193 protein-coding genes and 3 pseudogenes (1 of these 196 cut by a window edge) are annotated in these 230,686 nt (G+C 72.3%); 120 read left to right on the top strand and 76 right to left on the bottom strand.

From position 1 onward, the window contains the following. The first annotated feature begins 320 nt into the window (after positions 1-320). Both PV682_RS04435 and PV682_RS04440 read left to right on the top strand, forming a co-directional pair. A complete protein-coding gene (locus PV682_RS04435; protein ID WP_319724223.1) occupies positions 321-1,589 on the top strand; it encodes a transcriptional regulator in 1,269 nt (422 codons plus the stop codon). A gap of 13 nt (positions 1,590-1,602) precedes the next feature. Next, the gene (locus PV682_RS04440; protein WP_319724225.1) at positions 1,603-2,322 is read left to right on the top strand and encodes a 5-formyltetrahydrofolate cyclo-ligase; all 720 of its coding nucleotides are present in this window, start codon (positions 1,603-1,605) and stop codon (positions 2,320-2,322) included. A 20-nt stretch (positions 2,323-2,342) separates the two neighbouring features. On the opposite strand, the gene PV682_RS04445 is transcribed toward PV682_RS04440, so the two are convergent. Genes PV682_RS04445 through PV682_RS04455 form a run of 3 tightly spaced genes read right to left on the bottom strand, consistent with a single transcriptional unit; the run spans position 2,343 to position 3,935 of the window. Next, complete coding sequence (locus PV682_RS04445; RefSeq protein WP_319724227.1) at positions 2,343-2,897, bottom strand: GNAT family N-acetyltransferase; 555 nt, start codon at positions 2,895-2,897, stop codon at positions 2,343-2,345. Positions 2,898-2,907: 10 nt separating this feature from the next. Continuing rightward, positions 2,908-3,489: a class I SAM-dependent methyltransferase gene (locus PV682_RS04450; protein WP_319724229.1), complete on the bottom strand. Its 582-nt coding sequence runs from the start codon at positions 3,487-3,489 to the stop codon at positions 2,908-2,910. 2 nt (positions 3,490-3,491) lie between these two features. Next, entirely contained in the window at positions 3,492-3,935 is a 444-nt protein-coding gene (locus PV682_RS04455) for an SRPBCC family protein (RefSeq protein ID WP_319724231.1), read from the bottom strand. Positions 3,936-4,050: 115 nt separating this feature from the next. Between PV682_RS04455 and PV682_RS04460 the strand changes: the two genes are divergently transcribed. Beyond that, entirely contained in the window at positions 4,051-5,088 is a 1,038-nt protein-coding gene (locus tag PV682_RS04460) for a DUF2278 family protein (protein ID WP_319724233.1), read from the top strand. 4 nt (positions 5,089-5,092) lie between these two features. Here PV682_RS04460 and PV682_RS04465 read toward each other — a convergent pair whose 3' ends face one another. Further along, positions 5,093-6,541, bottom strand: coding sequence for a family 43 glycosylhydrolase (locus PV682_RS04465; RefSeq protein ID WP_407705595.1), 1,449 nt, complete (start codon positions 6,539-6,541; stop codon positions 5,093-5,095). 18 nt (positions 6,542-6,559) lie between these two features. Beyond that, positions 6,560-8,050 carry a family 43 glycosylhydrolase gene (locus tag PV682_RS04470; protein ID WP_319724235.1) on the bottom strand — a complete coding sequence of 497 codons (1,491 nt, stop codon included), beginning with the start codon at positions 8,048-8,050 and terminating at the stop codon, positions 6,560-6,562. Positions 8,051-8,224: 174 nt separating this feature from the next. Between PV682_RS04470 and PV682_RS04475 the strand changes: the two genes are divergently transcribed. Continuing rightward, entirely contained in the window at positions 8,225-8,926 is a 702-nt protein-coding gene (locus tag PV682_RS04475) for an SDR family oxidoreductase (RefSeq protein WP_319724237.1), read from the top strand. A gap of 134 nt (positions 8,927-9,060) precedes the next feature. Next, positions 9,061-9,624: a TetR/AcrR family transcriptional regulator gene (locus PV682_RS04480; protein ID WP_319724239.1), complete on the top strand. Its 564-nt coding sequence runs from the start codon at positions 9,061-9,063 to the stop codon at positions 9,622-9,624. Here the strand turns inward: PV682_RS04480 and PV682_RS04485 are convergent. Further along, the gene (locus PV682_RS04485) at positions 9,621-10,085 is read right to left on the bottom strand and encodes a winged helix-turn-helix transcriptional regulator (RefSeq protein ID WP_319724241.1); all 465 of its coding nucleotides are present in this window, start codon (positions 10,083-10,085) and stop codon (positions 9,621-9,623) included. The two genes, PV682_RS04480 and PV682_RS04485, sit on opposite strands and share 4 nt — an antisense overlap. A gap of 67 nt (positions 10,086-10,152) precedes the next feature. On the opposite strand from PV682_RS04485, the gene PV682_RS04490 reads away from it, so the two are divergent. Further along, the gene (locus PV682_RS04490; RefSeq protein WP_319724243.1) at positions 10,153-10,647 is read left to right on the top strand and encodes a PaaI family thioesterase; all 495 of its coding nucleotides are present in this window, start codon (positions 10,153-10,155) and stop codon (positions 10,645-10,647) included. A 14-nt stretch (positions 10,648-10,661) separates the two neighbouring features. Here PV682_RS04490 and PV682_RS04495 read toward each other — a convergent pair whose 3' ends face one another. From PV682_RS04495 to PV682_RS04505, 3 genes are all read right to left on the bottom strand, one after another. After that, on the bottom strand, positions 10,662-11,318 hold the full coding sequence (locus PV682_RS04495; protein WP_319724245.1) for a response regulator transcription factor: 657 nt from the start codon (positions 11,316-11,318) through the stop codon (positions 10,662-10,664). After that, a complete protein-coding gene (locus PV682_RS04500) occupies positions 11,315-12,628 on the bottom strand; it encodes a sensor histidine kinase (RefSeq protein ID WP_319724247.1) in 1,314 nt (437 codons plus the stop codon). The genes PV682_RS04495 and PV682_RS04500 overlap by 4 nt, the downstream gene beginning before the upstream one ends. A 104-nt stretch (positions 12,629-12,732) precedes the next feature. Then, positions 12,733-14,943: an MMPL family transporter gene (locus PV682_RS04505; protein ID WP_319724249.1), complete on the bottom strand. Its 2,211-nt coding sequence runs from the start codon at positions 14,941-14,943 to the stop codon at positions 12,733-12,735. A gap of 271 nt (positions 14,944-15,214) precedes the next feature. On the opposite strand from PV682_RS04505, the gene PV682_RS04510 reads away from it, so the two are divergent. The 3 genes and pseudogenes from PV682_RS04510 to PV682_RS04520 form a co-directional block, all read left to right on the top strand. After that, positions 15,215-16,573 (top strand): MBL fold metallo-hydrolase, encoded by a 1,359-nt coding sequence (locus tag PV682_RS04510; RefSeq protein WP_319724251.1) that lies wholly within the window; start codon positions 15,215-15,217, stop codon positions 16,571-16,573. A gap of 123 nt (positions 16,574-16,696) precedes the next feature. Beyond that, positions 16,697-17,116: pseudogene (locus PV682_RS04515) on the top strand (TSUP family transporter); the annotation flags it as partial. Between the two features lie 369 nt (positions 17,117-17,485). Next, a pseudogene (locus tag PV682_RS04520) lies at positions 17,486-17,851 on the top strand (TSUP family transporter); the annotation flags it as partial. A 52-nt stretch (positions 17,852-17,903) separates the two neighbouring features. Here the strand turns inward: PV682_RS04520 and PV682_RS04525 are convergent. Next, on the bottom strand, positions 17,904-18,191 hold the full coding sequence (locus PV682_RS04525) for a metal-sensitive transcriptional regulator (protein WP_010359299.1): 288 nt from the start codon (positions 18,189-18,191) through the stop codon (positions 17,904-17,906). Positions 18,192-18,279: 88 nt separating this feature from the next. Between PV682_RS04525 and PV682_RS04530 the strand changes: the two genes are divergently transcribed. Further along, on the top strand, positions 18,280-18,867 hold the full coding sequence (locus PV682_RS04530) for a rhodanese-like domain-containing protein (RefSeq protein ID WP_319724253.1): 588 nt from the start codon (positions 18,280-18,282) through the stop codon (positions 18,865-18,867). 202 nt (positions 18,868-19,069) lie between these two features. Further along, positions 19,070-20,098, top strand: a complete 1,029-nt coding sequence (locus tag PV682_RS04535) for a Dyp-type peroxidase (RefSeq protein WP_319724255.1) — start codon at positions 19,070-19,072, stop codon at positions 20,096-20,098. 7 nt (positions 20,099-20,105) lie between these two features. Here the strand turns inward: PV682_RS04535 and PV682_RS04540 are convergent, their stop codons facing one another. From PV682_RS04540 to PV682_RS04555, 4 genes are all read right to left on the bottom strand, one after another. Then, positions 20,106-20,984, bottom strand: a complete 879-nt coding sequence (locus PV682_RS04540; protein ID WP_319724258.1) for a class I SAM-dependent methyltransferase — start codon at positions 20,982-20,984, stop codon at positions 20,106-20,108. Further along, the gene (locus PV682_RS04545; protein ID WP_319724260.1) at positions 20,981-22,210 is read right to left on the bottom strand and encodes an XdhC/CoxI family protein; all 1,230 of its coding nucleotides are present in this window, start codon (positions 22,208-22,210) and stop codon (positions 20,981-20,983) included. Before PV682_RS04545 ends, PV682_RS04540 begins: the two co-directional genes overlap by 4 nt. After that, entirely contained in the window at positions 22,203-22,523 is a 321-nt protein-coding gene (locus PV682_RS04550) for a hypothetical protein (protein ID WP_319724262.1), read from the bottom strand. The genes PV682_RS04545 and PV682_RS04550 overlap by 8 nt, the downstream gene beginning before the upstream one ends. Positions 22,524-22,737: 214 nt before the next feature. Further along, positions 22,738-23,610: a helix-turn-helix transcriptional regulator gene (locus PV682_RS04555; RefSeq protein ID WP_319724265.1), complete on the bottom strand. Its 873-nt coding sequence runs from the start codon at positions 23,608-23,610 to the stop codon at positions 22,738-22,740. A gap of 102 nt (positions 23,611-23,712) precedes the next feature. Here PV682_RS04555 and PV682_RS04560 point away from each other — a divergent pair, with 102 nt between their 5' ends. Beyond that, on the top strand, positions 23,713-24,408 hold the full coding sequence (locus PV682_RS04560) for an SDR family NAD(P)-dependent oxidoreductase (protein ID WP_319724267.1): 696 nt from the start codon (positions 23,713-23,715) through the stop codon (positions 24,406-24,408). Between the two features lie 155 nt (positions 24,409-24,563). Here PV682_RS04560 and PV682_RS04565 read toward each other — a convergent pair whose 3' ends face one another. From PV682_RS04565 to PV682_RS04590, 6 genes are read right to left on the bottom strand one after another with little or no spacing between them, the layout of a single operon-like run. Then, the gene (locus PV682_RS04565) at positions 24,564-27,776 is read right to left on the bottom strand and encodes an MFS transporter (protein ID WP_319724268.1); all 3,213 of its coding nucleotides are present in this window, start codon (positions 27,774-27,776) and stop codon (positions 24,564-24,566) included. Beyond that, positions 27,773-28,414, bottom strand: coding sequence for a prolyl hydroxylase family protein (locus tag PV682_RS04570; protein ID WP_319724271.1), 642 nt, complete (start codon positions 28,412-28,414; stop codon positions 27,773-27,775). Before PV682_RS04570 ends, PV682_RS04565 begins: the two co-directional genes overlap by 4 nt. Before the next feature lie 22 nt (positions 28,415-28,436). Continuing rightward, entirely contained in the window at positions 28,437-29,207 is a 771-nt protein-coding gene (locus PV682_RS04575; RefSeq protein WP_319724273.1) for a tyrosine-protein phosphatase, read from the bottom strand. After that, the gene (locus PV682_RS04580; protein WP_319724275.1) at positions 29,204-30,328 is read right to left on the bottom strand and encodes an aminotransferase class I/II-fold pyridoxal phosphate-dependent enzyme; all 1,125 of its coding nucleotides are present in this window, start codon (positions 30,326-30,328) and stop codon (positions 29,204-29,206) included. Before PV682_RS04580 ends, PV682_RS04575 begins: the two co-directional genes overlap by 4 nt. Further along, positions 30,325-31,689 (bottom strand): B12-binding domain-containing radical SAM protein, encoded by a 1,365-nt coding sequence (locus PV682_RS04585; RefSeq protein WP_319724277.1) that lies wholly within the window; start codon positions 31,687-31,689, stop codon positions 30,325-30,327. The genes PV682_RS04580 and PV682_RS04585 overlap by 4 nt, the downstream gene beginning before the upstream one ends. Positions 31,690-31,736: 47 nt before the next feature. Further along, entirely contained in the window at positions 31,737-32,393 is a 657-nt protein-coding gene (locus PV682_RS04590; protein WP_319724279.1) for a 2OG-Fe(II) oxygenase, read from the bottom strand. A 281-nt stretch (positions 32,394-32,674) separates the two neighbouring features. Here PV682_RS04590 and PV682_RS04595 point away from each other — a divergent pair, with 281 nt between their 5' ends. Then, complete coding sequence (locus PV682_RS04595) at positions 32,675-33,301, top strand: 2OG-Fe(II) oxygenase (protein ID WP_319724281.1); 627 nt, start codon at positions 32,675-32,677, stop codon at positions 33,299-33,301. A gap of 91 nt (positions 33,302-33,392) precedes the next feature. Here PV682_RS04595 and PV682_RS04600 read toward each other — a convergent pair whose 3' ends face one another. Genes PV682_RS04600 through PV682_RS04630 form a run of 7 tightly spaced genes read right to left on the bottom strand, consistent with a single transcriptional unit; the run spans position 33,393 to position 40,901 of the window. Further along, a complete protein-coding gene (locus tag PV682_RS04600) occupies positions 33,393-33,587 on the bottom strand; it encodes a ferredoxin (protein ID WP_319724283.1) in 195 nt (64 codons plus the stop codon). Further along, entirely contained in the window at positions 33,587-34,819 is a 1,233-nt protein-coding gene (locus PV682_RS04605; RefSeq protein WP_319724293.1) for a cytochrome P450, read from the bottom strand. The genes PV682_RS04600 and PV682_RS04605 overlap by 1 nt, the downstream gene beginning before the upstream one ends. Next, entirely contained in the window at positions 34,816-36,492 is a 1,677-nt protein-coding gene (locus PV682_RS04610) for an AMP-binding protein (RefSeq protein ID WP_319724295.1), read from the bottom strand. Before PV682_RS04610 ends, PV682_RS04605 begins: the two co-directional genes overlap by 4 nt. After that, positions 36,489-37,685: an FAD-dependent oxidoreductase gene (locus tag PV682_RS04615; RefSeq protein ID WP_319724297.1), complete on the bottom strand. Its 1,197-nt coding sequence runs from the start codon at positions 37,683-37,685 to the stop codon at positions 36,489-36,491. Before PV682_RS04615 ends, PV682_RS04610 begins: the two co-directional genes overlap by 4 nt. After that, a complete protein-coding gene (locus PV682_RS04620) occupies positions 37,682-38,962 on the bottom strand; it encodes a DegT/DnrJ/EryC1/StrS aminotransferase family protein (protein ID WP_319724299.1) in 1,281 nt (426 codons plus the stop codon). The genes PV682_RS04615 and PV682_RS04620 overlap by 4 nt, the downstream gene beginning before the upstream one ends. Then, the gene (gene dmpG, locus PV682_RS04625; RefSeq protein ID WP_319724301.1) at positions 38,956-40,011 is read right to left on the bottom strand and encodes a 4-hydroxy-2-oxovalerate aldolase; all 1,056 of its coding nucleotides are present in this window, start codon (positions 40,009-40,011) and stop codon (positions 38,956-38,958) included. The genes PV682_RS04620 and dmpG overlap by 7 nt, the downstream gene beginning before the upstream one ends. Continuing rightward, positions 40,008-40,901 (bottom strand): acetylating acetaldehyde dehydrogenase, encoded by an 894-nt coding sequence (locus PV682_RS04630; protein ID WP_319724304.1) that lies wholly within the window; start codon positions 40,899-40,901, stop codon positions 40,008-40,010. The genes dmpG and PV682_RS04630 overlap by 4 nt, the downstream gene beginning before the upstream one ends. A 304-nt stretch (positions 40,902-41,205) precedes the next feature. Between PV682_RS04630 and PV682_RS04635 the strand changes: the two genes are divergently transcribed. From PV682_RS04635 to PV682_RS04675, 9 genes are all read left to right on the top strand, one after another. Further along, positions 41,206-43,227, top strand: a complete 2,022-nt coding sequence (locus tag PV682_RS04635; RefSeq protein ID WP_319724306.1) for an amino acid adenylation domain-containing protein — start codon at positions 41,206-41,208, stop codon at positions 43,225-43,227. Between the two features lie 5 nt (positions 43,228-43,232). Continuing rightward, a complete protein-coding gene (locus PV682_RS04640) occupies positions 43,233-44,039 on the top strand; it encodes a thioesterase II family protein (RefSeq protein ID WP_319724308.1) in 807 nt (268 codons plus the stop codon). Beyond that, positions 44,029-45,219 carry a cytochrome P450 gene (locus tag PV682_RS04645; protein WP_319724310.1) on the top strand — a complete coding sequence of 397 codons (1,191 nt, stop codon included), beginning with the start codon at positions 44,029-44,031 and terminating at the stop codon, positions 45,217-45,219. The genes PV682_RS04640 and PV682_RS04645 overlap by 11 nt, the downstream gene beginning before the upstream one ends. Positions 45,220-45,232: 13 nt before the next feature. Further along, positions 45,233-45,925: a uracil phosphoribosyltransferase gene (gene upp / locus PV682_RS04650; protein WP_319724312.1), complete on the top strand. Its 693-nt coding sequence runs from the start codon at positions 45,233-45,235 to the stop codon at positions 45,923-45,925. 9 nt (positions 45,926-45,934) lie between these two features. Further along, complete coding sequence (locus PV682_RS04655; protein ID WP_319724314.1) at positions 45,935-47,230, top strand: ATP-grasp domain-containing protein; 1,296 nt, start codon at positions 45,935-45,937, stop codon at positions 47,228-47,230. A 27-nt stretch (positions 47,231-47,257) separates the two neighbouring features. Continuing rightward, the gene (locus PV682_RS04660; RefSeq protein ID WP_319724316.1) at positions 47,258-48,532 is read left to right on the top strand and encodes a histidinol-phosphate transaminase; all 1,275 of its coding nucleotides are present in this window, start codon (positions 47,258-47,260) and stop codon (positions 48,530-48,532) included. Beyond that, positions 48,529-48,972 carry a cobalamin B12-binding domain-containing protein gene (locus PV682_RS04665; protein ID WP_319724318.1) on the top strand — a complete coding sequence of 148 codons (444 nt, stop codon included), beginning with the start codon at positions 48,529-48,531 and terminating at the stop codon, positions 48,970-48,972. The genes PV682_RS04660 and PV682_RS04665 overlap by 4 nt, the downstream gene beginning before the upstream one ends. Then, positions 48,972-50,243, top strand: coding sequence for a methylaspartate mutase (locus PV682_RS04670; protein ID WP_319724319.1), 1,272 nt, complete (start codon positions 48,972-48,974; stop codon positions 50,241-50,243). The genes PV682_RS04665 and PV682_RS04670 overlap by 1 nt, the downstream gene beginning before the upstream one ends. A 73-nt stretch (positions 50,244-50,316) precedes the next feature. Further along, complete coding sequence (locus PV682_RS04675) at positions 50,317-53,202, top strand: AfsR/SARP family transcriptional regulator (protein ID WP_319724321.1); 2,886 nt, start codon at positions 50,317-50,319, stop codon at positions 53,200-53,202. Between the two features lie 37 nt (positions 53,203-53,239). On the opposite strand, the gene PV682_RS04680 is transcribed toward PV682_RS04675, so the two are convergent. Then, the gene (locus PV682_RS04680) at positions 53,240-56,437 is read right to left on the bottom strand and encodes a BTAD domain-containing putative transcriptional regulator (RefSeq protein ID WP_319724323.1); all 3,198 of its coding nucleotides are present in this window, start codon (positions 56,435-56,437) and stop codon (positions 53,240-53,242) included. A gap of 149 nt (positions 56,438-56,586) precedes the next feature. After that, positions 56,587-57,672 (bottom strand): magnesium and cobalt transport protein CorA, encoded by a 1,086-nt coding sequence (locus PV682_RS04685; protein ID WP_319724325.1) that lies wholly within the window; start codon positions 57,670-57,672, stop codon positions 56,587-56,589. Between the two features lie 152 nt (positions 57,673-57,824). Between PV682_RS04685 and PV682_RS04690 the strand changes: the two genes are divergently transcribed. Beyond that, on the top strand, positions 57,825-58,910 hold the full coding sequence (locus PV682_RS04690) for a winged helix DNA-binding domain-containing protein (RefSeq protein WP_319724327.1): 1,086 nt from the start codon (positions 57,825-57,827) through the stop codon (positions 58,908-58,910). 3 nt (positions 58,911-58,913) lie between these two features. Here the strand turns inward: PV682_RS04690 and PV682_RS04695 are convergent, their stop codons facing one another. The 4 genes from PV682_RS04695 to PV682_RS04710 form a co-directional block, all read right to left on the bottom strand. Then, positions 58,914-59,555 carry a LysE family translocator gene (locus tag PV682_RS04695; protein ID WP_319724842.1) on the bottom strand — a complete coding sequence of 214 codons (642 nt, stop codon included), beginning with the start codon at positions 59,553-59,555 and terminating at the stop codon, positions 58,914-58,916. Positions 59,556-59,658: 103 nt separating this feature from the next. Continuing rightward, the gene (locus PV682_RS04700; RefSeq protein ID WP_319724329.1) at positions 59,659-60,450 is read right to left on the bottom strand and encodes a S1 family peptidase; all 792 of its coding nucleotides are present in this window, start codon (positions 60,448-60,450) and stop codon (positions 59,659-59,661) included. 232 nt (positions 60,451-60,682) lie between these two features. After that, positions 60,683-63,496: a helix-turn-helix transcriptional regulator gene (locus PV682_RS04705; RefSeq protein WP_319724332.1), complete on the bottom strand. Its 2,814-nt coding sequence runs from the start codon at positions 63,494-63,496 to the stop codon at positions 60,683-60,685. A gap of 225 nt (positions 63,497-63,721) precedes the next feature. Next, on the bottom strand, positions 63,722-64,549 hold the full coding sequence (locus tag PV682_RS04710; protein ID WP_206191210.1) for a helix-turn-helix transcriptional regulator: 828 nt from the start codon (positions 64,547-64,549) through the stop codon (positions 63,722-63,724). A gap of 189 nt (positions 64,550-64,738) precedes the next feature. On the opposite strand from PV682_RS04710, the gene PV682_RS04715 reads away from it, so the two are divergent. After that, positions 64,739-66,469, top strand: coding sequence for an AMP-binding protein (locus tag PV682_RS04715; RefSeq protein ID WP_319724336.1), 1,731 nt, complete (start codon positions 64,739-64,741; stop codon positions 66,467-66,469). Positions 66,470-66,495: 26 nt separating this feature from the next. Beyond that, positions 66,496-68,115, top strand: a complete 1,620-nt coding sequence (locus PV682_RS04720; protein WP_319724338.1) for an AMP-binding protein — start codon at positions 66,496-66,498, stop codon at positions 68,113-68,115. Positions 68,116-68,433: 318 nt separating this feature from the next. Here PV682_RS04720 and PV682_RS04725 read toward each other — a convergent pair whose 3' ends face one another. Further along, a complete protein-coding gene (locus tag PV682_RS04725) occupies positions 68,434-69,252 on the bottom strand; it encodes a TIM barrel protein (protein ID WP_319724340.1) in 819 nt (272 codons plus the stop codon). Positions 69,253-69,385: 133 nt separating this feature from the next. Between PV682_RS04725 and PV682_RS04730 the strand changes: the two genes are divergently transcribed. From PV682_RS04730 to PV682_RS04760, 7 genes are all read left to right on the top strand, one after another. Beyond that, on the top strand, positions 69,386-69,709 hold the full coding sequence (locus PV682_RS04730) for a hypothetical protein (RefSeq protein ID WP_319724342.1): 324 nt from the start codon (positions 69,386-69,388) through the stop codon (positions 69,707-69,709). 40 nt (positions 69,710-69,749) lie between these two features. Beyond that, positions 69,750-70,010, top strand: a complete 261-nt coding sequence (locus PV682_RS04735; protein WP_319724344.1) for a hypothetical protein — start codon at positions 69,750-69,752, stop codon at positions 70,008-70,010. After that, positions 70,007-70,381: a helix-turn-helix domain-containing protein gene (locus PV682_RS04740; protein ID WP_407705597.1), complete on the top strand. Its 375-nt coding sequence runs from the start codon at positions 70,007-70,009 to the stop codon at positions 70,379-70,381. The genes PV682_RS04735 and PV682_RS04740 overlap by 4 nt, the downstream gene beginning before the upstream one ends. A 90-nt stretch (positions 70,382-70,471) precedes the next feature. Then, positions 70,472-70,981: a 2-oxo-4-hydroxy-4-carboxy-5-ureidoimidazoline decarboxylase gene (gene uraD, locus PV682_RS04745; RefSeq protein WP_319724346.1), complete on the top strand. Its 510-nt coding sequence runs from the start codon at positions 70,472-70,474 to the stop codon at positions 70,979-70,981. Then, positions 70,978-71,289, top strand: a complete 312-nt coding sequence (gene uraH / locus PV682_RS04750) for a hydroxyisourate hydrolase (RefSeq protein WP_319724348.1) — start codon at positions 70,978-70,980, stop codon at positions 71,287-71,289. Before uraD ends, uraH begins: the two co-directional genes overlap by 4 nt. A 5-nt stretch (positions 71,290-71,294) precedes the next feature. After that, positions 71,295-72,194: a factor-independent urate hydroxylase gene (pucL, locus tag PV682_RS04755; protein WP_319724350.1), complete on the top strand. Its 900-nt coding sequence runs from the start codon at positions 71,295-71,297 to the stop codon at positions 72,192-72,194. 19 nt (positions 72,195-72,213) lie between these two features. Further along, positions 72,214-73,587, top strand: coding sequence for an 8-oxoguanine deaminase (locus PV682_RS04760; RefSeq protein WP_319724352.1), 1,374 nt, complete (start codon positions 72,214-72,216; stop codon positions 73,585-73,587). Between the two features lie 548 nt (positions 73,588-74,135). On the opposite strand, the gene PV682_RS04765 is transcribed toward PV682_RS04760, so the two are convergent. Both PV682_RS04765 and PV682_RS04770 read right to left on the bottom strand, forming a co-directional pair. Beyond that, positions 74,136-74,750, bottom strand: coding sequence for a hypothetical protein (locus PV682_RS04765; RefSeq protein ID WP_319724353.1), 615 nt, complete (start codon positions 74,748-74,750; stop codon positions 74,136-74,138). Positions 74,751-74,860: 110 nt separating this feature from the next. Further along, positions 74,861-76,069 carry a pyridoxal phosphate-dependent aminotransferase gene (locus tag PV682_RS04770; RefSeq protein WP_319724355.1) on the bottom strand — a complete coding sequence of 403 codons (1,209 nt, stop codon included), beginning with the start codon at positions 76,067-76,069 and terminating at the stop codon, positions 74,861-74,863. An 81-nt stretch (positions 76,070-76,150) separates the two neighbouring features. On the opposite strand from PV682_RS04770, the gene PV682_RS04775 reads away from it, so the two are divergent. Continuing rightward, positions 76,151-76,777, top strand: coding sequence for a winged helix-turn-helix transcriptional regulator (locus PV682_RS04775; RefSeq protein ID WP_319724357.1), 627 nt, complete (start codon positions 76,151-76,153; stop codon positions 76,775-76,777). A 60-nt stretch (positions 76,778-76,837) separates the two neighbouring features. On the opposite strand, the gene PV682_RS04780 is transcribed toward PV682_RS04775, so the two are convergent. The 3 genes from PV682_RS04780 to PV682_RS04790 all read right to left on the bottom strand — a co-directional run bounded on the left by PV682_RS04780 (position 76,838) and on the right by PV682_RS04790 (position 80,516). Further along, entirely contained in the window at positions 76,838-77,623 is a 786-nt protein-coding gene (locus PV682_RS04780) for a hypothetical protein (protein WP_319724359.1), read from the bottom strand. Then, on the bottom strand, positions 77,623-78,885 hold the full coding sequence (locus PV682_RS04785; protein WP_319724361.1) for a VWA domain-containing protein: 1,263 nt from the start codon (positions 78,883-78,885) through the stop codon (positions 77,623-77,625). The genes PV682_RS04780 and PV682_RS04785 overlap by 1 nt, the downstream gene beginning before the upstream one ends. Before the next feature lie 110 nt (positions 78,886-78,995). Then, positions 78,996-80,516 (bottom strand): IucA/IucC family siderophore biosynthesis protein, encoded by a 1,521-nt coding sequence (locus tag PV682_RS04790; RefSeq protein WP_319724363.1) that lies wholly within the window; start codon positions 80,514-80,516, stop codon positions 78,996-78,998. A 141-nt stretch (positions 80,517-80,657) separates the two neighbouring features. Between PV682_RS04790 and PV682_RS04795 the strand changes: the two genes are divergently transcribed. The 3 genes from PV682_RS04795 to PV682_RS04805 are packed head-to-tail and all read left to right on the top strand — an operon-like array spanning position 80,658 to position 83,481. Next, positions 80,658-82,274: an IucA/IucC family protein gene (locus PV682_RS04795; RefSeq protein ID WP_407705598.1), complete on the top strand. Its 1,617-nt coding sequence runs from the start codon at positions 80,658-80,660 to the stop codon at positions 82,272-82,274. Positions 82,275-82,294: 20 nt separating this feature from the next. Further along, positions 82,295-83,203: a HipA family kinase gene (locus PV682_RS04800; RefSeq protein ID WP_319724367.1), complete on the top strand. Its 909-nt coding sequence runs from the start codon at positions 82,295-82,297 to the stop codon at positions 83,201-83,203. After that, entirely contained in the window at positions 83,200-83,481 is a 282-nt protein-coding gene (locus PV682_RS04805; RefSeq protein WP_319724369.1) for a SelT/SelW/SelH family protein, read from the top strand. The genes PV682_RS04800 and PV682_RS04805 overlap by 4 nt, the downstream gene beginning before the upstream one ends. A gap of 3 nt (positions 83,482-83,484) precedes the next feature. Here PV682_RS04805 and aceB read toward each other — a convergent pair whose 3' ends face one another. Beyond that, positions 83,485-85,110: a malate synthase A gene (gene aceB / locus PV682_RS04810; protein WP_319724372.1), complete on the bottom strand. Its 1,626-nt coding sequence runs from the start codon at positions 85,108-85,110 to the stop codon at positions 83,485-83,487. 122 nt (positions 85,111-85,232) lie between these two features. Further along, complete coding sequence (locus PV682_RS04815; protein WP_319724374.1) at positions 85,233-85,826, bottom strand: nucleotidyltransferase family protein; 594 nt, start codon at positions 85,824-85,826, stop codon at positions 85,233-85,235. 162 nt (positions 85,827-85,988) lie between these two features. On the opposite strand from PV682_RS04815, the gene PV682_RS04820 reads away from it, so the two are divergent. Then, entirely contained in the window at positions 85,989-86,297 is a 309-nt protein-coding gene (locus PV682_RS04820; protein ID WP_319724377.1) for a DUF5955 family protein, read from the top strand. Between the two features lie 54 nt (positions 86,298-86,351). On the opposite strand, the gene PV682_RS04825 is transcribed toward PV682_RS04820, so the two are convergent. Both PV682_RS04825 and PV682_RS04830 read right to left on the bottom strand, forming a co-directional pair. After that, a complete protein-coding gene (locus tag PV682_RS04825) occupies positions 86,352-87,029 on the bottom strand; it encodes a DUF6304 family protein (protein WP_319724379.1) in 678 nt (225 codons plus the stop codon). 1 nt (position 87,030) lies between these two features. Next, the gene (locus PV682_RS04830; RefSeq protein ID WP_319724381.1) at positions 87,031-87,825 is read right to left on the bottom strand and encodes an IclR family transcriptional regulator; all 795 of its coding nucleotides are present in this window, start codon (positions 87,823-87,825) and stop codon (positions 87,031-87,033) included. 228 nt (positions 87,826-88,053) lie between these two features. On the opposite strand from PV682_RS04830, the gene allB reads away from it, so the two are divergent. The 3 genes from allB to PV682_RS04845 all read left to right on the top strand — a co-directional run bounded on the left by allB (position 88,054) and on the right by PV682_RS04845 (position 91,167). Then, on the top strand, positions 88,054-89,394 hold the full coding sequence (allB, locus tag PV682_RS04835) for an allantoinase AllB (protein ID WP_319724383.1): 1,341 nt from the start codon (positions 88,054-88,056) through the stop codon (positions 89,392-89,394). 33 nt (positions 89,395-89,427) lie between these two features. Continuing rightward, positions 89,428-90,552: an allantoicase gene (gene alc, locus PV682_RS04840; RefSeq protein WP_319724385.1), complete on the top strand. Its 1,125-nt coding sequence runs from the start codon at positions 89,428-89,430 to the stop codon at positions 90,550-90,552. 225 nt (positions 90,553-90,777) lie between these two features. Next, the gene (locus PV682_RS04845) at positions 90,778-91,167 is read left to right on the top strand and encodes a ribonuclease domain-containing protein (RefSeq protein WP_319724387.1); all 390 of its coding nucleotides are present in this window, start codon (positions 90,778-90,780) and stop codon (positions 91,165-91,167) included. 56 nt (positions 91,168-91,223) lie between these two features. On the opposite strand, the gene PV682_RS04850 is transcribed toward PV682_RS04845, so the two are convergent. Continuing rightward, positions 91,224-91,424 (bottom strand): hypothetical protein, encoded by a 201-nt coding sequence (locus tag PV682_RS04850; protein WP_319724389.1) that lies wholly within the window; start codon positions 91,422-91,424, stop codon positions 91,224-91,226. 180 nt (positions 91,425-91,604) lie between these two features. Between PV682_RS04850 and PV682_RS04855 the strand changes: the two genes are divergently transcribed. The 3 genes from PV682_RS04855 (at position 91,605) to PV682_RS04865 (ending at position 94,920) form a co-directional block, all read left to right on the top strand. After that, positions 91,605-92,873 carry a sensor histidine kinase gene (locus PV682_RS04855; RefSeq protein WP_407705599.1) on the top strand — a complete coding sequence of 423 codons (1,269 nt, stop codon included), beginning with the start codon at positions 91,605-91,607 and terminating at the stop codon, positions 92,871-92,873. A 76-nt stretch (positions 92,874-92,949) separates the two neighbouring features. Beyond that, on the top strand, positions 92,950-93,621 hold the full coding sequence (locus tag PV682_RS04860; RefSeq protein WP_319724391.1) for a response regulator transcription factor: 672 nt from the start codon (positions 92,950-92,952) through the stop codon (positions 93,619-93,621). A 72-nt stretch (positions 93,622-93,693) separates the two neighbouring features. Further along, positions 93,694-94,920 carry a cytochrome P450 family protein gene (locus PV682_RS04865; RefSeq protein WP_319724393.1) on the top strand — a complete coding sequence of 409 codons (1,227 nt, stop codon included), beginning with the start codon at positions 93,694-93,696 and terminating at the stop codon, positions 94,918-94,920. Between the two features lie 134 nt (positions 94,921-95,054). Here the strand turns inward: PV682_RS04865 and PV682_RS04870 are convergent, their stop codons facing one another. Beyond that, positions 95,055-96,065: a Gfo/Idh/MocA family protein gene (locus PV682_RS04870; RefSeq protein WP_319724395.1), complete on the bottom strand. Its 1,011-nt coding sequence runs from the start codon at positions 96,063-96,065 to the stop codon at positions 95,055-95,057. 129 nt (positions 96,066-96,194) lie between these two features. On the opposite strand from PV682_RS04870, the gene PV682_RS04875 reads away from it, so the two are divergent. From PV682_RS04875 to PV682_RS04925, 11 genes are all read left to right on the top strand, one after another. Continuing rightward, complete coding sequence (locus PV682_RS04875) at positions 96,195-96,932, top strand: GntR family transcriptional regulator (RefSeq protein ID WP_107104051.1); 738 nt, start codon at positions 96,195-96,197, stop codon at positions 96,930-96,932. A 288-nt stretch (positions 96,933-97,220) separates the two neighbouring features. Beyond that, positions 97,221-98,225, top strand: a complete 1,005-nt coding sequence (locus PV682_RS04880; RefSeq protein WP_319724397.1) for a sugar ABC transporter substrate-binding protein — start codon at positions 97,221-97,223, stop codon at positions 98,223-98,225. Then, positions 98,222-99,250 carry an ABC transporter permease gene (locus PV682_RS04885; RefSeq protein WP_319724399.1) on the top strand — a complete coding sequence of 343 codons (1,029 nt, stop codon included), beginning with the start codon at positions 98,222-98,224 and terminating at the stop codon, positions 99,248-99,250. Before PV682_RS04880 ends, PV682_RS04885 begins: the two co-directional genes overlap by 4 nt. Continuing rightward, entirely contained in the window at positions 99,247-100,017 is a 771-nt protein-coding gene (locus tag PV682_RS04890) for an ATP-binding cassette domain-containing protein (RefSeq protein ID WP_319724401.1), read from the top strand. The genes PV682_RS04885 and PV682_RS04890 overlap by 4 nt, the downstream gene beginning before the upstream one ends. Before the next feature lie 140 nt (positions 100,018-100,157). Then, positions 100,158-101,303, top strand: coding sequence for an ROK family glucokinase (locus tag PV682_RS04895; RefSeq protein ID WP_109362929.1), 1,146 nt, complete (start codon positions 100,158-100,160; stop codon positions 101,301-101,303). Further along, entirely contained in the window at positions 101,300-101,893 is a 594-nt protein-coding gene (locus PV682_RS04900; protein ID WP_319724403.1) for a sugar kinase, read from the top strand. Before PV682_RS04895 ends, PV682_RS04900 begins: the two co-directional genes overlap by 4 nt. A 108-nt stretch (positions 101,894-102,001) precedes the next feature. Beyond that, complete coding sequence (locus PV682_RS04905) at positions 102,002-104,791, top strand: DEAD/DEAH box helicase (protein ID WP_319724405.1); 2,790 nt, start codon at positions 102,002-102,004, stop codon at positions 104,789-104,791. Between the two features lie 1,757 nt (positions 104,792-106,548). Next, complete coding sequence (locus PV682_RS04910) at positions 106,549-108,312, top strand: SWIM zinc finger family protein (protein ID WP_407705600.1); 1,764 nt, start codon at positions 106,549-106,551, stop codon at positions 108,310-108,312. A 354-nt stretch (positions 108,313-108,666) separates the two neighbouring features. Then, on the top strand, positions 108,667-109,938 hold the full coding sequence (pcaDC, locus tag PV682_RS04915) for a bifunctional 3-oxoadipate enol-lactonase/4-carboxymuconolactone decarboxylase PcaDC (RefSeq protein WP_319724848.1): 1,272 nt from the start codon (positions 108,667-108,669) through the stop codon (positions 109,936-109,938). Positions 109,939-110,015: 77 nt separating this feature from the next. Continuing rightward, on the top strand, positions 110,016-110,651 hold the full coding sequence (locus tag PV682_RS04920) for an MBL fold metallo-hydrolase (RefSeq protein WP_055725235.1): 636 nt from the start codon (positions 110,016-110,018) through the stop codon (positions 110,649-110,651). 30 nt (positions 110,652-110,681) lie between these two features. Then, positions 110,682-111,461, top strand: a complete 780-nt coding sequence (locus PV682_RS04925; protein WP_055725234.1) for an exodeoxyribonuclease III — start codon at positions 110,682-110,684, stop codon at positions 111,459-111,461. A 71-nt stretch (positions 111,462-111,532) separates the two neighbouring features. On the opposite strand, the gene PV682_RS04930 is transcribed toward PV682_RS04925, so the two are convergent. Further along, entirely contained in the window at positions 111,533-113,587 is a 2,055-nt protein-coding gene (locus PV682_RS04930) for an SGNH/GDSL hydrolase family protein (protein ID WP_319724408.1), read from the bottom strand. Positions 113,588-113,688: 101 nt separating this feature from the next. Between PV682_RS04930 and PV682_RS04935 the strand changes: the two genes are divergently transcribed. Continuing rightward, complete coding sequence (locus PV682_RS04935; RefSeq protein ID WP_055721396.1) at positions 113,689-114,108, top strand: DUF6278 family protein; 420 nt, start codon at positions 113,689-113,691, stop codon at positions 114,106-114,108. A 646-nt stretch (positions 114,109-114,754) separates the two neighbouring features. On the opposite strand, the gene PV682_RS04940 is transcribed toward PV682_RS04935, so the two are convergent. Continuing rightward, on the bottom strand, positions 114,755-115,510 hold the full coding sequence (locus PV682_RS04940; protein WP_319724411.1) for a hypothetical protein: 756 nt from the start codon (positions 115,508-115,510) through the stop codon (positions 114,755-114,757). A gap of 147 nt (positions 115,511-115,657) precedes the next feature. On the opposite strand from PV682_RS04940, the gene ggt reads away from it, so the two are divergent. Beyond that, positions 115,658-117,478 carry a gamma-glutamyltransferase gene (ggt, locus tag PV682_RS04945; protein WP_319724413.1) on the top strand — a complete coding sequence of 607 codons (1,821 nt, stop codon included), beginning with the start codon at positions 115,658-115,660 and terminating at the stop codon, positions 117,476-117,478. A 92-nt stretch (positions 117,479-117,570) separates the two neighbouring features. On the opposite strand, the gene map is transcribed toward ggt, so the two are convergent. Then, on the bottom strand, positions 117,571-118,344 hold the full coding sequence (gene map, locus PV682_RS04950; RefSeq protein WP_319724416.1) for a type I methionyl aminopeptidase: 774 nt from the start codon (positions 118,342-118,344) through the stop codon (positions 117,571-117,573). Between the two features lie 32 nt (positions 118,345-118,376). Between map and PV682_RS04955 the strand changes: the two genes are divergently transcribed. The 9 genes from PV682_RS04955 to PV682_RS04995 all read left to right on the top strand — a co-directional run bounded on the left by PV682_RS04955 (position 118,377) and on the right by PV682_RS04995 (position 129,917). Continuing rightward, entirely contained in the window at positions 118,377-118,631 is a 255-nt protein-coding gene (locus PV682_RS04955; RefSeq protein ID WP_319724418.1) for a helix-turn-helix domain-containing protein, read from the top strand. A 194-nt stretch (positions 118,632-118,825) separates the two neighbouring features. Continuing rightward, positions 118,826-120,529: a hypothetical protein gene (locus PV682_RS04960; RefSeq protein ID WP_319724420.1), complete on the top strand. Its 1,704-nt coding sequence runs from the start codon at positions 118,826-118,828 to the stop codon at positions 120,527-120,529. Between the two features lie 492 nt (positions 120,530-121,021). Continuing rightward, on the top strand, positions 121,022-121,864 hold the full coding sequence (locus PV682_RS04965; RefSeq protein WP_319724422.1) for a nitrilase-related carbon-nitrogen hydrolase: 843 nt from the start codon (positions 121,022-121,024) through the stop codon (positions 121,862-121,864). Between the two features lie 29 nt (positions 121,865-121,893). Beyond that, positions 121,894-123,144, top strand: a complete 1,251-nt coding sequence (locus PV682_RS04970; RefSeq protein ID WP_407705609.1) for an aspartate aminotransferase family protein — start codon at positions 121,894-121,896, stop codon at positions 123,142-123,144. 15 nt (positions 123,145-123,159) lie between these two features. Continuing rightward, on the top strand, positions 123,160-124,692 hold the full coding sequence (locus PV682_RS04975) for a PucR family transcriptional regulator (protein ID WP_319724425.1): 1,533 nt from the start codon (positions 123,160-123,162) through the stop codon (positions 124,690-124,692). Positions 124,693-124,847: 155 nt separating this feature from the next. Next, positions 124,848-125,690, top strand: a complete 843-nt coding sequence (locus PV682_RS04980) for a nitrilase-related carbon-nitrogen hydrolase (protein ID WP_319724427.1) — start codon at positions 124,848-124,850, stop codon at positions 125,688-125,690. Positions 125,691-125,779: 89 nt separating this feature from the next. Continuing rightward, the gene (gene hydA / locus PV682_RS04985; protein WP_319724429.1) at positions 125,780-127,183 is read left to right on the top strand and encodes a dihydropyrimidinase; all 1,404 of its coding nucleotides are present in this window, start codon (positions 125,780-125,782) and stop codon (positions 127,181-127,183) included. A gap of 12 nt (positions 127,184-127,195) precedes the next feature. Next, positions 127,196-128,218 carry a TIGR03842 family LLM class F420-dependent oxidoreductase gene (locus PV682_RS04990; protein ID WP_319724431.1) on the top strand — a complete coding sequence of 341 codons (1,023 nt, stop codon included), beginning with the start codon at positions 127,196-127,198 and terminating at the stop codon, positions 128,216-128,218. Positions 128,219-128,381: 163 nt separating this feature from the next. After that, positions 128,382-129,917 (top strand): NCS1 family nucleobase:cation symporter-1, encoded by a 1,536-nt coding sequence (locus tag PV682_RS04995; RefSeq protein WP_319724433.1) that lies wholly within the window; start codon positions 128,382-128,384, stop codon positions 129,915-129,917. An 87-nt stretch (positions 129,918-130,004) separates the two neighbouring features. On the opposite strand, the gene PV682_RS05000 is transcribed toward PV682_RS04995, so the two are convergent. Both PV682_RS05000 and PV682_RS05005 read right to left on the bottom strand, forming a co-directional pair. Continuing rightward, a complete protein-coding gene (locus PV682_RS05000) occupies positions 130,005-130,676 on the bottom strand; it encodes a hypothetical protein (RefSeq protein WP_319724435.1) in 672 nt (223 codons plus the stop codon). Positions 130,677-130,829: 153 nt separating this feature from the next. Further along, positions 130,830-131,858 carry a carboxymuconolactone decarboxylase family protein gene (locus PV682_RS05005; RefSeq protein WP_319724437.1) on the bottom strand — a complete coding sequence of 343 codons (1,029 nt, stop codon included), beginning with the start codon at positions 131,856-131,858 and terminating at the stop codon, positions 130,830-130,832. 166 nt (positions 131,859-132,024) lie between these two features. Here PV682_RS05005 and PV682_RS05010 point away from each other — a divergent pair, with 166 nt between their 5' ends. From PV682_RS05010 to lpdA, 18 genes are all read left to right on the top strand, one after another. Beyond that, positions 132,025-133,110 (top strand): sensor histidine kinase, encoded by a 1,086-nt coding sequence (locus PV682_RS05010; protein ID WP_319724439.1) that lies wholly within the window; start codon positions 132,025-132,027, stop codon positions 133,108-133,110. A gap of 82 nt (positions 133,111-133,192) precedes the next feature. Then, positions 133,193-133,513 carry an SCO4225 family membrane protein gene (locus tag PV682_RS05015; protein WP_319724441.1) on the top strand — a complete coding sequence of 107 codons (321 nt, stop codon included), beginning with the start codon at positions 133,193-133,195 and terminating at the stop codon, positions 133,511-133,513. A 101-nt stretch (positions 133,514-133,614) separates the two neighbouring features. Then, the gene (locus PV682_RS05020; protein WP_319724442.1) at positions 133,615-135,390 is read left to right on the top strand and encodes a gamma-glutamyltransferase family protein; all 1,776 of its coding nucleotides are present in this window, start codon (positions 133,615-133,617) and stop codon (positions 135,388-135,390) included. Between the two features lie 87 nt (positions 135,391-135,477). After that, positions 135,478-136,323 (top strand): inositol monophosphatase family protein, encoded by an 846-nt coding sequence (locus PV682_RS05025; RefSeq protein ID WP_319724444.1) that lies wholly within the window; start codon positions 135,478-135,480, stop codon positions 136,321-136,323. A gap of 88 nt (positions 136,324-136,411) precedes the next feature. Then, positions 136,412-137,824, top strand: coding sequence for a phytoene desaturase family protein (locus PV682_RS05030; protein ID WP_319724850.1), 1,413 nt, complete (start codon positions 136,412-136,414; stop codon positions 137,822-137,824). 219 nt (positions 137,825-138,043) lie between these two features. Then, a complete protein-coding gene (locus PV682_RS05035) occupies positions 138,044-139,336 on the top strand; it encodes a UbiA family prenyltransferase (protein ID WP_319724446.1) in 1,293 nt (430 codons plus the stop codon). Between the two features lie 21 nt (positions 139,337-139,357). Then, positions 139,358-140,191, top strand: a complete 834-nt coding sequence (locus PV682_RS05040; protein WP_319724448.1) for a sugar phosphate isomerase/epimerase family protein — start codon at positions 139,358-139,360, stop codon at positions 140,189-140,191. Positions 140,192-140,245: 54 nt separating this feature from the next. Continuing rightward, a complete protein-coding gene (locus tag PV682_RS05045) occupies positions 140,246-141,394 on the top strand; it encodes an EboA domain-containing protein (protein ID WP_319724450.1) in 1,149 nt (382 codons plus the stop codon). A 2-nt stretch (positions 141,395-141,396) separates the two neighbouring features. After that, the gene (locus PV682_RS05050; RefSeq protein ID WP_319724452.1) at positions 141,397-142,251 is read left to right on the top strand and encodes a TatD family hydrolase; all 855 of its coding nucleotides are present in this window, start codon (positions 141,397-141,399) and stop codon (positions 142,249-142,251) included. A gap of 200 nt (positions 142,252-142,451) precedes the next feature. Continuing rightward, positions 142,452-142,706: a hypothetical protein gene (locus PV682_RS05055; protein WP_319724455.1), complete on the top strand. Its 255-nt coding sequence runs from the start codon at positions 142,452-142,454 to the stop codon at positions 142,704-142,706. Next, positions 142,703-144,094: an alkaline phosphatase family protein gene (locus PV682_RS05060; protein WP_319724456.1), complete on the top strand. Its 1,392-nt coding sequence runs from the start codon at positions 142,703-142,705 to the stop codon at positions 144,092-144,094. The genes PV682_RS05055 and PV682_RS05060 overlap by 4 nt, the downstream gene beginning before the upstream one ends. A 30-nt stretch (positions 144,095-144,124) precedes the next feature. Beyond that, a complete protein-coding gene (locus PV682_RS05065) occupies positions 144,125-144,637 on the top strand; it encodes an O-acetyl-ADP-ribose deacetylase (RefSeq protein WP_319724457.1) in 513 nt (170 codons plus the stop codon). A gap of 135 nt (positions 144,638-144,772) precedes the next feature. Continuing rightward, positions 144,773-145,435, top strand: coding sequence for a hypothetical protein (locus PV682_RS05070; protein ID WP_319724458.1), 663 nt, complete (start codon positions 144,773-144,775; stop codon positions 145,433-145,435). Continuing rightward, positions 145,432-146,592 (top strand): FAD-dependent monooxygenase, encoded by a 1,161-nt coding sequence (locus PV682_RS05075; RefSeq protein ID WP_319724459.1) that lies wholly within the window; start codon positions 145,432-145,434, stop codon positions 146,590-146,592. The genes PV682_RS05070 and PV682_RS05075 overlap by 4 nt, the downstream gene beginning before the upstream one ends. Before the next feature lie 645 nt (positions 146,593-147,237). After that, entirely contained in the window at positions 147,238-151,245 is a 4,008-nt protein-coding gene (locus tag PV682_RS05080; protein WP_407705610.1) for a molybdopterin-dependent oxidoreductase, read from the top strand. 124 nt (positions 151,246-151,369) lie between these two features. Then, positions 151,370-152,674 carry an aminotransferase class I/II-fold pyridoxal phosphate-dependent enzyme gene (locus PV682_RS05085; protein ID WP_319724461.1) on the top strand — a complete coding sequence of 435 codons (1,305 nt, stop codon included), beginning with the start codon at positions 151,370-151,372 and terminating at the stop codon, positions 152,672-152,674. A gap of 254 nt (positions 152,675-152,928) precedes the next feature. Beyond that, positions 152,929-156,828, top strand: a complete 3,900-nt coding sequence (locus PV682_RS05090) for a glycoside hydrolase family 2 TIM barrel-domain containing protein (protein WP_319724462.1) — start codon at positions 152,929-152,931, stop codon at positions 156,826-156,828. Positions 156,829-156,902: 74 nt separating this feature from the next. Continuing rightward, the gene (gene lpdA / locus PV682_RS05095; protein ID WP_319724463.1) at positions 156,903-158,306 is read left to right on the top strand and encodes a dihydrolipoyl dehydrogenase; all 1,404 of its coding nucleotides are present in this window, start codon (positions 156,903-156,905) and stop codon (positions 158,304-158,306) included. A gap of 17 nt (positions 158,307-158,323) precedes the next feature. On the opposite strand, the gene PV682_RS05100 is transcribed toward lpdA, so the two are convergent. Beyond that, entirely contained in the window at positions 158,324-158,698 is a 375-nt protein-coding gene (locus PV682_RS05100; protein ID WP_055723821.1) for an ArsR/SmtB family transcription factor, read from the bottom strand. A gap of 57 nt (positions 158,699-158,755) precedes the next feature. Between PV682_RS05100 and PV682_RS05105 the strand changes: the two genes are divergently transcribed. The 3 genes from PV682_RS05105 (at position 158,756) to PV682_RS05115 (ending at position 163,151) form a co-directional block, all read left to right on the top strand. Continuing rightward, positions 158,756-160,843: a heavy metal translocating P-type ATPase gene (locus PV682_RS05105; protein WP_319724852.1), complete on the top strand. Its 2,088-nt coding sequence runs from the start codon at positions 158,756-158,758 to the stop codon at positions 160,841-160,843. Positions 160,844-161,146: 303 nt separating this feature from the next. Beyond that, on the top strand, positions 161,147-162,658 hold the full coding sequence (locus PV682_RS05110) for an AlkA N-terminal domain-containing protein (protein WP_319724464.1): 1,512 nt from the start codon (positions 161,147-161,149) through the stop codon (positions 162,656-162,658). A 10-nt stretch (positions 162,659-162,668) separates the two neighbouring features. Further along, a complete protein-coding gene (locus PV682_RS05115) occupies positions 162,669-163,151 on the top strand; it encodes a methylated-DNA--[protein]-cysteine S-methyltransferase (protein ID WP_319724465.1) in 483 nt (160 codons plus the stop codon). On the opposite strand, the gene PV682_RS05120 is transcribed toward PV682_RS05115, so the two are convergent. Then, entirely contained in the window at positions 163,152-163,874 is a 723-nt protein-coding gene (locus PV682_RS05120) for an SIR2 family NAD-dependent protein deacylase (RefSeq protein WP_319724467.1), read from the bottom strand. Positions 163,875-163,950: 76 nt separating this feature from the next. Between PV682_RS05120 and PV682_RS05125 the strand changes: the two genes are divergently transcribed. Further along, positions 163,951-164,151 (top strand): type II toxin-antitoxin system VapB family antitoxin, encoded by a 201-nt coding sequence (locus PV682_RS05125; protein WP_055725037.1) that lies wholly within the window; start codon positions 163,951-163,953, stop codon positions 164,149-164,151. Between the two features lie 15 nt (positions 164,152-164,166). Here the strand turns inward: PV682_RS05125 and PV682_RS05130 are convergent, their stop codons facing one another. Continuing rightward, positions 164,167-164,658 carry an NUDIX domain-containing protein gene (locus PV682_RS05130; protein ID WP_055725038.1) on the bottom strand — a complete coding sequence of 164 codons (492 nt, stop codon included), beginning with the start codon at positions 164,656-164,658 and terminating at the stop codon, positions 164,167-164,169. Between the two features lie 300 nt (positions 164,659-164,958). Between PV682_RS05130 and PV682_RS05135 the strand changes: the two genes are divergently transcribed. Further along, positions 164,959-166,095, top strand: coding sequence for a glycerate kinase (locus tag PV682_RS05135; protein ID WP_319724472.1), 1,137 nt, complete (start codon positions 164,959-164,961; stop codon positions 166,093-166,095). 115 nt (positions 166,096-166,210) lie between these two features. Here PV682_RS05135 and pssA read toward each other — a convergent pair whose 3' ends face one another. From pssA to PV682_RS05180, 9 genes are all read right to left on the bottom strand, one after another. Continuing rightward, a complete protein-coding gene (gene pssA / locus PV682_RS05140; RefSeq protein ID WP_223786390.1) occupies positions 166,211-167,065 on the bottom strand; it encodes a CDP-diacylglycerol--serine O-phosphatidyltransferase in 855 nt (284 codons plus the stop codon). Continuing rightward, on the bottom strand, positions 167,052-167,708 hold the full coding sequence (locus PV682_RS05145) for a phosphatidylserine decarboxylase (RefSeq protein ID WP_055720800.1): 657 nt from the start codon (positions 167,706-167,708) through the stop codon (positions 167,052-167,054). Before PV682_RS05145 ends, pssA begins: the two co-directional genes overlap by 14 nt. 171 nt (positions 167,709-167,879) lie before the next feature. Then, positions 167,880-169,094, bottom strand: coding sequence for an acyl-CoA dehydrogenase family protein (locus PV682_RS05150; protein ID WP_319724476.1), 1,215 nt, complete (start codon positions 169,092-169,094; stop codon positions 167,880-167,882). An 8-nt stretch (positions 169,095-169,102) separates the two neighbouring features. Beyond that, entirely contained in the window at positions 169,103-169,609 is a 507-nt protein-coding gene (locus PV682_RS05155; RefSeq protein ID WP_319724478.1) for a MaoC family dehydratase, read from the bottom strand. A gap of 5 nt (positions 169,610-169,614) precedes the next feature. After that, positions 169,615-170,574 (bottom strand): HpcH/HpaI aldolase/citrate lyase family protein, encoded by a 960-nt coding sequence (locus tag PV682_RS05160; protein ID WP_055720797.1) that lies wholly within the window; start codon positions 170,572-170,574, stop codon positions 169,615-169,617. Beyond that, a complete protein-coding gene (locus tag PV682_RS05165) occupies positions 170,571-172,634 on the bottom strand; it encodes a protein meaA (RefSeq protein WP_319724480.1) in 2,064 nt (687 codons plus the stop codon). The genes PV682_RS05160 and PV682_RS05165 overlap by 4 nt, the downstream gene beginning before the upstream one ends. Before the next feature lie 9 nt (positions 172,635-172,643). Continuing rightward, positions 172,644-173,981 carry a crotonyl-CoA carboxylase/reductase gene (gene ccrA / locus PV682_RS05170; RefSeq protein ID WP_319724854.1) on the bottom strand — a complete coding sequence of 446 codons (1,338 nt, stop codon included), beginning with the start codon at positions 173,979-173,981 and terminating at the stop codon, positions 172,644-172,646. Positions 173,982-174,360: 379 nt separating this feature from the next. Then, positions 174,361-175,203: a TetR family transcriptional regulator gene (locus tag PV682_RS05175; protein WP_319724482.1), complete on the bottom strand. Its 843-nt coding sequence runs from the start codon at positions 175,201-175,203 to the stop codon at positions 174,361-174,363. An 85-nt stretch (positions 175,204-175,288) separates the two neighbouring features. Next, complete coding sequence (locus PV682_RS05180; RefSeq protein WP_407705601.1) at positions 175,289-177,148, bottom strand: 3-hydroxyacyl-CoA dehydrogenase family protein; 1,860 nt, start codon at positions 177,146-177,148, stop codon at positions 175,289-175,291. Between the two features lie 350 nt (positions 177,149-177,498). Here PV682_RS05180 and PV682_RS05185 point away from each other — a divergent pair, with 350 nt between their 5' ends. Continuing rightward, positions 177,499-178,074 (top strand): adenylosuccinate lyase, encoded by a 576-nt coding sequence (locus tag PV682_RS05185; RefSeq protein ID WP_319724483.1) that lies wholly within the window; start codon positions 177,499-177,501, stop codon positions 178,072-178,074. 1 nt (position 178,075) lies between these two features. Here PV682_RS05185 and PV682_RS05190 read toward each other — a convergent pair whose 3' ends face one another. Beyond that, positions 178,076-178,603, bottom strand: coding sequence for a GNAT family N-acetyltransferase (locus PV682_RS05190; RefSeq protein ID WP_319724485.1), 528 nt, complete (start codon positions 178,601-178,603; stop codon positions 178,076-178,078). Then, complete coding sequence (locus PV682_RS05195; protein ID WP_319724487.1) at positions 178,600-178,998, bottom strand: RidA family protein; 399 nt, start codon at positions 178,996-178,998, stop codon at positions 178,600-178,602. Before PV682_RS05195 ends, PV682_RS05190 begins: the two co-directional genes overlap by 4 nt. 254 nt (positions 178,999-179,252) lie before the next feature. Between PV682_RS05195 and PV682_RS05200 the strand changes: the two are divergent. Then, positions 179,253-180,282, top strand: a pseudogene (locus tag PV682_RS05200) (IS110 family RNA-guided transposase). 17 nt (positions 180,283-180,299) lie between these two features. Here the strand turns inward: PV682_RS05200 and PV682_RS44545 are convergent. From PV682_RS44545 to PV682_RS05210, 3 genes are all read right to left on the bottom strand, one after another. Next, positions 180,300-180,731, bottom strand: a complete 432-nt coding sequence (locus PV682_RS44545) for a hypothetical protein (protein ID WP_456154968.1) — start codon at positions 180,729-180,731, stop codon at positions 180,300-180,302. A 94-nt stretch (positions 180,732-180,825) separates the two neighbouring features. Further along, on the bottom strand, positions 180,826-182,388 hold the full coding sequence (locus PV682_RS05205) for an alpha/beta hydrolase (protein WP_319724491.1): 1,563 nt from the start codon (positions 182,386-182,388) through the stop codon (positions 180,826-180,828). Positions 182,389-182,509: 121 nt separating this feature from the next. Beyond that, the gene (locus PV682_RS05210) at positions 182,510-183,556 is read right to left on the bottom strand and encodes an Rv2578c family radical SAM protein (RefSeq protein WP_319724493.1); all 1,047 of its coding nucleotides are present in this window, start codon (positions 183,554-183,556) and stop codon (positions 182,510-182,512) included. A 156-nt stretch (positions 183,557-183,712) separates the two neighbouring features. Here PV682_RS05210 and PV682_RS05215 point away from each other — a divergent pair, with 156 nt between their 5' ends. The 12 genes from PV682_RS05215 to PV682_RS05270 all read left to right on the top strand — a co-directional run bounded on the left by PV682_RS05215 (position 183,713) and on the right by PV682_RS05270 (position 197,773). Then, a complete protein-coding gene (locus PV682_RS05215; RefSeq protein WP_055720790.1) occupies positions 183,713-184,156 on the top strand; it encodes an SRPBCC family protein in 444 nt (147 codons plus the stop codon). Positions 184,157-184,325: 169 nt separating this feature from the next. Beyond that, on the top strand, positions 184,326-186,704 hold the full coding sequence (locus tag PV682_RS05220; RefSeq protein WP_319724496.1) for an MFS transporter: 2,379 nt from the start codon (positions 184,326-184,328) through the stop codon (positions 186,702-186,704). Positions 186,705-186,917: 213 nt separating this feature from the next. Continuing rightward, positions 186,918-189,350: an ATP-binding SpoIIE family protein phosphatase gene (locus PV682_RS05225; RefSeq protein WP_319724498.1), complete on the top strand. Its 2,433-nt coding sequence runs from the start codon at positions 186,918-186,920 to the stop codon at positions 189,348-189,350. A 181-nt stretch (positions 189,351-189,531) separates the two neighbouring features. Then, complete coding sequence (locus tag PV682_RS05230; protein WP_319724500.1) at positions 189,532-190,257, top strand: class I SAM-dependent methyltransferase; 726 nt, start codon at positions 189,532-189,534, stop codon at positions 190,255-190,257. A gap of 200 nt (positions 190,258-190,457) precedes the next feature. Beyond that, positions 190,458-191,126: a hypothetical protein gene (locus tag PV682_RS05235; RefSeq protein WP_319724502.1), complete on the top strand. Its 669-nt coding sequence runs from the start codon at positions 190,458-190,460 to the stop codon at positions 191,124-191,126. Between the two features lie 127 nt (positions 191,127-191,253). Continuing rightward, on the top strand, positions 191,254-191,832 hold the full coding sequence (locus tag PV682_RS05240; RefSeq protein WP_319724503.1) for a sigma-70 family RNA polymerase sigma factor: 579 nt from the start codon (positions 191,254-191,256) through the stop codon (positions 191,830-191,832). 11 nt (positions 191,833-191,843) lie between these two features. Then, positions 191,844-192,677, top strand: a complete 834-nt coding sequence (locus PV682_RS05245; RefSeq protein WP_319724504.1) for a M55 family metallopeptidase — start codon at positions 191,844-191,846, stop codon at positions 192,675-192,677. Further along, positions 192,670-193,974 carry a M20/M25/M40 family metallo-hydrolase gene (locus tag PV682_RS05250; protein WP_319724505.1) on the top strand — a complete coding sequence of 435 codons (1,305 nt, stop codon included), beginning with the start codon at positions 192,670-192,672 and terminating at the stop codon, positions 193,972-193,974. Before PV682_RS05245 ends, PV682_RS05250 begins: the two co-directional genes overlap by 8 nt. Then, a complete protein-coding gene (locus PV682_RS05255) occupies positions 193,971-195,887 on the top strand; it encodes a prolyl oligopeptidase family serine peptidase (protein WP_319724506.1) in 1,917 nt (638 codons plus the stop codon). Before PV682_RS05250 ends, PV682_RS05255 begins: the two co-directional genes overlap by 4 nt. Continuing rightward, complete coding sequence (locus tag PV682_RS05260) at positions 195,884-196,810, top strand: S66 peptidase family protein (protein ID WP_319724507.1); 927 nt, start codon at positions 195,884-195,886, stop codon at positions 196,808-196,810. The genes PV682_RS05255 and PV682_RS05260 overlap by 4 nt, the downstream gene beginning before the upstream one ends. A 44-nt stretch (positions 196,811-196,854) precedes the next feature. Beyond that, positions 196,855-197,094, top strand: a complete 240-nt coding sequence (locus PV682_RS05265; RefSeq protein WP_319724508.1) for a LapA family protein — start codon at positions 196,855-196,857, stop codon at positions 197,092-197,094. A 136-nt stretch (positions 197,095-197,230) separates the two neighbouring features. Beyond that, positions 197,231-197,773 (top strand): GNAT family N-acetyltransferase, encoded by a 543-nt coding sequence (locus PV682_RS05270; RefSeq protein ID WP_319724509.1) that lies wholly within the window; start codon positions 197,231-197,233, stop codon positions 197,771-197,773. Here the strand turns inward: PV682_RS05270 and PV682_RS05275 are convergent. Both PV682_RS05275 and PV682_RS05280 read right to left on the bottom strand, forming a co-directional pair. Beyond that, positions 197,751-198,098 (bottom strand): DUF6204 family protein, encoded by a 348-nt coding sequence (locus tag PV682_RS05275; protein ID WP_055722971.1) that lies wholly within the window; start codon positions 198,096-198,098, stop codon positions 197,751-197,753. The genes PV682_RS05270 and PV682_RS05275 overlap by 23 nt on opposite strands. Before the next feature lie 145 nt (positions 198,099-198,243). Continuing rightward, positions 198,244-199,059 (bottom strand): class I SAM-dependent methyltransferase, encoded by an 816-nt coding sequence (locus PV682_RS05280; RefSeq protein ID WP_319724512.1) that lies wholly within the window; start codon positions 199,057-199,059, stop codon positions 198,244-198,246. A 161-nt stretch (positions 199,060-199,220) separates the two neighbouring features. Here PV682_RS05280 and PV682_RS05285 point away from each other — a divergent pair, with 161 nt between their 5' ends. From PV682_RS05285 to PV682_RS05305, 5 genes are all read left to right on the top strand, one after another. Beyond that, the gene (locus tag PV682_RS05285; RefSeq protein WP_319724514.1) at positions 199,221-200,840 is read left to right on the top strand and encodes an ABC-F family ATP-binding cassette domain-containing protein; all 1,620 of its coding nucleotides are present in this window, start codon (positions 199,221-199,223) and stop codon (positions 200,838-200,840) included. Between the two features lie 332 nt (positions 200,841-201,172). Continuing rightward, positions 201,173-201,964, top strand: a complete 792-nt coding sequence (locus PV682_RS05290; protein ID WP_319724516.1) for an RNA polymerase sigma factor SigF — start codon at positions 201,173-201,175, stop codon at positions 201,962-201,964. Positions 201,965-202,092: 128 nt separating this feature from the next. Continuing rightward, entirely contained in the window at positions 202,093-202,716 is a 624-nt protein-coding gene (locus tag PV682_RS05295) for a hypothetical protein (RefSeq protein ID WP_319724518.1), read from the top strand. A gap of 133 nt (positions 202,717-202,849) precedes the next feature. Continuing rightward, on the top strand, positions 202,850-204,277 hold the full coding sequence (locus PV682_RS05300) for an aminotransferase class I/II-fold pyridoxal phosphate-dependent enzyme (protein ID WP_319724858.1): 1,428 nt from the start codon (positions 202,850-202,852) through the stop codon (positions 204,275-204,277). After that, positions 204,274-205,329, top strand: a complete 1,056-nt coding sequence (locus PV682_RS05305) for an MBL fold metallo-hydrolase (protein WP_319724520.1) — start codon at positions 204,274-204,276, stop codon at positions 205,327-205,329. Before PV682_RS05300 ends, PV682_RS05305 begins: the two co-directional genes overlap by 4 nt. On the opposite strand, the gene PV682_RS05310 is transcribed toward PV682_RS05305, so the two are convergent. Next, entirely contained in the window at positions 205,326-205,982 is a 657-nt protein-coding gene (locus PV682_RS05310) for a DedA family protein (RefSeq protein ID WP_319724522.1), read from the bottom strand. The genes PV682_RS05305 and PV682_RS05310 overlap by 4 nt on opposite strands. Next, positions 205,979-206,752: an MBL fold metallo-hydrolase gene (locus tag PV682_RS05315; RefSeq protein WP_319724524.1), complete on the bottom strand. Its 774-nt coding sequence runs from the start codon at positions 206,750-206,752 to the stop codon at positions 205,979-205,981. The genes PV682_RS05310 and PV682_RS05315 overlap by 4 nt, the downstream gene beginning before the upstream one ends. A gap of 83 nt (positions 206,753-206,835) precedes the next feature. On the opposite strand from PV682_RS05315, the gene PV682_RS05320 reads away from it, so the two are divergent. The 7 genes from PV682_RS05320 to PV682_RS05350 all read left to right on the top strand — a co-directional run bounded on the left by PV682_RS05320 (position 206,836) and on the right by PV682_RS05350 (position 215,622). Next, positions 206,836-207,237 carry a hypothetical protein gene (locus PV682_RS05320; RefSeq protein ID WP_319724526.1) on the top strand — a complete coding sequence of 134 codons (402 nt, stop codon included), beginning with the start codon at positions 206,836-206,838 and terminating at the stop codon, positions 207,235-207,237. A gap of 109 nt (positions 207,238-207,346) precedes the next feature. Further along, entirely contained in the window at positions 207,347-209,359 is a 2,013-nt protein-coding gene (locus PV682_RS05325; RefSeq protein WP_407705611.1) for an alkaline phosphatase family protein, read from the top strand. 105 nt (positions 209,360-209,464) lie between these two features. Then, on the top strand, positions 209,465-210,526 hold the full coding sequence (locus PV682_RS05330; protein WP_319724530.1) for an ATP-binding protein: 1,062 nt from the start codon (positions 209,465-209,467) through the stop codon (positions 210,524-210,526). After that, complete coding sequence (locus PV682_RS05335; RefSeq protein ID WP_319724532.1) at positions 210,523-212,319, top strand: vWA domain-containing protein; 1,797 nt, start codon at positions 210,523-210,525, stop codon at positions 212,317-212,319. The genes PV682_RS05330 and PV682_RS05335 overlap by 4 nt, the downstream gene beginning before the upstream one ends. 71 nt (positions 212,320-212,390) lie before the next feature. After that, positions 212,391-212,816, top strand: a complete 426-nt coding sequence (locus PV682_RS05340; RefSeq protein WP_010358016.1) for an OsmC family protein — start codon at positions 212,391-212,393, stop codon at positions 212,814-212,816. Positions 212,817-212,968: 152 nt separating this feature from the next. Then, on the top strand, positions 212,969-214,816 hold the full coding sequence (dnaK, locus tag PV682_RS05345) for a molecular chaperone DnaK (protein WP_319724534.1): 1,848 nt from the start codon (positions 212,969-212,971) through the stop codon (positions 214,814-214,816). A gap of 74 nt (positions 214,817-214,890) precedes the next feature. Then, positions 214,891-215,622, top strand: a complete 732-nt coding sequence (locus PV682_RS05350) for a rhomboid family intramembrane serine protease (RefSeq protein ID WP_319724535.1) — start codon at positions 214,891-214,893, stop codon at positions 215,620-215,622. 73 nt (positions 215,623-215,695) lie between these two features. Here the strand turns inward: PV682_RS05350 and PV682_RS05355 are convergent, their stop codons facing one another. Further along, positions 215,696-216,559, bottom strand: a complete 864-nt coding sequence (locus tag PV682_RS05355) for a helix-turn-helix domain-containing protein (RefSeq protein ID WP_109362138.1) — start codon at positions 216,557-216,559, stop codon at positions 215,696-215,698. Between the two features lie 198 nt (positions 216,560-216,757). Beyond that, positions 216,758-217,585: a helix-turn-helix domain-containing protein gene (locus PV682_RS05360; protein WP_319724538.1), complete on the bottom strand. Its 828-nt coding sequence runs from the start codon at positions 217,583-217,585 to the stop codon at positions 216,758-216,760. Positions 217,586-217,713: 128 nt separating this feature from the next. Between PV682_RS05360 and PV682_RS05365 the strand changes: the two genes are divergently transcribed. The 3 genes from PV682_RS05365 (at position 217,714) to PV682_RS05375 (ending at position 220,728) form a co-directional block, all read left to right on the top strand. Then, positions 217,714-218,019: a 4a-hydroxytetrahydrobiopterin dehydratase gene (locus PV682_RS05365; RefSeq protein WP_319724540.1), complete on the top strand. Its 306-nt coding sequence runs from the start codon at positions 217,714-217,716 to the stop codon at positions 218,017-218,019. A gap of 1 nt (position 218,020) precedes the next feature. Continuing rightward, a complete protein-coding gene (locus tag PV682_RS05370) occupies positions 218,021-218,764 on the top strand; it encodes a class I SAM-dependent methyltransferase (RefSeq protein WP_319724542.1) in 744 nt (247 codons plus the stop codon). A gap of 74 nt (positions 218,765-218,838) precedes the next feature. Continuing rightward, complete coding sequence (locus tag PV682_RS05375; RefSeq protein ID WP_319724544.1) at positions 218,839-220,728, top strand: rhamnogalacturonan lyase; 1,890 nt, start codon at positions 218,839-218,841, stop codon at positions 220,726-220,728. A gap of 80 nt (positions 220,729-220,808) precedes the next feature. Here the strand turns inward: PV682_RS05375 and PV682_RS05380 are convergent, their stop codons facing one another. The 3 genes from PV682_RS05380 to PV682_RS05390 form a co-directional block, all read right to left on the bottom strand. Further along, positions 220,809-221,099 carry an SCO0607 family lipoprotein gene (locus PV682_RS05380; protein ID WP_319724545.1) on the bottom strand — a complete coding sequence of 97 codons (291 nt, stop codon included), beginning with the start codon at positions 221,097-221,099 and terminating at the stop codon, positions 220,809-220,811. 88 nt (positions 221,100-221,187) lie between these two features. Then, positions 221,188-223,836, bottom strand: coding sequence for a cellulose binding domain-containing protein (locus PV682_RS05385; RefSeq protein ID WP_319724547.1), 2,649 nt, complete (start codon positions 223,834-223,836; stop codon positions 221,188-221,190). Positions 223,837-223,950: 114 nt separating this feature from the next. Further along, on the bottom strand, positions 223,951-226,866 hold the full coding sequence (locus tag PV682_RS05390; protein WP_319724549.1) for a glycoside hydrolase family 48 protein: 2,916 nt from the start codon (positions 226,864-226,866) through the stop codon (positions 223,951-223,953). 428 nt (positions 226,867-227,294) lie between these two features. Between PV682_RS05390 and PV682_RS05395 the strand changes: the two genes are divergently transcribed. From PV682_RS05395 to PV682_RS05405, 3 genes are all read left to right on the top strand, one after another. Further along, positions 227,295-229,016 (top strand): glycoside hydrolase family 6 protein, encoded by a 1,722-nt coding sequence (locus PV682_RS05395; protein ID WP_319724551.1) that lies wholly within the window; start codon positions 227,295-227,297, stop codon positions 229,014-229,016. A 159-nt stretch (positions 229,017-229,175) separates the two neighbouring features. Continuing rightward, positions 229,176-230,081: a class I SAM-dependent methyltransferase gene (locus PV682_RS05400; protein WP_319724553.1), complete on the top strand. Its 906-nt coding sequence runs from the start codon at positions 229,176-229,178 to the stop codon at positions 230,079-230,081. Between the two features lie 70 nt (positions 230,082-230,151). Beyond that, a protein-coding gene (locus PV682_RS05405) for an SDR family oxidoreductase (RefSeq protein WP_319724555.1) crosses the window boundary here: on the top strand, positions 230,152-230,686 show its 5' portion. It continues 161 nt past the right edge of the window; the window shows 535 of its 696 coding nt (coding positions 1-535); the start codon lies at positions 230,152-230,154; the stop codon falls past the right edge of the window.

Below are 230,686 nucleotides of genomic sequence, written 5' to 3' on the forward strand. Positions count from 1 at the left end.
GTACGGCTTGCAGTCGTCGCAGTCCCCGATGATCTCGGGCGTGATGAACGGCTCCCAGGGGGACGGCTGTTCGGGCTTGTCACTTGTACCGTTGGGCACGTCGTCAACCTCCGGATGGTTGGTGGCCACGCCCCCGGCCGGTCGCACGGCGCGGGGGTCCGTACTGCTCCGCGTGTTTCGTGTCGCACCAGAAGCCTTGAGCGGTCGGGCGCCCAGGAGAACCGCGAACGGGGAACCCCGTTGGTCCTTTTGGGGAACCCCGCCGGGGTGCGGCGGGCTACCCTGAGGACGATCACTTCCGTGCCCTCCAGGCGGTGCCCATGGACGATCGCTCAAACCGACGCAGCGGGTACGCGCTGACGATTCCCGACGCCTTGCTCAACAGCGACGCCATGCGCAGAGCCTGTGCGGCCCGTGACTTCCAAGAGGTCTTCCGTCTTATCAACAGGCGTACCGGCTCCAGTCACGCGGTCATGGCATCCGCCATCGGCAGGATGACCAGTTCTCGCGTGAGCGATGTCATCCGAGGGGTCCGAGGAATTCGCGGCCAAGAGGTGATCGAACGAATCTGTGACGGATTCGGAATCCCTGGAGAGATGCTAGGTGTATCCACAAGAGGATGGGAAAAGACATCTTCGCTGCCAGTTGTCGGTGCGACAGAGGCGTTTCTTGCCGAAGGTGACGATAACCTTGATCTAGTGGAAATTGCTACCCTTAGGCAACAAGTTCAGATCCTGGATTCACGGTACGCGACCGAGCCGTCAGCGGGATTGGTCGCGGAGACTGGAAGAATTCTGGGAAAGTTGACGCAAGGGCACGGCCGCAGCTCTTCCTATCTCGCTACCAGAGACCTGCATGCAGCCCTGGCAGAGACTTCTATGCTTATGGGGCAGTTGGTGTGGGATGCGTCAGGCCGCACCGACCACTCGAACTCTCGCATTTACTTTGATCGAGCAGTCGCGGCAGCACAAGAATTAAGAGATCCTGTACCGGAAGGATTGGCTCTGCTTCGTACTGCTTTCATTTCCCTGTACGGAGACAAGAACCCCTCCGCCGGACTCAAGCTGACCGAGCAAGCCGCGGCAAAGGTGAAGGGTGTGAGTAACGTTCTCAGTGGATTGGCCTATCTGCATTCAGCGGAGGCGCACGCCATGCTGCGACAGCGCAAGGAATGTGAAAGGTCACTCCGTGAAGCTGAGCAATTTTTCGAGAGGGTGGGAGTCGGTGACTCTGGCTCTGCAATGATCTCCCCGGGCCAGTTTGGCCGCCTCGCGGGTTCCTGCTTCCTCTTTCTCGGTGACGCTTCCCGCGCTGAGGCACTACTGGCAGAAACCTCGAAAAAGGTGCGGGAAAAATCCAAATCCCAAGCCATTGTCCTGGGCAATCTGGCCCTGGCGCAGATTCGAAGGGGCGCCGTAGATGAAGCGACGGGCACTCTCCATAAGGCAATCGAAGTCGTTGAGTGCAATCGTGGCGGAGGTGGTTTGAATTTGATCTTCAGGGCGGGGAGGGAGTTGCAGTCCTGGAATGACCTATCAGATGTCCGAAACCTAAATGACCGACTTTTCGGATTGATCGCAGTCGATTGAGATGGGGTTACCGATGAGCGTTGACGGAATTCGGAAGGCGAAACAGCAGATACGAGAAGAGATCTGGGGGGTGCTGGATGCTGAAGGGGCGGTAGCGACCAGCGCGGCCGGACGAATACCCGCATTCCTGGGGTCGGATGCCGCTGCTGTCCTGCTTGCGGAGCATCCGGCATGGAAGTCCTCCCGCATAATAAAGGCGGTCCCGGACAGGGCTCAGATGCCGGTCAGGGAGGTGGCTCTTCGAGAGGGGAAGAGTGTATACATGGCCGCTCCCAAGCTTGCCGCCGAGAAGCCTTTCTATTTCTTGGATCCCCAAGCTTTGGCCATTCCTCCGCACGAGGCGGCGGAAAGGCGTACTGCGGCACAACATGCAACTCTCGTGGATCTTGCGGAAATGCCGCCCATCGATCTGATTGTCTGCGGTAGTGTGGCTGTGAACCGTCAAGGGGCACGGCTCGGCAAGGGCGCCGGATATGCGGACGTCGAAGTCGCTCTTCTGCAAGAGGCCGGATTGATTGGGTCAAGCACCCTCATTGCCACCACGGTGCATGAACTACAGGTGATCGACGCTGTAATCCCGGAGTCTTCTCACGACTTCCGAGTGGATCTCATCATCACACCGCGCAGAATAATCGAATGTCCGCCTCATGAACGCCCTCAGGGAATCTTCTGGGATTCTCTGAGTCCAGAGATGATCGCCGAGATTCCAGCCCTGGCGAAAAGGGAACGCTGAGCAGCCCCGACGCCCCTGTCTCAGTCACCCGCCGGAGCCGCAACCGGAGTCCACACCCCGAACCACTGCTCCGCCCCGAACTCCTCGAACCTCTCCACCTCCGTGAACCCCAGCTTCGCGGCGAGGCGGACCGAGGGTGTGTTGGCCGTCTGGGTGCACAGGACGACCGGCTCGCCGGGGAGTGTCGCGGTGAACCAGGTCAGGGCCGCCCGGCAGGCCTCGGTGGCGTAACCCTGCCCCCAGGCCGACGGCAGGAACATGTACCCGAGTTCGGCCTCGGAGGCGTCGGGGAGGACATGGCCGGGGCGTTCGGGATCGCGGCGGTCCAGGGTGACCATGCCGATCATCGAACCGGCGCGTTCGACGACGAAGAAGCCGGGGCGGCGGCCAGGGATTTCGGGAACTGTGCGTTCGAGTTCGTCGCGGGGGCGGGGGCCGCCGAGGTAGGTGCGGACCTCCGGTGACGAGAAGAGGTCGATGAACGCCGGCCGGTCCCGCGCCTCGGACTCGCGCAGGAGGAGACGTTCCGTACGGACGGGCGGGGGCGGCCAGGCGACGGGACCGAGTTCGGGCATGCGGGGCAAGCTACCGCACGCCGGTACGGCTGTTGCGGAGTACGAAGCACCGGAGCCCGCCCTCAAGGTCGTACCAACTCCCCTCGCCCCACCCCTCCGTGAACTCCGCGACGTCCTGCGCGGTCACCCCGATCTCGCGCCGCGCGTCAGGCAGCCGCCCGGCGAGAGGGGTGGTCACCAGCCACACCCCACCCGGCACCAGCAACTCCCGCACCAGCTCCCCGACTTCAGCCTTGTCCGGCAGAAACGCGAGGGCGAGCCGCATCGTCACCAGCCCGAACCCCCGGCGGGGCAGCGAGCGCCGCACCGCACCGGAGTCGGAGAAGTCGAGGCACTGAACCCGCAACCGGGGTTGAAGACCGGCGTACCGGTCCCGCACGGCGGCGACGGCGGACTCGGCCCAGTCGACGGCGAGGGTGTCCCACCCGAGGGACGCGAGGCGGGCGGCGTACGTGCCGAGCCCGCAGCCGACGTCGAGCGCGCGCCGGGGAGAAACGTCGGCAACCGTTTCCACAAGCCGCCGCACCTCGTCGGCATCGGTGTCACGAAACCCGCGCCCGGAGGCGAACCAGCCCTCCCAGTGGGCGAGCATGGTCACACCCCCCGCAGCAGCCGATTGACCGCCCGCCCGAACACCACCCGGCTCCCCGCCCGCAGCGCCCCGTCGCAGAAACCCGGCAGAAACCGCGTACGCAACTCCTCCCGCCACACCACCCGGGCCCGTCCGCCGGGCCCGGGCCGTACCTCGATCTCGGCCCACCCGAGCACGACGCGCCCCCGTTTCTCCAGGCGGCACAGGCCGGGAGTGCCGTCGGCGGAGGGCGGCTGCCAGACCGTGACCTCCATGCGGTCGTCGAAGGAGAGGGGCCCGAGGCCGGTGCGGGCGACGAAGACCGTGCCCTCTCCGGTGGGCGCGGGCGTGAGGACGGTGACACGAGTGAGGGGGACGACGTCGCCATGGCGGCGCCACTCGGTGAGCCGGCTCCAGGCCTCCTCCGGCGGAAGGGGGACCGTACGTTCGAGCGAGAAGGTGACCACGGGGCGATCGTAGGGGTGAACGGGGGCCCGGTATGCCGGTGATCATGCCCGGCATCCCTCTACCATCACCGCAGAGGCGGGCAATCCGCCCGCCCACGGGGGGAGTTGATCACCCATGCCGTTGAAGACGTACGGAGTCCTGATCGCCCGGGCGGTGGACACCCGCAGGGAGGGCGGCACGGACAGCCCGCATTACCAGATCCACGTCGCGGACGAGTCCGGCACCCACTACCGGATCTCCGTCAACGTCCTGTCCCAGGAACGCCCTTCGGAGCTGCTGTACCTGGTGGACGACGATTTCCAGCACCCGGTGACGGCCCGCCTCGCGGGTCTGGCGGGCGGCTGGACCAAGCTCCCGGCGGGCCCGGGCGGCCCGAACCTGGACTTCATCCGGGGCAACCTGTTCGACCCGGCGAAGATGAGGACGCTGCCGCCGGACGTGAGCGGCCCGGACAACGACCTCGCCGACCTGCTGGACCACTACGTCCGCCGCGCCCTGGAGACCGAGGGCGCCCGCCTGTACGTCTTCGGTGAACGCTGGGGCCCCGAAACCGGCGTCAGGGACAAGGTGTTCGGCTTCCTGCCGGGCAACGGCGTGCACGACATCCACATGAACCAGGGCAACAGCAAACGGTTCCAGAAGGACGACGGCGTCTGGCAGGACGGCGGCCTCCTGATCCGCCTGCCGGGCGAGGCCGGTGAGACGGGCGAGGCCGGCGAGGACCGCTGGGTCGCCGTCTTCCTCGCCTTCCAGAGCCAGGCCTGGCACACGGACGACGTGACGGGCCACGCCCTGAAGGACACGGACGGCACCCGCCCGGAACCCGGCACACAGCCGGTCAGGATCGTCGCCGCCCTCGTCAACCCGCGCGGCCCGGCCCCCGAACCGGAACAGGTCACCCTCCTCAACGCCTCCCCGGACCCCGTGGACCTGACGGGCTGGAGCCTGGTGGACCGCGTCGGCAACACGACTCCCGTACCGCCGGGCACCGTCGAAGCGGGCGCCACCCTCCAGGTCCCCCTGGCCGGTGGCGCCCAACTCCCCAACAACGGCGGCGAGATCACCCTCCTGGACGCCAAGGCCCTGAAGGTGCACGGCGTTTCGTACACCTCGGCGCAGGCGGCCCAGGAAGGCTGGACCGTCGTGTTCTAGCCCGTCACTGGCGGTGGAACGTCGCGTCCGCGCGATCCGTCGCCGTGCTCAACGCCTGCACGTACAGCAGGTAGTCGTAGTGCCGGACGTACCGGCCGGGCGTGCCGTACGACTCGTACGACACCCCGGCCGGGTCCGCGAGCCCGGCGCGGCTGTAGAAGCTCGCGGAGGACGCGAAGGCGGCCGTCCCGTCGTTCTTCTCCACCCGCACCTCGGAGGCGCTGTTGCTCCGCAGGTAGTAGCCGGGGAAGTTGGCGGACTCCAGGGACACGGTCCCGCTGCCCGCGAGCCCGGTCACGATCCTGAACTGCGAGTCGGCGAGGGGCGACACGTTCGCCTCGATGCGCGCCCGGTAGTCGTAGTGGCGGACGAACCGGTCGGGGAAGTTGTACGAGGACAGGCGCTGCGGGGTGACCCCGTCGGCGACCGGGACGCCGAAGTCGGGGGTGCCGTCGGCCTTCCAGTACACCTTCTGCACGCGGGTACGGCGGTTGGGGTCGTTCAGCGGGTCGCCGGTGATGTCCTTGTAGCTGCGGTCGTGGTAGACGAGGATGTCGGACTTGCCGTCCTCGGAGACCGTGAACGAGTTGTGGCCGGGACCGTACTGCGAGGTCGCCGCGTTCGAGCGGAACACCGGCGTCGAACTCTTCGTCCAGGAAGCCGGGTTGGTGAGGTCGGCCGAAGCGGACGCGGTCAGCATCCCCAGGCAGTAGTTCGCGTCGGTCGCGCTCGCCGAGTACGTCATGAACACCTTGCCGCCGTGCTCGATGACGGCCGGGCCCTCGTTCACCTTGAACCCGATGGTCTCCCACGACAGCGTCGGCGCCGACAGCTCGGCCGGAGTCCCCTGGATCGTCCAGGGGTTGGCCATCCTCGCGATGAACAGGCTGGTGTTGTTGTCCTCGGCGGGGTTGCGCTGCGCCCACGCGAGGTAGCGCACGCCGCCGACGACGAACGTGGTCGCGTCCAGCGAGAACGTCTCCCACGTGGTCCTGATCTGGCCCTTCTCGGTCCAGGTCGCGGTCAGCGGGTTCGCGCCGGTGCCCTCCAGGACGTACATCCGGATCGCCCAGATGTCGTTGGTGGCGCCGGCCGCGAAGTACACGTACCACTTGCCGTCGATGAAGTGGATCTCCGGCGCCCAGATGTGGGCGCCCATCACGCCGCTCGCGTGCTTGGTCCAGATGGTGGTCTCCGGGGCCGTCGAGAGGCCCTGGATGGTCGTCGCGCGGCGCAGCACGATCTTGTCGTAGGCGGGCACGGTCGCGGTGAAGTAGTAGTAGCCGTCGGTGTGTTTGAAGATGTGCGGGTCGGCCCGCTGTTCGGCGATCGGGTTCGTGTAGGTCACGGCGGGCGAGTCGGGCACGGCGGCCTGGGACGGGGTCACGGTGGTCGACACCCCTGCGAGGGCGAGGAGTACGGCTGTCAGTAGCCGAAGGGCGTTACGTCTCAAGGTAGTTCTCCGCACAGGTCAGGCAGCGGGCACGAGGCGCCACTGCTGGCAGTTGTTGTTCAGCCACGTCCACTGCCGGACGTCGGTCCCGTCGGCCGCGCCGCAGTCGGCTGCGTCCGCGACCTTGCCGCTGTTCTCGTTGACGAGCCGGACGTAGTCGTTGGAGGCCGTGAACACCAGCCGGAACCGCTGGCACTTGTTGTTCAGCCACGACCACTGGCGCAGGTCGGCGCCGTCCGCCGCCGAGCAGTCGGCGGTGTCGAGGACCTTGCCGGACGCCACGTTCACCAGCCGGCTCGTGTCGTCGCCGAGATCCTCGACCCGCCACTTCTGGCCCGCGCCTCCGGTGCACGTCCACTGCTGGACGTTCGCCCCGTCGGCGGACGAACTCCCGTTCACGTCCAGGCACTTGCCGCTGTTGCGGTTGACGAGCGTGTACGCCGTCGGGGTGGCCGCGCGCTCGCCGGACGGGCCGGGGAGCGTCGTGCCGAGCGCGACGGGCGTGCCGAAGTCCGGGGTGCCGTCGGCGTTCCAGGTGAACTTCTGGGCCCGCGTGGTCCGTCCGTTGCCGCAGCCGCCGGACGGCGAGGAGTTGGCGTGGTAGACGATCCAACTCTCCGTGCCGTCCGGTGAGGTGAAGAAGCCGTTGTGGCCGGGGCCGTACACGCCGTTGGCGTCGCCGCGCTGGAAGACCGGCGTCTGCTTCTTCGTCCACGAGGAGGCGCTCAGCGGGTCGGAGCCGGTCAGCTCCAGTTGGCCGAGCTTGTAGTCGGCGGTGCCGCAGAAGCTCGCCGAGTACGTCAGGAACGTACGCCCGTCGTGGTACAGCGGTTCCGGGCCCTCGTTGACCGCCCCGCCGGACGTCTCCCAGCTCAGCGTGGGACTGGAGATGACGCTGAACGTCCTGCTCGCCAGCGTGTACGGGTTGCTCATCGGCGCGATGACCAGGCTCTGCGTACTCCCGTTGCTGAAACCGCTTCCTACCAGATACAGCTTCCCGCCGGCCTGGAGCACGGTCGCGTCGATCAGCCAGCCGCCCGGCGTGAGGTTCGAGCCGGTGAGCGTGTTCTTGTACGTGTACGGGCCCAGCGGATCGGTCCCGGCGCTCTCCAGGACGTGCGTGCGCTGCGAGTCGCAGCAGGCGACGCCGCTCTGTCCGGCCGAGTAGTACAGGTACCAGCGGCCGTTCAGGAAGTGCAGCTCGGGCGCCCAGATGTTGGTGTTGCGGCTCGCCGTCGTGTCCGACCACACCTGCACGTTCGGCGCGGTCGCGAGGCCCGCGAGGGTCGGGGACTTCCGGATGCCGAGGATGCCGGTGAACGTCGTGGTCACCAGGTAGTAGTTGCCGTCGTGGTACTCCAGCCAGGGGTCGGCGCCCTTGGCCGACTTGAGCGGGTTGGTGTACGGCCGGCCGTCGGCGGCGGCCACCGGCTGCGCGGTGCCGGCCAGCAGGCCGAGCAGCGCGAGCACGCAGAGCAGCAGGCGCCGTCCGCGATACATCCGAGGCATACAGGACCGTCCCTTGTCCGTAATTTCGAACGCAGTTCGTAACTTCGGCCAGAACTTAAAGGCGGGACATGGTCGCGTCAATGATTTGGACTGTGGAAAACGATCGGTTTATGGTGGGGGGATCGATTGAAAACTGATCGGTTTCCTCTCCGTCCCTGCTGCCCTGGAGCCCCCGTGACCACCCTGAAGAACGCCGTCGTCCTCGTCACCGGAGGCAACCGCGGCATCGGAAAAGCCCTGGTCGAAGAGGCGTACGCCCGAGGCGCGCGCAAGGTCTACGCCGCCGCCCGCGACCCGCGCACCGTCACCCACCCCGACGCCGCCCCCCTCGCCCTCGACGTCACCGACCCGGTCTCGGTCGCAGCCGCCGCCGCGGTCGCCACCGACGTCACCGTCCTCGTCAACAACGCGGGCATCTCGGCCGGAGCGGGCGTACTGGACGGCCGGCTGGAGGACATACACCGCGAGTTCGAGGTCAACTTCTACGGCCCGCTGCACATGGCCCGCGCCTTCGTGCCGGTCATCGAGGCCAACGGCGGCGGCCACGTCCTGAACGTCCACTCGGTCCTGTCCTGGCTCGCCGAGGGCACCACCTACAGCGCCTCCAAGGCCGCCGCCTGGTCCCAGACCAACAGCCTCCGCCTCGCCCTGAATCCACGCGGCATCCGCGTCACCGGCCTGCACATGGGGTACGTCGACACCGACATGACCGCCGGACTCGACGCCCCCAAGGCCACCCCGCACGCCATCGCCGCCGCCGCGCTCGACGGTGTCGAGACCGACGCGCACGAGGTCCTCGCCGACGACACCAGCCGCTGGGCCAAGGCCGCGCTCGCCGGTGAGATCGCCGACATGTACGCCCCGTTCGGGCTGTGACCGACCCCGGCGTGAGCCCGGCACCGCGTCCCGCGCCGGCCCCTCATCGCCCAGGGTGACGCGGCGCCGGCCTTCGGCTTCGGCGTGAGCAGCCTCTACGGCACGAAGGGTCCGCACCGGATTAACCTTTCACCATGACCACCCCGGACAAGCCCGATACCCGAGCCCGCCTCGTCACCGCCGCCGCCGACCTCTCCTACCGCGAGGGCGTCGGCATCGGCGTGGAGGCCCTGTGCAAGGCGGCGGGCGTGTCCAAACGCTCCATGTACCAACTCTTCGCGAGCAAGGACGAGTTGCTGGCGGCGAGCCTGGAGTCGAGGGCGGCGCAGTACGCGGCGTACCTCCTCCCGGAGGGGCCGGACGGCACCCCGAGGGACCGCATCCTCCACGTCTTCACCCAGGTGGCGAGCCAGGCGCTCGGCCCGGACTACCGGGGGTGCCCTTTCCTGGCGGTCCAGGTGGAACTGAAATCCCCGGAACACCCGGCGAGCAAGGTGGCGTACCGGGTGAAGGAGAACCTGCGGGAATTCTTCCAGGCGGAGGCGGAAAAGGGCGGGGCCGGTGACCCCGATCTGCTTTCCCGCCAACTGGTCCTGGTTTTCGACGGCGCGAGCGCGAGGGCGGGAATCGGGGTGGACGACCTGAAGGGCCTGCTCCAGCCGCTGGTCGGTGCCCTGCTGGACGCGGGCGGCCTCTAGCGCACCCGGGCACCCGGCCCCGGCTCGGCGACGACATCCCTCGGCGTCAACGCGCCGTGGCCGTCAGCGCACTCCACGACCACCCGGGCCTCCCCGCCGCAGTCCTTGTGCCGCAGGTCCAGCACCGGCCCCTCTTCCACCCCGGCATAGGAATCCCCCCATTGCCGGAGGGCGACCAGGACCGGCCACAGGTCCCACCCTTTCCGGGTCAGCCGGTATTCGAACCGCTCCCGCGTACCCGGTTCCCGGTACGCCTCGGTCCGCAGGATTCCGGCGTCGACCAGTTTCCGCAGCCGCCCGCTCAGCACCGCTTCGGAAACTCCCAGGTGCCGCCGGAATTCCTCGAAGCGGCGTACGCCGTTCATCGCGTCGCGCAGGATGAGGAAGGTCCATTTCTCTCCGACGACGTCCAAAGTCCGCTGTACCGGACACAGGCCGGTGTCCACGTCGAGCCACTCCATACCACCCACCCTACCCACCTGACTTCGTCGTTGACAGCCAGCTAAGCGCTTGGTTACCGTCGAGGTCATGGCACGCAGCAGAACGTACGAGTGGGGAGACCCGGCGGTCACGGCGGCAGCCGTGGGGAAGGCCGGCGGCCTCGACTTCCTCCGGGAGATACAGGCGGGGAACCTCCCCGCGGCCCCGATAGCGGCGACCCTGGACTTCACGCTGGACGAGGTGGAGAAGGGGCGGGTCGTGTTCTCGATCGTCCCGCGCGAGGACCACTACAACCCGATCGGCAGTGTGCACGGCGGCGTGTACGCGACGCTGCTGGACTCGGCGGCGGGCTGCGCCGTGCAGTCGGTGCTGCCGCCGGAGACGGGATACACCTCGCTGGACCTCACGGTGAAGTTCCTGCGCCGGATCACGAAGGACACGGGCCGGGTCCGGGCGGTCGGCACGGTCCTGCACTCCGGCCGCACGACGGCCCTGGCCCAGGCGGTCCTCCTCGACGAAGCGGACCGCGCCCTCGCACACGCGACGAGCAGCTGCCTGATCTTCCCGGTAACCGGGCAGTAACCGCTCTCAGAAACTCACGCCGGCCGCACCAGCCCCGCGTCGTACGCGAAGATCACCGCCTGGACCCGGTCCCGCGCCCCGATCTTCGCCATCACCCGGCTGACATGCGACTTGACGGTCGACTCGGCGAGATGGAACCGCTCCGCGATCTCCCCGTTGGTCCACCCGGAGGCCACCGCGATCAGCACCTCCCGTTCCCGCTCGGTGAGTTCGGCGAGCGGCTGGTCCTGCGCGCCGCCCCGCCCCGGCATCCGTGTGGTGAACGCGTCGATCAACTTCCGTGTCAGACCGGGGGAGATGACGGAGTCCCCGGCGGCGACGGCACGGATCCCGACGACCAGCTCCTCGGGCCGCGCGTCCTTGAGGAAGAAGCCGCTGGCCCCGGCGCGCAGCGCGTCGTACGCGTACTCGTCGAGGTCGAAGGTCGTCAGCACCAACACCCGGGAGCGGCCCCCGGATTCGACGATCCGGCGGGTCGCCTCGATGCCGTCCATGCCGGGCATGCGGACGTCCATCAGGACGACGTCGGGCCGCAGTTCGGCGGTGAGCCGCACGGCCTCGCTGCCGCCGGACGCCTCACCGGCGACGGTGAGATCGGGCTGCGCCTCCAACAGCATGCGGAAACCGAGGCGTTGGAGAGCCTGGTCGTCGACGATGAGCACGGTGGTCATGGGTGACGTTTCTCCGAAGGGTCCGAGTGGGCTGAGCGGCCGGGCGCCGCGGGGCGGTCCGGGTGGGCGGTGGAGGCGAGCCGGGCCGTGACGGTCCAGCCGCCGAGGGAGTTGGGCCCCGACGTGACCTCGCCCTGGTAGAGCGCGGCGCGTTCCCGCATCCCGACGAGCCCCTTGCCCCCGCGCGAAGGCGCCCCGATGAAGGGCCCGGTGTCCTCGACGGAGATCAGGACGTCGTGTTCGTCGGCCGTGACGGCGACCTGGACGGTCGTATCGGGGGCGGCGTGCTTGAGCGTGTTGGTGAGGGCCTCCTGCACGATGCGGTACACGGCGAGCTGCAACCCCGGTGACAGCGCGTCCAGTCGACCCTCGGTACGCAGCCGCGCGGCGGGCCCGGCGGCCCGTACCCGCTCCAGCAGGCCGGAGAGGTCGCCCGCTCCGGGCTGCGGCGCGAGCGGTGCCTCGCCGCGCGGCGCGTCGCCCGCGTCGATGACGGCGAGCAGCCGCCGCAGCTCACCGAGCGCGTCCCGGCCGCTGTCCGCGATGATGCCGAGGGTCTGCGCGCCCCGCTCCGGCTTGGTCGCGGCGAGCGCGGCGGCCCCGTCGGCGAGGCCGACGATCACGGCGAGGGTGTGGCCGAGGATGTCGTGCATCTCCCGTGCCACCCGCGCCCGTTCCTGCGCGGCGGCGAGCAGCGCCTGCTGGTCGCGGTCCTTCTCCAGCGCCCTGATCACCGTGTTCACCAGCCGCCCGGCGAGCCCGAGCCCCGCGAACGCGGCCATGGCCGCCATCGCCAGCACCGTCACCACCTCGGGCCGGGTGGCGTGCTGGAGCTGGCCCGCGTTCCAGAACACGGCGGACCAGCTGACGAGTTGGACCATCGTCACGGCCACCGCGAGGGCCAACTGCCGTGGCGTACCGTGCCGTCCGACGCTGTAGAGGGCGACCGCGCGCGCCGCGTCCGCGCCGTTGAACACCACGAGGAACTGGGCGATCACCGACACCGCGGTCGTCACCGCGAACACCGTCCCCGGCCGCCGCTCCCGCCACAGCAGCGGCACCGCGAACGCCGCCATCAGCAGCAGGTGCAGCCACACCTTCGCGTGGTTCGCCGGGTTCAGCAGCGACGGCACGCCCAGCAGCACGCACAGCACCGGCACCCCGGCCCTGCGCGCCCAGGGGTGCGCCCGGTCCGCGAGCCGCCAGCCGCCGAGCCGGTTGACGATCGAGATGATCACCCTGTCGTCGGGGTCGTCACCGAGCGACTCGGGCAGCCGGGGCTGTTCGCGGAGGCTGGGCCGTACGGTCAAGGGGGCGCCCTTCGGGATCATGGCGGACCGCCCGCCGGGAGGGGGACCGGCGGGCGGGCCTCCGGTGCCGTACGACCATACGGCGCCGAGTGTTCCGTACCTGGTCAGGCCTGCCGTACGGGCACCGGCTCGGTCGGGGAGGCGTCCTTTTCCGCAAGCGTTTTCCGGAGTTTCTCCCCCTCGACGTCCACGTCCGGCATGACCCGGTCGAGCCACGCCGGCAGCGCCCAGGCGCGGCGCCCGACCAGGGCCATGACGGCCGGGACGATCGTCATGCGGACGACGAACGCGTCGAAGAGGACGGCGGAGGCGAGGCCGAGGCCGATCGACTTCACCAGCGCGACATCGTCGAGCAGGAACCCGGCGAAGACGGAGATCATGATGACCGCGGCGGCCGTGACCACCCGCGCCCCGTGCCGGAACCCGGAGACGACCGCCTCCACCGGCTCCGCGCCGTGCACGTACTCCTCCCGCATCCGGGTCACGAGGAACACCTCGTAGTCCATCGCGAGCCCGAACACCACGCCGATCAGCAGGATCGGCAGGACGCTCACGATCGGCGCGGTCTGGTCGATGCCGAACAGGTCCTTCAGCCAGCCCCACTGGAAGACGGCGACCAGCACACCGAGCGTGGCGGCGACGCTGAGCAGGAAGCCCGCGGCGGCCTTCAGCGGGACCAGGATCGAGCGGAACACCAGCAGCAACAGGATCAGCGCGAGGCCGACGACGATCGCGAGGTACGGGATCATCGCGTCGCCCAGCTTCTGCGACACGTCGATGTTCACCGCCGTCGTGCCGGTCACCATGAGCTCCGCGCCGGTCTCCTTCTCCAACTCGGCGCTGTGGTCCCGGATCTCACCCACCAGGTCCTTCGTCCTCTCGCTGGTCGGCGAGGACTTCGGGACCGCGCCGATCAGGGCGACGTCCCCGGCCTGGTTGAAGACGGCGGGCCGTACGGAGGCGAGGTCACCGAGACCCTTGAGCATGTCGTAAGCGTTTACTGCCGCTTTCTTCGGGTCCTCGCTCTCCCGGGCGTCCACGACGACGGTCAGCGGACCGTTGAAACCGGGACCGAACCCCTCGCTGAGCGTGTCGTACGCGATCCGCTGCGTGGAGCCCGGCGAGGCCATGCTGTCGTCGGGCAGCGTGAGGCGCAGATCCGCCGCCGGGAGGGCCAGCACACCGAGCCCGAGCACCGACACGACCAGCATCTTCACCGGGTTGCGGGTCACGAACCGGCCCCAGCGCACGCCCATCGCCTCGCGCTCGCCGCGCTCCTCGGCCCGGTGCCGCTCGCTCGTCAGCTTCCCCCGCATGATCCGCGTCCCGGCGAAGCCCAGCACCGCGGGCAGCAGCGTCAGCGCGATCACCACGGCGACGGCGACCGCGAACGCGGCGGCGAGACCCATGCTGGTCAGCATCTTGATGCCGATCACGCTCAGCCCGGCCAGCGCGATGATCACCGTCAGACCCGCGAAGACGACCGCCGAACCCGCCGTGCCCAGCGCCCGCCCGGCCGCCTCCTGCGGCTCGTGCCCCTCCCGGATCTCGCCGCGGTACCGGGAGACGATGAACAGCGCGTAGTCGATCGCGACCGCCAGGCCCAGCATCAGCGCGAGCGTCGTCGACGCCGACGCCATGTCCACGAACGACGTCGCCAGTGTGATGCACAGGATCGCCACGCCGACCCCGAACAGGGCCGTCAGCAAAGGGAGTCCGGCCGCGAGCAGCGAACCGAACGTGATGACCAGCGCCACGGCCGCCACCGCGAGCCCGATCAACTCGGCCGCGCTGCCACCGGACTTCTCCTGTACGGCGGTCCCGCCGAGGCTCACCGTCAGGCCCGCCTTCTCGCCGGCCGCGGCCACGTCGTGCAGCGCGTCCGAGGCCGCGTCCGTCATGTCGGCCTTCGCGACCCGGTACGTCACCTGCGCGTACGCGATCGTGCCGTCCTTGCCGACCAGGCCCGAGGCGAACGGTTCCGTCACGCTCGCGACCTGCGGGGCCTTCTTCAGCTCGGCGGTGAGGGCGGTGATCTCGGCCCTGTTCGCCGGTTCGGTGAGCTTGTGGCCGGGCGGCGCCTCGAAGACGACCCGCGCGGTCGCGCCCGACGCGGACGCCTGCGGGAACTCCTTGCCGAGCAGGTCGATCGCCGACTGCGACTGGGTGCCCGGGAGCGTGAAGTCGTCCGTCGTCGTGCCGGAGGAGCTCGCCGCGCCTATGCCGACCGCGGCGAGGACGACGATCCACGCCATCAGGAACAGCCGTCGGCGCCGGAACGCCAGCCGGCCCAGACGGTAGAGGAAGGTGGCCACGGGAGTACTCCCAGCAGGAGAGGGACGGTCGGGCCGGGGTTCCGGCCTGGGAGAACACGCTAGGAGCGGGGTGGGGCGGGGGAGCGGCACCGGGGGATGGGATCTGGTGGGGGAGTAGTACCGGGGTACTAGTACCGGTCGCTCTGCGGGGGTGCTCCTCGTGGGGTGCACTTCGCGCTTCAGATACCCCCCGGGGTACGTGTGCTACGGTTTTTCACATACCCCCGGGGGTAATTTCAGAGGGTTTCCCAGCGCAAGGAGCGTGGTCCGCGTGTTCTTCATCGACGCCGTCGAGGTGCCCGGCCTCGGCAATCGCGGCTATCTGGCGGGCGGTGCGCGGACGGCGGTCGTCGTCGATCCGCCGCGCGACGTCGACCGGGTGATCGAGGCGGCGGCCCGGCGCGGGGTGCGGATCGCCCGCGTCGTCGAGACGCACGTGCACAACGACTACGTCTCCGGCGGTCTCGAGCTCGCCCGGCTGACCGGCGCGGAGTACCTCGTGCCGGCCGGGGCACGGGTGGCGTACCCGCGGACCGCCGTACGGGACGGGGACCGCACGGACGTCGACGCCGGGCTCGCGCTGCGGGCGATGGCGACGCCGGGGCACACTCCTCACCACACCTCGTACGTGCTGGAGGAGGACGGGGGCTGCGTCGCCGTGTTCACCGGGGGCTCGCTGCTCATCGGGACCGTCGGGCGGCCCGACCTCGTCGAACCCCGGCTCACCGAGGGGCTGGCGCGGGAGCAGTTCGCGTCCGCTCGGCGTATCGCCGCCGAACTCCCCGACGAGGCCGAGGTGTTGCCCACGCACGGGTTCGGGAGTTTCTGTTCGTCGGGGGCGGGGGGTCAGGGGCGTACGACCGTCGGGGCCGAGAAGGTGTCCAACCTCGCGCTGACCCGTGAAGTCGACGAGTTCGTGCGGGAGTTGCTCGCCGGGCTCGATGACGTGCCCGCGTACTACGTCCACATGGGGCCCGTGAACTCGGCCGGGCCCGCTCCGGTCGACCTCCGGCCGCCGTCGGTCGCGGACCCCGACGAGATCGCCGCGCGGCTCGGGGCGGGGGAGTGGGTGGTCGATCTCCGGCAGCGCGTCGCCTTTGCCGAAGGGCATGTCGCGGGGGCGGTCAACTTCGAGGCGGACGGGCAACTCGCCACGTACCTCGCGTGGTTGGTGCCGTGGGGGAAGCCGGTCACGCTGCTCGCCGAGTCCGTCGGGCAACTGGGGCGGGCTCAGCGGGAGTTGGCCCGGGTGGGGATCGACCGGCCGGCCGCCGCGGCGATCGGGGGGCCCGCGGAGTGGCTGCGGGGCGGGGAGGCGCCGGCGTCCTTCCGCCGTGCGCGGTTCGCCGAACTCGCGGACAGTGAGGGTGAGTTGGTGGTTCTCGACGTCCGCCGCGACTCGGAACGCGCGGCGAACGGTCACCTCGCCGGTTCCCTCCACATTCCCCTGCACACCCTCCCCCGGCGGCTGTCCGAGATACCCGACGGGGAGGTCTGGGTCCACTGCGCGGGCGGGATGCGTGCCGCCATCGCCGCGTCCCTGCTGGACGCGGCCGGCCGCCAAGTCGTCGCCGTGGACGACGGGTTCGCCGCGGCGGAGGCTGCGGGGCTTGTGGCGCGGGGGGTTTGAGGTGCGGCCGAGCTGTCGTGGTTCGGTGGGGGTGGTGCGGCTGGGGGCTCGCGGTTCGCTGCGTGTGGCGTGGTCGAGTCCTCGCCGGGGGCTTCAGGTCGTCACCTCTGCGGGAGCCGCGCAGTGACCGTCACCGTTCTCGCCCTCCTCGCCGGGGCCGTCGTGGGGCTCGCCCTCGGTGCGCTCGGCGGGGGTGGCAGTGTTCTCGCCGTGCCGGCGTTGATCTATCTCCTCGGCTTCACGCCCGCCGCCGCGACCACGGCCAGCCTCGTCATCGTCGCCGTCACCTCGGCCATGGCGCTGAGTGCGCACGCCCGCGATGGGCACGTCCAGTGGCGTGCGGGGGCGCTGTTCGCGGCGGCCGGCGTCGTCCCGGCGATGCTGGGCGGGCTGCTGGCGGCGAGGTTGCCGGGGCGGGTGCTGACCTTGGCGTTCGCGGCGGTGGCTACGGCTGCGGCCGTGCGGATGCTGGGGGTGCGGCGGAGGCGTGCGCGGGGGCTTCCGGGGGAGGCGGGGCGACCGAGTGGGCGTCCGGCGGAAGCCCTGCGCGGACTGGACGGAGGGCCGGCGATGCGGCGGCGACTGGGTGGGCGTGCGGCGGAACTGCGGCAGCGACTGGGCGTGCGCTCAGCGGAGCTGTGGCGATGGCTGGGCAGGACTCCGGTGCTGTGGCGGCGGGGCGGGCGTCCGGCGGTGGTGCCGCGACGCCCCAGCCGGCCTTCGGTGCTACGGCGATTGCGGGACCGGCCGGCGAAATCGCCCCGCGCCTCCACCTCCGTGCGCCCTGCCTGGGCCTCGGCTCCTGTGCGGCCCGCCCGGGCTTCTGGCTCCGTGGACTCCGCTCGCGACTCAGCCCTCGTGCATCCCGCTCACGCCTCCGACTCCGTGCACCCCGCCCGTGCCGCCACCCCCGTACACCCCGCCCGTGCCTCCGCCGCCGGTGCCGGGCTTGGAGTCGTGACCGGGGTTCTCGGTGTCGGTGGTGGGTTTCTCGCGGTTCCCGCGCTGGTCGGTGTCCTCGGTCTGCGGATGCGCGCGGCCGTCGGGACGAGCCTCCTCGTCATCACCGTGAATTCGGTCGCCGCTCTCGCGCTGCGCGCCGGTACGGCGCAGGGGCTCGACTGGTCCCGCATCGCGCCGTTCGCCGGAGCGGCGCTGCTGGGGGCGTGGGACGGGCGGAGGCTGTCGGCGAGGTTCTCGGGGCCGGGGCTTCAGCGGGCGTTCGGGTGGGTGCTGCTGGGGGTGGCGGGGCTGATGCTGCTGGACGGGGTCGTGTAGCAGCCGTTCGTACCGCCCCCCACTCTCAGCCCTCACCTTCCTGCCCCCGCCCTCACGCCAGCGACAGGAACAGCTTCTCCAGGCGTGCCTTCATCGCGTCCGCGTCCTCCCCGCTCCGGCGTCCCGACTCGATGTCGGCCACGCACTGCTGCAACCCCGTCGCGATGATCGCGAACCCGGCGCGGTCCAGGGCGCGGGACGCCGCTGCCAGTTGTGTCACGACCTCCTCGCAGTCGCGGCCCTCCTCGATCATCCGGATCACCCCGGTGATCTGCCCCTGCGCCCGGCGCAGACGGTTCAGGACGGACTTCAGATCGTCACCTTTGAGATCCAGCTCCACTACGACTCCCACACACTCGTCCAATACCCCTAGGGGTACTGTACGTCGCCGAAAGGCGACACCTCGAACCTCAAGGATCACATCCGCCATGAGCAGCACCGAAGCCACGACCGCCGCCCTCACCCCCGCCGAGGCGCACGCCCGCCTCGCGGAGCTGACCGTCGTCGACGTCCGCACCCCCGGCGAACACGCCACCGGCCACATCCCCGGCGCCCTGAACATCCCCCTGGACCACCTCGCCGAGACCCTCCCCGACCTGCGGGAAGCGGCAGCGCACGGCACGCTTCTCGTCGTCTGCGCCTCCGGCAACCGCTCCTCGCGGGCCCGCGACCTCCTCGCGGAGCACGGCATCCCCGCGACGGACCTCACCGGCGGCACGACGGCCTGGGCCGCGCAGGGCCACCCCCTGAGCGAGCCGGCCGGCCGCCGTACGTGGTCGATGGAGCGCCAGGTCCGTTTCACGGCGGGCGCGACGGTCCTCACCGGCCTCGCGCTGGGCGCCCTGACGCACAGGTCGTTCCGCCTGCTGTCCGCCGGGATAGCGTCGGGGCTGGTGTTCTCGGCGGTGACGGACACGTGCGGGATGGCGGCGGTGCTGGCGAAGCTGCCGCACAACCGCCCGGCAGGGCCGGACCTGGACGCGGCACGGGCGGCGCTGAGGACACGTACCCGGTAATGCCCCGGTCGGGGAGGTTCGCACGGGTATGGTCCGACCGATTCCCATGACCCAAGAGACCCTCCCCCCAGCACCGGAACCAGGCCCCGAGGGCCCAGCCCCTGAAGGCCGCGCCCTCCAACACCAAGCCCCCCAACACCCCACCCCCCAAAGCCCGCCCCCCGATCGCCCCTCCCGCCGGACTCTTCTGACCGGCGCGGCAGTGGGCCTCGGCGGGGTCGTGGCGACCGGCTGCACACGGTTCGCGCCCCCGGCGCCCGGCACCGAACACCCCTCCCCCCGCCGCCAGCGGGGCATCGCCACCCCCCAGCAGCGCTCCGCCCTCGTCCTCGCCCTCGATCTCGCCCCGCACCTGACCGGCAGGGCGGCGGCCGAGGCGCTCACCCGCGCCCTCACCCGCTGGACCCCGCTCCTCCAGCGCCCCGAGGACCCGGCGCTCACCGCGACCCTCGGCTTCGGCTCCACCCTGCCCGCGCGGCTGGGCCGTACGCCCCCCGCACTCCTGCGCGACCTGCCCGCGTTCCCCGGCGACAACCTCACCCACAGGACCGCCGACCTGGTGCTCCAACTCTGCGCGCCCACCCCCGGGGCCCTCACCGCGCAGGCCACGACCCTGTTGACCGAGGCCGCCGGTACCTTCCGTACGCGCTGGCGCCAGCCCGCCCACCTCCCCCCGGCACCCCCCGGCCAGACCCCCCGCAACCTCCTCGGCTTCAAGGACGGCACGGAGAACCCGACCCCCGAGGAGTGCGAACGCTGGATCTGGACGGACGACGCGACGTACCTGGTCGTCCGCCGCATCCACCTGAAGGTGAAGGAGTTCACGAGCCTCCCCCTGACCACCCAGGAACGGGCGATCGGCCGCCACCGGGACTCCGGCGCCCCCCTCGGCCGCCGCCACGAACACGACGACGTGGACGTCTTCGCCAAGACCCCCGAAGGCCGCTACACGACCCCCCTGCACGCCCACGTCCGCGCCGCGAGCCCCCGCTACGACGGCGGCGCGCGCATGCTCCGCCGGGGCTACACGTACGACAACGGCCCCGCCGACCAGGGACTCCTCTTCCTCGCCTACATGCGCGACCCCGCCCTCTTCACCCGGGTCCAGGAACGCCTCACGACCAGGGACGACCTGCACCCGTACACGGAACACCGCGCATCGGCGGTGGCCTACGTCCCCCCGGCCCCGGCGCCCGGCGAATACCTGGGGGAACGGTTCCTGGACTCCTGAGCCCCCGTCACGGCACCCGGGCCCACGCCCCGTACTGCAACGCCCCCAGCACCTGACTCCCCTGCGACCACACGGCCTCCTCCAGCCGCCGCGGCAGGGTCTCGTCGGCGACGAGACCCTCCGGCAGGGACAGCCCCGCCCCCGCCAGCGCCGGCGCGACACTGCGCAGCGTGTACGCCAGCCACGGCACGAGCGGCGAGTGCGGGCCCGTCACGACGAGGGCCTCGCACACGACCTCCGGGGCGGGCAGCCCGGCGTCGAGGAACGTGCGGTTCAGGCGGCGGCCGAAGTCGGGAGGCGTACCGGTGGCCAGGTACACCTGCGAGAGCAGCCGGTTGCACTCGTCCCACACGGGGCTCGGCGGCCAGCTGGGGCCGCGCGTGGTGAAGTCGACCTCGTGGAAGGCGAGGATCCCGCCGGGCAGCAGGAACCGGGTGAACCGGCGGAGCAGGTCCGCGGGGTCCTTCTGGTAGAGCAGGACGTAACGCCCGATCACCGCGTCGAAGTGCTCCGCGGTGGTGAAGTCGTCGAGTTCGGTGACCTCGAAGGCGAGGCTCGCGCCGAAGGCCCCGTCCCGTGCCCTGCGGCGGGCCTTCTCCGTGGCCGCCGGGTCGCGGTCGATGCCCAGGACCCGGCCGCCAGGACCCACGATCTCGGCGGCCAGCATCGAGACGTCGCCCATGCCCGAGCCGAGGTCCAGGACGGACATGCCCGGCCGCAGACCGCCCAGGCGCAGGAACCGTTCCGTCGCGGGGCGCAGGATCCGCCCCTGGAGCATCAGCCGCTGGTGCTCCAGGGGCGAACTGCCGAGCAGGTAACCGCCGTCCGCGCCGGGCCCGGATGCGTAGTGCCGGGACTCGGTCGCCTGAGAGGAGTGTTCGTTCATGCCGTTTCCCGCTTTTCCGTGTAGAGGGAGCAGTCGTCCGCGGGAACCCGGTGGATCCGCGTGTCCGTGCCGGTCAGCGGCGCGCCCGTGCCGCCGTGCCGGGCCGCGACGATCTCCGCCGCGATGGAGACGGCCGTCTCCTCCGGGGTACGCGCGCCGAGGTCGAGGCCGATCGGGGAGCGCAGCCGGGACAGCTCCGCCTCGGTCAGGCCCGCTTCCCGCAGCCGCCGGGTGCGGTCCTCATGGGTACGCCGCGAGCCCATCGCGCCGACGTACGCGACCGGCATCCGCAGGGCCGCCGTCAGCAGCGGTACGTCGAACTTGGCGTCGTGGGTGAGCACGCACAGCACCGTGCGCGCGTCGACCGGCGTCCGCCGCAGGTAGTGGTGCGGCCAGCCGACGGCGATGTCGTCCGCGTCGGGGAACCGGGCCCGGGTGGCGAACACGGGGCGGGCGTCGCACACCGTCACGTGGTAACCGAGGAACCTGCCCACGCGGACGAGCGCGGCGGCGTGGTCGATCGCCCCGAACACGATCATGCGGGGCGGCGGCACCTGGGCCTCCACGAGCAACGTGAGCCCTCCCGCACCGGCCGCCACCTCCACCGTCCCACTGCGACCGGCCTCCAGCATCGCCAGCACCTTGGCCACCACGACCCGCTCCAACTCCACGCAGTCGAGCCCGCCTTCGGCCGCCGCCGCCCGGTCAGGCTCCGTGCCGGGTCTGCCCTCGGCGACGGCAGCCCGGCCTGGCTCCATGCCGCCGAGCCCGCCGTCGTAGGAGCCGTCGGGGCGGACGAGCAGGCCGGTGCCGAGGGTGCCCGCCGGGCCGTGTACGACGCGGGCGAGTGCCGCCGGTTCTCCGCGTACGGCGGCCAGTACGGCGGCCCGGAACACCGTTCCGGCGGGTGTGCCGGCGTGGACGGGTGTGACCAGGATGTCGATGACGCCGCCGCAGGTCAGGCCGGCCGCGAAGGCGTCCTCGTCGCTGTAGCCGAAGCGTTCGAGCACCGGCTCACCGTCGACCAGGGCCTGTCGGCACAGCTCGTACACCGCGCCCTCCACACAGCCCCCGGAGACCGAGCCGATCACCTTCCCGTCGGCGTCCACGGCGAGAGCGGCGCCGGGCCCGCGCGGACTGCTGCCGCTCACGGCCACGACGGTGGCGACGGCGAAGGTCCGCGCCTCCTCGACCCACCGGCTCACCTCATCGGCGATGTCAAGCACCCCGAACCTCCGCGTCCGGCACGTCCGCGCCACGCGTCCGCGGGTTCCGGGCTTCCGCGTCCCGCGCTTCCACACCCGGCGCCTGCCGGACCCCGGTCGTGTGCCACGCGCCGCTGAACCGGCCGCGTGCGCGGACGCCGGGCATGGGCCGTACTCCGACCTCCCCGGAGGCGGTGGCGGTGGCGTCGGACCGTGCCGTGACACCTGTGGGCGGGATCGCGGGGCCGCGTCGCGGCCGCTCGTGCGGGGTGTGTCTTTCGCCGTCGACGCGCAGCGTGATCGTGCCGGTCGTGGTGGGGGCCGTCGTGTTCATGCCCCGACGATGATCCCGACGGCGCGCGCGAACCAGGGACGGACTCACCGCAGGACTGCCGGTACCACCTTCGGGCCCGGTACCGGCCGTCCGCCACCCCGTCGGCAGGAGACGCGAGGCGTTCCCATGTCCACCGAGGCGGGCACGGTCACCTTCTCCGCCTCGCTCGCGGCCCAGGCGCACGGCGCGACGCCCGGCCGGTTCCACTACCCGCTCACGGCGTGGAGAACAGCGTGGGCCCCGGGGGCTCGGCGCGTACGCCGTTGGTGACGCGGAGGAACTCCAGTTTCTCCGCGTCGGCGGAGCCGGCGGCCACCGTGTAGACGACGAGGCGGATGTCGCAGCCCGGGACGGTGAGGACGTCGCAGTCGCAGACCACCTCACCCACCTGCGGGTGGACGACGGTCTTGCGGGCCGAGTCGTGCGGGCCGACCGCGCCGGTGTCCCACAGCCGGGCGAACTCCGCGCTCGTGGTGTGCAGTTCGTCGACGAGCGCGGCCAGGCCCCGGTCGCGGGGGTGGTCGACGAGCGCCGTGCGCAGGTCGGCGACGAGGGCGGTCTTGAGGGCGCCGTCGTCGTGCAGGACGGGCCAGGAGGCGAGGCGGCCCGGTCCGGTGGCGAAGACCGAGCGGGCCAGGTTGCGGTCCTGGCGGCTGCGGGCACCGGGGTCGCCCATCAGGACCGCCCAGGCGGGGGTCCAGGACAGCAGGGTCCAGTCCGCGCTGAACACCCCCACGGGGAAGTCCCCCAGGCGGGCCACCATCCGCTGCACGCCCGCCGGGACATGTGTGGAGACCGTCCCTTCCTGGGGCGGCAGGAGCCCGGCGAGCCGGTAGGCGTGGTCCCGCTCCAGGGGCTGGAGCTGCAACGCGCGGGCGAGGCTGGCGACGACCTGGGCGGAAGGGCTGGTGGCGCGGCCCTGTTCGAGGCGGACGACGTAGTCGACGGACAGCCCGGCGAGCTCGGCGAGTTCCTCACGGCGCAGGCCCGCCGCGCGGCGCCCGGGCTGCGCGGCGCGTCCGACGTCGGCGGGGGAGAGGCGGTCGCGCCAGCGGCGCAGTGCCGTGCCCAGGGTCTCGTCCGTCATCCGGCCATTGTCGCCGCCCGCCCGGCGATGTGCCTGGTACTGGCGGTCCTACCGTCACCCGGGGCACTGGCTGACCCCCTGCCCCCGCCGGAGAGTGGAGGCATGACCACCACCTTCATCACCGGGGCCAACAAGTCCCTCGGCTACGAGACCGCCCGCCGCCTCATCGAGGCGGGCCACACCGTCATCGTCGGCGCCCGCGACCCGCGGCGCGGCCAGGCGGCGGCCGACGCGCTCGGCGCGCGGTTCGTGCGGATCGACGTCACCGACGACGAGTCGGTGGCGGAGGCAGCCGCCGACGTCGCCGCCCACGAAGGCGCCATCGACGTCCTCATCAACAACGCGGGCGTCTTCGGCCCGCACGTCCCCGCCGACCAGCTCACCGCCGCCGACGCGAGCGACGTCTTCGGCGTCAACGTCGTCGGCGTCGTCCGCGTCACCCACGCCTTCCTGCCCCTGCTGCGCAAGTCCGCCCACCCCGTCATCGTCAACGTGTCCAGTGGCATGGGCTCCTTCACGCTCACCCACGACACGACGCGCGCCGAGGGCATCAACCACGCGCCCCTGTACACGGCGTCGAAGGCGGCGGTGACGATGCTGACCACGCAGTACGCCAAGTCGTGGCCGGAGGTCAAGGTCAACGCGGCCGACCCGGGCTACACGGCGACCGACTTCAACGGGCACAGCGGCCACCAGACGGTGACCGAGGGCACCGACGCGATCGTCGCCCTGGCCACCATCGGCCCCGACGGCCCCACCGGCACCTTCATCGACCGCGACGGCCCCATGCCCTGGTGACCCACCGCGCCCGCCGTTCCGCACGGCGGGCCTGCCCGGCGGACCGGAACCGGCGACGACCGCGCCTCGGGACCTGCCGCGCGAACGGCCCAGCACGCCGGAGGCGTCGCCCGGAAAGCCGCGGTGAGGGCGCGTCCTCACCGCGGCTCATGGCGTCACGCCGCCGGCAGCTCCGCCCGCGCCCCGGGCGCCGTCGTGTGCCGGATGTCGGCGCCCGCCTTCACCAGGTCCGCGACGAGGTCGCGGTAGCCGCGCGCCAGGTGGTGGTGGTTGCGCAGCGAGGTCCGGCCCGGTACCGCGAGCGCCGCGAGCAGCAGGACCGCGGCGGCGCGCAGGTCGGTGGCGTACAGGTCGGTGCCGGGCAGGTACGGCGGGCAGGGGCCGTCGACGCGCAGGATCGTGCCGTCGACCGCCGTCCGCATACCGAGCGCCGCCAGCTCCGGGGCGAAGCCGAAGCGGTGCTCCCAGACGGCCTCCCTGATGTAGGTGGGGCCTTCGGCGTACGCCGCGAGCAGGGCGAAGAAGGGCTGGCTGTCGCTGAACACGCCCCGCGACATGGCGGTGAACTCCACGGGCCGCAGCGGCTTCTCCATCGGGTGCACGGTCACCTCGTCGGCGGCGACGTCGACGCGTACCCCCATGCGGTCCAGCAGGTCGAACTCGGGCGCGAGCGCGTGGACCGCGCGGTCGATGCCAGGGCCGGTGACCGTCAGCGGCTCGTCCGCCAGCAGGACACCCGCGCAGATCCAGGTGACCACCTCGATCAGGTCCGGGATCAGCGTGACCTCGGCGGGACGGTTCAGCGCCTCCGGCCCCCGCCCGTGGACGACCCACGTCTCGGGCCCGGCGAACTCGATGTCGGCGCCGAGCTCGCGCAGCACGGTGACCAGGTCGGTGACGTCGGGCTTGAGGTACGGGTGGTGCAGGGTGGTCGTGCCGTGCGTGACCGCCCCCATCAGCAGCGCCGTCTTGACCGCCCCGCTGTAGCAGGGCCCGCTCATCAGCGCCTTGTTGCGCGTGTAGTCGAGCAGGTCGATGGTGCACGGCTTCAGCCGCTCGGCGGTGAGGTCCACCGAACCGTCCGCCGTGAGCCGGGTGGTGACGCCGAACCGCTCCATCACGTCCAGGAGATGCTCGACGGGCCTGCCCCGGGGGCCCTCGCCGATCGTGCAGCCGCCGCTCGCGGCCAGCCGGGCCGCGCCGCCCCGGGAGACGAGGGCGGGCAGCAGGTAGAGCGAGCCGTGGATACGGCCGACGAGCTCGGCCGGCAGCTCCGTGCGGTCCCAGGTGGACGCGTCGACGGTGAACGTCTCGGCCGGCCCGTCGTAGTGGGCGTGCGCGCCCGTGGTGCGGAAGATCTCGCCCAGCACCTCGGTCTCGACGATGTCCGGGCAGTTCGCGACGCGTACCGGTGCGCTCGCGGTGGCCGCCGCGGCCACGGTGGTGACCAGGGAGTGCTTGAACCCGGAGGTCCGGACGGACCCGGAGAGCCGGTTCCCGCCGTGGATCTCCAGCAGCGGTTCCCCGGGGGGAGCGGCTTCTCGCCGACGGTCCTGCATGGTGATACCTCCTGCGCTGGGGGGTGAAGGGTCGGGCGGAGCGGTCCGGCGCGGAATCGAGCGCAGCCACCGCCGCGCCTGTCCCGCGCTGGTCAGGTGGACGACGCTCAGGCCGGGGTGCAGAGCGAGGTAGGCGGCCGTCTCGGCGCGCCGGGTGGCGTGCTGGGACCAGGCCCAGCGCAGCGGGTGGTGCGGGTCGCGCAGCATCGACCGCCAGGTCTCCCGGTTGCCGTGCCACAGCTCCCGGCCGGTGGCGGCCCGGACCAGCGAGCGCCGCAGCACCCGGCGCATGACGGTCCGGCGGGGCAGGTCGAGCCACACGAACGTGTCGGCGCGCTCGCCGAGCAGGTCACCGACCACCCAGTGGTACTGGGCGTCGCAGATCCACGCCGGGGTCCGCGTGGCGCGCTCCACGTCGTCCGCGAACTCCGCGCGGCGGGTCCAGCCGGGCCCGTGGTAGAGCGCGTCCATCTCGATGTGCCGCAGGTCCAGCGCCCCGGCGAGGGCCCCGGCCAGCGTCGTCTTGCCCGCACCGGAGATCCCGCCGACGACGACCCGCCGCAGCTCTTCCCGGCCGGGCGGGTGACCCGGGCTCACCGGCCGGGTCGGCCTGGTCAGGAACCCGACCGACAGGGCCGTCCCCGCGCAGACGACGGCCAGGCCGAGCCACAGGGCGGCGTTCCCGCGCGCCAGCAGCGCCGTACCGGCCGCCGGGGCGATGGCGCCCGCGATGCCGAAGGACGTCTGGAAGGTCGCGTTGTAGCGGCCGGCGAGACCGGGCGGGGCGGCGGCGTTCGCCGTCGTCGTGACGACCGGGGCGAACAGGGCGTCGCCGAGCGTGCCGATCAGTGCCGCGCACAGGACGACCGCCGTCGTGGCCGGACCCGCCCAGCCGGACGGCGCCATGACGAGGACCGCCAGGGTGAAGAAGCCGGCCGCCAGGCGCAGCGCGCGCGAGGCGGGGACGCGCCGCGCGTAGGCGACGGCGGGCCGCCGGGCCACGGCCATCGCCACGCAGGCGACGGCGATCACCACCCCCGGCACCCACGACGGCTGCCCCAGCACCACGATGGCGACCACCGGCAGCATCGCCGTCAGGCAGTCGGAGACGAACGCCAGCAGCAGCGTCAGCAGGCACAGCCGCAGGAACCCGGGGTCGTCCCGCAGGTCGCGCCACCGCCACGCGCGCCCGTCGGCCGAGGGCTCGGCCCCGGGGACGGCCCGGACGTGCCGGCGCACCGTGAGCACCAGGCCCATGGCCGCCGCGTACGTCAGGCCGTTGGCGTACGCGACCAGGTGCAGTCCCGTACTGCTGCCGATCAGCAGGCCCCCGGCGGTCGCGCCGATCGCGCCGCCCACCGCCCAGCCGCTGACCTTCAGCACGCTCGCCGTGCTCAGCACGCCGATGAGTTCACCGGCCGGGACCAGCCGGGCCAGCAGCGGCGTGCTGGCCGTCCAGAACAGCCGGTCCGAGGCAGCCGCGACCACGGCGAGCACGCCGACCTGCCACGTCGCGGAGACGAGGGGGAACAGCGCGAACACCCCGGTGCGCACGGCGTAGCTCAGGGCCGCGCCGTTCGCCGGACCCCACCGGTCCACCAGCAGGCCGTTCACCGGCCCCGCGAGCAGGCCGAGGAGCCCGCCGACCGTCAGCGCGGCGCCGACGTGCGCCAGGGGGAGGTGCTGGCCCCGGGTGAAGAAGATCAGCGCGACCGGCGTCCACAGGCCGTTGCCCACGCAGTCGACGGTCAGCGCCACCAGGTAGGTGCGCTTGCCCGGCGTCTCCCGCTCCGCCGTCCACCGGGTCACGGGCGGACGAAGTGCACGAGCAGCGCCCGCCGGTCCACGGGGCAGGTGTCGGCGACCGGCGGGACGCCGTGCCAGGACCGGTCCGAGCGCACCAGGACGACGGACGTCCCGGTGGTCGGCGCCACCCGCTTCGCGCAGTCGGCCATGTCGGCGCTGCGCAGCAGCCGCAGATCACCGCTCCACCGCGCGTCCCACCCGTCGTTGAAGTAGAAGAGGTGGGTCACCGCCTTGTCCGGGCGGTCGGTGTGCGGCTCGATCCAGCAGCCCCGGGCGTAGCGGGTCATCCGGGCCTCGACCAGGCACGCGTCCAGGTCGACGCCGGTCAGCGCGGACAGCGCCGCACGGTAGGGCCGCGACACGACGTCCTCGACGAGCTGCTGCCAGCTCGCGGGAAGCGCGCCCACCTGGTCCCGGTCGACCGCGCCGGCGGTGACGAGGCTCCGGTTGAACATCCGGTACTGCTTGTCCGAGCGGTTCACGTCCGTACGCAGCGACTCCTCGAAGCCGGCGTCGCTGAACTCGCCGCGCAACCGCTCGGCGACGGCGTCCGTGACGAACGAGCGGGGGATCACGGCGTGGCCGAACGGGTCCTGTTCCAGCTCGGCCCGGCTGATGGTCTCGATGTCGACGAGGGACACGTCTTCTTCCTCACAGGTGGACTCACAGGTGAACGGGGTGGGTGAACGCGCCGGCGACCGTGCGCAGCCGGGTCTCCTCCCGGAGGCCGTGCAGCGTGAGCAGCCGGGCGACGCTGCCGTGTTCGGCTTCGATCCCGGCGATCAGCGAGCGCATCGTCGCCGCCGGGGTGGAGGTCCGCAGCCGCAGCTGCGCGAGGGAGTCCTCGCGGGTCCAGCCCGGGCGGGGATCGCCGCCGCGCAGGGCGCGGTAGGCGCGGGCGGTCAGGGCGTAGTCCCGGGCGACGTCCGCCGTCCGCACCCCGAGCGCCCGCAGGACCAGGCCGCTGACGACGCCGGTGCGGTCCTTGCCCATCGCGCAGCAGATGTAGACGGGCACCTCCGCGCCGTCGGCGAGCAGCTCCACGATCTCCGCCGCGACCGGCGCCGCCCTCGTCAGCATGTCGCGGTAGTTCGCGAGGTAGTCGCTGGGCAGGGGCCGCACATTGCCGCGGATACGGCTCATGTCGCCGGCCACGGGACGCGACAGCACGGTCGCCCCGGTGGCCTCGGGCCCCCGGTACTGCCGGCGCTCCTCCTCCAGGCGCAGATCGACGACGGTACGGATGCCCAGGCCGCCGAGGGCAGGCGCCGTCTCCGGCGACGGCGCGGGCCCCCGGACGAGGAGCCCCCGCCGCAGGTACCCCCCGCCGGGACCGCGCAGCCCGCCCAGGTCACGCACGTTCGGCAGGCCCGGGACCGCGATCCTCCGGGTGTCCATGCGGGGGTGCACGCGGGTGTTCGCGCGGGGACTCATGCCGCCTCCCCCCGGTACCAGTCGCCCAGGGCGGCGACGACCCGACGGACGACGGCCTCGTTCGCGACCGCGATACGCACCGCTGCGGGCAGCCCCGGCGCCCCGGACAGGTCCCGCACGACGATGCCCCGCTCCAGGAGGTACCGGCTCGCGGCCCCGGCGGCCGTCGCGTCGGGGACGTCCCAGGTCACGAAGTTCCCGCCGCTCGGCCGGGCCCGCCAGCCGGGCACCGCCCGCTCCACCTCGGCCGCGAACCGCTCCCGCAGCCGCCGCACGTCGGCCCAGATCCCGGTGAAGACGGCCTGCTCCTCCAGCGAACGCCGCAGCAGCGCCACCGCGAGCGCGGAGACCGGGCCCTCCGGGTCGAGGTCGAACAGGTGCCGGGCCGTCGCCGGGTGCGCGAGCGTCACCGCGATCCGGGCGCCCGACAGCCCGTACGACTTCGAGAACGTGTTGACGCGGACCACGTGCCGCAGCCCCGCGAGCCCGCGCACCGACTCCTCGCCGCCCTCGGTGAACGCCAGGTAGGCGGTGTCCACGACCAGCAGACTCCCGTGCTCGGCGACGGCCTCGGCCAGCTCGGCCAGCTCCTCCCTCCCGTGCACCTGCCCGGTGAAGCTGTGCGGGGTGGTGACGACGACGAACGCCGGCGCTCCCGCGCGCAGCCGCCGCGCCAGGTCACGCAGGTCGAACAGACCGGTCACCGGGTCCGGGGCGACCGGGTCGAGGACACAGCCCGAGATCGCCGCGAACTTCGCCCAGCCGTCGAAGTTCGGCTGGTGCAGGACGATCCGCGCCGCCTCGGGGAACGCCCGGGTCAGCAGGTTCAGCCCGGGATCGCTGCCCGCGGTGAGCACGAGGGAGCCGGCGTCCACCCCGAACCGGTCGGCCAGCAGGCCCTGGAGCGGACCCAGGATGGGGTAGGTCAGCACGTCGGCCGGGTCGAACGCGGCCAGCGTGGCCCGGTGCACCGCCGCCGCCCGGTCGTCGAGCAGCCCGCAGTTCTTGAGGTTGATCTCGTCGGGGACCCGGACGCGCCGGTTGCGGAACCGGCCGGCGCTCTCCCGCAGGAAGGGGGAACCCGCCCCGTCCCGCGCCGGCACGAGCGTCTCGTCCCTCATACCGGGCGCAGGGCCGGGCCGGCGGCGCGGGCGGGGATGTTCTCGAACACCTGCGTGACGTCCGGCTGGCTGCCGAAGACGATGTCGTAGCCGCGGCTCAGCTCGTCGTCGGTCAGCGCGTGGGTGCCCGGCACGAACAACTGCCGGTTGAACGCGGCCATCTCGTGGTCCTGGAGGTCGGGGCCCGCGAGCTCCCAGGGGGCGTACACGGTCGGCCGGGCCCGCCCGCCGCGCTCCTGGACCGCCTCGATGGTCCGCTCGGCGCCCTCGATCGTGGTGCCGGGCAGCCCGACGATGACGAAGCAGTTCAGCTCGATGCCCGACTCCGCGCACCAGGCCGAGAGCCGGTCGAGGTCCAGCGCGGACTTCTGCTTCGCCCGGGGCAGCAGCGCGCCCTCCTGCGGGTCGAGCGTCTCCAGACCGACGCTGATCCGCACGCAGCCGGCCTCACCCATCGACCGGATCATGCCCTCGCTGAGGTGGTGGACCGTCGTCGCGCACTTCCACGGATACGGGGACCCCCGGCCGGTCAGCTCCCGGCAGAGCTCCTCCATCCACTTCTTGTCCAGCGTGAACGTCGGCGCGTAGAACGCCACGTACTCGAACGGGGCCGCGGCGAACGACTCCTCGATGTACCGCAGCGTCCGCTCGACCGTGAGCCGCCGCTCCTTGCGCGTGTAGATCAGCGGCACCTCGCAGTAGGAGCAGCCGACCGGGCACCCGCGAGCCGCCGGGACGACCAGTTCGCGGCGGCGCGGGATGCCGCAGAACTTGTTGGCGTCGTCGAAGTAGAGGGCGTCGTAGTGGGCGTAGGGGATCTCGTCCGGCGTGGGCAGGTACCAGTCCTCCGCCGGGAGCAGGTCGCCGCGGCGCTGCGGAGCGGTCCAGGAGCCGTCGCGGCGCAGGTGCACCCCGGGCGCCTCGGTGGCCCGGCCGCGGAAGACCTCGATCGCGGCGCCGACACCGGCCTCGAAGTCGCCGTTCTCCACGATCGCGTCGATGTCGAAGCGCTCGAAGAAGCGGGGGTTGACCCCGGACAGCCGGCCGAACGTGATGACCGGGGCGTGCGGGTTCAGCGCCCGGGCGTAGGAGACGAGCCGGCGCAGACCGTCGATGCCGTCGAACTCGTTCATCACGGCGATCACGTCGTACCGCTCCTGGAAGAGCTTGCTGCCGACGTCCTTCCAGGTCAGCCGCTCGACACTGGCGTCGATCGCGGTCACCCGCGCGCCGGGGTAGACGGCGCGCAGGTGACCGGCGACCTGGTAGAGCGCGAGGTGGTGCCCCGCGTTGAAGTAGCTGAGCACCTGCGGGGGCCAGATCACGAGGATCTTCCGGGGCTCGTCCACGATCTTTCCCATGGGGGGTCCTTTCGGTTCCGGCACGGTGGGCGCAGGGCGCCGGACGGTCAGTTCTGCGGCCGGTACGCGGAGCCCGCGAGTTCGGTGTCCAGCCAGTACTCGATCTGGACCGTGATCCGCTCGGTCCCCTGCGGGTGCGCGATCTTCGAGACCGCGTGCCAGGACCTGTCGGTGGGCGGGAACGCGAGCAGCTGGCCGCCGACCGGGCTGATCTCCTCCGTCGGGCTCTCCTTGGGGGACGCGAAGATCTGGAACTGTCCGCCCGCCTCGATGGGCCAGTCCCGGTTCAGGTAGAGGATCACGGTGATCGCCTTGGTCGGCTTGTCCTTGTGCACCGACAGGTAGTCGCCGTTGCGGTGCGTGTAGAGGCCGATGCTGCGCTGGAGCCCGGCCAGTGCGATCCCGGTCGACTTCTCCAGCCAGGCCGTGAACTCGGGGCCGCGCAGGTCCTCCACGAGGTCGCGCCAGACCTCCGGCAGGCGCGGGAAGACCGGGGCGTCCTGTTCCAGGACGACGAGGTCCACGAGGTTCATCCGGTACTGCTTCTCGTGCTTCGGGTCCTCGACCGCGATCTTCGCGACGTCGGCGGTCGGCATGGTCGCGAGCAACTGCTCCAGTTGCCCGTCGTCGAGCAGGTCACGGCCGCGGAAGAGCTGGAACGGCTGGGTGCGTTCCTCCAGCGCCGAGTCGAGCGTCAGCACCACGGTGCCTCCTTGGAGTTGATCCGCTGGGAGTTGATCCGGGAAACCCGGGACGACCGGTCGGCCGCCGGGCATCGACCTGGCCACAGCCTGGCCGCGGACCCCTGCCGACCCCTTGTCGATCCGCTGCCCGCCCACTGCCGGTGACTTGCCGCCGCCGCCCCGCGGCAGCAAGGTCTCCGCAAACCGGCACGCCATCGCACGGCAAGCGGCCCGGCGACACTGACGGGGCAGCCCCGATACCCGAACCGGCACACCCCGCCGGCCGCCGAGAGGTGCGAGTCTTGATCAACCTGGACGTCCGGCTCGAAACGTGGGACCACCCCTTCCGGCACTTCCGCGGTGCCGGTCTGCTCTCCGCGCGCGACCTGGCCGGCCTCGGCGCCACCGCGCCGGACGCGGGCCTGTTCCGGCGGATCGACACCTCGACCGGTGACGTACGGCGCCGCTACCGCTCGTCCGTCCTGCCGTTCTCCGACAACAAGACCGGGATCACCCCCGACGACATCCCCCTGCCGGCGCCCTGGCGCGAACTGGTCACCGACCTGCTGTCCGACGAGTTCAGCGGCTGGCTCCGCCGCGAGACCGGCGTGGACACCGCCGGGCTCCACCGCCGGGCCGAGATCTACCACCACTACGACGGCGACTTCGAGGACCTCAGCGCCGGCAAACAGCACAAGAGGCTCGCCTTCGCCCTGCACCTCAACGAGCACTGGCCGGCCGACGGCGGCGGAGACCAGGAGTACTGGTCAGGCCCGGACAGGTCGGCCGGCCCCGCCTCGACGATGCCCCCGACGGGAGGCACCGCCTGGTTCTACTCGGCCTCGCCCTCGTCCTGGCACCAGATGACGCCGGTCGCCGAAGGGCGGGGCCTGGTACGGCAGTCGGTCTCCATGGCGTTCTTCGAGTAGCCCGCGAGCCCCGGCCCGAAAGCGACGGAAGCCGCCGCCCGAGCTGTCTCGGGCGGCGGCTTCCGTCGATGGCTCTCCTCGTCCCTCCCGCTCACTCCTCGTCGATCCGGATGGCCGCCGACGGGCACAGCTGGACCGCCTGCCGGACGGCCGGCCCGTCCGCCCCGGCCGGTTCCACCGTCAGCGGCGCGACCAGCCCCTCCTCGTCCTGGTCGAAGACGCCGGGCGCCACCAGGACGCACTGGGCGGCGCCCACGCACCGGCCCCTGTCCGCGATGACGCGCATCAGCAGTTCACCGGCACCTGGTAGATGCCGTAGATCCCGGCGTCGTCCTTGTACGGCAGGTCCCCGGCCGGCCCGGCCAGCGACAGGCCCGGCACCCGCCGCAGCAGCGTCTCGAACACGACCTCCAGCTCCACCCGGGCCAGGTTCTGCCCGAGGCACTGGTGGACGCCGTACCCGAAGGCGACGTGGTGGCGCGCGCCGCGCTCGAAGTCGAGCCGGTCCGGGTGGGCGAAGACCTCCTCGTCCCAGTCGGCGGCCAGGCCCGACACGACGATGCCCTCGTCCTTGCGGATGGTGACGCCGCCGATCTCGATGTCCTCGGTGGCGACCCGGGCGGGCGCGTTCTCCACGACGCTGAAGTAGCGCAGCATCTCCTCGATCGCCGGGGGCAGCAGCGCGGGGTCGGCCGCGATCCGCGCCCGGTGCTCCGGGTGCTCCAGCAGCGCGACCACGCCCAGCGAGATCATGTTCGCGGTGGTCTGGTGCCCGGCGATCAGCAGCATGACGGCGGTGCCGACGATCTCGTCGTGCGTCATCACCGGCGTCCGCCGGTTGCGCGCGATGAGCCGCCCGATCAGGTCGTCGGAGGGCTCGCCGCGCTCCTTCTCGGTCACGAGGTCCTCCAGGAACTCGTTGAGCGCGTCGGAGGCCGCGGCGCGCTCCCGCACGGGGACGGACCGGCTGACCAGCATGCCCGCCCACGTGTGGAACTCGCGGCGCCGCTCATGGGGCACGCCCAGCAGCTCGCAGATCACCAGCGACGGCACCGTCTCCGACACGTGCTCGACGAGGTCGGCGGGCTGCGGCGCGGCCAGCAGCTCGTCGATGCTCCGGTCGACGATCTCCTGGACGCGCGGGCGCAGGGCGGCGATCCGGCGCAGCGAGAACTCGCCGGTCAGGAGCTTGCGGTGGGCCCCGTGCTCGGCGCCGTCCAGGTGGATCATGGAGCGCCGGGTGCTGAGCCGGCGGACCCGCTCGGCCGCCCCGCGCTGCTCGGCGGTCAGCCTCCCAGGGAACGCCGGGTGCAGGCGGTCGGCGCTGACCCGCGGGTCGGCGAGCAGCTTGCGGGCCTGCTCGTGCCCGGTGACCAGCCAGGCGAGCTGGCCGTCGGGCATCCGGACCCGGCTGACCGGCTCCCGCCCGCGCAGCTCCCGGTACTCGGCGGGCGGGTGCATGGGGCACGCGCGGGCCATCGGGAACGACGGGGTGTCGTGGTCGAGGATCTCGGTCATGGGGTCCGTTCCCGTTCCTGTGCCGCCGCGCGAAGGGCGACCCGGTTGATCTTCCCGACGCCGATCATCGGCAGGGCGTCGACGATCCGCAGATCCTCGGGCAGTTTGTACGTGGCGATGCCGTGCTCGGCGAGGAAGCGGCGCAGGCCCAGCAGGGTCGGCTGTTTCCCCGGGTCGGCGGGGTCGGCGGGGACGGCGAAGACGCAGACCGTCTGCCCCCACACCGGGTGCGGCATGGCGACCGCCGCGACCGCCCGCAGCAGGGGGTGTTCCCCGAGGAGCGACTCGATCTCCCCGGCGGAGATCTTCTCCCCGCCCCGGTTGATGACGTCGCCGATCCGGCCCTCCACGACCAGGCCGCCCGAGGGGTGGCGGCGCGCCAGGTCGCCGGTGCGGTAGAAGCCGTCGGCGGTGAAGGCGCGCGCGTCGGCCTCGGGGGCCGCGTAGTACCCGGCGACCGTGTACGGCCCCCTGGTCAGCAGCTCCCCCACCGCGCCGGGAGCCACCTCCGTGCCGTCCTCGGCCACGACGCGGATCTCGTCGCCGGGCGAGGCGGGCCGGCCCTGGGTGTGGGTGATGACGTCGGCGGGGTCGTCCAGGGCGGTGTAGGTCAGCAGGCCCTCGCTCATGCCGTAGCACTGCTGCACCGTGCAGCCGAGCAGCTCCCGGGCGTCGGCTGCCGGGGCGGGCTCGAGACGGGCGCCGCCTGCCTGCATCACGCGCAGCGTCGTCGGCCCGCGGCCCCGCCGGCGGACCTCGTCCAGCCACTGGGCGACCAGCGCGGGCACCAGCGTCGTGTGCGTCACCCCCTCCCGGTCGACGAGGTCGAGGGCCGCCCCGGGATCTCCCGGCGAGCCCAGCACGATCCGCCCGCCGAAGGCCAGGACGCCCAGCATGCCGGGGCAGTTGAGGACGAAGCCGTGCGCCCCCGACATGACGGCGAGGTACACCGTGTCCGCCGAGAGACCGGCCCACCGGGCGGCCGTGCGGATCATGTAGCCGTAGCCCTCGTGGGCGCGCGCGATGGCCTTCGGCGGCCCGGTGGTCCCGCTGGACAGCAGGAAGACGGCGGGCTCGTCGGCCAGCGGCGGCCCCAGGTCGGGCAGGGGCTTCGCCCCGGGGTCCGGACGGCACAGCGCGACGAGGTCCTCGGTGCCGTCGGGAACGGTGTCCGAGGCGCGGTCGGCGACCAGGACGTGCCGGATGTCCGGGCAGCTCTCCTGGAGCTCCCGCGCCAGCGCGACATGGTCGAAGCGCTGCCAGCGGCGCGGTACGGCCACGGCCGTGGGCCGGGTCGCCGCCACCACCGCGAGCAGCTCGCGGCGGCGCAGCGTGGGCACCGCCATGACCGGGTGCGCGCCCAGCCGCATCAGCGCCAGCGGCAGGACGACCAGCTCCAGGTCGTTGGGGAGCTGGACGAGTACGCGGTCCCCGCGCGCGATCCCGAGGGCGGCCAGCCGGGCGGCGGCGCCGGTGACGGCGTCCGCCAGCTCGCGCCGGGTCAGCCGGCCGCCGGGGCCCCGGACGGCCTCCTTGCCGGGGTCGTCGTCCACATGGCGCAGCGCCAGCCGGTCGACCCGCTCGGGCAGCCACCAGCCGCGGTCGCGGTACTCCCGGGCGCGGTCCGGCGGGACGCGCGGAAGCCCGGGATCATCGGGGCGGAACGGATTCACGTCCTGTCACCTGCCTGGGCCGGCTGGAGGGCGAGCCGTGAGATGTCGTACGGGGTGGCGTCGTCCATGGCGAGGTCGGCGCAGATCCGGCCGAAGAGCGGGACGAACTTGAACGCCCAGCCCGCGCCGTACACGACGAGCCGTTCCCCGTGCGGCATCAGGTCGCGGGCGGTGCCGAGGAAGAACTGCCGTTCGGTGTCCGTGGGCAGCACGGCCAGGCAGGTCGAGGTCCGGGCCGGGTCGGGGTCGACGTGGGGCGCGTGGTCGCGCAGCCAGCCCGACAGGCGCCGCATCTGGCGCCGGTCGGCGACGCCCGTGGCCGCCGACGGGTGGTCGAGCGCGTCCACCTCGAAGATCGGCCCGCAGCGCACGAACTCGCCGGGCGCCCACGGGTTGTGGCCGAACCCGTAGAACAGGTTGGTGTCCTTCGGCGTCGGCTGCTGGAAGGCGAACCAGAACGGCGACCCGGCCACCGACCCGGCCACCGGGGCGGCCTGCCGGTAGGTGGCGATCGCCATCTCGTACACCGAGTACGCGAGCCGCGCGCCCAGCGGCTCCAGCAGGTCGTTGGTGTAGGGGCCGCAGGCCAGCACGGCCTTGCCGGCCCGGTAGGTGCCCCGGTCGGTGGTGACGGTCACGCCGTTCCCGTCCGGCACGAGCGCCGTCACCGCCTCCCCGGCGCGCAGGGTGCAGCCGGCCGCCTGGGCGAGGGTGAAGAGGGCCGACAGGGTTCCCCTGACGTCGATGGTCCCGCCGTCGGGCTGGAGGAACCCCTCGTAGTCCCGGGGCAGGTTGCGGAACCCGAACCGCCGCTCGATGTCGGTGGCCTTGAGCCACTCGTAGCGCACCGAGAGCTTGTCCATCATCTCGGCGGTGCCCGATATCTGGCCCTCGTTGGTGACCACGTCGGTGTCCCCGAACCAGAGGCTGCCGATCTCGTGGATGAGCCGGCGCTCGCACCGGCTCTCCAGCGCCCGCCACAGCGGAAGGGTCTCCAGCGTGAGGCGGAACAGGTCCTCCTCGGTGTACTGGAGGCGCCAGTGGCGTTCGGCGCCGCTCGTCCCCGCGGTCTCGTTGAAGAACGTGTGCCGCTCCAGGACCAGGACCCGCAGGCCGCGCCCGGCCGCCTCCCAGGCGCTGGCCAGGCCGATGGGCCCGCCGCCCACGACCACCACGTCGTACGACTCCGTCATGCCCGGGCCTCCTCGTAGTCCGGCGTTCCGTCCCCGCCCGCGCCCCGCCGTCCGGTGAGCGCGGACTTCAGGGCCAGCACCAGGTGCTCGACCTGGCCGTCGGTCATCGACGGGTAGCAGGGCAGGTTGACCTGCTCGTGGAACCAGACCCGTTCGGTGACCGGACACTCCCCGAGCCGGTGGCCCCGGCCCCGCCACTCCGGGCGCAGATGCAGCGGGAAGTAGCGCACCTGCACCTGGACCCCGGCGTCCTCCAGGGCGCGGATGACGTCGTCGCGGCTCGCGCCCTGGCCCGGCCGGACGAAGAAGGTGAAAAGGTGGTAGGGGTGGTGGACGTCCTCGGGCACCCCGGCCAGCCGCACCTGCGGGAACTCCGCCAGCGTCTGCGCGAGCCGGCCGGCGATCCACCGCCGCCGCTCCACCAGCTCCCCGAGCCGCTCCAGCTGGACGAGCCCGACGGCCGCCCCGGCCTCGCTGAGCGTGGCGTTGCCGCCGGGGTGGCGGACGCGCAGGCACTCGTTCTCGTACGAGTCGCCCGCCCACATCATCCAGGGCTCGGCGCGGTCGTAAGGACCGGCCCGCAGGGGGGACGGGACGAAGGTCCCGTCGGCGGCGTTGGAGCGGATGCGGTCGACGCGCTCGGCCCACTCCGGGTCGCCGAAGGTGAGCATGCCGCCCTCGCCGAGGGTCGTGATGTTCTTGCTGGAGTGGAAGCTGAAGCACCCGATGTCGCCGAGGACGCCGGGCCGCCGGCCCCGGTAGAGGGCGCCCAGCGCGTGGGCGCAGTCCTCGATCACCCGGACGCCGTGCCGCCGGGCCACCCGCATGATCTCGTCCATCCGGGCCGGCCGGCCGCCGTAGTGGACCAGGATCAGGGCCCTGGTGCGCGGGGTGATCAGCGACTCGAACGAGGCGGGGTCCACGTTCAGGGTGTCCGGCTCCACGTCGCAGAAGCGGACGGTCACGTCGTGGGCCAGCAGCGGGTCGGCGGTGGCCTTGAAGGTCTGCGGCGTCACGATGACCTCGTCGCCGGGGGCGAGGTCCAGCAGGTGCACGGCGAGCGCGACGGCGACGGTGCCGCTGGTGACGGTCATCGCGTACCGGCTGCCGATGTGCTCGCGCATCGCCTGCTCGAACGCGTCCCGCCACCGCCCCTGCGAGAGGCTCTCGCCGGACCGGACGACGCTGTCCAGCGCCGCCAGTTCGGCGTCCCCGAGGATGCTGCCCACGGAGGGGGCCGGGACGAAGTACCGGGAGTTCTCGTTCACGCTCAGCACGGCCCGGTCCCGCCGCCCGCGAGGCCGTCCCTGTCCCGGGCGGCGCGCAGGGCCAGCGCCACCTCCACGATCAGGTCCTCCTGGCCCGCGACCACCTGACGCCGGCCGAGCTCGAAGAAGACGTCGCGCGGGTCGACGCCTTCCCGCGCGGCGATGTCCAGCACCGGTTTCTTGAACCCCGAGAACACGCCGGACAGCCCGCTGACGATGGACACGGAGTCGATGGCGGGCGGCGCCGGCATCAGCTCCCGCTCGGCGAGGTCCGCGGCGTCCAGGAGCCGGTACAGGTCGATGCCCGTCCGGAACCCCAGCCGCTCCAGCACCGGCACCAGCACCTCAAGCTGGGTGTTGCCGGCGCCCGCGCCGAAGCCCCGCGCACACGCGTCGAGGATGCCCGCGCCCGCCTGTGCCGCCGCGACCGAGTTCGCCACGGCCATCCCGAGGTTGTTGTGCCCGTGGAACATCACCGGCACGTCGACGGCCGCGCAGATGGCCTCGATACGCGCCGTGACGTCCGAGGGCAGGAAGTAGCCCGAGGAGTCGAGGATGCCGACGCCGGTGGCGCCGAACCCGACCAGGCGCGCGCACTCCTCGGCGAGCTGGCCGGGGCTCGCCATGTGCGTCATCAGCAGGATGCCGTGCGCCTCCACGCCCTCGTCGCGCAGGAAGCCGAGGTGGCGCTCGGCGACGCTCGCCTCGGTGCAGTGCGTCGCGATGCGCACCAGGTCGACCTTGTACGCGAGGGCGTTCTTGAGGTCCTGGGTCGTGGCCCAGCCCGGGAACATGAGCACGCCCAGCTTGCTGGTCGTCAGGGTCTCCCGGGCGATCGACATCATCTCGTCGTCGCTGAGGCGGGCCCGGCCGACCTGGAGGGACGAGGCGGCCAGCCCGTTGCCGTGGCCGACCTCGACCACCGGGACCGACGCGGCGTCCGCCGCCTTCAGGTAGGCGCGGAACTGCTCGGCGCCCAGGCTGTGCCGCACGGCGTGCTGGCCGTCGCGCAGCGTCGGGTCGTGGATCAGGATCGGCCTGCCCGCTTCCTGGCTCATGCCGTCTCCCCGCCCGCCGGCGCGAGGAGGTCCGCCGCGTAGCACTCGGCGGCCTGGATCGCGGCGGAGTTGATGATGTCGAGGTTCCCGGCGTAGGAGGGCAAGTGGTCCCCGGACGACGTGACCTCCACGGAGACGAAGGCCGTGGAGTCGTTGACGGTGCACACGCTCACGTCGAACCCCTTGACGTAGGAGCGGATCTCCTCGGCGGCCCCGGCCACCAGCGAGCGCACCGACGCCGTGGTGAGGTCCTTGCCCACCAGGTACATCGCGACCCTGAAGGTGGCCGCGGGCCGCGCCGGGCTGATGTTGACGAGCGCCTTCACGTCCTCGACGCCGGTGAACCAGCGGATCGCGTCCTGCGTCGTGCGCACGTACTCGTCGAGGTTCAGGCGCGAGGCGCGGCCCACGCTCAAGGTCGCGGCCGTGGTCACGACCTCGATGCGGTCGATCTCGTGCTCCCGCGCAATCGCGTGCAGGACCGGCACGCACGCCTGCCCGCCGCAGGTCACCATGGAGATGTCCCGGTGGGAGCCGATGTCCGCCCGGTTGACGGTCGGGACGATCATCTGCCCGACCCGGCTGGGCGTCAGGTCGACGATCATCGCGCCGGATGCCGCGAGCCGCTCCGCGTGCTCGGCGTGGCAGGACGCGTTGGTCGCGTCGAACACCACGTCGAACTCCTCCCCGGCGTCGACGAGGGACTGGATGCCCCCGGTCGCGACCGGCAGACCGCGCCGCGCCGCGCGCCGCAGCCCTGGAGCGGCGTCGTGCCGGCCCGCGACGAGCCGCAGGTCGAGGCGGTCCGAACGCATGATCTTGGTCGCCAGGTCCATACCGATGAGCCCGGCGCCGAGTATCGATACGGACAGCCGTCCAGTTGCTTGCATGGGCAGTCGCCTTTCCGTCAAGGTGCGGCGTGCTCCGGCCCGGGGCCGGTCGCGGGGGCCGGATACGGGGCTCCCACGAGCAGCAGCCTGGGCCCGTGACCTTGCCGACGGCTCGCCGTCGCGCTGACCGGGCGGCGCCGCGGGCAGGGCAAGCGAGGCGGCGAGGCCCTTGCAGGGACGCGGAGCCATGCTGTGCGGGCACTGCCCCCGAGGGCAGCCCCCGCCGCCTCCCTGGCGGGGGCTGCTCCTGGCACAACGCCAGTCCGTACGCCGCACCTTTAGCATCCGAAGGGGACTGCGAGCCGTGGTCAACCCGATACATGACGACAACGGTGTCTCTCTGGTCCTGGTGAACAGCGAGAACCGGCACGCTCTGTGGGCCGGCGGCCTCGACGTACCACCGGGCTGGCGCGTCGCGCACCGGGCGGCGAGCCGCCAGGAGTGCCTGGAGTACGTCGGCGCCCACTGGCCGGACATCCGGCCCGCGCGGTCGCCGGACGACAGGGACGACGCACCGGGCGCCTGCCTGCACGACCTGTTCGCCGCCCAGGCCGCGCGCACCCCGGGCGCACCGGCCCTGATCTGGCGGGACCAGGAACTGACGTACCGTCAACTCGACGACGAATCCAGCGAGTTGGCCGCGCATCTGCGGCGACGCGGCGTCGGCCCCGGCGCCTTCGTGGGGCTGTGCGTCGAACGGTCACCGCAGATGATCACGGCCCTGCTCGGGGTCCTGAAGACCGGCGCCGCCTACGTGCCCCTCGACCCGGAGTACCCGGCCGGACGGCTGCGGTACGTCCTCGCCGACACGGGAGCGCGCCTGCTCCTCACCCAGGAGCCGCTCAGGCCGCTCTTCCCCGACTACGACGGCGAGATCGTCTGCCTCGACCAGCACCGCGAGAACCCCGACACCGCGCCCGCCCCGGACGGCCCCGCCCCGCTCCCGTCGGACGTCGCCTACGTCATCCACACCTCCGGCTCCACGGGCCGCCCCAAGGGCGTCCTGGTCACGCACCGCTCGCTGGCCAACCACAGCGCGGCCGTGAACCGGCACTTCGCCTTCGCCCCCGGCGACCGCGTCCTCCAGTGCAGGCCCCTGAGCTTCGACGCCGCCGCCGAGGAGATCTTCCCGCCGCTCCTGCACGGCGCGGCCCTCGTCCTCGGCAGCGACCCCCTGCGCCAGACGTTCCGGGCCCTGACCCAGCAGGTCATCGACACCGGCACGACCTTCCTGAGCGTGCCCACCGCCTTCTGGCACAGCTGGGTCGCGGAAGAGGACTGCCTGCTGCGGCTGGCCACCGAGTCCACGCTGCGCACCATGATCGTGGCCGGCGAGAAGGCGGCCCGCCAGGCGCTGCTGACCTGGAAGAAACACGTCGGCGAGGACATCCGCTGGTTCAACGTCTACGGCCCGACCGAGGGCACCATCACCACCACGGTCCACGAGCCGGGCGCCGCGTGGGAGGGCAGCGAGTACAGCTCCGTCCCGATCGGCCGCCCCATCGACAACGTCCGCACGTACGTCCTCGACGACGCCCTGCGGCCGGTCCCCGTGGGAGAGCCGGGGGAGCTGTTCATCGGCGGGGCGGGCGTGGCCGTCGGCTACCTGGGCGCGCCGCAGACCACCGCCGAGCGGTTCCTGCCCGACCCCTTCTCCGGCGTGCCCGGCAGCCGGCTCTACCGCACCGGGGACCTGGTGCTCGCCGACGCCGACGGCTGCCTCGAGTTCCTCGGCCGCCGCGACCACCAGGTGAAACTGCGCGGCTACCGCATCGAACTCGGCGAGATCGAGACCGTGCTCACCGAACACGAGGACGTCCGGGCCTGCGTCGCCCAGGTGACGGGCGACGGCCCCGACAGCACCCTCGTCTGCTTCGTGACCGCGAGCGGGCGGGCCGCGCCCGCCGACCTGATCGCCCACCTGCGCGGCCACCTGCCGTGGTACATGATCCCGGCGGCCGTCCGCGTCCTGGACGCCTTCCCCCTGACCCCCAACGGGAAGATCGACCGGGCCGCCCTGCTCGCCCTCGAACCCGACGACGCCACCGAGGCCGCCCACGTCGCGCCGCGCACCCCGGTGGAAGCGGTCCTCGCGGACATCTGGGAGGACGTCCTCGGCCGCCGCGGCATCAGCGTCGACGCCGACTTCTTCCAGGTGGGCGGCCACTCCCTGCTCGCCGCGAGCCTCATCGCCCGCATCCGCGCCCGGTTCGACGTCGGCATGACGGCCCGCGTCCTGTTCGAGTCCCCGACCATCGCCGGGCTCGCCGAGGCCGTCACCCGGGCGTCCGGCGACGGCGCGGCGGACCGCGCCGGGCGGAGCTGACCGGCGTGGCACCGCGACAGACCGCCGCCGTCCGGCCCGACAGCCGCTGGCTCCGCTCCTACGGGCCACCGGCCGAAACCCGGCTCGTGTGCTTCCCGCACGCCGGGGGCGCGGCCAGCTACTTCCGCGACTGGGGCGGCGGCGGCCTCGCCGGGGCCGAGGTGTGGGCCGTCCAGTACCCGGGCCGCGAGAACCGGATCAGGGACGACTTCCCGCCCGACCTGCACACCCTCGCCGACCAGGTCACCGAGGAACTGCGCGGACTCCTCGACCGGCCCGCCGTCCTCTTCGGGCACAGCATGGGCGCCGTCGTCGGCTACGAGGTCCTGCGCCGCCTCACGGCCGACGGCTCGGCCGGCGCCGTACGCCACCTCGTGGTCTCCGGGTGCGGCGCCCCCCACCGGGTGCGGCCCTTCGCCGGGCAGGAAGGCGCCCACCTCCTGGACGACGACCGGCTCGTGGCCCTCCTCAAGGAACTGGGCTCCGGCACCGCGGGCCTGCTGGACGACCCCGACATGCGCTCCGCCTTCCTGCCGGCGGTCCGCGACGACTACCGCATCGTCCAGTCCTACGTCCCGCGCGCCGGCGGCCCCGCGCTGCGCACCGACGTCACCGCGTTCGTGGGCCGCCAGGACGAGGCGGTGAAAGCCGGCGACGCGGGCGCCTGGGCCGGCGCGACCCGGGGCCGCTTCACCCTCCGCACCTTCCCCGGCGGCCACTTCTACCTGGGCGAACACCAGGGCGACGTGCTGCGCGCCCTGCGCGACGTACTCGGCACCGCACCGATGAACGGGAGAGCTGATGAACGTTGACCTGTCCGACCCGCTTCTCTACCGGGACTCCGACCCCGGACCCGTCTGGGCGCGGCTGCGCGCCGAACACCCCGTCTACCGCAACCAGCGCGCGAACGGGGAGCACTTCTGGGCGGTCATGACGCACGGCCTGTGCACGGACCTGCTCACCGACCCCCGCGTGTTCAGCTCCCAGAACGGGATGCGCCTCGACTCCGACCCGCAGGTCCTCGCCGCCGCGGCCGGGAAGATGCTCAACATCACCGACCCGCCCCGGCACGACAAGATCCGCAAGGTCGTCAGCTCCGCGTTCACCCCGCGCATGGTGAGCCGGCTGGAGACCAACATGCGGGCGACGGCCGCCCGAGCCATCGACGAGGCGCTGGCCGAGGGGGAGTGCGAGTTCACCCGCGTCGCCCAGAAACTGCCGGTCTCCGTCATCTGCGACATGCTCGGCGTCGCGCCCGAGGACTGGGACTTCATGGTCGAGCGCACCCGCTTCGCCTGGAGCTCCACCGCCCTCGACGAGACCGAGGAGGCGCGCAAGATCCAGGCCCACACCGAGATCCTCCTCCACTTCCAGGACCTCGCCGAGCAGCGCAGGCGGGAACCGAAGGACGACCTCATGAGCGCCCTGGTGTGCGGCGAGATCGACGGCGCCCCGCTCACCGACCAGGAGATCCTCTACAACTGCGACGCCCTCGTCTCCGGCGGCAACGAGACGACCCGGCACGCCACCGTCGGCGGACTGCTCGCCCTCATCGACAACCCCGATCAGTGGCGGCGGCTGCGCGACGAGCCCGCCCTCATGCCCTCCGCGATCCAGGAGGTCGTGCGCTACACCTCGCCCGTCATGCACGCGCTGCGCACCGCCACCGAGGACACCGAACTCGGCGGGCAGCGGATCAGCGCCGGGGACCACGTCGTCGCCTGGCTGCCCTCCGCCAACCGCGACGAGACGGTCTTCGACGACCCCGACCGCTTCGACATCACCCGGGACCCCAACCGGCACCTGGGCTTCATCCAGGGCAACCACTACTGCATCGGCTCCTCGCTCGCCAAGCTCGAACTCACGGTGATGTTCGAGGAACTCCTGGCCCGCGTCGAGGTCGCCGAACTCGCCGGCCAGGTCCGCCGCCTGCGCTCGAACCTGCTGTGGGGGTTCGACTCGCTCCCCGTGAAGTTCGTCCCGAGGGCCTGAGGAGACCTGCCCCATGACCGCGCCGACCGCCCCCGCTCCCGCCCCCGCGATCGACCAGTACCTCGGCACCAGCGTCCGCCTGCTGCCCCAGACCGACCAACTGTGCGCCCTGCACACCGTGATCCGCGACCGGGACGCCCGCCGGGAGGACTTCGTCCACTGCTCGCGCCGGATCATCCGCCTGCTGCTCGAAGCCGGCCTCGACCTGCTGCCCTTCGAACCGCACGAGGTCCGCACCCCGACCGGCGCCGCCTACCAGGGGCTGCGCTTCGCCTCCGGACTGTGCGGGGTCACCGTGGTGCGCGCCGGGGAGAGCATGGAGGGCGAACTGCGGGACGTCTGCCCCGGCATCAGGATCGGGAAGATCCTCATCCAGCGGGACGAGACGACCAAACAGGCCCATCTCCACTACACCGCCCTGCCCGCCGACCTCGCCCGGCGCCACGTCCTGCTCCTCGACCCGGTCATGGCGACCGGCGGGACCGCCCTGTCGGCCCTGCGGGTGCTGACCGACCTCGGCGTGCCCGAGGAGAACATCGTCTTCGTCAACCTCATCACCGTCCCCGAGGGCATCACCGCCGTCTGCGAGCGGTACCCCCGGGTGCGGATCGTGACCTCCGCCATCGAGGAACGGCTCGACGAGAACGCGTGGATGCTGCCCGGCATCGGGGACTTCGGGGACCGCTACTTCGGCACGGACGCGTAGAGGGAATCGATGACTGACCGAAAGGTGAACATGGCCGCCGAACAGGGTCCGTTCCTCCTGCTGAACACCAAGGAGATCGTCTCCCGCCTGCACGAGTGGTTCCCGGACGCGGAGCGCGAACTGGTCGTGGTGACCACGCGCGCGGACATCCCCACCGCCGACCTCGACGCGTACGCGGAGCGCTTCCTCCACCTGGAGGTGGTGCCCAGCCTCTGGGAGCTGCCCGACGCCGAACTCGTCGACCTAGCCCGCAGGTTCGGCGTACGCCGGATCCTGTCGCTCGGCGAGCGCGAGGTGCTGCGCGCGGCGCGCCTGCGGGCCGAACTCGGCCTGCCCGGCCAGAGCCTCGCCTCCGCCACGGCCTACCGGGACAAGCACGTCATGAAGACGACGCTGGCGGCGGCGGGCATCGACGTCGCGCCCATGCGCGCGTTCCGCACCAACGACGAACTCGCCGAGTTCGCGTGGAAGGTCGGCTTCCCGGTCGTCGTCAAGGAACTCGACTCCGGCGCCTCGAACGGCACGTCGGTCCTGATGGACGAGGACGCCCTGAGCGCCCTCCCGGAGCGCCCCGACGGCGCCACCCGGCTGGCCGAAGCCTGGATCGAGGGCGACTTCCACCACGTCAACGGCCTCATGAAGGACGGCGAGGCGGTGCTGGCCGTGCCCTCCCGCAACCTGTACTCCGACTGGTTCTCCGTCGCCTTCGACGCCCCGACCATGACGGGGATGATGCCCGACGACGACCCCCTGTCCGAGCGGCTGCGCGACACCGCACGGCAGGTCGTGGCCGCGCTGCCCGCCGTACCCGGCCTGTGCGCCTTCCACCTCGAACTGTTCCACACCGCCGACGACCGCCTGGTCGTCTGCGAGATCGCCAGCCGGGCGGGCGCGGCCCTCGTCACCGACGTCCACGAAGCCGTGCTGGGCATGAACTTCTACGGCGCGAGCCTGCTCGGCCAGGCCGGGCGCGGCGACCAGGTCGAGATCCGCCCGACCGGCGAACGGCTCGGCTTCGTCTGGTTCCCGCCCGCCCAGGGAGTCCTGCGCGCGCTGCCCGACACGTGCCCGCTGCCGGGGACGGTCACCTACCGGGCCCGCGGCGACGTCGGACGCCGCTACGGCAGCGCCCCCGGACTCGGCCTGCCCGTCGCCGAGATGGTCTTCCGGCTCACCGGCCCCGACACCGGGGCGGAGCTGCGCCGGATCGAGGAGTGGTGGGACGACAACGTCGTCTGGGAGCACCGGACCAACGCGGTGCCCGACCGCTGGAAGACGCCCCGAAGGAAGCCGGCCGACGCGTAACGGCCAGGCGATCGGACCGGAGGACCCGTGTACGAACTGCTGAAGACGATCATGATCGAGGAGCTGGAGGTGGAGGCCGGCCAGGTCTCCCCGGACGCGAGCCGCGAGGACGCCGGCCTGGACTCCCTGGCCACCTTCGAACTCTCCCTGGAGCTCAGCCGGCGCCTCGGCGTCACCATCGCCGACGAGGACCTGTTCGCCCTCAACACGCTGGCGGACATCGCGGAGTTCATGGCGAAGCGCACCGCAGCCGCAGCCCCCGAGGACGCCGGACTCGCCCGGCTGCTCGGCACCGGAGACGCCGACCACCCCGACCGTCCCGCCCCCGCCCACCAACTCGCCCGCAACGAAACCCCGTTCCCGCCCCCCGCGTCCGTCCTGGACGCGATCACCCGCGCCGCGACCGAGGCCAACCGCTACCCGGACCCGGCCTGCGGAGCGCTGCGCACCGCCCTCGCCCGGCACTACGGCCTCACCCCGGACCACGTCGCGGTGGGCGCCGGATCGATCACGCTCCTTGAGGCACTGCTCACGGTGACCGCCGGACCGGACGCCGCCGTCGCCTGCTCGTGGCCGTCCTTCGACGGCTACGAGGTCCTCGCGGACCTCGCGGGCTTCCGCACGGTACGGGTCCCCCTGGCGAAGGACGGGCACGACCTCGACGCCCTGGCCGCCGCCGTCGACGAGCGGACCCGCCTGGTGCTGCTCTGCAACCCCAACAACCCCACCGGCACCGCGTCCGACGAGGCCGGCCTCCTGCGGTTCCTCGACGCCGTCCCGCGCACCTGCCTGGTCGTCCTCGACGAGGCGTACGCCGAGTTCGCCCGCGACCCCGGCCTCGGCGCCCGCCTCCTCGCCGCCCGGCCGAACCTGATCGTCGCCCGCACCTTCTCCAAGGCGTACGGCCTCGCCGGCCTGCGCGTCGGCTACCTGCTCGCTGAGCCCGGCCTGATCTCCCGCGTCCGGCGCAGGGTCATGCCGCTGAGCGTCAGCGACGTCGCCCAGGCCGCCGCCGTCGCCTCCCTCGCGGCGCGGAAGGAGCTCCTCGCCCGCGTCCAGGACACGGCCGCCGAACGGGACCGGGTCCGCGCCGAGCTGCTCGCCCTGGGATTCGACGTACCGCCCTCGGAGGCGAACTTCCTCTGGCTGCCGCTCGGCGACCGCGCCGAGGAGTTCGCCGCAGCCTGCGCGTCGGCGGGAATCGCCGTACGGCCCTACCCGGGCGACGGCGTGCGCGTGACCATCGGGACCGTGGCGGACGACGACGCGTTCCTCGCGGTGGCCGGGACGAACCGCCCGTGAGGACCTACGTCGTGACCAGCGTGTCGTCGGACTCCCACATGTGGAACCTCGTCTTCCTCCAGCTGCTGCTGGAGGAGAACGGCGGACAGGTCGTCAACCTCGGCGCGTGCACCCCGGACGGCCTCGTCCTGTCCGCGTGCGCCAGAGTCCGCCCGGACGCCCTGGTCGTCAGCACGGTCAACGGACACGGCCACCTCGACGGACTGCGGCTGATCAAGAAGATCCGCCGGCACCCGGACCTCGCCGGAATGAAGGTCGTCATCGGCGGAAAGCTGGGCGTCCACGGGTCCCGGCACGCGGGATCCCGGGCGGAACTGGTCGCGAACGGCTTCGACGCGGTGTTCGAGGCGGACACCGACCTCGACCGGTTCCTCGACTGCGTCGGCCTGGTGCCGGCGCCGCCGCGGCGCGTCGCCTCCACCGAGCCCCGGAGCACCTGATGGCCCCCCCTGCCGGACCCGGACGCTTCACCCGGTTCGTGCGGCGGGCGTCGGCCGAAGGGAGACTGGTCGTCCAGCCGCGCATGGGATTCGGCACGGCCGGCCGGATGCGCGCGGGACTCGACGCGGTCAGGAGAGTCGACGCGGCCACGGTGGGCACCATCACCGTCGACAGCTACACCCGGGTGAACGACCACGCCTCGGCCCGCCGCGCCCTGGACGAGGGCGCGGATCTCAACGGGTTCCCGCTGGTGGCCCACGGCCCGGCGGTGACCCGCGGCCTGCTCGCCGGGATCGCCGGGGACGACTTCCCGGTGCAGGTGCGGCACGGATCGGCGCTGCCCGGCGACCTGTTCGCGGGCCTGATGGCGGCCGGGATCGACGCCACCGAGGGCGGCCCCGTCTCCTACTGCCTGCCCTACAGCCGCGTCCCGCTGGCCCGCGCCGTCGCCGCCTGGGCGGAGTGCTGCGAGATGCTCGCGGAGGCCGCCGAACCCGTGCACCTGGAGAGCTTCGGCGGCTGCATGCTGGGCCAGCTGTGCCCGCCGAGCCTGCTGATCTCCCTGAGCATCCTGGAGGGCCTGTTCTTCCGCGAACACGGACTGCGGGACATCTCCGTCAGCTACGCCCAGCAGACCAGCGAGCAGCAGGACACCGAGGCGATCCACGCCCTGCGCGCCCTGGCCCGGGAATGGCTCGGCGACACCGACTGGCACGCCGTCCTGTACACCTACATGGGCGTCTATCCCCGCAGCAGGCACGGGGCGTACGGGCTCCTGGAGGCCAGCGCGAGACTCGCCGCCCGGACCGGGACCGAGCGGCTGATCGTCAAGACCGCCGTGGAGGCCAGCAGGATCCCGTCGATCACGGAGAACGTCGAGGCCCTGGAACGCGCCGCGCGGGCGGCCGGGCGGGAGGCGGTGGCCGAACCGGCCGGAATCCCCGACTCGGGGATCTACGAGGAGGCCCGGGCGATCATCACGCACACCCTGACCCTGGGCGGCGACGTCGGATCGGCGCTCGTGCGCGCGTTCGCCCTCGGACACCTCGACATCCCGTTCTGCCTGCACCAGGACAACGCGAACCGCTGCCGGGCCCGGATCGACGACCGCGGCCGGCTGACCTGGGCCGACCCCGCGGGGGTGCCGGTACCCCGGGCCCCCGGCCCGGCCGGCAACCGGCAGCGGCTCACCGCCCGGGGCCTGCTCGACATGCTCAGCTACAACGAACGGCGCTACGACCACCCGACCAGGACCGGCCACCCCCGATGACAGGCCGCCCGAGGAGGAAGATCACGAACTAGGGTTGGAGGAGTTCAGGCTCCTCCTACCGGGACCAGTGAAGATGAATGAAGACCAGAACCAGCACGTGCGATTCGCGGTCCTGGGATCGGTCAAAGTATGGCGAGGAGAGGCCGAGTTACCCCTCGGCCCCCCGAAACAGCGCGCCTTATTGGCGTTACTCCTGCTGCACGCCGGACAGACCGTCGGCCTGAGCCAGATCGTCGACGTCCTGTGGCACAGCGACCCGCCGAACAGCGCCGTGAACGTCGTCCACCGCCACATCGGCTCCCTGCGGAAACTGCTGGAACCCGGCCTCCCGCCCCGCGCCCCGGGCGGCCTGCTGGTCCGGCACGCCAGGGGCTACGGCATCGACGCCGACGCCACCACCCTCGACCTGCTGCGCTTCCGCGACCTCGTCACCCGCGCCCGCGACGCCGCCGACGGCGGCGAGGTGAGCGGCGCCGCCGAGCTGTACACCCAGGCCCTCTCCCTGTGGCGCGGAGAAGCCGCGCAGGGAGTCCCGCCCGACATCCGGGTGCACCCCCTGTTCTCCGCCGTCGACAGCGAACACCTGGCGGCCCTGCGCGAGGGCGCCGACCTGATGCTGGCGCTCGGCACCCCCGCCCCGGTCCTGCCCCTGCTGCACCGGGCGACCGCCCAGTACCCGCTGGACGAGGCGGTGCACGCCCGGCTGATCCAGGCGCTCGCCCAGACGGGGCGCCAGGCGGAGGCGTTCGGCCTGTACCAGGAGATGAGCCTGCGGCTGAAGAACGAACTCGGCATCGAGCCGGGCCGGGAACTGCGCCTGGCCCACGCGGGCCTGATGCGCCGTCCGGAACGGGCCGCGGCCCCCCAGGACGAGCCCCGGGCGGCCCCGCCGAGGCAGCCCCCCGCGCGGCCGGCCGCGCCGGCCCCGGTCCGCCCCACCCAACTCCCCCTGGACCTGCGCACCTTCGTCGGCCGCCGGGACGAACTGGCCCGGATCACCAGCGCCCTCGACAAGCTCGACGAGGACTCCGCGACCCGCTCCGCGGTGATCAACACCATCGAGGGCATGGCCGGCGTGGGCAAGACCACCCTCGCCGTGCACCTCGCCCACCGCCTCGCGCCCCGCTTCCCCGACGGCCAGCTCTACGTCAACCTCCGCGGCTTCGACGTGAGCGGGCCCTGCGTGTCCGCCGCCGAGGCCCTGCGCTCGTTCCTCATCGCCCTCGGCGTCTCCGCCCGCCACCTGCCCGCCGACGTCGACTCCCAGATGGCCCTGTACCGGAGCATCCTCGCCGACCGCCGGGTCCTGATCGTCCTCGACAACGCGCGCGACTCCCAGCATGTGCGCCCCCTGCTGCCGGGCAGCTGCACCTGCCTCGTCGTCATCACCAGCCGCACCCAGCTGCGCGGCCTCGTCGCCACCCACGGGGCCGCCCCCCTGATCCTCGGCCCGCTCAGCGAGCCGGAGTCCCGCGAGGTCCTCGCGCGCCACCTGGGCCAGGGCCGCACCGCCGCCGAACCCGAAGCCGTCGACGCGATCGTCGAGTTCTGCCACCGGCTGCCCCTCGCCCTCGCCGTCATCGCGGCCCGCGCGGCCACCCTGCCCGGCTTCTCCCTCGCCTCCATCGCCGCCGAACTGCGGGCCGGCCACGACAGCCTCGACGCCTTCGCCGACGACGACCCCTACACCGACCTGCGCACCGTCTTCTCCCTGTCCCTCGACGGCCTCGGCCCCGAGGCGGCGCGGCTCCTGCGGCTGCTGTCCCTGCACCCCGGCCCCGACCTCTCCGCCACGGCCGCGGCGAGCCTGGCCGCGCTGCCGGTGCGCCAGGCCACGACCCTGCTGGCCAGGCTGGCCGACGCCCACCTGATGATCCGCCCGGCGTCGAACCGCTTCGCCTTCCACGACATGCTCAAGATCTACGCCGCCGAGCAGCTCCAGGACCACGACGACGCCGGCACCCGCGAAGCGGCCGTCCGGCGCCTGCTCGACCACTACGTCCACGGCGCCCACGCCGCCGCGAGCGCGCTGACGCCCGACCGCATCGACGCCGCCCCCGACGCCCCCGCCGAACCGGGCGTCGCACTCGACCCCCTCACCGACCCCGCCTCGGCCGCGGCCTGGCTGGAGCGGGAACTGCCCGTCCTGCTGTCGGCCGTCGCCCAGGCCAAGGACGGCGGCCACCCGGCCCACGCCTGGCTGCTGGCCCAGACCCTGGAGCTGTACCTGGACCGCAGGGGCCGCTGGCAGGACCAGATCGACATCCAGTCCACCGCCGTCGAGGCCGCCCGGCTGCTCCAGGACCGGCTCCGCGAGGCGAAGGCCCGCCGGGCGCTGGGATTCGCGTACGGGCGCCTCGCCCAGGACGACGCGGCCCACACCGAACTCGACGCGGCGATGGCCCTGTTCACCGGCCTCGGTGAGGCGGGCGGCCAGGCCCGCACGCACCGGTCGCTGGCCTTCCTCGCCAACGGCCGCCACGACCACGACGCGGCCCTGCGCCACTACGCGCGGGCCCTGGAGCTGTACCGGTCGGCGGACAACCTCACCGGGCAGGCCCTCGTCCTCAACGAGACGGGCTGGACGTACATCCTCCACGGCGCCTACCGGCAGGCCGTCGACGAGTGCACCCGGGCCGTGGCCCTGCACCAGGAGATCGGCGACACCAACGGCGAGGCCGCCGCCTGGGACAGCCTCGGGTACGCCCACCACCACATGGGCCACCACCAGGAGGCCCTGCGCTGCTACGAGCGCGCCCTGAAGCTCTACCAGCACATGAAGGACCGCTACCTGGAGGCGGACACCCTCCTGCACATGGGGGACACCCACGAGGCCCAGGGGAACCGCGCCGCCTCCGTGCCCCTGTGGCGGGAGGCGGTGCGGATCCTCGACGCACTCGGCCACCCCGAGACCGAAGCGGCCTGCGCCCGCCTGCGAGGAGAACCCGCGGACGATTGAGAAGCGGCCTCGCCCCCGGGGCGGTACCACCCGGCCGCTACGACACGGCGGCCGGGTGGCACAGGCGGGTGAACGGCAGATTGCGGCTGACGTAGGCGAACTCGCCCCGGGACTCGACCTCGGCGGCCGACGACCGCAGGGTCCGCCTGGCGTCCTCCACCGCCCCGCTGCTGTGCTGCGCCTGGGCGAGCAGGCCCAGGTGGAGCGGCAGCCGGATCAGGAGCCGCCGCTCGCGCAGCTCGGCGACCGCCGACTCCAGCCGGCCGAGTGCGCCGGGCTCACCGGCCTGCTGCCGCGCCCAGCTCCGGCACACCTGGAGCATGGCGGTCCAGTGACTCAGCCCGTGGGCCCGGGCGATGGCCAGGCCCCGGCCGCTGGACTCCGCCGCCCCGTGCGGATCCTCGCCCAGGGCCGCCACCAGGGAGTGGAAGTAGTACGCGCTCGCCTGGTCGACCGGCGTGCCGTCCCGGCCCGTGGCCACGAGCAGGTCGTCGCACAGCTCCCGCGCCTCGTCGACGGCGCCCAGCAGCCACAGGGTGAGGACCCGGTGGTTCATGGCGAGGAACCGGGGGTCGTGCTGCGAGCGGTGGGTCATGGCCTCCCGCTGCCCGGGGCTCAGCGCGTCGGCCGCCCGCTCCGCCTCGGTCAGGGCCGTGAGCGCGTCGGCGGTCTCGCTGGGCAGCTGCAACAGCCCGCGGGCGATGCGTTCGTGGAACCGGATCTCCGGGGCGCCGGAGCGCTCCGCGAGAGCACGCAGCTGCTCCACGTGCCGGGCGGCCTCCGGGTGCCGGCCGGTGACCAGCTCGGCCACGAACTGCCGCAGCAGCAGGGCGGCCTGCTCGATGGTGCGGCCCGTCGTGGCGGCGGACAGCTTCCGGATGCGCCCGGCCTCCACCTCCACCTGGTGGTCGCCGTAGCCGCGGGTGATGCTCGTCGTGTACAGGAGCCTGGTGCGCAGGTCCAGCGTCTGGTCCGAGGCCGTGTCGCCGCCGCGGGGCGAGGCGGAGAGCAGGGTGTGCGCGTGCTCGAACCAGGTCTGCGCGCCCTGGTAGTCGCCGTCGCCGATGGCCTGTTCACCGGCGCGCCGCAGGAGCGGCACCACGTCCTCGGCCGGCAGGGCCAGGGCGGCCTGCCAGGCGTGCTGGGCCACCTCCTCGCTGGCCTCGGGGGAGTCCCCGTGCCAGGCGCTGAGCACGGCGACGGCGCGGGCGTGCAGGGCCGCCCGCTCCTGGCGGCGCAGCTCCGCGAGGAGGACGTCGCGGATGAGGCCGTAGCGGAAGACGAGCCGGTGCGGGTGGTCGGGGTCGTACTCCATGAACCCGGTCGCCATGGCCTCCTCCACGCGGTCGTGGATGTCGGGGCCGGCCCCGTCGTCGTCCAGCATCCCGGTGAGCGTGGCCAGGGTCGCCTCGGCGCCGAGCACGGCGCAGCACTTGAGGAGCTGGAGGACGCCCGGGGTCAGCCCGGCGAACCGCCTGCGCAGCATGGTGCGGACCCCCGTCGGGATCCCGGCGCGCACGGCGTCGGCGACCCGGGGATCGTGCAGGCGCCGGGCGCCGCCCGCGTCGGCGAGCAGCTGGTCGAGGAGGTAGGGGTTGCCGGCGCTGCGCTCGTACAGGGCCCGTACGACGGACGCGTCGACGCCGGGTCCCGCCTGGGCGGTGACCGCGGTCCGGACGTGTTCCTCGGTGAGGTTGCCCAGGTGCACGACCCTGGTGCGGGAGTCGGCCAGGAGGTCCACGAGGGGGCCGTCGGCGGCGGGCCCGGCTCCCAGGCCCGGTTCGCGGACCGTGATCACCACGCTGACGGGGCGCCCCTGGGTGCGGTTGCCGAGCAGGCCCAGCACGTCGAGGGTGAGCCGGTCCGCGCCGTGCACGTCCTCCAGGACGAGCAGGAGCGGCCGGTCGTCGGCGCACTGGAGGACCGCCTCGCACAGCGCGTCCTGGACGAGGAAGTGCAGATGCCCGGGGAACTCGCCGCCGTGCCCCGACAGCGTTGTCACCGGAGGGAGGACGCACTCCTTGCGGAGGCCGTCGAACGACATCCCGTACGGGATCTCCAGCCGGCGCAGCACCTGCTGCCACACCCAGCCGGCGGGCGCCCCCTCGGTGCCGCGGCAGTTGACGCGGATCACCTCCGCCTCCGGGGGCGGCGGCTCCGGGCTCGCGGTGGCGCGCACCACCAGCTCGGTCTTGCCGACGCCGGCCTCGCCGACGACGGCGGTGATGTGCCCGCTGCCGCGCAGGGCGCCGGCGATGGAGGACCGCAGGGCGTCGAGGGCGTCGTCGCGGCAGGGGAAGGCCGAGGACGCCGCCGGGTCCGCACCTCGCTGCCCGGCCTCGGGCGCGCTCGCGCCGGCGGCGGGTTTCGGCGCCTCCCGCTCGGCCGGGGCGACGGGCCGCTCCCGCACCTCGACGGGGGCCGGGGCGGGCGCCTGGTCGTCGAGTTCGTGGCGCAGCAGCGCCATGTGGACGTGCTGGAGTTCGCGGGCCGGGGCGACCCCGAGCTCCTCGGCGAGGTAGGCGCGCGTCCGGTCGTACAGCTGGAGCGCCTCGGCCTGCCGGCCCAGCCGGTACAGGCCCGTCATGAGGCTGCCGACGAGGCGTTCGTCGGTGGGGTGCAGGGACACCTCGCGGCGCAGCAGCGCGACGGCGTCACCGGCCTCGCCGAGCGCGAGCAGCGTGTCGGCGTGGGCCGCCACGGCGGTGGTCCGCAGCAGGGCCAGGCGCGCGCTCTCCTCCGCGAGCGGGGCGTAGGCCGTGAGGTCCAGGAACGGGTCGGCCCGCCATAACCGCAGCGCCTCGCAGAACACCTCGCGGGCGGCCTGGAGCCGGCTGTCGGCCACATGCCGCTGGCCCCGGGCGACGAGGCTCTCGAACCGGGACAGGTCGAACGTGTCGGGCTCCACCGTCAGGACGTAGCCGGGAGCCTGGTAGCGCAGCGGGGTGACCGGGCCGTGCTGCTGCCCGGTCAGCACCCGCCGCAGGTGGGACAGGTACGTCTGCAAGGTGGCCTGCGGGCGTCTGGGGAGGCTGTCGCCCCACAGTTCGTCGACGAGCTGGTCGGCGGGCACGACCTGGCCCCGCCGGATCAGCAGCAGGGCCAGGACGGCCCGGTGCCGCGGTGGACCGAGGGGCACCTGCTCGGCCCCGCGCCGGGCCGTCATCACCCCGAAAGCCTCGAACGACAGGTCTGCCAGGGACGCGGATTGCTGCTCTTGAGCTGTGTACGCCATGCCGGGGGCACTTGCCTTTCGACGGTCACGCACTTGACGGACGGTCGAGCGTACGGCGGGGCAGGTGCTGAAACAGTGCCGATGAAGTGACGCGCAGAACACGCCACGACACGTACGGGTACGAGCCACCCGCCGGGCGGCCCGCCCGCTCAGAGCCAGTCGCGGCGCTTGAACACGACGTACAGACTCACGCACACCACACCCATCAGCGCGACGGCGAACGGGTACCCGAACACCCAGCGCAGCTCCGGCATGTGGGTGAAGTTCATGCCGTAGATCGTGCCGACGAGGGTGGGCGCGAAGAGGATCGCCGCCCACGAGGAGATCTTCTTGACCTCCTCGTTCTGTTCGAAGCCCGCCTCCGCCAGCGCCCGCATCTCCGCGTTCTGCTGCTGGGTCACCAGCGTCGCGTTGACGGTGAGGATCTCCGTGAGGGCCTGGCGGAAGCCGTCGACGCGTTCGCTGGTGTGGGTGACGTGGTCGGCGACGTCGCGCAGGTAGCGCTGGAGTTCGTCGTCCGTGCCGTACTTGGAGAAGCCGGCCATCAGCGCGTGGAGCATGCCGACCAGGGGACGCGTCGCGCGCTGGAACTCGACCATCTCGCGGGAGAGTTCGTAGATGCGGCGGGAGACCTCGGGGTCGCCCCGGAAGACCTCCGTCTCGATCTCGTCGATGTCGTTCTGGACGCCGGAGACGACGGGCGCGTAGCCGTCGACGACGGCGTCGAGGATCGCGTAGAGGACGGCCTCGGGGCCCAGGCGCAGCAGCTCCGGGGACTCCTCCATGCGCCGGCGTACGGCGGAGAGGCCGGGGGCGTCGGCGTGGCGGACCGTCAGGACGAAGTCGGGGCCGAGGAAGACGTGGAGTTCGCCGAAGTCGATCTCCTCGGGGGCGTCGAGGTAGCGGGCCGCGCGCAGGACGACGAAGAGGGTGTCGCCGTAGCGTTCGAGCTTGGGGCGCTGGTGGGCCTCGCTGGCGTCCTCGACGGCGAGCGGGTGCAGGCCGAACTCGGTGGCCAGGGAGTGGAGTTCGGACTCGGTGGGGCGGGCGAGGCCGATCCAGGCCATGCTGGCGGGCCGCTCGCGCAGTTCGCGGTAGGTGTCGGCGAGCGTGGCGGGGGAGGAGACGCGGACGCCGTCGCGGTAGAGGGCGGCGTCGATCACGCCGGCGGGCTCTTCCGCGGGCCGCCGCACCTCCTTGCGGGGAAACCTCGCGCCACGGCGTCGCTCGGGCATCGCGGCTGCCTCCCGTCGCTGTCGCTTCTGTCCTGTCTGTTCTGCCTGTCCTGTTTCCTGCCGATCACGGGCAGGATATACGCGGCGCGCAGCACACGGGACGGCGGCAACGAGGCCAGGATCTGTCCTCGATCGGGGCTACCGTGCACCCCATGACCGCCCCCCGCGTCCTCGGTACCCGCGCCCTCAACCGCGCCACCCTCGCCCGCCAGCTCCTCCTGCGCCGCTCGGCGATGACCGCGCACGCCGCCGTCGAACACCTCGTCGGCCTCCAGGCGCAGAACGTCAAACCCCCGTACTACGCCCTCGCCGCCCGCCTCGACCCCTTCACCCCGGCCGACCTCGCCCGGCTGATGGCCGACCGCGAGGCCGTACGCATCGTCACCCTCCGCTCGACGATCCACACGCACACGGCCGCCGACTGCCTCGCGCTCGGGCCGTTCGTGCAGCCCGCGCGGGAGCGGGAGCTGAGGGTGTTCCGCAAGGGCCTCGTGGGCGTGGACCTCGGCCGGCTCACCGCGCTCACCCGCGACCTGGTCGAGGAGAAGCCCCGCACGCCGAAGGAGCTCCGCGCGGCCCTGGCGGCGCACTGGCCGGACGCGGACCCCCAGGCGCTGGGCATCGCCGCCCGCTGTCTGCTGCCGCTGGTGCAGGTCACGCCGCGCGGCGTCTGGGGCGAGAGCGGCCAGGTCGCGCTGACGACGGCCGAGCACTGGCTGGGCCGGGCCGCGGACACCCCGTACGAGGCCGCCGCGCTCGTCCGGCGCTACCTCGCCGCCTTCGGTCCCGCCTCCGTGAAGGACATGCAGACCTGGGCGGGCCTGACCCGGCTGCGTCCGGCGTTCGAGGAGCTGGAGCTGGAGACGTTCCGCGACGAGCAGGGCACCGAGCTGTTCGACCTCCCCGACGCGCCCCGCCCCGACCCCGGGACCCCGGCGCCGCCCCGCTTCCTGCCCGAGTTCGACAACCTCCTCCTCTCGCACGCCGACCGCACCCGGGTCGTCCCGCCCGCGTACTGGGGGCGCACCTGGGCCGGCAACGTCTCCCACCCGGCGTTCCTGGTCGACGGCTTCCTCGCGGGCGTATGGCGGCTGACGGAGGGCGCGCTCACCGTCCAGCCGTTCGGGCGCCTCGCGACGGCGGAGCGGGAGGCGGTCACCGAGGAGGCGGCGCGGATGCTGGCGGTGACGCACCCGGGGGCGTCGTACGACATCCGGTTCGCCGCGGTGATCCCGTAGCGGTCAGTCGGTGCGTCCGGTGACCGCGACCGTCACCCCGAGCCCGATCATCGTGCACCCGCCCGCGCCCCCGATGAGCGACAGCCGCCGCTCGGAGCGCGCGAACCAGGAGCGGGCCGCCGAGGCGGTCAGCCCCCACAGCGTGTCCGTCACCAGCCCGATCCCGATCGGCACCAGCCCGAGCACGAGCATCTGCGCGACGACGTTCCCGGCGGAGTGGTCCACGAACTGCGGCAGCGCGGCGGCGAAGAAGACGACGCCCTTGGGGTTGGTGACCCCCACGAGCGCCCCGTCGACCAGGGTCCGCAGATCCCCCCGGCGGGCGGTGGACCCCCGTACCTCCGTCACCTTCAGCTCCCGCCGGTGCCGCCACCCCTGCACCCCGAGGTACACCAGGTAGCAGGCCCCCGCGAGCTTCACCCCGAGATAGACCGCCGCCGACTCCTGCACCACCGACCCGAGCCCGAACGCGACCACGGCGACCAGCAGGTAGGACCCCACCACGTTGCCCAGCGCGCTCATCACCGCCACCCGGCGCCCGTGGGCCAGCGCCCGCCCGATCACGAACAGCACACTCGGCCCGGGGACGACGATCACGAGCAGGGACACGGCGGCGAAGGCGAGCAGCCGCTCTTCGGAGACAATCATGGCGGACAGTCTCGCCGCTGGAACGGGCGCATGGATAGAGGGCGTTGCGGGCCGCTCGTGGAGGCCCGCAACGCCCCCTGGTCGTGCTCCCGGGGTACCTCTACGAGGTGACCTCGGAGGTGACGAGGGAGGAGAAGGCGGTCAGCCGGGTGTAGACACCCGGGTAACCGGCCTCCGCGCACCCCTCTCCCCAGGAAGTGATCCCTGCCAGGACGCCCCCGATGAGCAGGGGACCGCCGCTGTCGCCCTGGCAGGTGTCTGTGCCGCCGGTGGTGTATCCGGCGCAAACCATGTCGGACTGGACGAAGTCCGCACCGTAGGAGCTCCGGCAGCCGGAGTCGGACACGACCGGGACGGTCGCGGTCCGCAGCTGGTTGGAGGAGCCGCCGTTCTCGGAGGTGGTGCCCCAGCCGAGGATGCGCGCGGTGGTGCCGGCCGCGTACAGGCCCGTCTGGGTGGCGGAGACGTACGGTGCCGGGGTGTACGGCATCGGCGTCGCCAGGGTCAGGACGGCCACGTCGTCGCCCTCGGTGGTGTCCGTGTAGTCGGGGTGGATCCAGATGCCGGTGACCTGGCCGACCGTGCCGTCGGTGCCGTTCAGGTACGTCCGGCCGCCGACCACGCGCACGCTGCCCGTGGTCTCGCCGACCACGCAGTGCGCGGCGGTCACGACCTTCGTCGCGGAGACGAGGGTGCCGCCGCAGAACTGGTTCTGCGAGGCGTCCGTGATCTGCATCATGAACGGATACGACGAGGTGGTGGTCGTCGTACCGCCGACGATCGGCTGGGGTGCTGCCGATGCCGACGGGGTGCCGAACAGCAGCGTCGTCGCTGCCGCAGCGGCGGTTGCCGCCGAGGCGGCGGCCCTTCTCGCACGGTCGAGCGCGGACAATGTGTCTCCTCGTGGGGGGAGGTAGCCGTGGGGAGTACGCGCTGGTGCTGTGGGGGAGTCGTGCACGGGGGTCGCGGGACCGACCCCCGTGTGCCCGGGCGAGCGGCACGTCACAGAACCTACGGCCCGTCACACCCTCACCCCAATGAGGGAACCCCCTAGGGGACCCGGACAGGGAAAACCCTCGGTGTCCCCGGGGCGAACCGCAGGTGGAAGTAAACCCGCCGGTCCGTCAGGTGGCGCGCCGCCCCGCCGCGAGCCGCACGATGTCCACCCGGGAGCGGATACCGAGCTTGCGGTAGACGCGCGTCAACGTGGCCTCCACGGTCTTGACGCTGATGAACAGGCGGGCGGCGATCTCCCGGTTGGTGGCGCCCTCCATGACGAGCGCGGCGACCTGCCGCTCCATCGAGGCGAGCCCCTCCAGCGCGTCGGCGGCGGGCGCCCGCTCCACGAGAGCGGGCGACTCGGCGCCGGACACGAGGGCCGCGTCGACCTGCCGCAGCCAGGGCACGGCCCGGCACCGCCGGAAGAGGCGCGCGGCCTCGTCGTATGACGTCGGCCCGGTCCGCCCGGTGCGCAGCCGGGCCAGCGCGAACGCGGCGCGGGCCTCCTCCAGGGCGTACCCGAGCTTCGCCAGCCGGTCCTGTACGGACGTCAGCTGGGCGAGGGCGGTGTCGTGGTCGCCGCGCGCGGCGCGCACCAGGGCCTCGGCGCGGTCGAGGACGGCGATGATGCTCTCGCGCCCGAGCCGTACGGCGTGCTCGCGGGTGACGCCGATGACGTCCTGCGCCTCGGCCGGCTCCCCGATCCGCACGAGGGCCTCGGCGAGGTCGCCCTGCCAGCGCCCGCGCGCGGGGTCGGTGATGCCGAGCCCCTGTTCCAGCTCCCGCACCCGGCGCAGCGACTGGACGGCGCCGGCCGCGTCGTCGGCGACCAGCTGGGCGTACCCGAGGGAGGCGAGGGCCTTGGACAGGTACATCTGGTCGCCGTCGCCCTCGGCGCGCCCGGCGGCCTCGCGGGCGAGCTCCAGGGCCCGTTCGACGTCGCCGCCGGACGCCTCGGCCTGGGACGCCAGCATCGCGGAGGCGCCGAGCCCGATCCCGGAGTCGCGCGCCAGGCGCAGGGACTCGCGGGCCAGGTTGAGGGCGCGCCCGCAGTGCCCGGAGCGCAGTTCCGTCTCGGCGAGGAACCGCTGGAAGTGCACCTCGCTCTCCACGACGCCGCGCCGCTGCACCTCCCGCAGCAGCGCGGTGATCGTGGTGCGCGCCTCGGGCAGCTGGTCGCTCATCAGCAGCCACCTGAACCGCGCCATCGCGGGCCCGTTGTGATGGCAGGCCACATCCGCGAACTGCGGTTCCCGCAGCGCCTTCTTGATGGTCTGGGGCGCGTCCGGATGCCCCATCAGGGTCTCGGTGGACGCCTGGAGGGACAGCGCCATCAGCTCCGTACGCCGGTCCCCGCCGCGCTCGGCGAGTTCGGCGGCGTGCGCGGACTGCCGGCGGGCCTCGGGGAACTCGCCGTCGACGACCAGGCCACGCCAGGCCAGCTGGTAGTGGACGAGGGCGAGCAGGCGCGGGTCGTCGCCCGCGTCGGCGAGGACCTTCGGGAAGACGGCGTCGACCTCGCCGAGCGCCTGCCCGGCGGACTCGATGACGATCATCCAGGCGCGCACCCGGTCGGCGGGCGCGGTCACCCTGGTCAGGACGTCGTGCGCGATGTCCCGCGCGAAGTCGGCCTCCCCGGCGGTGATCGCGTCCTCGCCGGCCTCAAGGCGCCGCTCGTCCGGCGAGGGCGCCGCGCCCGGCGGGGTGTGCCGGGCGGCGAGCAGGCCGAGCGAGGCGGCGACCGAGGGGGCGCCCCGGTCGCGGGCGAGGGCGGCGGCCTCCGAGAGCCGGTCGGCGACCTCCGGGTCCGTGCCGGTCGTCGCCAGCGCCAGGTGCCGGGCGCGCTCGATCGGGTCGGAGGCGGCCGTGGACAGCGCCGCGTGCGCGGCCCGCCGGTCCTGCGCGGGCGCCTCCGCGTACAGCGCGGCCGAGATCAGCGGGTGCGCGAACCGTACGGCCGGACCCTCCGGCTCGGTCGCCAGCAGGCCGAGCGCCGCGGCCTGCGCGGTCTCCGCCTCGGCGTTCTCCCGGCCCGCCGCGTGCAGCAGGGCCAGCGTCGGGCGGGCGCCCGCGCTCGCCACCAGCAGGGTGCGGCGCGCCTCGGCGGACAGCATGTCGAGGCGGGACAGCACTAGCGCGCGCAGCGAGGTCGGCACCGGCAGCGGCTCGCCGGGGCGCGGCGCCGTCGGCATCTCGCTCAGGGCGCGGCCCAGCTCCAGCGCGTACAGGGGGTTCCCGCCGCTGGTGCGGTGGATGTCGCGGACCGTGGAGCGGGGCAGCTCCGTGTAGCCGCGGTGGTCGAGGAGCGCGGACACGTGCGCCCGCGAGAGCGCGTTCAGCCGGATCGCGAGCGTGTCCGGCGGCGACTGCCGCAGCTGCCGGTCGTACTCCTGGCCCTCCGTACGCACCGCGCACAGGACCTGTACGGGGGTGTCGCCGAGCCGGCGGGCCGCGAAGCCGAGGAGTTCGGCGCTGGCGGGATCCAGCCACTGCATGTCGTCCGCGACGACCAGGACCCGGCCGCGCGTGGCGAGCTGGCGCAGCGCCGACAGGACCGCGAGGCGCAGCGCGAGGCCGTCGCGCTGGAGGGTGGACTCGCCGCGCCCGGTGAGCGCCGATTCGAGCGCCGTGCGCTGGGCCGCGGGCAGGGCGCCGGCCACGTCGTCCAGGACCAGGCCGAAGAGGTCGGCGAGGGCCAGGAACGGGAGATGGGATTCGGACTCGGTCGCCGAGCAGCGCAGGACCGTGTGCGCGCTCTCGCCGTAATCCGCGGCCAAAGCGCGCAGCACCGTCGACTTTCCAATTCCGGCCGGTCCGTGGAGCAGCACGCTGCCGCCCCGCGCGAGCTGGTCGCGGGCCGACACCCACAGCTCGTCCCTGCCGATGACCAGGTCGGGGCGGCATCGGGCAGACTCCTTGAAGTCCCGTCGCACGGTCACCGCTCCCCTCCGAGTGTCGTGTGCGGGCCAAATTCTAGGCAACGACTCTTTGACATTCTGAAGGACTGCCGGGTGAGGGATATAACAGCCCACGGCATGGAGAAATTCAGTAAGCGGTTGCCTGAATGGTCAACGGTCATCCAGGGTCCTGGGCAGCGCTCGTTCCCCCGTCCGCGATGGTTCACACCGGCCACCCCTTCCCTGTCCGGAAGCCGACTCTCCCACTCAGGGCAACAGCCCCGCCCGCCGCGCCGCGACGACCGCCTCGCCCCGGGTCCGCGCCCCCAGTCTGCGCATCGCCGACCGCAGGTAGCCCTTGACCGTCTCCGGCCGCAGCCCGAGCCGCTCGGCGGTCAGCGCGTTGGTCGCGCCGGCCGCCACGCAGGTCAGGACGTCCAGCTCGCGCGGCGCGAGCGTGGTACCGCTTTCTACGGTTTCCGCCTGCTCGGTGCTCAATGTCAACAGGCCGCACGCGTCGAGAAGTTCGGCCCGCAGCTGCGGGTCCGCGATGCGCGGGGCCAGCGCGCGCAGCGCGGCGTGCGCCTCCCGGACCTGCTCCCAGTGCGCCGCGTCCGCCGGACGCCCCGGCTCGGCGGGCGGCCCGGCCGCCTCCAGCAGCGCCCGCGCCTCGTCCTGCACCACCAGCGCCTGCTCGACGTCCCGCGCCACGTCCACCGCCGCGACCAGCGTCCGGTCGCCCAGCGGCATCGCGGTGCGCAGCGCCCCGTACAGCACGCCCCGCACCCGGCGGCGCACCACGATCGGCACCGCCAGCACCGACCGGATGCCCTCCTCGGCGACCGCGACGTCGTACTCGTGGCTGATCTGCCGCGAGACCGAGTAGTCGCTCACCGCGATCGGCCGCGCCAGGGCCAGCGTCTTGCCGCCGAGGCCGTACCCGGCCGTCACCGCCAGGCCGCGCAGCGAGGCCGTCGCCGCGCCGCTCATCTCCGTGATCCGCATCCGCCGCTGGCCCAGCTCGACCGGCCCGCCGAACGCCACCGGCAAACCGGTGGTCCGCCGCAGCCTGACGAGCGCGCCATGAATCTCCATCGTTCCCGACGCGTCCGCTGCCACCCTGCACCCGCCTCTTTCTACGGCTCCGCCGCCGCGCACACCCCCGTTCGGGGGTAGTGAGACCTGCATCACGGATTACACGATGGCAGAGTGCCGCCGGGCAATGGACCGGTACGGAGCGGGAGTGAACCGGAGGAACACTCTCCGTGGATCAGAGGAGTGCAGATGGTGACGAAGGATTCGTTCTCCGCGCGGGTTTCCGCCGCTTCCAACTCGTCTGCCGACCATGCCGGTCCCGCCGCGGAGTTCCGCAGAGCCCGGGACTTCCTGCTCACCCACCGCGAGAACTACGCCGCCGCGTACGCCGGGTTCACGTGGCCGCGCCCCGAACGCTTCAACTGGGCGCTCGACTGGTTCGACGCGATCGCCGACGGCAACGACCGCACCGCCCTGCACATCGTCGAGGAGGACGGCTCCGAACAGAAGCTGTCCTTCGCCGAGTTGGCGCACCGCTCCAACCGGGTCGCGAACTGGCTGCGCGCGCGGGGCGTGCGCGCCGAGGACCGCGTCCTCGTGATGCTGGGCAACCAGGCCGAGTTGTGGGAGATCGCGCTGGCCGCGATGAAGCTGCGCGCCGTCGTCATCCCGGCAACTCCCCTGCTGGGCCCGGCGGATCTGCGTGACCGCGTGGAGCGGGGCCGCGTCCGGCACGTGATCGTCCGCTCCGCCGACGCCGCCAAGTTCGCGGAGGTGCCCGGCCGTTACACGAGGACCACGGTCGGCGAACCCGTCGACGGCTGGCACTCCTACGCCGAAGCCGCCTCCGCCTCCGCCGAGTTCACCCCCGACGGCGAGACCCTCGCCGACGACCCGCTGATGCTCTACTTCACCTCCGGCACCACCGCCCGCCCCAAGCTCGTCGAACACACCCACGCGTCCTACCCCATCGGGCACCTGGCCACCATGTACTGGATCGGCCTCAAGCCCGGCGACGTCCACCTCAACATCTCCTCGCCCGGCTGGGCCAAGCACGCCTGGTCCAACCTCTTCGCCCCCTGGAACGCCGAGGCGACCGTCTTCATCTTCAACTACGCCCGGTTCGACGCGAGTCGGCTGATGGCCGAGATGGACCGGGCCGGGGTGACGACCTTCTGCGCGCCGCCGACCGTCTGGCGCATGCTCATCCAGGCCGACCTGACCCAGCTGCGCACCCCGCCGCGCGAGGCCGTCGCCGCCGGGGAACCCCTCAACCCCGAAGTGATAGAGCAGGTGCGCAGGGCCTGGGGGCTCACGATCCGGGACGGGTTCGGGCAGACCGAGACGGCCGTCCAGGTCGCCAACACCCCTGGACAGCCCCTCAAGACGGGCTCCATGGGGCGGCCCAGCCCCGGCTACAAGGTCGAGCTGCTCGACCCCGTCTCCGGCGCCCCCGGCGTCACCGAGGGCGAGATCGCGCTCGACCTCGCCGGGCGGCCCGTCGGACTCATGACCGGCTACCACGGCGACGCGGACCGCACGGCCGAGGCGATGGCCGGCGGCTACTACCGCACCGGGGACGTCGCCTCCCGCGACGCCGACGGGTACCTGACGTACATCGGGCGCAGCGACGACGTGTTCAAGGCCAGCGACTACAAGATCTCGCCGTTCGAGCTGGAGAGCGCGCTCCTGGAGCACGAGGCCGTGGCCGAGGCGGCGGTCGTCCCGGCGCCCGACCCGGTACGGCTGGCGGTGCCCAAGGCGTACGTGGTGCTGACCGCCGGGTGGGAGCCCGGCCCCGAGACGGCCGAGGCGCTGTTCGCCCACTCGCGGAAGCTGCTCGCGCCCTACAAGCGGATCAAACGGCTGGAGTTCGCGCCGCTGCCGAAGACGGTGTCCGGGAAGATCCGGCGCATAGAGCTTCGGGAGGCGACCGCCGAGGGGTCGCGCAACGAGTACCGGGAAGAGGACTTCCGGTGACGTCGGGGGGCGTCTCGGGGGGTGTCTTGGGGGGCGTCTCAGGGGGTCTCTCCTACGCCCACGGTGCCGGGTCCACCGCTCTCCTCGGCGACACCATCGGCGCCAACCTCGACCGGGCCGTGGCCCGTTGGGGCGCGCGGGAGGCGCTCGTCGACGTGCCGTCCGGGCGGCGCTGGACGTACGCCGAATTCGCCGCCGACGTCGAGGAGTTGGCGTGCGCGCTGCTCGCGAGCGGGGTCGGCAAGGGGGACCGGGTCGGGGTGTGGGCGGTCAACACCCCCGAGTGGGTGCTCGTGCAGTACGCGACCGCCAGGGTCGGCGCGGTCCTGGTCAACATCAACCCCGCGTACCGCACGCACGAGGTCGCCTACGTCCTCGACCAGGCCGGGGTCTCGCTGCTGTTCGCCTCGGTCGCGCACAAGGGCAGCGACTACCGGGCGATGATCGGGCAAGTCAGGGGCCGCTGCCCCGACTTGAGGGAAGCCGTGTACTTCGGGGACCCGGGGTGGGCGGAGTTCGTCGCCCGCGGCGGACCCGTACCGCGCGGTGAACTCATCGCCCGCGAGGCCGAGTTGTCCTGCGACGACCCGGTCAACATCCAGTACACGTCCGGCACGACGGGGTTCCCCAAGGGCGCCACGCTCTCGCACCACAACATCCTCAACAACGGTTACTTCGTGGGGGAGTCGCTGGGGTACGACGAGCAGGACAGAATCTGCATACCCGTCCCCTTCTACCACTGCTTCGGCATGGTGATGGCGAACCTGGCGGCCACTTCACACGGCGCCTGCATGGTCATCCCCGCCCCGTCCTTCGAGCCCGCCGCCACCCTCCACGCGGTCCAGCAAGAACGCTGCACGTCCCTCTACGGCGTACCGACCATGTTCATCGCGGAGTTGAACCTCCCCGACTTCGGTGCGTACGACCTCACGACCCTGCGCACCGGCATCATGGCCGGGTCCCCCTGCCCCGTCGAGGTCATGAAACGCGTCGTCGCCGAGATGCACATGGCCGAGGTCTCCATCTGCTACGGCATGACAGAGACGTCCCCGGTCTCCCTCCAGACGCGCCGCGACGACGACCTCGAACACCGCACGGCGACCGTGGGCCGGGTCCTGCCGCACATCGAGGTGAAGATCGTCGACCCCGCGACCGGTGTCACCCAACCCCGGGGCCGCGCGGGCGAGTTGTGCACGCGGGGCTACAGCGTGATGCTCGGCTACTGGAACGAGCCCGAGAGGACCGCCGAGGCCGTCGACGCCGGCCGCTGGATGCACACCGGCGATCTGGCCGTGATGCGCGAGGACGGCTACGTCGAGATCGTCGGCCGCATCAAGGACATGATCATCAGGGGCGGCGAGAACATCTACCCGCGCGAGATCGAGGAGTTCCTCTACGCCCACCCCAAGATCCGCGACGTCCAGATCGTCGGCGTCCCCCACGAGAAGTACGGCGAAGAGGTCCTCGCCTGCGTCATCCCCCACGACGCGGACGACCCCCCGACGCTGGACGAGATCCGCGGCTACTGCGCGGGCCGCCTCGCCCACTACAAGATCCCGGCCCGGCTGCGGATCCTGGACGCGTTCCCGATGACGGTGTCGGGGAAGGTCCGCAAGATCGAACTGCGGGAGACGTACGGGGCGTAGAGGGTGCGGGGCCTCGCGGGGCGTTCTCGCGGGGCGACGACGCTCGCGGCCGGTTTCCCCCGTGTCCCGGCCGCGAGCCGTCCCCCGTCAGCAGGACCCGCCGCCCCCGTTCCGGCAGGACCCGCTGCACTCAATGTGCCCTGTTTCACGCCAGGTTGAAGCCCTCAGGCGGTTCTTCAGAGGTTCATTTGAGGTTGCCGTACGGCTGCTACGACCGGTGCGGTAACGCATTTATGCGCAGGTACGACGCTGGTGAGGCTGCCGACGATCTCCGCACGGAGGCCGCCGCGGACCGGCGGACGGCTCCCGCGCGGAGGTTCAGCGCAGCCAGTCGAAGGCCCCGGCCCCCGGCCCGTCCCCGGCCCGGTACTCCAGGCTCACCAGCCCGTCGTATCCGGCCGCCGTCAGCCGGTCCAGCCAGGCCGCCAGCGGCAGCGAACCCGTGCCCGGGGCGCCGCGGCCCGGGGCGTCGGCGATCTGGACGTGGCCGGTGACGGGCGCGTACCGGTCGATCGCGGCCGGGACGTCGGCGCCGTTCACTCCGAGGTGGTAGAGGTCCATCAGGAAGCGGGCGTTGCCCAGTCCCGTAAGGGAGTTGACCCGGTGCACGACCTCCACCGCGGACTCGGCGCTCAGCAGGGGGTACCTCGGTGACTCGACCCGGTTGAGGGCCTCGACCAGCAGGGTCGCGCCCACCCGGTGCGCGGCCCGGGCGGCGTACGCGAGGTTCTCCAGGGCCAGCGCGTCCTGTTCGGCGGGGTCGACGCCCTCGACCCGGTTGCCGTACGGCGCGTTGAGCATGCCGCAGCCCAGGGAACCGGCGAAGTCGGCGGCGACGTCGGCATTGGCGCGGAAGCGGTCGGACTCGGCGCCGGGGAGGGAGAGGGCGCCCCGGTCGGGGCCGGGGAGGCGGCCGGAGTAGAAGTTGAGGCCGGTCAGCCGGACGCCGGCGTCGGTGATCGCCCCGCGCAGGGCGTCGAGTTCGGACTGGTCCGGCGTCGGGGTGTCGGGCCACGGCCACCACAGCTCGACGTTGCTGAAACCGCTTGCGGCAACGGCTGCCGGGCGTTCGAGGAGGGGGAGGTGGGTGAAGAGGATCGAGATGTTGACGGTGTAGCGCCGGTCCGTGGAGCTCATCGCCGCCTCCCCAGGTGCGCCGCTTTCGTATGCCGGAAAGGGAATTCTGGCACACGGAGGGCACACCTGATGGATTCCGGGCGGCCTCGGCAACCCCCTGCGGGCGCCCGCCCCCGTCCGGGACAGTGGACGCATGAGTCTGATGACCGACGGCAAGGCACCCGGCCCCGTGCGCTTCTACCTGCGCTGCGACCGCCTCGACTGCGAGGCGCGCGCGGTCTTCGAGCTGGTCATCACGGAACCGGGCCCCGACATCGAGCAGGACCTGATGGGCCACATCATGCACGAGTCGGGGAAGGCGGTTCCCTACATCGCCGAGATGGGCTGGAAGTTCTATCCGGGCGGCATCGGCTACTGGTGCCCGCGCTGCACGGGCCACCGGACGGGCCCGGCACCCGCCGTCGTACGCGACCCGGCGGCACCGAAGCAGCGGGCCCGGCGCAGGCGCCCGAAGTGAGGGCTGCCGCGTCGGCGGTGGCGCGCGTTAGGTTGAGCGCGTGCGATTGAGAGTGGAGTTCACGACCGAGCCCTTCGACCTCGACGAGGTGCCCGCCCACGCGCTCGCGGCCCGTGAGGTGCTGGGCACGGCGGAGCTGGACGCCGTCGACGTCGGCCCGTTCGGCAACACCGCCGAGGGCGAGGCGTCCGCCGTCCTGGGTGCCGTGGACGCCGTGCTGCGCGAGGCGCTCAAGGCCGGCGCCACCCGGGTGTCGCTCCAGGTCAACGTCCTCGGGGGCAATGCCGGGGAGGGGGTGTGAGCGAGCCCGTGGCCCCCCTCGACGACTTCATCACGGCGGTGAAACCGCTGGTCGACGCGATCGGCGGGGAGCTGGTCCCGGCCGACGAGGCGGGCCCCGACGACGTCGTCCTCGCCTGGGCGGGCGCCGACGCCGTCGCCGTACGCCTGCCGCAGCTCGCGGACTCCCTCGACCACATCCTCGCCGCGATGGAGAGGAAGCGCGGGAAACCGCTGGCCGACCTCGACCGCAAGGCCAAGCAGGAGATCGTCCGGACGCTGGAGGCGCGGGGGGCGTTCGCGGTGCGGCACGGGGTGGAGACGGTGGCGAGCGCGCTCGGCGTGAGCCGGTTCACGGTCTACAACTACCTGAACCGTGACAAAGGGATCTAAAGGGTTCACTTGGGGGCCCGGACAGGCACGTAACCCAGAATTTTCAACAAACTGTTGACGAACGTTCGTGCGACGGCGTTAGCTGACGCCGTGACGCCTCCACCCCCGGGCCTGACCCGGTTCAACACCCTCCCCGAGGCCGCCGCCCGAGCCGCCCTCCACGAGGTGTGCGCGGCGACGGCCTGGACCGCCCGCCTCCTGGCGTCCCGCCCGTACGCCACCCCCGAAGCCCTGTACGACGCCGGCGAGGCCGCCGTGCACGAACTCGACGACGCCGGACTGGACGAGGCGCTCGCCGGGCACCCGGCGATCGGGCGACCCCGCCCCGGCGACCCGGCGTCCGCGCGCGAGCAGCGCGGGATGGCCGACGCCGACGCCGCCGTGAGGGCCGAGATGTTCGAACTGAACCTCGCCTACCAGGAACGTTTCGGCCACGTCTTCCTGATCTGCGCGACCGGCCTGACCGGGACGCGGATGCGCGACGCCGCCCGGGAACGGATCGGGAACACGCCGGAGCGCGAACGCGAGATCGTCCGGGGAGAACTCGGCAAGATCAACCGCATCAGGCTCGTACGACTCGTCGAAGGTGATCCCGCATGACCAGCACCGTGTCCACGCACATCCTGGACACCTCGGCCGGCCGCCCGGCCACCGGCGTCACCGTGCGGCTCGCCGTTTCCGCCGAGGGCGACTGGCGGCCGGTCGGCGAGTCGGTGACCGACGCGGACGGCCGCTGCGCGGACTTCCCGCCGCTGCCCGAGGGCACCGCGCACGCCCGCCTCGTCTTCGAGGTCGACGCGGAGTTCTTCCCCGAGGTCACGGTCGCCTTCGCGGTCGGACCCGGCGAGCACTACCACGTACCGCTGCTGCTGAACCCGTTCGGCTACTCCGTCTACCGAGGGAGCTAGGACCCATGACCCGCGCACTGCTCGGCCAGAACCAGTACGGCAAGGCCGAGACCCGAGTCGTCCGCGTCGTCCGCGACGGCGCCACGCACCACATCAAGGACCTCAACGTCTCCGTCTCCCTCAGCGGCGACATGACCGAGGTCCACTACTCCGGCTCCAACGCGAACGTCCTGCCGACCGACACCACGAAGAACACGGTGTACGCGTTCGCCAAGGAGTACGGCATCGACTCCGCCGAGCAGTTCGGCATCGACCTCGCGCGGCACTTCGTCACCTCGCGGGAGACGATCCACCGAGCGCGGGTCCGGATCGAGGAGTTCGCGTGGGAGCGGATCGCCAACGCGGGGGAGGGGGAGCACTCCTTCGTCCGCAAGGGACAGGAAACCCGCCTGGCCCAGATCACTTTTGACGGTACGTCATGGGAGATCGTATCCGGCCTGAAGGACCTCACTGTCCTCAACTCGACCAACTCCGAGTTCTGGGGCTACGTCAAGGACGAGTACACGACCCTCCCCGAGGCGTACGACCGCATCCTCGCGACCGACGTCGCCGCCCGCTGGCGCTTCAACTGGTCCGGCGCGGAAGGCCAGTTGCCCGACTGGCAGGAGTCGTACGAGGAGACGAAGCGGCACATCCTCGAAGCCTTCGCCGAGACGTACTCGCTCTCCCTCCAGCAGACCCTGTACGCGATGGGCGCGCGCGTCGTCGAACACCGGCCGGAGATCGACGAGATCCGCTTCTCGCTGCCCAACAAGCACCATTTCCTCGTGGACTTGAAGCCGTTCGGGCTGAAGAACGACAACGAGGTGTACTTCGCCGCCGACCGGCCCTACGGCCTCATCGAGGCGACGATCCTGCGGGACGGCGCCGAGGCGCGGATTCCGGTGGACCTCACCAACCTTTGACGCTTTGGAGGACCCTGTGATGCCCCAGCGCATCGTCATCGAGAACGCGGCGATCGCGACCGTGGACGCCGACGACACCGAGTACGCCGACGGCTACCTCGTCCTGTCCGGCAACCGTATCGAGTCGCTCGGCGCGGGCCGGGCTCCCGAGGGCCTCACGGACGTCGTCCGCCGTATCGACGCGACCGGCCACCTCGTCACCCCCGGCCTGGTCAACACCCACCACCACTTCTACCAGTGGATCACCAGGGGCCTGGCCACCGACCACAACCTCTTCGACTGGCTCGTCGCCCTCTACCCGACCTGGGCGCGCATCGACGAGCCCATGGTCCGCGCGGCGGCCGAGGGCTCCCTCGCGATGATGGCGCGCGGCGGCGTCACCACCGCGATGGACCACCACTACGTCTTCCCGCGCGGCACCGGCGACCTCTCCGCCGCGATCATCGGCGCCGCGAGCGACATGGGCGTCCGCTTCACGCTCGCGCGCGGCTCGATGGACCGGGGCGAGTCCGACGGCGGCCTGCCGCCCGACTTCGCGGTGGAAACCCTGGACGGCGCACTCGCGGCGACCGAGGAGACGGTACGCCGCCACCACGACCCGTCCTCCGACGCGATGACCCAAGTCGCCGTCGCCCCCTGCTCCCCCTTCTCCGTCTCCACCGAACTCCTGCGCCAAGGCGCCGAGTTGGCCCGCCGCCTCGGTGTCCGCCTGCACACGCACGGGTCGGAGACGGTCGAGGAGGAGAAGTTCTGCCACGAGCTCTTCGGCATGGGGCCCACGGACTACTTCGAGTCCACGGGCTGGCTCGGCGAGGACGTGTGGATGGCGCACTGCGTCCACATGAACGACTCTGACATCGCGGCGTTCGCGCGCACGCGCACCGGGGTCGCGCACTGCCCCTCGTCCAACGCCCGCCTGGCCGCCGGGATCGCCCGGGTGCCGGACATGCTGGCGGCGGGGGTGCCGGTCGGTCTGGGCGTCGACGGCACCGCCTCCAACGAATCCGGGGAACTGCACACGGAGTTGCGCAACGCCCTGCTGATCAACCGGCTGGGGGCGCATCGGGAGGCGGCGCTGAACGCTCGCCAGGCGCTGCGGCTCGGCACGTACGGCGGCGCCCAAGTCCTGGGCCGCGCACGGGAGATCGGCTCCCTGGAGCCCGGCAAGCTGGCGGACCTCGTGCTGTGGCGTCTCGACACGCTGGCGCACGCGTCGATCGCCGATCCGGTGACCGCGCTGGTCTTCGGGGCGGCGGCTCCGGTGACTGCGTCGTTCGTGAACGGGCGTCAGATCGTGGAGGGGGGGCGGTTGTTGACGGTGGACGAGGACACGATTGCGCGGGCCACGCGGAAGGAGGCGCGGAGGTTGGCGGGGATCGTGGCGGGTCGGTAGGGGTGGGCTGATGGAGGCGGGCTGATGGAAGGGGGCCGATGGAGGTGGGCTGGTGGATGCGGACTGATGGAGGTGGGCCGATAGAGGCGGGCTCGGCCCTGCTTCCTCGGCCTTTGCCCTCAGCCCCGCCTTCCCTCCGGCTCCGGCCTCGCCCTCGCTCTTGCCCTTTGGCTTCGCCTCGGGCCTCGGCCTTGGCTTCGGCTGGCCTCTCTTTGGCCCCTGCCTCGGGCCTCGCCCTTGACTCCGGCTGGCTCCTGGCCCTTGGCCCCTTGCTCCCGGCTCTCCCCGGCTCCCCTGCCTCGGGCCTACGCCCTCGCTTTTGACCCTGCCTGGCTCCCCTTGGCCCCTGCATCGGGCCCCGGGCCTTGGGCCTCGCCCTTGACCCCCGCTCTCCGACCCTTGCTCCCGGCTTCGCCCTCCCGGCTCTCCTCGGCTCCACCCCGCCTCCGGCTCCGCCCTTGACCCCTGGCTCCCCTGGGCCCTGGCCCTGCCCCCGGCTTCGCCCCGCTTTTGCCTCTCGCCCTGCTCTTGGTCTCGTCGTCTTCGGCTCACCTCCGGCGAGGCGAAGCCAGTAGGTACCGTTCCCGGGATCGCGGGTCCGTGTGTTCGCTCACTTGCCAGCCTGCCGCCTCCAGTGCCTGGGCGCAGGGTGTGGGTTCGGGGCCGTGTACCGCGACCGCCTCCGGCTGGGGTGTCGCCCGGACCCGGTAGCCGTCGCCGTCCGGCCCGGCGGGGTGCCGGCCCGCCGCCTCAAGGGCCAGCGCGGCGGCGCGGACGAGGTGCGCGCGCTCCCAGGCGCACGGGCGGGTCGTGTCGCCGTCCGGGTCGGTCATCCGGCGCAGCTCCAGGAGCCCCTGCCAGGCGCTGTGCACCTCGCGGGCGCGGGCGGGGGTGCTCGCGGGGGGCGCTTCCTCCCCTCCGACGCGCGCCGCGAAGACCCCGGTGTCCGGAGGCGGCGCGGGGGCCGTCCGCTGCACGGGCTCCTCCCGCACGCGCTGGCCCGCCGGGGTCAGGAAGTACTCGTGCGGCGGCCGGGGATGCCGGAACGCGAGCCCCCGCTTCACCAGCCCCTCAAGCTGCGCGGCCGTCCCCCTCAGCCGCCCGGTGACCGGCTCGGCGGCGTCGATCACCCGCCGCTGAGCGGCCGTCGGCGGTCGTATCACGTCGTACCTCCTCTCCTGCTCAGAAGGCTACGACGCAGGTCTGACAACCGGGCCGGGCCGGCCGGCGGGGGCGTCCGCGAGGAGGGCGGCCCACGGACTGCCCCGAGCCCTTACTGCCGATACCCGCTGAGGAACCGCCCGATCCTTCCGATCGCCGCCTCCAGGTCGTCCGCGTGGGGGAGGGTGAGGATGCGGAAGTGGTCCGGGGTCGGCCAGTTGAAGCCGGTGCCCTGGACGACCTGGATCTTCTCGCGCAGGAGGAGGTCCAGGACGAACTTTTCGTCGTCGTGGATGGGGTAGATCTTGGGGTCGAGGCGGGGGAAGGCGTAGAGGGAGCCCTTGGGGCGGACGCAGGAGACGCCGGGGATCTCGTTCAACTTGCGCCAGGCCACGTCACGTTGCTCGTAGAGGCGGCCCCCGGGCGCGGTGAGGTCGTTGATCGACTGGCGTCCGCCGAGGGCCGCTTGGATGGCGTACTGCGCGGGCGCGTTCGCGCACAGGCGCATGGACGCCAGCATCGTGAGGCCCTCCAGGTAGTTCTTCGCGTGCTGGGTGGGACCGGTCACGACCAGCCAGCCCGAGCGGAAGCCCGCCACGCGGTACGTCTTCGAGAGGCCGCAGAACGTCAGGACGACCAGGTCGGGCGCGAGGGCCGCGGCCGAGTGGTGGACGGCGTCGTCGTAGAGGATCTGGTCGTAGATCTCGTCGGCGAAGACCATCAGGCCATGGCGCCGGGCGAGGTCGAGGATGCCTTCGACGACCTCCTTCGGATACACCGCGCCCGTCGGGTTGTTGGGGTTGATGATCACGACGGCCTTCGTGCGGTCGGTGATCTTCGACGCCATGTCCGCGAGGTCGGGGTTCCAGTCGGACCCCTCGTCGCAGACGTAGTGCACGGCCTTGCCGCCCGCGAGGGTGGTGACGGCGGTCCAGAGGGGGAAGTCCGGCGCGGGGATGAGGATTTCGTCGCCGTCCTCGATGAGCGCCTGGACGGCCATCGAGATGAGCTCGGAGATGCCGTTGCCCAAGTAGACGCTGTCGACGTCGACTTCGAGGCCGAGGTTCTGGTACCGCTGCGCGACGGCGCGGCGCGCGGAGAGGATGCCGCGCGAGTCGGTGTAGCCGTGCGCCTGGGGGAGCATCCGGATCATGTCCTGGACGATCTCCTCGGGCGCCTCGAACCCGAAGAGTGCGGGGTTGCCGGTGTTGAGGCGCAGCACGCTGTGCCCCGCATCCTCCAGCGCGTTGGCGTGCTCGATCACCGGCCCGCGGATCTCGTAGCAGACCTCGCTGAGCTTGTTCGACTGCCGGAACTCCATGCGTCCCTCCGGGAACTCGTGTTGCTTGGTTTTACCAAGTGGGAGCTTGGAAAGTCCAACAACATGTCTAGACTGCGTCGCATGTCACCTCGCCGAAGCTACGACCAGTACTGTTCCGCCGCTCGCGCGCTCGACGTCGTCGGCGACCGCTGGACTCTGCTGATCGTCCGGGAGTTGCTCGCCGGCCCGCGCCGCTACACCGACCTGCATGCCGACCTCCCCGGCGTCAGCACGGACGTCCTCGCCTCCCGGCTGAAGGACATGGAGCGGGACGGCATCGCGGGCCGCCGCAAGCTCCCCCCGCCCGGCGCGGCGTACGTGTACGAACTCACCCCGCGCGGCCGGGAGTTGCTGCCGGTCCTCCAGGCGCTCGGCGCGTGGGGCGAGAGCGAGCTGAACGACCGCCGCCCCACCGACGCGGTCCGCGCCCACTGGTTCGCCCTGCCCCTCGCCCGCGCCCTGGAGGGCCAAGGCGTCGTCCAAGTACGCCTGGACGAAGGAGAGTTCCACCTGTACGTCGGTGAGACGCGGGGCCCGGTGTACGGCGACGGCGCCGCCCCCGTCGAGGCGGACGCCGACCTCGCCCTCGACACGTCGACGTGCACGGCCATAGCGCGAGGGGAGCTGAGCCTCCTGGACGCCGTCCGCGCGGGCCGCGTCGAGGTGGGCGGCGACGGGGCCATCGCCAAGACGCTGCGGGAGGCGTGAGACGCGAAGATGCCCACCTCCCTGAAGAGGCGGGCATCCTGACGATCCGTCACCATGGGTTCAGGCGCCCGGCGGCACCCGCGACGGCCTCCCCGTACCCCGGGTCAGCGCATACCCGCCGATCCCGGCGAGCGCGGCCAGAATGGCACCGACTCCGGTCCACACCCACCGGCTCGACCACCATCCGGACGCCCACCCGTCCTCGGGTTCGAGGCTGAACAGCGTCGCCTTGGAGTCCTCCGCCTTCGTGACCGCGACCCCCGGCACCAGCGGCTCGGACAGCCACCCGTCGACCGCCGCCGCACCGCCGATGTGCTGGGAGTCCACGCGGAGTTCGGCGGAGACCGGCAGCCCGAGGTCGGCGGTCTTCACGCCGACGGTGGTCAGACGGACGTAGTACGTGCCGGGCAGCGGGTCGTTGGCCCACGGCTCCGACCAGGACCGCACCGTCCGCAGCACGCAGGCGAGTTCGAGGGAGCCGGTGCCCTGCGCGGCGGTGTGCGTCTGCGCGCCGTACTGGCACGCCTGACGGCGGCGCAGACCGTCGTACACGTCGAGCTGCCAGGTCTGGCCCGTGTGGGCCTCGGGGAGCTTCAACGTGGCCTTGACGGTGGGGCGTTGGCCCGCGTCGGCGGGGAACGACCAGTACATGTAGTCGCCGGTCGAGCCGCTGGCCGTGGCCGTCCGGCCCTGCTCGATCTCGGCCGCCGTACGGAACGACGTGCCCGCCGAGGTCGGCACCTTGACGTCACCGGACGGGCTCGGGGAGGGGGAGTCGGCGGCGGCCGGGGCCGCGGCGAGGCCCAGCGTCAGCAGAGCGGCACTCAACAGTCCTACAGCACGCATCAGTTGGTCCTCCACACCGCGACACGCCAGCGCGAGAGCCAGCCCCACAGCACACCCGCCAGGAACCCGACGAGCACCAGCACGCCGAGCAGCCACCAGCCGCGGCCGAGGCCGAACGAGGCGACGTCGCTCGCCTGCGACGGCCCGTCCACGACGTCCACCGTCAGCTCCAGCGGCAGACCCGGCGTCGTCTTCACCCCGGCGGCCGGGGAGAAGGAGTTGGTGACCTGGACGCACACCGTCTCGGCGGGAGCGTCGTCCTCGTCGCTGTCCTCCTTCGGGTAGCGAAGTCCCGTGGACAGCACGTCCGTCCGTCCCGTGCCCGACGCCTCGCCGCGCACGATCTCCCGCCCGCTCCGCGTCACCGCCCGCACCAGCAGCCCGTAGTTGGGGTTCACGGCCCGGTCGGCCGACACACTCACCGAACTCCGCAGCTCCTGGCCCGGCTTGACCTCGACCTTGTACCAGCGCTGCTGCGCGAACTCCGTACGGTCCGTGTACAGACCGGACTTGAGGACCGGCGCGCTCGCACAGGTCGCCCCGCCCGTCGTCGCGACCGGCGTCACCACGGGCGCCGCCGCCCGGTCCACCAACTGGTTGACCTTGTCGGTGAGTTCGGTGGTGTGCTCGACCGACGTGTACGTCCCGCCGGTCGCCTCCGCGATGCAGCTGAGCTGCTGGCGCATCTTCGTGTTGGGCACCAGGCCCAGCGTGTCGATGGTCAGCCCGATGCCCTTGGCCGCGATCTCCCGGGCCACCACGCAGGGGTCGAGCGGCGCGCAGGTGTCCTCGCCGTCGCTGATCAGCACGATCCGCTTCGAGCCGGTGCCGCCCTCCAGGTCGTCCGCCGCCGCGAGCAGCGCCGGGCCGATCGGCGTCCAGCCGGTCGGGGAGAGCGTCGCCACCGCCGCCTTCGCCTCGGTGCGGTCCAGCGGGCCGACCTTGTAGAGCTGCGAGGTGTCCTTGCAGCCCGTCTTCTGGTCGTCGCCCGGGTAGTTGGCCCCGAGGGTGCGGATGCCGAGCAGGACGGTCTCCGGGGTCGCGTCGAGCACCTCGTTGAACGCCTGCTTGGCCGCGGCCATCCGCGTCCCGCCGTCCATGTCCTTTGTCCGCATGGAGCCGCTGACGTCGAGCACCAGGTCGACCTTGGGCGAGAGAGCGGTGGTTTCGTCGGCCGCCGCCGCGGTCGGGAACGCGAGCCCGACCGCGAACGAGGCGAGCAGGGCGCAGACTCCCGCCGCCAGCCGTTGTGTTCTGATCATCGACGGATCTTATTGAGCGGGGACGCTCCGCTTCAAAACGGGCCCCGGCAGGGGGCTTTCGGGACAACCCCGGGGAACGTCCGGGGAAACAACGCCTTTGGGAGGCGCGGTCAGCTCTTCAACGGGTTGGGCAGCAGCGCCCATTGATCCCCGCTCACCCCCGGCGACAGCCGCATCAGCGTCAACGCCTTGGTGGGCAGCGGCTGTTCACGCAGGGCCGCGAGATCCGCCGTCGGCGGCAGATCGGGCACGGCCGCCTCCAGCGCCTCGGCAAGTGCCGTACGGCTCCCCGCCGTCGCGCCGAGCGCGCCCGCCACCAGCGAGCCGAACAGCTTGCCGCGCAGGGCCGTCACGTCGTCCGTGAGGATGCGCTCGGGGAGATCCGGGAGCGCGATTCTGCACCGGGCCAGGCGGGTTGGGCTGACCCTGATGTCCGCGAGGTCCCGGTACACCAGCCGCAGCGGGGTGCCGTCCGCCGACAGGACGACCAGGAGGTTCTGCCCGTGCGCCTCCAACGCCACCCCCAGGTCGAGGAGTTGCAGGCCGACCGTCAGGCAGATCCGGGCGAGGTCCGCCAACCAGCCCTGCCGGGCGGGGAGTCCGGTGAACGGGAGCGCCGCCACCGGGACGATGCGCTCACCGGGGGCCGCGTACCGCTGCGGCGACTCGCGCCAGACCGCCGCGAGGTCGGGGGAGTCGGCCGTCGCCGCGCCCGGGGTGCGGGTCACGTGCAGCAGGCCGCCCGTGCGCGCGGCGACCGTCTCCGCGAACGCCGAGAGGGTCGCCGAAGCGAGCACCGAGCCGGTCGAGATGTCCCGCACGGAGGAGGTCAGGCGCGCGCTGAGCGCCGTCTTCACATGCGGGCCGCCGCCCGGGAGGGCGAGCGTGCGCAGGGACATCAGGGGGTGCGCGGTCAGACCCGCGTCGGTCGAGGGGTGCGCCGTCGGGCCCGCGTCGGCCGTGCGCTTCAGGATGTGCCGGGCCTGCCAGGGGTGCACCGGGATCAACAGGCGCGCACCGTCCCGCAGTTCCTCCGGCCACACGCCCGACACGAGGCACTCCTCGACCGGCACGGGGACCAGGCTCAGCCGTACCTCCGGGCGGTGCTCCGGCCCGTACGCGAGCTGCTCCGCCACCGAGAAGCCCGGCCGGGAACGGCAGTTGGGGTGGTACGGGTGACCGTCCACCACCCGCTGCTCCCACTCCCAGTCCGAGACCGGCCAACCCTCGCCGGGCGCCTCCTGGTTGGCCCGGGACAGCGCCAACGACGCCGTGCTGTGCGCGAGTTCGGCCGCGAAGCCCGCCGCGTGCGGAACGCCCAGGTCCGTCATCAGGCGCGCGGGATCGTCGTACCCGGCACCGTCCAGCCGCACGGCATCGACGTACCCGTCCGTCGCGAACGGGTCCGGGGACGGGCCGTGCAGGCGGCGGCCGTCCGCGAGACGCAGCACCCCGGCCGCCTCGTGGGCGGCGATCCAGGGGAGGGGCTCGTGGGTGAGGGCACGCCACAGCCGGGTCAGGACGGCGGCGCGCGCACCGGGCAGCTCGGCCGTGTACCGGGGGCCGAGGTCCGGCCGGTGGACGGCCAGTTCGGCCGCGATCACGGCCTCGGCGGCGGGGGGACGGTGCACGGACGGGCTCCTAGGGGCGAGACGGCTGCGGGGGGCGGGACTGCGGGCGATACGGACGGAAGCGTACGGAGGGTGTCATGGCAGGCTGTGCCCACGGCGATACCGATCGCCCCCGCCCGCGGGGACCGCAGAGCCCCCCGCATGGACCGTAGAGAACGAGTGCACCGAGTGACTGCCCACCCCCCGACCGCCGACGCGTACGCCGCCGCACCCCTGCTGAACTGCCTCCTGCGGGAGCTCGCGGAGCCGACGCCCGAACCCGGCGTCCACCGCCTGCCGAGCGGACGGCTGCTGAGGGTGAGGGGCGAACGCAGGCCGACACAACCGGAGTTGACCGGCGGCTCGGCGCTCGCGGGGGACGGCGGCGCACGGCTTGAGGAGGGCGCGGACCTGGAGCCGGGCGGCGGCTCCCACTCCGGCAAGCCCGCGGACGCTGCCCCCGACCCGGCTCCCGGTCACCCCCTCGACCACCCCACGGCCGCTGCCCCCGCCCCGGCCCCCGGCCGCCCCCTCGACCACCCCGCCCTCGTACACCTCGTAGCCGAAGAACTCCGCCTCCACACCGGCCTCGACAACCCCGACCTCCCCGCCGAGATGCTCGACAGCCGTGACGTCGTCGCCGCGATCCTCGAAGCCCGCGCGCACGCCGCACCGCCGAAGGACCCGTACCGCCGTTCCGAGCAGTCCCTGGTCACCGGCCACCCCTACCACCCCGCCCCCAAGGCGCGCGGCGGCGGACCGGCCGCGACCTGGCTGCCGTACGCCCCCGAGGTGTACGCCGCTTTCCCGCTCGCCCTGCTCGGCGTCCGCGAGGACCAGGTCGTCGAGGAGGGCGACGTCTCCGCGCTGGACGCCCTCGGCGCGGCCCCGCCCGGCTACCGCCTGCTCCCCGCGCACCCCTGGCAGCTCGACCTCCTCGGCGGGGCGTTGCAGCAAGCGGTTGCGGAAAAGCGGCTGATCCACCTCGGCACGACCGCCCCCGACGCCTGGCCGACCGCCGCGATCCGCACCGTCTACACCCCCGCGCGCGACCTGTTCCTCAAGTTCAGCCTGGACGTCCGCATCACCAACGACATCCGCCGTCTCTGGGCCCACGACCTGCGGAAACTCCGCCGCACGGACGAGGCGGCGGCCCGCGCCCTGCCCGGCGCGTGGCTGAGCGACCGCGGCTACCGCACCGCCGCCTTCGCCTTCGAGGAACTCGCCGTCCTGGTCCGCGACGGCTTCGGCGGCCTCACCACGACCCCGCTCCTCGCGGCGGCCCTCGCGGAGGGCTTCGACGGCAACCCCCTGGCGGCCACGACCGACCCCGAGGGCTGGTGGGCGGCGTACCTCAGGGCCGTCGTACAACCCGCGGTAACCGGTTTCGCAAACGGCGTCGTCCTCGAAGCCCACGCCCAGAACACCCTGATCGCCGTGGACGCCGAAGGCACCCCCGTCCAGGCCCTCTACCGCGACGCGGAGGGCGTCAAGCTCCTCACCGACGTCGACCGCGCGGCCGGCTGGGAGCGCCTCGTGTACACGCTCGTCGTCAACCACCTCACCGAGACCGCCGCCGCCCTCGCCGAACACCACCCGGGTTTCGCCCCCTGGCCCGCCGTACGCGGGGAGTTCGAGCGGTACGACCTCCCCGAGGCGAGGGCGCTCCTGTCGTCCCCGACGCTCCCCGGCAAGACGAACCTCCTCCTGCGCTGGACCCGCGCGGACGGCGCGGACGCCCGCTACCTGCCGCTCCCGAACCCGATGGCGAGCCCCTGACCTGCCTTAGGCTGGCCCCTGTGCTGCGCGAAGTGACTGCCGTCCGATACGTGACCCCCCTCAGGTCGGGCGGTTCCGTGCCCGGTGTCGTCGAGGCCGACGACCTGGGGACGTACGTCGTGAAGTTCACGGGATCGGCGCAGGGCCGCAAGGCGCTGGTCGCCGAGGTGATCGTGGGGGAGCTGGCGCGGGCGCTGGGGCTGCGGTTCCCGGAACTGGTGCTGGTCCACTTCGATCCCCGGATCGCGGACGGGGAACCGCACCAGGAGGTCCGCGACCTGCACGCGGCGAGCGCCGGCCTCAACCTCGGCATGGATTACCTGCCGGGCGCCCGCGACTTCACGCCGGATGTTGCACAAGCGTTTGCTGTCGATTCTCTGGAGGCCGGCCGCGTCGTCTGGCTCGACGCGCTCACCGTCAACGTCGACCGCACCGTGCACAGCTCGAACCTGATGGTGTGGCCCACGATCGGCGTCACCCCGCCCCGGCTGTGGCTCATCGACCACGGCGCGGCCCTCGTCTTCCACCACCGCTGGGACGCCTCGGAGCCCGAGAAGGCGTACGACTTCCGCCACCACGCCCTCGGCACGTACGCCCCCGACGTCCGCGCCGCCGACGCCGAACTCGCCCCGAAAGTCACGGAAGAGCTGCTGCGGACGATCGTCGCCGAGGTCCCCGACGCGTGGCTCACCGAGGACTTCGCGACGCCCGCCGAGGCCCGCGAGGCGTACGTCGCCTACCTGCACGCCCGCGTACGGGCCTCCGCGCGGTGGCTGCCCACCGACTTCCCGACCCGGGAGGAACTCGCCGCCGAGAACGCCCTGCGCGCCGCGGCGAACCAGAAGGGACGCCCCGCGTGGCTCAAGCAGGTCCCCGACCTGCACGGCAAGCCCGCGGCCGAACAGGATTGGTCGGTGCACCTCGGATGAGTGGCCGTGTCGAGATCGAGTACTGCACCCAGTGCCGCTGGCTGCCGCGCGCGGCCTGGCTCGCGCAGGAGCTGCTGACCACGTTCGAGGGGGAGTTGACGGAGCTCGCCCTGAAGCCGGGCACGGGCGGGGTGTTCGTCGTGCGGGCGAACGGCGAGGTCGTGTGGGACCGGCGCGTGAACGGGTTCCCGGAGCCGACGGCGGTGAAGAAGGCCGTACGCGACCGAGTGGCCCCGGGCAAGACCCTGGGCCACTCGGAACGCTCAAAACCCTTGTGAGGCTCAGCCCTTGAGCTGTTCGTAGGCGGGCAGCGTCAGGAAGTCCGCGTAGTCGTCGTCGAGGGAGACCTGGAGCAGGAGGTCGTGCGCCTGCTGCCAGTGACCGGAGTTGAAGGCGTCCTCACCCAACTCGGCCTTGATGGCGGAGAGTTCGTCGGCGGCGATCGTCCGGACCAGCTCCGGGGTCGCCTTCTGGCCGTTCTCGAACCGGACCCCCGCGTCGATCCACTGCCAGATCTGCGAGCGGGAGATCTCGGCGGTGGCCGCGTCCTCCATGAGGTTGAAGATGGCGACCGCGCCGAGCCCGCGCAGCCACGCCTCGATGTAACGCACGCCCACCTGAACGGCGTTGACGAGTCCGTCGTACGTCGGCTTCGCGTCGAGCGAGTCGATCGCGATGAGGTCGGCGGCCTCGACGTGGACGTCCTCGCGGAGCCGGTCCTTCTGGTTCGGCTTCTCGCCGAGGACCCGGTCGAAGGACTCCAGCGCGATCGGGACCAGGTCGGGGTGCGCGACCCAGGAGCCGTCGAAACCGTCGTTCGCCTCACGGTCCTTGTCCGCGCGGACCTTCTCGAACGCGACCTTGTTGACCTCCGCGTCCCGGCGGGACGGGATGAACGCGGCCATGCCGCCGATCGCGTGCGCGCCGCGCTTGTGGCAGGTGCGGACGAGGAGTTCGGTGTACGCGCGCATGAACGGGGCCGTCATCGTGACCAGGTTGCGGTCCGGGAGGATGAACCGGTCCCCGCCGTCACGGAAGTTCTTCACGATGGAGAACAGGTAGTCCCAGCGGCCCGCGTTCAACCCCGAGGCGTGGTCGCGGAGTTCGTAGAGGATCTCCTCCATCTCGTAGGCCGCGGTGATGGTTTCGATCAGGACGGTCGCGCGGATCGTGCCCTGCGGGATGCCGACGTAGTCCTGCGCGAAGACGAACACCTCGTTCCACAGGCGGGCTTCGAGGTGGGACTCCGTCTTCGGGAGGTAGAAGTACGGGCCCTTGCCGAGGTCGATCAGGCGCTGCGCGTTGTGGAAGAAGTACAGGCCGAAGTCGACGAAGGCGCCCGGGACTTGGTCGCCGTTCGCGTCGACGAGGTGGCGCTCGTTGAGGTGCCAGCCGCGCGGGCGCATGACGACCGTGGCGAGTTCGTCGTCCGGGCGCAGGGCGTACGACTTGCCGGTGCGCTCGTCCGTGAAGTCGATGTTCCGGCGGTACGCGTCGGACAGGTTCAGCTGGCCGAGGACCACGTTCTCCCAGGTCGGCGCCGAGGCGTCCTCGAAGTCCGCGAGCCAGATCTTCGCGCCCGAGTTGAGGGCGTTGATCGTCATCTTGCGGTCGGTGGGGCCCGTGATCTCGACGCGGCGGTCGTTCAGGGCGGCGGGGGAGGGGGCGACCCGCCACGACTCGTCCGTGCGGATCGCGGCCGTCTCCGGGAGGAAGTCCAGCGTCGAGGTGCGGGCGATCTCGGCGCGGCGCTCCGCGCGCCGGGCGAGGAGCTCGGCGCGGCGCGGGGTGAAGCGCTGGTGCAGCTCCGCCACGAAAGCGAGCGCCGCGTCCGTCAGGACCTCCTCCTGCCGGGGCAGGGGTTCGACGTCGACGAGGGTCAGCGGGGACGGCGCCGGTGCGGACATGAGCGGTCACTTCCTTCGCGGGGTGCGCTTCGAGGGGCGAGATTCTGCTGAGTGGATACTAGTTTCCTCATCGTGGAACTTCAATGGTCTGCCGGGGCGGGGGACACGCAGGGTGCCGTGGCTCACTCCAGCCGCCCCAGATCCGCCTCGACGTCGATGTCGTACGCCTCCGCGACGTCCCCGCACTCCACGAGCCGCACCCGATGCCCCCTCAGGTACGCGCGGGCCCCCTGATCCCCCGTGGCGGCCTCTGAGACCCCCGCCCAGTGCGCCGACCCGAACAGCACGGGATGCCCGCGTACCCCGTCGTAGGCGGCCGACACCAGCGACCCCTCGTCCTCGTACGCCTCCACCACCCGCCGCACCGCCTCCGGGCCGATCCCCGGCTGGTCCACCAGCGACACGAGCACCGCACGCGCGCGCGTGCGGGCGACCGACGCCAGCCCCGCCCGCAGCGACGACCCCATGCCCTCCTCCCACGCCGGGTTCCCGACGAGGACGCAGCCCTCCAGGCGGGCCGTGTCCCGTACGGTGCCGGCGGCGGCGCCCAGGACGACGTGCACGCGCGCGAGACCGGCCGCACGGAGTGTCGTCACGGCGTGTTCGACCAGCGGGCGGCCCCTGTGCGGGAGGAGCGCCTTGGGGCGTCCGCCGAGGCGCCGGCCGCCGCCCGCCGCGAGCAGCAGAGCAGCTACCTGGACTTCGTTGTGCGTCATCCCTCCTGCATACCTGGACCGGCCCTCCCGCGCGTGCGCGTGGGGGGCTGATTTTCCGTCCTTTGTGTGGCGCCGCGCCGTACGGGTGGCGTTTACTGGCCCGCGTCCCGAGGCGGGCTCGGCCGCCGCCCCGGGGCGTCAGGGCGCGAGGGGGGAGAAGCGGTGCTGCGGAGCGTGGGGCAGAGGGAAGTGACCGACGAGGATCCCAGAGTCACGGAGTTGCGTACGGCGGTCTCCCGCCTGCGCCGCGAACTCGCCGCGCATCCGGCCGAGTTCCCGGACCGGGGCATCGCCGAGGACGAACTGGCGGCGCTCGCCGCGATGACGCACCACGGCACGCCCGAGATCCCCCGGCTGCGCACCTCGCTGCTCGCGCTGGCGGGGGCCATCGGGTCGGTCAGCGCGCTGTCGAGGGGGCTGGCGGAGGTGCGGGCGGCGGTGGAGCTGTTCGGGGGGCCGGGGCGGCGCTGAGGGGGCGTTGGGGGCGTGAGGGGGGCGAGGGGTACTGAGGGGGCTGAGGGGGGTTCAGCGCCATCGCGGAGCGGGGAACGCCCCCCGGTACCCGACGTCGCCCACCCGGTTCTCGAACTGCTCGCACAGCCAGGTTTCCTGCACGAACCCCGAGCGCTGGTCCAGGCACGCGAAGATGCCGTTGGGGCCCTGCTTGCCGGTGACCCGGCGATACGCGTCCTTCGCGTCCCGGAAGCACGCCAGATCGCCCATCAGCGCGCACGCGCCGGGGGGATAGTCGGACCAGGCGCAGGAGACGCACGCCTTGATGCGGACGCCGGACGGCAGGGTGCGCTGGATCTCGTGGAGGGCGGCCTCGAAGTCGCCGCAGCCGTCGGCGGGGTAGTCGTGTCCGTCGTGGTGGAGGACGGCGCGGAAGTCCTGGTCGGCGAGTGCGGACCCGGCGAGGTCGCCGAGCTGGAGGGTGCAGTGCAGCGTCCCCGCGCGCGTGCCGTCGCCCTCGACGATCAGCGGAAGCGGCTCGGACCACTCCAGGAGGCAGTCGCACAGGCCCCCTTCGCGGAAGGTGAACCCTTCGGCGGGCGGCTCGCCGGACAGCGCGCCCAGGTCGTCCATATTGTCGCCCTCGAAGAGGACGCCCCTGATCGTCGTCCGGATCTCGCTCCCGTCCGACACGAACACCACCGTCTCGCGCCCGTGGCGGTCCGTGTAGTGCCCCGGCCAGTACCGCACGTCAGCCGGCGTTCTGGCTGGCCAGCGAGACCGACAGCTCCCGGGCGACCTGCTGGAGCACCGGGACGATGCGCTCGGTCGCCTGTTCCGTGACGCGCCCGGCGGGCCCGGAGATCGAGATCGCCGCGGCGGTGGGGGAGTCGGGCACGGAGACGGCGAGGCAACGGACGCCGATCTCCTGCTCGTTGTCGTCGACGGCGTACCCGAGGTCGCGTACGGCCCGCAGGGCGGCCAGGAAGGCGTCGGGGGTGGTGATGGTCTTCTCGGTGGCCGCGGGCATCCCCGTGCGCCCCAGGAGGGCGCGTACGTCCCCGTCGGGGAACCCGGCGAGGAGCGCCTTGCCGACGCCGGTGGAGTGCGGCAGGACGCGCCGGCCGACCTCCGTGAACATCCGCATCGAGTGCTTGGACGGCACCTGCGCGACGTACACGATCTCGTCGCCGTCCAGGAGCGCCATGTTCGCGGTCTCCCCGGTCTCCTCGACGAGCCGCGCGAGATGGGGCCGCGCCCAGGTGCCCAGCAGGCGCGACGCCGACTCGCCGAGGCGGATCAGGCGGGGGCCGAGCGCGTAGCGGCGGTTCGGCTGCTGGCGGACGTACCCGCAGGCCACCAGCGTGCGCATCAGGCGGTGGATCGTCGGCAGCGGCAGCCCGCTGCTCGCCGACAGCTCGCTCAGCCCGACCTCGCCGCCCGCGTCCGCCATCCGCTCCAGGAGGTCGAACGCGCGCTCGAGGGACTGGACCCCTCCGCCTGCGGACTTGGCGGACTCGGAGGTGCTGGCGCTGGACGGCGGCACGGCGCGTTCCTTTCGGCAGTCAGGAGGCAGCAGCCTACCCGTCGGCGTGTTGACTCCTCGGTGGTGCGTCGTTACGTTCTGGCAGGTGAAAGAGTAATTCCGTGATCCGGAAACCGCTAGGCCGGAGGGTGGGCCCTTGACGCTCCGAAGGGGCTGAGTGAAGACTCCTTCAACAGAAAGTTGAACTTCGTTACGGGGATGTAAACCCAGGTCAGAGAGGGGTTCCGGGTGTCCGAGGCCGAACTGGTCCTGCGCTCCACGCGCGTGGTCACGCCCGAGGGCGAGCGAGCCGCCGCGATCGCGGTCTCGGGCGGCGTGATCACCGCCGTCCTGCCCTACGACGCCGCGCCGCCGCCCGGCGCGCGCGTGGAGGACGTCGGCGACCACGTCGTCCTGCCCGGCCTCGTCGACACGCACGTGCACGTCAACGACCCCGGCCGCACCCACTGGGAGGGCTTCTGGACCGCCACGCGCGCCGCGGCGGCCGGCGGCATCACCACCCTCGTCGACATGCCCCTCAACTCCCTCCCGCCGACGACCACCGTCGACCACCTCGACGTGAAGCGGAAGACCGCCGCCGACAAGGCGCACATGGACGTCGGCTTCTGGGGCGGCGCCCTGCCCGGCAACACGGCCGACCTGCGCCCCCTGCACGACGCCGGGGTCTTCGGCTTCAAGGCGTTCCTGTCGCCCTCCGGGGTCGACGAGTTCCCGCACCTCGACCGCGAGCACCTCGCGCGCGCACTGGCGGAGATCGCCGCCTTCGACGGCCTGCTCATCGTCCACGCGGAGGACCCCCACCACCTGGAGACCGCCCCCCAGCAGGGCGGCCCCAAGTACGCCGACTTCCTCGCCTCCCGCCCGCGCCACGCCGAGGACACGGCGATCGCGCACCTCCTGGACGAGGCGAAACGCCTCCACGCGCGCGTGCACGTGCTGCACCTGTCCTCCAGCGACGCCCTCCCGCTGATCGCCGCGGCCAAGGCGGACGGCGTCCGCGTCACCGTCGAGACCTGCCCGCACTACCTGACCCTCACCGCCGAGGAAGTCCCCGACGGCGCCAGCGAGTTCAAGTGCTGCCCGCCCATCCGCGAGGCCGCCAACCAGGACCTCCTGTGGCAGGCCCTCGCCGACGGGACCATCGACTGCGTGGTCACCGACCACTCGCCCTCCACGGCCGACCTGAAGACCGACGACTTCGCCACCGCGTGGGGCGGCATCTCCGGCCTCCAGCTCAGCCTCTCCGCCGTCTGGACGGCCGCCCGCGCGCGCGGACACGCGCTGGAGGACGTGGTGCGCTGGATGTCGTCCCGCACGGCCGCCCTGGTGGGCCTCGACGGCCGCAAGGGCGCGATCACCCCCGGCCACGACGCCGACTTCGCCGTCCTCGCCCCCGACGAGACGTTCACCGTCGACCCCGAGGCCCTCCAGCACCGCAACCGCGTCACCGCGTACGCGGGCCGGACCCTGTACGGCGTCGTGAAGTCCACCTGGCTGCGTGGCGAACGCATCCACGCCGACGGCGAGTTCACCGCCCCGAAGGGCCGCCTCCTGACCCGCGACCACTGACACCCGCACCGGCCACTCCCGAAAGGCACCCCCGTGACGGCGATCCCCCGTTTCACCGGCGACGCGCAGCCCTACCAGGGCGGCGACCCGTACGCGGACCACCGCAGCGCCGACCTCCCCTTCACGCACCTCGCCGACCTCGCCGACCGGCAGCTCGGCGCCGGAGTGATCGCCGCCAACGACGAGTTCTTCGCCCACCGGGAGAACCTCCTGCTGCCCGGGCGCGCGGTCTTCGACCCCGAGCACTTCGGGCACAAGGGCAAGGTCATGGACGGCTGGGAGACCCGCCGCAGGCGCGGCGCCTCGGCCGAGCACCCCTGGCCGACGGCCGACGACCACGACTGGGCGCTGATCCGCCTCGGCGTCCCCGGCGTCGTGCGCGGCATCGTCGTCGACACGGCCCACTTCCGCGGCAACTACCCGAAGGCGGTCTCCGTCGGGGCCACCTCGCTGCCGGGCACGCCCTCCCCGGAGGAACTCCTCGGCGACGACGTCAAGTGGACGACCCTCGTCCCGCGCACCGAGGTCGGCGGCCACGCGGCGAACGGCTTCGCCGTCGACGTCGAACAGCGCTTCACGCACCTGCGCCTCAATCAGCACCCCGACGGCGGCATCGCGCGCCTGCGCGTGTACGGCGAGGTCGTCCCCGACCCCGAGTGGCTCGCCGTCCTCGGCGCCTACGACGTCGTCGCCCTGGAGAACGGCGGCGCCGCCGAGGACGCCTCCAACCTGTTCTACTCCCCGGCGTCCAACACCATCCGCCCCGGCCGCTCCCGCCAGATGGACGACGGCTGGGAGACGCGCCGCCGCCGCGACCAGGGCAACGACTGGATCCGCTACCGCCTCGCCGCCCAGTCCGAGATCCGCGCGGTCGAGATCGACACCGCGTACCTGAAGGGCAACAGCGCCGGCTGGGCCAGTGTCTCGGTCCGGGACGGAGAGGACGCCGGGGACGACGCCTGGCGCGAGATCCTCCCGCGCACGCGCCTGCAACCCGACACGAACCACCGCTTCGTCCTCCCGCAGCCGGCCGTCGGCACGCACGCGCGGGTGGACATCTTCCCGGACGGCGGGATCTCCCGGCTGCGGCTGCACGGCGCGCTCACCACGAAGGGCGCGGCCGACCTGGCGGCACGCCACCGGGAGCTCGGCGGCTGATCCGTACCGGGTGAACCGGTGAGCTCCGCGCGCGGGCGGGGTCCGAGGCGACGACCACGGACCCCGCCCGCGCGCCGTGGATCCCGGCGGCGTCGCCGCCCCGCGGCCGAACTCCCGGCCGATACCAAGCCGCAGGTTAACTTCCTGAAAACGCTTCGGACTTGCCGGGAAAATCTTGGAAGTTGTCGTTGACATGCCAGCATCTACGCGCGTCATCATGGACCCATGAGATTCCCCCCACGCATCACCCGAGTAGGCGCCGCTGCCGCCGTCCTGTCCGCCCTCCTGGTCGGCGGCACCGTCGCCACCGCGTCCCCGGCGGCTGCCGCGGTCGGCAGCATCTGCTATGGCGACCTGCCGTCGCAGGCGCACACCACCCTGAACCTGATCGACCAGGGTGGCCCGTTCCCGTACTCGCAGGACGGCGTCGTCTTCCAGAACCGCGAAGGCGTCCTGCCGAGCCAGTCCAGCGGCTACTACCACGAGTACACCGTGATCACCCCGGGCTCCTCGACGCGCGGCGCACGCCGCATCGTCACCGGGCAGCAGTCGCAGGAGGACTACTACACCTCCGACCACTACGCGACCTTCGACCTGATCGACTTCTCCTGCTGAGCCACCCCCACGCTCAGCCCTGAGGACAGGCGCACCCACCCGGAAGCCCGGCCGCATCAGTCGGGCTTCCGGCGTTCCGCGACGGCGAACAGCGCGCACCCGAGCACCACGAGCGCCATGCTCGCGTAGATCTCCGCCCCGTCCAGGAAACCGATCCTCTGCACCATCCCGATGTTCCAGTCGGTGAACTCGTGCACCAGCCCCATCCCGCCCTGCACCAGGGCGATCAGACCGAGAAACTCCAGCAACTGCTTCATGCCTGCGAGTCTCGCCGCGCGAACTGCCCTCGCGCATCGGCCGCAGGGCGACGCCGGCCCTACGGAAGGAGCCGGCCGGGCCGGGGGCGGTCGCCGAAAGTCGGTTCCGCCGCGACTTAGGTAGCCGATCAGCCGCACGAGGCGGTCAGGGGCCATGAGGTCGGCATAGATTTGTCGGCTGTGAAGACCGTGAAGCAAGACCGGGGGACACGGGCGTTCGCAGGGCCGCGGTGGCTGCTGCCGTCCGCCGTCGTCGCGGAACTGGAGATGGACACCGACCCCGCGCGGGTGCGCGTCCGGCCCCGGCGCACCGCGCGTGACTGGCTCGTCGACTTCACCGCGTTCTTCCTGGCCGTCCTCGTGGGTCTCCTCGCGGCCGACGACCTCTCCAAGGAACACATCCCGCAGTCCGTCGCCGTCCTCGACCAGGTCGTGGGAGCGCTCTCGTGCGCCGCCGTGTGGCTGCGCCGGCGCTGGCCGCTGGGGGTGGCCGTCGTGATGATCCCCGTCGGCCTGATCTCCGTGAGCGCGGGCGGCGCCGGGCTGATCGTCATGTTCACCCTGATCGTCCACCGGCCGCTCAAACAGGCCGCCTGGGTCTGCGCGGCCTCCCTCGCGGTGATGCCGGTGTTCTACTGGCTGCGGCCCGCCCCGAACACCCACTACCTGGCTTCCCTCGCCCTCACCTTCGTGATGAGCGCGTGCGTCCTCGGCTGGGGCCTGTTCGTCCGCTCCAAGCGCCAGCTCATGCTCAGCCTGCGCGACCGCGCGCACCGCGCCGAGACCGAGGCCCAGTTGCGCGCGGAACAGGCGCAGCGCCTCGCGCGCGAGGCCATCGCGCGCGAGATGCACGACGTCCTCGCGCACCGGCTGACCCTCCTGAGCGTCCACGCGGGCGCGCTGGAGTTCCGCCCCGACGCACCGCAGGAGGAGATCGCCCGCGCGGCCGGGGTGATCCGGGAGAGCGCCCACGAGGCCCTCCAGGACCTGCGCGAGATCATCGGCGTCCTGCGCGCGGGCGACCCCGACGACAAGGGCCGCCCGCAGCCCACCCTCGGCGGCCTCGACGCCCTCGCCGCCGAGTCCCGCGAGGCCGGCATGAAGGTCACCCTCGACCAGCGCCTCACCGACCCCGCCTCCGTTCCCGCCTCCACCGGCCGCACCGCCTACCGCATCGCCCAGGAGGCCCTCACCAACGCCCGCAAGCACGCCCCCGGCACCGAGGTGTCCGTGACCGTCACCGGCGCCCCCGGCGACGGCCTCACCGTCCTCGTCGTCAACCCCGCGCCCGAGGGCGACGTCCCCCACGTCCCCGGCTCCGGACAGGGCCTCATCGGCCTCACCGAACGCGCCGCCCTGGCCGGCGGCACCCTCACCCACGGGCCCTCGGCCGACGGCGGGTTCGAGGTCCGCGCCTGGCTGCCGTGGCGCACGGAGGGGGCCCGGTGAGGCGCCCGGGAGGGGCCGGGGGAGGGAGGCCGGGACGCGGTACGGGGGGAGCACCGGGACGTGGTTTCGTAAGCCCATGACTACGACGATCAGACTGCTCCTCGTGGACGACGATCCGCTGGTGCGGGTGGGGCTGTCCCTGATGCTGGGCGGTGCCGACGACGTACGGATCGTCGGGGAGGCGGCCGACGGCGCCGAGGTCGAGGCGCTCGTCGAACGGACGCGGCCCGACGTCGTCCTGATGGACATCCGGATGCCCGCCGTGGACGGCCTCACCGCCACCGAACACCTGCGCGCCCGCGCGGACGCGCCCCAGGTCGTCGTCCTCACCACCTTCCACACCGACGAACAGGTCCTGCGCGCCCTGCGCGCGGGCGCCGCCGGATTCGTCCTCAAGGACACGCCGCCCGCCGAGATCCTCGACGCCGTCCGCAGGGTCGCGGCCGGCGACCCCGTCCTGTCCCCCGTCGTCACCCGCCAGTTGATGGCCCACGCGGCCGGCACCGCCGCCGACACCCGCCACGCGCGCGCCCGCGCGCGCATGGCCGAACTCGGCGACCGCGAACGGGAGGTCGTCGTCCGCGTCGGCCGCGGCATGAGCAACGCCGAGATCGCCGCCGAACTGTTCATGAGCGTCGCGACCGTCAAGTCCCACGTCTCCAGGATCCTCGCCCGGCTCAGCCTCAACAACCGCGTCCAGATCGCGCTGCTCGCCTACGACGCGGGGCTGCTCGACGAAGAGGCGTAGCCCGGCGGGCACTTCACGCCGCCGCCGTCCGTTGCAGGGGTGACGGGGGGCGGGGTGACGGGAGGGGAAGGCATGGGTGACGTGGTCGATCTGTGGGGGTCCGGCGAGCGGGGGGTCGTCGACCTGACGGACCTGGGGGACGATTTCCGGCGCGATCCGCACCCCGTGTACGCGCGCCTGCGCGAACGCGGCCCGGTGCACCGGGTGCTGCTCGGCGGAGCCGACGGCGCCTGGGAGACCTGGCTCGTCGTCGGGTACGAGGAGGCGCGGGCCGCGCTCGCCGACGGCAGGCTCGCCAAGGACCAGCGCGGGCTGGCCGGCGGCGACCCCGACGAGCAGGTGATCGGCCGTCACCTGCTCGGCACCGACCCGCCCGAGCACACCCGCCTGCGCTCCCTCGTCACGCGCGCGTTCACCGCGCGCCGCGTGCAGAGCCTCGCCCCCAGGGTCCAGGAGATCACCGACGGACTCCTCGACGCGATGATCCCGCGCGGGCGCGCCGACCTCGTCGACGCCTTCTCCTTCCCGCTGCCCATCACCGTCATCTGCGAACTCCTCGGCGTACCCGAACTGGACCGCGCCGCCTTCCGCGCGATGTCCACCGAGGTCGTCGCGCCCAGCGGGCCCGGCACCGGCCCCGAGGCGTTCGTGCGCCTCTCCGGCTACCTGACCGAGCTGATCGAGGACAAGCGCTGCACCGCGCCCACCGACGACCTGCTGAGCGACCTGATCCGCACCACCGCCGAGGACGGCGACCGCCTCTCCATGGCCGAACTGCGCGGCATGGCCTTCCTGCTGCTCATCGCCGGCCACGAGACGACCGTCAACCTGATCACCAACACCGTGCACGCGCTCCTGACCCGCCCGGGCCTCCTCGACGCCCTGCGCGCGGACCCCGGCCTCCTGGACGGCGTCATCGAGGAGACCCTGCGCTGGGAGGGACCGGTGGCCAACGCGACGTTCCGGTACGCCGCGCGGCCCCTGGAGATCGGCGGGACCCCGATAGCCAAGGGCGCCTCCGTGGTCATCGGCCTCGCCGCGCCCAACCGCGACCCCGCGCGCTACCCCGACCCCGACCGCTTCGACCCGCGCCGCGACACCCGGGGCCACCTCGCGTTCGGGCACGGCATCCACTACTGCCTCGGCGCCCCGCTGGCCCGCCTGGAGGCGCGTACCGCCATCGCCTCGCTCCTGGAGCGCGCGCCCGGACTCGCCCTCGACGGGCCGGCCGGGGAGTGGCTGCCGGGGATGCTGATCCGCGGGGTGCGCAGCCTGCCGGTGCGGTGGCCGACGGGGTGAGCCGGGCGCCGCGCGGGGGCGGCCGGAGCCCTGCGGCGGGCCGGCGTGGCTCTGCCGGAGGCGGTGGGAAAACCGGTCGGTCGCCCCGTAGAGCTGAGGCCGGTTCGCATTTATGCGCGCCAATACGGCCCCGGCTACGTGTGCGCCCCCGGCAGCTCCCCCAGATACACCGGTCTGTGCTCCCGCAGGGACACGTCGCACGCCTCCGCGATCCGCTGCGCCTGGAGCGCCTCACGGCCGTCACAGGGGTTCGCGCGCTCGCCCCGGACCACTTCGACGAACGCGTTCAGCTCGGCCTCGTAGGACGGCGCGAAACGCTCCAGGAAACCGCTCCAGGGCTTGTCGGCGGCGGGCGGGCCGGTCGGCTCGGTGGAGGCGATGGGCGTCCGGTCGTCCAGGCCCACGACGATCTGGTCCAGCTCCCCGGCCAGCTCCATGCGCACGTCGTACCCGGCGCCGTTCATCCGCGTCGCCGTGGCCGTCGCCAGCGTGCCGCCCTCCAGGGTCAGGACGGCCGCCGCCGTATCGGCGTCGCGCGCCGCGCGGAACATCGGCGGACCCGCGTCCGACCCCATCGCGTACACCTCGGTCACCTCGCGGCCGGTCACCCAGCGCAGCGCGTCGAAGTCGTGGACCAGGGCGTCCCGGTAGATCCCGCCGGACACCGGCAGCCACTCGGCGGGCGGCGGGGACTGGTCGGAGGTCACCGCGCGCACGGTGTGCAGCCGCCCCAGACGCCCCGCGTGGACGGCCTCGCGCGCGCCCGCGTACCCGTTGTCGAACCGCCGCTGGAAGCCCATCTGGAGGACCGTCCCGGCCGCCTCGACCTCGGCGATCGCCGCCAGCGTCCCCGGCAGGTCCAGGGCGATCGGCTTCTCGCAGAACACCGGCAGGCCCGAGCGCGCCGCCCGTCCGATCAGCTCCGCGTGCGCGGCGGTGGCCGTCGTGATCACCACCGCGTCCACGCCCCAGCGGAAGATCTCGTCCACTCCGGGCGCCGCCGTCTCGCCGAGCCTGAGCGCCACCTCCTGCGCCCGCGCGGGGTCCGCGTCCGTCAGGATCAGCGAACCGACCTCGCGGTGCCGCCGCAGTGTGTTCGCATGAATCGTGCCGATGCGGCCCGTCCCGATGACCCCGATACGCATGAGGACAAAGTGAGGTCGTGGGCCGCACCCTGTCAATCCGCATGTCCGGACAATCTGACTGCGCAACTTCCCGTCGACGGACCCCACGGCTACGCTCGGGCCGTGCCGAAACCAGAAGTGGACCCGACCGTGCAGCTCGAACTCCGCGTGGACAGAAGCTCTCCGGTGCCGTTGTACTTCCAGCTGTCGCAGCAGCTGGAGGCGGCCATCGAGCACGGCTCGCTCACCCCCGGCAGCCTCCTCGGCAACGAGATCGAACTCGCCGGGCGCCTCGGCCTGTCCCGCCCGACCGTCCGCCAGGCCATCCAGTCCCTCGTCGACAAAGGGCTCCTCGTACGCCGCCGGGGCGTCGGCACCCAGGTCGTGCACAGCCAGGTCAAGCGGCCCCTCGAACTGAGCAGCCTCTACGACGACCTGGAGGCGGCCGGCCAGCGCCCCGCGACGACCGTCCTGGTCAACACGGCCGTCCCCGCCACCGCCGAGATCGCCGCCGCGCTCGGGGTCGCCGAGGGCAGCGAGGTCCAGCGCGTCGAACGCCTGCGCCTCGCGCACGGCGAGCCGATGGCGTACCTGTGCAACCACCTGCCCGCCGGGCTCCTCGACCTCGACACCGGCCAGCTGGAGGCCACCGGCCTCTACCGCCTCATGCGCGCCGCCGGGATCACCCTCCACAGCGCCCGCCAGTCCATCGGCGCGCGCGCGGCGACCGCCTCCGAGGCCGACCGCCTCGCCGAGCCCGAGGGCGCGCCCCTGCTCACCATGCAGCGCACCACGTTCGACGACACCGGCCGCGCGGTCGAGTTCGGCGACCACATCTACCGGCCCAGCCGCTACTCCTTCGAGTTCCAGCTCCTCGTACGGCCCTGAGGGCGCCGTATGCCGTCGGGGCCCGCGCGGGACGACCTGCGCGGGCCTTTTCGTGCCCCCTTTCCGTGCTCCCGCGTGCGCGCGTGGCGGCTGCTGATTTCGTGGCGCCCGCGCGCGTGTCGGAAAGGGCATCCGTCCTGATGTCCGGACAATGCGACCGAGTCGCGGTCCCCGGCCGCGCCTCTGTCGATCCCTGTGTTCGATACTGGGGCGTTTGCGTCCGGTGAGCGGTCACCGGGCGCGGGCGTACGACAGAGCACGGCAAGACGGCGAGAAGGGCACGGCCTCGTGGCACGGTTTCGGACCTGGGCAGGGATCGCGGTGGCGGGGGCGCTGTGCGTGTCCCTCGCGGGATGCAGCAGCACCGGGGGCAAGCGCGCCGAGGACGCCCGCAAGGCCGCGTCGGCCCAGGGCAGGGCGGCGGTGGACACACCCCGCTGGACCTTCGCGATGATCACCCACTCCGGCGACGGGGACACCTTCTGGGACATCGTCCAGAACGGCGCCAAGCAGGCCGCCGTCAAGGACAACATCAACTTCCTGTACTCCCACGACGACGAGGCCCAGCAGCAGGCCCAGCTCGTCGACGCGGCCGTCGACAAGAAGGTCGACGGCATCATCGTCACCCTCGCGAAGCCGGACGCCCTGAAAGCCTCCGTCGCGCGCGCGGTGAAGGCCGGCATCCCCGTCATCACCGTCAACTCCGGCTCCGCCGAGTCCAAGGCGTTCGGGGCGCTCACGCACATCGGCCAGGACGAGACCGTCGCCGGCGAGGCCGTCGGCGAGGAGCTCGACAAGCGCGGGAAGAAGAAGGCGGTCTGCGTCCTGCACGAACAGGGCAACGTCGGCCACGAACAGCGCTGCGCGGGCGTCGCCAAGACGTTCACCGGCAGCGTCCAGAACCTGTACGTCACCGGCACCAACATGCCCGACGTGCAGTCCGCCATCGAGGCCAAGCTCCAGGCCGACCCGTCCGTCGACGCCGTCGTCACCCTCGGCGCGCCGTACGCCGACACCGCCGTCAAGGCCAAGCAGGGCGCCGGCAGCAAGGCCGAGATCGACACCTTCGACCTCAACGCCAAGGTCGCCGCGGGCCTCTCCGACGGCTCCCTCGGCTTCGCGGTCGACCAGCAGCCGTACCTCCAGGGTTACGAGGCCGTCGACCTGCTCTGGCTGTATCGATACAACGACGACGCCCTCGGCGGCGGCAAGCCCGTCCTGACCGGCCCCCAGATCATCACCAAGGACCAGGCGGCCCGGCTCGCCCAGTACACCGAGCGGGGCACCCGATGACCGCCACGACCGACGAACGCCTCCTGGAGACCTCACCGCTGCGCCGCCTCCTCGGCCGGCCCGAACTGGGGTCCGTGGTCGGCGCGGTCGCCGTCTTCCTGTTCTTCGCGGTCACCGCCGACAGCTTCCTGCGCGCCGCGAGCCTGTCCACCGTCCTGTACGCGTCCTCGACGATCGGCATCATGGCCGTCCCCGTCGCCCTGCTGATGATCGGCGGCGAGTTCGACCTGTCGGCGGGCGTCATGGTGACGTCGTCGGCATTGATCTCGTCCATGTTCAGCTACCAGATGACGGCCAACGTCTGGGTCGGCGTCGGCGTGTCCCTGCTGGTCACGCTCGCGATCGGCGCGTTCAACGGGTTCGTGCTCACCCGCACCGGGCTGCCCAGCTTCATCGTCACGCTCGGCACGTTCCTCATGTTGACCGGGTTGAATCTCGGCTTGACCAAGTTGATCGACGACACGGTGTCCACCAAGAGCATCGCCGACATGGAGGGCTTCCCCTCCGCCCGCGACCTCTTCGCCTCCACGTTCACCCTCGGCGGCGTCGACTTCAAGGTCACCATCCTGTGGTGGCTCGGCCTCGTCGCCCTCGCCTCCTGGATCCTGCTGCGCACCCGCGCGGGCAACTGGATCTTCGCCGTCGGCGGCAACGAGGACGCGGCCCGCGCGGTCGGCGTGCCGGTCGTCCGCACGAAGATCGGCCTCTACATGGGCGTCGCCCTCGGAGCATGGATCTCCGGTCAACATCTGCTGTTCAGCTACGACGTCGTCCAGTCCGGCGAGGGCGTCGGCAACGAGTTGATCTACATCATCGCGGCCGTCATCGGCGGCTGCCTCATCACCGGCGGCTACGGCAGCGCCGTCGGCTCGGCGGTCGGCGCGCTCATCTTCGGCATGACCAGCAAGGGCATCGTCTTCGCCGAGTGGAACCCCGACTGGTTCAAGTTCTTCCTCGGAGCGATGCTGCTCCTCGCGACCCTCCTCAACACGTGGGTCCGCAAGCGCGCGGAGGCGACCAAGTGACCCTCGTCGAACTGACCGACGTCAGCAAGCACTACGGCAACATCCGCGCACTGGAGGGCGTCTCGCTCGCCGTCAACGCCGGCGAGATCACCTGCGTCCTCGGCGACAACGGCGCCGGCAAGTCAACATTGATCAAGATCATTGCCGGACTGCATCAACATGACGGCGGAACGCTCAACATTGACGGCGAATCAACCCGCCTGACCTCCCCGCGCGACGCCCTCGACCGCGGCATCGCCACCGTCTACCAGGACCTCGCCGTCGTCGGCCTCATGCCTGTGTGGCGCAACTTCTTCCTCGGCTCCGAACCCCGCGTCGGCAAGGGTCCCTTCAAACGCCTCGACACGGACTTCATGCGCCGCACGACCCACGCGGAACTGCTCCGCATGGGCATTGATCTCCGCGACGTTGATCAACCCATCGGCACACTGTCGGGCGGCGAACGCCAGTGTGTGGCCATCGCGAGGGCGGTGTACTTCGGAGCAAAGGTCCTGGTCCTGGACGAACCAACGGCGGCGCTGGGCGTGAAGCAGTCGGGTGTGGTGTTGAAATACGTGGCGGCGGCGAGGGACGAGGGTCTGGGAGTGGTCTTCATCACCCACAACCCGCATCACGCGTACATGGTGGGGGACAGATTCGTCCTGCTGAAACGGGGAGTGATGGCAGGCAACTACGCACGGGACGAGGTCACGCTGGACGAGCTGACCAGCCAAATGGCAGGTGGAAGCGACCTGGACGCTCTACGCCACGAGCTGCAACGAAAGTAGGGGCGCGGGGCTGTATCGATGTGCGGCTCCGCCGCGTGGGCGCGAGTAACCACGAAGCACCCGCAGACGGCAATGCACAGAACAACCCACCCCCTGCCCCGCTCGGCGCCCAACGCAACCGTGCGGCAGAATCAAGCCCGATGAGCACCTACGGCACCTTCACCGCCCCCATCGGCTCCCGCCGAGCCCCGGTCCTGCGCACCGTCGGCACCCGCGAACGCCGCTCACACCTGACGGCGCCCCGCGTCCCGACGGTCGGCATCGACATCGGCGGCACCAAGGTCATGGCGGGCGTGGTCGACGCCGACGGCAACATCCTGGAGAAGCTCCGCACGGAGACCCCGGACAAGTCGAAGAGCCCGAAGGTCGTCGAGGACACGATCGTCGAGCTGGTCCTGGACCTCTCGGACCGCCACGACGTGCACGCGGTCGGCATCGGCGCGGCCGGCTGGGTGGACGCGGACCGCAACCGCGTCCTGTTCGCCCCGCACCTGTCGTGGCGCAACGAGCCCCTGCGCGACCGCCTCTCGGGCCGCCTGTCGGTGCCGGTCCTGGTGGACAACGACGCCAACACGGCGGCGTGGGCGGAGTGGCGGTTCGGCGCGGGCCGCGGCGAGGACCACCTGGTGATGATCACGCTGGGCACCGGCATCGGCGGCGCGATCCTGGAGGACGGCCAGGTCAAGCGCGGCAAGTACGGCGTGGCGGGCGAGTTCGGGCACATGCAGGTCGTCCCCGGCGGCCACCGCTGCCCGTGCGGCAACCGCGGCTGCTGGGAGCAGTACAGCTCGGGCAACGCGCTCGTGCGCGAGGCGAAGGAACTGGCGGCGGCGGACTCGCCGGTCGCGTACGGGCTCATCGAGCACGTCAAGGGCCAGATCGACGACATCACCGGCCCGACGATCACGGAGCTGGCGCGCGAGGGCGACGCGATGTGCGTCGAACTGCTCCAGGACATCGGCCAGTGGCTCGGCGTCGGCATCGCCAACCTGGCCGCCGCCCTCGACCCGTCCTGCTTCGTGATCGGCGGCGGCGTGTCGGCCGCCGACGACCTGCTCATCGCGCCCGCGCGGGACGCGTTCAAGCGCCAGCTCACCGGCCGCGGCTACCGCCCCGAGGCGCGCATCGTGCGCGCGCAGCTCGGCCCCGAGGCCGGCATGGTGGGCGCCGCCGACCTGGCCCGCCTGGTGGCCCGCCGGTTCCGCCGCGCGAAGCGGCGCCGCGTGGAGCGGTACGAGCGCTACGAGCGGTTCGCCGAGACGCGCCGTACGCAGGACTCGGCGTGACCGCGGCGCTGCCCCGGCAGGCGGCGCCCCCGGACGAGCCGTCGCGCCCCCCGGAGGACCGCGGGCACGTGATCCGGCGCAGGGCGCTCACCCTGCTGATCATCGTGCTGCTGATCGGTGTACCGGCGGGCTATCTGGTGATCTCCGCCGCGCAGAGCCGGGACAGCGGCAAGGACAAGGAGGCCAAGTACTCGGCGACCGGCCTCACCAAGGGCTGGCCGTCGAAGGTGCAGCGCCGCCTGTACGACGTACCGGTCCCGCACCCCTCGGTCAACGTCGCGTACTACGAGACCAACAACTGGCGCACCAGCCGCCTGTACGTGCAGTTCCAGACGACGAACGCCGGGCTGGACGAGTTCCTCGCCGACCTCGGGCTCACCCGCGCCGACCTGGTCAAGGGCGAGATCGCCGTCAACGCGCGCGACCAGGGCATCACCGGCTGGGACTTCACCGGCCCGGGCGCCCGCCCCGGCGACCACTTCGGCCTGGTGAAGGCCGAGAAGAACCCGAAACCGACCCTGGACGTCGTCGTGAACACCTGGAACGCCGACAACCCGTTCGTGTACGTCGTCTCCCGCACCAGCCCCTGAGGCCCCGTGGGAGGCGGCCCCGGCCGGTCTCCGGGACCGATTGTCAGACCCCGCCCGTAGAGTCGGAGACGACCGGATCCGAGACACGGGCGGAGGTGGACGAAGCGCATGGACGAGCAGGCTGTGGAGGTGCCCTCGCGGCTGGCGGCCGTCTTCCTGCCCGCCCCGCTGCCCCGCGCGGGCCGCGTCGCGTTCTGGGACCCCGAGGACGGCCCGCTGCCCGCCGGTGACATCACGGACCTGACGGTCGTACGGCCGCACGGCGCGGCCGGGGCCCGCCGCCGGCAGGCCCCGGCGCTGTCGCTGGCCGTGGAGCGCGCCCTGCCCGTCCTGGTGCGGGCCCGCCGCGACCCCGCCGCCCACCCCGCCACCGCCTGCTGGGGCGCCGCCGCACTGCACGCGCTGCGGCTCGTCGCGCGCGGGCGCCTCCTGCCGGGCCTGACCCCCGCCGGGGACGACGCCTGGCGCGCGGGCCCCCTCGACCCCGAGGACCTTGCGCACCTGCGCGCGATTGCCGCCGCCCTGCCGTACGAGGGCCACGCGGTACCGCTCCCCGGCCCCGGACCCCTGCGCCTGCCCGACCCCGAGCCACTGGTGCGGGCCTTCCTGGACGCCGTCGCCGACACCCTCCCGCGCACCCCCGCCGCCCCCCACACCGTCGGCCGCCCCTTCGCGGACCAGCGCCCCCAGCGCCTGCCCGGCGCCCGCGACTGGGCCGCCGAGGTCGCCGCCGGGCGCGACGCGGGCGTACGGATCTCGCTGCGCCTCGACCTCTCCGCGTCCGCCGTGTTCGACGACAGCGAGGACGCCGCCCGCGCGGGAGCCGCGATCGTCCAGGTCCACAGCCTCGCCGACCCGACCCTCGTGACCGACGCCTCCGCTCTGTGGACGGGCGCCGCCGAAGCCGCGTTCGGCCCCCGCGCGCGCGTGGACGCCGCCCTCGCCGTACGGCGCGCCGCGCGCGTGTGGCCCCCGCTGGCCCGCCTCACCGAGCGGGACGCGCCGGACGCGCTGGCCCTCTCCGAGGAGGAGCTGACCGACCTCCTCGGCCGCGCGGGCGCCCGGCTCGCACAGGCGGGCGTCGCCGTCCACTGGCCCCGCGACCTCGCCCAGGACCTCACCGCCACCGCCGTCGTCCGCTCGGCCCCGGGCTCGGCGACGGACGGCACCGGATTCTTCGAGGGCGAGGAACTCCTCAAGTTCCACTGGCAGTTGGCGCTCGCCGACGACCCGCTCACCGAGGCCGAGATGGACGCCCTGGCCGAGGCCCACCGCCCCGTCGTCCGACTGCGAGACCAGTGGGTCGTCGTCGACCCGGAACTGGTCCGCAAGGCCCGCAAACGCGAACTCGGCCTCCTCGACCCCGTCGACGCGCTGTCCGTCGCGCTGACCGGCAGCGCGGAGATCGACGGCGAAACCGTCGAGGCCGTACCCGTGGGCGCGCTGGCCGCCCTCCGCGACCGCCTCACCGCGGGCGTACAGCCCGCCGAGCCGCCGGCCGGGCTGAAAGCCACCCTGCGCGACTACCAGCTGAAGGGCCTCGCCTGGCTGGACCTGATGACCTCCCTCGGCCTCGGCGGCTGCCTCGCGGACGACATGGGACTCGGCAAGACCGTCACCCTCATCGCCCTGCACCTCGAACGCGCCCGCCCCGAACCCACCCTCGTGGTCTGCCCCGCCTCCCTCCTCGGCAACTGGCAGCGCGAGATCGGCAAGTTCGCCCCCGGCACCCCCGTCCGCCGCTTCCACGGCCCCGACCGCACCCTCGACGGCCTCACCGGCGGCTTCGTCCTCACCACCTACGGCACCCTGCGCTCCGCCGCCACCGCCCTCGCCGACCAGCCCTGGGGCATGGTCGTCGCCGACGAGGCGCAGCACGTGAAGAACCCCCACTCCGCGACCGCCAAAGCCCTCCGGACGATCCCCGCGCCCGCGCGCGTGGCGCTCACCGGCACCCCCGTCGAGAACAACCTCTCCGAACTGTGGGCACTCCTCGACTGGACCACCCCCGGACTCCTCGGCCCCCTCAAGGCGTTCCGCTCCCGGCACGCGCGCGCGGTGGAGAACGGCGAGGACGCGGAAGCCGTCGAACGCCTCGCGCGCCTCGTGCGGCCCTTCCTGCTGCGCCGCCGCAAGTCCGACCCCGGGATCGTGCCCGAACTCCCGCCCAAGACCGAGACCGACCACCCCGTCCCGCTCACCCGCGAACAGGCCGCGCTGTACGAGGCCGTCGTGCGCGAGTCGATGCTCGCCATCGAGATGTCCGACGGCATGGCCCGCCGGGGGCTCGTCCTCAAGCTCCTCGGCGCGCTCAAGCAGATCTGCGACCACCCCGCGCTCTACCTCAAGCAGGACCCCGGCCCGCCCGGCCGCTCCGGCAAACTCGCCCTCCTCGACGAACTGCTGGACACGGTCCTCTCCGAGGACGGCTCAGCCCTCGTCTTCACGCAGTACGTCGGGATGGCCCGCCTCGTCACCGCCCACCTCGCCTCCCGCGCGGTCCCCGTCGAACTCCTCCACGGCGGTACGCCCGTACCCGAGCGCGAGCGCATGGTCGACCGGTTCCAGGACGGGGCCACGCCCGTGCTCGTCCTGTCGCTGAAGGCCGCCGGGACCGGGCTCAACCTCACGCGCGCGGGGCACGTCATCCACGTCGACCGGTGGTGGAACCCCGCCGTCGAGGAGCAGGCCACCGACCGCGCGTACCGCATCGGGCAGACCCAGCCCGTCCAGGTCCACCGGCTCATCACCGAAGGGACCGTCGAGGACCGGATCGCCGAGATGCTGGAGAGCAAGCGCGCCCTCGCGGACTCGATCCTCGGGGGCGGGGAGGCGGCCCTGACAGAACTCACCGACCGGGAGCTGTCCGACCTGGTGTCGTTGCGGAGGGAGGGGTGATGGGGGAGTCGATGAGCCCCGCGGAGGCGGCCCGGCGGGCGCTGCGGGAGGCGCGGAGGGTTCGGGGGGACGGCGAGGGCGTGGACGGGAGTGCGGAGGTGCTGAGCGTGGGGGCGGTTGTCAAGGCGTGGGCGGACGTTGTGGAGGGGGCGGATCGGGTGGGCGGGGAGGAGGGTTCCGAGCGGGCGGGCGAGGCGGAGGCGAGCTCGGTGCGGGCGGGTGAGGAAGGCGCAGGGTTCGCGCGGGTGGGTGGCGAGGAGGTGAGTTCCGTGGGGGCGGACGGGGAAGGCGCAGGTTCCGCGCGGGCGGGCGAGGGAGAGGCGAGTTCCCTGCGCGCGGGTGCGGAGGAGACGTGCTCCGCGCGAGTGGGCGGAGAAGAAGGGGCTCCCGCGCGGGCGGATGGCGAGGGCGCGGCACGGGAGGCTGGTTCGGGGCGTCCGGTGTCGCCGGGAGGCGAGAGGGCGGCGCGGCCAGGGGACGCGGCCCGCGCGGCGCTGCGCGAGGCGTTGGCGGCCCGGAAGGCGGCTGCCGGGCGGGAGGCGGCGGGGGAGGGCAGTGCCGGTGAGGTGGCATCTGGGGGCGCGGGAGCCTCTGTCGGTGAGGTGGTTGCCGGTGGTGCGCGGATCGCGGCCCGTGGGGTGGTCTCCGGTGGCACGCAGTCCGCAGCCCGTGGGGTGGTCTCCGGTGGTGCGCGGATCGCGGCGCGCGAGGCGGCTTCCGGTGGTGCGCGGGCCTCTGCCGGTGTGAGTGGTTCCCCGGCTGCTTCCGGGGCCGGGGACGGGCGGCGCGCGGCCGGTGAGGGTGATCCCGGGGAAGGGGCGCTGTCCGGTGCGCGCGGGGCTTCGGCGACTCCTGACGCCGGCTCCGCCGAGGCCGTGGACCCCGTTGCCGTCCCGAAGCCCGCCGCTGCCGCGCGAGAGGCGCTGCGGGCTGCTCGCGCGCGTATGCGGGAGGAGAGCGAGGCGGCGGCTCAGGAGCGGCGGAAGCCGGTGCGGGGTGGCGCGGGGCGCGGTGCGGCGGTGCGCGGTGGGGCGGTACGGGGCGGGGCAGTGCCAGGGGATTCCGTCACAGGCGAGCGGGCGCGGGATCTGAAGAGCTGGCTGGACGGGGCTTTCCGGATGCCGGCGGTGGACGAAGATCAGGAGACCGAGAGCGGGGGCGCGCGGGATACCGGTGACCTGGAGGCGCGGGCGGGCGGGAAGGAGGACACATCTTCGGAGGGGGTGTCTCTCGCGGACGCGGTAGCGCTGCCGGGTGCCGGGGCGGACGCGCCGTACGGTGACCGGGGGCAGGTCCCGGCAACGGAGCCGCGCGCGGGTACGCCGGCGGAGCCGGACCGGTCGGCCTCCCCGGAGCCGACAACAGCCGCCGCCCCGGCCCGCCCGGCGCCGACTCCCGGCCTGGTTCCGGCTTCCGACCCGGCGTCACCCCCCGGCCTGGCTCCGGCTTCCGGCTCGGCTCCCCGCCCGGTACCGACTCCTGACGCGCCTCCGGCTTCCGGTGCGGCTCTCCGCCCGGTTCCGGCTTCCGACGCGGCTTGGGCTCACGATTCGGCACAGGCTTCGGGCTCGGCCGGCGCTCACGACTCGGCTTCGGACCCGGCATCGGCCACCTCAGGAGCCCCGGCCTTCGACCGGCCCCGATCCTCAACCGCGCCACAGTCCTCCGCCCTCCCGGACAAGCCCTCTCCCGGAGAAGCACCCGCGTTCGCCGACGCCGCCCCGACCGTGCCGGGTGCTTCTCCCCGGGCTGAGTCCGTGCGCGCCGACGATTTCCGAACCGCGCCGCAGGCTTCTTCCTGGCCCCGGCCCGCACCCTCGGGCGAGCCCGACCCCGAACCGCACGCCTCTCTCGGGGCCCGGTCCGCGCCTGCCGATGAGCCTGACGCTGCCTCGCACGCCCCCTCCTGGCCCCAGCCCGCACCCTCGGGCGAGCCCGACCTCGAACCGCACGTCTCTCTCGGGGCCCGGTCCGCGCCTGCCGATGAGCCTGACGCTGCCTCGCACGCCCCCTTCCAGGCGCAGTCCGCGCGCTCCGGTGGACCTTGGACCGTGCCGCCTGTCTCTCCCCGGACCGAGCCCGGGGACTCCGGCGCGTCGTGGGAGGCACCGCACGCCTCTCCCCGGTCTCGCCCCGCGCCCGCAGACGGCCCCTCGGCCCTACCGCATGCCTCCCCGGCTCAGCCCGCGACCCCGTTCCGTTCCTCCGCCCCGGCCCCCTCCGCGCCCCGCGCGGCGCAAACCCCGTACATCCCCCGGACCATGGCCTCCCCCTCCCGCGACGGTGATCTCCGGCGCACCTTCCCCGCCCTCCCCGTCCAGGACGCCCCCTTCGCGCGCACCTGGTGGGGCGAGGCGTGGGTGGCCGCGCTGGAGGGCGGGGCGTTGGACGCGGCGAGGCTTCTGCGGGGGCGCGGGTACGCGGAGGGCGGCAGGGTGGACGCGATCACGGTGACGCCCGGGTCCGTGCTGGCGTACGTGCAGGGGAGCCGGCCGAGGCCGTACCGGGTGCAGGTCAGACTGCGGACGTGGGAGGCGGACGACTGGGAGCGGTTCCTGGGCGCGGCGGTGGAGCGGCCGGGACAGCTCGCCGCGCTGCTGGACAAGGAGGTCCCGCCGGCGCTGGCGGCGGAGTGCGGGGTGCCATTGCTGCCGGTGGCGGGAGAGCTGGAGCCGCAGTGCAGCTGCCCGGACCGGGGGCACCCGTGCAAGCACGCGGCGGCCCTTTGCTACCAGACCGCGCGCCTGCTGGACGCCGACCCGTTCGTCCTGCTCCTGCTGCGCGGCCGGGGCGAACGCGACCTCCTGGACACGCTGGCCCGCCGTAGCGCCGCGCACGCGGCCCGCGCCGCGCGCAACGGCGAGACCGAGGACCTGCCCGGCGTCCGCGCCGCCGAGGCGGTCGCCCGGCGCGGTCAACTCCCGCCCCTGCCCGCCCCCTTGCCCGTGCCGCCGCACCCGGAGCAGCCCCCGGCGTACCCGTCCGTCCCCGACGGCCCGGACGCCTTCGCGCTGGACCAGCTCGCCACGGACGCCGCCGCCCGCGCGCACGCGCTGCTCGCGACCGGCGAGGACCCGGTCGGCGAACTCACCCTGTGGCAGGACGCCGTACGCCTGGCCGCCGCCCGCCCCGGCTCCGGCCTCACCGCCGCGACCCGCGCCCTGTACTCCTCCCTCGCCGCCGCCACCGGCCGCACGCCCGGCGACCTCGCCCGCGCGGTCGCCGCCTGGCGCCAGGGCGGGCTCGATGGGCTCGCCGTCCTGGAGGACCCCTGGGACCCGCCCGCAGGCCGCTTCGACCGGGCCCGCCCCCTCCTCCTCGCTACCGGCCGCCCCGCGTTCCGCCCCTGGCGCAACCACCTCACCCACCCCGTCGGCCACGTCCAACTCCGGTACGGCCAGGACGGCTTGTGGTACGCGTACGAATCGGAGCCGGGCGACGAGGACTGGTGGCCCCGGGGAGCACCCGCGTACGACCCGGTGGACGCGCTGTCGACGGCGAACCCGCAGGGAGAGGAGTGAGAGGGGCGAACCCGGCGGCCCGGTCACGGGTACCTCAGGGGCAGCCCCGTCCCTCTGGAGTACTACGACCCGCGTACTACGACCCGTACGCGCCCTGTGTCGCCGTACGTCCAGTGAAGACCCTGTAGCAGTTCCCCGGGCGTGATGCGGTGATACGGCGCGGGAGCGCGCGGAGTTGGAGGGGGCCGTGGGCCGGGTGGGGCGCGGGGCGGTTAGCGTGGAGCGGTGAGTGAGACGAAGACCCCCACCCCCGCGACCGCGATCCCGGGTCTGCCGGCGGCCGTGCTGCCGGCCGTCGTCGGGAACGCGCTGCCCGCCGGTGCCGTGCCCGCGGCCCCGCCGACGGCCGGGCCGGTGACGCCGACCCTCCAGTACCGCTTCGACGGGCCGGACGACGCCCCCGTCCTCATCCTGGGACCCTCGCTCGGCACGACGTGGCACATGTGGGACCGGCAGATTCCCGAACTCACCAAGCAGTGGCGGGTGTTCAGGTTCGACCTGCCCGGCCACGGCGGCGCCCCCGCCTACCCCGCCGGTTCGGTCGCCGACCTGACCGCGCGCCTGCTGGCCACCCTGGACGCGCTCGGGGTGCAGCGCTTCGGCTTCGCGGGCTGCGCGCTCGCGGGCGCCGTCGGCGTCGAACTCGCCCTGCGCCACCCCGAACGGCTCGCCTCGCTCGCGCTGATCGCCTCCTCGCCCCGGTTCGGCACGGCCGACGAGTTCCGCCAGCGCGGGGTGATCGTGCGCACGAACGGCCTCGACCCGATCGCCCGCACCTCCCCGGACCGCTGGTTCACGGCCGGGTTCGCCGCCGCGCAGCCCGCGATCACCGACTGGGCCGTCCAGATGGTCCGCACCACCGACCCCGGCTGCTACATCGCCTCCTGCGAGGCCCTCGCGGCCTTCGACGTGCGGCACGAACTGGGCATGGTCGGCGTCCCGACGCTGGTCCTCGTCGGCTCCGACGACCAGGTCACCGGCCCCGCGGAGGCGCGCACGCTGGTCGCGGGCATCCCGGACGCGCGCCTCGCCGTCGTACCCGGCGCCTCGCACCTCGTACCGGTGGAGCAGCCGGCCGCCGTCACCGATCTGCTGGTGCGGCACTTCTCGACGGCCTGGCAGCCCGGGTACGACACGGGTCAGACCGCGGTACCGGGGATACCCGTGGTCCTTCCGCAGCAGCCCGCCCCGATCGCCGAGATCGCCCCGGCCCCGCCGGTCGCGACCGACCAGGTGATGGGGCGCCCCGACCCGTACGACTCAGGTCTGAAGGTCCGCCGCGAGGTGCTCGGCGACGCGCACGTGGACCGCGCGCTGACCCAGGCCGACGACTTCTCCGGCGACTTCCAGGAGTTCATCACCCGGTACGCCTGGGGGGAGATCTGGGACCGTCCCGGACTCGACCGGCGTGCGCGCAGCTGTGTCACCCTGACGGCCCTCGTCGCGGGCGGTCACCTCGACGAACTCGCCTTCCACACGCGCGCGGCCCTGCGCAACGGCCTCACCCCGGACGAGATCAAGGAAGTCCTGCTGCACGCCGCCGTGTACTGCGGGGTGCCCGCGGCCAACAGCGCGTTCCGGGTGGCCCAGCAGGTCATCCGCGAGGAGACCACACCGCAGGAGTAGAGCTCTCCCTCTCAGGTACTACCGCCCGCGACTCCGTCCCCCTTCCGGCGATGCAGGATGGACCCATGACGAAGTCCATCCAGCTCACCAAGAAGTCGCACGCCTGTGTCCGCCTGGAGAAGGACGGCCGCACCCTCGTCCTCGACCCGGGCGTGTTCAGCGAGGCGGACGCGGCCGTCGGCGCGGACGCGGTCCTGGTCACCCACGAGCACCCGGACCACTTCAGCGAGGCGCACCTGAGGGCCGCGCTGGAGGCGAACCCCGAGGCGGAGATCTGGACCCTGCGCGCGGTCGCGGAGCAACTCGCCGCGGCCTTCCCCGGGCGCGTGCACACCGTCGGGCACGGCGACACGTTCACCGCCGCCGGGTTCGACGTCCAGGTCCACGGCGAGCTGCACGCCGTGATCCACCCGGACCTCCCGCGCATCACGAACGTCGGCTACCTGATCGACGACGGCCGCGTCTTCCACCCCGGGGACGCGCTCACCGTCCCGGACCACGCCGTGGAGACGCTGATGCTGCCCGTGATGGCCCCCTGGAGCAAGATCTCCGAGGTGATCGACTACGTCCGCGAGGTGAAGCCCGCGCGCGCGTACGACATCCACGACGCCCTCCTGACCGACCTCGCCCGGCCCATCTACGACAACCAGATCGGCGCGCTGGGCGGCGCCGAGCACGGGCGGCTGGCGCCCGGGGAGAGCACCTCGCTGTGACTGTCGGTGGGGCCCGGTAGGTTGTGAGGCATGCGCATCGCGACCTGGAACGTGAACTCGATCACCGCCCGCCTCCCGAGGCTCCTGGCCTGGCTGGAGAGCAGCGGCACGGACGTGCTGTGCCTCCAGGAGGCCAAGCTGGCCGAGGAGCAGTTCCCGTTCGACGCCCTGCGCGAGGCCGGGTACGAGGCCGCGGTGAACGCGACGGGCCGGTGGAACGGCGTGGCGGTGCTCTCCCGGGTGGGCCTTGAGGACGTCGTCAAGGGCCTGCCCGGCGGCCCGGAGTACGAGGGCGCGCAGGAGCCGCGCGCGGTGTCGGCGACCTGCGGTCCGGTGCGCGTGTGGTCGGTGTACGTGCCGAACGGGCGCGAGGTCGACCACGCGCACTACGCGTACAAGCTCCAGTGGTTCGAGGCGCTGAAGGCGGCCGTCACGGGCGACGCGCAGGGGGGCCGCCCGTTCGCCGTCCTCGGCGACTACAACGTGGCCCCCACCGACGACGACGTCTTCGACACGGCCGTCTTCGAGGGCCTCACCCACGTCACCCCGGCCGAGCGCGCGGCCCTCGCGGCCCTGCGCGAGACCGGCCTCACGGACGTCGTACCCCGCCCCCTCAAGTACGACCACCCGTACACCTACTGGGACTACCGCCAGCTCGCCTTCCCCAAGAACCGGGGCATGCGCATCGACCTCGTCTACGGCAACGAGCCCTTCGCGAAGGCCGTCAAGGACGCGTACGTCGACCGCGAGGAGCGCAAGGGCAAGGGCGCGTCGGACCACGCGCCGGTGGTCGTCGACCTGGAGGTGTAACCGGGGAGTACCTGAGAGGGAGGCGCCGTCGCGAGGGCGCGCCGGTGACGCTCCCGGTCCGTACGCCTCCCTCACAGCTCCGTCAGGTCCACCGCCGCAGCCAGCGCCGCGTATCCCGCGTCCGAAGGGTGCAGCCGGTCCCCGCTGTCGTACACGGGCAGCAGCCGGTTCGGATCGGCGGGGTCCCGCAGCGCGGCGTCGAAGTCGAGGACGGCGTCGAAGGCGCCGCCGTCCCGGATCCACGCGTTGACCTCCTCGCGCCGCTCCTGGACCTCAGGGGTACATCTCAGGTCCCCGGCGCACGGCAGGAGCGTCGCGCCCAGTACCCGTACCCCGCGCGTACGAGCCCGCTCGGCGATCTCCCGCAGCCCGTCGGTCACGTCGTCCGAAGTCCCGCCCCGGCGCAGGTCGTTGATCCCCTCGAAGACGACCAGCGTCCGCACCGACGGCTGCGCGAACACGTCCCGCTCCAGCCGCGCGAGCGCCGACACCCCCGACGAGACGGGCGAGACGCCGTCCCCGGCATAGCCGTCGGCGGCGACGCGGTTCCCCGCGATCCCGGCGTTCAGCACGCCGTACCGGGGCACCGCCCGCTGCCCGCGCAGGCGCGCGGCGAGCCCGTCGGGCCACCGCCGGTTCGCGTCCGTCGTCGACAGGTAGCCGTCGGTGATCGAGTCCCCCAGCAGGACGACGCTCCCGGGTCCCCCGGCGACGTCGACCCCGGCGAGCAGCGGCCACCCGGTGAGCTCCGGGGCGTACGCCGCCCCCGTGCGGTCCGCCGTGTGATCGCCCGGCGCGCTGAGGTACGACCGCTGCGAGGCGTACCGGTGCGTGGGGAGCGCGGTCACGGTTCCCGGCAGATGGAAGCTGACCAGCAGATCGGCGCCCGCGGGCACGACGAGGCCGACCGGATCGCTCACGGCGCGCGTCCCGGCGGGGATCTCGACGCCGGTCGCCCCGCCGAAGGACACGGGCACCGGGACCCCGTCCACGGCCGCTCCGGGGCCGCTGGGGGCGGCGTCAGGCGCCGCGGGCTCCGGGCCCGGGCTCGGAGCCCCGGCGGGGCCCTGCGGGGCCGTCACGGGCGGCGTGGGGCCGGGGGCCCCGGTGGAGCGGGGCGCGGCGGTCCGGGGCGCCTCCCTGGCGGACTCGGCGGCCGGCCGGTCCGCCACGCCCTGCGCCCCGGCAGGACCTGTGCCCGCCCGCGACGCGCCTTCGCCGGACCCCTTCGCCTCAGCCTCGGACGCCCCTGTGCCCGGCCCTCCGCCGGGGTGGCCCGCCGCCAGTGCCCCTCCCGCCCGCGCGCGCAGTGCCACCGTCACCGCCCCGATCCGCACCGGCACCGCGGCGAACGTGTTGTCGAAGCGCAGCCGTACGCGCGCGCCGCCCGCCGAGGTGTGGACGACCAGGCGCAGCGTGCGGTCCGTCCACGGGCCCTCGGCGGGGAGGCCGGACTGGGCGGTGGCCCACGTGCCGGTCCAGGGGCCGGGGTTCGCGCGGACCGCGAGGGCGAAGACGTGCAGGCCGGAGGCGACGGGGAGGCGGACGGAGGCGACGGTGCGGGCCGGGGACAGGGGGACCGTCACGGCGTACAGGCGCGCGCGTGCGAGGCGGCGGCCGGCGGGGGTGTTGACGTGGGGGAGGGTGACCGCCTTCGTGGCGCGGGAGCCCCGGCGCCAGTCGGGTGCGGCGAGGCCGTACGGCGCGCGCGTACCGTCGGCGTACACGATCTCGCCCTCCCCGCGCGCGGTGTGGCCCGCCGTGCTCGTGACGAGGAAGGTGAGCGCGTCGCCCCGGCCGGGGACGGTCACCCGCTGGCCGTCGGCGAGGACGTTGTCCGGGGTCCCGGGGGCGGTCGCCGGCCAGGTCAGGCGGGTGCCGTGCACGGTCAGGGCGCGGCCGGGGGGCCAGCCCGCCGACGCGAGGGCCGAGGCCGACAGGGAGGCGCCTTTGCCGTCGAGGTCCGCGCCGGAGGGGCGGTCGTCCGCGCTGATACCCCGGTTGTCGAAGTGGCTCTCCAGGGGTACGGGAGGAGCGCTCGGGGCGCGCGAACCGGCGCGCGCGGCGGTCTGGGGAGCCAGCAGCAGGGTCGCGATCAGCGGAAACGCCCAGGCCCTCCGGTGCACGTCTCTCCCTCTCCTGTCGTCCGATGATCGTACTGGGACGGTGGACGCGGGTGCCCGCGCGCCTGTGGTGCGGACGACGGTGCGAATGCCACGCTGGGCGTATGAACATCCCTTTCCTGGGCAACAGGCGCAAGAGGGCTGCGGGCGCGCTGCTGGACGCGGACCCCGAGGGCGTGGCCGAACTGCTCTCCGAGTGTGAACTCCTGCGTTCCCAGGCGGAGGAGGCGGGCGTCCGGCTCGACGACACGGCCCGCTCCCTGGAGGCACTCGACCAGCTGCTGCCGCGCTGGCGCGACGACGAGGAGACGCTGACGTGGCTCGGCAACGACGCCGGGCTCTACCTCGGCACGGTCGTCGTGCGCACCGTGGAGGGCGCCGAGTGGGCCTTCTGGCCGGGCGGCGAACCCGTCGTACGGCTGGGCTCGGGGCGGGAGTTCGACGTCGTGACGGCCGGCCGGGAGTGGGCGGCCAGCGGGGTGCCGGAGCTGTCGCAGTGGTACGCGGAGGTCGCCGAGGCGTGACGGGGTGTCCGGAGGGACGCGGCTCGGAGGTGTCCGGGGTGACGCGCCCCCGGAAAGAGAGGTTAAATACGGCTTATGCCCGAAAAGTGCGTGTCGCGTCTCAAGTCCCGTCCGCTCTGGATAGTTTGCGGCGACCACGACACACAGCTGAGAGCGAGTAGGGCTGAGCATGGCCGTCGATCCGTTGATCGGACTGCGTGACGTCGACAAGCGCAAGAAGGAGCCCGACCGGGCCCGCTCCGTCGGCCACTAGTGGGGGGCGTCCACGCCGTGACCGGGCTCGACTACGATGGATCGTTCATCCCCGGAGCGACGGTGACCGGGCCGGGGACTCCGCCGCAGGGCGGACCGTAGGGGGCAGCAGTTCACCAGAGCCATACCCGGCCGGACGCGCGGCCGGAGATCACTGCTCGCACAGTGCAGGCGGTCCGTACGACGGGTCGGACGCTGTGCGGGGAGAAGGTCAGCCGCGCGCCGGACGGGTTGTGCTCGACGCGGAGCGGGTCGGGTGGGTGTGCGGCGCATCGCCGGACCGGCTTGCCGAGAACGGGCGGGCCCCCGCCGTGGAGGCGCGGCGGGGGCCCGCCCGTCCTGGTTCCGGGGGTACGGCGTACGAGGCGTGCGGCGCACGGCAGTTGACGGTCCCTCAGGTCGCCCGGTGGGACGTCGGGGTCGCCGGTTCCACCAGCGGAGTACGGGCCGGGCGGGTCACGTCCGCCACCAGCTCCACCACATCGGGGCCGTACGCCTGGGAGTTGACGACCTTCAGGAGCAGCGCGAAGGAGTCCGCGCCGTACTTGCGGGCCAGGCGCTCGTGATGGCGGGCCAAGTACCGCGTCGCCGCCTGGTTGTTGATCGCGCGCTGGCCGCAGAAGAGGAACACCGGCCGCGTGCCGCGCCGTTCACCGGTCGTGAGCCGGGCCAGCAGGACGTACTCCGTGATCCCCGGGTCCATGCGGTAGCGCTCGGTGCCGATCTGGAACGCCCCCCGGTCCGGGCCGGGTTCGGGGTCGATGTTCACCCGGAAGCCGGGCAGCATCGCCGACATGTGCGCGAGCATCCGCCGATTCGAACTCGGTCCGCCGACGCAGAACTCCGTACGCTCACCGAAGCCTTGCTGCACCCCGTCCTGCGTGACCATCTGCACATTCGCCCCGCAGTCCTTGATGAGCGCGGCCAGTTCGAGGAGGGCGAACACGTCGAAGCGGTGCACGGCGGGCTCGGAGGTCGCCGGGTCGCGGTTGACGACGAGCAGCGACTCGGAGTTCTCCGGCAGCCCGAAGAACGCCTGTTTGCGGCGGAGCCGGCGCCTCCACAGGTACGTCCGCGCCAGCCAGCCGAGCCCGGCACTGATACCGGCGGCCAGCACGCCGAGGACGATGTTGCGCACGTCGTCGTTCATGGGCGCGCATGCTAGCGGCCGAACACACCTGGGGCGTACCCGTGTTCGAGGTGTGGCAGTCGTATGACAGTGCCCTGAATGCCCCTGTCGGAGACGGGGCAGTGTGGCTACAGTGCGCGGACGGTCCTTGACTGGAGGTACATGCGGATGGCCCTGCGTCGCCCTGTGGCACGGAAACTGACGGTCCTGGCGGTCTCTGCCGCCGTGGTCTCGGTGGGTGCCGCCGCGCCACCGACCGCCTCGTCGACATCCCTACCGAAGAAGGCGGTTGAGAAGGTTCCCGTCGCCGTCGGGTACGGCGGCGCCGTCTCCAGCGTCGACGCGGACGCCTCCGCCGCCGGCATCGAGGTGCTGCGCAAGGGCGGCAACGCGGTCGACGCGGCCGTCGCGACCGCCGCCGCGCTCGGCGTCACCGAGCCCTACTCGGCGGGCGTCGGAGGAGGCGGCTACTTCGTCTACTACGACGCCAAGTCCCGTACTGTGCGCACGATCGACGGCCGCGAGACGGCCCCGCTGAGCGCCGACGCGAATCTGTTCACCGAGAACGGGCAGCCCCTCGCCTTCGCCGACGCCGTCAGCAGCGGCCTCAGCGTCGGCACCCCCGGCACCCCCGCCACCTGGGCGAGCGCCCTCGCCAAGTGGGGGACGAAGAGCCTGAGTTCGGTGCTGAAGCCGGCCGAGCGGCTCGCCCGTGACGGGTTCACCGTCGACGACACGTTCCGCTCGCAGACCGCCGCCAACGAGACCCGGTTCCGCTACTTCCCCGACACGGCGAAGCTGTTCCTGCCGAACGGCCAGCTCCCGGTGGTCGGTTCGACCCTCAAGAACCCCGACCTCGCCCGTACGTACGCGGAGTTGGGCAGGAAGGGCGTCTCCGCGGTCTACCGGGGCGACATCGGCAAGGACATCGTCAAGACGGTCAACAAACCGCCGGTGGACCCGGGTTCGGGGTGGAACGCCCGGCCGGGCAAGCTCTCCGCCGCCGACCTCGCCGCCTACCGCGCCAAGTTCCAGGCGCCCACGAAGACTTCGTACCGAGGACTCGGCGTCTACTCGATCGCGCCGTCCTCCTCCGGCGGCACGACCGTCGGCGAGGCCCTCAACATCCTGGAGAAGACGGACCTTTCGAAGGCCACCGAGGTCCAGTACCTGCACCGCTACATCGAGGCCAGCCGGATCGCGTTCGCCGACCGGGGCCGCTGGGTCGGCGACCCGGCCTTCGAGAACGTCCCCACGAAGGAACTCCTCTCGCAGAGGTACGCCGACTCGCGGGCCTGCCTCATCAAGGACGACGCCGTCCTCACCAGCCCCGTCGCCCCCGGCGACCCGCGCAACCCGGCGGCCTGCGACGCGAGCGGGACGCCGGCGCCGACGACGTACGAGGGCGACAGCACCACGCACCTCACGGTCGCCGACAAGTGGGGCAACGTCGTCGCCTACACGCTCACCATCGAGCAGACCGGCGGCAGCGCGATCACCGTCCCCGGCCGGGGATTCATCCTCAACAACGAGCTGACGGACTTCTCGTTCGCGCCCGCCAGCCCCGCGGTGCACGACCCGAACCTGCCCGGCCCCGGCAAGCGTCCCCGGTCGTCGATCTCGCCGACCATCGTGCTCGACAAGGCCAACAAGCCGGTGGTGGCGCTCGGTTCGCCCGGCGGGGCGACCATCATCACGACCGTCCTCCAGGTGCTGACCGAATTCGTGGACCGGAAGCTGCCGTTGGTCGACGCGATCGCCGCGCCGCGCGCCAGCCAGCGCAACCAGACGACCACCGAACTCGAACCGGCGCTCTACAACGGTGAGTTGAGGACCCGGCTGGAGGCGATCGGGCATGGGTTCCGGCTCAACCCCGAGATCGGCGCCGCAACTGCCGTACAGCGGCTGCCCGGTGGGAAGTGGGTGGCCGCCGCCGAGACCGTACGGCGCGGTGGCGGGTCGGCGCAGGTGGTGTATCCGGCGCGCTAGAGACGGCGTACGGAACGCGGAAGGCGACGGGCGGCTCACCCAACTCCGGGTGGGCCGCCCGTCGTTCACCGGCTCATGCGTGGGACCGTCGTTCAGTGGTCCCGGGCCGTCAGGATGCGCGGGCCGTCGTCCGTGATCGCGACCGAGTGCTCGACGTGCGCCGCGCGGGAACCGTCGTTCGTGCGCAGCGTCCACCCGTCGGGCGCCTCGTGGTAGCCGTCGCGACCGCTCGCGATGAGCATCGGCTCGATCGCCAGGGCCATGCCCCGGCGCAGCAGCATGCCCCGGTGGGGGCGGCCCTCGTTGGGGACCGGCGGGTCCTCGTGCATCCGGCGGCCGATGCCGTGGCCGCCGAAGCCCTGCGGGATGCCGTAGCCGCCGTCCCGGCAGACCTGGCCGATCGCGTGCGCGATGTCGCCGATGCGGTTGCCGACCGTCGCGGCGGCGATCCCGGCGGCCAGGGCGCGTTCGGCCGTCTCGATCAGGCGGACGTCGTCCGGGCGCGGGGTGCCGACGGTGAAGCTGATCGCCGAATCGCCCGCCCAGCCGTCGAGTTGGGCTCCGCAGTCGATGGAGACCAGATCGCCGTCGCGCAGCTTCTGGCGGGTCGGGATGCCGTGCACGATCGAGTCGTTCACCGAGGCGCAGATGACGGCCGGGAACGGCGTCGGCGCGAAGGACGGGCGGTAGCCGAGGAACGGCGAGTCCGCGCCCGCGTCCCGCAGCACCCCGCGCGCCACCTCGTCCAGCTCCAGCAGGGAAACGCCCACGTCAGCGGCTTCCCGTACGGCAGTGAGGGCGCGGGCGACGACCTGGCCGGCCCGGTGCATCTCGTCGATCGACGTGTCTGTCTTCAGCTCCACCATGCCAATTACTATACCGGTATTAGAATGGGGGCATGGTGCGCACCCCCTTGACCCCAGAAGAACGTGAACGCGGCGAGCGGCTCGGCCGGTTGCTGCGCGAGGCCCGTGGCGAGCGGAGCATGGCGGAGGTCGCGGCGCGGGCCGGGATCTCGGCGGAGACGCTGCGCAAGATCGAGACGGGCAGAGCGCCGACGCCCGCGTTCTTCACGGTCGCCGCGCTGGTCGGCGTACTCGGGCTGTCCATGGACGAGTTGGCGGCGCGATGCGTTCTGGCGGGGGTGGTCTGAGGCGCTCCGCGCGAGCGCCCTTTCCGCGAACTCCCTTTGCGCATAAGCCCCTTGGGTGAACTCCCGCCGACGGGACCGTCAAGATCTCGCCATGTTGTCTTCGCGGCCCCTTCGCAAACTGGTCGTAGCCGCGCTGTAACACGGCTGGTGTTTTCTGGCCAGTCCGAGTGGAGCGGGCTGGCGGGAGTTCGGAGATGACTGTGGAACAACTCCCGGCGCAGGTGCGGGAGTTCGTGAGCTGCCTCGACGCTCTTCTGGGGCGCCTCGACCAGGGCGGCGGCTGGTGCGCCGTGTTCTGGCAGCGCGACCCCGACGGTATGCGGGCCTGTCTCGACGGGACCGAGATGCCGCCCTGGGACGTCGTGGAGGCGCTCCTCCAGGACCTGGCATCCGCATACGGCCCGGCCGTCGCCGAACGGGAGGCGCGGCAGGTCCGCGCCCTGCACGCCGCCGCCCTGCGCGCCCACGACTCCCGGCCCGGCGCCCGCGACGCCCTCGGTGACCGGCTCGACGTCATGCTCCGCGAGCAGCGGTACGCCGTCGAGCGGCAGGCGGAGTTGGGGCGGCAGCTGTCCGCCGCCGTGACGCGGGAACAGGCCGACGGGATCCGGCTGGACCTGGCCTGGGCCCATGACGACCACGAGCGGGCGACCGCGCGCTGCGCCGAACTACGGGCCAGGATGGCGGAGTTGGACCGGCTGGGGGGCGGGTTCCCCGAGGCGGGCGCCCGGCGGGCGGGGACGTTGGGGCGGGACGTGAAAGGGCGGCTTCGGGGGTTCGGGGGGAGCGAAGGGGAGTCCGAGGGGGCGGAGGCTGAGTCCGGTGGGCGTGCGGGGGGTCCGGTGGGGGGCGGGTGGGCGTCTGGTGATGGTGGAGGTGGGGCGCGAGGGGGCGGGTGGGCGGTGGGTGGCGCTGGAGGCGGGGCGGGGAGGAGCGAGTGGGCGGCGGGTGGCGTTGAAGGTGGGGCGCGGGGAGTCGGGAGGGGCTCCGGTGAGGCGGAAGGCGCGTCGCCGGGGGACGGGCGGGGCTCGGGTGGTGGGGAGGGTGCGGTGGGTGGTGCGGTCGGGTCCGTGCCGGGCGAGGGCGGGAGCGGTGACGCGGGGGTGCGGGGCGGGCGCGGCGGCGCCGGAGAGGTGCCCGGGGTGACTCCGGCCGCCGTGCCCAAGCAGCGCAAGCGGCGGCGGGGGAGTGCGCGGTTCGCCGGGGTCGTCGAGGAGGAGGGGGCCGCCGTCGTCGTACCGGAGGAGGCGGTGGGTGTCGTACCCGAGGGGGACGGGGGGAGGGGGCCGCGCGGGGCGCGGTTCGCGGGGGCCGGTGGGCGTAAGACCGTAGCCCCGGTGCGGACGGAGCCCGTCGTCGCGCCGGACGCCGCCGCCCGGCAGGAGACCGCCGAGGTCGTACGGCGACTGGTCGCCCTGCGGGGGGAGGGGCGCAGCGGGGAGGCGCACGCGCTGCTGGTCGAGCTGGCGTCCTGGCCCGCCGTACGGATTCCGCTGGTCGCCGGGGAGCTCCAGCGCGCCGGGCTGGGCGCCGACTGGTCGACGCTGCTGTGGGAGGCGGCCTCGCTGCCCGCCGAACGCCTCGTAGAGGCGGCGGACGCGCTCACTGGTGCGGGGCGGGCCGGCGACGGGGAGCAGATCCTGCGGCAAGGGGTCGCGCGGCCCGCCGAGGAGATCGGCGAGGCTGTGCTGGGGCTCGCCGGGGACGGGCGGCGGCGTGAGGTGCGGGCGCTGCTCGACGCGTACGTGCGGGTGCGGGCGCCGGAGGAGGCGGCGCGGAGCGTCGCGCCGGATCCGCGGACGCTGGTGCCGTTGCTGGTGGAGGCCGCGCGGGGGGTGTCGGAGGAGCGGTACTGGGATGTGGTGCACGCGCTGCGGGTGGCGGGGTTCACGGCGTGAGGGGGCGGGGGGCTTCGGGTGTACCCGGGTAGTACCTCGGGGGGAGCGGGCGGTGCCGGGCGAGGGGGGGTGTACCCGTGTAGTACTCCCGGGTGAGGGAGCGGTGCTGGACGCGAGCGGGTCGTACCCGGGTAGTACCTCAGGGTGAGCGGGCGGCGCAGGGCGCGAGCGGGTCGTACCCGGGTAATACCCCGGAGTGAGCAGGCGACGCCGGTCGCGGCCCCGGTGTACCCGGGTAGTACCCCGGAGCGGCCCGGCGGCGCCGGTCGCGAGCCCGGCGTACCCGGGTAGTACCCCCGCCCGAGCCGCCGCCCCGCCCCGCATTGCTCCGATCGGCCCCGCCCCACCCCCCACCGGAGTGTGAAACGCGATCGACTCCCCGGGTTAACGGCCGTGGTCTTGGCAAGGGCGTCGCGGAGGCTTACGTTCGTGCCTCTATGGCCCGCTTTCTACGGGCGTAGAGGCTCTGACGTCCCGTCGAAGGAGCAGCTCATGGCCGATGTCGTACGTGCCGCACTGGTCCAGGCCACCTGGACCGGCGATACGGAGTCCATGGTGGCGAAACACGAGGAGTACGCCCGCGAGGCGGCCCGGCAGGGTGCGCGGGTGATCGGCTTCCAGGAGGTGTTCAACGCGCCGTACTTCTGCCAGGTGCAGGAGCCGGAGCACTACCGCTGGGCCGAGCCGGTGCCGGACGGGCCGACGGTGAGCCGGATGCGGGAACTGGCGCGCGAGACGGGCATGGTGATCGTCGTCCCGGTGTTCGAGGTCGAAGGAACCGGTTTCTACTACAACACCGCCGCCGTGATCGACGCCGACGGGACCTACCTCGGGAAGTACCGCAAGCACCACATCCCGCAGGTCAAGGGGTTCTGGGAGAAGTACTACTTCCGGCCGGGCAACGCGGGCTGGCCGGTCTTCGACACGGCGGTCGGAAAGGTCGGCGTATACATCTGCTACGACCGCCACTTCCCGGAGGGCTGGCGGCAACTGGGCCTCAACGGCGCCCAGTTGGTCTACAACCCGTCGGCGACCTCGCGCGGACTCTCCGCGTACCTCTGGCAGTTGGAGCAGCCGGCGGCGGCCGTCGCGAACGAGTACTTCGTCGCGGCGATCAACCGGGTGGGCCGCGAGGAGTACGGCGAGAACGACTTCTACGGGACGTCTTACTTCGTCGATCCGCGGGGACAGTTCGTGGGAGGGACCGCGAGCGACAAGGACGAGGAACTCGTCGTCCGCGACCTCGACTTCGACCTGATCGAGGACGTACGGCAGCAGTGGGCCTTCTACCGCGACCGCCGTCCCGACGCCTACGAAGGACTGGTGAAGCCGTGAGCGACCTGTACGCCCGCCACCGAGCCGTCATGCCGGACTGGCTCGCGCTGTACTACGAGGAGCCGCTGGAGATCACGCACGGCGAGGGCCGGTACGTGTGGAGCGCCGACGGCACCAGGTACCTGGACTTCTTCGGCGGCATCCTCACCACGATGACCGCGCACGCCCTGCCCGAGGTGACGAAGGCGGTGAGCGACCAGGCCGGGCGGATCATCCACTCGTCCACCCTGTACCTGAACCGCCCGATGGTCGAACTCGCCGAGCGCATCGGCCAGTTGTCGGGCATCCCGGACGCCCGTGTCTTCTTCACGACCTCCGGCACCGAGGCCAACGACACCGCGCTGCTGCTCGCGACGGCGTACCGGCGCAGCAACACCGTGCTCGCGATGCGCAACAGCTACCACGGCCGCTCGTTCAGCACGGTCGGCATCACCGGCAACAAGGGCTGGTCCCCGACCTCCCTGTCCCCGCTCCAGACGCTGTACGTGCACGGCGGCGTCCGCACCCGGGGCCCCTACGCGCACCTGGACGACGAGGCGTTCACCGCGGCCTGCGTCGACGACCTGAAGGACCTCCTCGGCCACACCCGCCCGCCCGCCGCGCTGATCGCCGAACCGATCCAGGGCGTCGGCGGGTTCACCTCCCCGCCGGACGGCCTGTACGCGGCGTTCCGCGAAGTCCTGCGCGAGCGCGGTATTTTGTGGATCGCCGACGAGGTGCAGACCGGGTGGGGCCGCACCGGCGACCACTTCTGGGGCTGGCAGGCGCACGCCCGCAGCGGGCCGCCGGACATCGTCACCTTCGCCAAGGGCATCGGCAACGGCACGTCGATCGGCGGAGTCATCGCCCGCGCCGAGATCATGAACTGCCTGGACTCCAACAGCATTTCGACGTTCGGCGGCACCCAGCTCACCATGGCCGCCGGGCTCGCCAACCTCACCTACCTGCTGGAGCACGACCTCCAGGGCAACGCCCGCCGCGTCGGCGGCCTCCTCCTCGAACGGCTGCGCGCCGCCGCCGCGTTGGACCCCGGCGTCCGTGAAGTACGCGGCCGGGGGCTGATGATCGGCGTCGAACTCGTCAAACCCGGCACGGACGACGCCGACTTGGACCGTGCCGCCGCCGTCCTGGAGGCGGCCCGCGCGGGCGGACTGCTCATCGGCAAGGGCGGCGGGCACGCCACCAGCGCGCTGCGCGTCGCACCGCCGCTCACCCTGACCGTCGCGGAGGCCGAGGAAGGCGCCGCGATCCTCGACAGCGCTCTCAGGAGTACGCGGTAACGAAGGAACGACGCCATGACCACCACCTTGGAACCAGCCCTGTCGGTCCGTCAGGTCCTCTCCCTGGAACGGGTGCTGGCCGGCGAGCCCGAGGTGGTGGCCGGCGCCGGACAGCTCGACCGGCCGGTGCGCTGGGTGCACGTCGCCGAGGCACCCGACGTCGGCGTGATGCTCAGCGGCGGCGAAATGGTCCTCACCACCGGGGTGTTGCTCGCCGGTGACGACAGCGCGCAGGCCGAGTACATCCACTCCCTGTACCGCGCGGAGGCCGCGGCCGTCGTCCTCGGGCTCGGCCGCGCCTTCCCCACCCCGCCGGACGCGATGCGCAGGGCCGCCGAACGCTGCGGCCTGCCCCTCGTCGTCCTCCACCGGCCCTTCCCCTTCGCGGAGTTGACTGAAGAGGTCCAATCCCGGTTGGTCCGGCGGAAGTTCGCCGCCGTCAGCCTCTCGGAGGCCGTCCGTACCGCGCTGACCGGCCTCATCACCGCGGGCGCCCCGCTGCAACGGCTCCTCGACGAGGTCGCCCAGCACAGCGGCTGCCCCGTCGTCGTCACCAACCTCGCCCACCGCGTCCTCGCCACCGCCGGTGAACGCCCCGCCGTGGACGACGTGTTGCGCGACTGGGAACGCATCGCCCGGCAGGCCGGCGGCCGGGAGGGCGACGGCTGGATCCGCGCCGAACTCGGCGGCCGGGGCGAACGCTGGGGACAGATCGTGCTGTGCGGCTACCGGGGCGACACCGCGGGCGGACGGCTCCTCGCCGACCGGGCCGCCGAGGCCCTCGTCCTGCACCGCATGCTGGGCGCCGCCCCCACCTGGGAGGAGCAGTCCGCGCAGAGCCTGCTCACCGACCTCGTCTCCGGCGTCGTACCGGCCCGCCAGCTCCTGCCCAGGGCACGGGCCGCCGGGCTGCCGGTGAACCGGCGGACCTTCGTCCCGCTCGTCGTGCGCGACCGCGGCCCCGGTGAACTGGAGCGCACGCTACGGCTGTTGGGGCTGCCCGGGCTCGTCGCCGAACTCGCCGGCGGGCTCACCGCCGTCCTGCTCAGCCTCGCCCGCGACCAGGACGCCGACGCGCTCGCCGCGCACTTCGCCGCCCGCCTCGGCGCGGCCGTCGTCGCCTCCGCCGGGCCGCGCGGCAGCTGGGAGGACGTCCCGGCGGGGCTGCGCGAGGCACGGCACGTCGCCGACGCCGTCGACGGCGCGGGCGACGCCCTCGACCTCCCCGGCGTCGTACGCCTGCGCGACGTCCATCTGCGGGGACTGATCCGGCTGTTGCGCGACGACCCCCACGTACAGGCCTTCGCGGAACGGGAGTTGGACGGGCTGCTGGGCGCCACCGACGACGACCTGCTGGCCGTGCTGCGCACCTATCTCGCCACCGGCCGCAACAAGTCGCGCACCGCCCAGCTCCACCACGTCTCCCGGCCCGCCCTCTACCGCCGCCTGGAGGCGATACAGATCCGCCTCGGCGTCGACCTGGACGACTTCGAACAGGCGGCGTCCGTGCACATCGCACTCCTCGCGCACGACGCGCAACAGCGCTGAAACACGGAACGACCTGCGAAAACGGCGGTGAAACATGGGCCGAGGAGAGCGTGACACGGTGACACGCCAGACGCCCGCAGACGTGACACGCTGCACCTCAATCAGAGCTCCCGGGCTTCCTAGGCTCCTCGCACACCGAGCGACCGGAGGTCCCGATGAGCAGAGTGATCCGTGCCGCGATCTTCCAGACCGCCTGGACCGGCGACAAGGAGTCGATGATCCGGGTGCACGAGCAGGCGGTGCGCGACGCCGCCGCGCAGGGCGCCCAAGTCCTGTGCTTCCAGGAGCTGTTCTACGGGCCGTACTTCTGCCAGGTGCAGGACCCCGCGTTCTACGAGTACGCCGAGCAGATCCCCGACGGGCCGATCGTCCAGCGGTTCCAGGCACTCGCCGAGGAGCACGGCATCGTCCTCGTGCTGCCCATGTACGAGGAGGAACAGCCCGGCGTCCTCTACAACACCGCCGCCGTCATCGACGCGGACGGCTCCTACCTCGGCAAGTACCGCAAGCACCACATCCCCCAAGTCAAGGGATTCTGGGAGAAGTTCTACTTCCGTCCCGGCAACGCGGGCTGGCCGGTCTTCGACACGAAGGCCGGGAGGATCGGCGTCTACATCTGCTACGACCGCCACTTCCCCGAAGGCTGGCGGGCGTTGGGGCTCGCGGGCGCCGAGATCGTCTTCAACCCGTCGGCGACCTCGCGCGGACTCTCCGCCTACCTCTGGCAGTTGGAGCAGCCGGCGGCGGCCGTCGCCAACGAGTACTTCATCGGCGCCATCAACCGGGTCGGCGTCGAGGAGCTGGGCGACAACGACTTCTACGGCACCTCCTACTTCGTGGACCCGGAAGCCCAGTTCGTCGGCGAGGTCGCGAGCGACAAGGAGACCGAACTCGTCGTCCGCGACCTCGACTTGGCGAAACTGCGCGAGGTCCGCGACCGCTGGCAGTTCTACCGCGACCGCCGCACCGACGCCTACGGCCCGCTGACCGCTCCCTGACCGGCGCCGCGCGCGGGCCCGGTGCCACGGGGGCCGGGCCCGCGCGCGACACGACCGGAAACCGTTTGTGAGACTGGAGTTGGGAGCACATGAGCAGTCGTACCGTCATCCGCGGCGGTCTCGTCGTCACCGCGTCCGACGAGATCCACGCCGACGTCCTGATCGAGGACGGCCGGATCGCCGCCCTCGCCGCCACCGGCACCCCGTCGGCCGAGGCGTGGACGGCCGAACGGGTCCTGGACGCGACCGGAAAGTACGTCATCCCAGGGGGAGTTGACGCACACACCCACATGGAGCTGCCGTTCGGCGGCACCTTCGCCTCCGACACCTTCGAGACCGGCACCCGCGCCGCCGCCTGGGGCGGTACGACGACCATCGTCGACTTCGCCGTGCAGAGCGTCGGCCACACCCTGCGCGAGGGCCTCGACGCCTGGCACGCCAAGGCCGAGGGCAACTGCGCGATCGACTACGCCTTCCACATGATCGTCTCCGACGTCCACGACGAGACGCTCAAGGAGATGGACCTCCTCGTCGAGGAAGGCGTCACCTCCTTCAAGCAGTTCATGGCCTACCCCGGCGTCTTCTACAGCGACGACGGCCAGATCCTGCGCGCCATGCAGCGCTCCGCCGAGAACGGCGGGCTGATCATGATGCACGCCGAGAACGGCATCGCCATCGACGTCCTCGTCCAACAGGCCCTGGAACGCGGGGAGACGGACCCCCGCTACCACGGCGAGGTCCGCAAGGCGCTCCTCGAAGCCGAGGCCACCCACCGCGCGATCAGGCTCGCGCAGGTCGCCGGAGCCCCGCTGTACGTCGTGCACGTCTCGGCCATGGAGGCAGTGGCCGAGCTGGCACGGGCGCGCGACGAAGGGCTCAACGTCTTCGGCGAGACCTGCCCGCAGTACCTGTTCCTGTCGACCGACAACCTCGCCGAACCGGACTTCGAAGGCGCGAAGTACGTGTGCAGCACGCCACTTCGTCCCCGCGAGCACCAGGCGAAGCTGTGGCAGGGGCTGCGCACCAACGACCTCCAGGTCGTCTCCACCGACCACTGCCCCTTCTGCTTCGCCGGCCAGAAAGAGCTGGGGCGCGGGGACTTCTCGAAGATCCCCAACGGCCTCCCGGGCGTCGAGAACCGAATGGACCTGCTGCACCAGGCAGTTGTGGACGGACACATCTCGCGCCGCCGCTGGATCGAGATCGCCTGTGCCACCCCGGCCCGCATGTTCGGCCTCTACCCGAAGAAGGGCACCATCGCCCCCGGCGCCGACGCCGACGTCGTCATCTACGACCCGCACGCCGAGCAGATCGTCTCCGCCGAGACCCACCACATGAACGTCGACTACTCGGCGTACGAGGGCAAGCGGCTCACCGGACGCGTCGAGACCGTGCTCTCGCGCGGCGAACTCGTCATCACCGAGCGGGAGTTCACCGGACGCGCCGGACACGGCGTCTACACCCCGCGCTCCACCTGTCAGTACCTCATCTAGGGAGTGGCGCCCATGGACTTCGGACTTGTCCTCCAGACCGACCCGCCCGCCTCGCGCGTCATCGAGCTGATGAAGCGGGCCGAGGAGAACGGCTTCACGTACGGCTGGACCTTCGACTCCGCCGTGCTGTGGCAGGAACCGTTCGTGATCTACAGTCAGATCCTGTCCCAGACCTCGACGTTGACGGTCGGGCCGATGGTCACCAACCCCGGCACCCGCACCTGGGAGGTCACCGCCTCCACCTTCGCCACCCTCAACGACATGTTCGGCAACCGCACCGTCTGCGGCATCGGGCGCGGCGACTCCGCGATGCGCGTCGCCGGGCGAACTCCCAACACGCTGGCCCGGATCAGCGACGCGATGAAGGTCATCCGCGCGCTCGGCTCCGGCCAGGAGGCGGACCTCGGCGGCGGTACCGTCGTCAAGTTCCCCTGGATCAAGGAGGGCGCCAGGCTCCCGGTCTGGATGGCCGCGTACGGGCCCAAGGCCCTCAAGATGACCGGCGAGGAGGCCGACGGGTTCATCCTCCAGCTCGCCGACCTCTACCTCACCGAGTACATGGTGAAGGCCGTCAAGGACGCCGCCGTCGCCGCCGGACGCGACCCCGACGCCGTCAAGATCTGCGTCGCCGCACCCGCGTACGTCACCGCCGACGACTCGCCCGAGGCCCTCGCCCACGCGCGCGAACAGTGCCGCTGGTTCGGCGGGATGGTCGGCAACCACGTCGCCGACCTCGTCTCCAAGTACGGCGAGCACTCCTCCCAAATCCCGGAAGAACTCACCGAGTACATCAAGGCCCGCCAGGGCTACGACTACTCGCACCACGGCCGCAGCGGCAACCCCGACACCCAGTTCGTCCCGGACGAGATCGTCGACCGCTTCTGCGTCATCGGCACTCCCGAACAGCACGTCGAGAAGCTGAACGCGCTACGGGCCCTGGGCGTCGACCAGTTCGCCGTCTACGACATGCACGACGCGCAGGAAGCGGTCATCGACGCGTACGGCACGACGGTGATCCCGGCCGTCAACGGCTGAGCGACACAGGCCAGTTGGTCTCCCCTCTCCCGGCCTCGCACCGGGGGAGGGACAGGGCGCACCCCCACGCGCACTCCCCACGCGCACCCCCGCACCCTCACGCGCACCCCGAGGATCCGCCCGCACGGCCTCTCCCCTCCCCTCTCCCCGATTGGCCAAGCCCATGACCGACACCGCGTCCACCGCGCCGCCTCCGCCCTCCCAAGTCACCCTCGCCGACGGCCGGGTGGAGATCGCCCCCGGCGCCCCGCAGCCCAGCGGCCCCTACGCCAACGAGGACCTGCTCCCCGTCCCGGTCGAGAAGCGCACCTGGACGACGTACAACTTCTCCGCGCTGTGGGTCGGCATGGCCCACAACACCGCGTCCTGGACGCTCGCTTCGGGTCTCATCGCCGTCGGCATGGACTGGAAGCAGGCGGTGTTCACCATCGCGCTGGCCAACGTCATCGTGCTGGTGCCGATGCTGCTGACCGGGCACGCCGGGCCCAAGTACGGCATCCCGTTCCCCGTGTTCGCGCGCGCCTCGTTCGGTATCCGGGGCGCCAACCTCCCCGCTGTCGTACGGGCGTTGGTGGCGTGCGGCTGGTTCGGGATCCAGACCTGGATCGGCGGGGAGGCGATCTACTTCCTCGCCGGGAAGCTGATCGGCTCCGGGTGGAGCGACGCCGGGAAGGTCGGCGGGTACGCGTGGACGATGTGGCTGTCGTTCGCGATCTTCTGGGCGATCCAAGTCGCCATCATCTACCGGGGGATGGAGACGATCCGCCGGTTCGAGAACTGGGCGGCGCCGTTCGTCCTCGTCGGCGCGGTCGTCATGCTGATCTGGATGAGCAACAAGGCAGGAGGATTCGGCCCGTTGCTCGACCAGCCGTCCAAACTCGGCTGGGGCGGCGACTTCTGGAAGCTGTTCTGGCCCTCCCTGATGGGCATGATCGGCTTCTGGTCGACACTGTCGCTGAACATCCCCGACTTCACCCGCTACGGCAAGTCCCAGAAGGCGCAGACCTGGGGGCAGGCGCTCGGCCTGCCGACCACGATGACGCTGTTCGCGCTGCTGTCCGTGATGGTCACCTCAGGCTCGCAGGCCGTCTACGGCGAGACGATCTGGGACCCGGTCCAGCTCGCCGCGAAGACCGACAACGTCTTCGGACTGCTGTTCGCGCTGGTGACGGTCCTCGTCGCGACGCTCTCCGTCAACATCGCCGCGAACCTGGTCTCCCCGGCCTTCGACTTCTCCAACATCGCGCCCAGGAAGATCAGTTTCCGCACCGGCGCGCTCGCGACCTGCGTCCTCGGCGTGCTGATCTTCCCCTGGAAGCTGTACTCCGACCCGCAGGGCTACATCTTCACCTGGCTCGGTCTCGTCGGCGGCCTCCTCGGCACCGTCGCCGGCATCCTCATCGCCGACTACTGGATCCTGCGGCGCGGCAAGCTCGACCTCGTCGACCTGTACCGCACAGGTGGCCGCTACTGGTACGAGAACGGCTGGAACTGGCGTGCCGTCGTCGCGTTCCTCGCCGGCGGCGTCCTCGCGGTGGGCGGCGCGAGCTTCAAGCCGATCATCGACGGCCGCCCGATCCCGGCGCTGAAGTCCCTCGCGGACTACGGCTGGGCGGTGGGCCTGGGGACGTCGATGGTGGTGTACCTGGGGTTGATGGTGCTACGCGGGAAGGACGAGAGGGACAAGGCGGACGCCTGAGGCCGCGAGCGGGGTGATACCCCTCACCCCGCCGTACCCCCCTTGTCACCCCGCCGTACCCCCCTTGTCATCCCGCCGTACTCCTCGTCACCCCGTAGTACCCCCCTGCAACGCCCCCATCGCCTCCTTCGCCGCCTTGATCGCCCCCGTGTTGATCGTGCTCGTGTCCGGCGCCTTCCTCGTCTCGAAGTCGCTGCCGTTGTACGTCACGATGACGATCGCGTTGGACACCCGGGCGAACACGACGCCCTCCCGGGTCTGCTGCTTGTCCTCGGTCGTGAGGTTGACGACGGAGTACGCCTCCTGGCCGAGCCCCGGCACCGGCCCGCCGCCGCTCTTCTCGCCGACCCGCGCCTTGTACGACTTGAGAGCCGCGTCCTCGGTGTCCATGATCTCGAAGGACACGTCCAGCCAGCGGTAGTCGAACCCCTTGAGCGCGTTCCAGGAACAGGTCCGGCGGACCTTCGTGTCCGTGGACGGGATCTCCTTGCCCGCCGTCTTCGCGCCCGGCACCAGCGAGGTGAGCGTCTTCGCGGAGACGCTGCCGCACGGCGCGGGCGCGGCGGCGTACGCCTTCGTCGCGGCCGGGGAGGACGGCGCGCCGTCCGTCTCCGACCGGGTCTGCCGGGTGCCGTCGCCCTGGGCCGCCGCGTCCTCGGGGGAGGCGGGTGAGGACGACAGGGCCCAGCCCGCGCAGGCGAGCACGACCACCGGGGACAGCCGCGCCGCGAGGGCGAGCGGCAGAGGAAGAGAACGCACAGGCGCACTTCTTTTGTGGGGGAGGGCACGGAGACCAGTCCGCACCGCGGACGACGGGACGCCAGTGTCACACGACTGACAGTGGTGCGGAAGCGCGAACTCGCTGCGTACCTGAGTGGTGACAGCGGCTCCGCGTTGACGAGGCGAACGTCCCTAAATGTGCCGCGCGGGGTGCGGTGAAAAGTGCAGGGCGGACTCGATCCGCTCCACCGCGAGGAACGCCCCGTACGCCACGAGACGCACCAGGTCCCCGTCCGTACGGCCCTCCTGCCGCCAGGCCGCGACGTCCTCGCCGGTGATCCGGTACGGCGCCCGCGCGGCCAGCAGCGCGAGGCGCGCGCCGGGCAGCTCGCGCCGGTGCGGGTAGCCCCGGAGTATGACGGGGGGATGCGCGCCGTCCCAGGCCGCGACCCCCTCCCGTACGAGGCGCAGCTCGTCCTCCCCGAGGAGTACGGCGCCCGCCGACGCGGCCGTGCGCAGCGCGTCGTACGCCGGACCCACCGCCGTCCCCGCCGCCCACACGGGGCCCTCGCCGGGCGCCTCTCCGGGTGTCTCGCCGGGTGTCTCCAGGAGCGGCAGGGAGGCACCGGGGACGGCCGTACGGCGGACCGCGCGGGACATCGAGCGGCCCGTGAGGGAGCGCACCGGGCGCAGGCGCTCGGCGCCCGCCGGGAGGAGGTTCTCGGTGAGCAGCGCCGAGACGAGACGGTTCACGAAGTGGAAGGCCAGGGCGGTGCCGAGGTAGCCGGGGAGATCCTCGCGCGCGAAGGGCAGCGGTCCGAGGTCCGCGCCCGGCACGCGCGTGCGGGCCGCCCAGTCGAGCACGCGCGCGTGCGGCTCGCTCTGTGGACGTTCACCCCGCGCGAGGCGTTCGGCCAGGGCGTGGTCACCCGTCGCGTGCAGCAGGACCGTGCGCGCGGACACGCAGAACGGGCACCTGTTCGCGAGCGACACACCGTACGCGGCGACCTCCTTGCCGGTGCGGTCGCCCGGGCCCGCGATCAGCGACTCCCGCAGCAACGCCCAGACGGGGACCATGAGTTCGGGCGCCGACGACAGGACCACGAAGGTGGGCGGGGCGGCGGTCCCGGCGTCGCGCGCGAGCTGCGCGTACACCTCGGCGACCCGGCCCTCGGCCTCTCTCGGCGACGGGGGAGCGGTGTGGCGGAAGGGAGTGGACATGGACGCCAGCCTGGCGGCGGGGGCGCGCGAAAGCGTCGTCCCGGTGCAGCGGTTGTGGCGCACGCCTCCAGCAGGTGCCGCGCGGCCCGACTACTGCGACGGGAGTAGTGCGCGAGCCGTCCACAGGTCTGACGCCGATGTCGGTGGCGGCGTCTAGGGTGCGGGCATGGACGGGCGAACGGACGTGCGGACGCGGCTCGCCGACGCGGCACTCGCGGCCGTGATCGGCGCGATCGTGGTGACCGCCGCCGCCCTCGACGCGGACACGCGCCCCGCCGACCTCCCGCTGATCCTCGCCGGGCCGCTCGCCCTCACCGTCCACCGGCGCGCCCCGCGCGCGGCCCTCGCCGTCGCGACCGTGACCGGCACGGCGTACGTCCTGCGCGCCGACCCCGGGCCCTGGGCCGCGCTGCCCGTCGTCGGCGCCGTGCACACCGCCGCGCGCGTGGGGCACCGAGGGCTCGCGCTCGGGGCGGGCGCGGTGTTCCTCGCCGGGTACGCGCTCCACCGGCCCGCCGCTGCCGTCCTGCTCGCCGGGTGGGTGCTGTGCGCGGCCGTCAGCGGGCTCGCCGACCGCAACCGGCGGGCGTACCTGCGCCAGACCGAGCAGCGCGCGCTGGACGCCGAACGCACCCGCGAGGAAGCCGCGTTGCGCCGGGCCGGCGAGGAACGGCTGCGCATCGCGCGCGAGCTGCACGACGCGCTGACCCACAGCGTCTCCGTCGTCAGGCTCCAGGCGGGCGTCGCCGCGCACCTCGCGCGCAAGCGCGGCGAAGAGGTCCCGCCCGCCCTCGTCGCCATCCAGGAGGCCAGCGGCGAGGCCCTGCGCGAACTGCGCGCCACCCTCGGCGTCCTGCGCACCGACGCGCCCACCGCCACCCCGGCCCTCCTCGTCGAACGCGCCCGCGAGGCCGGGCTCTCCGCGCGCCTCACGGTCACCGGCGAGGAGCGCGCCCTCGCCGTCCCCGTCGAACGCGCCGCCTGCCGCATCGTCCAGGAGGCCCTCACCAACGCCGCACGCCACGCGGGCGGGGCGACGGTCCAGGTACGGCTGGACTACGGGGAGCGGGCGCTGGTGATACGTGTGGACGACGACGGCTTGGCACATCCGTCGCGCCCGTCGCGTCCGGGTACGGGACTCACGGGGATGCGGGAGCGGGTCACGGCCCTGTGCGGCACCCTCGACGCGGCGCCGCGCGCGGAGGGCGGGTTCTCGGTACGGGCCGAGCTGCCGTTGGGGGACGGAGGCTGAGTATCCGTACTCAGGCGCCCGCGCGCCGCTTCCGGGAAGCTGGAGGCAAGGGACGGTCGGAAAAGCTTCGGGGAGACGTGTCATGGTTCGCTCGCAGGTCGTGGACAAGGTCCGGCAGTGGTTCGTGAATCCGGCCGCGCTGGGGTATCTCGCGCTGGTGGTCGCCGTGCTGGGGTGGATCGCCGTGGACACGCTGTTCGTCGCGCACGAGGACGCGAGCATGGCCGGGGTGTGGGCGTTCGTGGTCACCGGGCCCGTGTCGTGGATCTTCCTGATGCTGCCGGAGCCGCTGGTGACGGCGGGGGTCGTGGTCGGGGCCGTGGTGCAGGCCGGGGTCCTCGGGGCGCTCTACCGGGCCGCTACGCGCGGGCGCGGGATGGGTGCGGCGCTGACCGAGCGGTAGCGGCTGGTGTGCGCCCGCGCGGGCGGGGCAGTCTGATGGTCGTAGCAACGATCTACGGCCGCCCGGCATCCGTGCGGCGCGCGAACCCAGTGAGGTGCGAGATGGAGTTCACCACCCGGCCGACGCTCCAGGGCACCTTCGGCATGGTGTCGTCGACGCACTGGCTCGCCTCCCAGTCGGCGATGGCGGTCCTGGAGGACGGCGGCAACGCGTACGACGCGGCGGTGGCGGGCGCGTTCGTGCTGCACGTCGTCGAACCGCACCTCAACGGGCCCGCCGGAGAGGTCCCGATCCTGCTGGCGCCCGCGGGCGGCGAGGTGCGCGTCCTGTGCGGCCAGAGCGTCGCCCCCCGGGGCGCGACGATCGCGCACTACCGGGCGCTCGGCCTCGACCTCGTACCCGGCACAGGGCCCCTCGCGGCGGCCGTGCCGGGCGCGTTCGACGCGTGGCTGCTCCTCCTGCGCGACCACGGCACCAAACGCCTCACGGACGTCCTGAAGTACGCCATCGGCTACGCGGAGCACGGGCACGCGCCCGTGGAGAACGTCCGCACGACCGTGGAGACCGTACGGAGCCTCTTCGAGACCGAGTGGACGTCCTCCGCACGGGTCTACCTCCCGGACGGCCGCCCGCCCCGCCCCGGCGCCCTCCTGCGCAACCCCGCCCTCGCCGCGACCTGGCGCCGCCTCCTGGACGAGGTGTCCGGCACGTCCGACCGCGCGGCGCAGATCGACGCCGCGCGGGACGTGTGGCGTACCGGGTTCATCGCCGAGGCGCTGGTACGGCAGTCCGCGCGCCCCACCCTCGACGCCACCGGCCAACGCCACACCGGCACCCTCACGGCCGCCGACCTCGCCGGCTGGTCCGCGGCCTACGAGGCGCCCGCGACGTACGACTGGAACGGCTGGACCGTCTGCAAGCCGGGCCCCTGGAGCCAGGGCCCCGCCTTCCTCCAGCAACTCGCCCTGCTCCCGCCGCAGCTGCCGCCCTACGGGAGCGCCGACTACGTCCACCTGCTGATCGAGGGCTGCAAGCTCGCGATGGCCGACCGCGAGGCCTGGTACGGCGACGCGCGCGAGGTGCCCCTCGCCGACCTGCTGTCGCCGGCGTACAACGCCGGACGGCGCGAACTGATCGGCGACAAGGCGTCGTACGAGCTGCGGCCCGGCGCGCCCGGGGGACGCGAGCCCCGCATCGGCGCGCACGCGCGCGTGGACGCCGATTCCGCGGCGCCCGGCGTGGGGGAGCCCACCGTCGCCACCGACGGCACGACCCGGGGCGACACCTGCCACCTGGACATCGTCGACCGGTGGGGCAACATGATCGCGGCCACGCCCAGCGGCGGCTGGCTCCAGTCCAACCCGGTCGTGCCGGAACTCGGCTTCCCGCTGGGCACGCGGTTGCAGATGACGCGCCTGGAGGAGGGCCTCGCGGACTCCCTGACGCCCGGACGACGGCCCCGTACGACGCTGTCGCCGTCCCTCGCGCTGCGCGACGGCGTGCCCGTGCTGGCGTTCGGCACGCCCGGCGGCGACCAGCAGGACCAGTGGCAGGTGCACTTCTTCCTCGCCGTCGCCCTGCGCGCGCCCGCGCGGGGCGGACTCGACCTCCAGGGGGCGATCGACGCGCCGAACTGGCACAACGACTCCTTCCCCAGCTCGTTCTACCCGCGCGGGACGAACCCCGGCAGCGTCACCGTGGAGGAGCGCACGCCCGCCGGGGTCGTCGAGGAACTGCGGCGGCGCGGGCACGACGTGACCGTGGGCGGCCCCTGGTCGGAGGGGCGGCTGTGCGCGGTCGCGCGCGACCCGGGGACCGGCGTGCTGTCCGCCGCCGCGAACCCGCGCGGGATGCAGGGGTACGCCGTCGGCCGCTGACCGGCGGGAACCGGCCTTTCATCCCGATTCCACCCGGAGTGCATCGGGCGGGCGGGGATTGTCAGTGGGGCGTGCTCTCATGGAGACATGATCGAAGACAAGGAAACCATCGAGGAGTTTCTCGCCCGGCGTGCGGCCGACGTGGAGGAAGCGGTCCGGACGGCCGCCGCGACCGAGATCATGCCGCGCTTCCGGCGGCTCGGCGCGGGCGACGTGGACGAGAAGGCGGGCCCGCACGACCTGGTGACCGACGCGGACCGGCTCGCCGAGAAGTACCTCACCGACGTCCTCGGCAGGCTCCTGCCCGGCTCGGTCGTCGTGGGCGAGGAGGCGGTCCACGCGGACCCGTCGGTGTACGGGGCGATACGGGGCGACGCCCCCGTGTGGATCGTCGACCCCGTCGACGGCACCCGCCCGTTCGTGCGCGGCGAGGACGGCTTCTGCACGCTGGTCGCGCTCGCCCGGCGCGGCGTCCTCCTCGCCTCCTGGACGTACGCGCCCGCCCGCGACCAGCTCGCGACGGCCGTGCGCGGCGGCGGCGCGTACCTGGACGGCGAGCGCCTGCACGCCGGCCGCCCCGCCCCCGGCGCCGACCTCCGTGTCGCCTGCTCCCACCCCGACTACACGGACGACGACCAGAAGGCCGTCCTGCGCCACCTCTGGACCGACGGCATCGCCCCGCGCGCGTGCGGCGCCGCCGGACTGGAGTACCTCGCCATCGCCCGGGGCGAGTCCGACGCGACGGCCTTCTCCTGGGAGGCCGCCTGGGACCACGCCGCCGGGATTCTGCTGGTTGAGGAGGCCGGGGGCGCGCACCTGACGCTCACCGGAGAGCCGTTCCGCATCACCGGGGGCAACGCCCTGCCGTTCACGACGGCGCGGGACGCCGAGACCGCGCGGACGGTCATCAGGACGCTCGCCGCAGGGGAGTGAGCCGACGCCCCGGACCCGTTGTCGGACCCCCGGCATATCCTGGCCCCAGGTGGCCGGACGGCTGACGAAGGGGTCCGAAGTGGCGGCGGTGTTCGATGCGGTGGTGGTGGGGGCGGGGCCGAACGGACTGACCGCCGCCGTGGAGTTGGCGCGCCGGGGGTTCTCCGTGGCGTTGTTCGAGGCGAAGGAGACCGTCGGCGGGGGCGCGCGCACCGAGGAGCTGACGCTGCCGGGGTTCCTGCACGACCCCTGCTCGGCGGCGCACCCCCTCGGGATCAACTCACCGGCCTTCCGGGCGCTGCCCCTCGATCGGTACGGCCTCCAGTGGCTGCACTCGGAGCTGCCGATGGCCCACCCGTTCCCGGACGGCAGCGCGGCCGTGCTGGCGCGTTCCGTCGCCGAGACGGCCGCGTCCTTCGGCCCGCGCGACGCGGGCGCCTACCGCCGCCTGGTCGAGCCGTTCCTGCCGCACTGGGACACCCTCGTACGGGACTTCATGTCGCTGCCCCTGACCGCGCTGCCCCGCGACCCGGTCACCCTGGCCCGCTTCGGCCTCGCGGGCCTGCCCCCGTCGACGTGGCTGACCCGCCGCTTCCGGGACGAGCCCGCGAAGACGGTGTTCGCGGGCCTCGTCGCCCACGTCATGGCGCCCCTCACCGGCCTCGCGACCGGCGCGATCGGCCTCGTCTTCACGCTCGCCGCGCACGCGCGGGGCTGGCCGGTGGCCCGCGGCGGCTCCCAGGCGATCTCCGACGCGCTGGCCGGCTACCTCAAGGACCTCGGCGGCGAGATCCACACGGACTACGAGGTCAAGCGCCTCGACGACCTCCCGCCCGCGCGGGCGTACGTGTTCGACACCTCCCCGACCGCCCTCGCGCGCATCGCGGGCCTCGGCGGCTACTACGACAACTACCGGTACGGCGCGGGCGTGTTCAAGGTCGACTACGCGCTCGACGGCCCGGTCCCGTGGACCGCCGAGGCGCCCCGATCGGCGACGACCGTGCAGATCGGCGCGGACAGCGCGGAGATCGGCGCCGCGCTGAAGGCCGCGTCCCGGGAGAACCGCGCCCCCGACCGCCCGTTCATGATCACCGTCCAGCCGAGCATCGTCGACCCCACGCGCGCGCCCGAGGGCAAGCAGGTCTTCTGGGCGTACGGCCATGTCCCGAGCGGCTGGACCGGCGACCTCACGGAGCCGATCGAACGTCAACTGGAGCGCTTCGCACCGGGGTTCAGGGACCGGGTCCTCGCGCGCGCGACCTTCGGGCCGCCCCAGCTCGCCGTCCGCAACGCCAACTACGTGGGCGGCGACATCGGCACCGGAGCGTTCTCCGGGCTCCAGGTGATGCTCCGTCCCAAGCTGTCGCTGTCGCCGTACACCACCAGGCACCCGGCGATCTTCATCTGCTCCTCGGCGACCCCGCCGGGGCCCGGGGTGCACGGCATGTCCGGACACAACGCGGCGAAGGCCGTATGGCGAAGACTGCGCGCACAAAGGTGAGTTCACGTGCCCATACCCTCAACTCCCCGGACTCCGCAAAGCCTTTCCCGTGTTGCCTTCACCACTGCTCCACGTACATCCGGATACCTTTGAAAGTGAAAATACTGTGAGTAAGGTGCGTGCATGGATGATCGGAAATTTACATTCCGCTCCAAGTCCCCCTATGACCGGCGCACTTCGGATTTACTACGGCTCGTCAGGGCACCCGCGGCTCTGAGCGTGCCGGGCGATGTGCTCGCCGGAGCGGCGGCGGCCCGTACCCCCTGGCACCCGCGCGTCCTAGGGGCCACCGCCTCCTCCGTCTGCATGTACTGGGCGGGCATGGCGCTCAACGACTACGCGGACGCCACGGTCGACGCCGTCGAGCGCCCCGACCGGCCCGTCCCCTCGGGACGCGTGCCCCGCCGCACGGCCCTCGCCGTCGCGACCGGCCTGACCGCCGCGAGCCTCGGCCTCGCCGCGGCGACCGGAGGCCGCCGGGGGCTCCTGGGCGCGCTCCCCCTCACGGCCCTGGTCTGGTCCTACGACCTCGGCCTCAAGTCCACCCCGGCGGGCCCCGCCGTGATGGCCGGCGCCCGCGCCGCCGACGTCCTCATCGGCGCCCTCGCGGTCGCCCCGCCCGGCGCCGCCGCGAGCGCCCTGCGCCGGGGCACCCTCCCGGCCGCCCTGATGGCCGCCCACACGTACACCCTCACCGCCCTGAGCCGCCACGAGATAGCGGGCGCCCCCGCGGGCGTCCCGGCCCGGACGCTGGCCGCCTCCACGGCGACCGCGCTCGCGACGGCGGCGGGGCCGCTGGTACGGGGGCTGAGGGGATCCGGCACGGCGGCCGACGCGGACGGCGGTACGGCGCTGAGGGGCATCGCGGGCGGAGCGGCGAGGCCGGCCGCGCGCGCCGTGCCACCCACGGTCGCCGGAGCGGGCGGTACGGCGAGCCGGCCGGCCAGCCGCTTCGCGAGGCAGCCGATCGCCGGGCCGGCCCGGTCGGGCGTGAGGTCCGCGGGGGCGCCGGCAGGCAGGGGGAGCGCCCTGGCCTCCGTGGCGTCGGCAGCGGGCGGCGCGAGTGCCCTGGCTTCCGTGTCGGCAGCAGGAAGGGCGAGTGCCCTGGCCTCCACGGCGTCGGCAGGAAGGGCGAGCGCTCTGGCCTCCATGGCGTCGGCAGCAGGCGGCGCGAGCGCCCCGGCCTCCGGGACGGCGACCGCCGCCCGCGCCACCGTCCTCGCCGCCGCACTCCGCGGAACGCGCCCCCAGGACCCCCGTACCGCCGCCACCGCCCTGATCGCCGGTGCCGCGGCCCTCGCCTACCTCGGCTCCTACGGGCTCGCGCAGGTCAAGGCCGTGCGGGCGCCCTCGGGGGAGAACGTACGGGGCGCGGTCGGGGCCGGGATCACCGCGCTCGTCCCCTTGCAGGCCGCGCTCACGGCGCGCGCCGGTGCTCCCGTCGCGGCGGCGCTGCTCGGCGCCGTACACCCCCTCGCCCGCCGACTGGCCCGGCGGATCTCCCCCACCTAACTCCCGTGTGAGGAACCAGGCATGGCCTCCCCCCTCAGGTTCGGCTACGGCACCAACGGATTCACGCACCACCGGCTCGACCACGTCCTCGGTGTCCTCGCCGACCTCGGTTACGACGGCGTGGCGCTCACCCTCGACCACGTCCACCTCGACCCGTACGCCGACGACCTGCCCCGCCGAGTAGCCGACGTACGCCGGAAGTTGGACCGGTACGGGCTGAGCGTGACCGTAGAGACAGGTGCCCCCTACCTCCTCGACCCCTACGGCAAGCACCAGCCCACGCTGATGGGCGACGGCGTCGACCAGCGCGTCGAACTGCTGCGCCGGGCCGTGCGCATCGCGGATGAACTCGGCTCGCCCACCGTCCACTTGTGCAGCGGCCCCGCCCCCGACGGCGTCCCCGAGGCCGACGCGTTCAAGAGGCTCGCCGACGGGGTCGGACGGGTGCTGGAGACCGCCGAGTTCTACGGCGTCTCCCTCGCCTTCGAACCCGAGCCGTACATGTTCGCCGACACCGTCGAACGCTGTCTGCGCGTCGCCGAACTCACCGGCGGACACGAGCTGTTCGGCATCACCCTCGACATCGGGCACGCGCACTGCGTCGAGGACCTCCCCCTGCTGGACTGCGTACGGCTCGCGGCGCCCCGGCTGCTGAACGTACAGATCGAGGACATGCGGCGCGGCATCCACCAGCACCTCGAACTCGGCACCGGCGAGATCGACTTCCCGCCCGTGCTGGCCGCGCTGCGCGACCTCGGGCACACCGGTCTCGTGTCCGTCGAGATCCAGGGCGGCGCGCTCGACGCCCCCGAACTCGCCCGCCGCTCGCTGGAGTTCCTGCGCGCGGCACAGTAACCGCTCACCCCTGTTTCCCCGTTCTCCGCCACCCCCTCAGGAGACTCCGCAGGCATGGCTACCGCCCACCCGACCCCGCAGGCGCCGCCGGACCCCCGGCCCGCCCTCGCCGGTGCTCCGCTCCCCGACCGGGCGCGGACCTGGCTGGACACCGCGACCGCCCGCGTCGCCGCCGATCCCACCGCGATCCGCGCCCTCTTCCCAGCCGCCCGCCGCCAGTGCGGCCAGGCCCCGCTCACCGACCACTGGCACACCGACGACGCGGTCCGCGCGGCCCTCCTCACGGCCCTGCCCCTGCGCGGCGAGGCCCTCGCGGACGCGGTCGCCGACCTCTACCGCCACGGCGACCCGGCCGAACAGCGGGCGGTCCTACGGGCGTTGCCGCTGCTGGAGGAGGTCAACGCGGAGGCCGGCGCGGAGTGGGACGAGGGGAGGGCGGACGCAGAAGGGGCGCGGACCGGCGACGGGAACGGCGTCGACGCCACGTCCCCGTCGGACGGCTCCGGCAGCGTCAACTCACCGCACGCCACCGTGGGTTGGGGCGATCCGACCCCGTCCGACGGCGCGGTGACGCCCTTCCGGGTCACCGGGCGCCCCGTCCCCGACGCCCGTCGTACCCTTTTCGCCGCCGCCGCCGCCCCCGCCGACGACCGGCTCGGTGAACTCGCGCTCTCCCTGGTCCGGGAGGCCCTCAGGGGCAACGACAACAGTGTGATCGAGGCGGCGCTCGGGGCGTACGCGGCGGCGCGGCTGCCGGACGCGGAGTACCGGCAGGCCGTGCTGAAGTGCGTCTTCTACGACATCCCGCTCGACCGCCTGTACGGCCTCGACGCCCGCGCGGACCGCGAACTCGCCCGCATGCTGGCCGACTTCGCGCACGAGCGCATCGCGGCGGGCCGGACGGTCCCGGCCGACGTCTGGCCGCTGGTCCGCGCGCACACGGCCCTGGCGAAGTCCCTCGCCGCCCGCGCCCGCGACCTCGCCGAGACCCGCCCGGAGGCGGCGGCCCGTGCGCTGGCCGCACTGGCGGAGACGGAGAGGGACGCGGCAACGGGCCAGGAAACGGTTGCTGCAACGGCCGGCGAACCGACTCCGGAGACGGCTGCGGAAACGTTCGCTGAAACCGCCGAGAAAACGATTGCTGCAACACCCTCCACGCCTCCCACCCCCGCCCCCACCGGCACCCTCCCCAGGAGGCCCTGACCATGCGTATCTTCGACCCGCACATCCACATGACGTCCCGCACGACGGACGACTACGAGGCCATGTACGCCGCCGGGGTCCGCGCCCTCGTGGAGCCCGCGTTCTGGCTCGGCCAGCCCCGCACCTCCCCGCAGAGCTTCTACGACTACTTCGACGCCCTGCTCGGCTGGGAGCCGTACCGCGCCGCCCAGTTCGGCATCCAGCACTTCTGCACGATCGCCCTGAACCCGAAGGAGGCCAACGACCCGCGCTGCCTTCCGGTACTGGACGAACTCGACCGCTACCTCGCGAAGGACAGGGTCGTCGCGGTCGGCGAGATCGGCTACGACTCGATGACCCCGCAGGAGGACGAAGCGCTCGCCCGTCAGCTCCAACTCGCCCTGGACCACGGGCTCCCGGCGCTCGTGCACACCCCGCACCGGGACAAGGCGGCCGGCACCCGCCGCACGCTCGACGTCGTCAGGGAGTCCGGCATCGACCCCGCACTCGTCGTCCTGGACCACCTCAACGAGCTCACCGTCGGCATGGTCCTGGAGAGCGGCTGCTGGGCCGGCTTCTCGATCTACCCGAAGACGAAGATGAGCGAGGACCGCATGGTCGAGATCCTCAAGGACCGCGGCACCGACCGCGTCCTGATCAACTCGGCGGCGGACTGGGGCAGTTCGGACCCGCTGAAGACCCGCAGGACCGCCGACGCGATGCTGGCCGCCGGGTTCGACGACGCCACGGTGGACAAGGTGATGTGGCGCAACCCCGTCGCCTTCTACGGCCAGAGCGGCCGGCTCGAACTCGACGAGCCGAAACCGGACGACACGACCCTGTTCGAGGGTAACTCGATCAAACGCGGAGGTGAATGAAGTCCGGTGCGCCTGAAGCATGCTGACGGCACGACAGTTCGCACGGACTACTACGGCAACGTCCACCAGGCGGAGGACTGGACGTCTACCTCCCCGACTGGGCCGACGCTTGGCGCGTGCGCTTCCACGCACCCCTGCACGCCGACCACGAGCCCCCACGGCGCACCACGTCCGGCTAACTCGCCGCCGTTTTCGCCGAGTTGTTCGCAGGACCGGCGGCGCTGTGCGACCACGCCGAGGTCGAGACGTACGCCTGGTCCGGCCTGCCTACCGCACCCACCGATCTCCCCGACGGAATCGCCGCCGAACTCTCCTGGGCCCACGAGCAGTTGACCGGCCTCGATCTCGAAGGCGCCGCGCTCAAGGGCCTCGGCGTCGAAGGACCGGCCCTCGAGGAGCCCGCCGACAACAACCCCGGCCCCAAGGATCCCGACCACCCGCAGGAGCGCCCATGAAGAAGCGCCTCGTCGTCCTCGACATCGTCGGCCTCACCCCCAACCTGCTGCGCCACATGCCCTCGGTCGCCGCCCTCGGTGAGCGCGGCTCCCGGGCCCGCCTCGACACCGTGCTGCCCGCCGTCACCTGCACGGTCCAGTCGACGTTCCTCACGGGCGAACTCCCGTCCGTGCACGGGGCGGTGGCGAATGGCTGGTACTTCCGCGACCTCGGCGACGTCCTGCTGTGGCGCCAGCATAACGCCCTCGTCGCAGGAGAGAAGATCTGGGAGGCGGCCCGCAGGGAGAACCCGGGCTACACGGTCGCCAACGTCTGCTGGTGGTACGCCATGGGCGCGGACGTCGACTGGACGGTCACCCCGCGCCCGGTCTACTACTCCGACGGCCGCAAGGAACCCGACTGCTACACGTGGCCGCCCGAACTCCACGGCGAACTCACCGAACGGCTGGGCCCCTTCCCCCTGTTCACCTACTGGGGACCCAACGCGGGCCTGCCCTCCACCCAGTGGATCCTGGCCGCCGCCCGGCAGATCTTCGACGACAAACAGCCCGACCTCACCCTCGTCTACGTCCCCCACCTCGACTACGAACCGCAGCGCACCGGCCCGAACTCCCCGCAGACGGCCGCCGCCGCCCGCCAACTCGACGCCGCGCTGGGCCCGTTGATTGCCCACTTCGAGAAGGAGGGCGCGACGGTCGTCGCCCTCAGCGAGTACGGCATCGCCCCCGCCTCCCGCCCCGTCGACGTCAACCGGGCCCTGCGCGCCGCCGGACTCCTCGAAGTCCACACCCAGGACGGCATGGAGTACCTCGACCCCTGGACCTCCCGCGCCTTCGCCGTCTCCGACCACCAGCTCGCCCACGTCTACGTCCGCGACCCCGCCGACACCGACCGCGTGGCCGCGATCCTCGCCGAACTCGACGGCGTGGACGAGGTGTTGGACGCGGCCGGCCAGAAGGAGCACGGCCTCGCCCACGAGCGCTCCGGTGAACTCGTCGCCGTCGCCGAGCCGGACGCCTGGTTCACGTACTACTACTGGCTCGACGACGACCGCGCCCCCGACTTCGCCCGCCAGGTCGAGATCCACCGCAAACCCGGCTACGACCCGGCCGAGTTGCTGTACGACGAGACGGTCCCGGCGGTCAAGGTACGGGCCATCGGCTCCGTGATCCGCAAGAAACTCGGCTTCCGCTACCGCATCCGTACGGTACCCCTCGACCCCTCCGGCGTCCGGGGCAGCCACGGCCGCCTCCCCGACAACCCCGACCACGGCCCCGTACTCCTGTGCTCGCGGCCGGAGTTGACGCGCGAGGCGTACGCGGCGACCGAGATCAAGGACCTGCTGCTCGGCCTGTCGGTGAGGGGCGGGGCGCGTAAAGACGGGTGAGGACGGCGCCGAGTTGGTAGAAACGCCCTCATGACCACCCTCACCTTCGTCCGGGGCGACATCACCGACCAGTCCGTCGACGCCATCGTCAACGCGGCGAACTCCTCGCTGCTCGGCGGCGGTGGCGTCGACGGCGCCATCCACCGCCGGGGCGGCCCGGCGATCCTGGACGCCTGCCGGGACCTCCGCGCATCCCACTACGGCAAGGGCCTGCCCACAGGCCAGGCCGTCGCCACAACTGCCGGGAATCTGGACGCCCGTTGGGTGATCCACACCGTCGGCCCGGTCCACAGCGCCACCGAGGACCGCTCCGCCCTCCTCGCCTCCTGCTACCGCGAATCCCTCAAGGTCGCAGACCGACTCGGCGCCCACAGCGTCGCGTTCCCCGCGATCTCCGCCGGGATCTACGGCTGGCCCATGGACGACGCCGCGCGCATCGCGGTGCGGACCGTGCGGGAGACGCCCACGCGGGTCGAGGAGGTGCGGTTCGTGCTGTTCGACCAGGGCGCGTACGACGAGTTCACGGCGTACGCGGCGATCTGATCGTCGTATCCGGACCGTCCCGGTTCACCCTGTCGGGTGACTCTGGCTGCCGGATCGTTTCTTCCGGGTTGCGCAGAAACGTTCTGCTGCTAGCTTCGGCGCGTTCTTGCCAAGATCGTCCGAGGAAGCGTGCCGGTGCAATCACCCATCTGGACCGAGGAGTTGGGCGTCGAGGAGCGGGCGGGGGAGCAGGGTGCCCGGACCGCCGGGGCCGCCTTCACCGCCGAGGGCGTCTTCACTGCCGGGGCTGCCTTCGCCCCCGTGGCAGCCTTCACCGCCAGGACCGCCGAGGACATCGCCGTCCGCATCGGTCGCTTCGCCCACCCCGCCACCCGTCTGCTGCTCAGCGCCGACGGGCTCACCACCACCTTGCTGCGGGCCTGGACGGGCGCCGAGGTGGGCGTGCTGCGGGCCGCGCAGCACCGGGTTCCGGCCGCCGAAACCCCTTGGGGCGCGGGGGAGTTGCTCGGCGCCGGGGGCGGCGAGAGGGTCGTACGGCACTCCGTGCTCGGCGGGGCCGACGGGAGCGAGCTCTCGCGGAACGTCGTGGTGGCCCGGCCCGAGCTGTGCCCGTCCGCCGAACGCTGCCTCGCCGACACCTCGGCGCCGCTCGGGCCCATGCTGCAAGCGGCGGGAACCGGTTACCGGCGTTCTCTGCTGGACGTGGGGCTGCGGCCCTGGGAGCCGTGCGGGGAGCCGGCCGCGTACAAGACGTACCTGCTGTGGCACGGGGACCTGCCGTTCGCCGTGATCTCCGAGCTGTTCGATCCGGCGGTCGTCCCGGCGGCCCTGCGATGAGCGCGGGCCGCGTCGCGGTCGTCGGCGCCGGGCCCGCCGGGCTCGTGCTCGCCGCGCTCCTGCACCGGGCCGGGATCGACGTCGAGGTCTGGGAGCGCGGGAGCCGGCTCCACGTCGAACAGCGGGCCCGGGCAGGGCTGTTGGAGCATCGGGTCGTCGACCTCCTCGCCGCGCACGGGCTCGCCGACCGGCTGCTCAAGGAGGGCGAGCGGCACGGGTGGTGCGACTTCCTGTGCCTCGGTGAACGGACCCGCGTGGACTACGGCGAGCTGTCCGGGGGGTTCCGACACTGGGTGTATCCCCAGCAGTTGCTCGTCCGCGACCTTGTCGCGACGCTGGAGGGGATGGGCTGCCCGGTCCATTTCGACTCGCCTGTACGGGAGTTGGACGGTACGTCGCTGCGGCTCGAACGGGGCACCGTCCGCGCCGAGTTCGTGATCGGCTGCGACGGCGCGCACGGCGTCGTCGCCGAGAGTCTCCCCGACTCCCTTGCCCTGCAACGGCGTTACCCCTACGACTGGCTCACCGTCCTCGCCGACATGACCCACCCCGTCGAGGGCGTGCTCTACGCCGTCCACGAGGCCGGGTTCGCGGGGATGATGCCGCGCGCCGGCAACGTCGCCCGGCTCTATCTCCAGGTCCCCGCCGACGACAGCCCCGCCGACTGGCCCGAGGACCGGGTACGGGAACAGCTCGCGCTCCGGCTCGCCCCCGGCCCCGGCGACCCCGTCCCCGTACGGCTGCGCGAGACCGGCATGCTCCGGATGCGCGGCCGGGTCAGGCGCCGGCTGCGCTCCGGCCCCGTCCTCCTCGCGGGCGACGCCGCGCACCTCCTGACGCCATCCGGCGCCAAGGGCCTCAACCTCGCGGTCGCCGACGCGGCCGACCTGGCGGACGGGCTGATCCGCCGTATCCACCACGGCGACGGCACCGCCCTCGCCGGCTACGAGGCCCGCCGGCTCGCCGCGGCCTGGTGGGCCCAGGACTTCTCCGACCGCCTCCTCGACCTGCTGCACCTCCCGACCGGATCCCCGGCCGACCGCCGGTTCGCACTGGAACTGCGCCGCGAACGCATCAGGGCCCTGACCAGGCCGGGACCGTACGCGACGGCGTTCGGACGGGACTATGCGGGGGCGGCGAGCGTATCGGAGGGATGAAAGGCGGGCGGCGCCGCCGCCACGCCGCTCCCGCAGGCCGCTCCCGCAGGCCGCTCCCGCAGGCCGTTCCCGCAGGCCGTTCCCGCAGGCCGTTCCCGCAGGCCGTTCCCGCAGGCCGTTCCCGCAGGCCGTTCCCGCAGGCCGTTCCCGCAGGCCGCTCCCGCACGTCGCCCCCCACCCCGTCCTCACCCCCGCCGCACCTGACGGACTCCCGCACTGTGTTCGGAGTCACATTCGCGCCATTTGTGGCGGTCGCCCCCGACCCCGCGCCCGCCCCGGTCACCGCCGCAGGAGCCGTCCGCCGCTGCGGTGATGGCTGTTTTCGGGCGGGGGCCTGGGCTTACGGGCGTCGGGGCGGGGGCTCCGGGGGCGCGCGGGACGCCCCCGGGCGGCCGGCGGAAAGCGGTGATACTCGATCTCGGTGCCGCGCTCACATTCCGCCCGGCGCTCCTGTGCGGCGGGGTTAACCCCCGGTGACCGGCGCGGGAGACACCGGCGTAATCAGTACTTCGTACCGTCACTGAGGCTCTCACCAGGCCGATCGTCAGACAGAAGGGGGCGCCCGTGGCAGCCGTGCCGGACCCGCGGACCGACAGCGCGACGAAGGTGCGCACGGTCTGCTCGTACTGCGGTGTCGGCTGCGGCATGGTCCTCGACATCGGCATGGGACCCGACGGCCGCCGTACGGTCCTGAAGGCGACCGGTGACAAGGAGCACCCGGCCAATCACGGCCGGCTCTGCACGAAGGGCGCGACGACGGCCGACATGCTCTCCGCGCCGGGCCGCCTGACGACCGCCCTCGTCCGCTCGGACCGGGGCGAGGAACCGCACCCCACGCCGGTTGTGGAAGCGGTTGCTGAAACGGCACGCCGCCTGCGGTCGATCCTCGACGAGCACGGCCCCGACTCCGTCGCCCTGTACGTCTCGGGACAGATGAGCCTGGAGGCCCAGTACCTCGCGAACAAGCTGGTCAAGGGCTACCTCCGGTCCAACCAGATCGAGTCGAACTCCCGCCTGTGCATGGCGAGCGCCGGCACCGGCTACAAACTCTCCCTCGGCGCCGACGGCCCGCCCGGCTCGTACGACGACTTCGACAAGGCGGACGTCTTCCTGGTCATCGGCTCGAACATGGCCGACTGCCACCCCATCCTGTTCCTGCGGATGATGGACCGGATCAAGTCGTCCGGCGCGAAACTGATCGTCGTCGACCCGCGCCGCACGGCGACCGCCGAGAAGGCCGACCTGTTCCTCCAGGTCGCCCCGGGCACGGACCTCGCGCTCCTCAACGGCCTGCTGCACCTTCTGGTAGAAGGCGGTTACACAAACCCCGACTTCATCGCCGCCAACACCGAGGGCTGGGAGGCGATGCCGGAGTTCCTCGCCGACTACCCGCCGCAAACGGTTGCTGAAATCACCGGCATCCCCGAGGCCGACCTCCGCGAGGCGGCCCGCCTGATCGGCGAGGCGGGGGAGTGGACGAGCTGCTGGACGATGGGCCTCAACCAGTCCACGCACGGCACCTGGAACACCAACGCGCTCGTCAACCTGCACCTCGCGACCGGCGCCATCTGCCGCCCCGGCAGCGGCCCGTTCTCCCTCACCGGCCAGCCCAACGCGATGGGCGGACGCGAAATGGGCTACATGGGGCCGGGGTTGCCCGGCCAGCGGTCCGTACTCGTCGACGCCGACCGGGAGTTCACCGAGCGCCTGTGGGGCCTGGAGCCCGGCACGATCCGCGCCGACGGCGTCGGCAAGGGCACCGTCGAGATGTTCCAGAAGATGGCCGACGGCGAGATCAAGGCGTGCTGGATCATCTGCACCAACCCCGTCGCCTCCGTCGGCAACCGCAGGACCGTCATCGAGGGCCTGGAGACCGCCGAACTCGTCGTCGTCCAGGACGTGTTCGCGGAGACCGAGACCGCCGCGTACGCCGACGTGATCCTGCCCGGCGCGCTGTGGACCGAGACCGAGGGCGTCCTCATCAACAGCGAACGCAGCCTCACGCTGGCCCGCCCCGCCGTCGACGCGCCCGGCGAGGCCGTCGCCGACTGGCGGCTCATCGCCGGCATCGCCCGCGAGATGGGGTACGAGAGCGGGTTCACCTACGCGAGCGCGGAGGAGATCTTCGAGGAGATCAAGGGCGCGTACAACCCGGCCACCGGCTACGACCTGCGCGGCGTGACGTACGAGCGGCTGCGCGAGACGCCGGTCCAGTGGCCGGCCGCCCCCGAGGGCCCCGACCGCAACCCGGTCCGGTACGTCCGTTCCGACGGCACCCTGAACTTCGCCACCCCCTCCGGGCGCGCGGTCTTTCACGCCCGCCCGCACCTGCCGCCCGCCGAGATGCCCGACGACGACTACCCGTTCGTCCTCAACACCGGGCGCCTGCAACACCAGTGGCACACGCTCACCAAGACGGGGCGCGTCGCGAAGCTCAACAAGCTGAACCCCGGGCCGTTCGTGGAGATCCACCCCGAGGACGCGGAGCAACTCGGGCTGGCCGAGGGGGACTCGGTGGAGGTCGCCTCCCGGCGCGGCCGTGCCGTCCTGCCCGCCGTCGTCACCGACCGGGTACGGAAGGGGAGTTGCTTCGCCCCGTTCCACTGGAACGACCTCTTCGGGGAGTACCTCAGCGTCAACGCGGTCAGCAGCGACGCCGTCGACCCGCTGTCGTTCCAGCCCGAACTCAAGGTGTGCGCGGTGTCGTTGACGAAGACGGCGACGGCGGTGAGCGTGCGCACACCGACGCCGGAACCCGTGGCCGACCGTACGCCGGTGCTCACCCCGTCCGCCGTCCTGACCTCACCCACCGCCCCGCCCGCCGCCTCCGCCGCCCTCTTCGGCCTGGAGCCCACCCCGCCCCCCGTCCTCAGCGAACGCGAACGGCAGTACCTGCTCGGCTTCCTGGCCGCGATCCCGGCGGGCGGCCCCGGCGTCCCGGTCCTCCCGCCGGACGCGCCCTTCAGCCCCGAGCACGCCCTGTGGGTCAACGGCACGCTCGCGGGCCTGTATTCACGCACGACGGCCCCGACTCCCGTACCCGTACGGCAGGTTGTCATCCTGTGGGCCTCGCAGACCGGCAACGCCGAGGAGTTCGCCGCCGCCACCGCAGCCCGCCTCGCTCAGGGCGGACACGCCGCGTCGCTGGTCGAGATGGACCAGGCCGACCCGGCCGCGCTGCCCTCCGACGCCGATCTCCTCCTGATCACCAGCACGTTCGGCGACGGCGACGCCCCCGACAACGGCGCCGGCTTCTGGGCGGGCCTCACCGCCCCCGACGCCGGACGGCTGGAGGGGCGCCGGTACGCGGTCCTCGCCTTCGGCGACTCGTCGTACGACGACTTCTGCGGCCACGGGCGCCGACTCGACGACCGGTTGGACGAGTTGGGCGCCGTACGCCTCGCGCCGCGCATCGACTGCGAGCCCGACTACGAGACGCAGGCCACGGAGTGGCTGGACCAGGTGCTGGGGGCGCTCACCGGAGCACCCGCGACTCCCGAGCCGCCCAAGGCCGTTGCCCGTCCCCGCCCGAGCCGCCCGGCCTCCGCGACCGGCCGCCTCGTCGGCAACGTCCTGCTGAGCGGCGCCGGTTCGGGCAAGGAGGTCCGCCGGTTCACGTTCGACACGCGCGACAGCGAGGTCCCGCTCGTCTACGAGGCCGGCGACGCGCTCGGCGTACGGCCCCTCAACTCCCCGACCCTGGTGAAGGAGTGGCTGACCGTCACCGGAGCCGACCCGGACACCCCGGTCGGCGTCGAGGGGGACCAGGTCCCGTTCGACGAGGCCCTGTCCCGGTACCTCGACATCACCCGCGTCACGCCCTCCCTGCTCCGCTTCGCCGCCGAACGCACCCGCGACCCACGGGAGTTGCGCAAGCTGCTGCGGCCCGACAACAAGGACGAGCTCGCGAAGTGGTCCTGGGGGCGCCAAGCCGTCGACGTGGCCGCCGAGTTCGGGATCGAGGCGGACGCGCAGGAGTGGGCCGACGTCATGGGACGGCTCCGCCCCCGCCTGTACTCCATATCGTCCAGCCCGCTCACCGACCCCCACCTCGTCTCGCTCACCGTCTCCGTCGTCCGCTACGAGAACCGCGAGGGCCGCCCGCGCCAGGGCGTCTGCTCCCCGTTCCTCGCCGACGCCGAACCCGGCACCGAGGTCCCGCTGCACGTCCAGCGTTCGCCCCACTTCCGGCCGCCCGCCGAGTCCGGCGTCCCCGCGATCATGATCGGCCCCGGCACCGGCGTCGCCCCCTTCCTCGGCTTCCTCCACGAACGCCGCGCACGCGGCCACCGCGCCCCCAACTGGCTCTTCTTCGGCGAACAGCGCCGCTCCACCGACTTCTACTACGAGGACGAGCTCTCCACCCTCCTCTCCGACGGCACCCTCACCCGCCTCGACACCGCCTTCTCCCGCGACCAGCGCGCCAAGGTCTACGTCCAGGACCGCATGCGCGAACACGGCCCCCAACTGTGGTCCTGGCTCCGCGAAGGCGCCCGCTTCTACGTCTGCGGCGACGCCTCCCGCATGGCCAAGGACGTCGACCGCGCCCTCCGCGACATCGCGATGCTCCACGGCGGCATGACGGAGGCGGAGTCGGCGGCGTACGTGAAGCAACTGGCGGCGGAGAAGCGGTACATGCGGGACGTGTACTGAGCCGCGTACAGAAACCGCTTCCACAAGATCAAGGACCCGTCAGGACCCCCCGTAACCCCCCAACCCCGCCCGTACCGTCACTCTCGCAGGGCCCCACCCGGGCCCCTTCGAGAAAGCTCCCCCCATGACCATCCCCACGCTGGACGACGCCCGCGCCAAGGACATCATGCGTTTCCGCCTCGCGTCCGGCCCCGACCTCACCACCCGCAACGACCCCTACCTCACCTGGCAGCGGGAACGCGAACAGGCCGACCTGTGGCCGTACTTCCGCCGCTACGACACCGCCCTCACCCCCCGCGCGACAGCGGTCTCGGACACCGGAGTCACCACCACCGGCCCCAACTTCGGCGGCCAGGACTACCTTTCGCTGACCGGCCACCCGGCGATCCTGGACGCGGCCCACAGCGCACTGCGCGACTACGGCCCCCTGACGGCGGGTTCACCGGCGCTCGGCGGGGCGAACCCGCTGAGCAAGGAGTTGGAGGTGGGGCTCGCGGCAGCGCTCCGCACCGACCACGTCATGCTCTTCCCCACCGGCTGGGCCTCGGGCTTCGGCACGATCCGGGCCCTGATGCACAAGAACGACCACATCCTCCTCGACAAGCTCTCCCACGACTCGCTCAGGCAGGGCGCGGCGGCGAGCGGCGCGACGGTCCAGTTCTTCCGGCACCTGGACAACACGGCGGTGCGCAGACACCTCGGCAAGATCCGCGCCACGGACACCGCGAACGCGGTCCTGGTGGTCACCGAGGGCGTCTTCTCGATGGACTCGGACACCCCGCACCTCGCCGAACTCCTCGAAGTGTGCCGGGAGTTCGGCGCACAACTCCTCGTGGACGTCGCCCACGACTTCGGCGCGATGGGAGCAACGGGCGGCGGCCAACCGGAGGTTTACGGCATTCTCGGCGAAGTCGACTTCGTGGTGGGCGCGTTCTCCAAGAGCTTCGCGACGACCGGCGGTTTCCTGGCGACGAGGTCCGCGTCGGCCCGCAGTTACGTCCGCATGTTCGGCGGCCCCCAGACCTTCTCCAGCGCCATCACTCCCGTACAGACGGCGGTGGCGCTCGCGGCGCTGCGGATCGTGACGTCGCCGGAGGGCGCGCGGCGCAGGGCGGCGGTGCGGGCCAACTCCGTACGTCTGCGGGAGGGGTTGACGGCGAAGGGGCTGGAGGTGATGGGCGACGTGGTCTGCCCCGTCGTACCCGTCCTGATCGGTGACACCCCCACGGGGCGTACCGCGTCGGGGCTGATCGCGCGGGCGGGCCTGATCGCGCATCTCGTGGAGCAGCCCGCCGTCGCGTCGGACGCGGCGAGGTTCCGGCTCCAGGTGATGGCGGAGCACACGGAGCGGGACGTGGACGAGGCGATCGGCATCCTGGACGCGTGCATAGCGGAGGCGCGAACCACCGTGGACACGCTGCGAAGGTGATGTTCCGGTCAATCAGAATTGCACAAAGCCTTACAGGGTGATTGCTTCACCTGTACGCGGGACCTAGGGTGTGGCTGGCTCAGGAGTAACCGTTTCACCAGCATTGCTCCCACGTCCGCGCGGTGATCCGCACGGAGACGGGGTGAGTTGACGGATCGTCAGTGAAACGTGCCGCTGTTCGGTTCGGCAACAGCATCCGACAGGAACTGACGTGCCCGGGACGGGGCACGGAGAACCGAGGAAGGTCACGGCCCATGCCGCACCCGCACCAGCACCCGCCGCTCCCGACGGACGCCCGGCGGCCGGTCGTCAGCCGCCGCCGGCTCCTGGAGGGCTCCGCCGCCGTCCTGGGAGCCTTCGCCCTCCCCACCGCCTCGAACGCGCGGGCGGCCGGTGGAAACACGCAGCAAGCGGTTGCACAACCCGAGTGGAACGGCCGCATCGACACCTTCCGCGTCGGCACCCAGCCCCCGCACACCACCCTGATGCCGTACGACGGCCTCACCGCCGCCCTCAAGGCCGACCGCACCCGCTCCCCGTACCGCCAGAGCCTCGACGGCAACTGGAAGTTCGCCTACGCGGACCGCCCCGAGGACCGCGACGAGGACTTCCACCGCACCGACCTCGACGACCGCGCCTGGGACACCATCCCGGTCCCCTCGGTCTGGCAGCGGCACGGCTACGACTTCCCGATCTACGTCAACATCACCTACCCCTGGTGGGGCCCCAACGGCCGTGGCGAGAACGCCCAGCCGCCCGCCGCCCCCACCCGCTACAACCCCGTCGGCCAGTACCGCCGCACCTTCACCGTCCCCCGCGACTGGTCGGGCCGCCGCACCTTCCTGCACTTCGAGGGCGTCAAGTCCGCGCACTACGTGTGGATCAACGGACAGCTCGTCGGCTACAGCGAGGACTCGTACACCCCCGCCGAGTACGACATCACCCCGCACCTGAGACCGGGCACCAACCAGATCGCCGTCGAGGTCTACCGCTACTCCGACGGCGACTGGCTGGAGGACCAGGACATGATCCGGCTGAGCGGCATCTTCCGCTCGGTCTACCTGTACTCCACCCCGCCCGTCCACCTGCGCGACTTCAAGCTGGAAACACCGCTCGCAACCGGTTACACAACAGCCGACCTCACCGTCACCGCGAGCGTCCGCGCCTACGACGACACCAAGGGCGCGTACACCGTCGACACGATGCTGTACGACCGGCAGGGGCACCCCGTGTGGCCGCGTCCCCTCAGCCGGCGCGCGGATGTCACGGCCACCGGCGAGGACGTCACCGTCACCGCCTCCCGAGCCGTCCCGAAACCGCGCCTGTGGTCGGCGGAGGACCCCTACCTCTACACGGCCGTCCTCCAGCTCAGAAACCCCGCCGGAAAAGTCGTAGAGACCGTTTCCCACCGCGTCGGCCTGCGTGAATTCGCCCTGAAGGACGGGCTGATGCGAATCAACGGCCGGCCGGTCTCCTTCCGGGGCACCAACCGCCACGAGATGCACCCGGACCGGGGCACCGCGCTCACCCGCGCCGACCTCGTCCAGGACATGAAGCTGATCAAGCAGCTCAACATCAACTCGGTCCGCACCTCGCACTACCCGAACAACCCCCAGTGGTACGAACTCGCCGACGAGTACGGCCTGTACCTCGTCGACGAGACCAACCTGGAGACCCACGGCATCCGCGACCAGTACCCCGGCGACCACGCAGACTGGTCCGCCGCCTGCGTCGCCCGCGCGCAGAACATGGTCCACCGCGACAAGAACCACGCCTCCGTCGTCATCTGGTCCCTCGGCAACGAGGCGGGCGGCGGGCGGACGTTCGTGAACATGCACGACTGGATCAAGTCGTACGACACGACCCGCGTCGTCCAGTACGAGGGCGACGACCGCCCCGGCATCAGCGACATCCGCTCCGAGATGTACGACTCGCCCTCGCGCGTCGAGGCCCGCGCCAAGGACACCGCCGACACCCGGCCGTACGTGATGATCGAGTACGCCCACTCGATGGGCAACTCCACCGGCAACTTCACCAAGTACTGGAACCTGGTACGCCGTCACGACGTCCTCCAGGGCGGCTGGATCTGGGACTTCGTCGACCAGTCCCTCACCGAGCGCACCCCGGTCCGCCAACTCCTCACCGAGACCGGCCCGTTGAAGCTGCAAGGCGAACTCATGTCGTCCGCCGGGTCGTTCGACCGCGAGAAGGGGATCTCCGGCGCCACGGTCTTCCCCCGCGACCCCGGCCTCGACCTCACCGGCTCCCTCACCCTCGAAGCCTGGATCACCCCCCGCGTCACCGGCTACCACCAGCCGATCCTCGCCAAGGGCGACACCCAGTACGCGCTCAAACAGAGCAACGAGTCGGTGGAGTTCTTCATCCACGGCGGCGGCCAGTGGGTCACCGCGAGCTGGCCCCTGCCCGCCGACTGGACCGGCCGCGAACACCACGTCGCCGGGGTCTTCGACGCCGACGCGGGCACCGTCACCCTCTACGTCGACGGCGTCTCCCGCGCGACCCGCACGACGACCCGCCGCCCCAGCGTCAACACCGCCCCCCTCGCCCTCGCCAACGACACCGACAACCACACCCGCGAGTTCAGCGGCACCATCCGCCGCGCCCACGTCTACGCCCGCGCCCTCACCGCCGCCGAACTCGCCTCCACCACACGGCAGTCGAGCGACGAGGGCGTCCGCTTCTGGTTCGACGCGGCCACCGTCGGCCACAGTGAGAAGAAGCCGAAGGAGAAGACGTACTTCGCGTACGGCGGCGACTGGGGCGACCTCCCCAACGACGGCGCCTTCGTCGCCGACGGCATCGTCACCGCCGACCGGGGCCACACCGGCAAGGCCGCCGAGGTCAAGCGCGTCTACCAGGAGATCCAGGCGACCCCGGGGGCGAAACCGGGCGAGGTCACCCTCGTCAACGAGTTCCTCTTCACCAACCTCCGCGAGTTCGACGCGAGTTGGACCCTGGTCCGGGACGGCGAGACCGTCCGGAAGGGCAAGCTCAGCCGCGCCCAGCTCGACGTCGCACCCCTCACCAGCAAGGCCATCACGGTCCCGGTGCGCCTCCCCGCGAACCCGGCCCCCGGCGCCGAGTACTTCCTCCAACTCGCCTTCACCCTCAAGGAGTCCACCCCCTGGGCGAAGTCGGGCCACGAGGTCGCCCGCGCCCAGCTCCCGCTCGACGCGGGCAGCCCGGCGGTAACGCCCGTACCGCTCGCGGACGTTCCGGAGCTGACCCACACGGAGGACGCCGCGAAGGTCACCGTCACCGGCGAGGACTTCACCGTCGTCGTCGACAAGGCGAGCGGCCTCATCACCTCGTACACCGTCGACGGCCGCCCCCTCCTCGTCTCCGCCGGCACCCCCAACTACTGGCGGGCGCCCACCGACAACGACAAGGGCAACGGCCAGCACACCCGCAACCAGACCTGGCGCGACGCGGGCACCCGGCGCGAGGTGAAGAGCGTGACCGTGCGCCAACTCGCCGACAGGGCCGTCGAGATCAACGTCAGCGGCACCCTGCCGACGACCACACCATCGACGTACACCACCGCTTACACCGTCTTCGGCAACGCCGAGATCAAGGTCGACTACACCCTGCACCCGGGCGCCGCGAACCTGCCGTACATCCCCGAGGTGGGCAGCCTGCTGTTCCTGCCCGCGCACCTCAGCGAACTGCACTGGTACGGGCGCGGGCCCGAGGAGAACCACTGGGACCGCAACGACGGTACGGACGTGGGGCGTTGGAGCGGCAGCGTCGCCGAGCAGTGGACGCCGTACATCCGGCCGCAGGAGAACGGCAACAAGACCGACGTCCGCTGGGCGGCGCTCACCGACCGGCGCGGGCGCGGGCTGCTGGTCTGCGGTGAACCCCTGCTGGAGATCAACGCCTCGCACCACACGCCCGAGGACCTGTCCGCCGGCGTGCGCCACGACTATCAGCTCACCCCGCGCGCCGAGGTGGTGCTGCGCGTCAACCACCGGCAGATGGGCATCGGCGGCGACAACAGCTGGGGCGCCCACACGCACGACGAGTTCAAGCTCTTCGCCAGCCGCGACTACGCGTACACCTACCGGCTGCGGCCGATCAAGGACGTGACCGACGCGACAGCCGCTTCCCGGCGTCCGACCTCGGCCGAGTAGGAGAATTCCTCACGGAAACGGCCGCCGGACACTGTTTCCGGCGGCCTTCGTGCACCCTGAGGGAAGAGGAAGTCATGGACGAGCGATTCGACGTCGTCGTGCTCGGAGCGGGCCCCGGCGGCTACGTCGCGGCCGTCCGCGCCGCCCAACTGGGCAAGAGCGTCGCGGTCGTCGAAGAGAAGTACTGGGGCGGCGTCTGTCTCAACGTCGGCTGCATCCCCACCAAGGCGCTGCTGCGCAACGCCGAACTCGCCCACATCTTCACCCGCGAGGCGAAGACCTTCGGCATCAAGGTCGAGGGCCAGGTCACCTTCGACTACGGCGAGGCGTACGCGCGCAGCCGCCGCGTCGCCGACGGCCGGGTCAAGGGCGTCCACTACCTGATGAAGAAGAACAAGATCACCGAGTTCGACGGCCGGGGCACCTTCCTCGACGCGAACACCCTCCAGGTCACGGGCCGCGACGGAGAAACCAGAGCAATCGGTTTCAGCGACTGCATCATCGCGACCGGCGCCACGCCCCGCCTCCTTCCGGGTACGAAGAAGAGCGCGCGCGTCGTCACCTACGAGGAGCAGATCCTCGCCGACGACCTCCCCCGCTCGATCGTCATCGCGGGCGCCGGCGCCATCGGCATCGAGTTCGCGTACGTCCTGCACAACTACGGCGTGAAGGTCACCGTCGTCGAGTTCCTCGACCGCGTCGCCCCGCTGGAGGACGCCGAGGTCTCCGCCGAACTCGCCCGCCAGTACCGCAAGCTGGGCATCGACGTGCTCACCTCCACCCGCGTCGAGTCCATCGACGAGTCCGGCGAGCAGGTCCGCGTCACCGTCACCGGCAAGGACGGCGCCCAGCAGGTCCTTGAGGCCGACAAGGTCCTCCAGGCCATCGGCTTCGCCCCGAACGTCACCGGCTACGGCCTGGAGGCGACCGGCGTACGGCTCACCGAGCGCGGCGCGATCGACGTCGACGGCCGCTGCCGTACTTCCGTCCCCCACATCTACGCGATCGGCGACGTCACCGCGAAGCTCATGCTCGCGCACACCGCCGAGGCCATGGGCGTCATCGCCGCTGAGACCCTCGCGGGCGCCGAGACCATGGAGCTCGACTACGCGATGATCCCCCGCGCGACCTACTGCCAGCCCCAGATCGCGAGCTTCGGCTACACCGAGCAGCAAGCCCGTGAAAACGGTTACGACGTGAAGGTCGCCAAGTTCCCCTTCACCGCGAACGGCAAGTCGCACGGCCTCGGCGACACCACCGGCTTCGTCAAGCTCATCAGCGACGCGAAGTACGGCGAGCTGATCGGCGGCCACCTCATCGGACCCGATGTCACCGAACTGCTCCCGGAGTTGACCCTGGCGCAGCAGTGGGACCTCACCGTGCACGAGGTCGCCCGCAACGTGCACGCGCACCCGACGCTGGGCGAGGCGGTCAAGGAAGCGGTGCACGGACTCGCCGGGCACATGATCAACATGTGACGCGCGGGAGGTGAGCGCTACGCGGGCTCGGTGGCGTCGGTGTCGGCGTCGCTGAGCCCGAGCCGCAGGTGCTCCACGTGGTACACCGCCTGGTCCAGCAGTTCGGCGACGTGGTGGTCGTGCAGCGCGTAGACCACGGACCGGCCGCGCCGCTCGCCGACCACCAGGCCGAGGTTGCGCAGCAGCCGCAGCTGGTGCGAGCACGCCGACTGCTCCATGCCGACCTCCGCCGCCAACTCCGTGGCGGGCAGCGGGCCTTCGCGCAGCCGGGCCAGGATCAGCAGGCGGGACGGGGTGGAGAGGGCCTGGAGCGTGGTGGCCACCTTCGTGACGTTGTCCGCGTCGAGGCGCACCCGTTCTGCGGTTTCGGTGGTGACGACTCCATGACCCATGAGAGGCATTCTACCTACCACACATGAACGAATGAATGGGTCTTCATGTGTTCCTGTATGGTGGGGAGGGTGTCAGCGACCCTTGCTCCCGTGCGCCCTGCCGCCGTCCCGCGCCGCCGTACCCGGCTGCTCGCCCTGCCCGAGGTGCGGTGGGCTCTTGCAGCAACCGTTTTCTTCGCGTTTGCCCTCGCCGTCGATCTCGGCGGGGGACCGGGCTGGCTGTACGGGCCCCTGTACGCGGTCTCCTACGTCTGCGGCGGGTGGGAACCCGCGCTGGAGGGCCTGCGCGCACTGCGCGAGAAGACTCTCGACGTCGACCTGCTGATGATCGTCGCGGCCATCGGCGCCGCCTCCATCGGGCAGGTCCTCGACGGCGCGCTCCTCATCGTCATCTTCGCGACCTCCGGGGCGCTCGAAGCGCTCGCCACCGCGCGGACCGCCGACTCCGTCCGGGGCCTCCTCGACCTCGCGCCCGAGACCGCGACCCGGGTCACCGACGCCGGGGAGTCCGTCGTCCCCGCCGCCGAACTCGCCGTCGGCGACGTCCTGTTGGTCCGGCCCGGCGAGCGGATCGCCGGGGACGGCAGGGTCGTGGACGGGGTGAGCGAGGTCGACCAGGCGACCGTCACGGGAGAGTCCCTGCCGGTCGTGAAGCGGGCCGGTGACGAGGTCTACGCCGGGACCCTCAACGGCACCGGCGCGCTGCGCGTCCGCGTCGAACGCGACCCCGCCGACTCCGTCATCGCCCGCATCGTCGGGCTCGTCGAGGAGGCGTCCCGCACCAAGGCGCCCACGCAGGTGCTGATCGAGAAGGTCGAGCAGCGGTACGCCGTCGGGGTCGTCGTCGCGACGCTCGCGGTCTTCGCGGTGCCGCTCGCCTTCGGGGCCGACCTCACGAGCGCGCTGCTGCGGGCCATGACCTTCATGATCGTGGCCTCGCCCTGCGCGGTCGTGCTCGCGACCATGCCGCCGCTGCTGTCCGCCGTCGCCAACGCCGGACGGCACGGTGTGCTCGTCAAGTCCGCCGTGGCCATGGAGCAGTTGGGGGCCGTGCAGACCGTCGCGCTGGACAAGACGGGGACGCTGACCGAGGGAGTACCGGAGGTGAGCGGCGTACGGGCGCTCACCGGGTCGGGGCTGGACGAGGACGGCGTGCTCGCGCTGGCGGCTGCGGCCGAACACGCGAGTGAGCATCCCCTGGGGCGGGCGATCGTGGCGGAGGCCGGGGCGCGGGGGATCGAGGCGCCCCGGGCGGAGGACTTCGTGGCCCGGCCCGGGTGGGGGGTCGAGGCCGTCGTGGAGGGGAGGACGGTGACGGTGGGGCGGATGCCCGCCGGGTACGGGGACGGCGGGCCTGGTGGGCGGGCGCCGGAGGCCGGTGCGGCGGTGGTCCGGCAGGTGCGCGAGGGGCGTGCCGTGACCGCCGGGCCGGAGGCCGAGGCGGGTTCTGCGGCTGCCGGGCGGGGCTCGGGAGGCGGCGCGGGCGGGAGTCGTACGGCCCTTGCCGAGGCCGCCGTCCGGTCTGCGCGGCAACACGGTGAGAACGGTTGCACAACCGTCCTCGTCACCCGCGACGGCTTCCCCGTCGGCGCCCTCGACCTCACCGACCGGCTCCGCCCCGAGGCCCCCGCCGCCGTCGCCGCGCTGACCGCGCTCACCGGCTCCGCGCCCGTCCTGCTCACGGGCGACCAGCCGGAGGCCGCCGCCCGCGTGGCCGAGGCGGCCGGCATCACGGACGTACGGGCCGGACTCCTCCCCGAGGAGAAGGTCTCCGCGGTGCGGGGGCTGGGCACGCGCGTCCTCTTCGTCGGCGACGGCGTCAACGACGCGCCCGCCCTCGCCGTCGCCCATGCGGGCGTCGCCATGGGGCACGCCGGCTCGGACCTCGCGCTGGAGACCGCCGACGCCGTCCTGGTCCACGACGACCTCGCCGCCGTACCGGCCGCCGTACGCCTTTCCCGCACGGCCCGCCGCCTGGTCCGGCAGAATCTCGTGATCGCGGGGGTGTTCATCACCGGTCTGGTGCTGTGGGACCTGGTCGGACACCTGCCGCTGCCGCTGGGCGTGGCCGGGCACGAGGGGTCGACCGTGCTGGTGGGGCTGAACGGGCTGCGGCTGCTGCGGGAGTCGGCCTGGCGGGGGTGAAAGGGGGGAGCGGCGCTGATCGGGCGGGGCCGGGCGAGGCGAGTGGCTTGCCCGGCAGGTGCTGGACGGCAGGGAGACCGTGCGTACCGGCCGGCGCCCCTCCAGTACTCGCCCCCCGGCACTCGCCCCCCGGCTCACCCCTTCCGCGCCGACCGCCTTCCGGGCCCTCCCCTGAGCCGACGCTCTCGATCCGAGCACCGGCCCGCCCGCACTGACCCGGGCAGCACCGGCGCCGTCTCCCCACCGCACGTCCATGTCGTATTTCCGCCAGCCGAACCTCCCGCCCGCCCGCATGCTGGACTCATGCAGAACGGGATGCACACCGACAGGGACCGCTGTGTGCGGGCCGTGCAGTCGAAGGACGCGCGGTTCGACGGGTGGTTCTTCACGGCGGTCCACACGACCGGGATCTACTGCCGGCCGAGCTGCCCGGCCGTGCCGCCGAAGCCGCGGAACATGACGTTCTACCCGAGCGCGGCGGCGTGCCAGCAGGCCGGGTTCCGGGCGTGCAAGCGGTGCCGCCCGGACACGAGCCCCGGCTCGCCGGAGTGGAACCAGCGCGCGGACGTCGTGGCCCGCGCGATGCGGCTCATCGCGGACGGCGTCGTCGACCGCGACGGCGTCACCGGCCTCGCCGCCCGCCTCGGCTACAGCACCCGCCAGGTCGAACGCCAACTCCTCGCCGAACTCGGTGCCGGACCACTGGCGTTGGCGAGGGCGCAGCGCGCACAGACCGCGCGGATCCTCATCGAGACCAGTGAACTCCCCATGGCCGACGTGGCGTTCGCGGCCGGCTTCGCCTCGATCCGGACGTTCAACGACACCGTCCGCGAGGTCTTCGCGCTCGCGCCCACCGAACTCCGCTCCCGTGCGCCGAAGTCGGCGAAGGGAACCCCCGGTGCGCTCCAGCTCCGGCTGCCCTTCCGCGCCCCCCTCAACCCCGACAACCTCTTCGGCCACCTCGCGGCGACCGCCGTACCCGGCGTGGAGGAATGGCTCCCCCACAGCCCGAACGGCGTGGGAGGTACCCCCACTGGCGCCTTCCGCCGCACCCTGCGGCTGCCGTACGGCCACGGCATCGTCGCCCTCACCCCGCAGCCCGACCACATCGCGTGCCGCCTCACCCTCAGCGACCTGCGCGACCTGACCGTCGCGACGAGCCGCTGCCGCCGCATGCTCGACCTCGACGCCGACCCGGTCGCCGTGGACGACCAGTTGCGCACCGACCCGGTCCTCGCGCCGCTCGTCGACAAGGCCCCCGGGCGCCGCGTGCCCCGCACCGTCGACGAGGCCGAGTTCGCGATCCGCGCGGTCCTGGGACAGCAGGTCTCCACGGCGGCGGCCCGCACCCACGCCGCGCGCCTGGTCACCGCGTACGGCGACCCCGTGGACGACCCCGAGGGCGGCCTCACGCACCTCTTCCCGACGGCCGAGGCGCTGGCCGGCCTCGACCCCGGGACCCTCGCGATGCCCCGCACCCGGCGGACGACGTTCACCACCCTGGTCGCCCGACTCGCCGACGGAACCCTCCACTTGGGCCCCGAGAGCGACTGGCCCGAGACCCGCGCCCGCCTCCTCCAACTCCCCGGCTTCGGACCCTGGACCGTCGACGTCATCGCCATGCGCGCCCTCGGCGACCCCGACGCGTTCCTCCCCACCGACCTCGGAGTCCGCCGCGCCGCCCAGGAGTTGGGGCTGCCCGCGACCCCGGCCGCCCTCACGGCCCGCGCCGCAGCCTGGCGCCCCTGGCGCGCGTACGCCGTCCAGTACCTGTGGGCGACCGGCGACCACCCCATCAACTTCCTGCCCGCGTAAGGATGTCCACGTGAAGCACCACAAGGTCGTCGACAGCCCCTACGGCCCCCTCACACTCGTCGCCGACGACGGCGTCCTGTGCGGCCTCTACATGACCGACCAGCGCCACCGGCCACCGGAGGAGTCCTTCGGCCCACGCGACGACACGCTGTTCGCCGAGCCGGAAGCACAACTGGAAGCCTATTTCCGGGGCGAGTTGACGGAATTCACCCTGGAACTCGCCCTGAAGGGAACGGAGTTCCAGAAATCGGTCTGGTCCCAGCTCCGGTCCATCCCCTACGGCGAGACCCGCACCTACGGCCAACTCGCCGACGCCCTCGGCAACTCCGGCGCCTCCCGGGCCGTCGGCCTCGCCAACGGCAAGAACCCCGTCGGCATCATCGTCCCCTGTCACCGCGTCATCGGCTCCACCGGCAGCCTCACCGGCTACGGCGGCGGCCTGGACCGCAAACGCCGCCTCCTGGACTTCGAACGGGGAACGGCTCTTTTCTGATCAGCTCAACTCCCGCAGCAGGCGCGGCAATGCCGTTCCGATCGGCTCGCGAACCACCTCGGCCGCGACCTCGTCGTACGGGGTCTCCTCCGCGTTGACGACGACCAGACGGGCGCCGTTCTCGGTGGCGATGCCGGCCAGGGCGGCGGCGGGGTGCACCGTGAGGGAGGTGCCGACGGCGTAGAAGAGCTGGCAGGCCTTGGTGATGGCCAGGGCGTCGGCGAGGACCTCGGGGCTGAGGTGTTCGCCGAACATGACCGTCGCCGACTTGAGGATGCCGCCGCAGTCCAGGCACGGCGGGTCGTCCTCGCCCGCGTCCAGACGGGCCAGGGCGTCCTCCATCGGGCCGCGCGCGCCGCACCGCGTGCACACGAACTGCCGTGCCGTGCCGTGGAGTTCGAGGACCTTGCGGGCCGGGAGCCCGGCGAGCTGGTGGAGGCCGTCCACGTTCTGCGTGAGCACCCGCACCGGTACGCCCGACCGCTCCAGCTCCACGATCGCCCGGTGCGCGGCGTTCGGCTCGGCCCGCAGCGCCTCGCTCTGCCGCCGCATCCGCCAGGAACGCCGGCGGATCTCCGGGTCGCCCATGTAGTACTCGTACGTCACGAGCTTCTCGGCGTCCGGGTCCTCCCGCCACAGGCCGTTCGGGCCGCGGTAGTCGGGGATTCCGGAGTCCGTGCTGATACCGGCGCCGGTCAGGATGGCGACGAGGGGCTTGGTCATGGGCCGAGCGTAAGTGCCCCCGACCGGGCGGGCGAACGGATATCCGACGCCCCGGCCCCGGTGGTAGCGTCACGCCATGGCAAAGGTCTCCGTCTCCCTCGACGCCGAACTCGTCGTCGAGGCCATGGTGCTGGCCGGGGTCGGCACCCCGCAGGACGCCGTCGAACTCGTCCTGCGCGACTACATCCAGCGCGGCCACCGCACAGAGGCGCGCGTCGCGGAACGGGACGACGCCCTGCGCGAGATCGACGCGAAGCCGCACACGGAACAGGGCTGAGCCCGATACGTCCGCTCAGGACACCGCGACCCCGTTCTCCAGCTCCACCGTCCCCGCCCCCTCCGCCAGCGCGTCCAGGGCCGCCAGGACCCTCAAGCCCAACGTCCCGGGCAGGCGAGCCGTGAGTTCCTCGCGGGGGACCAGCCGCCAGGACAGCAACTCCTCCTCCTGGAGCCGGATCGCCTTGAGGTCGTCCGCGTCGAGGACACCGCCGTCGTACACGTACGCCACGATCGGCGGCCGAGCCGGACCGTGGACCCAGTCGACCGCGAGGAGCCGTCCCAGCGGACGGTCGAGGCCGATCTCCTCCAGGGTCTCGCGGCGGGCGCCCTGGCGGGGTGTCTCGCCGGTGTCCGACTCGATGGTGCCGCCCGGAAGCGCCCACCCCTCACGGTAGTTGGGCTCGACGAGCAGCACCCGCCCCTCGGCGTCCCGGAAGAGCGCGGCGGCTCCGGCGAGGATACGGGGCAGGGAGGCGATGTACGCGGCGTAGTCGGAGGTGCTCATTCCCGCAGGGTATCCAGGCGAGCCCGGCACCGCCGAACTGCCGCGCGGACACGCCGAGTTCACGCCCTCCCACTTCGTCCGCGCCGTCCGGCACGCCCCGCCCCCTGGGGAAAACGCCCCGCCCCTTCCCCAAGTCCCGCCCCTCTCCGCCCGTTCCCCGCCCCGCCCCACAGCCGCCCCCGGCCCTCATCCGCGCCTCGAACAAGGCATGACGCCACCCCCCTTCGCCGGTTAAGGTCACTCCGGCGTGACCGGCCCCCACGTGCGGGGACACCGGAGCGCACCGGCGATGGGAGACAGGTGGCTCAGGCACGGCGCGTCCTCGTGGCGGCGGACAAGTTCAAGGGCTCGCTGACGGCCGTGGAGGTCGCCGAACGGGTCACGGCGGGCCTGCGCAAGGCCGTCCCCGGCGTGACGGTCGAGGCGCTGCCGGTGGCCGACGGCGGCGACGGCACGGTCGCGGCGGCGCTCGCGGCCGGCTTCGACCGCCACGACGTACGCGTCGCGGGCCCCCTCGGCCACGAGGTCGGCGCCGCGTTCGCCCTGCGCGGTGACACCGCCGTCGTCGAGATGGCCGAGGCCAGCGGCCTGCACCGGCTCCCGCGCGGCGTCTTCGCCCCCCTGACCGCGTCCACGTACGGCTCCGGCGAACTCCTGCGCGCGGCGCTCGACGCGGGCGCCCGCACGATCGTCTTCGGCGTCGGCGGCAGCGCCACGACGGACGGCGGCGCGGGCATGCTCTCGGCGCTCGGCGCCCGCTTCGTGGACGCGGACGGCGAGCCCGTGGCCCCCGGCGGAGGCGGCCTCGCGGACCTCGCCCGAGCCGACCTGACCGGCCTGGACGCCCGCCTGCGGGACGTCGACCTGATCCTCGCCAGCGACGTCGACAACCCGCTCACCGGCCCGACCGGCGCCCCCGCCGTGTACGGCCCGCAGAAGGGCGCCTCCCCGGACGACGTCGCCGCCCTCGACGCCGCCCTCGCCCACTTCGCGAAGGTCCTGGAGACCGCCGTGGGCCCGGCAGCCGCCGCACACGCGCTCGCGCCCGGCGCCGGAGCGGCCGGCGGCATCGGCTACGGCGCGCTGCTGCTCGGCGCCCGCTTCCGCCCCGGCATCGAGATCATGCTCGATGTCCTCGGCTTCGCCCCCGCCCTGGCCCGCGCCGACCTCGTCATCACCGGCGAGGGCTCCCTCGACACCCAGACCCTGCACGGCAAGGCCCCGGCCGGCGTCGCCGCAGCCGCCCGTACCGCCGGCAAGGACGTCGTCGCCGTCTGCGGCCGGCTGGCGCTGACCCCGGAGGCCCTCGCGGGAGCCGGCATCCGCCGCGCGTACCCCCTCACCGAGATCGAGCCGGACGTCGCGCGGTGCATCGAGGAGGCCGGACCGATCCTGGAGAAGGTCGCGGAACGGATCGGCCGGGACCTGCTGGGCTGAGCGGACGGTACGACAGTCGGCTCGTACGACGTACGCGCCCGCGTGCCCCACGTACGCCGAAGCGCCCGGAACCCATCGGTTCCGGGCGCTTCGGCGCCGTACGAAGAACGAGCGGTTACGGCAGCTGCGCCGTACGCGCCTCGCGGCGGTTGTCGCGGAAGTTGTTCACCCGGCGGGCCGTGGCGAACAGCGGGATGACCGCCCCCATGACGAGCTGGAGCGCGCAGCCCGTCTGGAGGAGGAGCTGGCCGCCGGGGGCGCCGAACGCCCACGCCGCGAGCATGCCCATCGACAGGACGATCCACGAGAGCATGGCGCCCGCGAGCGGTCCGCGCGGTTTCGGGTACTCGACGCGGCTCACCATCAGCCAGGCCGTACCGACGATCGCCAGAAGTGTCGCCACGAACGGCAGTTCCAGCAGCACGATCGCGACGACCGTCAGCGCGCCGAACGGCGACGGCATCCCCTGGAACATCCCGTTCGCGGGCGTCACACAGGAGAAGCGCGCGAGTCTCAGCACCACCGCGAGCAGCACCACGACCGCGCCGACCGCCGCCACCCGCTGGTGCGCGTCGTTGGCGACCATGCCGTAGACGAGGACGAAGTACGCCGGGGCCAGGCCGAAGCTGACCAGGTCGGAGAGGTTGTCCAGTTCCGCGCCCATCGGCGAGGAGCGCAGCTTGCGGGCGACGAGGCCGTCGAACAGGTCGAAGACCGCCGCGCACAGCATCAGGATGACGGCGGTGGCCGCGCTGCTGCGCGCCATGCCGCTCTCCTGGCTGCCCGTGAGGTGCGGGATGAGGATGCCGGTGGTGGTGAAGTACACCGCCATGAAGCCGCAGGTGGCGTTGCCGAGCGTGAGGGCGTCCGCTATCGACAGCCGCAGGGAGAGGGGCATCTCCTCCGCGTCGTCCTCTTCGTCGGCCTCCGGCACCCAGCCGGTCTGCGTCTCAGGGTCAATCACGGTCAAGACGAGTCACCCCCGCAACGGTCTTCTGCCCGACCTCGACGGCGACCTCGATGCCCTCGGGGAGGTACACGTCCACGCGCGAACCGAACCGGATGAGACCGATGCGCTCGCCCTGCTCGACCTTCGTGCCCTCGGGGAGGTAGGGGACGATGCGGCGGGCGACCGTACCGGCGATCTGGATCATCTCGATGTCACCGAGCTCGGTGTCGAAGTGCCAGACCACCCGCTCGTTGTTCTCGCTCTCCTTGTTGAACGCCGGGACGAAACCGCCCGGCACGTGCTCCACGGACGTCACCGTGCCCGCGAGGGGCGCGCGGTTGACGTGGACGTTGAGCGGGCTCATGAAGATCGCGACCCGGGTGCGCCCGTCCTTCCACGGCATGATGCTCTGCACCACGCCGTCGGCGGGGGAGATGACCCGGCCCGAGGCGATCTCGCGCTCGGGGTCGCGGAAGAACCACAGCATGCCCGCCGCCAGCGCGGTGGCGGGTACGGCGACTGCCTTCGCGGCGCCCGAGCGGCGGGCGCGGACCAGGCTGACGGCTGCGGTGGCGACGGTCGGGAGAAGCCACGGCGATGCTCCGCGCGCAAGGCGTACGCCGGCGAGGCTGTCGCGAGGTGCAGAGGTTTGGCTGTGGGGCATGGATGACCTTCGTAGCGGATGATGCCGCGCTCTGAACGGGGGACGGCGGCTTTCCGGCGATCGTAGCGGTTCACGACCACAACTGGGTAAGCCAGGAAGACGAGTCGGCGGCTGAGAGCGATTGACGGGGTGTGACCTTCTTCTCGAAGAAAACACCCCCAACCGGTACATCTAGCCCTGGAATCGATACTCTTCGAGCAACCTTCGGCCGATGATCATTTTCTGGATCTCGGCGGTGCCTTCACCGATCAGGAGCATCGGGGCCTCGCGGTACAGGCGCTCGATCTCGTACTCCTTGGAGAAGCCGTAGCCACCGTGGATCCGGAATGCGTCCTCGACCACTTCCTTGCAGTACTCGGAGGCGAGGTACTTCGCCATCCCGGCCTCGAGGTCGTTTCGCTCGCCCGAGTCCTTTTTGCGTGCCGCATTGACCATCATCGCATGGGCGGCCTCGACCTTGGTAGCCATCTCCGCGAGCTTGAACTGGATCGCCTGGTGCTGGGCGATCGGCTTGCCGAAGGTGTGACGTTGCTGGGCGTACTGGACACCGAGCTCGAAGGCACGCTGAGCGACGCCGCAGCCACGCGCCGCGACGTTCACGCGGCCAACCTCGACGCCGTCCATCATTTGGTAAAAACCTCGGCCGGTCTCCCCGCCGAGCACCCGGTTCGCCGGAACCCGCAGGTCAGACATGACCAGCTCGGTCGTATCGACGCCCTTGTACCCCATCTTCTCGATCTTCCCGGGGATCGTCAGACCGGGACGCACCTCCCCGAACCCGGGCTCCTTCTCCACCAGGAACGTCGTCATCGCCTGGTGCGGCCTGACCGCCGCCTTCGCCGGGTCGTGTCCTTCGTCACTTCGTACGAGAACCGCCACCAGAGACGACGTACCGCCGTTCGTCAGCCACATCTTCTGACCGTTCAGGACGAAATCGTCACCGTCTCTGACCGCTTTCGACGTGATCGCTGACACGTCCGAACCGAGACCCGGCTCCGACATCGAGAACGCGCCCCTGACGTCCCCCGCCGCCATCCGCGGCAGGAAGTACTCCTTCTGCTCCCGCGTGCCGTGCTGCTTGAGCATGTACGCCACGATGAAGTGCGTGTTGACGATCCCGGACACCGACATCCAGCCGCGCGCGATCTCCTCCACGCACAGCGCGTACGTCAGCAGCGACTCGCCCAGACCGCCGTACTCCTCCGGGATCATCAGCCCGAACAGGCCCAACTCCCGTAGTCCGTCCACGATCTGCTGCGGGTACTCGTCCCGGTGCTCCAGCTCGGTCGCGACCGGGATGATCTCCTTGTCGACGAAGTCCCGCACGGTGGACAGGATCTCGGTCTGTACGTCCGTGAGGCCGGCGGTCTGCGCGAGGCGTGCCATGGCGTGGGTCAGCCTTCCTGAAGTTCCGGGCGGCCGGGCTGTTCGCCGCCGCGCTCCTTGATGTACGTCCGCGTCGGCACCATGACCTTGCGCCGGAACACGCACACCAGCGTGCCGTCCTGCTTGTAGCCCTTGGTCTCGACGTGGACGATCCCGCGGTCGTCCTTCGACTTCGACGGCCACTTGTCCAGCACCGTCGTCTGCCCGTAGATCGTGTCGCCGTGGAAGGTCGGCGCCACGTGCTTCAGCGACTCGATCTCCAGGTTGGCGATCGCCTTGCCCGAGACGTCCGGGACGGACATGCCGAGCAGCAGCGAGTAGATGTAGTTCCCGACCACCACGTTCTTGCCGAAGTCCGTCGTGTTCCCGGCGTAGTTGGCGTCCAGGTGGAGCGGGTGGTGGTTCATCGTGAGGAGGCAGAAGAGGTGGTCGTCGTACTCGGTGACCGTCTTGCCGGGCCAGTGCTTGTACACCGCGCCGACCTCGAACTCCTCGTAGGTGCGCCCGAACTGCATGGTCCTCAGGCCTCCGGGATCTCGAACTTCGACGTCCGGGTCATGCCCGCCGCCCTGCCCTTGCCGGAGACGACCAGCGCCATCTTGCGGCTCGCCTCGTCGATCATCTCGTCGCCGAGCATCGCCGAACCCTTCTTCCCGCCCGCCTCGGACGTGTAGTACTCGTACGCGTCCAGGATCAGTTCCGCGTGGTCGTAGTCCTCCTGCGACGGCGAGAAGATCTCGTTGGACGCCTCGACCTGGCCCGGGTGCAGCACCCACTTGCCGTCGAAGCCGAGCGCGGCGGCGCGCCGGGCGACCTCGCGGTAGCCGTCGACGTTGCGGATCTGGAGGTAGGGGCCGTCGATCGCCTGGAGGTCGTTCGCGCGGGCGGCCATCAGGATCTTCATGAGGATGTAGTGATAGGCGTCCGCGGGGTAGCCGGGGGGCTGTTCGCCGACGACGAGGGACTTCATGTTGATCGACGCCATGAAATCGGCCGGACCGAAGATGATCGTCTCAATACGTTGACTGGCCTGGGCGATCTCATTGACGTTGTTGAGTCCCTGTGCATTCTCGATCTGCGCCTCAATACCGATGCGGCCGACCTCGAATCCCATGGTCTTCTCGATCTGCGTCAACAGAAGGTCGAGTGCCACGATCTGCTGCGCGTTCTGCACCTTCGGCAGCATGACGCAGTCGAGGTTCGGGCCGGCGCCCTCGACGACCGTGACGACATCTCGATACGTCCACTCGGTCGTCCAGTCGTTGACGCGCACGACCCTCGTCTTGCCCGTCCAGTCGCCCTCGTTGAGGAACTTGACGATCGTGTGCCGGGCCTCCGGCTTCGCGAGCGGCGCGCACGCGTCCTCCAGGTCCAGGAAGACCTGGTCCGCCGGGAGGCCCTGCGCCTTCTCCAGGAAGCGCGGGTTGCTGCCCGGCACGGCGAGACAGGAGCGGCGGGGACGGAGACGGTTGACGGTCATGCGGGGACCTCCAAGGGGTCGAGCAGGGGGTCGAGCCGGTTCGCTGTGCGGATCTCGTCGACGATGCGGCCGATGATTCCGGTGATGTCGAAGTCCTTCGGGGTGAAGACCGCGGCCACACCCGCGGCCCGCAGCTCTTCGGCGTCACCGCTGGGGATGATGCCACCGGCGATCACCGGGATGTCTGTGGCACCGGCCACACGCAGCCGTTCGAGGACGTCCGGGACCAGGCGGGCGTGCGAGCCGGACAGGATCGACAGGCCGACCGCGTGCACGTCCTCCGCGAGCGCAGCGTCCACGATCTGCTCCGGCGTCAGCCGGATGCCCTGGTACACCACCTCGAACCCGGCGTCCCGCGCGCGCACCGCGATCTGCTCGGCGCCGTTGGAGTGCCCGTCCAGGCCCGGCTTGCCGACCAGGAAACGCAGCTTGCCGGTGCCGAGGTCCCGCGCGGTGACGTCCACCCTGCGGCGCACCTCCGCCAGCGCCGAGCCCTCCTCCACGGGGACCGCGACCGGCGCCGACGACACGCCCGTCGGCGCCCTGAACTCGCCGAACACCTCGCGCAGGGCGCCCGCCCACTCGCCGGTCGTGATCCCCGCGCGGGCGCACTCCAGGGTGGCCTCCATGAGGTTCTCCGTGCCCTGCGCGGCCTCCTTGAGGCGGTCGAGGGCCTGACGGACCGTCGGGTAGTGGAAGGGGTCGCCCATGCCCTGCCGGTCGGACGACTCCTGGCGGGTGGTGCGCCACTCCTCGACGGCCGCCACGACCCGTTCCTCGACAGCCGGATCGACTGTCTGGATGGCTTGACCGAGATCGGCGGTGAGTGGATTGGGCTCCGACGTATTGAACGCATTGACGCCGACGATCAACTCTTGACCGGACTCAATACGTGCCCGGCGCTCCGCGTGCGACGCCACCAGCTGCGACTTCAGGTACCCCGACTCCACGGCGGCCATCGCGCCGCCCATCTCCTGGATCCGCGCCATCTCCGCGAGGGAGTCCGCGACCAGCGCGTCCACCTTCTTCTCGACGACGTGCGACCCGGCGAAGATGTCCTCGTACTCCAGCAGATCGCTCTCGTGCGCCAGCACCTGCTGGATCCGCAGCGACCACTGCTGGTCCCACGGCGTCGGCAGCCCCAGCGCCTCGTTCCACGCCGGCAGCTGCACCGCCCGCGCGCGGGCGTCCTTCGACAGCGTCACCGCGAGCATCTCCAGCACGATCCGCTGGACGTTGTTCTCCGGCTGCGCCTCCGTCAGCCCCAGCGAGTTGACCTGCACGCCGTAGCGGAACCGGCGCTGCTTGGGGTCCTCGATGCCGTACCGCTCGCGCGTCACCTGGTCCCAGATGCGGCCGAAGGCGCGCATCTTGCACATCTCCTCGATGAAGCGGACGCCGGCGTTGACGAAGAAGGAGATACGGCCGACGACATCACCTTTCTGGTCTTCGGAGATCTGCCCGGAAGCGAACACCGCGTCGAGAACGGCGACCGCCGTCGACATCGCGTACGCGATCTCCTGGACGGGCGTCGCCCCCGCCTCCTGGAGGTGATAGCTGCATATGTTGATCGGGTTCCACTTCGGCATGTGGTTGACCGTGTAACAGATCATGTCCGTCGTCAGCCTCAGCGAAGGACCCGGCGGGAAGACGTGCGTCCCCCGCGAGAGGTACTCCTTGACGATGTCGTTCTGCGTCGTCCCCTGGAGCAGTTCGGGGTCCGCGCCCTGCTCCTCCGCGACGACCTGATAGAGCGCCAGCAGCCACATCGCGGTCGCGTTGATCGTCATCGAGGTGTTCATGCGCTCCAGGGGGATGTCCTGGAACAGCCGTCGCATGTCCCCGAGATGGGCCACCGGCACACCCACCCGGCCGACCTCGCCGCGCGCGAGGACGTGGTCGGGGTCGTAGCCGGTCTGGGTCGGCAGGTCGAAGGCGACCGACAGACCCGTCTGGCCCTTGGCGAGGTTGCGGCGGTACAGCTCGTTGGACGCCTCGGCGGTGGAGTGCCCGGCGTACGTCCGCATGAGCCACGGCCGGTCCTTCTGGCGCTCTGTCATCGGGTGCCCTCAGACGTTCCGGAAGCGGTTGATGGCGTCGATGTGCTGCTCGCGCTTGGCGTGGTCGCGCACGCCGAGCCCTTCCTCGGGCGCCAGGCACAGGACGCCGACCTTGCCCTGGTGGGCGTTGCGGTGGACGTCGTACGCGGCCTGCCCGGTCTCCTCCAGGGCGTACACCTTGGAGAGCGTCGGGTGGATCCTGCCCTTGGCGACCAGGCGGTTGGCCTCCCACGCCTCGCGGTAGTTCGCGAAGTGCGAGCCGATGATCCGCTTGAGGGACATCCACAGGTACCGGTTGTCGTACTCGTGGTTGTAGCCGGACGTGGACGCGCAGGTGACGATCGTGCCGCCCTTGCGGGTGACGTACACCGACGCGCCGAACGTCTCGCGGCCCGGGTGCTCGAAGACGATGTCGACGTCCTCGCCGCCGGTCAGCTCGCGGATGCGCTTGCCGAAGCGCTTCCACTCGCGCGGGTCCTGGGTGTGGTCGTCCTGCCAGAACTTGTAGTCCTCGGCGGTCCGGTCGATGATCGCCTCCGCGCCCATCCGGCGGCAGATCTCCGCCTTCTGCGGGCTGGAGACGACACAGATCGGCGTGGCGCCGCCGGCCAGCGCGAACTGCGTGGCGTAACTGCCGAGTCCGCCGCTCGCCCCCCAGATCAGGACGTTGTCGCCCTGCTTCATCCCGGCGCCGTTGCGCGAGACGAGCTGCCGGTACGCCGTCGAGTTGACGAGGCCGGGCGAGGCGGCCTCCTCCCAGCTCAGGTGGTCCGGCTTCGGCATCAGCTGGTTCGACTTGACCAGCGCGATCTCCGCGAGGCCGCCGAAGTTCGTCTCGAAGCCCCAGATGCGCTGCTCCGGGTCGAGCATCGTGTCGTTGTGGCCGTCGGACGACTCCAGCTCGACGGACAGACAGTGCGCGACGACCTCGTCACCCGGCTGCCACGCGTTGACGCCGGGTCCGGTGCGCAGGACGACGCCCGCGAGGTCGGAGCCGATGACGTGGTAGGGCAGGTCGTGGCGCTTCGTCAGCTCGCTGACCTTGCCGTAGCGCTCCAGGAACCCGAACGTCGAGAGGGGCTCGAAGATCGACGTCCACACGGAGTTGTAGTTCACGGACGACGCCATGACCGCCACCAGGGCCTCGCCCGGGCCGAGTTCGGGCACGGGCACCTCGTCCAGGTGCAGCGACTTGCGCGGGTCCTTGTCGCGGGTCCGCATCCCCGCGAACATCTCCGTCTCGTCCTTGTGCACGGTGATCGCGCGGTACGACTCGGGCAGCGGGAGGGCGGCGAAGTCGGCGGATGTGCTCTCCGGCGACTGGATCGCCTCCAGGATGTCCTTCACGGTCACGGTGTTGCCTCCGGCGGTGTGCGCCCCTGAGGGAAGGGCGCGGTGAGGGTGCTGGCTTCTGGTGTGCGGCGGCGCTTTGTGGCGCGGGAGGTTGCCTGTGACGCAGGCGTCCGGGTGCGCGGCGACGTGGTGCGCGGGGACAACCGGCGGACGGCTGTTCGCCGTCCGCCGGCCACCCGGACGACTTCAAGGTATGACACCCCGTGTCACTCGGCAAGGCACTGAGTGCCATGAATTGCGCTCAGGTGAATTCTTTACTTGACAAGTGAGCGATGATCGATCAGGTGGGGGTCCCGAGGTGCGGGAAAACGTGCCCTGACATGCCAAAACGGCCACCCGTGGGGGTGGCCGTCGTCACAGAGATGTTCTCGGGTCAGCGTTCCTTGAGCGCCTGCTCGATCGCCCGCATGACCTCGTCCAGCGGCGCGTCCGTCCGGGCGACCGTCACCAGGACCTCGCCCTGCGCCGAGAGTGCCGCCGGGGGCGCCGATGCGGCGGGGGAGGGGGGCGTCGCCGCGCGCCCGATGCCGATGCCGGTGCCGAACGTACGGCGCACGATCGCGAACGCGTGGTCCAACTGCGCCTCCACGTCGCCCTGCCCGCCCGCGCGCAGCCAGCGCCGCAGCACGTGGTTGTGCGCGGTGACCACCGCCGACGCGGCGACCTCGGCCAGCAGCGGGTCGTCGTTCGCGTCGTCGTCGTGCGCGTGCTCGTCGAAGTGGCCCAGGAGATAGCGCGTGAACAGCCGCTCGTAGCGGGCCACCGAGGCGATCTCCGCCTCGCGCAGGGTGGGCACCTCACGCGTCAGCTTGTAGCGGGCGACCGAGATCTCCGGCCGCGCCGCGTACATCCTCATGACCTCCTTGATGCCGCGGCACACGGTGTCGAGGGGGTGCTCGTGCGCCGGAGCGGCGTTCAGCACCGCCTCCGCGCGGACCAGCGTGTCGTCGTGGTCCGGGAAGATCGCCTCCTCCTTGGAGCGGAAGTGGCGGAAGAACGTACGGCGCGCGACCCCGGCCGTCGCCGCGATCTCGTCGACGGTGGTCGCCTCGTAGCCCTTCGTCGCGAACAGCTCCATCGCGGCTGCCGCCAGTTCTCGGCGCATCTTGAGCCGCTGGGCGGCGGCACGGCTGCCTGCGGCACTCTCCGGCGCGTCGGACGAGGCGGGGGTACGGGAGGACTTGGCGGGCTGGGACATGCCCCGAACGTACTGCATGTGCACGGCCCGATGCGCAGGTCCGGGGTCCGCCCGGCCTGCGGAATCGAGCAGCCCGCCCCAGTCCGCCCGCCCCAGGAAGGGGTCAGCGCCTGGCATGTTCGCGGAAGCCGCGGCCCGTCTTGCGGCCGAGGCAGCCCGCGGCGACCAGGTGCTCCAGAAGCGGCGCCGGCGCGAGGCCGGGGTCGCGGAACTCGCGGTGCAGGACCTTCTCGATGGCGAGGGAGACGTCCAGGCCGACGACGTCGAGGAGTTCGAAGGGGCCCATCGGGTAGCCGCCGCCGAGCCGCATCGCCGCGTCAATGTCGTCAAGAGATGCGTAATGTTCCTGCACCATCTTGATCGCGTTGTTGAGATACGGGAACAGCAGGGCATTCACGATGAACCCCGCACGGTCTCCACAGTTGACGGGATGCTTCTTGATCGATGCACAGACTTCGTCAACAGTTGATCGAGTATCGTCCGCCGTCAACACTGTACGGACCACCTCGACCAGCTTCATCGCCGGTGCAGGATTGAAGAAGTGCATCCCCACGACGTCCTGGGGCCGCGACGTCGCCCGCGCGCACGCGATCACCGGCAACGACGACGTCGTGGTCGCCAGCACCGCCCCCGGCCGGCACACCTTGTCCAGCGTCGCGAACAACTGCTGCTTGACCGCGAGATCCTCCGCGACCGCCTCGACGGCGAGGTCGACGTCCGCGAACGCGTCGTACGACCCGGTCGGCGTGATCCGCTCCAGCGTGCCCGCCGCCGCCTCGGCAGTGAGCCGCCCCTTGTCGACGGACCGCGCGAGCGACGTCCCGATCCGGGCCTTCGCGGCGACGGCCTTCTCCTCGCTGCGGGCGGCCAGGACGACGTCGTACCCGGCCTTCGCGAACACCTCCGCGATGCCGGACGCCATGGTCCCCGACCCGGCGACGCCCACGGAGCGGACGGGTCGGCCGGGGACGCCGGAGGCGCCGGGGAGGGGGGTGAGGGCGTCGGGGACGACGGTCGCGCTGCCCGGAGCCTCGTACGTGTAGAAGCCGCGCCCCGCCTTGCGGCCCGTGAGCCCGGCCTCGCTGAGCTGGCGGAGGATCGGCGCGGGGGCGTGCAGACGGTCGTGGGAGGCGGCGTACATGGCGTCCAGGACGGTGCGCGCGGTGTCGACGCCGATCAGGTCGAGGAGGGCGAGCGGGCCCATCGGGAGGCCGCAGCCCAGGCGCATCGCCGCGTCGATGTCCTCGCGGGAGGCGTAGCGCGCCTCGTACATCGCCGCCGCCTGGTTGAGGTAGCCGAACAGCAGGCCGTCCGCGACGAAGCCGGGGCGGTCGCCGACGGCCACCGGCTCCTTGCCGAGTTCGACGGCCAGTTCGGTGACCGTCGCGACGGCCTGCGGGGCGGTCAGCACCGACGAGACGACCTCGACGAGCTTCATCGCGGGCGCCGGGTTGAAGAAGTGCAGGCCCAGCACGCGCTCCGGGCGCGCGGACTCGGCCGCGAGCCGGGTCACGGACAGGGCGTTCGTACCGGTCGCGAGGATCGCGTCGGGGCGCACGACGCCGTCCAGCTCGCGGAAGATCTGCTGCTTGATCTCGTACGACTCCGGCGCGACCTCGATCACCAGGTCCGCGTCGGCCGCCTCGCGCAGGTCGGTGCCCGTACGGATCAGGGCGAGCGCGTCCGCGCGCTCCTGCTCGGTGAGCCGGCCGCGGGCCACCGCGCGGGCGGTGGAGGTCTCCAGGGCGGCGACGCAGCGGGCCGCCTGCGCGGCGCTGATGTCGATGCCGATCACCCGGCGGCCGGCCTTGGCGAGGACTTCGGTGATGCCGGTGCCCATCGTGCCGAGACCGACGACGGCGACGGTCCGCAGGGCCTGCTGGGGCAGCGGGGTCTGCTGGGGCAGCGGGGTCTGCTGGATCTGCTGGATCTGCTGGGAGGAGGGGGACAGGGGAGTGGCCATCGAGGGACTCCAGGAAAGAGGTGACGACTGGGAGAGCGCCGGGTGCGCCGAGGGGGCGCGCGGGGCGCGAAAGGCTGCGGGTGCTGCCGGGCTGCGAGCGCACACGCCCGACATACAGATGCGTACGGCTTGTCCGGCTCGTACGGCGGAGAGATCCGACCGGCCCTGTCCCGGAGCCGGGTCGTGCTTCCCGCGGCGGCTGCGTCACCAGGCCGCCACGAGGAGGTACGCGGGAGGGTGTCCCGCTCGTCTGAGCTTAACCCGCGAGTAACGAGCGCGCCAGCCCCTGGATGCGGTGGACTTCGCGAACCCGTTCCCCTCCTGGTCGCGCCCCGCCTACGCTCTGAATCATGGACGAGGAGTCGCGATCGCTCACGGAGCGCTTACGCCGGGAGTCGGGCGGGGGCGAGCCCTTCGAGCGGCTCGCGGCGGCCGGCGTGGACGAGCTGGCCGGGGTGCTGACCGAGCCCGGACGGCCGCTGTGGGCGCGGGAGCTGGCCGCGTACCGGCTCGGCCTCGCGGGGGACCGGCGCGCCTTCGAAGCCCTCGTCCTCCTCCTCAACCACCGCGACCCCCCGCGCTGCGCCTCCGCCGCGCACGCGCTCGCCCGCCTCGGCGACCCCCGCACCGCCCGCGCGGCGGCGGCCCTCGCCACCAACGAACTCCGCGTCGCCTACGCGCTCCAGCCGGTCCGCCTCCTGGCCGCCCTCGCCGCCCCCGAGTCGGTCCCGGCCCTGATCACGACCCTCCGCCGCCGCCTCACCCCCCACGACCCGTACCGCCGCGTGGCACTGGCCTGCATCGAGGGCCTCGGCGCACTCCGCGATCCTCGCGCGCGGCCGGTCCTGGAGGACGCCCTGGCGCATCCGGCGGTGGCGGAGGCGGCGGCGCGGGCGCTGCGGAGGATTCCGGCGAGGAGACGGTGAGTCAGCCGCCCACCTCCCCCACGTACCGCACCTCCGGCACCTGCGCCCCGCCCGCCTCGAACGGTTCCTCCGCGCCGTCGGGTGCGAGGCCCGCGCGCTCGTAGAACCGGCGTGCGCGGGCGTTGTCCCTGAGCACCCACAGGTACAGCCGCTCGCGCCCCCGCGAGGCGAGCCGGCGCCGCGTCTCCTGGAGGAGCGCGTGTCCGACACCCGAGCCGAAACAGGCCGCGTCCACGTACAGGGCGTACAACTCCGCGTCGTCCGTGAGGCGTTCACCGTCCCGGTACGGCCCGTGACAGGCCCAGCCGACGACCGTTCCGGCGCGCTCGGCGACGAGGTTGACCACGTCCTCGCCGGCGTTCTCGAAGTGAGCACGACGGCGGTCGGCGTCCTCGGGGACCGAGAGGGAGTCGAGGTAGGGCTGAGGGATCAGGCCCCGGTAGGCGGTCTGCCAGCCGCGCACGCGGATCTCGGCGACCCGGGGGCAGTCGGCGAGGACCATGGGACGGACCGAGAGCGGCGGCGTCATCGCGCGGTCACCGCCAACGCCTCGATCTCCATGAGGAATTCGGGCCGGACCAGTGCGGAGACCTGGACGGCGGAGGCGGCCGGGAGGCGGTCGTCCGGGATGTGGAGGGCGCGGGCTTCGCGGATCGCGGGCATGTACGCCATGTCCGTGACGAAATAGGTGAGTTTGACGACGTCCGAGAAGGCCGCGCCCGCCGAGGCGAGGCAGCGGCGGAGGTTCTCGAAGACCTGGCGGGCCTGGGCGCCGGGGTCGCCCGCGCCGACCAGGTCGCCCCCCTCGTCGAGGGCGACCTGGCCGGAGACGGCGATCAGGCGGCCGGTGCCGATGACCACGTGGCTGTACTGCGCGGCGGGGGAGACGCCGTCGGGGGCCGGGATGCGGGTCAGGTCGCTCATGAACCCATCATGGATCACGGGTCTGACAGTGAGGATGTACGCGGCATCGCTCGGGGGTCTGACTCTGGGGCTGACTGGCGTTTCGGCTGCCTGTGTGTTGAATTGTCGGCCCCCGGGGGATGCCACTGCGTGTACTCGCGGGCGTCCGTGACCTCATAGGAGCTTGGCCGTCGGGCCTCTTCACTGTCTCGTCCGTCTGCCCGGGCGGCACACGCGGTTCCACCACGCCTCGTATGAAGGACGGCAGAACAGGCATGAGCGCGCCCGGGATGGCGGTGATCGGCGGAGTCGACACCCACACGGACATCCACCAAGCCGCGGTGATCGACCCGGTCGGCCGCCATCTGGACACGCAGTCGTCCGAAACGACGGCGGCCGGCTACGGGCAGCTGCTGACATGGCTGCGCGCCCAGGGGGACGTCATCGCGGTCGGGATGGAGGGGACCGGGGCCTGCGGCGCGGAACTCGCCCGGTTCCTGACCGCCGCCGGCATTACGGTCGTGGAGGTCGACCGCCCGGACCGCAGGGCCAGGCGGTCGCACGGCAAGTCCGATCCGATCGACGCCTACGCGGCGGCCACCACCGTCCTCTCCGGCCGCGCGAGCGGAACACCGAAGAGCCGGAACGGGATCGTCGAGGCCATCCGCGCCCTGCGTGTGGTCCGCAAGAGCGCGGTCAAGGCCCGCACCCAAGCCATCAACCAGATCCGCTCTCTCATGGTCACTGCACCCTCCGCCGTGCGGGAGAAGCTGCGGGGACTGTCCACCGCCGTACTCATCGACACCCTCGCCCGGACCCGGCCCACCGGTGACCTCACCGACCCCGCCCATGCGGCCAGGACGGCCTTGCGCCGCCTCGCCCGCCGCTACCAGACCCTTCAGCAGGAGATCAAAGAGGCCGACGCCGACCTCGCCCCCCTCGTGACCCAGGCGGCCCCCAGCCTCGTCGCCCTGCCCGGAGTCGGCATCGAGACGGCCGGACAGCTTCTGATCACAGCCGGAGACAACCCCGACCGGCTCCGATCCGAAGCATCCTTCGCACACCTGTGCGTGGCCGCCCCGATCCCCGCTTCCTCGGGCCGCACCAACCGCCACCGCATCAACCGCGGCGGAGACCGGCACGCCAACAGCGCCCTCTGCACCATCGTCCTGGTTCGCATGCAACGACCCACGGACCAGGGACTACGTCGCCAGACGCACCGCCGAAGGCATGTCCACCAAGGACGTCCGCGAGGTCTACAGGCACATCAAAGCCACCGGCGTCCCGGTGGCAACGGCCACGTGAACGAGGCGATCAGATCATCACGAGCCGGTGCGCAGGTCAGGCCAGGGATGCCCGTCCGGCGACATGCCGGACGGGCGGCCGGCCCGGACGAAGTCGCGGTACTCGTCCTGCACGACACCCTGGTTGACCCACCGCCCGCGAACAGCCCCCGTGCACTCCTCGGCAAGAACCAGCGCGTCGTGCGGGTCCTCAGCCGTGCCCAGGAGCTGGCCGAAGTCCTCTTCCTCGGCATCCTGATCGAACGGCGGGAACACGTCCAGGTCCACAAAATTCTCGTGCCCGACATCTTCGACGGCATGGACATAGACCTCGTATGACGTCCTCGCCGCCCGGACCTCGGCATACCTCACACCGGGGCGCTCGGGCGAGCCGACCGGCCCGAGGAACTGCTCAACCGAACGGCCCCGCCTCAAGGCCCCGATGATGAAGGACTCCACCAAGTAGCGCACCCAGGCACAGTACGACCCAGCCACGACAACCGATCAACTTGACGATCTACAGGAGCTTCAACGCCCCCGGCACCTCGGGTCGACGGACCTGGGGTCAGCCTCTGAAGCCCAGCAAGCCGTGCAGCGCCGTGCCGTGCGCCGACGGTGCCGCGACCTTGCTGGTGAGCGGCTTGGGGTCCGGCAGGGCCTTGCACACCGCGTCGACCGGGCCGTCGGCGCGCGGGACCGTGCCGTCCGTGAGGTACGCGGCGAGGTGCTTGTCGAGGCACGCGTTGCCGCTGAGGGTGATGCCGTGGTTCCCGCCGCCCTCCTCGACGACGAGGCTGGAGCCGCGCAGCAGCGCGTGCGTGAGGGCGCCGCCCTCGAACGGGGTCGCCGCGTCGTCGGTCGCCTGGAACAGCAGGACCGGCGGCAGCTTGTGGTTGGCGACGTTCACCGGACGGAGCGACTTCGTCGGCCAGAACGCGCACGCCGCGTTGTACCAGGCGTTGTTCCAGGTCATGAAGGGCGCCTTCTCGTACGTCGCCCAGTTGTCGGCCCGCCACTGCTCCCAGTCGCGCGGCCAGGCGGCGTCCCGGCACTGCACCGAGCTGTAGACGCTGAACCCGTTGTCCCCGGACGCGTCGACCGCGCCGAACTTCTCGTACGCCTCGACCAGCGGATCGGCGTCCTTGGTGTTCACGTACGCGGCGAACGCCTCGGCGAGGTAGGGCCAGTAGCCGTTGAAGTACCCGCCCGGCAGAAACGTGTCCTCCAGCTCGGAGGCGCCGACCTTGCCACCGGCCGGCTTCTTCGCGAGGGACGCGCGCATGGCGTACCACTTCGTCTCGACCTTCTCGGGGTCGGTGCCGAGGTGGTAGGTGGCGTCGTACTTCGCGATCCACGCCATCAGCGCGCGGTGGCGGTCGTTGAAGGCGACGTCCTGGGAGAGGTTGTCGTCGTACCAGACACCCGAGGGGTCGACGATCGAGTCGAGCACCAGGCGGCGCACGCGCTCCGGGTACAGCTTGGCGTAGACGGCGCCCAGGTACGTGCCGTACGAGTAGCCGAAGTAGTTGATCCGGTGCGCGCCCACGGCCGTGCGGATGGCGTCCATGTCGCGCACCGCGCTGACGGTGTCGATGTACGGCAGGAGCTTGGCGTACTTCGTGCCGCAGGCTTTCGCGAACGACTGCACGCGCGCGAGGTTGGCCCGTTCGATCGCCTCGGTGACGGGCACCGAGTCGGGGCGCACGGGGTCGAAGTGGCCCGGCTTGCAGTCCAGCGCGGGCGTGGACTTGCCGACCCCGCGCGGGTCGAAGCCGATGACGTCGTACTGCGCGGCGACGTTCTTCGGGAGCGTCGAGGCGACGAACCCGGCGAGGGACAGGCCGCTGCCGCCGGGACCGCCGGGGTTGACCAGCAGGGGGCCCTGGTAGGTCTTGGCGGTGTGCGGGACGCGGGTCAGCGCGAGGCTGATCTGCTGCCCGCGCGGGTTGCCGTGGTCGAGCGGCACCTTCAGGGAGGCGCACTGGAGCGTCGGGTGGTCGGTCGTACCGCAGCTCTTCCAGGCGAGCTTCTCGGTGTGCGACACCGGAGCGGCCTCTACGGGCGCGGCGGTGAGCGTCGCGGCCACGACGGCGGCGGCACCGCACAGTACGGCTGCGCGTTTTCTCATGGAGCCTCCCAGGACTGCCGGGACCGTGTGGGTCGACGGCCCCGGCGGCATGGTCCCGGGAAGCGGGGGCGGAAGAACCTGTTCCGCCGATAGTTGACCCGATCGGATGTTCCGGACGTGCTCACAGCAGGGTCAGCTGGACCGGACCCGCCGGTTCCGGCTCCACCGTCTGCGCGGGCGCGGGGGTCCTGCGCGGCATCCCCGCGCGCGTGGGGCCGATGCCGTACTCCCGCGCCAGTTCGTGGACCTGGCGGGTGATCCGGCGCTGGTACCAGGTCGGGGCGTAGGCGCCGTCCGCGTACAGCCGGTCGTAACGGGACGTCAGACGCGGGTGGTGGTGCGCCAGCCAGGCCATGAACCACTCGCGCGCGCCGGGCCGCAGATGCAGCGTCAGCGGCGTCACGGACGTCGCTCCGGCGGCGGCGATCGCACGCACGGTGGCGCGCAGCTGATCGGGGTGGTCGCCGAGGAACGGGATCACGGGAGCCATCAGGACGCCGCACCCGAGCCCGGCGTCGGCGAGCGCGCGGACGACGTCCAGGCGCCGCCCCGGGGCCGGGGTGCCCGGCTCCACCGTGCGCCACAGCTCCTCGTCGAGGAAGCCGACCGACACGGAGACGCCGACGTCGGTCACCTCGGCGGCCCGCCGCAGCAGGTCGAGGTCGCGCAGGATCAGCGTCCCCTTGGTGAGGATCGAGAACGGGTTCGCGCGCTCCCGAAGTGCGGTCAATATGCCCGGCATCAGTTGATAGCGGCCCTCCCCACGTTGATAGCAGTCAACGTTCGTGCCCATCGCGATGTGCTCGCCCTGCCAGCGCGGGGAGGCGAGTTCGCGGCGCAGCACCTCGGGGGCGTTCACCTTGACGACGATCTGCGTGTCGAAGCCGATGCCCGTGTCGAGGTCCAGATAGCTGTGCGTGCGACGCGCGAAGCAGTACACGCACGCGTGCGAACAACCCCGGTAGGGGTTCACCGTCCATTCGAACGGCATGCGCGAGGCGCCCGGCACCCGGTTCAGGACCGAGCGGGCCCGGACCTCGTGGAACGTCATTCCGCGGAACTCGGGCGTGTCGAAGGTGCGGGTGGTCACCGCGTCCGCGCCGAACAGGGCGGGGTCGGCCGCCCGGCCGTGCTCGCCGGGCTCCTGGGTGAGGTTCTGCCAGCGCATGACGCCTCCTCGGTAGCACTGGCCACAGAATAGAACACTTGTTCCCATGATCGTGCGCGTGCCGTTTCCGATCGCTTTGGGACCCCCGATTTGGGTGGCCGCCCGGCGGGGTGGTTGGCTTGCCCCGACCCCGAGAAACAGGCCCTGGAGGAACTCATGGCGCAGGTCGAGGCCACCACCGAGCGCGTCGTCGCGGCGGACCCGGAGACGGTGTTCGACACACTCGCCGACTACAGCGGCCCTCGCGCGAAGCTGATGCCCGAACAGTTCAGCGAGTTCGAGGTGCGCGAGGGCGGCGACGGCGAGGGCACGCTCGTGCACTGGAAGCTCCAGGCGACCAAGAAGCGCGTGCGCGACTGCCTCCTGGAGGTCACCGAGCCCACCGACGGCGAGCTCGTCGAGAAGGACCGCAACTCCTCCATGGTCACCGTCTGGCGCGTCACGCCCGCCGGCGAGGGCAGGGCGCGCGTCGTCGTCACCACGACCTGGCAGGGCGCCGGCGGCATCGGCGGCTTCTTCGAGAAGACCTTCGCCCCCAAGGGCCTCGCCCGGATCTACGACGCGCTGCTCGCCAACCTCGCCGCCGAGGTGGAGAAGTAGAACGCCCGGCCCGGCGGACAGGTTCCGCCCGAGCCCCGGCCGTTGATCGAATTCACCGGTTCGAGTGGTTGTTCCCACGAACCCGGTCGGCGCCGTAACTCGTCGCGCTTGCCAGGAGTTGTCGCTTTACGCGGGAATTGTGTGGCAAGTGCGACGAGGGGAGCGGTACGTGGGCGGGATCACCCTGGTGCAGGAGGAGCCGGCGGTCGCGACGGCCCCGCCGGCCGCCGCGCCCCCATCCCCGCGGCAGGACGAGGGGATCAGCCCCCGCCGGGTGCGGCTCGTCTTCGTCGGCCTCATGCTCGCGCTGCTCCTCGCGGCGCTGGAGCAGATGATCGTCGCCACCGCCCTGCCGAAGATCGTCGGCGAACTGCACGGCCTGGACCGGATGTCCTGGGCGATCACCGCCTACCTGCTGACCTCCACCGTCGGCCTGCCCGTCTACGGCAAGCTCGGCGACCTCATCGGCCGCAAGGGCGTCTTCCAGTTCGCGATCGTCGTCTTCGTCGTCGGCTCCGCCCTCGCGGGCCGCGCCCAGACGATGGACCAGCTGATCGCCTTCCGCGCGGTGCAGGGCGTCGGCGCGGGCGGGCTGATGATCGGCGTCCAGGCGATCATCGCGGACATCGTGCCGCCCCGGCAGCGCGGCCGGTACATGGGCCTGATCGGCGCGGCCTTCGGACTCGCCTCCGTCGCGGGCCCCCTGCTCGGCGGCTACTTCACCGACCACCTCTCCTGGCGCTGGTGCTTCTACTTCAACGTCCCCTTCGGACTGGTCACCCTCGCCGTCGTCACCGCCGTCCTCAAACTGCCCCGGCCCGAGGTCCGCCCCCGTTTCGACGTCCTCGGCACGCTGCTGCTCGCCGCCGCCTCCACCTGCCTGGTCCTGCTGACCAGCTGGGGCGGCACCGAGTACGCGTGGGGCTCGCGCACGATCGTCGGCCTCGGCGCGGGCGCCCTCGCCGCGAGCCTGCTCTTCCTGCTCGCCGAGCACCGCGCGGCCGAACCCCTCATCCCGCTGCGGCTGTTCCGGGACTCCGTCTTCAACGTCACCGGGCTCATCGGCCTCGTCGTCGGCGTCGCCCTGTTCGGCGCCGCGAGCTACCTGCCGACGTTCCTCCAGATGGTCGACGGCGCCACCGCCACCGAGTCCGGGCTGCTGATGCTGCCCATGATGGCGGGCATCGTCGTCGCCTCCGTCGTCTCCGGACAGCTCATCAGCCGCACCGGCCGCTACAAGCTCTACCCCCTCCTCGGCGGCGCCCTGTCCACCGCCGGCATGTGGCTGCTGTCCCGCCTGGAGACCGACACGCCCCGGCTGCACTACAGCCTCTGGATGGCCGTCCTCGGCGCCGGCATCGGCCTGGTCATGCCCGTGCTGGTGCTCGCCGTGCAGAACTCCGTGCGCCCCGCCGACCTCGGCACCGCCACCAGCGCCAACAACTACTTCCGGCAGATCGGCGGCAGCGTCGGCGCCGCGATCTTCGGCACCCTCTTCGCGAACCGCCTCACCGACGCGCTGCGCGAGCGCGTCCCCGCGCACGCGGGCCAGGCGCCGCCCGACGCCGAGTCGATCACCCCGCAGCTCGTCCACACGCTGCCCCCGGCCCTGCGCGACGCCTACATCAGCGCCTACGCCGACGCCATGCCGAGGATCTTCCTCTACCTCGTGCCGGTCCTTCTCGTCGGCCTGTTCCTCGCCTTCTTCCTCAAGGAGAAACCCCTCGTGTCCCACAACGAGACGGAGACCGAGCCCCTCGCCCTCCCGTCGGCGCGCGCGACGTACGCGGCCGGGATCGCCGTCTGCGGAACCGTCCAGCACCCCGACGGAACCATCGTCCCGCGCGCCGCACTCACCCTCATCGACGTCGCCGGGCAGCAGATCGGGCGCGGCGCCAGCGGCGACGACGGACGCTACGCGCTCGCCACCCCGGGCTCCGGCGCGTACGTGCTGATCGCCGCGGCGGGCGGGCACCAGCCGCAGGCCGTCTCCGTCACCGTCGGCGAGCGGCCCGTCGACCTCGACATCGTCCTCGGCGGCGCCGGACGCCTCGCCGGGACCGTCGTCACCGCCGACGGCGCCCCCGTGCGGGACGCCACGGTCACCCTCACCAACGTCCACGGCGAGGTCGTCGCCGCCACCCGCAGCGGGCGCGAGGGCGGCTACACCATGACCGAGCTGGTCGCCGGCGAGTACACCCTCGCCGCGAGCGCCCCCGCCTTCCGGCCCGCCGCCCTGCCGGTCACCGTCCAGCAGGCCCGCGAGACCCGCCAGGACATCGAGCTCGCGGGCGGCGCCGTCCTGCGCGGCACCGTGCGCGCGGGCGGCGGACGGCCCGTCGAGGACGCGCGCGTGACGCTCCTCGACGCCGCCGGGAACGTCGTCGACACCCTCACCACCGGCCCCGACGGCGCCTTCCGCTTCGTCGACCTGTCCTCCGGCGAGTACACCGTCATCGCCGCCGGATACCCGCCCGTCGCCACCGTCCTCCAGGTCGCGGGCGGCGGCCGTACGGAACGCGACCTCCAGCTCGGGTACGAGGACTGAGGGACGCGAGGGGCTCGGGGGGCGCGCATGGATCACCGTGACCGGGAGCGGGCCGCCGTACGGCGTGCGCACGCCCCGTCGAGCGCCCTGTGCGCCCGGCGGCGCCCCGGTCGCACCAATTCCAGCATTGCCGCACATCCCGGCCCACCGCCCCCGTACCGTGGTGGCAGCGGGACAGATCTTGTGAAGCTCTGGGGAGAGAGGGCCTGGGCCATGGACCGTGGCACCGAGCGGGACACACCTCCCGGCCCGGGACGCGTCCCGCTGGCCGTCGTCGTGGTCGACGACGCCGGCCTCGTCTCCCACTGGAGCACCGGCGCGCGCAAACTCTTCGGCCTCCCCAAGGAGGAGGCGATCGGACAGCCCGCCCTCGACCTGCTGCCCGTCGCCGGCGCCCTCCCCGACCCCGAGGACACCCCCGAGCCCGCCCCGTACGACGTCCTCGCCGAGTACGACGGCCACGGCACGCCGCTCGACGCGGGACTCGGCTACCCGTCCTCCGGGCGGGCCTGGATCAGCCGCCCCGACGGCGCCCGCGCGGACGTGCTGTGGTGGGCGTACCCGCTGTACGGCTCCGGCGCCGAACGGCTCCTGGTGCTCGCCGCCGACGCGGCCGGACTGCGCGAGGAGCCGGCCCCCGAGAACGGCGACGACGGCGGTGTGAGCGTCGAGCGGATCTCCCCGGCGTTCGCCCGCCACACCGAGTTCCCCGGGGCCGACGACCTCGCGCGCCGGCTTCCCGAGATCCTGCCCAGCATGAGCGTCGGCGAGGGCGCCCGCATCGTCGCCCAGGTCCTCGAACTCGGCTACCCCATCCTGGAGTTCAGCCAGAACGAGAAGGTCCCGGTCACCCCCGACTGGGGCGTCTCCCGGCGCGCCGAGCGCAAGGTCCGCCGCGAACGCGCCGCCCGCGCGCTCGCGCAGGGCCTGCCGGTGCCGGCCGAACTCGCCGACGACGGCGAGGACCTGGAGTACGTCGCCGTACGCGAGCGCCTGGAGTTCCTCAACGAGGTCAGCGGGAAGATCGGTACGTCGCTGGACCTCGCGCGCACGATCGTCGAGGTCAGCCGGGCCGTCGTCCCGCGCTTCACCGACGTCGCCGGGACCTATCTGCGCGAACAGGTCGTCGCCGGCGAGGAGTTCGACGAAGGGGTGCCCGACACGCGCACGATGTGGCACCGCGTCGCCCTCGAACACACCGACGAACCCGGGCGCTGGGACGACGTCGTCCCCGTCGGCGAGGCGATGCCGTTCCCCGCGCACACGCCGTTCTTCCAGTGCATGACCACCGGCGAACCCGTGCTCGTGCCGCGCATCGACGAGCAGCTGGGGCACGCGATCGCCTCGCAGTTCGACAAGCGCGACATCCGCCCCCTGATCACCGGCCGGTCGATGCTCGTCGTGCCGCTCAAGGCGCGCAACGTCGTCCTCGGGTTCATGATCCTGCTGCGGCACCCCGAGCGCACCGAGTTCAACGACATGGACCGCGTCACCGGCGCCGAACTCGCCGCCCGCGCGGGGCTCGTGCTCGACAACGCGCGCATGTACACGTTCCAGGAGGCCGTCGCCGAGACCCTCCAGGACAGCATGCTGCCGCACATCCCCGCGCGCATGGCCGGCTGCGACATCGCCACCCGCTACCTGCCGGGCACTCAGATGGGCCGCATCGGCGGCGACTGGTTCGACGCGGTCAAACTGCCCGGCGCGCGTACCGCGTTCGTCGTCGGCGACGTCATGGGCCACGGGCTCAACTCCGCCGCGAAGATGGGCCAGTTGCGGACCGCGATCCAGACCATGGCCGGCCTCGACCTGCCGCCCGCGCAACTGCTGCGCAACTTCGACGACCTTGCGCAGCGGCTCGGCGGCGACTACCTCGCGACCTGCCTGTACGCCGTGTACGACCCCATCGCGGGCGAGCTGAGCATCGCCAACGCCGGCCACATCCCGCCCGTGCTGGTCCGCGCCGACGGCGCCAGCGAACTCCTCGACCTGCCCACCGGCGCGCCCGTCGGCGTCGGCGGGGTGCCCTTCGAGGCCGTCCGGCTGCGCGTGGAGCCCGGCGACCGGCTCGTCATGTGCACGGACGGGCTCGTCGAGATCCGCGGCGAGGACATCGGTGTCGGGCTGGCGACGCTGTGCGAGTCCGCCGCGCACCCCGCCGCGTCCATGGACGACGCCTGCGACACGATCATCCGGGCGCTCAACCCGCGCGGCGGGCGCAAGGACGACGTCGCGCTCCTCATGGCCCGCCTCAACGGCATCGAGCCCGACGACGTCGCCGAGTGGCGCTTCGCCCCCTCGCCCGCCGAGGTCCGGCGCGCCCGCGCGGCGATCGGGGAGCAACTGCACGAGTGGGGGCTCGCGCGGCTCGTCGACAACGCGGTGCTGATGGTCGGCGAGCTGGTCACCAACGCGGTCCTGCACGCGCCGGGGCGCGGTGTCGTCGTACGGCTCGTGCGCGGGGAGACGCTGCTGTGCGAGGTGGACGACGAGGGGCACGAGCTGCCGACCCTGCTGGACGCCGGCCCGCTGGACGTGGCGGGGCGGGGGCTGCGGGTGGTGAGCACGCTCGCGCGCGAGTGGGGGGCCAGCCGGTCGGGGGCGGGCAAGAGCGTGTGGTTCGAGCTGACGCTGCCCCGGAGGTGAGGCGCGAGCCGGGGGGCGTGCGTGACGGGCGGTGCGCCGGGGGCGTACGCGGGGGGTGGCCGGTTTCGGAGGAGGCGTGAAAGTGCCGGGCCCGTGCTTGTGAGCGCGCGCGGCGCGCGGTAGACCGTACCCGCCCGTCGGCTCACGGCGGCTTGGCGTCGCACCCTGGGGAGACTTGGTCATGAGCGTGACACAGCGGTACCGGGAGTCGTGGGAAGGGTTCTGGACGGAGGCTCCCGACGGCAGGGGAGAGGTGTTCTGGGACGCGGAGCCCGAGGCCGCCGCCGAGTCCCACCTCCCGCTGTTCACCCCCCACCTCCTGGATCCCGGCCTGCCGCTGGTCGACCTGGGCTGCGGCAACGGCACCCAGACCCGGTTCCTCGCCGGACGCTTCCCCCGGGTGATCGGCGTCGACCTTGCCGAGGCCGCCCTCGACCGGGCCCGCCGGGCCGATCCCGAGGGGCGGGCGGCCTACCGGTTCCTGGACGCCGTCGAGGAGGGCGCGGCCGGCGCGCTGCACGCCGAGCTGGGCGACGCCAACGTCTACGTCCGGGGCGTCCTGCATCAGTGCGGGCCCGAGGACCGCCAGCCCCTCGTGGACGCCGTGGCGGCCCTCCTGGGCGCCCGTGGCCGCGCCTTCCTGGTCGAGCCCGCCGAGGACGCCGGAGCGATCCTGGGCGGCCTCGCACGCCGCCCCGAGGGCCCGCCCGCCAAGCTCGCGCCGATCTTCCGGCACGGCATCGCGCCCGGCACCGTCCCGGACGCGGCCGTACCCGACCACCTTGCGGCGGCCGGACTCGCCGTCCTGGCGCTCGGCCGGGCACCCCTGACGACCACCGAGCACCTGCCGGACGGCGCGCCGGTCGTCCTGCCGTCGCAGTGGGTCGTGGCCGGGCGCCCCGCCTGACCTGCCGGGGGAGGGGCGCGCGTGCGCCGGGCGCACGATTGGCCCGCACCGCGCGCGTGATGAGCGCCCTCACCCCGCCCTCCGAGCGCCCGCGGCCCTCTTGTGTGGCATGGATCACCTCCCCGAGAGTGAGTGGTCGGCGGGGGGCGTCTGCGTACACCCGCCCGACGGCCGGACCACGGATGGGAGGATGTGGCCCCATGACCGCCGGGTGGTGCGCGCGCACAGGGAGGGCCGTGATGTTCGCGGCCGTCTGTGTCGTGCTCGCCGCCCTGGGGCACGTCCTGATGTCCGGCGCGGGGCTGCCCCCGTGGGCGCTCGGCGCGGCCTTCGGCGTCACCGCCGCCGCGGGGTGCGCGCTCGCCGGACGGGAGCGCGGGCTGCCCGCGGTCGTCGGGGGCGTCGTCGCCGCCCAGGCCCTGCTCCACCAGGGGTTCTCCGCCGTGCAGCGGACGGACTCCGGCGCGGCCGGCGCGGCCGGCATGGCCGACATGGCGGGGATGCCCGGCATGCACATGGACATGGGGATGCCCCACATGGGCATGTCCCACGCGGGCGGCCACGACGGCATGGGGGCACCCCTCACGGGCGCCTCGACGGCGTCGTACGGGATGCTCCTCGCGCACCTGCTCGCCGCGCTGCTGTGCGGCCTGTGGCTGGCCTACGGGGAGCGCGCCGTGTTCCGGGCCCTGCGGGCCGTCGGCGTGTGGCTGGCGGCCCCGCTGAGGCTCGTGCTGGCCGTCGCCGTGCCGCCGGAGTTCCCGCGCCCCCTGTGGCGGCGCGGACGGCCCGGGCGCACGCCCGTCCAGCGGCTTCTCGTCCACTCGCTCACGTCCAGGGGACCGCCCCGGGGGCGCGCTGCCGTCTGACGGCAGCCGGTGACCCGAGCCGCCCCAGCGCGCCTCGGGACGCGGCCGTACCCGGCCGTACCCCCCTTCACCGGACCGCACGCGCGCGCGTGCGGTCCCGGACGTGACCAGAGAAGGACACACCCGAGTGACTCTCTCCACGCTGCCCTCCCCGCGCGCCGACGCGGACGCCTCGATCACCGCGTGGGCACTGTCCGCGCGCGACGGCGACCCCGTCGCCGTCGACCGATGGGTGCGCGCGCTGTACCGGGACGTGCTGCGGTACGTCATCCACCTGAGCGCCGACCCGCAGGGCGCCGACGACCTCGTCCAGGACACCTTCGTCCGGGCCCTCGGCAGCCTGCACCGCTTCGAGGGGCGCTCCTCCGCGCGCGCGTGGCTGCTGACGATCGCCCGCCGCGCGGTCGTCGACAGCCACCGCCGGGCCGCCGTACGCCCGCGCGTGTGCGACTCCGATGCCTGGGAGACGGTCGCCGTCCCCGGCTTCGAGGACGGTGTCCTCCTGCTCGACCTGCTCGCCGCGCTGCCCCGGGAGCGCCGCGAGGCGTTCGTGCTGACGCAGATCGCGGGCTGGCCCTACGAGGAGGTCGCCGCCCGCAGCGGCTGCCCCGTCGGAACCGTCCGCTCGCGCGTCGCGCGGGCACGCGCCACGCTGGCCGCCCTGCTGGCGGAGCGGCCCACCGAGACGGGTGCGGCCGTGGCGTAACGTGACGCCCCATGAAGATCCTGATCAGTGCTGACATGGAGGGTGCCACCGGGGTCACCTGGCCGGAGGACGTCCGGCCGGGCGCCCCGGAGTGGCAGCGGTGCCGGGAGATGTTCACCTCGGACGTCGACGCGGCCGTCCGCGGCTTCTTCGACGGCGGCGCCGATCACGTATTGATCAATGAAGCCCATGCCACGATGCGCAACCTTCTCCTTGAACGTCTTGACGAACGGGCGGACATGTTGACCGGCCGTCACAAAGACCTGTCCATGGTTGAGGGAGTCCAGTACGGCGACGTGGACGGCATCGCGTTCGTCGGGTACCACGGCGGCGCCGGCATGGAGGGCGTCCTCGCCCACACCTACCTCGCCAACACGATCACCGGCGTCTGGCTGAACGGCGTCCGCGCCAGCGAGGGCCTCCTCAACGCCCGTGTCGCCGCCGAGTACGGGGTACCCGTGATCCTCGTGACGGGCGACGACATCACCTGCGAGGACGCCCTCGGATACGCGCCCGAGGCGCACAAGGTCGCCGTCAAGGACCACGTCTCGCGGTACGCGGCGATCTGCCGCACGCCCGCGCGCACGGCCGCCGACATCCGCGCGGCGGCCCGCGAGGCGACGGCGCTCGCGGTACGGCACGACCCGTCCGGCACCGGCCCGTACACGGTCGCCGTCGAGTTCGACGCGGAGCACCTCGCGGGAGCCGTGACGGTGATCCCCGGCGTGGCGCGGACCGGGGAGCGCAAGGTCGCGTACACGACGGACCGCATGTACGACGCGATCCGGGTGTTCAAGGCGGTCACCACGGTCGCCGCGTCCGCGATGGAGGAGAACTATGGCTGACCGGCAGGCGTACGACGAGGTCGTGCGGTTCACGTCCGACCTGATCCGCTGCGACACCACCAACCGGGGAGGCGGCGACTGCCGCGAGCGCCCCGCCGCCGAGTACGCGGCGCGGCAGCTCGCCGACATCGGCCTGGAACCCACACTGCTGGAGCGCACGCCGGGCCGCACCAACGTCGTCGCCCGCATCGAGGGCACCGACCCGTCGGCGGACGCGCTGCTCGTCCACGGCCACCTCGACGTCGTCCCCGCCGAGGCCGCCGACTGGAGCGTGCACCCCTTCTCCGGCGAGGTCCGCGACGGGGTCGTGTGGGGGCGCGGCGCCGTCGACATGAAGAACATGGACGCGATGGTCCTCGCCGTCGCCCGCTCCTGGGCCCGCGAAGGCGTACGCCCGCGCCGGGACGTCGTCATCGCGTTCACCGCCGACGAGGAGGCGAGCGCCGAGGACGGCGCCGGGTTCCTCGCCGACGAGCACCCCGGCCTCTTCGAGGGCTGCACCGAAGGCATCAGCGAGTCCGGCGCGTTCACCTTCCACGACGGCACCGGACGCGAGATCTACCCCATCGCCGCCGGCGAACGCGGCACCGCCTGGCTGAAGTTGACCGCGCGGGGCCGCGCCGGGCACGGCTCGAAGGTGAACCGCGAGAACGCCGTCACCCGCCTCGCCGCAGCGATCACCCGCATCGGCGAGCACGAGTGGCCCGCCCGCCTGACCCCCACGGTCGCCGCCGCCCTCACCGAACTCGCCGCGCTCTACGGCATCGAGGCCGACCTCGACGACGTGGACGGGCTGCTCACCAAGCTCGGCCCGGCGGCCAAGCTCGTCGAGTCGACCGTCCGCAACAGCGCCAACCCGACGATGCTGGACGCCGGTTACAAGGTCAACGTCATCCCCGGCGAGGCCGTCGCCTACGTCGACGGACGCTATCTCGCGGGCGCGGAGGACGAGTTCAGGGCGACGCTCGACAAGCTGACCGGACCTGACGTCAGCTGGGAGTTCCAGCACCACTCCGTCGCGCTCCAGGCACCTCTGGACACCCCGACGTACGCCGGACTCCGCGCCGCCGTACGGGAGTTCGCGCCCCAGGGGTACACCGTCCCGTACTGCATGTCGGGCGGCACCGACGCCAAGCAGTTCTCCCGGATCGGCGTCGTCACCTACGGCTTCACCCCGCTCAGAATGCCCGAAGGGCTCGACTACCAGGCCCTGTTCCACGGCGTCGACGAACGCGTCCCCGTCGACGCGCTGCACTTCGGCGTCGACGTCCTCGACCGCTTCCTGCGCACCGCGTGAACCGCGCCCTGCCGTACGGCGATTGGCCATCGCCGATCACCGCGGACCTCGCCGCCGCGCACGACGGACGCCCCGAGTACGTCGGGTTCGTCGGCGACGAGGTCTGGTGGACGGCGCCCCGGCCCGCCGAGGGAGGCCGCCGCACCCTCGTCCGCCGCCGCGCCGACGGCACCGAGGAAGCGGTCCTGGCCGCGCCCTGGAACGTCCGCAGCCGCGTCCACGAGTACGGCGGCTGCCCCTGGGCGGGGACCGTGCACGAGGGCCGGCTCCTCGTGGTGTTCGTCCACTTCGCGGACCAGCGCCTCTACCGGTACGACGGCGACGGCGGACCCCGGCCCCTCACCCCCGTCTCCGGGGTGGGCGGCGGGCTGCGCTGGGCCGACCCGGTGCTGCTGCCCGAACGGGGCGAAGTCTGGTGCGTGAAGGAGGAGTTCACCGGCGAGGCACCCACCGACGTACGGCGCGTCCTGGCCGCCGTACCGCTCGACGGGTCCGGTGCCGTGCGTGAACTCACCGACGACCGGCGGAGGTTCGTCACCGGGCCGAAGCTGTCGCCGGACCGGCGCAGGATGGCGTGGATCGCCTGGGACCACCCCCGGATGCCGTGGGACGGGACCGAGCTGCTGGTCGCCGAAGTCACCGAAGCCGACGAAGCCGACGAAGCCGGGGAGCCTCACGTCGTCGCGGGCGGACCCCGGGAGTCGGTCGTCCAGGTCGAATGGGCGGCGGACGGCGGGCTGTTGTACGTGTCCGACCGGAGCGGCTGGTGGAACCTCTACCGCGACGGACGGCAACTCTGCCCGCGCGCAGAGGAGTTCGGCGGGGCACTGTGGAAGCTGGGGCAGCGGTGGTGCGCGCCGCTGGAGGACGGGCGGATCGCCGTCGTCCACGGGCGGGGCGCCGCCGCACTCGGCGTGCTCGACCCCGGTACCGGAGAGCTCGCCGAACTGACCGGGCCCTGGACCGAGTTCGGGGCCACGCTCGCCGTGCGCGGGGAACGGGTCGTCGGGGTCGGGGCCGGGCCGTACAGCGGGTACGAGGTCGTCGAACTGGACGCGGGGAGCGGGGGCGTGCGGGTCGTCGGGGCCGCGCACGCCGACGCCGTGGACCCGGCGTACTACCCGCGGCCGGTCACGCGGACCTTCGCCGGGCCGGGCGGACGGGAGATCCACGCGCAGGTGTATCCGCCGCGCAACCCTCAACACACGGGACCCGAAGGGGAGTTGCCGCCGTACGTCGTGTGGGCGCACGGCGGGCCCACCGACCGGGCGCCACTCGTCCTCGACCTGGAGATCGCGTACTTCACCTCGCGGGGGATCGGCGTCGTCGAGGTCGACTACGGTGGGTCCACCGGGTACGGGAGGGCGTATCGCGAGCGGCTGCGCGGGAGTTGGGGCGTCGTGGACGTCGAGGACTGCGCCGCCGTCGCGCTGGCGCTCGTCGCGGAAGGGGCCGCCGACCGGAGGCGGCTCGCCATCCGGGGCGGCAGCGCGGGGGGTTGGACCGCCGCCGTGTCGCTGACCCGTACGGACGTCTACGCCTGCGCCGTGATCCGCTATCCCGTTCTCGATCCCGTGAGCTGGGCGGACGGCGGGACGCACGACCTGGAATCCCGCTACCTCGACGGGCTGATCGGGCCGGCCGAGCGGTTCGCGCGGCGGTCGCCGGTCGAGCACGCGGACCGCGTCAGCGTGCCGTTCCTGCTGCTCCAGGGGCTGGACGACGTGATCTGTCCGCCCGCGCAGTGCGAACGGTTCCTGGAGCGGGTCGGCGTGCCGTACACGTATCTCACCTTCGAGGGCGAGGGGCACGGGTTCCGCGAGGCGGCCACGACCGTGCGAGCGCTGGAGGCCGAACTCGCCCTGTATGCCGAGGTGTTCGGACTGCATCCCGGGAAAGAGCTGATCCTGTGAACGAGTTGACCCGTCCCCGGCGCCTCGCGCCCGGCGCCCGCGTCGCGATCGTCGCCCCCAGCGGGCCCGTACCCGAGGAGCGGCTCCAGGGCGGCCTCGACATCCTGCGCGGCTGGGGACTCGAACCCGTCGTCGCGCCCCATGTCCTCGACCGGCACCGGGAGTTCCCCTACCTCGCGGGCGCCGACGCCGACCGGGCCGCCGACCTCCAGCACGCCTGGTGCGACCCGTCCGTCGACGCCGTGCTGTGCGCGCGGGGTGGCTACGGCGTCCAGCGCATGGCCGACCTGCTCGACTGGGACGCGCTGCGGGCGGCCGGGCCCAAGGTCCTCGTCGGCTACAGCGACATCACCGCGCTGCACGAGGCGTTCGCGAACCGGCTCGGGCTCGTCACCCTGCACGGGCCGATGGCCGCGAGCGTGGACTTCCTCAAGAACGCCGCCGCCCAGCGCCATCTCCGGGCGACCCTCATGGAACCCGAGTCCGTCCAGACCGTCACAGCGACCGGCGGGGGCGCGCTGGTCGGCGGGCGGGCCCGGGGCGTCCTGCTCGGCGGCTGCCTGTGCCTGCTCGCCGCGGAACTGGGCACCCCGTACGCGCGAGCCTCCGCGCGCGGGGGCCTGCTGTGCCTGGAGGACGTGGGCGAGGAGACGTACCGTCTCGACCGCTACCTCACCCAGCTGCTGCGCGCCGGGTGGCTCGACGGGGTGCGGGGCGTGCTCCTCGGGTCCTGGGCGCAGTGCGACGACTATCCCCTCGTACGGGCCATGCTCGCCGACCGGCTCGGCGGGCTCGGGGTGCCGGTCGTCGAGGAGTTCGGGTTCGGGCACGGGGCGGGGGCGCTGACGGTGCCCTTCGGGGTGGCGGCGGTGCTGGACGCGGACGCGGGGACGCTGGTGCTGGAGGAACCGGCGCTGCGGTGAGGTCTCGCCGTGCGGATCCGCCGACGCGGGCGCACGCTGGTCGCATGAGCGCGAAGACGACTTCCGAGAGCGGGGCGAAGAAGGGGGCGAGTCTGCTCACGCCGGGGCGGATCGCCGTTGCCGTACTGGGGGTGCTCGCCCTCGTCTTCATCTTCGAGAACACCCGTGCGACCAAGATCCGGCTGCTGATCCCCGAGGTCACGATGCCGCTGTGGACGGCGTTGCTGGCGACACTGGTGGTGGGGGCGTTGTGCGGGGCGTACTTCGTCCGGCGGCGGAGGTGACGGGGCGCCTCATGGGGTGCCGGGTTCTGTGGTCGGGCGGGGCGCGGCGCCATCGTGGTTGTTCGCGCAGTTCCCCGCGCCCCTGAAGGGGCGATGCCCAGCGGTTCGTCCCGAGAACCCGTCGTACGCTGGTCCGATGCCTCATGCCCAGCGTTATCTCGCCGAAGGCCCCCGCGTGGGGATACGTCACTTCACCTACGCCGACGCGGGCGAGTTCACCGCTCGGGTCCGGGAGAGCAAGGAGTTGCATCAGCCCTGGCTGTATCCGCCGGACAACGTTGATGCGTACACCTCGTACGCGTCAACATTGATCGAGGATCCGGCCAAGGCCGGGTTTCTCGTGTGCACCAAGGATGACGGGGCCATTGGTGGATACATCAATATCAACAACATCGTCCAGGGGGCTTTCCAGTGCGGGGCGCTCGGGTACGGCGCCTTCGCGCACTCCGCCGGGCGCGGGCTGATGCGGGAGGCGCTCGATCTGGTCGTCGGGTACGCCTTCGGGCCCATGCGGCTGCACCGGCTGGAGATCAACGTCCAGCCGGGCAACACGGCGTCCATCGCGCTCGCGCGGGGTGCCGGGTTCCGGCTGGAGGGGCTGTCGCCGAAGATGCTCTACGTCGACGGCGACTGGCGCGACCACGAGCGGTGGGCGATCACCGCCGAGATGCGCGCTTGACGTTGATCTTCATGGTGTCGAGGTCGGTGACCTTCGACTTCAGGCCGGTGAAACCGTGTGAGAGCGCTTTCAGCGCCGTTTCCGCCCGGTCCTCCGCGATTGCCGCGGCCATCTCCTCGCCGTCCGCCGCGTCCGACACCACCACGTACCGCATCGAGAAGTGCTTCAGGGGGCTCGCCTCGTAGGTCAGCGAGCCCTCCTCGGTGAACCGCATGCTGGACAGGCCGTGGTCGGCGGCCTCGGCGAGCAGCCTCTCCCGGGACTCGTCGGTCAGGGCGTCCCAGGTGCCTCGGACGATGACCCGGTACGTGTGCTGCTCGCTCATCGGCTTCTTTCCGTCTCTGGGTGCGGGGCGCGTCGACTCTACGGCGGTGCCGACGGCCCGCACACGGAATTTCCCGCCGCGGCGCTCACCGCCAGGCCCCGGCCACGCCGTTCCCCGGGCACCGCCGCTCCCGGTCCCTGCCCCGTCACTTCCGGCAGAGGATCTCCCCGTGCAGGACGGCGAACCAGCCGTCCTCCTGCCGCCCCCACTCCCGCCACGCCTCGGACACGGCCGCCAGCTCCTCCCGGGTCGCGTGCCCGCCCTCGGTCGCGCGGTCGGCGTACGCGGAGGCCAGCGTGCGGTCCGCCCACAGGCCGCTCCACCAGGCCCGCTCCTGAGGCGTCGAGAACGTCCAGTTCGCGGACGTCGCCGTGATGTCGGTGAACCCGGCCGCCAGCGCCCACGACTTCAGCCGCCGCCCGGCGTCCGGCTCGCCCCCGTTCGCGCGCGCGACGCGCCGGTACAGGTCGGACCAGGCGTCCATGCCGGCCGAGGCCGGGTACCAGATCATGCCCGCGTAGTCCGAATCGCGGACGGCGACGAAACCGTTCGGCTTGGTCACCCGGCGCATCTCGCGCAGCGCCTGTACGGGGTCGCCGACGTGCTGGAGGACCTGGTGGGCGTGGACGACGCAGAACGTGTCGTCCGGATAGTCCAGATCATGGACGTCGGCGACCGCGAAGTCGACGTTCGTCAGGCCGCGCCCGGCGGCGGTGGCGGCGGCCTGCTCCAGGATGCCCGGCGCGTGGTCGACGCCGGTGACGTGGCCGTCCGGGACCAGCGCGGCGAGGTCGGCGGTGATCGTGCCCGGACCGCAGCCGATGTCCAGGACCTTCATGTGTGGCTTGAGCGAACTCAGCAGGTATGCCGCGGAGTTGGCGGCGGTCCGCCAGGTGTGCGAGCGCAGGACGGACTCGTGGTGGCCGTGTGTGTAGACGGCTGTCTCCCGTGCTTCCGGCATGGCTGTGCCCCTTCGCGTCGTCGGGTCGGTGCGGATTTCACCGTAACGCCTCTGATCGCATGATGAGACTGAGCGTTTCGGCATGTGGACTGACGACTCGTCAGGCAGTGCCCTCGATAACGGTTTGCCGTGCAGGTCGCCGGACCGGAGAATGCGTTTCCATGGGACATCTGGAAGCCGCGCACCTCGAGTACTACCTCCCCGACGGGAGGGCGTTGCTCGGCGACGTGTCCTTCCGCGTCGGAGAAGGGGCGGTCGTCGCCCTGGTCGGCCCCAACGGGGCGGGCAAGACGACCCTGCTGCGGCTGATCTCCGGCGAGCTGAAGCCGCACGGCGGCACCGTCACCGTCAGCGGCGGGCTCGGCGTGATGCGCCAGTTCGTGGGCTCCGTACGGGACGAGACGACCGTCCGCGACCTGCTCGTCTCCGTCGCCCCGCCGGAGATCCGTACGGCCGCGGGCGCCGTCGACCGCGCCGAGCACGCGCTGATGACCGTCGACGACGAGGCCGCGCAGCTCCAGTACGCGCAGGCGCTCTCCGACTGGGCCGAGGTGCGCGGGTACGAGGCCGAGACGCTGTGGGACATGTGCACGACCGCCGCGCTCGGCGTGCCGTACGAGCGGGCCCAGTGGCGGCAGGTGAGCACGCTGTCCGGGGGCGAGCAGAAGCGGCTCGTGCTGGAGGCGCTGCTGCGCGGGAGCGACGAGGTGCTGCTCCTCGACGAGCCCGACAACTACCTCGACGTACCCGGCAAGCGGTGGCTGGAGGAGCGGCTCAAGGAGACGCGCAAGACCGTCCTGTTCGTCTCCCACGACCGTGAACTCCTCGCGCGGGCCGCGGAGAAGATCGTGTCCGTGGAGCCCGGGCCGGCCGGCGCCGACGCGTGGGTGCACGGCGGTGGGTTCGGGACGTATCACGAGGCCCGGCGTGAACGGTTCGCCCGCTTCGAGGAGTTGCGGCGGCGGTGGGACGAGAAGCACGCGCAGCTGAAGAAGCTTGTGCTGACGCTCCGTCAAGCCGCTTCCATCAGCCATGAGTTGGCGTCCCGGTACGCGGCGGCGCAGACCCGGCTGCGGAAGTTCGAGGAGGCCGGGCCGCCGCCGGAGCCGCCGCGCGAGCAGGACATCAGGATGCGGCTCAAGGGCGGGCGTACGGGCGTACGGGCCGTCACCTGCAAGGGACTTGAGCTGAGCGGGCTGATGAAGCCCTTCGACCTCGAAGTGTTCTACGGCGAGCGCGTCGCCGTCCTCGGGTCCAACGGGTCGGGGAAATCGCACTTCTTGAGGCTCCTCGCGGGGGAGGGGGTCGCGCACACCGGTGAGTGGAAGCTCGGCGCGCGCGTCGTGCCCGGGCACTTCGCGCAGACCCACGCCCACCCCGAACTCCTCGGCCGCACCCTCCTCGACATCCTGTGGACCGAGCACTCCCAGGACCGCGGCGCCGCCATGTCCCGCCTGCGGCGGTACGAGTTGACCAACCAGGCCGAGCAGACCTTCGACCGCCTCTCCGGCGGCCAGCAGGCCCGCTTCCAGATCCTCCTCCTCGAACTCCGGGGCTGCACGGCCCTGTTGCTCGACGAACCGACCGACAACCTCGACCTGGAATCCGCCGAGGCACTCCAGGAAGGTCTTGAGGCCTTCGACGGAACCGTCCTCACGGTCACCCACGACCGCTGGTTCGCCAAGACCTTCGACCGGTACCTGGTCTTCGGCAGCGACGGGAAGGTACGGGAGACCGCGGAGCCGGTGTGGGACGAGCGGAGGGTGGAGCGGGCGCGGTAGGGGCGGGCGCCGGTCCTGCGCGCGGGGTTGAGGGGGCCGGCGTCGTGGAGGCGGGCCTGTGCCGGATGTCGTGATCGTCCGGCGGGGCGTTCGGCGGGTCTGGTGCGTCTCCGTTCTCGGCGCCTGGCAGGGCGTACCCGGCCGCGTTCGGCCAGGTCAGACCCCTTTGGGGTTTGCGGGGCGGGTGCCGGGGCAGGCGGACTGGCGTGCTTCGGACCGGAGGCACTCGGTGGGAGGGCTCCGGCGGCCTGCGGCAGATCGTTCGCCGCGCGGGGCGTGCTCATCGGTGAACCGTCCAACCCAGAGCACCCGCAAGGGAGTGGCGACGCACCATGCGAAATCAAGTGAGCGTGACGCACCACCCGCACGATGACGCCCCCGACACAGCCGAAGCTTTCCGCAAGCTCGCCGACATGCCCGAGGGGCCCGATCACGACACGCTGCGCGGCGAGATCGTCGAGGCGTGGCTGCCGATGGCCGACCGCCTCGCGGGCCGCTTCCGCAGCCGGGGCGAGAGCCTGGAGGACCTGCGCCAGGTCGCGGCCCTCGGCCTCGTGAAGGCCGTCGACCGGTACGACCCGGACCGCGGCAACGCCTTCGAGAGCTACGCCGTACCGACGGTGACCGGCGAGATCAAGCGGCACTTCCGTGACCACCTGTGGACCCTGCACGTGCCGAGGCGGGTCCAGGACCTGCGCAACCGGGTCCGCTTCGCCTGCCAGGACCTCGCCCAGAACGGCGGCCGGCAGCCGACCGTCGCCGAGATCGCCGAGCGCGCGCAGCTCAGCGAGGACGACGTACGCGCCGGCCTGGAGGCCCTGGACAGCTTCACCGCCCTCTCGCTGGACGCCGAGTTGCCCGGCGGCGAGGACGGCTACTCCCTCGGCGACGTCCTCGGCGCGCCCGACCCCGCGCTGGACGTCGTCGTCGACCGCGAAGCCGTACGCGGGCGCCTGGCGGCGCTGCCGGAGCGGGAGCGGGCGATCCTGTACATGCGGTTCTTCGGCGACATGACGCAGAGCCGGATCGCCGAGCGGCTCGGGATCTCCCAGATGCACGTCTCCCGGCTGATCAGCCGCTGCTGCGAACGGGTCCGCGACCAGGTCCTCCAGGACGCCGCCTGAGGCGTGGTTCACCCGGTCGGGTGGAGTCGCTGCCGCCGAACGAGGGCGCACGCGCGCGTGTCGGCATGCGGCGGGCTGTGATGGGTGTACGTCCACCGCAGCCGTCGCACGCCGCACCGAGGAGTCCCATGCGTCGCAGCGCCCGTGTCCTGTCCGCCTCGTTCCTGGTCTGCGGGGTGCTCGCCGTGACACCGGCCGCCGCGGCCGACCCCTCCGCCGAGGTCACCCCGGCGAGCGTCTCGCCCGGTTCCACGGTCACCGTGACGGTTTCCTGCGACCCCGTCACGGGTACGGCGCCGGCGACGCTGGAGGCGACGTCCCTCGCGTTCGCCGAGGACACGGTGAGCCTCCAGCAGGTGCCCGGCAGCGGTCCGGGCCCCGTCTACCGGGGGTCCGCCCGGATCGCGGGCCCGGGCGAGTTCACGGGCCTGGAGGGCACCGGAACCGACTCCGCGTGGACGGTCGACGGCACCTGCCCGGCGGCCCGGGGCACCCAGGGGCGCGCCTGGAGCGCCACCTTCGACGTCTCGCGCGCGGGCGGCGGCGGCCCGGCCCCCTGCACCCGGCCCCCGCAGCAGCCCTGGCCCGACTCCTGCCCCGGCCCCACGGTCCAGCACGGCGTCAAGGCGGGCACCGGCGGCACGTTCACCGACTCCGTCCCCGCACTGGTCGCGGGCGCCCTGTTCATCACAGGCGCGTTCGCCGCAGCCGGCCACCGGCTCTGGCGCCGGGGCACGGCGGCGGGCGGTTGAGGCCGCCGTGGGGAGGGCGGACGGCGAAGGAACGGACGACGGCGCGGCGGCCGACGCGGCTGACGGCCGGGGTGGCGAGGACGCCGGGGTGAGGCGAGCACGGAAGGACGATCCCGCACCGCGCCCCCGCGCGCTGGCGGGAGAGGTCCGGCGTGACGGTTCGCCTCAGGCTCCGGACTCGCGCTCTCGTGCGCAGGCGGGAGAGGCCCGGCGTGACGGTTCGCCTCAGGCCCCGGACCCGCGCTCCCGCGCGCACGCAGGAGAGCCCCCGCGCGACCGGTCGTCCCACCCGGCGGACCCACACCCCCGCGCCCCCGAACCGCTCCCCGCCGCTGCCCGCCCCGAGGATCACGGCCCCGTCCGGTACGGGCCGCCCCTCCCCGCCGACGGGGTTCCCGTCCTGCCGTTTCTCGCCGATGCCCTGGCCTCCGTGGCCTCGCGCGCGGGTGCGGAGCCGGTGGGAGGCGGTGCCGGGATACGGGAAGCGGCGTGCGGGTACTGGGCCCGGCGGGGCGTCGACGCCGACCCCGCGCGCGTGGCTGTTGCTCCCGGCGCGCCCGCGCTGCTGCTGGCGTTGACCGCGGCCCTCGGCGGGGACGTACTGGTGCCGAGGCCCTGTGCCGCCTGGTGGGCGCCGTACGCGCGGCTGCTGGGGCGGCCGGTGTTCCATGTCGCGACGCCCGCCGAGTGCGGGGGAGTGCCGGACCCGTACGCGCTGCTGGAGACCGTCCGGCGGGTGCGTGAGGAGGGCGGGGAGCCGCGGCTGCTCGTGCTGTCGCCGGCCGACGACCCCACGGCGACCGTTGCACCCCCGGAGGCCGTGCACGAGGCCGTGGAGGCCGCCGAGGGGGCCGGCCTGCACCTCGTCAGCGACGAGACCTGGCGCGACACCGTCCACGCGCCGCACGACACGGTGTTCGTCAGCCCCGCCGAGATGCTCCCGGACAAGGTCACCGTCGTCAGCGACCTCGCGGGCGCGCTCCTGCCGTCCGGCTGGCCCGCGGCGACGGCCCGCTTCCCCGCCGGAACCGACCTCCACGCGCGCGTGCTGGACGTCCTCACCGCGCTCGGCGCCCGCGTCGCCACCCCGGTCGCGGCAGCCGCCGCCCGCGCGCTGGAGGAGCCCGACGAGGTCACCGCGCGCGTCCAGGCCGTCGTACGCCTGCACGCGCGCGTGGCCGACGCCGTGCACCGCACCGCAGTCACGGCGGGCGCGCTGTCCCGGCCCCCGCGCGCGGGGCGCCATGTGTACGTCGATCTGGGCCCCCTGCGTGCCGCGCTCGCCGCGCGCGGGGTCGGTGACGCCCAGGAACTGGAGGACCACCTCACCGGACGGCTCGGCATGCCCGCGCCCGGCGGACACCGGTTCGGCGACGACCTGGGCGCCCTGCGCGTACGCCTGTCCACGGGCGCCCTGCTGGGCGCGACGGACGCCGAGCGGGCGGAATGTCTCACGTCACCCTCGCCGTTGGAACTGCCACACGTGCACCGCGCGTTGACCCTCGTGAGGTCGGTGTTCGACGGCCTCCGGAGCGACGCTCAGCGATGGGAGCCTCGATGACGCAGCAGTCCGAGTCGACAGCGGCCACGACCACGCGGGACACCACGGTCCCGGCGGACCCCTCCTCCCTCGCGCCCCCGTCCCCGCCGCTCGCCGAACCCCGGCCGCTGGGCGAGCGCAGGGTGTGGCCGCGGGCGTTCCACGACCGGCTGACCGCGCCGCTGCCCGGCCTCAAGGCGATGGCCCGCTTCGCCCGCGAGGGCTCCGTGCGCCCCGGCAGAGAGGGTCTCGCGGACGTCGCCAGGCTGCCCGTCACCCCCGGCGCGCCACCGCGCGTGGACGCCGGCACCGTCGCCGTCACCTGGGCGGGACACGCCAGCTGGGTGGTGAGCGTCGGCGGGCTCACCGTCCTCACCGACCCGGTCTGGTCGCGCCGCATCCTCGGCACGCCCGCGCGGATCACCCCCGTCGGCGTCCCCTGGGAGACGCTCCCGACGGTCGACGCCGTCGTCATCAGCCACAACCACTACGACCACCTCGACGCCCCCACCCTGCGCCGCCTCCCGCGCGACACGCCCGTGTTCGTGCCCGCGGGGCTCGCCGTCTGGTTCCGGCGGCGCCGCTTCACGCGCGTGACGGAACTCGACTGGTGGGAGGCCGCCGAACTCTCCGGCGTGCGCTTCGACTTCGTGCCCGCCCACCACTGGTCCAAGCGCACCCTCACCGACACCTGCCAGTCCCTGTGGGGCGGCTGGGTCCTCACCGCGCCCGACGGCGGGCGCGTCTACTTCGCCGGGGACACCGGCTACGGCCACTGGTTCTCCCGCATCGGCCGGCGCTACCCCGGCATCGACCTCGCCCTGCTCCCGATCGGCGCCTACGACCCGCGCTGGTGGCTCAGCGACGTCCACTGCGACCCCGAGGAGGCCGTACGCGCCGCGCTGGACGTCGGCGCGCGCAGGATGGCGCCGATGCACTGGGGGACGTTCGTCCTGTCGGCGGAACCCGTCCTGGAACCCCTCACGCGTGTGCGCGCCGCCTGGGAGGCGGCGGGGCTCGACCGGGACGACCTGTGGGACCTGCCGATCGGAGGATCACGCATCCTGGACTAGGCGGACCCCGACCCGCCCTGATGGGCCCGCGACGGCCCCCGCAGCCGCCGCCACAGCACCGGCGCCGCGCTGATCGCCAGGGTCAGCGCGACCGCCGCGACGACACCCTCCCAGGGCTCCGGGAACAGCGAACCGCCCAGGATGCCGATCAGCTGGTAGGTCACCGCCCACGCGAGACAGGCCGGCAGGTTGCCCCGCACGAACCGCCGCAGCGGCCAGTCCGCGAGGAGACACGCCAGCATCACCGGGAGCCGCCCGGCGGGCACGAGCCGGGACAGGACGAGGACGGCGACGTTGTGCTCGGCGAGCCGCTCCTGCGCCTGCGCCAGCTTCTCCTCCGGCGCCCGCGCGCGGATCGCCGCCAGCCACCGCGAGCCGTTCTTCGACCTCATCCCGCGCCGCCCCAGCCAGTACAGCGCCGCGTCCCCGCAGAACGCCGCGAAGGACGCCGTCACGAACACCAGCGCCAGCGCGAACGGCGCCGTCTGATGGAACGCCACCACGGCCGCCGAACTCACCAGCGCCCCCGTCGGCACCACCGGCACCAGCGCCCCGAGCAGCACCAGCAGGAACAGCGTCGGATACCCGATCGCCTGCTGCGTCGACTCGGTGGCCCCGGTCGACGCGCCCGCCGCCAGCCACCCCCAGCTCACCGGGCGACCTCCGGGCGCACGCTCTGCCCGTGCGCCAGTTTGTGCACCGCGACCTGAGGCGCGCGCTCGGCGGCCAGGCGCACGAACTCGTCACCCGGCGCATGGAACTCATGGGGGCGCACGGCGTCCATCCCGATCGGCCAGTACGTGCCGTAGTGCACCGGAACGGCGCTGCGCGGCCCCAGCAGCGCGAGCGCCTCGGCCGCGCGCCCCGCGTCCAGATGCCCCTCCCCGAGGTACGGGCCCCAGCCGCCCACCGGCAGCAGCGCCACGTCGACCGGCCCGACCTCCTTCGCCATCCCCTCGAACAGCCCCGTGTCCCCGGCGAAGTACGTCCGCGCCGCGCCCTGGACGACGTACCCCAGCGCGGGCGCGCGCTGCGGGCCCACCGGCAGCCGCCGGCCGTCGTGCCGCGCCGGGACCGCGCGCACGCGCACCGGCCCGACAGCCGTCTCGTCACCCGGCGCGACCTCGGTGACGTCCAGGTGGGACAGGCGCCGCAGACCCGGGACGGCGCGCGGAGCGCCCCGGGGCACCAGCAGGCGCGTGCCCGGCGCGAGCCGCGCCAGCGAGGGAATGTGCAGATGATCGGAGTGCAGGTGCGAGACGAGCACCGCGTCCGCGCGCGCCGCCTCCTCGGGGGGTGTCGCGCCGCGCCGCCGCCTCAGGTGCGCGAGCCTGCGCGCGAACAGGGGGTCGGTCAACAGGCGCACGTTCGAATCCTCGACCGTGCAGGTGGCGTGACCCCACCAGGTGATCTCCACCGGCACCCCTTTGCCTCCTTCGCGCGACTCCCCCGAAGCCTACGGGCAGGAGTAGGGTCGGCGGCGAAACCCAGAGGTGAGGGGGCGCCATGGGACCGGTGCGCGTCACGGCGATCGCGAGTCTGACGCCGCTTCAGGAGCTCGACGACGACCCCTTCCTCGTGGACTCCCGCACCCAGCACGCCATCTGCGCCCGCTGGGCCGAGGAGCACGGCTACACCGTCGTCCGCGAACTCGTCGTCAGCGGACTGCGCGCCGACCACTGCGTCCTGTGGGACGGCGTCCGCCCCGGTGCCGACCTGTTCGTCGCGCCCAGCGCGCGCGTGCTGGCCAGCGCCCTGTCCTCCGTCGAGGAGTTCACCGCCGAATGCGAACGCCGCGGGGTGCGGGTGGAGACCGTGGGCGGCGCGGAACCCGCCTACGACGCACAGATGAAAGCCCGCGTCCACCGCAGGCTGTCCATGCCGACGGCCGGGTACGACGGCCGATAGGCCCTGTCGGCGTCCGGACGGCGTTGTCAGTGGCGTGTGACAGGGTGGAGCCGTGAAAAGCGGAGGGCATTGGCGGCGGATCGCCAGTCAGGCAGGGCGCAGCATCACGGTGTGGGCGGCGTCCACGCTCACGATGCTCGTCCTCGCCGGGATCCTGCCCGACTTCCGGCTCACCTCGAACGACGGCGACAGCGCCACCCGCATCGCCGTCACCGCAGGCGCCGGAGCCGGCGTGTTCGGTGTCCTCTCCGCCCTGGTGTGGCCCGTCCTCGTCCGCCTGCTGCTGCTCGTGCCCGCGCTCGTCCTCGGCCTGCTGGTGTTCGCGCTCAACGGCTCGCTGCTGCTGGTCGCGCTGCGCGTCAACCCGTCCGCGCAGGGCGCCGCCGCCCCCGAGACCGCCGTGATCGTCGCCGCCGTCATGTCCGCCGTCGCCTCGGCGACCGGCGGCGCCCTCGCCGTCCGCGACGACGACGCCTACCGCCGCCGCCTCTACCGCCTCGCCGACCGCCGCCGGCGCGGCGGCCCCGCGAGCCCTCAGACGCCCGGGACGGTCTTCCTCCAGTTCGACGGCGTCGGCCACGACCTCCTGCACACCGCCGCGCACACGGGCCTCATGCCGACCGTCGCCCGCTGGCTCGACAAGGACGGCGGCAGCCACCGCCTCACCCCCTGGCGCACCGACTGGTCCAGCCAGACCGGCGCCAGCCAGCTCGGCATCCTGCACGGCTCCAACCACGACGTCCCCGCCTTCCGCTGGTACGAGAAGGACACCCGGGAGGTCATGGTCTGCAACCGCCCCACCAGCGCCGCCGAACTCCAGCGCCGCGCGGTCGAGCGCACCCGCGACAGCGGCCTGCTGTCCGCCGACGGCGCGAGCCGCGGCAACCTCTTCGGCGGCGGCGCCGACGAACAGGCCCTCGTGCTGTCCGTCGCCGCCCGCCGCAGGCGCGAGAACCGCTCCCGCGCCGGGTACTTCGCCTACTTCTCCGACCCCGCCAACGCCGTCCGCACGGTGCTGTCGTTCGTCGCCGAGGTCGGCCGCGAGATCGGCCAGTCCACCCGCGCGCGGGTACGGCGTAAGCGCCCGCGCGTGAAGCGCGGCGGCCTCTACCCGCTGGTGCGCGCGTTCGCGACGGTCGTCGAGCGGGACGTCGTGGTCGCCGCCGTCATGGGCGACATGCTCGCCGGGCGTACGTCGGTGTACGCCGACCTCGTCGCCTACGACGAGGTCGCCCACCACTCCGGGCCGCTCAGCCGCGACGCCGAGAAGGTCCTCGCCCGCCTCGACCGCTCCCTCGCGCTGATCGAGAAGGTCGCCGAGCACGCGCCGCGCCCGTACCGGATCGTCGTCCTGTCCGACCACGGCCAGAGCCCCGGAGAGACCTTCCGGGCGCGCTACGGCCTCACCCTGGGCGACCTGGTCCGCGCCGGCTGCGGCCTGCCCGTGCCGCGCCGCGCCGAGCGCACGCACAGCGGCGCCGAGGCGCGGGCCGCCGTCCGCGCGGCGCTGCGCCGGCCCGTCGAGGAGCGCGGCGAGCGCCACCGGCCCTCGCGCCGCTCCGAACCGGTCGTGCTGGCCTCCGGGAACCTCGGCCTGATCTCCTTCCCCGACGTCCCGCACCGGATGACGAAGGAGGAGATCGACGCCCGCCACCCCGCGCTGCTGACGACCCTCGCCAACCACCCCGGCGTCGGCTTCCTGCTGGTGGCCAGCGCCGAGCACGGCGGGGTCGTCCTCGGCGCGTACGGCGCGGAGATTCCCGTCGCCGAACTCACCGACGGCCAGGGCCCGTTGGCACCCTTCGGGCGGGGCGCCGCCGACGCCGTACGCCGGACGCACGGCTTCCCGCACACCGCCGACGTGATGGTCAACTCCTTCCACGAACCGGCCGACGGGGAGGTGCTCGCGTTCGAGGAGCAGATCGGGTCGCACGGAGGGCTCGGAGGCGCCCAGGGGAAGCCGTTCCTGCTGTCCCCGCGCGCGTTGTCGGAGCCCGTCGGGGAGGGGGAGGAACTGGTGGGCGCGGAGCAGGTGCACCAGGTGCTGCGGCGGTGGCTGGGCGAGGCGAACGGGCCGCAGGTGCCGGTGCAGGACACGGACGAGGACCGGCAGGCGGCATAGGCGCGGGGGTGCGGTACGCAGAGTGAGCGGTACGCAGAGCGAGTCGTAGTCGTACAAGCCGAAAATGAGCTGCGAACCTTCACAGCGCCCACCCACACTGTCCCCGTGCAAGCAGCCGTCACCATCACCCCCGCCCGCCTCCCCGAACTCCTCCTCGGCCTCGCCACCGTGCGGCCGGTGTTCGTGTGGGGTGCGCCAGGCATCGGAAAGTCCTCCCTGGTACGGGAGTTCGCCGCCTCGCTGGGCCTGGAGTGCGTGAGCCTGCTCGGGACACAGCTCGCCCCGGAGGACCTGATCGGCGTGCCGCAGATCCGGGACGGCCGCTCGGTGTTCTGCCCGCCGGAGACGATCGCCCGCGACGAGCCGTACTGCCTGTTCCTGGACGAGCTGAACGCGGCCACCCCCGACGTGCAGAAGGCGTTCTACTCGCTGATCCTCGACCGCCGCATCGGCACCTACGAACTTCCCGAGGGGGCGATCGTCGTCGGCGCCGGGAACCGCGCCACCGACAACGCGCTCGCCCGCCCCATCGCGTCCGCGCTGGTCAACCGCCTCGCGCACGTCCACCTGGAGGTGTCGGCGAAGGACTGGCTGGCCTGGGCGGCGGGCGCCGGCATCCACCCGTGGATCCTCGACCACCTCACCGACCGCCCCGACCACCTCTGGTCCAAGCCCCCGAAGACCGAGGAGCCGTTCTCCACGCCCCGCTCCTGGCACATGCTCTCCGACGCCCTGCACTCCTTCGGCCAGGGCCTCGACGAGCAGACCCTCAAGGTCCTCGCGCACGGCACGCTGACGCCCGCGCACGCGACCGCGTTCTGCGGGTACGTCAAGATCGTGCGCAGCCGCTTCGGCATCGAGGCCGTGCTGCGCGGCGACGCCCGCTGGCCGCACCGGGTCGAGGACCGCGACCTGCTGTACTTCCTCGCCGAGTCGTTCCGCGAGCGCCTCGTGAAGGAACTCCCCGCGAACAAGGAGCACATGTCGGCGAACGGCCGCCAGACCGCGTACCGCGCGAAGGCGCTGCTCGTCCAACTCGCCGAGATCTCCGTGGAGATCGCCCAGGGCGTCATCGCCTCCGACGCCGACGGCAACCCGCTCCTGCCGTCCTGGTTCCTCGTCGAGGCGGCCCGCGACATGCCCCGGCTCGTCGAGGCGCGCCAGTGAGCCGGGGCGGGCGGCAGAAGAAGAAGCGGGACGTCGCCGGGGAGGCGTTCGCCGAGGGGATGCGGCTGATGCGGGCCAACCCGGCGCTCGACTCCGTGCCGCTCAGCACCTGTCGGCACGAGGACTGCCTACTCGCGCCCCACGACGGCCTGTTGCGCGTCCTGTCCGACGGCGTCGCCCACGCCCACCCCGCCCGGCACGCCGAACCCGCCGACTGGGCTTGGGCATTGGCGCACGCCGCCCTCCACCTCGGCTTCGGGCACGTGCCCGCCGAGCGCGGCGAACGCGTCCAGCCCGACCGCTTCGACCTCGCCGCGCGCTGCGCCGTCGTCAACCGGTTCCTGCTCACGTTCCCCGTCGGCCGCACACCCGAGGACCTTCCGCCCTCCTATCCCGACGGAGACGAGGAGCAACTCGCCGCGCGCTGGCGGCGCGAGGGGATCCCACCCGCCTACGACCGCCTCGGCACGGCCGGCTCAGAAGCCGATCAGGCGCTCGTCACCTGGGGCGACAAGTACCGGCAACCCCCGGACTGGCAGCCGGAGTTCGCGCAGGCCCTCACCCGTACGATGAGCGCCGCCCTGGACGTCGCGGGCGGGCGGCGCGACAGCGTCACCGGCGAGCGGGAACCCCTGCGGCCCTGGCACCGCGCGCTGAGCTGGTTCGTCTCCTCCTACCCCCTGCTCGGCGGCATCGCCTCCGGCATCACCCTCGTCGCCGACGCCGAACTCGCCCGCGCCCACGGCATATCCGTCGCAGCCGTCGACGCCGGGGCCGGGGAGATCTACGTCAACCCGCTGTGCCAACTGGACGACGAGGAATGGCGGTTCGTCCTCGCGCACGAGATGCTGCACGCCGCCCTGCGCCACGGCGACCGGTGCGGGCCCCGCGACCCGTACCTCTTCAACGTCGCCTGCGACTACGTCGTCAACGCCTGGCTGCGCGAGATGCAGGTCGGCGTCATGCCCGAAGGGAGCCTGTACGACGCCGGGTTGGCCGGGCTGTCCGCCGAGGAGGTGTACGACCGGATCGCCGGCGACCTGCGGCGGATGCGGCGCCTGGGGACCCTGCGCGGGAAAGGGCTCGGCGACATGCTCGGCGGGCCCCTCGGGGCGCCCCGCGACCACGTCGACCTCGACGAGTTCTACCGGCGCGGCCTGTGCCAGGGCTTCGAACTCCACGACCGGCAGCAACGCGGCTTCCTGCCCGCCGGGTTGGTCGAGGAGATCCGGGCGCTCAGCCAGCCGCCGCTGCCGTGGGACGCGCGACTCGCCCGCTGGTTCGACGAGTTCGTGCCACGGCCCGAACCCCTGCGGACGTACTCCCGGCCCTCCCGGCGGCAGGCCGCCACCCCGGACATCCCGCGCGCCGGACGGTACTTCCCGCCCGAGGAGGTCGCCCGCTGCACGTTCGGCGTCGTCCTCGACACCTCCGGCTCCATGGAGCGGACGCTGCTCGGGAAGGCGCTCGGCGCCATCGCCTCGTACGCCGAGGCCCGGGACGTGCCCGCCGCACGCGTCGTGTTCTGCGACGCCGCGCCCTACGACGCCGGGTACCTGCCCGTCGCCGAGATCGGCGGACGGGTTCGCGTGAGAGGGCGCGGAGGGACCGAACTCCAGCCCGGGATCGACCTGTTGACCCGTGCCGGGGACTTCCCGAAGGGGGCGCCCGTACTCGTCGTCACCGACGGCTGGTGCGACGTACTGCGCGTGCGACAGGAGCACGCCTACCTCCTTCCACAAGGGCGTCGCCTGCCGTTCACCCCACGAGGGCCGGTCTTCCACATGCGGTGAACCGGAGTGTGATCGGATAGGGGTACGCGGCCCCGGTACCGGGACCGATGTGACAGCGAAAGGGATTCAACGTGGCCACCACGCGCACCGCACACACCGTCTGGGAAGGCAACCTGGTCGAGGGGAACGGCACCGTCGCCTTCGACTCCTCCGGCATCGGCTCGCAGGCCGTGTCGTGGCCGTCGCGCGCGGAGGCCGCGAACGGGAAGACGAGCCCCGAGGAGCTGATCGCCGCCGCGCACTCCAGCTGCTTCTCCATGGCGCTCTCGCACGGCCTCACCGGCGCCGGGACCCCTCCCACCCGGCTGGAGACCAAGGCCGACGTCACGTTCCAGCCCGGCACCGGGATCACCGGGATCCACCTCACCGTCCGCGGTGAGGTGCCCGGCCTCGATGCCGAGGGCTTCGCCGCGGCGGCCGAGGACGCGAAGAAGAACTGCCCGGTGAGCCAGGCGCTCGCGGGGACGACGATCACGCTGACGGTCGAGTCGGCCTGAAACAGGGCGTAAGCGGTTACTGCCGTTCGCCGGCGCGCGGGATTCCTTCGGGACCCGCGCGCTTCGTCGTACGGAGACAAGGCCCCCTTGACAACCCTCCGCTCAAGTTTTGTGCTGGAGAGTCCGAGGCACCCGGACGGAAGGGGACGGCGATGGGACGGCCGGTCGGGATCGATCTGGGCACCACCAACTCTGTGGTGGCCGTGCTGGAGGGTGGGGAGCCGACCGTCGTCGCCAATGCCGAGGGGGCGCGGACCACGCCTTCCGTGGTCTCCTTCGCCAAGAACGGGGAGGTGCTGGTCGGGGAAGTCGCCAAGCGGCAGGCCGTCACCAACGTCGACCGGACCGCACGGTCCGTCAAGCGGCATATGGGGGACGGGAGTTGGCGGTTCCCTGAGCAGGGCGACATCGACGGGACGCGGCTGCGGGCCCAGGAGCTCTCCGCCCGGGTGTTGCAGAAGCTCAAGCGGGACGCGGAGGCCTACCTCGGCGAGGACGTGACCGACGCCGTCATCACCGTGCCCGCCTACTTCGACGACGCGCAGCGGCAGGCGACCAAGGAGGCCGGGGAGATCGCCGGGCTGAAGGTGCTGCGGATCATCAACGAGCCCACCGCCGCCGCCCTCGCGTACGGGCTCGACCGCGGCGACGAACAGACCGTGCTCGTCTTCGACCTCGGCGGCGGCACGTTCGACGTCTCCCTGCTGGAGATGGGCGACGGCGTCATCGAGGTCAAGGCCACCAACGGCGACACGCTGCTCGGCGGGGACGACTGGGACCAGCGGATCGTGGAGCACCTCGTCAAGCGGTTCACGAGCCAGTACGGCGTGGACCTCGGCAAGGACCGGATGGCCGTCCAACGCCTGCGCGAGGCCGCCGAGAAGGCGAAGATCGAGCTGTCGTCGTCGACCGAGACCACCGTCAACCTGCCGTACATCACCGCGTCGGCGGAGGGCCCGCTCCACCTGGACGAGAAACTGACGCGGACTCAGTTCCAGGAGCTCACCGCCGACTTGCTCGACCGCTGCCGCACGCCGTTCCACCAGGCCGTCAAGGACGCGAAGGTGCGGCTCTCGGCGGTCGACCACGTCATCCTGGTCGGCGGATCGACGCGGATGCCCGCGGTGACGGACCTGGTGCGGGAGTTGACCGGCAAGGACCCGCACAAGGGCGTCAACCCGGACGAGGTCGTCGCGCTCGGCGCCTCGCTCCAGGCCGGCGTGATCCGCGGCGACGTGAAGGACGTCCTCCTCCTCGACGTCACCCCGCTGTCCCTCGGCATCGAGACCAAGGGCGGCATCATGACGAAGCTCATCGAGCGCAACACCACGATCCCCACCCGGCGTTCGGAGATCTTCACGACCGCCGCCGACAACCAGCCCTCCGTCGGGATCCAGGTCTACCAGGGCGAACGCGAGATCGCCGCGTACAACAAGAAGCTCGGCGTCTTCGACCTCACCGGCCTGCCGCCCGCCCCGCGCGGAGTCCCGCAGATCGAGGTCGCGTTCGACATCGACGCCGACGGGATCATGCACGTCTCGGCGAAGGACCTCGCGACCGGCCGCGAGCAGAAGATGACCGTCACCGGAGGCTCGGCGCTGCCCAAGGACGCCATCGACCGGATGATGCGCGACGCCGAACAGTACGCCGACGACGACCGCAAGCGGCGCGAGTCCGTCGAGACCCGCAACCAGGCCGAGCAACTCGTGTACCAGACCGAGAAGTTCGTCCGGGAGAACGAGCGAAACGTCCCTGCGGAGACCCGCGCGGAGGTGACCGCCGCGATCGACGAGGTGAAGACGCTGCTCCAGGGGGAGCCGGACACCGCCGAGTTGAGGGCCGGCGTGGAGAAGCTGTCCGCCGTGAGCCAGCGGATGGGGCAGGCGATGTACGCGCGCGCCCAGGAGACGGACGGGCCGCCGCCCCGGCCGGAGGACGAGGGCGTGGTGGACGCCGAGATCGTCGACGACGAACGGGACGGGAAGGGCGGAGCCGCTTAGCGAAGACACGGGTGGGGAAAGTGCCCCGCACCTGCGTACAGTGGCCGAAAGAGGTACGGACAGGGGGAGTGGTCATGGCCACCAGAGAGCAGGCCGGCGCCGAACAGATGATCGCGGAGGCGCGCAAGGCGTTCTTCGTGATGTTCGCCTTCGTGGCCGTCGTCTGGGCGATCCAGCTCGCCAACTTCGCCGACGACTACGGCCTCTCCCGCGACTACGGCATCGTCTCCGGCGACGCGGGCTCCCTCACGCACATCCTCACCGCGCCGTTCCTGCACTGGAACTGGGCCCACCTGGAGAGCAACTCGGGCCCGCTGTTCGTCTTCGGGTTCCTCGCCGCCTACCGGGGCGTCGCCAAGTTCCTCGTGCTGTCCGGGCTGGTCGCCGTGGTCAGCGGCATGACCGTCTGGCTCTTCGAGGCCGACCGGGTGTCCACCGTCGGCGCGAGCGGGCTCATCTTCGGTTACTTCGGGTACGTCGTCGTACGCGGCCTCTTCGACCGGCACCTGATCGACAGCCTGATCGGCGTCGTCATGGGCGCGTCGTTCGCCTACCTCCTCACGGTCGCCGTCCCCGGCACGCCCGGCGTGAGCTGGCTCGGCCACCTCGGAGGGCTCGTCGGCGGGCTGCTGGGGGCGTGGCTGCTGCGCGACCGCAGGGCCAAGGCGCCCAAGAGCGGGCCGGGCGCTCCCGCGACCCCCTCGGTGACCGGCGGGAGCGGCGCCAAGGGCGAACTCCCGGCGTCGCCGGCCGACGGCTCACGGGCCGACCTGCACAAGGAGCTCAAGGACCTCGGGCTGTTGTAGCAACCGGTTGCGGCAACGGCACGGCAACCGGTTGCTGCACCGTTGCCACGCCATTGCCGCGCCGTCTCCACGGTCAGTAACTGTCGCGGATCTCGCGCAGGATGTCCTGCGTACGCTGCGCCGACGCCGCGTGCGTCGTCATGTGGTCCAGGACTTCGAGGTGCGCCGAGACCTCCTTGCGGGAGTCCAGGTACAGCGCGCCCGTCAGGTACTCGGTGACGACCATGTCGGGGAGTTCCGGTTCGGCGAAGCGGAACAGGGAGAACGGCGCGTACGTCCCCGGATGGGGGCCCGCCGCGAACTCGGAGACCTGGAGCGTGACCCGGTCGCGCCGGCTGAACTCCAGGAGCTTGTCGAGCTGTTCGCGCATGACCGAGCCGTCGGTGCTGACCGGGCGGCGCAGCACCGTCTCGTCCATGACGCACCACAGGTGCGGCGGGTTGTCGCGGTCCAGGAGGGACTGGCGGGCGATCCGCAGCGTGACGTGCCGCTCGATGGTCTCCGGGGTGGTCTGCCCGACCGTCCCCGCCTCCAGGACGGCGCGCGCGTACCGCTCGGTCTGGAGGAGGCCCGGCACGAAGTGCGGCTCGTAGGAGCGGATCATCCGCGCCGCGCCCTCCAGGCTGACGTAGAGGCTGAACCACTCGGGCAGCACGTCGTGGAAGCGCTGCCACCAGCCGGGCCGGTTGGCGTCCTCGGCGAGCATGACGAACGCCGCCGCCTCGTCGCTCGGCACCCCGTACGTCTCCAGCAGGACCTGGACGTACGGGATCTTGAGGGCCACCTCGGCGGTCTCCATGCGGCGGACGGTGGCGGGCGCCACCCGCAGGGCGCGGGCCGCCTCCTCCCGGCCGAGGCCGGCCGTCTCCCGCAGCTCCTGGAGCCGTCTGCCGAGTACCACCTGGCCCACGGTGGGCGCGGGTCGCCGCTCACTCACGCCACGTCTCCCCTACGCGTCGAGAACTGTGTGCAGTGTGTCATGTTCCGGTGTGCGTCTCACGGGTGCGAAGAGAGAAACAAGGGCGAGACTGTGGGTGCATGATGTGTGACATATCGTACGCCTCTCGGGTGGCCTGTGACATGTCACGGACCGTGGTTTTACCTTTCCGGTGCCTGTCCATGTCTTGACGGACCATCAGGAACCTATCTCCTGAAGGTACTTAGCGGTCGCCGGGTCGGCCGGCAGGAGCGTTTCCACGGCCAGTTCGGCGACCGTCACGTCCGTCGGGGTGTTGAACGTGGAGATCGACGACACGAACGACAGGGTCCGGCCCTCGTGCGTGATCCGCAAGGGCAGCGCGAACACCGGGGTGTCCGGGGCGGGTTCGGTGTCCCGGGGTTCTTGGGGCGCCGGGTACGCGGCGACCTCGTCGTACAACTCCCGGAGTTCCGGCGAGCGTTGCAGGGCCAGCTGGCGTTCCATCTGGTGCAGGAGGTGGGCGCGCCACTCGGGGAGGTTGCGGATGCGCGGCGCGAGGCCCTCCGGGTGCAGGGTCAGGCGCATCGCGTTGAGCGGGGGAGCCAGGAGGGTGTCCGCGACGCCGTCCAGGAGCATCGTGATGCCCCGGTTCGCGGCGACGACCGTGTAGGCGCCGTCCACCACCAGGGCCGGGTACGGCTCGTAGCCCCGCAGGAGCCGCTCCAGGCCCGCGCGGACTCCGGCGAGCGCCGGGTCGTCGAGCGGGGTCTGCGCGTAGCGCGGGGCGTAACCCGCCGCCAGCAGCAGGGCGTTGCGCTCGCGCACCGGAACCTCCAGGTGCTCGGCGAGCCGCAGCACCATGTCCTCGCTCGGCCTCGAACGCCCCGTCTCCACGAAGCTGATGTGCCGCGCCGAGGAGTCCGCGCGCAGCGCCAGCTCCAGCTGGCTGACCCTGCGGTACTCCCGCCAGGCGCGCAGCAGAGGCCCGACGCCCTGCCCGGGGGTGGCGGAAGGGGGCTCGGTGCCGCTCGCGACAAGGGTCATGCGGATGACCGTATCCGAACGGCCGTACGGGGAAACCGGTTGCGCGAAAAGGGTGAGCGCACCCGTCGGCAACCGGTTGCTGCTGGCAGGCTGGGAGGACGCCGTACGTCCACGCGAGGGAGTCCGCCATGCCCGCCGAACCGCTGTCCGAGAAGGAGATCGAGGAGCAGCTCGCCGCACTGCCCGGCTGGGCCGTCGAGGGCGGTGCGCTCGGCTGCCGCTACCGGTTCTCCTCCCACTTCGCCGCCACCGCCTTCGTCGTCCATGTCGCCCGTATCCAGGACGAGTTGAACCATCACTCCGACCTCACCCTCGGATACGACACGGTCACCCTGGCCGTCCGCACCCACGACGCCGGGGGCGCTCTCACCGCCCTCGACTTCCAGCTCGCCCGGCGGGTGCGGGAGTCGGCGGTCGCTCACGAGGCGCGCTGAATTGCTCGACTACGACAAGGAGGCCGAGCGGTACGACGCGTTGCGCGGCGGGGAGCCCCGGGCGCGGGCGGCTGCCGGTGCCGCGCTCGGACTGATCCCCCGAGAGGCCCGCTCCCTCCTCGACCTGGGGTGCGGAACCGGCATCGTCACCCGCCGGCTCGCCGCCTCCCGGCCCGGGCTGAGGGTGACCGGCGCGGATCTCACCTACGGGATGGCGCGGCACGCGGCGGCCCGCCTCCCCGGCGCGATCGTGCTCGCGGACAGCCGCCGACTGCCTTTCGGGCAAGCCCGGTTCGACGCGGTCACCAGCATCTGGCTGCTCCATCTGCTCCCCGCCCCCGACGACGTCCGCCGTACCGTCGCCGAGTGCGCGCGGCTGCTGCGGCCCGGCGGGGTGTACGTCACCACGGTCGACAAAGGACCCTCGCACAATGTGGGCAGTGACATCGACGCCGTCCTCGCCGGGCGTCCCGCGTCGCCGGTGCCGGACCGGGCCGAGGTGGTCGAGGGGTACGCAGCCGAGGCGGGGCTCACCGCGGTGGGCGAGGCGAGGTTCACCGGGCGGGGGCAGGGGCGCAGCCCGCGCCGGACCATCGCCGACCTCAGGCGGGGCTGGTTCATGACCCTGCCGCCGGGCCACCCCCTCGCGGCCGGCTTCGAGGAGCGGCTCGCCGCCCTGCCGGACCAGGAAAGGCCGCGCCCCGACCCGGAGTTCACGCTGAGGGCGTTCAGGAAAACCCGCTAGGACCCGGCAACTCCCGTACCCCCGGCGGCGACTGACACCAGAAGCCGTCCGTCCTTCCGGGAGGTACCCCCACCATGCAGCACCCGCACCGAAGGAACCACACCCCCACGCACACCCCCCGCCTCAGACACCGCCTCGCCCTCCTCACCGCAACAGCCCTCGCCGCCACGGGACTTGTCACCCTCGCCCCCCACCCGGCCACCGCCGCCACCGCCCGTCAGGTCGAGGCCCTCGACCGAGGCGTGGTCAGTGTCCACACCGACGCCGGGAACCTCGTCAGCTGGCGGTGGCTCGGCACCGACCCGGGCGACGTCTCGTTCAACGTCTACCGTGCCGGAACCAAGGTCAACTCCAGCCCGGTCACCGGCTCGACGAACTACTTCCACGCCGGGGCGCCCGACCAGGCCGACTACACGGTCCGCGCGATCGTCGGCGGCGTGGAACAGGCCGACTCCGTGCACGCGGTGCAGTTCCGCACCGGCTACAAGGACGTTCCGATCACCCCGCCCGCAGGCGGCACGACCCCCGACGGCGTGGCCTACACCTACGAGGCGAACGACGCGTCCGTGGGCGACCTCGACGGCGACGGCGCGCTGGACCTCGTCCTCAAGTGGCAGCCGACGAACGCGAAGGACAACTCCCAGTCCGGGTACACCGGGAACACGATCCTGGACGGCGTGAAACTCGACGGCACCCGCCTGTGGCGTATCGACCTGGGCCGCAACATCCGTTCCGGCGCGCACTACACGCAGTTCCAGGTGTACGACTACGACGGCGACCGCAAGGCCGAGGTCGCCGTGAAGACGGCCGACGGCACGGTCGACGGCGGCGGCACGGTGATCGGCAACTCCGGCGCGGACCACCGGAATTCGAGCGGGTACGTGCTGTCGGGGCCGGAGTACCTGACGATGTTCAACGGCCGGACCGGACGCGCGATGCAGACCGTCGACTACGTCCCGGGGCGCGGCACGGTCTCGTCCTGGGGCGACTCGTACGGCAACCGGGCGGACCGCTTCCTCGCGGGCACCGCCTACCTGGACGGCGCCCGGCCCTCGCTGATCATGGCGCGCGGCTACTACACGCGCACGGTCATCGCGGCCTGGGACTGGCGCGGCGGCGCCTTCACGCGCCGGTGGACCTTCGACACCACCTCGTCCACCAACTCCGGCAAGGGGTACGACGGCCAGGGCTCGCACAGCCTCTCCGTCGGGGACGTCGACAACGACGGCCGGGACGAGATCGTGTACGGCGCGATGGCCGTCGACGACAACGGCAGCGGGCTGTGGACCACGCGGACCGGCCACGGCGACGCGCAGCACCTCGGCGACCTCGACCCCTCGCACCCGGGCCTGGAGTACTTCAAGGTCTCCGAGTCGACGTCCCAGCCCGCCGAGCTGTACATCAACCCCGCGAACGGCACGGTCGACTGGCGGCTCGCCGCCTGCTGCGACAACGGGCGCGGTGTCGCCGGCGACATCTGGGCCGGCAACGACGGCGCCGAGGTCTGGTCGGCCTCGGACACCTCGATCCGCGACGAGGCGGGCGCAGCGAAGGGCCGCGAGCCGTCCTCCGTCAACTTCCTGTCCTGGTGGGACGGCGACCCCGTCCGCGAGCTCCTCGACGGCACCCGCATCGACAAGTACGGCACCTCGTCGGACACGCGGCTGCTGACGGGCTCCGGCGTCCACTCCAACAACGGCACGAAGGCGACCCCCGCGCTGTCCGGCGACATCCTCGGCGACTGGCGCGAGGAAGTCGTCTGGGCGACCTCCGACAACCGGGCCCTGCGGATCTACTCGACGCCGTACGAGACGTCCACGAAGATCACGACGCTGCTCCACGACACCATGTACCGCACGGGGCTCGCCTGGCAGAACACCGCCTACAACCAGCCCCCGCACCCCAGCTTCTTCATCGGCGACAAGATGCCGACGGCGCCGAGGCCGACGGTGTACACGCCGTGACCCCGCGCTAGTCCGGCACCTGTGCCGAGGCGGGCCGCTCCCACGAGAAGCGGCCCGCCTCTTCACAGTCCTGCAAAAGCTCACTGCACCGAAGGCGCCGGAATTTCCTTGCCGTTCTCGTCCAGCGTCCGCGTCTGCCAGTACGTGTCCCACTTGTCCCCGACCTTCTCGGGAACCTTCCCCTCCGGGTAGCGCGCATAGCCCTTGTCGGGCTCCTTGCCGTCCGCGAAGCAGGCGCTGCCCGCGCCGCTCACGGCCAGGGCCGGGTACTCGCCGTCGGAGCAGATCGACTCCTCGATGGAGCAGCCGGTCAGCAGGGTGCCGGCCAGCCCGGCGAGGACGAGCAGCGGCAGAAGGCGGTGGCGTGACATGGCGGGCTCCCTGGTCGGTGGATGCGACCAGCCTGCCAAAGACGCCACCGCCCTCTCATGAGTAGCCGTACTCATCCGTGATGGGCGATCAGACCACCGTGCAGTTCTGGTCCCCCACCTTGAAGGCGGCCGGTTTCCCGTTCGTCCCCGACCAGCTCCCCGTGAACCCGAAGCTCACGGACGACCCGGCGGCGACCCCGCCGTTCCAGCCGACGTTCTTCGCGGTGACCGCCGCCCCCGACTGCGTGTACTCGGCGTTCCACATCGCCGAGACGGCCTGGGAGTTGGGGAACGACCACCCCAGCGCCCACGAAGTCCACGCCGACGTACCGGTGTTGGTGAGTTTCACGTCCGCCTGGAAGCCGCCGGACCACTGGCCGGTGATCGTGTAGGCGACCGAACAGGCCCCGGCGGGTTCGGGATCGCCGCCCCCGCCGCCGCCCCCGCCCGTGTCGGACGTGTCTCCGTAGATCACGCCCCGCCCGTTGGTGGACACGTACACCCGCCCGTACACCCGGGGATCACCGGTGATCGCCGCCCCGGTCCAACCCCACTGGTGCGCGTCGTCGTTGACCCGGACCCAGCTCGCCCCCTTGTCCGTGGACCGGAAGATGCCCCGCACCCCGCCGATCTTCGCGCTGGTGAAGAGCGTCTGGTACGAGGCCCCGCTCGCCGCCTTCCCGAACCCGATGGTGTCGGCCTGTTCGACGTTCGACAGCTTCGTGAAGGTCGCCCCGGAGTCGGTGGAGTGCCACAGCCCGTACGCCGAGCCGGCCGCGCCGCCCGCCAGCCAGATGTCGCCCTTCACGCCGGGCACCGCCTTGAAGCGGACGCTGTCACCGGCGGGCAGGCCGGTCGCGGCGGACGCCGTGAAGGTCGCGCCGCCGTCCGAACTGACGTAGAACGTGCCCGACTTGAAGCCGTAGAACGTCCGCGCGTCGACGCGGTCCGATTCGACGATCGCGCCGGCCGGGATACCGCCGGCCGCCTGCCAGGACGTACCGAACCCGGTCGTGTACTGCACGCCGGTGCCCGCCGGGGACCACACGAAGCGGCTGCCGTCGGAGGACGCCGCGACCGTGCCGCCGCCGCTCACGCCCGAAGGGTCCGTCCCGGCGAACCAGTTGGCGCCGTTGTCGGTCGAGAAGGCCACGTGCGGACCGGAGTCGAGGTCCCCGACGCGCACGAACGTGTTCGGGTTGGTCTCGGCGAAGTCGAGGCTCGTGGTCGTCGTGAAGTTCGGCTGCGTGAACATCATCGGCGGTACGGCCGTCAGGCTCGTGTGCCGGAACCCGCCGATGTCACCGAGCGCGCTGACCAGCGGGGCGCCGGACGGTGGCGAGGCGAGGTCGTTGACGGCCGTCTCCTCCAGGCCCCGCGCCATCGGCTTGACGGTGAACTGGCCGCCGCTGTCCCAGTTCCCGAGGTTCTCCGTGCCGTAGACCGTCGCGCCCGTCCCGTACATCATCCGCGCCGAGTCGAACGGGTCGATCTCCAGCGCCTCGGTCATCCAGCCCAGTTTGGGCGTCTGCTCGGGCGGCGCCGGGTTCGCGCCCCAGGTCAGCCACGGTGACGAGGAGACGTCCATGGTGAAGCGGTTCGCGCGGTTCGGGTACGACGTGTAGTCCCACGCCTTCGTCCAGGTCGCCCCGGAGTCCGTCGAACGGAAGATCTGCGTGTCCGGCCACCAGGAGCTGTACGCGGTCGCCATGACCGTACCCGGCTTCTGCCGGTCGACGGTCAGGCCGCTGAAGCCGTAGTAGGTGTCGGCCTCGGCGACGGGGCTGATGTCCGTCCAGGTGCCGGTGGCCGTCGCGTACCGCATCAGCCGGCCCTTGCCGCCGTCGTACGGGCCGCCCTTGTCGCTGTACGCGAGGTACAGGCTGCCGTTCGCCAGCACGCCTTTGTGGGGGAGGTAGCCGGTCGGCTGGCCGGTGAGGCGGGACCAGGTGGCGCCCGCGTCCGTGGAGCGGTAGACGGCGTTGTCCTTGTCGGCGACGCCCACGTAGATCGTGCGGGTCGCGTTGCCGGCCGTGCCCGTCGACTCGTCGAACGTGACCCAGACGACGCCCTGGTTGTCGCTCGCGTACCCGCTGGTGTCGGTCGGATCCTGCACGTAGTTGCCGGCGTTGGGGAACGCCGTCACCTGCGACCAGGTCACCCCCGAGTCCGTCGAACGCCACAGCCCCTTGCCGCTCGGCGCCGCGAGGTACAGGACGCTGTTGCGGTTCGGGTCGACGGCGAGCCGCTCGCCCATGCCGCGGCCCGGCATGTTGCCGCCCAGCTTGAACGGCAGGTCGGTCTTCTGCCAGGTCGCGCCCCGGTCGCCGGAGCGCAGCACCGCCCCGTTGCCGGGGTCCCAGCTGTTCGTGTACGTCCCTACGGCCGCGTACACCTTGTTCGCGTCGACCGGGTCCGCCGCGATGCTCGCGACCCCGGTGTGGCCCCAGTCCGTCCAGCCGACCGAGTCCAGCAGCGGCGTCCAGCTCTTCGACGACTCCTGCCAGCGGTAGGCGCCGCCGATGTCGGTGCGCGCGTAGGCCAGGTTCTTCTCCTTGCGGCTGAACACGATCCCGGGGACGAAACCGCCCCCGTCGATGCGCGCGTTCTTCCAGGTGTACGACTCCGCCGCGAGCGCAGGCTCGGCGTCGGGGGCGGTGGCGAGGGCGGGTGGGGCGCCCGCGAGCAGTCCGGCGCCGAGCGCCAGCACAGTCGTGAGGATGCGGGTTCTTCGCACGGTGGGGGTTCCTTCCTCGTGCTGCCATGTGCGGGAAGAAAACAGGTACGACCGGGCGACCCCCTGTGCGGGTGGGGGTCGCCCGGTGTTGATACACGGAGCCTCAGCGGGGACTTATTCGAGCAGCTCCGCGTACGAACCCAGGGCCAGTGCGATGTCGGCCTGGGCCCAGAACCGGTGGTAGGTGAACGTCGGCGCGGCTCCACCCGCGAGATAGGCCTCGATCTTCGACCAGTTGGGGTCGTCCTCGTAGAAGGAGCGCAACGAGGCGAACGTCGAGGAGGAGTTGATGGTGTCGCCGTTGGGCATCTTGCCGGTCCAGCCGCTCGGGACGTACACGCTGTCGTCGAAGCGGTTGTAGTCGGCCCGGGTCTCCGGGAGCGCGATGCCGAGGCTGTCCTGGTAGTGCGACCACATGCCGTCCAGCAGCGCCTTGGCGACCGTCTTGGCCTCCGTGTCACCGGACTTGGCGGCGTAGTAGGTCAACGCCCGTGCGTACGCGCCCGCCACGCCGACGTCGTTGGTGTAGTCGACGACGTTGACGTGAAGTCCCGTGTTGGCGCCCGGACTCGACGCGTTCCAGGTGTCGGGCTGGCCGGACCAGGCGAGCGTGGCCGGGAACCGGTAGGTGCCGTCGGGGTTGACGGTGGTCTGCGACAGCGCCCAGTCCACCCACTTGTCGAGGACGGCCTTGGCCTGCGCGTTGCCGGTCTGCTGGTAGTACTCGGCGACCCGCTCCATGGACCACGCCTGGAACCCGAACCACTGGTTGGACGGCGGGTCGTGGTAGACGGGCTGCTGGTCGTAGTACATGCCGTAGAAGGTCGACTTCCCGGCCGGGGGAGTGGCGTACCGCCCCGCCCAGCTGTTCGTCGCGCCACCGGCGATGGCGCCCTCGTCCGACTGGAGCCAGCGGTAGAACTCCAGCTGGCGGGTGAGCGAGGTCGCCCAGTCCGCCGACCCCGTCGCCGACTTGGGCTTCAGCGGCGCGTACGAGCTGAGCGCGTACGCGGCCAGGGGGTTCTGGTAGCCGCTGTGGCTGTGGCTGGAGCCGATCCGCCAGGCCCAGCCCGCCGAGGTGTCGGTCGCGCCGCCCCAGGCGTAGTACCAGGACATCAGATAGGCCGAGGAGTTCTTGCCGGACCCGGCCGGGCAGGCCGACGGACCGACACAGTTGCCGATCTTCTTGAAGTACTTGTCGTACATCGAGTACCGCAGATAGTCGCCCATCTTCGCGGCCTTGCCGACGGCCGCCGAGACGTCGGCGCCCTTGCCCTGCTGCTTGGCCCAGACGTCCGCCCAGTACGCGGCCTGCACGGCGCGCGCGTCGGCGTCGGGGGCGTTGGTGAACTTCCACTGCTTCGCGTAGGAGTTGTCACCGGTGAACAGGTCCAGGTACCCGTTCGTGCCGCCGTACTTGAACTGGTCGCAGGTCGGCTGCGGGATCGTCTCCCACACCGATTCCTGCGCGCCGCGCTGGAAGGTGTTGATGTACGAGGGACCCGTGTCGGCGGGACCGGCCTCGCACTTGCCGGGCGCGTTGCCGTAGCCGTAGACGTTGTCCACGTCCTGGAGCCAGTGCATGCCATAGATGTCGTCCGTGCCGTACGCGGACTTCAGCTCGGCCGCGATCGGGTCCTGGCCCACCGAGACGGACGTGTCCAGGCGCGCCGGGTACTCGTTCGGGGTGTCCAGCTCGGGCGCGTAGGTCGCCGGCTTGGACGCGTTGTAGAACGAGTTGGTCGGCTGGTCGGCGTGGGTGGGGATCATGTACTTCTCCATGAGGTCCCACGCGCCGTTGAACTTCGACCAGTCACCGGTGATCCTGCCGTACGTCGCCTGGAGCCACAGCAGGTAGCTGTACGCCTCGGACGTCGTCTCGTGGCCCTGGTCCGGCGCCTCGACGATCAGCGTCTCCACCGAGTGGTACGGGATGCCCTCCGGCGAGAAGTAGCCGTTCGCCGGGTTGGTGATCTTCCCGTACAGCTCCAGGAACCGGGCGTCGTACGTCTTCTGCCCGGCGATCTGGGTCGCCGTGACCGTCGCCTTCGCGAGGCCCGTCGCCGTCGAGTCGAACGCCGCCGCGCCGGTGCCGGTCGCGTTGCCGGTGATCGTCACCGTCTGCGGGGTGTTCCAGTTCGACGGGGTGAAGGTGAGCGAGGCGCCGCCGGTCACCGTCAGGCCGGTGTTGCCGGAGACGCGCGCGGTCGACACCGTCACGTTCGACGAGGGCTGCGTCGACAGCCGCAGCGTGTAGGTGCCCGTCTTGCCCTGCTGGACGGCGAGCTGGGTCACCGACGCGACGACCGCCGGGCCCGAGGCCACGGTGATGCCGACCGGCGTCGAGGTCCCGGCCGCGCCCAGGCTGTCGTACGCCTTCGCGACCAGGGAGTGGGAGCCGACGGCGAGGCCCGTCGCGGAGAACGTGTACGGCGCGGTGGTGTCCGTGCCGAGCAGGGTCGTGTCGTCGTAGAACTCGACCTTGCTGATCGTCGCGTTGTCCGCGGCGGCGGCCGTCGCCGCGAGCGGTACGGCCGTGCCCTGCGTGTAGATCGCGCCCGCGGTCGGGCTGGTCAGCACGGTGATCGGCGGCTGGTGCGCGCCGACGCAGGAGGTGCCGTTGATGGTGAAGTTCGTCGGCGCCGCGTTCGTGCCGCTGTACGTGAACTGGGCGCCCGTGCTCACGGCTGCGCCCGCCGCGATGTTCGCGTTGTACGTGGCGCTCTGCACGGAGACCGTGCTGCCGGACTGCGTCCAGGTGCCGTTCCAGCCGTTCGACAGCCTCTGGTTGCCGCTGTAGGAGTAGCCCAGCGTCCAGCCGTTGATGGGGTCGGTGCCCCGGTTGGTGATCGTGAGGTCGGCGGTGAAACCGCTGCCCCAGTCGTTCGTCTTGTAGTCGACGCTGCACTGGAGTGCCGCCGCCTGGGCGGTACTGGTGAGCGTACTCAGGGTGGCCAGCGGGAGCGCGAGGGCCGCCACGGCGGCGGTCCACAGGCGCCGCGTCCTTCGGCGTCTGCGTCGTGGGTCCATGTGCTGGTTCCTCCTTGCGGCTCGGGGAGTGCTCGGCGGAAGAAGTGGGGGAGGAGCAACAAGCCTTGAACCAGTGGGAGCGCTCCCATAGTGAGGATGGGGTTGTCGGGGGTCAAGGCTCTTGAAGAGTCGAAAAGATTCGACGGCCGTTGTTGAGGGAAAGTCAGTGACTCCCCTGTTCTTTACCGGGTCTTGCCGCTAGCTTCGTTGACACCAGTGGGAGCGATTCCATCAGTCGGTGCGTCCGTCTTGGCGTGCCTGAGCTGCAAGGAGTCGCTCATGCGACACCCCTCGCGTTCAGTACTTTTAGCCGTGGTCGAACCCGCCCCTCTCCGGATGCCGACCGCGCACGCCTGCTCCGGCGCACCGAACCTGATCGACGCGGTATGCGAAACACCCGCACCCCCGAAGAGAAGGAACCCGCACTCATGAGCCGTAGCAGAACAGCGATGCTCGCCGCCCTGGCGCTCGTCGCCGGCGCCTCCGGGACCGCGCTGGCGATGGTCCCGGACGCCGGTTCGATCGCCGCGATCCCGTGCACCGTCGACTACAAGGTCCAGAACGAGTGGAGCACCGGCTTCACCGCCAACGTCACCGTCACCAACAACTCGGCCGCCAAGTCGAGTTGGGCCGTGAAGTGGTCGTACGGCGGCAACCAGCAGGTCACCAGTGGCTGGAACGCGAAGGTCACCCAGTCCGGGACGGCCGTCACCGCCGCCAACGAGACGTACAACGGGTCCCTGCCGACCGGCGGTTCGGTGAGCTTCGGGTTCCAGGCGTCCTACAGCGGCGGCAACGCGCTGCCCGCGACGTTCACGCTCGACGGCGTCACCTGCAACGTCGACAGCGGCACCGGCGGCCCGACCGACCCCGGCACCCCCGGACCCGGCACCGGATCGCGCGTCGACAACCCGTACGCGGGCGCCAAGGTGTACGTCAACCCGGACTGGTCGGCCAAGGCGGCGGCCGAACCCGGCGGTTCGCGGGTCGCCAACCAGCCGACCGGCATCTGGCTCGACCGGATCGCCGCCATCACCGGCACGAGCACCGGCCGCGGCCTGCGCGCCCACCTCGACACCGCGCTCACCCAGAAGGGCAGCGGCGAACTCGTCGTCCAGCTCGTCGTCTACGACCTCCCCGGCCGCGACTGCTCGGCGCTCGCCTCCAACGGCGAGCTCGGCCCGACGGAGATCGACAAGTACAAGACGCAGTTCATCGACCCGATCGCCGCGATCCTCGCCGACCCCAAGTACGCCTCGCTGCGGATCGTCACCGCCGTCGAGATCGACTCGCTGCCCAACCTCGTCACCAACACGGGCAGCAGGCCCACCGCCGTCCCGGCCTGCGACGTCATGAAGGCCAACGGCAACTACGTCAAGGGCGTCGGCTACGCGCTCGACAAGCTCGGCGCGATCCCCAACGTCTACAACTACGTGGACGCCGGTCACCACGGCTGGCTCGGCTGGGACGACAACTTCGCCCCCACCGCCCAGATCCTCCACCAGGCCGCGACCTCCGAGGGCGCGACCGTCGACGACGTCCACGGCTTCATCACCAACACGGCCAACTACAGCGCCCTGAAGGAGAACAACTTCTCCATCAACGACAACGTCGCCGGCAAGTCGGTGCGCGAGTCGAAGTGGGTCGACTGGAACCGCTACACGGACGAGCAGTCGTACGCACTGGCCCTGCGCAACCAGCTGGTCACCGCCGGGTTCCGGTCCAACATCGGCATGCTGATCGACACCTCCCGCAACGGCTGGGGCGGCAGCGCGCGGCCGGCCGGACCCGGCCCGCAGACCAGCGTGGACGCCTACGTCGACGGCGGACGCTACGACCGCCGTATCCACGTCGGGAACTGGTGCAACCAGTCCGGTGCCGGGCTCGGCGAACGCCCGAAGGCCGCTCCCGCCGCCGGGCTCGACGCGTACGTGTGGATGAAGCCGCCGGGTGAGTCCGACGGCGCCTCCTCGGCGATCCCGAACGACGAGGGCAAGGGCTTCGACCGCATGTGCGACCCGACGTACACCGGCAACCCGCGCAACAACAACAACATGTCCGGCGCCCTGCCCAACTCGCCGCTGTCCGGGCACTGGTTCTCCGCCCAGTTCCAGCAGCTGATGCAGAACGCCTACCCGCCGCTCAGCTGACCTTCCCCGTCCCGTGCCCGCCGGACCCCGGCGGGCGCGGGACCCCAGCCGAGCCGGTTTTGCCGGTACGGCAATTTTTTGCGGTACCGGCAAGAGAAGTGGCCCTCTCCCGGTGCGGCGGCGCACGCTGTCGCCACCACCGAGGAGAGGGTGACCGACATGGCACACCAGCACCAGCATCACAAGAACGGGCACGCGCACGACCACGGCACCGACGGCGACACCGGCATCGACTGGGCCGCGATGTCCCAGCACCTGGAGTCCCAGGCCGAGTTGTACGCCCCCTGGTACGAGCGGGCACTCGCCTGGCTCGGCAAGGAGATCACCGAGCCCGGCCTGATCGTGGACGTCGGCAGCGGCCCCGGCGTCGTCACCGGCCTGTTCGCCGAGACGTTCCCCGGCGCCCGCGTCATCGCCGCCGACGGCTCGCAGCCGCTCCTCGACCGGGCCCGCGAGCGCGCCGAGCGCCTCGGGTACGCCGACCGGTTCGCCACCCTCGTCGGTGAACTCCCCGGCAGCCTCGCCGAGTTGGACTACCCCGCCGACCTGGTCTGGGCCGGCCGCAGCCTCCACCACCTCGGCGACCAGCGCGCCGCCCTCGCCGCCTGCGCGCAGCGCCTCGCACCCGGCGGCACCCTCGCGCTGATGGAGGGCGGCCTCTCCCCCCGCTATCTCCCCCGCGACCTCGGCTTCGGCCGCCCCGGTCTGGAGTCCCGCATCGAGGCGCTCAGCGCGGACTGGTTCGCCCGGATGCGCGCGGACCTGCCGGGCGCGGTGGCGGAACGCGAGGACTGGGCCGCCCTGCTGGCCTCGGCGGGCCTCCAGCACACCCGCGCCCGCAGCTTCCTCCTCGACCTCCCCGCCCCCGCCTCCGACCGTGCCCGCGCCTACGTCGTCGAACAGTTCACCCGCGTCCGCGACGGCATCGGCGAACACCTCGACGCGCAGGATCGGGAGACGGTCGACCGTTTGCTGGATCCGCAGGATCCGGGGAGCATCCAGCGCCGCCCGGACCTGTACGTGCTCGCGGCCCACACGGTGCACACGGCGGTGCGGCCGGCCTGACCGGCTTGACTTCGAGAGCGCTCGAAATGGTGAACTCCCTCTCGTTCACGCACCACACAGGGGGTACACCATGACTCGCGTAGCTCTCATCACCGGCGGCGGCAGCGGCATCGGCGCGGCCGTCGCCCGCCAGCTCCTCGCCAAGGACTGGAAGGTCGCCGTCACCGGCCGGGGCGAGGAGCGCCTCGCCGCCTTCGCGAAGGAACTCGGCGACCCGGAGGGCCTGTTGACGCTCCCTGGCAGCGCGGCCGAGTACGCCGACGTCCAGCACGCCGTCGCCAAGACCCTTGAGGTGTACGGCCGTCTGGACGCGGCCGTCGCCAACGCCGGTACGGCCACGCACGATTCCGTCGCCGAGGGCGACCCGGCCGGCTGGCCGGAGATGATCCTCACCAACGTGCTGGGCCCGGCCCTGCTGATCCGCGCCTCGATCGACGCCCTGAAGGAGACGAAGGGCAGGATCGTGCTGGTCGGCAGTGTCGCCGGGTTCGTCCACGGCCCCGGCAACCTGTACGGGGCGACGAAGTGGGCGATCACCGGACTGGCCGAGAACACCCGCCGCCAGGTCACGGAGTGGGGCGTGGGCGTCACCCACATCGCGCCGG

The sequence above is a fragment of the Streptomyces niveiscabiei genome, from assembly GCF_033794345.1.
Lineage (GTDB): Bacteria > Actinomycetota > Actinomycetes > Streptomycetales > Streptomycetaceae > Streptomyces > Streptomyces niveiscabiei.

Excerpts from the sequence above, each read along its gene's own strand:
- PV682_RS04450 (WP_319724229.1), bottom strand. The coding sequence starts at position 3,489 with ATGCTCGCCCACTGGGAGGGCTGGTTCGCCTCCGGGCGCGGGTTTCGT.
- PV682_RS04470 (WP_319724235.1), bottom strand. The coding sequence starts at position 8,050 with ATGCCTCGGATGTATCGCGGACGGCGCCTGCTGCTCTGCGTGCTCGCG.
- PV682_RS05245 (WP_319724504.1), top strand. The coding sequence starts at position 191,844 with ATGAAGATCCTGATCAGTGCTGACATGGAGGGTGCCACCGGGGTCACC.
- PV682_RS05060 (WP_319724456.1), top strand. The coding sequence starts at position 142,703 with ATGAAGAAGCGCCTCGTCGTCCTCGACATCGTCGGCCTCACCCCCAAC.
- PV682_RS05230 (WP_319724500.1), top strand. The coding sequence starts at position 189,532 with ATGAGCGTGACACAGCGGTACCGGGAGTCGTGGGAAGGGTTCTGGACG.
- PV682_RS04940 (WP_319724411.1), bottom strand. The coding sequence starts at position 115,510 with ATGAACGACGACGTGCGCAACATCGTCCTCGGCGTGCTGGCCGCCGGT.
- PV682_RS05320 (WP_319724526.1), top strand. The coding sequence starts at position 206,836 with ATGGGACCGGTGCGCGTCACGGCGATCGCGAGTCTGACGCCGCTTCAG.
- PV682_RS04575 (WP_319724273.1), bottom strand. The coding sequence starts at position 29,207 with ATGAGTCCCCGCGCGAACACCCGCGTGCACCCCCGCATGGACACCCGG.
- PV682_RS04435 (WP_319724223.1), top strand. The coding sequence starts at position 321 with ATGGACGATCGCTCAAACCGACGCAGCGGGTACGCGCTGACGATTCCC.
- PV682_RS05005 (WP_319724437.1), bottom strand. The coding sequence starts at position 131,858 with ATGTCCACTCCCTTCCGCCACACCGCTCCCCCGTCGCCGAGAGAGGCC.
- PV682_RS04675 (WP_319724321.1), top strand. The coding sequence starts at position 50,317 with ATGAATGAAGACCAGAACCAGCACGTGCGATTCGCGGTCCTGGGATCG.
- PV682_RS04495 (WP_319724245.1), bottom strand. The coding sequence starts at position 11,318 with ATGACCACCGTGCTCATCGTCGACGACCAGGCTCTCCAACGCCTCGGT.
- PV682_RS04440 (WP_319724225.1), top strand. The coding sequence starts at position 1,603 with ATGAGCGTTGACGGAATTCGGAAGGCGAAACAGCAGATACGAGAAGAG.
- PV682_RS05155 (WP_319724478.1), bottom strand. The coding sequence starts at position 169,609 with ATGCAGTTCGGGCGCACCTACGAGGAGTTCGAGGTCGGCGCGGTGTAC.
- PV682_RS04670 (WP_319724319.1), top strand. The coding sequence starts at position 48,972 with ATGGCCCCCCCTGCCGGACCCGGACGCTTCACCCGGTTCGTGCGGCGG.
- PV682_RS04815 (WP_319724374.1), bottom strand. The coding sequence starts at position 85,826 with ATGACGCACAACGAAGTCCAGGTAGCTGCTCTGCTGCTCGCGGCGGGC.
- PV682_RS05195 (WP_319724487.1), bottom strand. The coding sequence starts at position 178,998 with ATGAGCGACCTGACCCGCATCCCGGCCCCCGACGGCGTCTCCCCCGCC.
- PV682_RS05105 (WP_319724852.1), top strand. The coding sequence starts at position 158,756 with ATGGTGGGGAGGGTGTCAGCGACCCTTGCTCCCGTGCGCCCTGCCGCC.
- PV682_RS05010 (WP_319724439.1), top strand. The coding sequence starts at position 132,025 with ATGGACGGGCGAACGGACGTGCGGACGCGGCTCGCCGACGCGGCACTC.
- PV682_RS05125 (WP_055725037.1), top strand. The coding sequence starts at position 163,951 with ATGGCAAAGGTCTCCGTCTCCCTCGACGCCGAACTCGTCGTCGAGGCC.
- PV682_RS04710 (WP_206191210.1), bottom strand. The coding sequence starts at position 64,549 with ATGGAGATTCATGGCGCGCTCGTCAGGCTGCGGCGGACCACCGGTTTG.
- PV682_RS04690 (WP_319724327.1), top strand. The coding sequence starts at position 57,825 with ATGACCGCCCCCCGCGTCCTCGGTACCCGCGCCCTCAACCGCGCCACC.
- PV682_RS04860 (WP_319724391.1), top strand. The coding sequence starts at position 92,950 with ATGACTACGACGATCAGACTGCTCCTCGTGGACGACGATCCGCTGGTG.
- PV682_RS05400 (WP_319724553.1), top strand. The coding sequence starts at position 229,176 with ATGGCACACCAGCACCAGCATCACAAGAACGGGCACGCGCACGACCAC.
- PV682_RS04990 (WP_319724431.1), top strand. The coding sequence starts at position 127,196 with ATGGACTTCGGACTTGTCCTCCAGACCGACCCGCCCGCCTCGCGCGTC.
- PV682_RS05165 (WP_319724480.1), bottom strand. The coding sequence starts at position 172,634 with ATGACAGAGCGCCAGAAGGACCGGCCGTGGCTCATGCGGACGTACGCC.
- PV682_RS04845 (WP_319724387.1), top strand. The coding sequence starts at position 90,778 with ATGAGATTCCCCCCACGCATCACCCGAGTAGGCGCCGCTGCCGCCGTC.
- aceB (WP_319724372.1), bottom strand. The coding sequence starts at position 85,110 with ATGTCCGCACCGGCGCCGTCCCCGCTGACCCTCGTCGACGTCGAACCC.
- PV682_RS05040 (WP_319724448.1), top strand. The coding sequence starts at position 139,358 with ATGGCCTCCCCCCTCAGGTTCGGCTACGGCACCAACGGATTCACGCAC.
- pucL (WP_319724350.1), top strand. The coding sequence starts at position 71,295 with ATGACCCGCGCACTGCTCGGCCAGAACCAGTACGGCAAGGCCGAGACC.
- PV682_RS05395 (WP_319724551.1), top strand. The coding sequence starts at position 227,295 with ATGAGCCGTAGCAGAACAGCGATGCTCGCCGCCCTGGCGCTCGTCGCC.
- PV682_RS04615 (WP_319724297.1), bottom strand. The coding sequence starts at position 37,685 with ATGACGGAGTCGTACGACGTGGTGGTCGTGGGCGGCGGGCCCATCGGC.
- PV682_RS04680 (WP_319724323.1), bottom strand. The coding sequence starts at position 56,437 with ATGGCGTACACAGCTCAAGAGCAGCAATCCGCGTCCCTGGCAGACCTG.
- PV682_RS04480 (WP_319724239.1), top strand. The coding sequence starts at position 9,061 with ATGACCACCCCGGACAAGCCCGATACCCGAGCCCGCCTCGTCACCGCC.
- PV682_RS04975 (WP_319724425.1), top strand. The coding sequence starts at position 123,160 with ATGACCACCACCTTGGAACCAGCCCTGTCGGTCCGTCAGGTCCTCTCC.
- map (WP_319724416.1), bottom strand. The coding sequence starts at position 118,344 with ATGGTGGAGCTGAAGACAGACACGTCGATCGACGAGATGCACCGGGCC.
- PV682_RS05390 (WP_319724549.1), bottom strand. The coding sequence starts at position 226,866 with ATGGACCCACGACGCAGACGCCGAAGGACGCGGCGCCTGTGGACCGCC.
- PV682_RS04655 (WP_319724314.1), top strand. The coding sequence starts at position 45,935 with ATGACTGACCGAAAGGTGAACATGGCCGCCGAACAGGGTCCGTTCCTC.
- PV682_RS05365 (WP_319724540.1), top strand. The coding sequence starts at position 217,714 with ATGCCCGCCGAACCGCTGTCCGAGAAGGAGATCGAGGAGCAGCTCGCC.
- dmpG (WP_319724301.1), bottom strand. The coding sequence starts at position 40,011 with ATGAGCCAGGAAGCGGGCAGGCCGATCCTGATCCACGACCCGACGCTG.
- PV682_RS05290 (WP_319724516.1), top strand. The coding sequence starts at position 201,173 with ATGCGAAATCAAGTGAGCGTGACGCACCACCCGCACGATGACGCCCCC.
- PV682_RS05120 (WP_319724467.1), bottom strand. The coding sequence starts at position 163,874 with ATGACCAAGCCCCTCGTCGCCATCCTGACCGGCGCCGGTATCAGCACG.
- PV682_RS04865 (WP_319724393.1), top strand. The coding sequence starts at position 93,694 with ATGGGTGACGTGGTCGATCTGTGGGGGTCCGGCGAGCGGGGGGTCGTC.
- PV682_RS04490 (WP_319724243.1), top strand. The coding sequence starts at position 10,153 with ATGGCACGCAGCAGAACGTACGAGTGGGGAGACCCGGCGGTCACGGCG.
- PV682_RS05275 (WP_055722971.1), bottom strand. The coding sequence starts at position 198,098 with ATGAGCGAGCAGCACACGTACCGGGTCATCGTCCGAGGCACCTGGGAC.
- PV682_RS04925 (WP_055725234.1), top strand. The coding sequence starts at position 110,682 with ATGCGCATCGCGACCTGGAACGTGAACTCGATCACCGCCCGCCTCCCG.
- PV682_RS05130 (WP_055725038.1), bottom strand. The coding sequence starts at position 164,658 with ATGAGCACCTCCGACTACGCCGCGTACATCGCCTCCCTGCCCCGTATC.
- PV682_RS04485 (WP_319724241.1), bottom strand. The coding sequence starts at position 10,085 with ATGGAGTGGCTCGACGTGGACACCGGCCTGTGTCCGGTACAGCGGACT.
- PV682_RS04460 (WP_319724233.1), top strand. The coding sequence starts at position 4,051 with ATGCCGTTGAAGACGTACGGAGTCCTGATCGCCCGGGCGGTGGACACC.
- PV682_RS04960 (WP_319724420.1), top strand. The coding sequence starts at position 118,826 with ATGACTGTGGAACAACTCCCGGCGCAGGTGCGGGAGTTCGTGAGCTGC.
- PV682_RS05285 (WP_319724514.1), top strand. The coding sequence starts at position 199,221 with ATGGGACATCTGGAAGCCGCGCACCTCGAGTACTACCTCCCCGACGGG.
- PV682_RS05215 (WP_055720790.1), top strand. The coding sequence starts at position 183,713 with ATGGCGCAGGTCGAGGCCACCACCGAGCGCGTCGTCGCGGCGGACCCG.
- PV682_RS05145 (WP_055720800.1), bottom strand. The coding sequence starts at position 167,708 with ATGCCCCACAGCCAAACCTCTGCACCTCGCGACAGCCTCGCCGGCGTA.
- PV682_RS04995 (WP_319724433.1), top strand. The coding sequence starts at position 128,382 with ATGACCGACACCGCGTCCACCGCGCCGCCTCCGCCCTCCCAAGTCACC.
- PV682_RS05280 (WP_319724512.1), bottom strand. The coding sequence starts at position 199,059 with ATGCCGGAAGCACGGGAGACAGCCGTCTACACACACGGCCACCACGAG.
- PV682_RS05265 (WP_319724508.1), top strand. The coding sequence starts at position 196,855 with ATGAGCGCGAAGACGACTTCCGAGAGCGGGGCGAAGAAGGGGGCGAGT.
- PV682_RS04560 (WP_319724267.1), top strand. The coding sequence starts at position 23,713 with ATGACCACCACCTTCATCACCGGGGCCAACAAGTCCCTCGGCTACGAG.
- PV682_RS05185 (WP_319724483.1), top strand. The coding sequence starts at position 177,499 with ATGGACGAGGAGTCGCGATCGCTCACGGAGCGCTTACGCCGGGAGTCG.
- PV682_RS05050 (WP_319724452.1), top strand. The coding sequence starts at position 141,397 with ATGCGTATCTTCGACCCGCACATCCACATGACGTCCCGCACGACGGAC.
- PV682_RS05175 (WP_319724482.1), bottom strand. The coding sequence starts at position 175,203 with ATGCAGTACGTTCGGGGCATGTCCCAGCCCGCCAAGTCCTCCCGTACC.
- PV682_RS05180 (WP_407705601.1), bottom strand. The coding sequence starts at position 177,148 with ATGGCCACTCCCCTGTCCCCCTCCTCCCAGCAGATCCAGCAGATCCAG.
- PV682_RS04780 (WP_319724359.1), bottom strand. The coding sequence starts at position 77,623 with ATGCGTGCTGTAGGACTGTTGAGTGCCGCTCTGCTGACGCTGGGCCTC.
- PV682_RS04585 (WP_319724277.1), bottom strand. The coding sequence starts at position 31,689 with ATGGGAAAGATCGTGGACGAGCCCCGGAAGATCCTCGTGATCTGGCCC.
- PV682_RS04760 (WP_319724352.1), top strand. The coding sequence starts at position 72,214 with ATGCCCCAGCGCATCGTCATCGAGAACGCGGCGATCGCGACCGTGGAC.
- PV682_RS05025 (WP_319724444.1), top strand. The coding sequence starts at position 135,478 with ATGATCGAAGACAAGGAAACCATCGAGGAGTTTCTCGCCCGGCGTGCG.
- PV682_RS04630 (WP_319724304.1), bottom strand. The coding sequence starts at position 40,901 with ATGCAAGCAACTGGACGGCTGTCCGTATCGATACTCGGCGCCGGGCTC.
- PV682_RS04935 (WP_055721396.1), top strand. The coding sequence starts at position 113,689 with ATGAACATCCCTTTCCTGGGCAACAGGCGCAAGAGGGCTGCGGGCGCG.
- PV682_RS04955 (WP_319724418.1), top strand. The coding sequence starts at position 118,377 with ATGGTGCGCACCCCCTTGACCCCAGAAGAACGTGAACGCGGCGAGCGG.
- PV682_RS05015 (WP_319724441.1), top strand. The coding sequence starts at position 133,193 with ATGGTTCGCTCGCAGGTCGTGGACAAGGTCCGGCAGTGGTTCGTGAAT.
- PV682_RS05250 (WP_319724505.1), top strand. The coding sequence starts at position 192,670 with ATGGCTGACCGGCAGGCGTACGACGAGGTCGTGCGGTTCACGTCCGAC.
- PV682_RS05080 (WP_407705610.1), top strand. The coding sequence starts at position 147,238 with ATGGTCCTCGACATCGGCATGGGACCCGACGGCCGCCGTACGGTCCTG.
- PV682_RS04850 (WP_319724389.1), bottom strand. The coding sequence starts at position 91,424 with ATGAAGCAGTTGCTGGAGTTTCTCGGTCTGATCGCCCTGGTGCAGGGC.
- PV682_RS04540 (WP_319724258.1), bottom strand. The coding sequence starts at position 20,984 with ATGAACGAACACTCCTCTCAGGCGACCGAGTCCCGGCACTACGCATCC.
- PV682_RS04600 (WP_319724283.1), bottom strand. The coding sequence starts at position 33,587 with ATGCGCGTCATCGCGGACAGGGGCCGGTGCGTGGGCGCCGCCCAGTGC.
- uraH (WP_319724348.1), top strand. The coding sequence starts at position 70,978 with ATGACCAGCACCGTGTCCACGCACATCCTGGACACCTCGGCCGGCCGC.
- PV682_RS05225 (WP_319724498.1), top strand. The coding sequence starts at position 186,918 with ATGGACCGTGGCACCGAGCGGGACACACCTCCCGGCCCGGGACGCGTC.
- PV682_RS05235 (WP_319724502.1), top strand. The coding sequence starts at position 190,458 with ATGACCGCCGGGTGGTGCGCGCGCACAGGGAGGGCCGTGATGTTCGCG.
- PV682_RS05020 (WP_319724442.1), top strand. The coding sequence starts at position 133,615 with ATGGAGTTCACCACCCGGCCGACGCTCCAGGGCACCTTCGGCATGGTG.
- dnaK (WP_319724534.1), top strand. The coding sequence starts at position 212,969 with ATGGGACGGCCGGTCGGGATCGATCTGGGCACCACCAACTCTGTGGTG.
- PV682_RS04895 (WP_109362929.1), top strand. The coding sequence starts at position 100,158 with ATGAGCACCTACGGCACCTTCACCGCCCCCATCGGCTCCCGCCGAGCC.
- PV682_RS04770 (WP_319724355.1), bottom strand. The coding sequence starts at position 76,069 with ATGGAGTTCCGGCAGTCGAACAAGCTCAGCGAGGTCTGCTACGAGATC.
- PV682_RS05305 (WP_319724520.1), top strand. The coding sequence starts at position 204,274 with ATGACGCAGCAGTCCGAGTCGACAGCGGCCACGACCACGCGGGACACC.
- ggt (WP_319724413.1), top strand. The coding sequence starts at position 115,658 with ATGGCCCTGCGTCGCCCTGTGGCACGGAAACTGACGGTCCTGGCGGTC.
- PV682_RS04685 (WP_319724325.1), bottom strand. The coding sequence starts at position 57,672 with ATGCCCGAGCGACGCCGTGGCGCGAGGTTTCCCCGCAAGGAGGTGCGG.
- upp (WP_319724312.1), top strand. The coding sequence starts at position 45,233 with ATGACCGCGCCGACCGCCCCCGCTCCCGCCCCCGCGATCGACCAGTAC.
- PV682_RS05190 (WP_319724485.1), bottom strand. The coding sequence starts at position 178,603 with ATGACGCCGCCGCTCTCGGTCCGTCCCATGGTCCTCGCCGACTGCCCC.
- lpdA (WP_319724463.1), top strand. The coding sequence starts at position 156,903 with ATGGACGAGCGATTCGACGTCGTCGTGCTCGGAGCGGGCCCCGGCGGC.
- PV682_RS04555 (WP_319724265.1), bottom strand. The coding sequence starts at position 23,610 with ATGACGGACGAGACCCTGGGCACGGCACTGCGCCGCTGGCGCGACCGC.
- PV682_RS04550 (WP_319724262.1), bottom strand. The coding sequence starts at position 22,523 with ATGAACACGACGGCCCCCACCACGACCGGCACGATCACGCTGCGCGTC.
- PV682_RS05380 (WP_319724545.1), bottom strand. The coding sequence starts at position 221,099 with ATGTCACGCCACCGCCTTCTGCCGCTGCTCGTCCTCGCCGGGCTGGCC.
- PV682_RS05160 (WP_055720797.1), bottom strand. The coding sequence starts at position 170,574 with ATGACCGTCAACCGTCTCCGTCCCCGCCGCTCCTGTCTCGCCGTGCCG.
- PV682_RS05110 (WP_319724464.1), top strand. The coding sequence starts at position 161,147 with ATGCAGAACGGGATGCACACCGACAGGGACCGCTGTGTGCGGGCCGTG.
- PV682_RS04905 (WP_319724405.1), top strand. The coding sequence starts at position 102,002 with ATGGACGAGCAGGCTGTGGAGGTGCCCTCGCGGCTGGCGGCCGTCTTC.
- PV682_RS05270 (WP_319724509.1), top strand. The coding sequence starts at position 197,231 with ATGCCTCATGCCCAGCGTTATCTCGCCGAAGGCCCCCGCGTGGGGATA.
- PV682_RS04725 (WP_319724340.1), bottom strand. The coding sequence starts at position 69,252 with ATGAGCTCCACGGACCGGCGCTACACCGTCAACATCTCGATCCTCTTC.
- PV682_RS05205 (WP_319724491.1), bottom strand. The coding sequence starts at position 182,388 with ATGAGAAAACGCGCAGCCGTACTGTGCGGTGCCGCCGCCGTCGTGGCC.
- PV682_RS04805 (WP_319724369.1), top strand. The coding sequence starts at position 83,200 with ATGAGTGGCCGTGTCGAGATCGAGTACTGCACCCAGTGCCGCTGGCTG.
- PV682_RS04775 (WP_319724357.1), top strand. The coding sequence starts at position 76,151 with ATGTCACCTCGCCGAAGCTACGACCAGTACTGTTCCGCCGCTCGCGCG.
- PV682_RS05100 (WP_055723821.1), bottom strand. The coding sequence starts at position 158,698 with ATGGGTCATGGAGTCGTCACCACCGAAACCGCAGAACGGGTGCGCCTC.
- PV682_RS04645 (WP_319724310.1), top strand. The coding sequence starts at position 44,029 with ATGAACGTTGACCTGTCCGACCCGCTTCTCTACCGGGACTCCGACCCC.
- PV682_RS05150 (WP_319724476.1), bottom strand. The coding sequence starts at position 169,094 with ATGGCACGCCTCGCGCAGACCGCCGGCCTCACGGACGTACAGACCGAG.
- PV682_RS05045 (WP_319724450.1), top strand. The coding sequence starts at position 140,246 with ATGGCTACCGCCCACCCGACCCCGCAGGCGCCGCCGGACCCCCGGCCC.
- PV682_RS05360 (WP_319724538.1), bottom strand. The coding sequence starts at position 217,585 with ATGACCCTTGTCGCGAGCGGCACCGAGCCCCCTTCCGCCACCCCCGGG.
- PV682_RS05295 (WP_319724518.1), top strand. The coding sequence starts at position 202,093 with ATGCGTCGCAGCGCCCGTGTCCTGTCCGCCTCGTTCCTGGTCTGCGGG.
- PV682_RS04445 (WP_319724227.1), bottom strand. The coding sequence starts at position 2,897 with ATGCCCGAACTCGGTCCCGTCGCCTGGCCGCCCCCGCCCGTCCGTACG.
- PV682_RS04795 (WP_407705598.1), top strand. The coding sequence starts at position 80,658 with ATGGACCGTAGAGAACGAGTGCACCGAGTGACTGCCCACCCCCCGACC.
- PV682_RS04580 (WP_319724275.1), bottom strand. The coding sequence starts at position 30,328 with ATGAGGGACGAGACGCTCGTGCCGGCGCGGGACGGGGCGGGTTCCCCC.
- PV682_RS05065 (WP_319724457.1), top strand. The coding sequence starts at position 144,125 with ATGACCACCCTCACCTTCGTCCGGGGCGACATCACCGACCAGTCCGTC.
- PV682_RS04605 (WP_319724293.1), bottom strand. The coding sequence starts at position 34,819 with ATGACCGAGATCCTCGACCACGACACCCCGTCGTTCCCGATGGCCCGC.
- PV682_RS04715 (WP_319724336.1), top strand. The coding sequence starts at position 64,739 with ATGGTGACGAAGGATTCGTTCTCCGCGCGGGTTTCCGCCGCTTCCAAC.
- PV682_RS04730 (WP_319724342.1), top strand. The coding sequence starts at position 69,386 with ATGAGTCTGATGACCGACGGCAAGGCACCCGGCCCCGTGCGCTTCTAC.
- PV682_RS04530 (WP_319724253.1), top strand. The coding sequence starts at position 18,280 with ATGAGCAGCACCGAAGCCACGACCGCCGCCCTCACCCCCGCCGAGGCG.
- hydA (WP_319724429.1), top strand. The coding sequence starts at position 125,780 with ATGAGCAGTCGTACCGTCATCCGCGGCGGTCTCGTCGTCACCGCGTCC.
- PV682_RS05375 (WP_319724544.1), top strand. The coding sequence starts at position 218,839 with ATGCAGCACCCGCACCGAAGGAACCACACCCCCACGCACACCCCCCGC.
- PV682_RS04970 (WP_407705609.1), top strand. The coding sequence starts at position 121,894 with ATGCCGGACTGGCTCGCGCTGTACTACGAGGAGCCGCTGGAGATCACG.
- PV682_RS04980 (WP_319724427.1), top strand. The coding sequence starts at position 124,848 with ATGAGCAGAGTGATCCGTGCCGCGATCTTCCAGACCGCCTGGACCGGC.
- PV682_RS05090 (WP_319724462.1), top strand. The coding sequence starts at position 152,929 with ATGCCGCACCCGCACCAGCACCCGCCGCTCCCGACGGACGCCCGGCGG.
- PV682_RS05210 (WP_319724493.1), bottom strand. The coding sequence starts at position 183,556 with ATGCGCTGGCAGAACCTCACCCAGGAGCCCGGCGAGCACGGCCGGGCG.
- PV682_RS05085 (WP_319724461.1), top strand. The coding sequence starts at position 151,370 with ATGACCATCCCCACGCTGGACGACGCCCGCGCCAAGGACATCATGCGT.
- PV682_RS05075 (WP_319724459.1), top strand. The coding sequence starts at position 145,432 with ATGAGCGCGGGCCGCGTCGCGGTCGTCGGCGCCGGGCCCGCCGGGCTC.
- PV682_RS04885 (WP_319724399.1), top strand. The coding sequence starts at position 98,222 with ATGACCGCCACGACCGACGAACGCCTCCTGGAGACCTCACCGCTGCGC.
- PV682_RS04870 (WP_319724395.1), bottom strand. The coding sequence starts at position 96,065 with ATGCGTATCGGGGTCATCGGGACGGGCCGCATCGGCACGATTCATGCG.
- PV682_RS05350 (WP_319724535.1), top strand. The coding sequence starts at position 214,891 with ATGGCCACCAGAGAGCAGGCCGGCGCCGAACAGATGATCGCGGAGGCG.
- PV682_RS04965 (WP_319724422.1), top strand. The coding sequence starts at position 121,022 with ATGGCCGATGTCGTACGTGCCGCACTGGTCCAGGCCACCTGGACCGGC.
- PV682_RS04785 (WP_319724361.1), bottom strand. The coding sequence starts at position 78,885 with ATGATCAGAACACAACGGCTGGCGGCGGGAGTCTGCGCCCTGCTCGCC.